The organism is Klebsiella sp. C239 (assembly GCF_048822715.1).
Taxonomy (GTDB): Bacteria; Pseudomonadota; Gammaproteobacteria; order Enterobacterales; family Enterobacteriaceae; genus Klebsiella; species Klebsiella quasipneumoniae.
This window is the reverse complement of the sequence record NZ_JBMEZK010000002.1, coordinates 1-223,760: the sequence shown is the minus strand read 5'-3', so window position 1 is coordinate 223,760 and position 223,760 is coordinate 1. Positions and strand designations below refer to the sequence as shown.

Genomic DNA, 223,760 nt, shown 5'->3' with positions numbered 1-223,760 from the left:
CATGTATCAGTTTGTACACTGCTGTATTTAAAGATATTTTTGTGTTTATACTGACATTTAATATATTCTGGTTTATAACGCGAAAAACATCTTCTGTTACATCTTTCTTTACGGTGGCATGGCGCGCCGTTTATTTTAATCCTTACCACACTAATGAAATAAACGAAAACAGAGGCATGCTTTTAATTAACAATGAATAACCTCCGGGGAGAGAAAGCGACGCCGTGAGGGAAAAAACGATCGCAGCGCAGGACAAGACCTGGACAGTGAAATCTGCGATAATAAACGTTTATCACCCTAAACAGAGATGACTATGCAGTACCCGATTAACGAGATGTTCCAGACCCTGCAAGGCGAGGGTTACTTCACCGGCGTGCCTGCCATTTTTATTCGTCTGCAGGGATGCCCGGTAGGATGCGCGTGGTGTGACACCAAGCATACCTGGGACAAACTGGCCGATCGGGAAGTGTCGTTGTTCAGTATCCTGGCGAAAACCAAAGAGAGCGATAAGTGGGGGCCGGCAAGCAGTGAAGATCTGCTGGCGATTATCGGTCGTCAGGGGTGGACTGCCCGCCACGTGGTCATTACCGGCGGTGAGCCCTGCATTCATGATTTAACGCCGTTAACCTCGCTGCTGGAGCAAAACGGCTTTAGCTGCCAGATTGAAACCAGCGGCACTCACGAAGTTCGCTGTACGCCTCATACCTGGGTGACGGTATCGCCGAAGGTGAATATGCGCGGCGGGTATGACGTGCTGTCTCAGGCCCTGCAGCGGGCGGATGAGATCAAACATCCGGTAGGGCGCGTCCGCGACATCGAAGCACTGGACGAACTGCTGGAAACGCTGAGCGATGACAAACCGCGGATCATCGCCCTGCAGCCAATCAGCCAGAAAGAAGACGCGACGCGCCTGTGTATCGACACCTGCATCGCCCGTAACTGGCGCCTGTCCATGCAGACGCATAAATATCTGAATATCGCCTGATAAAAAAGCCCGGCAGCGTACTGACCGGGCTTTTTTTCGCTTACTCGCCGCGATAGACGCAGCCGGCGGTGCAGGTCTCTTTCACCATCACCGCGCTCAGCAGCGGTACCCGCGGTTTCATCTCATCCCAGATCCATTTGGCCAGCACTTCGCTGGTAGGGTTTTCCAGACCGGGGATATCGTTCAGATAATAGTGGTCCAGGCGATCGTAGGTCGGCTTGAAGGCGGCCTTCAGCTCGGCAAAATCCATGATCCACCCGGTATGGGGATCGACTTCACCGGTTATCTCCAGACGCACCATAAAGGAGTGGCCATGCAGGCGACCGCATTTGTGTCCTTCCGGGACGTGCGGCAGGTGGTGGGCGGCTTCGAAGGTGAAATCTTTAAACAGCGTGGTGGACATCATTGACTCTCAACAGGACGAAAAAAACCGCCGTAGGGTACCGGAAAGTACATTTTTTCGCATTAACTAAAACGGCCCTGAACAGAAAATCGACACATTTATCTGGGTTAAGTGAATTAAGTTGTGATATTTCAAATAGTTATTTAATCGATTTTGTTGTTAATAACTACAACTAAAACAGGTTAGTCCATTTGGTTATTTATTATTTCCATCCCTTCTTTAATTGTTACTATGCCCGCCGTTAACCTTCTATTCTCTTCTGTTTTTGTCGCGCTGACAGGGTGCGAATAACAGCTTTGCTTACTGGAACAAACGACGCATGACGACACAGGCCCCACCTTCCAACTTGCTGCCGCTCAACCCGGAGCAACTGGCGCGCCTTCAGGCGGCCACCACTGACTTCACGCCCACTCAGCTCGCCTGGGTGTCTGGCTATTTCTGGGGCGTGCTGAATCAGCAGTCCGGCGCGGCAGCCGCCGTTCCCGCCCCGGCCGCCGAGGTCCCGACGATCACGCTGATTTCCGCCTCGCAAACCGGCAACGCTCGCCGCGTCGCCGAAGCGCTGCGCGACGATCTGCTGGCGGCGAAGCTGAACGTGAAGCTGGTGAATGCAGGCGATTATAAATTCAAACAAATTGCTGCTGAAAAACTGCTGGTGGTCGTGACCTCCACCCTGGGGGAAGGTGAGCCGCCGGAAGAAGCGGTCGCATTGCATAAGTTCCTGTTCTCGAAGAAAGCGCCGAAGCTGGACGGGACCGCATTCGCCGTCTTTGGCCTCGGCGATACCTCTTATGAATTCTTCTGCCAGTCCGGCAAAGATTTCGACAGCAAGCTGGCCGAACTTGGCGCGGAACGCCTGCTCGATCGCGTCGACGCCGACGTTGAATATCAGGCCGCGGCCGCTGAATGGCGCGCGCGCGTCGTTGAGGTGCTGAAGGCCCGTGCGCCGGTCGCCGCGCCCGCTCAGCTGTCCGCCAGCGGCGCAGTGAACGACATTCACACCAGTCCCTACAGCAAAGAGGCTCCGCTGACGGCGACCCTGTCGGTCAACCAGAAAATCACCGGCCGCGATTCAGAAAAAGATGTACGCCATATCGAAATTGACCTCGGTGATTCCGGTCTGCGCTATCAGCCGGGCGACGCCCTGGGCGTCTGGTATCAAAACGATCCTCAGCTGGTGAAAGAGCTGGTGGAGCTGCTGTGGCTGAAAGGCGACGAGCCGGTGACCGTCGAGGGCAAAACCCTGCCGCTGGCGGAAGCCCTGCAGTGGCATTTTGAGCTGACGGTTAACACCGCGACTATCGTCGAAAACTACGCCACCCTGACCCGCAGCGAATCGCTGCTGCCGCTGGTGGGCGATAAAGCTCAACTGCAGCAGTATGCCGCCGCGACGCCGATCGTCGATATGGTCCGTTTCTCCCCAGCGCAGCTGGACGCCGAGGCGTTAATCGGTCTGCTGCGCCCGCTGACGCCGCGTCTGTACTCTATTGCCTCCTCGCAGGCGGAAGTGGAGAGCGAAGTGCATGTCACCGTGGGCGTGGTGCGCTATGACATCGAAGGCCGCGCCCGGGCTGGCGGCGCCTCCAGCTTCCTCGCCGACCGCGTGGAAGAGGATGGCGAAGTCCGCGTCTTTATCGAGCACAACGACAACTTCCGTCTGCCGGCTAACCCGGAGACGCCGGTGATCATGATTGGCCCGGGCACCGGTATTGCGCCGTTCCGCGCCTTCATGCAGCAGCGCGCAGCGGACGGGGCGCCAGGTAAGAACTGGCTGTTCTTCGGCAACCCGCACTTCACCGAAGATTTCCTCTATCAGGTGGAGTGGCAGAGCTATGTGAAAGAGGGTCTGCTGACCCGTATCGATCTGGCCTGGTCCCGCGATCAACAACAAAAAATCTATGTGCAGGACAAACTGCGTGAGCAGGGGGCCGAGCTGTGGCGCTGGATCAATGATGGCGCCCACATTTATGTTTGCGGCGACGCCAATCGTATGGCGAAAGACGTGGAACAGACTTTACTGGAAGTGATTGCCGAATACGGCGCGATGGACGCCGAAGCGGCGGACGAATTTTTAAGTGAGCTGCGCGTTGAGCGCCGTTATCAGCGAGATGTCTACTAATGAGCGAAAAACATCCGGGGCCTTTAGTGGTCGAAGGTAAACTGACCGATGCCGAGCGTATGAAGCTCGAGAGCAACTACCTGCGCGGCACCATTGCGGAAGATTTAAACGACGGTCTGACCGGCGGTTTTAAAGGCGATAACTTCCTGCTGATCCGTTTCCACGGTATGTACCAGCAGGACGATCGCGATATCCGCGCGGAGCGCGCCGCTCAGAAGCTGGAGCCGCGTCATGCGATGCTCCTGCGCTGCCGTCTGCCGGGCGGGGTGATCACCACCACCCAGTGGAAGGCGATCGATAAGTTTGCCGCCGAGAACACCATTTACGGCAGTATTCGCCTGACCAACCGGCAGACTTTCCAGTTTCACGGCATTCTGAAAAAGAACGTCAAGCCGGTGCATCAGATGCTGCACTCGGTGGGGCTGGACGCGCTGGCCACCGCCAACGATATGAACCGTAACGTGCTGTGCACCTCCAACCCGTACGAATCGCAGCTGCACGCTGAGGCCTACGAGTGGGCGAAAAAGATCTCCGAGCATTTGCTGCCGCGCACCCGCGCCTATGCCGAGATCTGGCTGGATCAGAAAAAGGTCGCCACCACTGACGAAGAGCCGATCCTCGGTCAGACCTATCTGCCGCGTAAGTTTAAAACCACGGTGGTGATCCCGCCGCAGAACGATATCGATCTGCACGCCAACGACATGAACTTTGTGGCGATCGCCGAAAACGGCAAGCTGGTGGGCTTTAACCTGCTGGTGGGCGGCGGTCTTTCCATCGAACACGGTAACAAAAAAACCTACGCCCGCACGGCGAGCGAATTCGGTTATCTGCCGCTGGAGCATACTCTGGCGGTGGCGGAAGCGGTCGTGACTACCCAGCGCGACTGGGGTAACCGTACCGACCGTAAGAATGCGAAAACCAAGTACACCCTTGAGCGCGTTGGCGTTGAAACCTTTAAGGCGGAAGTGGAGCGCCGGGCAGGCATTAAGTTTGAGCCGATCCGCCCGTACGAATTCACCGGCCGCGGCGACCGCATCGGCTGGGTGAAGGGGATTGATGATAAATGGCACCTGACGCTGTTTATTGAAAACGGCCGCATTCTGGATTATCCGGGGCGCCCGCTGAAAACCGGTCTGCTGGAGATTGCTAAGATCCATCAGGGCGAATTCCGCATCACCGCCAATCAGAACCTGATCGTCGCCAGCGTACCGGAAGATCAGAAGGCGCGGATCGAGAAGCTGGCGCGGGATCATGGTCTGATGAATGCCGTCACCCCGCAGCGCGAAAACTCAATGGCCTGCGTCTCCTTCCCGACCTGCCCGCTGGCGATGGCGGAAGCCGAGCGTTTCCTGCCGTCGTTTATCGACAAGGTGGAAGGGGTGATGAGCAAGCATGGCGTGAGCGATGAGCATATCGTCACCCGCGTCACCGGCTGTCCGAACGGCTGCGGCCGCGCGATGCTGGCGGAAGTGGGGCTGGTGGGGAAAGCGCCAGGCCGCTATAACCTGCACATCGGCGGTAACCGCAGCGGCACCCGCATCCCGCGGATGTACCGTGAGAACATTACCGAGTCGGAAATTCTCGACTCGCTAGACCAACTGGTTGGGCGCTGGGCGAAAGAGCGCGAAGCGGGTGAAGGCTTCGGCGACTTTACGGTGCGTGCGGGCATCATTCGCCCGGTGCTCGATCCAGCCCGCGATTTCTGGGAGTAACATCCTGGTGCCCGGTGGCGCGTAGCGATCCGGGCCTGTAAAACCCGTAGGCCGGGCAATCGCAGTGCCGCCCGGCAAAACAGGCAAACGAGGTTCTTATGTCCGTACTCGATCTAAACGCGCTTAATGCATTGCCGAAAGTGGAACGCATTCTGGCACTCGCGGAAACCAACGCCCAACTGGAAAAGCTCGACGCCGAAGGGCGTGTGGCCTGGGCGCTGGAAAACCTGCCGGGAGACTATGTGCTGTCGTCAAGCTTTGGTATTCAGGCGGCGGTGAGTTTGCACCTGGTGAATCAAATCCGCCCGGACATTCCGGTGATCCTCACCGATACCGGTTACCTGTTCCCGGAAACCTACCAGTTTATTGACGAGCTGACGGACAAGCTCAAGCTGAACCTGAAGGTCTACCGCGCGGCCGAAAGCGCGGCCTGGCAGGAGGCGCGCTACGGCAAGCTGTGGGAGCAGGGCGTTGAGGGCATTGAGAAATACAATGAGATCAACAAGGTTGAACCGATGAACCGGGCGCTGAAAGAGCTGAACGCGCAGACGTGGTTTGCCGGTCTGCGCCGCGAGCAGTCGGGCAGTCGGGCGACGCTTCCGGTGCTGGCGGTCCAGCGCGGGGTGTTCAAGGTGTTGCCGATTATCGACTGGGATAACCGGACGGTGTATCAGTATCTGCAAAAGCATGGGCTGAAATACCATCCGCTGTGGGATCAGGGGTATCTGTCGGTAGGCGATACCCATACCACCCGCAAATGGGAGCCGGGCATGGCAGAAGAAGAGACCCGGTTCTTCGGGCTTAAACGCGAGTGCGGATTGCACGAGGGTTGATTAGCGCTTCCTCAGGGAATGGTGTGAAAGAGAACACGCGGGTGATACCGCGTGTTCATTTGCACCCGTCAGCTTTTCTTCTCCACCTTCGCCAGCTCTTTCACCAGCGGCAGCATCACTTTCACGACATCGCGCCCGCGATGCTCGATCCGTCCCGGCAGCGCGTTGTCGATATATTGCTGATTATCCAGCTGAACGTCATGCCAGCTGATTCCCTGCGGGAAGCTGCGCGATTTGCTCCGCTGCTGATAGCCATCTTTCTTGCCTAATGACCAGTTGGTCGCTTCGACCGACAGCACCGGGATCCCCGCGTTGTCGAAGACGCTGGCGTCATTACAGCAGCTGGTGCCTTTCGGGTAAGCCGGATTGAGTCCCGGATTGGTGTAGGCGGCGATGCCTTTGCTGCGGGCGATAGCCAGCGCGCGATCGCGGGTCAGCTTGCGCACCGAGGCCGGCGTGCGGCGGCCGCTGTTGAAGTAAAGCTTATCGCCCACCACCAGGTTATCGAGATTGATCACCAGCAGGGTATTTTTCTTTTCCGCCTCGCTCATCCGCTGCAGCAGGTTTTGCGCGCCGAGACGACCTTCCTCTTCGCCGCTGGTGGCGATAAAGCGAATGCCATAGCGGGTGGGGACGTTCTTTAAATGCTCCGCCAGCTCCAGCATCACCCCGAGCCCCATCGCGTTGTCGTCAATTCCCTGCAGCGTCAGGCCGCCGAGGTTGTTTTCGACGTCTTTATCGCTCTGCGGCGCGTAGGTATCGAGGTGCGCCATGATGATGATTTGCTGGCGAGACTGGCCTTCATGGGCGGCGATCACTGTACTGCCGGTGGCGTTATGCCAGTTTTTACGCTGGTTGCTGTCGGTATAGATGTAGCGGGTATTGAAGCTCCGCACGTCGCTCTGATAGCCCATCCGGGCGAACTGCTGGCGCAGATAGTCAGCTGAGAGCATTTCCGGGGGCGTTCCGGTCATTCGTCCCGGGAAGACGGTGGCGATATGGCGAGCCTGACTACTGGCGGTGTCGCCCAGCGCGCTGAATGCGGGGGCGGCGGCGAAAACAAAACCGGTGCCGAGCGCCAGCGGAAGCAGACGGCGGCACAACGCGGAAAACATAAGGGGTCCTTACACGAACGAGACAATTTGACGCGTACAGTATGAAACTGTGACCGCGGTTAAACAATTTCAATTGCTCTTAAATAGCGGAAAAATAGCGTGTTAAGCACTTTTTGATATTTAGATTTCCACTGCGTTATTCCTTTGTGTCACAACTCATTCCATTTCGTAATTTCATTTGCTCTAAGGCGCACCCTATAGTCGCAGTATCGCTGATTGTAAGAGAGTTGTTACCCCGTGGATTACTTGCCCCTTTTTGCCGAACTGAAACAAAGGCCCGTGCTGGTGATCGGCGGCGGTGAGATTGCTGAACGCAAGATCAAGTTTCTGCTGCGCGCCCAGGCGCAGGTGCAGGTGGTCGCCGGGACGCTGTCTCCGGCGCTGGCCGATCTGGCGGCGCGCCAGGCGCTTAGCTGGCGGGCGACGGAATTTAGCGACGCTCTGGTGGATGATGTCTTTCTGGTGATTGCCGCCACGGAGGACGAGGCGCTTAACCAGCGGGTGTTTGCGGCGGCTAACGCGCGCTACCGGCTGGTCAACGTAGTGGATAACCAGGCGCTCTGCTCGTTTGTCTTCCCTTCTATCGTCGACCGTTCGCCGCTGCTGGTGGCGATCTCCTCCAGCGGGAAAGCGCCGGTGCTGTCGCGTATTCTGCGCGAAAAAATCGAAGCGCTGCTGCCGACGAACCTCGGGCGTCTGGCGGAATCGGCGAGCTACTGGCGCAATCATCTGAAAACCCGTCTGACGACCACCGAAGCGCGTCGCCGCTTTTGGGAGCGGGTCTTTACCGGCCGCTTCGCCAGCCTGATGGTGGCGGGCAACACTGCGGAGGCGGAAAAAGCGCTGCAGGATGAGCTGGATAAGCCTGAACGCGAAACAGGTGAAATTATTCTGGTGGGGGCCGGACCGGGCGATGCCGGGCTGCTGACCCTGCGTGGCCTGCAGGCGATCCAGCAGGCGGACGTGGTTTTCCACGACCATCTGGTGACCCAGCCGGTTCTCGAACTGGTGCGCCGCGATGCCGAGCTGGTTTGCGTCGGTAAGCGCGCCGGCGAGCACTCGGTGCCGCAGCATGAAACCAATCAGCTGCTGGTGGAGGCGGCGAAGGCGGGGAAAACCGTCGTGCGTCTGAAGGGCGGGGATCCGTTTATTTTTGGCCGCGGCGCAGAAGAGCTGCAGGCTGCCGCCGCCGCGGGCATCCCGTTCCAGGTGGTGCCTGGCGTCACTGCCGCCGCCGGCGCGACGGCCTACGCCGGTATTCCACTGACCCATCGCGATTATGCGCAAAGCGCCGTCTTTGTCACCGGGCACTATAAGCCGGACAGCGCTCCCTTCGACTGGGCGCTGCTGGCGAAGAGCCAACAGACGTTGGCCATTTACATGGGCACCATGAAGGCGGCGGAAATCAGCGCCCAGCTGATCGCCCACGGTCGCGACAGCAATACGCCGGTAGCGGTGATTTCCCGCGGTACCCGCGACGATCAGCAGACGATAACCGGCACATTGCAACAACTCGAACACCTGGCGAAAGACGCCACGATGCCCGCCCTGCTGGTGGTCGGCGAAGTGGTGCAGCTGCATCAGCAGCTCGCCTGGTTTCAACATACATCATCCGCCGAGGGGTTTAACTCTTCGGTGGTCAATCTGGCTTAAGGAACGGTTATGGACCAAAAACGACTCACTCACCTGCGGCAACTGGAGGCGGAAAGCATCCATATTATTCGTGAGGTGGCCGCCGAATTTTCTAACCCGGTGATGATGTACTCCATCGGGAAAGATTCCAGCGTAATGCTGCATCTGGCGCGCAAAGCGTTTTATCCGGGAACCCTGCCGTTCCCGCTGCTGCACGTCGATACCGGCTGGAAATTCCGTGAGATGTATGAGTTCCGCGACCGTACTGCCAAAGCCTATGGCTGCGAGCTGCTGGTGCATAAAAACCCGGAAGGGGTGGCGATGGGCATCAACCCGTTCGTCCACGGCAGCGCCAAACATACCGATATCATGAAAACCGAAGGGCTGAAGCAGGCGCTGAACAAATACGGCTTTGACGCCGCATTCGGCGGCGCGCGGCGTGATGAGGAAAAATCCCGCGCCAAAGAGCGCATCTACTCCTTCCGCGACCGCTTCCACCGCTGGGACCCGAAAAACCAGCGTCCGGAGCTGTGGCACAACTACAACGGCCAGATTAACAAAGGCGAAAGCATCCGCGTCTTCCCGCTCTCCAACTGGACCGAGCTGGATATCTGGCAGTACATCTATCTGGAAAACATCGAAATCGTGCCGCTGTATCTGGCCGCTGAGCGCCCGGTGCTGGAGCGCGACGGCATGCTGATGATGATCGACGACGACCGTATCGATCTGCAGCCGGGCGAAGTGATTGAAAAACGGATGGTGCGTTTCCGTACCCTCGGCTGCTGGCCGCTGACCGGCGCGGTGGAGTCTGAAGCGCAGACGCTGCCGGAAATTATTGAAGAGATGCTGGTATCCACCACCAGCGAACGTCAGGGGCGCGTCATCGATCGCGACCAGGCCGGCTCGATGGAGCTGAAGAAACGTCAGGGTTATTTCTAAGGAGCCGCCATGAACACGACCATTGCCCAACAAATTGCCAATGAAGGCGGCGTAGAAGCTTATCTGCACGCGCAACAGCACAAGAGCCTGCTGCGTTTTCTGACCTGCGGCAGCGTCGATGACGGTAAAAGCACCCTGATTGGCCGTCTGCTGCACGATACCCGCCAGATCTATGAAGATCAGCTCTCTTCGCTGCACAACGACAGCAAGCGTCACGGCACCCAGGGCGAAAAACTGGACCTGGCGCTGCTGGTGGATGGCCTGCAGGCCGAGCGCGAGCAGGGCATCACCATCGACGTGGCCTATCGCTACTTCTCGACGGAAAAACGCAAATTTATCATCGCCGACACCCCGGGGCACGAGCAGTACACCCGCAATATGGCCACCGGCGCGTCCACCTGCGATCTGGCGATCCTGCTGATCGACGCGCGTAAAGGCGTGCTCGACCAGACCCGCCGTCACAGCTTTATCTCCACCCTGCTGGGCATTAAACACCTGGTGGTGGCGGTCAACAAAATGGATCTCGTCGAGTTTAGCGAAGCGCGCTTCAACGAGATCCGTGAAGCTTACCTGACTTTTGCCGAGCAGCTGCCGGGCAACCTCGATATTCGCTTTGTGCCGCTGTCGGCGCTGGAGGGCGATAATGTCGCCAGCCAGAGCGCGAACATGCCGTGGTACAGCGGCCCGACTCTGCTGGAAGTCCTCGAAACGGTGGAGATCCAACGGGTAGTGGAGAGCCAACCGCTGCGCTTCCCGGTGCAGTATGTTAACCGTCCGAACCTCGATTTCCGCGGCTTCTCCGGTACGGTCGCCTCCGGTACCGTGCAGGTCGGCCAGCGTCTGAAGGTGCTGCCGTCGGGCGTCGAGTCGAGCGTGGCGCGTATCGTCACCTTCGACGGCGATCTGCAGGAAGCCGCCGCCGGGGAAGCCATTACCATTGTGCTGAAAGATGAAATCGACATCAGCCGCGGCGACCTGCTGGTTGACGCGCAAGCCACGCTGCCGGCGGTGCAAAGCGCCAGCATCGACGTGGTGTGGATGGCCGAGCAGGCGTTGACCCCGGGGCAGAGCTACGACATCAAAATCGCCGGTAAGAAGACCCGCGCCCGCGTGGATGCTATCCGTTACCAGGTAGATATTAACAACCTGACCCAGCGTGAAGTCGAGTCTCTGCCGCTGAACGGCATCGGGCTGGTGGAGCTGACCTTTGACGAACCTTTAGTGCTGGATCCCTATCAGCAAAACCCAGTGACCGGCGGGCTTATCTTTATCGATCGTCTGACCAACGTCACCGTCGGCGCCGGGATGGTCAACGAGCCGCACCTGCAGGCGCCGACGTCGGCATCGCAGTACAGCGCTTTCGAGCTGGAACTGAACCAGCTGATCCGCAAACACTTCCCGCACTGGGACGCCCGCGACCTGCTGGGAGGCAAATAATGGCCCAGCATGACGAAAACGTCGTCTGGCATGCCCATCCTGTGACCCAGCAGCAGCGGGAACAGCATCACGGCCATCGCGGCGTGGTGCTGTGGTTTACCGGCCTTTCGGGGTCGGGTAAATCCACCGTCGCCGGGGCGCTGGAGGAAGCCTTGCATGAGCGCGGCGTCAGCACCTATCTGCTGGACGGCGATAACGTACGTCATGGCTTGTGCAGCGACCTGGGATTCAGTGATGAGGATCGCAAAGAGAATATTCGCCGCGTCGGTGAAGTGGCCAGGCTGATGGTCGATGCCGGGCTGGTTGTATTGACGGCATTTATATCTCCGCACCGCGCGGAGCGACAGATGGTGCGCGAGCGCCTGGGGGAGGGACGCTTTATCGAAGTGTTCGTCGATACCCCGCTGGCCATCTGCGAGGCGCGGGATCCGAAAGGATTGTATAAGAAGGCGAGGGCAGGGGAATTACGCAATTTCACCGGCATAGACTCGGTCTATGAGGCACCGGAAAAGGCGGAAATTCATCTGGATGGTGAACAATTGGTAACAAATTTGGTGCACCAACTATTAGACCTGCTGCAACAGAGCGATATTATCAGATCCTGAAACGGCAGCGGCATCGAGGGGTGCCGGTTGCCCGGTCTACAGGATTCGATATGCGCAATACCCAGAACCTCAGTATTATTCGTTCAGAACCGCCTCCGGCGACCGGCGACGAGACCACCTGGTCTTTGTCGGGCGCTGCCGTGGGCTTTATTTCATGGCTGCTGGCGCTGGGTATTCCCTTCCTTCTCTATGGCAGTAATACACTTTTCTTCCTCCTCTACACCTGGCCATTCTTCCTTGCGTTGATGCCGGTGGCGGTGGTGGTCGGTATTGCGCTGCACTCTCTGCTCAATGGCAAACTGCTCTATAGCGCCAGCGCGACCATCCTGACCGTCGGGCTGATGTTTGCGCTCCTCTTCCTCTGGCTGTTGGGATAACCCGTTTCTGGTATGAATCAAGCATGGGTATCAGCAGCAAAAATATGGTACAGTCCCCGCGTTACGCGGCATCGTCCGCGCGCCCCGGTAGCGTACCCGGGCAAGTTTTGGGATGATGATGCCGTTTTTCAGGGGGCAGGATGGGTAAACTAACGCTGCTATTATTAGCTTTGCTGGTCTGGCTACAATATTCGCTGTGGTTCGGTAAAAACGGCCTGCATGACTACACGCGGGTTAACGACGACGTCACCGCCCAGCAGGCGACTAACGCCAAATTAAAAGCACGCAACGATCAGCTGTTTGCCGAAATTGACGACCTCAACGGCGGTCAGGAAGCGATCGAGGAGCGTGCGCGCAATGAACTCAGCATGACCCGCCCGGGCGAAACCTTCTATCGTCTGGTACCGGATGCGTCTAAACGCAACCAGGCATCGGGGCAACAGCAGAACAATCGATAACCAGGCCCAGGATTACAACATGGCAGCCACTTTTCCGGGCATTTGCGCCGTGGTGCCGGCAGCCGGTTTCGGCCGCCGCATGCAAACGGAATGCCCGAAACAATATCTCTCAATCGGTAACAAAACGATTCTCGAACATGCGGTCGCCGCGCTGCTGGCGGATCCGCGCGTCCAGCGCGTGGTGATTGCCGTCAGCCCCGGCGATCGGCGCTTCAGCCAGCTGCCGCTGGCCCAGCACCCGCAAATTACCGTCGTGGATGGCGGCGCCGAGCGCGCCGATTCGGTGCTAGCCGGCCTGCAGGCGTTGCCGGAGGCGCAGTGGGTGCTGGTGCATGACGCCGCGCGCCCCTGCCTGCATCAGGATGACCTCAGCCGCCTGCTGGCACTCTGTGAAACCAGCCGCGTCGGCGGGATCCTCGCAGCGCCGGTGCACGACACCATGAAGCGCGCCGAGCCGGGTAAAACCGCCGTCGCCCATACCATCGATCGTAATGACCTGTGGCACGCGCTCACCCCGCAATTTTTCCCTCGCGAGCTGCTGGTGGATTGCCTCACCCGGGCGCTGAACGAGGGGGCCACCATCACCGATGAAGCCTCGGCGCTGGAGTACTGCGGCTTCCATCCGCAGCTGGTCGCCGGACGCGCTGATAATATTAAAGTGACGCGCCCGGAAGATCTGGCGCTGGCGGAATTTTACCTCACCCGTTCCCGACACCAGGAGAAAGCTTAATGCGAATTGGACATGGTTTTGACGTACACGCTTTTGGCGGTGAAGGCCCAATCATCATTGGCGGGGTACGCATTCCTTATGAAAAAGGGCTGCTGGCCCACTCCGACGGCGACGTCGCGCTGCATGCGCTGACCGATGCGCTGCTGGGCGCCGCGGCGCTCGGCGATATTGGCAAGCTGTTCCCGGATACCGATCCGGCGTTTAAAGGCGCCGACAGCCGCGAGCTGCTGCGCGAAGCGTGGCGCCGCATCCAGGCCAAAGGCTATACGCTCGGCAACGTCGACGTCACCATTATCGCCCAGGCGCCGAAAATGCTGCCGCATATCCCGCAGATGCGCGTTTTTATCGCTGAAGATCTCGGCTGCCATATGGACGACGTCAACGTGAAAGCGACCACCACCGAGAAGCTGGGCTTCACCGGCCGCGGGGAAGGGATCGCCTGCGAAGCGGTCGCGCTGCTGCGTAAGGCCGACAAATGATCGCCTTTGACCAACTGACCTGGCTGCACGGCAAGCCGCAGAGCAGCGGGCTGCTGAAAGCCAATCCGGAAGATTTCCTGGTGGTGGAAGACCTGGGCTTCGCCCCGGACGGCGAAGGCGAGCACGTGCTGGTGCGGATCCTCAAAAACGGCTGCAATACACGCTTTGTCGCCGATGCGCTGGCGAAATTCCTCAAAATCCATGCCCGTGAAGTGAGCTTCGCCGGGCAAAAAGATAAGCACGCCGTCACCGAGCAGTGGCTGTGCGCCCGGGTGCCCGGCAAAGAGATGCCGGATCTGAGCAAATTTCAGCTCGAGGGCTGCCAGGTACTGGAATATGCCCGCCATAAGCGTAAGCTGCGATTAGGCGCGCTGAAGGGCAACCAGTTTACCCTGATCCTGCGCGAGGTAAGCGATCGCCAGGAGGTGGAGACGCGTCTGCAGGCCATCGCTGAACGGGGCGTGCCGAACTATTTCGGCGCTCAGCGCTTTGGCATCGGCGGCAGCAATCTGCAGGGCGCGCTGCGCTGGGCGGAGAGCGGCGCGCCGGTGCGCGATCGCAATAAGCGCAGTTTTTGGTTGTCGGCGGCCCGCAGCGCGTTGTTTAATCAGCAAGTCAGTATTAGATTAAAAAAAACGGAATTTAATCAGGTTGTTGATGGCGATGCGCTACAATTAGCGGGGCGTGGGAGCTGGTTTGTCGTCACACCGGAAGAACTCGAGGTTTCGCAGGCGCGGGTGCATAACCGCGAACTGATGATCACGGCTGCGCTGCCGGGCAGCGGCGACTGGGGAAGCCAGCGCGACGCTCTGGCCGCCGAGCAGGCCGCCATCGCCGAGGAAACCTTGCTGCAGACACTGCTGGTGCGGGAGAAAGTCGAGGCGGCGCGCCGGGCGATGCTCCTCTATCCGCAGCAGCTGAGCTGGAACTGGTGGGATGATGCAACCGTTGAACTGCGTTTCTGGCTGCCGGCGGGCAGCTTCGCCACCAGCGTGGTCAGGGAGCTTATCAATACAACGGGTGACTATGCGAATATTGCTGAGTAACGATGACGGGATCCATGCGCCGGGGATACAGACCCTGGCGAAGGCCTTAAGGGAGTTTGCCGAGGTCCAGGTGGTTGCACCCGATCGTAACCGCAGCGGGGCTTCGAATTCGCTGACGCTGGAATCGTCACTGCGCACCTTTACCTATGAAAATGGCGATATCGCCGTCCAGATGGGGACGCCGACGGACTGCGTCTACCTCGGCGTGAACGCGCTGATGCGCCCGCGTCCGGACATCGTCGTTTCCGGAATCAACGCCGGGCCCAACCTGGGCGATGACGTCATTTACTCCGGCACCGTGGCGGCGGCGATGGAAGGCCGCCATCTGGGATTCCCCGCGCTGGCCGTGTCGCTCAATGGCTATCAACACTACGACACCGCCGCGGCGGTGACCTGCACTCTCCTGCGCGGACTCAGCCGTGAACCGCTGCGCACCGGGCGGATCCTCAACGTCAATGTCCCGGACCTGCCCCTTGACCAGATCAAAGGTATCCGCGTGACCCGCTGCGGCAACCGCCATCCTGCCGACCAGGTGATCCCGCAAAAGGATCCGCGCGGCAATACCCTTTACTGGATTGGCCCGCCGGGCGATAAGCGCGACGCCGGGCCGGGCACCGATTTTGCGGCAGTGGATGAAGGCTATGTTTCCGTTACGCCATTGCACGTCGATTTAACCGCCCATCAGGCGCATGAGGTGGTCACCGATTGGCTGGAACGTGTCGGGGTTGACAGGCAATGGTAAGTAAACGTGTTGAAAGTTTGTTGAATCAACTGCGCACGCAGGGCATCGTCGATGAACGTGTCCTCGAGGCGATCGCGCGCGTCCCGCGCGAAAAATTTGTTGATGAAGCCTTTGAACATAAAGCGTGGGAAAACACCGCGCTGCCGATTGGCCAGGGGCAAACCATCTCCCAGCCGTACATGGTGGCGCGGATGACCGAGCTGCTGGCGCTGACGCCGGAGTCGCGGGTGCTTGAGATCGGCACCGGTTCCGGTTACCAGACCGCCATCCTGGCGCACCTGGTGCATCACGTTTGCTCGGTAGAGCGAATTAAGAGTTTACAGTGGCAGGCGCGTCGTCGCCTGAAACAACTTGATTTACATAATGTTTCAACCCGTCATGGCGATGGGTGGCAAGGTTGGCAGGCGCGGGCGCCGTTTGATGCCATTATTGTGACGGCGGCGCCGCCGGAAATACCGACCGCGCTGCTGGCGCAGCTGGATGACGACGGCGTGCTGGTACTGCCGGTTGGCGAGGAGCATCAGTTTCTCAAACGGATCCGTCGCCGGGGCAACGAATTTATCATTGATACCGTCGAGGCCGTTCGCTTTGTTCCCCTGGTGAAAGGGGAGCTGGCCTGAGACCCGGATTATTCCAGGTTTTTTTTGCCTGACTTTAGGCGTAGGGTGGACACATTTTTCAGTGTCCTGGCCGGGCGTCGCCCGGTAAGCAAGATATTGGCAGTTAACATATTCCTGGGGGATAAATGAGCGCGGGAAGCACCAAATTTACCGTCAGCCGTATTGCGGCTCTTTCACTGGTTTCACTCTGGCTGGCCGGATGTACCAACACCAATAATCCGCCTGCGCCGGTGAGCTCTGCCGGCGGTGCCGCCTCTTCCAGCACCAATTCCGGCATGTTGATTACGCCGCCATCCTCCGGCGTCCAGTCTGCTCCTCAGGCGCAGCCGATCCAGCCGGTGCAGACTCAGACCATTCAGCCGCAGCCAATGGCGCAGGAACCGGTGCAGACGGTGAATGGCAAGATCGTTTACAACCGCAAATATGGCGATATTCCGAAAGGTAGCTATACCGGCGGCAGTACCTATACGGTCAAACGCGGCGACACCCTGTTCTATATCGCCTGGGTCACCGGCAACGATTTCCGTGACCTGGCGCAACGCAACAATGTCCCGGCCCCGTACGCCCTGAACGTCGGTCAGGTGCTGCAGGTCGGCAACGCTTCAGGCCAGCCGATCACCGGTGAAAACGCCGTTTCTCAGGCCAGCGCAAGGGCGAGCGGCGGTGCGACGGCCACCACAACTTCTGCACAAAAATCGACCGCGGTGGTTGCTTCACAACCGACTATTACGTATTCTGAATCCTCAGGTGAACAAAGTGCTACCAAGATGTTGCCTAATAATAAACCAGCGACCACGACCTCGACGGTTGTCGCGCCGGTGACGGCACCTACAACGGTGAGCACAACCCAGCCGACTGCAAGCAGTACGTCAACCAGTTCGCCGATCTCATCATGGCGCTGGCCGACTGATGGCAAAGTTATCGAGAACTTTAGTGGCGCGGAAGGCGGCAATAAAGGTATCGACATTGCAGGCAGTAAGGGACAGGCTATTGTCGCGACCGCCGATGGGCGCGTCGTCTATGCCGGTAACGCACTGCGCGGCTACGGTAATCTTATTATCATCAAACATAACGATGATTACCTGAGTGCCTACGCTCATAACGATACCATGCTGGTTCGGGAGCAACAGGAAGTCAAAGCGGGGCAGAAAATCGCTACCATGGGTAGCACCGGAACCAGCTCAACAAGATTACATTTTGAAATTCGTTACAAGGGGAAATCCGTCAACCCGCTGCAGTACTTACCGCAGCGATAATTTGGCAAAGTACGGATAAGCGAAGCATTAGCTAACAGGCGCCAGGGCGGTGTCTATGCGCCTCTCGCTGAGAGGAGTAGGGGAAATCGTCCTGGCGTCTTTTGTTGATGCGCCGTGGAAGGTGCTTTGCTCAGGGATCACGGGTAGGAGCCACCTTTATGAGTCAGAATACGCTGAAAGTTCATGATTTAAATGAAGACGCGGAATTTGATGAGAACGGAATTGAGGTTTTCGACGAGAAGGCCTTAGTAGAAGAGGAACCCAGTGATAGCGATCTGGCTGAGGAAGAGCTGCTGTCGCAAGGCGCAACGCAACGCGTGCTTGACGCCACTCAGCTTTATCTTGGAGAGATTGGTTATTCCCCACTGCTGACCGCGGAAGAGGAAGTCTATTTCGCGCGTCGCGCACTGCGTGGTGATGTCGCTTCACGCCGTCGCATGATTGAAAGCAACCTGCGTCTGGTGGTGAAGATTGCCCGTCGTTACAGCAATCGTGGTCTGGCGCTGCTGGATCTGATTGAAGAAGGTAACCTCGGCCTGATCCGCGCCGTTGAGAAGTTTGACCCGGAACGTGGGTTCCGTTTTTCGACCTATGCGACCTGGTGGATCCGCCAGACTATTGAACGGGCGATCATGAACCAAACCCGTACGATCCGTTTGCCGATCCACATTGTCAAAGAGCTGAACGTCTATCTGCGTACCGCGCGCGAGTTGTCCCACAAGCTGGACCACGAGCCGAGCGCGGAAGAGATTGCCGAACAGCTGGACAAACCGGTCGATGACGTCAGCCGTATGCTGCGTCTGAACGAGCGCATCACCTCGGTGGATACCCCGCTGGGTGGCGATTCAGAAAAAGCGCTGCTGGATATTCTGGCCGATGAGAAAGAGAACGGCCCGGAAGACACCACGCAGGACGATGATATGAAACAAAGCATCGTTAAATGGCTGTTCGAACTGAACGCCAAGCAGCGTGAGGTTCTGGCGCGTCGTTTCGGTCTGCTGGGTTATGAAGCCGCCACCCTGGAAGATGTGGGCCGTGAAATTGGCCTCACTCGCGAGCGTGTGCGTCAGATCCAGGTGGAAGGTCTGCGTCGCCTGCGGGAAATTCTGCAGGGGCAAGGACTGAATATCGAAGCGCTCTTCCGCGAATAAGATCTTTTCTCTCAAAAAGGCCCCCTCGAAAGACGGGGCCTTTTTCTTTGCGCTAGCCGAGGCGGGTTTCCTGCAGATGGCGCCAGACAATTTTCCCTTCCGCTTGCTGAAAAATCGCCGTCGACCAGCGTACGTTCTCACTGCCATCAGCCAGCGTTTGGCGTTCACGGTACAGCACGGCGGCGCCGTCGTGCCACTCGCTGATGATTTTCGCCTGATCCACCACAATGTGTAATTCCGGACGGCTTGCGCCCGCCTGGTGGAAAAAACGGCTCACCGTCGGGTAGTCCATCTTCTCGCCGCTCAGAGGGATCATGGTGAATTCGGCGGCAAAACGGCTCATCAGCGCCTCAGCGCTTCCTTCCCCGTGGCTTAACCAGCGTTCGATAAGGACATGGGCGTCGACGACTTCCTGCAGATAAGGGTTCATGACTTCTCCAGAGTAGTGTGCAGGCGATGGATAATCGCCCGATTATTCAGCCGCAGGCAAAACAGCAGCGGCAACAGGGTTATGGCGGCGGCGCAGCTAAACGCGCCCTGCCAGGCGTAGGCCGGCGGGAATACCCTCAACAGCAGGGCGAGCAGCGCGCTGCCGGCAAAGAAGCTGAGCTGGCGGTTAAGGTTCCACAGCGCGCTGGCGTCAGGCATCTCTTCGCCAGGCGTATGCAGGAAAGCGCTGCTTTGCGCGGTGCTGCTGCATAAGCTGCCTCCGCCGCCCATCAGCGTAAAGGCCAGAATCAACAGCGCCAGCGGGCTGTGTGCATCGACCTGCAGCAGCAGCAGGATCCCCGCCGCCTGTAGCAGGCAGCCGACCATCACCAGCGGCCGCGGCCCGAAGCGGTTGAAATACCTGCCGGTAAAGGTGATGGCGGCAAATGAGGCCAGCGACCACGGCACCATCAGGGCGCCAGTGGCCCCCGGCGCCATCCCGGTGACGCGTTGCAGGTAGAACATTCCCACCACGTTGACGGCAATAAACATCCCCGGTACGCAGAGATAGATCAGCATGGCGAAGCGCAGGAGAGGATCGGCCAGCAATGACAGCGGGAGAAAGCGGGTCGGCCGGACGGGAGCGGGGCTGTTGTTTAGCCATCGCGCCGCCAGCATAAAGGTAAGCAGGGCGACAGGCAGGCTGGCGAAAAAGACCCAGCGCCAGCTGAACGCCTGGACGAGCAGACCCCCGATCGCCGGCGAGCAGGCGGGCGCCAGCAGGCCGACCAGCATCACCGCCGCCGACAGCTTCGCCCGCTCCTGCGGCTGAAACAGCGGCCACGTCAGCGCCTGGCCGAGGGGGATTAACAGCCCGCCGCCCATCCCCTGCAGCGTACGCCAGAAAATCAGATCACCCAGGCTATGGGCCAGCCCCGATGCCAGCGCGCCGAGGCTGAACAGCCCCAGCGAGAGTAAAAACAGCCGTTTTGGCCCACAGCGCTGGCTGAGCCAGGCGCTGAACGGTACGACGGCCGTCAGGCCAAGAATATAGGCATTGCTGACCCACGCCAGCTGCGAGACGGACACCGCCAGCTCGTGGCTGATAGCCGGGAAGGCAATGCTGGCGATAAACATATTGATTAGGTCGAGAAAAAAGCCGAACAGAAAAACGGTGGCAACGCGGTGGCGATAGGTCATGATTCACTCCCTCAGACAGGCGGCTACTGTAAACCCGGCGCCGCGGGGGATAAACGGGGCGAATCGGGATATACTGTCTGAATATTTTTGACAATCATCCGGACGACGATGCTAAACCTTCAGCGCGTGACCATGTTTATCGCCGTGGTGGACGCCGGCAGCTTTACCCAGGCCGCCGCGGCGCTGGGGCAGACCAAGGCGGTGGTCAGCTTTAACGTACGGCAACTGGAAAATGAGCTGGGGGTGACGCTGCTGCTGCGCTCGACGCGCCGTCTGCGGCTCACTGACGCCGGGGCGCTGTTCTATCAGCGTGGGGTGGCGCTGCTCAAAGCGGCGGAAAATCTGCAGGATGAGGTCCGGGCCAGCCATAGCGGTTTAAGCGGAGAGCTGCGGATCACCACCACGCCGGAGTATGGCGCGCAGGTCATCATCCCGGCGCTGGCGGCGTTTTCCCGTCATCATCCGGCGCTACGGGTGCGGCACGTCTCGTCCTCCCATCATGCGGATCTTATCTCCGAACGATTTGACGTGGCGATACGCCTCGGTACGCTGGCCGATTCCCGCTATCGGGCGACGCGGATAGCCAGTTTCGCGATCCTGCCCGTTGCCTCCCCGGCCTGGCTGGCGAGCCATCCGGTGCTGACGCTGTCCGATCTGGCGCAAGCTGACTGGGTTATTCACGAGCGTCTGCCGGCCCCGCTGCGCTGGCAGCTGCGAACGGATGAACAGGCAGAGGTGGATTTTACGATAGTCAACGCGCCACGGTTTTCAGCCGACAGCGCCACGGCGCTGATGAGCTTTGCTCTGGCCGGATGCGGCATCGCTTTGCTGCCAGCCTGGCTGGTGGCCGGTAAACTGGCGCAGCGGGAGCTGGTGGCTGTCCTGCCGGAATACCATTTCCCGCCGCAGGGAGTGTATGCCCTTTATCCCGATGCGCAGCATATGCCGACCCGGGTGCGGACGTTTATCGACTTCCTGCGCGAGCAGCTCGGCTAGGCGCTTGCTCAGGGAACCATCATTTTACGCACCAGCCGGGAGAACTGTTCGCGTTCATCATCGCTCAGGCGGCCAAGAAACTCGTCATCGACCTCATTGCCTTGCGGAATGGAACGGTTAAGCAGCGCCTCGCCTTCGTCGGTCAGATAGACAAAACGGCGGCGTTTATCGGCCGGATCGTGCTCCCGGCGCACCAGGCCGCGCGCTTCCATCCGGCTGAGCATCTCCGCCAGCGTGGCCTTCGTACTGACCGCCGCTTCAATCAGCACCACCTGTTCGATACCCGGTTGCTCCGCAACCGAGCGCATCACCGCATACTGAGGCTTAGTCAGGTCCGGTAACGCCTGCTGCCAGCGGGCGGTATGTTGTTGAAAAAGCTGGCGCAGCAGGTGGAATGCTTCGTTTCGTAACTCCATGGATACTCCGTAACAAAACTGTCACCTCTATGATAGCCGTTCGTACGCCTTTTTATACCTTTTCCCTGTTTGATTAAAAATGCGCACGTATACGAACGATCTTGTCATTCGGCTCAGAAGAGGGTAATTTAAGCACAAAGTTCGTGTACGAACAAATTGAATGAGGTCTGGAATGAAACTGATTGTTGGGATGACGGGGGCCACCGGGGCTCCGCTTGGGGTGGCATTACTGCAGGCGCTGCGCGATATGCCGGAGGTGGAAACCCATCTGGTGATGTCGAAGTGGGCCAAAACCACCATCGAGCTGGAAACGCCCTGGACGGCACGGGAAGTGGCCGCGCTGGCGGACTTTTCCCACAGCCCGGCCGACCAGGCCGCCACCATCTCATCAGGTTCATTTCGTACCGACGGCATGATCGTGATTCCCTGCAGTATGAAAACGCTGGCAGGCATTCGCGCAGGCTATGCCGAGGGGCTGGTGGGGCGTGCGGCGGACGTGGTGCTTAAAGAGGGGCGCAAGCTGGTGCTGGTCCCGCGGGAAATGCCGCTCAGCACGATCCATCTGGAGAACATGCTGGCGCTGTCCCGTATGGGCGTGGCGATGGTGCCGCCGATGCCGGCTTACTATAACCACCCGGAGACGGTTGACGATATCACCAACCACATTGTGACCCGGGTGCTGGATCAGTTTGGCCTCGACTATCACAAAGCGCGCCGCTGGAACGGCTTGCGCACGGCAGAACAATTAGCACAGGAGATCGAATAATGGCTTTTGATGATTTGCGCAGCTTTTTGCAGGCGCTGGATGACCAGGGACAACTGCTGAAAATCAGTGAGGAGGTGAACGCTGAGCCAGACCTGGCGGCGGCGGCCAATGCCACCGGACGCATCGGCGACGGCGCCCCGGCGCTGTGGTTCGATAATATTCGCGGCTTTACCGATGCCCGGGTGACGATGAACACCATCGGCTCGTGGCAGAACCATGCCATCTCGCTGGGCCTGCCGCCCAACACGCCGGTGAAAAAGCAGATTGATGAATTCATCCGCCGTTGGGATAACTTCCCGGTGACGCCAGAGCGCCGCGCCAACCCGGCATGGGCGGAAAACACCGTGGATGGCGATGATATCAACCTGTTCGATATTCTGCCGCTGTTCCGCCTCAACGATGGCGACGGCGGGTTCTACCTCGACAAAGCCTGTGTCGTTTCGCGCGATCCGCTTGACCCTGACAACTTCGGTAAGCAAAACGTCGGTATCTACCGTATGGAAGTGAAAGGCAAGCGCAAGCTCGGCCTGCAGCCGGTGCCGATGCACGATATCGCCCTGCATCTGCATAAAGCGGAAGAGCGCGGGGAAGACCTGCCGATCGCCATTACCCTCGGTAACGACCCGATTATCACCCTGATGGGCGCCACGCCGCTGAAATACGATCAGTCAGAATATGAAATGGCCGGCGCGCTGCGCGAGAGCCCGTATCCCATCGCCACCGCGCCGCTGACCGGCTTTGACGTGCCCTGGGGTTCGGAAGTGATCCTCGAAGGGGTGATTGAAGGCCGTAAGCGTGAGATAGAGGGGCCGTTCGGTGAGTTTACCGGCCACTACTCCGGCGGTCGTAACATGACGGTAGTGCGCATCGACAAAGTCTCGTATCGCAGCAAACTGATTTTTGAATCGCTCTATCTCGGTATGCCGTGGACCGAAATCGACTATCTGATGGGCCCGGCCACCTGCGTGCCGCTGTATCAGCAGCTGAAGGCAGAGTTCCCGGAAGTGCAGGCGGTCAACGCTATGTACACCCACGGTCTGCTGGCGATTATCTCCACCAAAAAACGCTACGGCGGTTTTGCCCGCGCGGTGGGTTTGCGGGCGATGACCACTCCCCACGGCCTCGGCTATGTGAAGATGGTGATCATGGTTGATGAAGACGTTGACCCGTTCAACCTGCCGCAGGTGATGTGGGCGCTCTCCTCGAAGGTTAACCCGGCGGGAGACCTGGTGCAGTTGCCGAACATGTCGGTCCTTGAACTTGACCCAGGCTCCAGCCCGGCGGGCATCACCGACAAGCTAATTATCGACGCCACCACCCCGGTTGCGCCGGACCTTCGCGGCCACTACAGCCAGCCGGTGCAGGATCTGCCGGAAACCAAAGCCTGGGCTGAAAAACTGACCGCTATGCTGGCCAACCGTAAATAAGGAGAAGAAGATGATTTGTCCACGTTGCGCCGATGAAAAGATTGACGTCATGGCGAAATCGCCGGTGAAAGGAGTCTGGACGGTGTATCAGTGCCAGCACTGTCTGTATACCTGGCGGGATACCGAGCCGCTGCGCCGCACCAGCCGTGAGCACTATCCCGAAGCGTTCCGGATGACGCAGAAAGATATTGATGAAGCGCCGCAGGTGCCGCACGTCCCGCCGCTATTGTCGGAAGATAAGCGTTAATGAAAAGAGCCCGCTAAGGGCTTATCCTGTTAAGGTTATTTTACCTGCCATTTTAAAATTGGGTCGTGCGCAAACTGCCTGCGACCATCACGCCGACTGGGATAATCTCTCCGTCGGCTTTTTTATATTTCGCAAAATGATAAAAGTTATTTACTCATTAAATCCAGAAATTATGTAAAGGGGTAATATAATGGGGCGACTTTGCGAGTCGGCTTCCAGATTAATATAAAATCCGTCTGATTAATTCCTTGCAGATAAATTTCACGCCATGACGAGTATAGAATAGCGGCGGGTGCTTGAGGCTGTCTGGCCTTGAGCAAGACCAGGCCCCAGACAGACGAAAGCCCCAGGAGATATTTCTATCAACTGAGGCTGACGGATGAACCTGAACAATTCAGATGTTAGTCTCTTCTTTGCAGGGAGGCAAGACATGCTAACAAAATATGCCCTTGTGGCAATCGTCGTACTGTGTATTACGGTACTGGGATTTACGCTTTTGGTGCGCAGCTCGCTGTGCGAACTCAGTATTAAAGAGCGTAGTATGGAGTTTAAAGCTGTTCTCGCTTACGAATCGAAGAAATAGCATCCGCGCGGGGGAAACCCCGCGTATTGGTTGTCAGGACGCATCCTCTTGCACCCATTTTGCATTTGTTAAAACGGCAGCACCGCAGGGCGCTGCCGTTTTTTCACGTTAAAAGAGACCTACACCAGGCTCTTCAGGCGATAGATCCACTCCAGCGCCTGACGCGGGGTCAGGGAGTCCGGATCAAGATTCTCCAGCGCCTCAACCGCAGGCGAGGTCTCTTCCGGAGCGGCGAGCAGCGACATCTGCGTGCCGTCGACCTGGGTCGCCGCCGCGTTGGGCGAGATACTCTCCAGCTCGCGCAGTTTCTGCCGCGCGCGCTTGATCACCTCTTTCGGCACCCCGGCCAGCGCGGCGACCGCCAGGCCGTAGCTCTTGCTGGCCGCGCCATCCTGCACGCTGTGCATAAAGGCGATGGTGTCGCCATGCTCCAGCGCGTCGAGATGGACGTTGGCGACGCCTTCCATTTTCTCCGGCAGCTGAGTGAGCTCGAAGTAGTGGGTGGCGAACAGCGTCAGCGCCTTGATTTTGTTGGCCAGATTTTCCGCACAGGCCCATGCCAGCGACAGACCGTCGTAGGTGGACGTGCCGCGGCCAATCTCATCCATCAGCACCAGGCTGTGTTCGGTGGCGTTGTGCAGGATATTGGCGGTTTCAGTCATCTCCACCATAAAGGTCGAGCGGCCGCTGGCCAGGTCATCCGCCGCGCCGACGCGGGTAAAGATGCGATCGATGGGGCCTATCTCCACCTTCTGCGCCGGGACGTAGCTGCCGATATAGGCCAGCAGCGCAATCAGCGCGGTCTGGCGCATATAGGTACTTTTACCGCCCATGTTCGGCCCGGTGATGATCAGCATCCGCCGCTGCGGCGCCAGCTGCAGCGGGTTGGCGATAAACGGCTCTTTCAGCACCTGCTCGACCACCGGATGGCGGCCTTCGCTGATGCGAATGCCCGGCTTATCGCTAAAGGTCGGGCAGCAGTAGTTGAGGGTTTCCGCGCGTTCCGCCAGGTTGACCAGCACGTCCAGCTCGGCCAGCGCGCTGGCGCTCGCCTGCAGGTCGGCAAGGTGCGGCAGCAGCAGGTCGAACAGTTCGTCATAAAGCTGCTTTTCCAGCGCCAGCGCTTTGCCCTTGGAGGTCAGCACCTTATCTTCGTATTCCTTCAGCTCAGGAATAATATAGCGTTCGGCGTTTTTCAGCGTCTGGCGACGCACGTAGTGGATCGGCGCGAGGTGGCTCTGGCCGCGGCTGATCTGGATGTAGTAGCCGTGGACGGCGTTGTAGCCGACCTTCAGGGTGTCGAGGCCCAGCCGCTCGCGCTCGCGGATCTCCAGCTTATCGAGATAATCGGTGGCGCCATCGGCCAGCGCCCGCCACTCGTCCAGCTCTGCGCTGTAGCCTGGAGCGATGACCCCGCCGTCGCGGACCAGCACCGGCGGGGCGTCGATCACCGCGCGCTCCAGCAGTTCGCGCAGTTCGCTAAACTCGCCCATTTTTTCGCGCAATTTTTGCACCGGCTGACTGTCAACGTCAGCCAGCTGCTCGCGCAGCAGGGGCAACTGCTGCAGGGCATGACGCATGCGGGCTAAATCGCGTGGACGGGCGGTACGCAGCGCCAGACGCGCCAGAATACGTTCCAAATCACCAACCTGGCGCAGCACCGGCTGCAGCTCGGTATAGCGCTCCTGCAGCGCGCCGATGGTCTGCTGGCGCTCCACCAGTACGGCGGTATCGCGGACCGGCATATGCAGCCAGCGCTTGAGCATCCGGCTGCCCATCGGCGTCACCGTACAGTCGAGTACCGAGGCCAGAGTGTTATCGGTGCCGCCGGCGAGATTCTGGGTGATCTCGAGGTTACGGCGGGTGGCGGCATCCATAATGATGCTGTCCTGCTGGCGCTCCATGGTGATGGAGCGAATATGCGGCAGCGAGGTGCGCTGGGTGTCTTTGACATACTGCAGGAGGCAGCCGGCGGCGCACAGGCCGCGGGGGGCGTTTTCCACGCCGAAGCCGACCAGATCGCGGGTGCCGAACTGCAGGTTAAGCTGCTGGCGCGCGGTGTCGATTTCAAATTCCCACAGCGGGCGACGGCGCAGACCGCGGCGGCCTTCGATCAGCGACGATTCGGCAAAATCTTCCGCGTACAGCAGCTCCGCCGGATTAGTACGCTGCAGCTCTGCCGCCATGGTTTCGCGGTCGGCCGGTTCGCTCAGGCGGAAGCGGCCGGAGCTGATGTCCAGCGTCGCGTAGCCAAAGCCTTTGCTGTCCTGCCAGATGGCGGCCAGCAGGTTGTCCTGACGCTCCTGCAGCAGCGCTTCATCGCTGATGGTGCCCGGCGTGACGATACGCACCACTTTACGCTCGACCGGCCCTTTGGTGGTGGCCGGGTCGCCTATCTGCTCGCAAATAGCTACCGACTCGCCCTGATTAACCAGTTTCGCAAGATAGTTTTCCACCGCGTGGTGGGGGATGCCGGCCATGGGAATGGGTTCGCCCGCGGAGGCGCCGCGTTTGGTCAGCGAGATATCGAGCAGCTGCGACGCGCGTTTCGCATCGTCATAAAACAGCTCGTAAAAATCCCCCATCCGGTAAAACAGCAGAATGTCAGGATGTTGCGCCTTCAGCTTGAGATACTGCTGCATCATCGGCGTGTGGGCGTCGAGATTGTCAATTGTGCTCATGGGGTGTTATCCAGATCCCTGATTTGAAATGGCTGCGATTTTGTTGTTTTCGTCGTTATCACATGGATGAGACATGATAACGGAGATGGGCAGGCGAGGGAAACTGACGAACGCGCGCGGCGCGATCCGGATTCCAGTTGCAGAGGGGGATGAGTCATCACAAGCCAGCATCAGGATGTGCAGTTACCGGTTCAAAAAAGCCCTATCCGATATTTCCCTGGATAAGCCTTAACGGCAGCAGTTAGCAACGATCCTTGATATACTGAAACCATCAGGTGAATGAAAAGGGAGATGCCATGAGTCACAACAAAAAAGATCAGGCCACATACGCCAGACCTTCCCGCGCTGACATCGTTCGTTCTGTTGCGACATCAACCGCGGTCGAGACAGGGCAACCCTCAGCCAGAGTTGAAGAGAGTCTTGAAGCCGCGCGCAAAAAATATGCGCATCTTCGTCTTGCCTAATCCCTTCTTAAGGCCATGCTGACCCAGTGTTTCATCGGTCGATAGTCCAGAGTCAAACCTGTATGGATAGCCGATATATACTGGGTTTTGTTTTGTTCCCAGCTTTGATAATTCAGCGGTTTATAGCCAGCCTGCACCGCCATCACATCAGCTAATAATCGTGATAAACGCCCGTTACCCTCTCTGAATGGATGGATGAGGATCAATTCAACATGTGTGACTGCGATAGCTTCTGTGAGCTGCAATTCACTCATACCTGAACAAGGCGTATAATGAGCAAGGTATTTCTTATCAAAATCGTTTAGCAGTTTAGCCAGCTGTGCTGAAGGGGCGAACATAAAATCGCCTTTACTGATATTGACCGTTCTTTCCTGGCCTGCCCATGCATAGATATTGCCTAACCAGCGATAATGCCACTTTTTCAGGATGTTGACGCTGAGCAATCCGGTTGGAAAGTGTTCCTCAAAAACCGAGCGATAAAGTTGTTCCAGCAGTACCAGTTCTACGCTATCCATCTCATTTGCGTCAGCGATCCCGAGTTTATTAGCCAAAACCCGTTCACCTGAATTTTTCTCATACTGGCCTTCGCTGCCAGCAACTGTGTATCGGCTCATGGGGACCCTCAAAAGGGAACGCTGATAGATATGAAAGTATAATGCTCATCAGCTTTTGCGGTGTAATACCGAACGCGCGCGGCGCGATCCGGATTCCAGTTGCGCCGCGCGGGGGTTACGGCGCCAGATAGACCTGGGGGGCCGCGTTGTCCGGATGCTGGCCGAGGCGGACATCCGCCCCGTACCAGCGATGGATAACCGACTGCTGGATCACCTCCTGCGGCGTCCCCTGGGCGACCAGGCGGCCCTGGTGTAGCAGCAGGATGCGGTCGGCCCACAGGGCGGCGAGGTTAAGGTCATGCAGCACCACGCACACGTGCAGTTGCCCGCCGGCGGTGAGCCGTTTGAGCAAGCGCAGCAGATGCTGTTGATAGTAAAGGTCCAGCGCCGAGGTGGGCTCATCGAGAAACAGCCAGCCCTGCGGCGCGCCGTCGCGCCACAGCTGCGCCAGACAGCGGGCGAGCTGCACCCGCTGCTGCTCGCCGCCGGAGAGGCCGGGATAGCGGCGGCCGGCAAGGTCATCGCAGCCGGTGACGGCCATTACCGCCGCCAGCTCCGCCGGGTCCGCGGTCGGGCACCACGGCGAGCGCCCCATGGCGATGACCGTTTCCACCGTCCAGTCGGCCTGCAGGGCCGTACGCTGTAGCATGACCGCCCGCCGGCGCGCCAGCGCCTCGGGTGACCACGCCTCCAGCGGCGTGCCCGCCAGACGGCGGGTGCCGCTATCCGGGGTCAGGTACCCGGTCAGCAGCCGCAGCAGGGTGGATTTGCCCGCGCCGTTCGGCCCGATAAGCGCCGTCATCTCGCCGCCGCGCAGCGCGACGGAGATGTTGTCGATAATCTGCCGCTGGCCGAGGCGAAGCGCCAGCCCCTGCGCGCAATATTCATTAGCCATGTTTGGGGTTCTCCCGACGAAAGACCAGCCACAGAAACCAGGGGGCGCCCAGCAGGCTGGTGAGCAGACCGACCGGCATCTCCGCCGGCGCCGCCACGGTGCGGGCCAGGGTGTCGGCCAGCAGAAGCAGGATCGCGCCGGCCAGCAGCGAGCCGGGGATCAGCCCGCGATGGTCCGGCCCCAGCCACAGGCGCATCAGGTGCGGCACCACCAGGCCAATAAAGCCGATGACGCCGCTGATGGCCACCGCCGCGGCCACCAGCACCGCGCTGCACAGCAGCAGCCAGCGCTGCAGCGCCCGCACGTTGACCCCAAGATAGTGCGCTTCTTCATCGCCGAGCTGCAGCAAATTCAGGCGGGAGGCCATCCACCACACCGCCAGCGCCGCCGGGATGATCAGGGTCGCAGCCACCAACAGGGTCGGCCACTCGGCCTGGCCCAGACTGCCCATGCCCCACAGCGACAGCTGGCGCAGCTGGGCGTCGTTGCTCAGCCAGGCCAGCACGCCGACCAGCGCCCCGCACAGCGCGTTGATGGCGATCCCCACCAGCAGCAGGCGCGACAGCGACCCCTCCTCCGCCCGGCTGAGGATAAAAATCACCACCATCACCGCCAGGCTGCCGATAAACGCCGCCAGCATCGGCATATACAGGGCGATCAGCCCCGTTGCGGAGAGCGGGAGCACCAGCCAGCAGGCCACCGCCAGCGCGGCGCCGCTGCTGATGCCCAGCAGGCCCGGGTCGGCAAGCGGGTTGCGAAACAACCCCTGCATCACGCAGCCGGAGAGGGCCAGCGCCGCGCCTACCAGCAGGGCCAGCAGCACCCGCGGCAGACGGATGGTCAGCCAGATGTGGCGCAGCATCTCATCCCCGGCGGGCAGCAGGCTGGCCAGCGGCAAACGCATCGCGCCAAGGGTGGTGGCGAAAAGCGTCAGCAGGACCAGCAGCAGCGTCATCAACAGCAAACGGCGGGCGAGGGCAGGGCGCATCAGGGCAGATGCTCCGCTTTTTCACGCAGCGCGATTATCGCCTGCGGGGTGCGCGGCCCGAAGCCGAGCAGGGCCATATCGTCGATCGTCAGCAGCTGTTTATGACGCCCCGCCGGGGTCTGCGCCAGGCCGGGCAGTTTCCACAGCCCGGCTTCGCCGCCCATCCCTTTGAGACCATCGGCGGAGATCACCACCAGATCCGCCTGGCTGGCGGCCACCCCCTCCTGCGACATCGCCCGATAGTGGTCGAAGCCCTGCATCGCGTTCTGCAGCCCGGCGGCGCGAATGGCGCCATCGGCCGCGGTGCGTTGCCCGGCTACCAGGGTATTCATTCCGCCGTGGCTGAGAATAAACAGCACCCGCTTAGCAACCGGCTGCGTTGGAATGGCGGCGATCTGTTGCTGAAGCTGCTGGCGCAGCGCGTCGCCCGCCGGGGTTTTGCCTAACGCTTCGGCAATGACGGCCACTTTGCTATCGATCGCGGCCAGGCTTTCGCCGCCCGGCACGTTAACCACCTTCACGCCGCTCGCCTGCACCTTGTGTAAGACCAGCGAGGGCTGCGTCTGGGCGCTCGCTAGCACCAGCTGCGGACGTAATGCGAGGATCCCCTCGGCGTTCAGCTGCCGCAGGTAGCCGACATCCGGCAGCTTTTGCGCCGCCGGGGGCCAGCTGCTGGTGCTGTCCCGGGCGACCAGGCTCTGTTGCGCGCCAAGGGCATAGACGATCTCAGTGACATCGCCGCCGAGGGTGACGAGCCGCTCCACGGCGGCGTGGCTCAGCAGCGGGAAGGCGATGAGAAGCAGTAACCAGCGCATCATGCGGGCAGTCCTTCGCGGGTCAGACGATCCACCTGCTGGCGCCATTGCGCCTGCTCGGGGTGGCCCTCGCTGCGCTGGCCATAGAGCTGGGCGATCTGGGTGCCGTCTTTGGCGAACAGCTCGACGCTGGTGACGTGTCCGTCTGAGGTCGGCTTGCGGGTCACCCACACTTCATCGAGGCTCTCTTCACGCAGATGCAGGGTAAAGGTGGGATTGAAGATATTCAGCCAGCCGCGCATCGGCGCCAGCTTTTCCAGGGCGCCGGTGAAGATCTGCACGCAGCCGCGATTGCCGACGAAGATCATGATGTCATTGCCCTCCTGGCGCACCGTCTCCAGTAACGCTGGCAGCGCATGGCGATCAACGCGGCAGGCGAGGTCGTCGCTCACCAGGCGGAAGGCCTGCTGGCGGGAAAGCTGATATTTACGCAGCAGACCGAAGAACTGGTGTACGTCGGTCATCGCGCGCCAGTCGTTCTCCAGGGCGGCGCCGTCGGCGCTCTCGGCATATTTCACCGGCTCCAGCGGGCGCAGGGCCAGCGGCGCCGGGGCCGCCACCCGATGTTCTGCGATCAGGGTGTCCCAGGCCGCCATGTCGGTCTGCGTGGTCGCATAGACTTTCAGCAGGGCGTCGCCGTGGTGGTCGAAAAACTGAATGCTCTGGCGACCGTTATCGTTCAGATGGAAGGCGCTGGCCCACTGGCTGAGGAACAGACGCAGGTCGAGCGCGCGCGGGTTGAGCACCAGCCCGGCGTGGCCGCTGAGGTGCTGGTGCGTGAACTGGCCGACCTGCTCATGCACGGCATACTCGTTGCGACAGATGCATTTGGTTTCACCGACGCGCTCAAGGGCGGCAATCAGCGCCCGGGCGTCATCGATCAGGCGCACGGCATCGTGACCGAGGCGGGCGGCGGTCAGCTCGGCTTCGCTGATCCCCATTTCCGCAGCGATATCGCGGGCATATTTCGCGGTGCTGGACGCTTTGGTGGCCTGGTAGCGCTGCCACAGATCGGGGTGGGCATTGGGCATAATCATATCCTTCTCAATGTTCAATATCCCCGGCCGGCGGGCCGGGGCAGGTGAGTTGTTCTTCGGGCAATCAGAAGTCGACGTTGACCCCAAGCTGCCAGGTGCGGCCCGGCATCACCGCCAGCGCTTTATCATTGGCGTCCTGGCTGGTGCCGGTCTCGATATTGCGGCTACTCAGGTAATCCCAGTATTTACGATCGGTGAGGTTGTAGACCCCGCCATTGAGGCGCACGTTTTTCGCCACCTGCCAGTACGCGGTCCAGTCCAGCATGCCGTAGCCCGGCACGCGCATATAGTCGCTGCTGGCATCGGCGATGGCGGACCCGCTATTGCTGTAGCTTTCGCGGTTAGTGGCGGTCGCCTGTTTCCCCTTGACGAAGGTCGCCGTCAGGGCGGTGCCGTAGCGTTTCGCCGGATCGTCCCACGCCACGCCGACGATAGCTTTCATCGGCGCTACGCTGTCGAGGTCGACGTATTTATCGCCGCTGTAGCTGGATTTCGATTTCCCTTCGCTATAGCCGAAGGCGAGGGTGGCGCTCAGGCCGTTCACCTGCTCAAACCAGGTGCCAAAGTTAAATTTGGTGCTGATCTCACCGCCGTAGATATAGGCTTTATCGCGGTTTTCCGCCTGATAAATGGTGTAGATATTCGACGGCACGTTAGTGAACTGGCCCGGATTATTCGCCCGGGTATAGCGGGTATAGGCGATAAAGTTCTTATAGCTGTTGTAGAACAGCGCTGTGCGCAGGGTGATGCCTTCGGTAACTTCCCCCTTCAGCCCCCACTCGAGATTATCGCTGGTTTCCGTCTTCAGATCGGTATTGCCGATCAGGGCATACTGCTGGCTGCCGGCGTAGCTGGACCCAAGGTTCCAGGATCCATACAGCTGACTGGCGTTGGGGAACTGCGCGCCGCGCTGGTACTGCAGGTAGGTCATCAGGCGCGGCGTGAGGTCGTACTGGAAGGTCAACGACGGCAGAACCTGGGTATCGCTGTTTTTACCGTACAGATTCGCCACCGACGATTCGGTCAGCGCGCTGCTGTTGGCGGCAAGGTCGGACAGATTTTCCGGCTTCGTCGATTGATGCACCACGCGCACGCCGGGAATGATGGCGAAGTTGTGGCTATCAAGGTCGAAGTTGATCTTATCCTGGACGAAGCCGCCGAGAGTGTAGCTGCGGCTGTCCGCCTCCGGCTGCATGATCTCGCTGTAAACGCTGGGGATCGGCGACTGGCTGAACGGCCGCTGGGTTTTGCTGGTGCTGGCGTTGAAGCCGGCGCTCAGATCGTGGCGGCCCAGGGTTTTCGCCAGCGCGGTCTGCAGGCCCCAGGTGTCGGTGTCGTAGTTGGAGTTCACCGTCTGCATTCTGCGGGTGACGCTATCCGGCATATACGTCCAGTCATGGGCTTCGGTATGCTGGTAATAGATTTTACTGGAGACGCTGTCGAGGTAGTCATTCATCGGCGTCCAGTCATCCTTCAGGCTCAGGCCCCAGCGTCGGGTCTGGCTGGTCTGGTTGGCGGTGCCGATGGTGCTGTTGCCGCTGGAGTCCCAGGTATCGTAGTGGGTGTGGTTGGTTTTGTGGTAATAGTCGAAGGTGCTGGTTAGCTTGTGCTCGTCGTTGGGCTGCCAGATCCCGGAGGCCAGAAAGGCATCGGAGTGCCAGTTCGCCGGGTAGGCGTCGACGGTGCCGCTGTTATTTTCGGTTTCCTGGCCGTCGCGGCGGCTGTAGACCAAAATGCCGCGCAGGAACTCATCGCCGCCGGCGACGGTCACCCCGTTGTGCCAGCTGCGATCCGCGGAGTCGTAGCCGCTGCGATAGCCGAAGGCGCTGGTTTTGCCCGGGCGCAGGTAATCATCCGCCGATTTCGGGCGGAAGGAGACATTCCCTCCGATGGCGCTGTTGGCCGTTTCCGTCGAGGTGGCGCCGGACTGGATATCCACGCTGCCGTACATATACGGGTCGATATAATCGCGGCCGATGCCGAAGGTATTGAGCCCCGAGCGGCCGACGTAGCCGCGGCCGGTGGCGTTGGGCTGGGCGATACCGTCCACGTCGATACCGACGCGGTTGCTCTCCATGCCGCGAATGTTGTAGCCGGTGTAGCCCCCGCGGTCGAAGCCGCTTTTGCCGTTGCCAGAGCCGCCGCTGGCCCCGGTGGCGCTGATGAGCGGTTCATAGCGCATGATCGAGCCGAAATCGTTAGCGCCTTTGTCCTCCAGCTCCCGGGCGCTGATGCTGTGCTCGTTACCGGCTTTTTGCGCCGGCGCGGGAGCGGTGACGGTCATTTGTTCCGAGGTGTCATCCACCGCCTCGCCGCCGATGGCGGAAGTGCCTGCTGCGACGGCAGAAGTTTGATAAATTGCTGCAAGCAAAGAGGTCACCAGCAGGCGTTTTTTACACCCTGCTGCTGACGGAGTCGATTTGTACATAGTCGCCACGCCTTGATCGTTATTAGTATCGGCTCACGCGTTACTTCCAGAGTTGCAGGTTGCTCCGTCTTTTCCGTTGCGGATAGGGTCTTACTCCATTTGTTGATTGCGAATGGTAATGATAGGTATTATCGTTTGCAACAAAATATTCATGTATTCCTCATTTAAACTGCACTTTGTTTACACTGTGCCCTTTCAGCCTGAGCGAGAAGACGATGAATTCAAAAGCGGCTATCACCATCACCTATTGTTCCCAGTGCAACTGGATGCTGCGCGCCAGCTGGATGGCGCAGGAGCTGTTACACACCTTCAGCACCGATATCGCCTCGGTGACGCTGGTGCCGGGCACCGGCGGGATCTTCACTATCGATATCGACGGCCAGCAGATCTGGGAGCGGAAGCAGGATGGCGGCTTTCCGGATGCGGCAGAGCTGAAACGCCGGGTGCGCGATGTCTGCTTTCCGGAAAAAGCATTGGGGCATGTTGATAAACCCGCTAACCCGACCTAATCGTTAGGAAAGCGGCTGCGTGGCCCGTTTAAAAGGTGTATTATTGATGCATCTTTTTGTGGGGAGGGAAGTTGACGGTGGGCAAACGCATCGAACGTGAAAAGCAGACGATCGGTCGGATGATTGGGCTTTATCAGCGCCGCTGTCCGGATGCCCGCGACGACGGCGAGCACTATCAGGCGCTGAACGCCTACGCCGACAAGCGGCTTGATAAGTGCGTGTTTGGCGACAATAAACCGGCCTGCAAGCAGTGTCCGGTACACTGCTATCAGCCGGCGAAGCGCGAAGAGATGAAGCAGATTATGCGCTGGGCCGGGCCACGAATGCTCTGGCGCCACCCGATCCTGACCCTTCGCCATCTGCTGGATGACAGGCGGCCGGTGCCGCCGCTGCCGGAAAAATATCGACCGAAAAAATAGCGGCCTTTCCCCGGCCTGGGCTGCGCGCAGCCGGGGGACAAGCGCAGCCCCGGTAAGGCGTTAGCCGCCACCGGGGATGGGTGATGAAGCCTTCTGTTTCTGACTATCCCGGATCGTGCTTGTCACAAAGGCGACCACAAACAGCGCGGTGAACAGCACCACGATAGTCGGCGCCGGCGCGCTATCGAGATAAAACGCCAGCCACACCCCTCCCGCCGAGCAGCAGACCGCTACCGCCACCGCCAGCAGCAGGGCGTGGATAAAGCGCCGTACCAGCAGGAGCGCGATCGCCCCTGGGGCAATCAGCAGCGAAATCGACAGGATAATCCCTACCGACTGCAGCGTCGCGACGATGGTCAGGGCGATCATGCACAGCATGCCGTAGTGCAGCAGTCCGCCGCGCAGGCCACTGGCTTTGGCCTGCGTCGGATCGAAGGCGTGCAGCAAAAAATCCCGCCATTTCAGCCCGATAATCAGCGCAATCATCAGCGCGATAGCCGCCGTTTGTCCAATATCGCTGAGGGAGATCCCCAGCATATCGCCGAACAGAATATGGTCGAGATGGACGTCGGACTGGATCGCTACGTACAGCACCAGCCCGGCGCCAAACATGCCGGAGAAGACAATTCCCATGATGGTATCGCGTTTGAGGCGGCTGTTATCGTCGAGAAAACCGGTCGTCACGGCGCAGAGCAGCCCGGCGATAAACGCGCCGATGGCGAAGGGGATGCCGATAATGTAGGCCAGCACCACGCCGGGAAAGACCGCGTGGCTCATGGCGTCGCCCATCAGCGCCCAGCCTTTGAGCACCAGAAAGACTGACAGCAGCGCGCAGGGCACGGCAACGACCATCGATACTGTTATCGCGTTGACCATAAAAGGAAACTGGAACGGGGCCAGGATCAGATTCAGCATGCGGCCTCCCCGGCGCGGCGACGGTTGGCCAACAGGCCATGCTTCGGCGCGAAGATAAAGGTGATGAGGAACAGCAGCGTTTGCGCCACCACGATAATGCCGCCGGTGGCGCCGTCGAGGTAGTAACTGAGCCAGGCGCCGAAGAAGCTGGTCAGGCTGCCGATGGCGACGGCGATGGCCAGCAGGCGCGGGAAGCGGTCGGTTAACAGCCAGGCGGTGGCGCCGGGGGTGACCACCAGGCAGATAACCAGAAAGGCGCCGACGGTCTGCAGCGCCGCTACGGTGCAGGCCGCCAGCAGGGTAAAGAACAGCAGCTTCAGGCCGCGGGTGTTCAGACCAATCGAGCGGGCGTGGTGCTCATCGAAGAAGGTCACCATCAGATCTTTCCACTTCAACAGCAGGATCGCCATCGAGATAAAGCCGATCGCCGCCAGCTGGATAATATCCTCCGGGGCGATGGCCAGAATATTGCCGAGGATAATAGTCTGGATATTCACCGACGTCGGGTTCAGCGACACCATAAACAGCCCGATCCCGAAGAAGGAGGAGAATATCAGGCCGATAATCGCATCCTCTTTCAGCCGCGACCGCTGCTGCAAAAACAGCATACTGCCCGCCGCCAGGCCGCCGGAGAGAAACGCGCCGAGGGCAAACGGCAGGCCGAGCATATAGGCCCCGGCGACGCCGGGCACAATCGAGTGGGAAAGGGCGTCGCCAATCAGCGACCAGCCCTTTAGCATGAGGTAGCAGGAGAGAAAGGCGCAGACGCCGCCCACCAGCGCCGCCACCCACATCGCATTGAGCATATAGTGATAGCCAAACGGCTCCAGCAGCCAGCTCATCGTGGGCCTCCCGCCGCGCGCCGGCTGATAAACGGCCGCTCGTCATCGGTGATAATCTGCGCTTCCGCACCGGTGAGGGCGACGTGGCGCAGTACGCCGCTGAAAGCCCGCTCCAGATTCTCGGCGGTGAAGGTGGTTTCTGTCGGGCCGCTGGCCAGCACGGTGCCTTTTACCATCACCGTGTAATCGCAAAATTCACTTACGGACCCGAGATTATGGGTGGAGACCAGCATGGTACAGCCCTCATCGCGGAGCTCGCGCAGCAGGCTGATGATCCGCGCTTCGGTCTGCACATCGACGCCGGTAAAAGGCTCATCCAGCAGGATCACCTGGCCCTGCTGAGCGATGGCGCGGGCAAGGAAGACGCGCTTTTTCTGCCCGCCGGAGAGCTCGCCAATTTGCCGATGGCGGTACTCGCTCATGCCCACGCGGGCCAGCGCGGCATCGACAATCTCGCGATCGCGCGGCTTTGCCCGCCGCAGCCAGCCCATATGGCCGTAGCGGCCCATCATCACCACATCCTCCACCAGCACCGGGAAGGACCAGTCCACCTCTTCCGACTGCGGGACATAGGCGACCAGGTTCTGGCGCAGCGCGCGGTTGACCGGCTGGCCGAGGATGGCGATCTCGCCGTGACCGACGCGCACAAAGCCCATCAGCGCTTTAAACAGTGTGGATTTACCCGAGCCGTTAACCCCCACCAGCGCGGCAATAGAGCCGCGCGGTACGCTGAACGAGGCGTCGCGCAGGGCGGTGTGGCCGTTGCGCCAGGTGACGGTGAGCTGGTCGACATACAGACCCGCTTGCGCAGTATTCATGGCTGTTTCCTCATCCCGTCCTGGATACCGTTGACGATGGTTTCGGTGGTGACGCGCAGCAGGTCGAGCCAGGTCGGCACCGGGCCGTCGGCGGCGCTCAGCGAATCGACATACAGCACGCCGCCGTAGTGGGCGCCGGCTTCGCGCGCCACCTGACGCGCCGGTTTATCGGAGATGGTGCTTTCGCTGAAGATGGTCGGGATCTGTTCTTTCTTCATGGTGTCGATAACCTTGCGCACCTGTTGCGGAGTGCCCTGCTGGTCGGCGTTAATCGGCCACAGATACAGTTCGCGCAGGCCATAGTCGCGGGCCAGATAGGAGAAGGCTCCCTCGCTGGTGACCAGCCAGCGCTTATCCGCCGGCAGCTGCGCCAGTCTGGCCTGCAGCGGCGCCATCGTCTGGCGGATCTTCTCTTTATAGGCCTCGGCGTTGCGGCGATAGGTGTCGGCGTGAGGCGGATCGTATTTCACCAGCGCATCGCGAATATTATCGACATAGATCAGGGCGTTATCTGCCGACATCCAGGCATGGGGATTGGGCTTTCCGCTATAGGGGCCTGCGCTGATGCCCATCGGCTGGATCCCCTCGCTGACCACCACCTCCGGGACGCCCTGCAGGTGCTGATAAAAGCGGGCAAACCACCGTTCGAGATTGAGACCGTTGCTGAGGATCAGCTGCGCCCCCTGCGCGCGTTTGATATCGCCGGGGGTAGGCTGGTAATCGTGGATCTCCGCGCCCGGTTTGGTGATGGAGCTGACGACGGCGGCATCGCCGGCCACGTTCTGCGCCATATCGGCGATAACCGTGAAGGTGGTGATAACCCTGAATTTGTCCTGCGCCGAGGCCGGCGCCGCGGCCAGCAGGGCCAGCGCGCTGGCCAGCAGCAATGATTTCAGCGGTGTCAGGTGCAGCATAGGATCCCTCGCAATGGTGTGGTTAATTTCCCAGCGTTTATAGCCATTGCTATGTTATATAGCACAAGCTATTTACAAATGAAAATAATTCTTATTTGCATGCGTGGGTAATAATGAGCCGGGAAACGAAAGCGATAAGAAAGTGGAGAGATAAGGCTGGCCCGGCGCGAACCGGGCGAAGATCAAGAGATATCGGCGACCGACTGGCGCGGGATCAGGCGGCCAGCCAGCGAGCGGCCCTCGGCGGTGAAGGTTGGCCGGTCGTCAATCAGGCTGCGGATACGCTGAATACAGTTATCCAGCAGCGCCTCCAGTGGCCAGGAGATGCAGGTCAGCGGTGGGTAGAGCAGCGAGGCGAGCGGGGAATCCTCAAGGCTCAGCAGGGAGACCTCCTGCGGGACGGCGATGGTGAATTCGCGCAGCAGGCGCATTGCCTCAGCCGCGTAGCGGTCACGTTTAACGATAATGACTGAGTATTTACTGAAGCTGTTAATTAAGGTCAGCAGCGCCTGTTCGACATCATCGTTGGCCGTCAGCACCAGCTGGCGGTTAAAAGGAATGGAGTAGTTCTGCAGAACGTTGCGGTAGCCTTCCATCATCTGGCGGCTGGCATCGTCGCTATCGCTGTCCACCAGCAGGGCGATGTTGCGGTGTCCCTTGCCAATCACATAGCGGCAGGCACTTTCAGTGGCGAAGGCGAAGTCATAGCCCTGGCTGTTGCTCCCGGCGACGCCGAAACGGTCAAAGGCGATAACGTTGCGCGGCGCGTCGGCAGCAACGGCGCCCAGCACCACCACCGCCACGCACTGGCGCTGCAGATCGTCGATCGCCGCCGCCTGCTCTACCGGATCGCTGACATACTGGACCAGCAGGCTTTTATTCAGCCCTTTCAGCGCCTGCGAGAGGAGCGGCAGCAGACGCGCGCCGTTGCTCTCGTCCTGCGCGGAAATCACCAGACCAACGTGGCTGGATGTCTGACTGGCGAGGTTTTGCGCGGCAAAGCTCGGGCGATAGTTGAGTTCTTCAACGGCCCGCAGCACAGCTTCCCGGCTCTCTTCGCGCACGCCCCGGGTGCCGGTCAGCACGCGGGAAACCGTCGCTCTTGAGACATTCGCTAATCTTGAAACATCATCAATCGTTGGCATGGCTTTTTCTGTCTGGACATTTTCGCCTAGCTTAACATACCTGCTGAAAAAAGTGTCTACCGTGGCCCGTCCACGGCGCCGGGCAGACGGGGCAGCCAGGCCGCGCCGCGCACGCCGCTGGCGTCGCCGAAGCGGGCCGGTTTGATCTGCGTGCGGCAGGTGTCGGAGAAGATCCACGGCACGATGGCGGCAGGCAGATCGCGATAGATCTGGCTGACGTTGGACAGACCGCCGCCCAGCACAATCACCTGCGGGTCGAGAATATTGATCACCGACGCCAGGCTACGGGCAAAGGCATCGATAAAGTGTCGCCAGTGGACCAGCGCGCGCGGATCGCCGTTTTGCGCCGCGGCGACAATGGCTTCCGCACGGGCTTGTTCCCCGTAGCGGCGGGCGAAGCCGGTGCCGGAGAGAAAGCTTTCGATGCAGTTCGTTTTGCCGCAGTAGCAGGGCTGAGGCGGACCATCGCGCTCAGGAGTATAGCCCGGCAGCGGATTATGCCCCCACTCCCCGGCGATAGCGTTGGGGCCGCTGAGCAGTTGTTGATGAACGGCGATCCCCCCGCCGCAGCCGGTACCGATAATTACCCCGAAGACGGTGGAGGCCCCGGCGCCGGCGCCATCTACCGCCTCCGAAAGGGTGAAGCAGTCGGCATCGTTTGCCATCCACACCGGCTGGCCAAGCTGCTGCATGATATCCCGGCGCAGATCGTGACCGTTGAGCACCAGGCAGTTGCAGTTTTTAATGCGCCCGCTTTGCGGATCGATAGCCCCGGGCAGGCCTATCCCCAGGGTGAACGGCTGCGGGCTGACCGTGCGCATATCGGCAATCAGAGTCAGCAGCTGATGCATAAAGGCGTCATAGCTCTCTTTGTGGGTCGGCCGACGCAGGCGCTGGACGCATTCGCCTGCCGGGTCCAGCAGTACGGCCTCCATTTTGGTGCCGCCAATATCTATTCCAAGATGTAACATAGTGACCTCGGGGAATCAGACCCGGCCAGCGCGTCTGGCCGGGCAAGGCGCTAGGCGTGAAGCGGTTGCGCGCGGTAAATCGCAATCAGTTCGGCAATCAGCTCTTTCGCCAGAATGGAGGTCATCAGGTGATCCTGAGCATGAACCATCACCAGCGTCATTTTGGTTTTTCCCTCGCCTTCGTCAGCTTCGATAAGCTGGGTCTGTACAAGGTGAGCTTCGCGGGAATAATGGGCCGCTTCCTGCATTTTGGCGTCGGCGGTGGCGAAATCACCCGCTTTAGCGGCGTGCAGCGCTTCGTAGCACAGGCTACGGGACTGGCCGGCGTTGATGATGATCCCCATCACCTGTTCTTCTAATTCCATGATTATCCTCTGAATCGTTAGCGTTAAGCGGTTTGCGCCGCGTTATCAGCCTGGCCGACGGCGTTTTCACGCTCCTGGGCCAGCAGCTGTTTTTCGTAAGCTTTGAGAAATGGCAGGTACATCACCATGGCGGTGGCCATACAAATGAGGCACAGAATCACCGGGCTAAAGCTCCAGTTCGCCGCCCACGAGGCGCCGATAGGGGCCGGCGTCGTCCACGGCGTCATCGACACTACGCGGCTGACCAGGTCCAGCTTCAGCGCAAAGTACGCCAGGGTCGCGTTGACCATCGGCACCAGCACGAACGGCAGGAAAAACAGTGGGTTCATGATGATCGGCGCGCCGAAGAGGATCGGTTCGTTAATATTGAATACCCCCGGCACGACCCCCATCCGGCCAATCGTCCGCAGATGCACGGCCTTGCTGCGCAGCAGCATCAGCGCCAGCGGCAGGGTGGAGCCGACGCCGCCGATCAGCAGATAGTGATCCCAGAAGCCCTGGACATAGATGTGCGGGATAGCGGTACCTGCCGCCATGGCCGCCTGATTGACCGACAGGTTGGCCATCCAGAACGGGTTCATGATCCCGGTGACGATCAGCGCGCCGTGGATCCCGGCGAACCACAGCACCTGACAGACCAGCACTGACAACAGAATGGCCGGCAGCGTATCGGAAGCCGCGACCAGCGGTTTGACCAGCGACATGATCGCTTCCGGAATGATCATCCCCAGCTGAGCCTCGATAAACAGGTTCAGCGGATGCAGCGTCAGAATGATCGCCAGCACCGGGATCAGGATCTCGAACGAGCGCGCCACCCCGGCAGGCACTTCCGGCGGCAGGCGAATGGTGATGTTATGCCGCTTGAGGAAGGCGTACAGCTCGGTGGAATAGATGGCCACCAGAATGGCGGTGAAGATCCCCTGACCGGAGAAGTAGGCAGTAGAGATCTGGCCATCTTTCAGCGGTGCGGCTACCAGCAGAAACGACATCAGCGACAGCATCCCGGCGGTCAGCGAGTCCAGGTGATGGTGCTTGGCGAGGCTGGCGGCGATCCCGACGGCAATGAACAGGGTCATCACTCCCATGCTGAAGTTGAACGGCAGCATCAGCGCATCGCGATGATCGAGCGAAAATTGCAGCCAGGCGCGGGCAAAGCCCCACGTCGTATCCGGAGAAAACGGCGGAAAGATAAATACCAGCAAAAACGAGCCTACGATCATAAAGGGCAGGGCGGTAATAAAACCGTCGCGGATCGAGGTGACGTATTTTTGCTGGCCGATCGCCCCCGCCATAGGCGTGATCTGCCGTTCGATCACATCGATCAGTTTAGCGTACAGAGAGCTCATGTTCTTTCCTTAGTTCTTGTTTTCAATGAGGGAAAGGGCGAAATCGAGGACTGCAGCGCCTTTTTGCATGCCGTAGTCCATCATATTGATGGGTTCAACGCGGATACCGTATTTATCCGCCTGTTTTTGCAGATCCTGTTGCATGTATTTCACCTGCGGCCCCAGCAGCACCACCTGGTAATGGCCGACCTGTTCGGCGAACTCCGCTACGCCATAGGCGTTGATCTCTACCGGCAGGCCCCGCTGTTCGGCTTCGGCAATCATTTTTTTCATCAGCAGGCTGGTGGACATGCCTGCCGAACAACACAACATAATTTTTTTCATAAGTACCGCTCCTGATGAGGTTGGATGTGCGGACTATAGTCAAAACGGATGCATTACGGAAAGCGCTTTCCGTTTGTGGATTTATTAATTGTGACCATGATCACCTATGGCAGGCTTTCACTTTCCGGTGTTGTGGGTGATCATCCCGGCGAGACAACCATTCGCAAAGGTAGGAGTATGAACATTCAGTTAATGAATGTGGCCGTGGATATCATCGAGCAGCGGCTGGCGCCGCTGGCGAATGTTCTGACGCGCAACAACCACATTACGGCGATACGCGATAGCTTTGCGCTGGCAATGCCCTTTGTGATTGTTGGCAGCCTGTTGGTGCCCATTTTGTTTCCGCCCGTTTCCATCGACGGCGCCTCGCGTTTCGGCCAGGTCTATTTGCTGCTGCGGCCTATCCTGCTGCCGACCTTTCAGCTCACCATTGGCCTGGTGGCGCTGATTGTCGCCTTCGGCGCCAGCGCCAGTCTCGCCAAGCAGTACCGTCTGCCGGAACGGCTCTGCGGTTTAACCGGGTGTCTGGCTTTTCTGCTGTTTATCGGCTTTCGCGAGACTGCGGTGAGCAACGTTTATCTCGGCGGTATGGGGATATTTACCGCCCTGATATCCAGTACCTATTCCATTGAGATAATTCGTTTTTTCTACAAAAAAGGCTGGTGTATCCGCCTGCCTGATGAAGTGCCGCTGATGACTCGCAATGGCTTTCAACTGCTGATCCCGCTGCTGGTGGTGATGCTGTCGATAAGCGTGATGAATGCCATACTGCTGCAGACCACCGGACGCATCGTACCGGAGTTAATCAGCGAAGCGGTGCGGCCGCTGGTGCTGGCGTCCGACACGCTGATGGCGGTACTGATCTCTTTATTTATCTGTAACTTACTCTGGTTTATCGGTATCCACGGCGCGCTGATCATCACCGGGATTATGAACCCCTTCTGGATGACCTATCTGTTTGAAAATCAGCAGGCTTTGGCGGCGGGCTCGCCAACGCTGCCACATATTTATCTACAGGGGTTCTGGGATTTTTACCTGCTGATCGGCGGCATCGGCTCCACTCTGCCGCTGGTATTGATGGCGATGCGCAGCCGCTCGCGGCAGCTGAAAAGCGTGGCTAAAGTTGGCCTGCTGCCGTCGCTGTTTAATATCAACGAGCCGATACTGTTTGGTTTTCCGGTGATCATGAACCCGGTTTTTTTACTGCCGTTTCTCTTTGTTCCTCTCATAAATGCCTGTATCGCATGGTATTTAACTCAGCTGGGTATCCTCGATCGCGCGGTGGCGATGCTACCCTGGTCGATGCCTTCCCCGCTGGGGGCAGCATGGTCGGCGAACGGCAGCTGGAAAAATTTGTGCATGAGCCTGTTCGCGATGTTTAACGCCTGGATGCTCTATCGCCCCTTCTTCAAAGTGTACGAACGCCAGCTCGCGGAAACCGAACGCTGACCCCCTCGCCGTCGGCGGTATATCCTCCGGCGGCATTTATTTACCTGCTCGTCCTTCCGCTCTGCTGCCGGCTCCCGGCGGCATTCTTGTTGTTTTGTGTGATCAGTCTCACGAATATATTCGCCGCAGAGCGAATTTTGTGAACCAGATAGGCAATTATGGAAAGCGCTTTCCATTAATGGATGTACATTTCCGTTTTTGATCCGTAAATTTCCCCTCCGTTATCGGTTCGTGTTAACAAACATAACGTGGGAAAAAAATAATGATAAAGCTGAAACATTCAATACCTCTGGCTCTCCTCTCGCTGGCAGGGACCAGCAGCCTGGCCTGCGCCGATCCGAAGTATGATTTTGCGCTGCATGGCTATATCCGCTCCGGGATCCTGGCGAACTCCGATGGCAACCGCGCGGACTCCGTCGGCCTGATGCCGGACGGCAAGTGGCGACTGGGCAACGAAGAAGACACCAAGATCGAACTGATCCCCACCGTGACGCTGACGGCGGACAGCGGCGTGGTGGCGAAAGTGCAGGCCAACCTCACTCACCAGTCGAAATGCACCTCCGACTGGAACTGTCAGGATGACGATGGCCATGACGTACAGTTTCGTGAAGGGTTCGCCGAGCTGAGCAATCTGGATTTTGCGCCGGAGATGACCTTCTGGGCCGGTAAGCGCTACAGCAGCTCCAACACCTCCAGCCATCAGTTCGACTGGGAGTACATTCAGTACAACGGCACCGGCGGCGGCTTCGACAACATGGATCTCGGCTTCGCCCGCTTCGACGCCGGGGTCTACGCCTTTTCACCCACCGATGAAACCAAAGCCTACCCGGTGGATAAGGGAGATCAGGGCTACCCGGATGACTACTCTCTCAACCTGTGGCTGAAAAAGATCGCCGGGACAGGCTTCGATCTGGAGCTGATCGGCCACCACATGAACCGTAATGAAAAGCATCCGACTTCCGCCGAGAAAGGCTATGGCGTGACCGGTATTTATAACTTTGACGGTTTCTATGGCCTCACTGGGGGCTATTCCCGCCTCGCGTTGCAGTACGGCAAAGGGCTGGCGGCGGGCGACTCGCTGGGTAAAAACGGCTGGGGCTGGGCCAATCTGGAAAACACCCAGTCCTGGCGGGTGGTGCTGGATAGCGTGGCCTCGATGGGCGATCTGGAGATCTCCACCTTCGCTTTCTGGCAGAAGGATAAAAACTACCGCTGGTGGACGGAAGACGACAATGGCTGGGGACGCTCGATGTGGGTCGCCGGTATCCGCCCTTATCATCAGATCACCCGCAACTTTGCCATGCAGTACGAGCTGGGCTACGAATACCTGGATGATAAAAACTACAAAGGGGTCAATGGCAAAGGCAAAGGCGGCCTGACCAAAGTCACCGTTGCGCCAACCCTGACCTTTGACTCCGGCTTCTGGGCGCGCCCGCAGCTGCGCTTCTTCGTCACCTACGCGAAGTGGGATAAAGGCGTCTCCGATGCGCTGGACGGCAACTACGACTGGGATACCAATACCATCACCGCCGGCGGGTATTCCCGCAGTGGCTCTACCGACACCGTTAACTTCGGCGTACAGGCCGAGGTCTGGTTCTAAGGAGAGACAACGATGAAGCAGATGAAAAACCTGCTGCTCATGGGGCTGCTGTCCGCGCTGGGGGCCGGCGGGGCGCTGGCCGCCGAGCGCGCGCACTTTACGCACTTTATCACTCGCGACGGCGCCACCCTCAAGGACGGCGACAAGGTGTTTCGTTTCGCCGGGATCCACGCGCCGGAGCTGCACCGCATTGAAGACGACGCCCGCGGCCCCTGCAGAGCAGACCCGCGCGGCTGGGGACAATACTTTAAATGGCCAACGGCGCAGGAGCAGCAAAACTGGATCCAGGCGATGGTGCAAACCGGGGCGAAAGCCCAGCGCGTCTACGTGCTGTCGGTGCAGCAGGAATTTGATAAGGCCTGCGGCCGCGAGACCCATATTCTGGCGCCGGAAACGGCGGACGGCATGCCGCGGCTGAATGAGAAAGCCATGCGGGTGTATGACAACATGATTGCCGAAGCGGACAAACAGGGATTGCGTCTGATCCTGCCGTTTATCGACCACTGGTGGTGGTGGGGCGGGCGCGAGCAGCTGGCGGCGTTCTATCATGAACAAGCGGAAGACTTTTATCGGACCGATAGCAAGACCTTCAAAGCCTATCTGGATGTGATCCGCCAGGTTATCACCCGGACAAATACCGTCACCGGTCGCGCCTACTATGATGAAAAGGCGATCATGGCCTGGGAAACCGGTAACGAGCTGGAGGATACCAACGCTGATTTTCTGCAGCAGACCGCGGCGTGGATTAAAAAGTGGGCTCCCAACCAACTGGTGGTGGATGGCACCTATAAGAAAATCAATTCCTTTGCGTTGACTGACCCCAATGTGGATATCGTCAGCAATCACTATTACACCAATGCCGATAATAACCATCCCGGGCAGGTGACGCAGGATCTGCGCGCCGTCGGCGGACAAAAAGTCTATCTCGTCGGCGAGTTTGGCCTGCTGCCGGCGGATCAACTGGACGCCATTATGCAGTCGATTGTTCACAGCGACGTCAACGGGGCGCAAGCCGCCGGCGGGCTTATCTGGGGTTTCCGTGGCCATCGTCACGACGGCGGCTTCTACTGGCATAAGGAGTCGACCGGGCACTACAGCTACCACCTGCCGGGGTTTGCCAAAGAAGGCGAAGCGAACCAGGAGCTGGCGGTGGTCGATCTGGTGCGCACCGCCGCGGCGCAGATGGCCGGGCAGCAGACGATGGCGCCGCTGCCGAAGCCGGACGCGCCTTTGCTGCGCGAGACCTCCTCGCCCTTCGCGATCAACTGGATGGGAGCCGCGGTGGGACGCAGCTACGATGTCGAACGCGCCGACTCGCCGACCGGGCCGTGGACGGTGGTGGGCCGGGATATCTCCGATGGCGTTAACGAATGGAATCCGGAAACCATGGTTCTGTTCCGCGACGATTATCGTCAGCTTCAGCTCGGGCATACGTACTACTACCGGGTGACGGCGAAAAACGAGAGCGGTCATTCGGCTCCTTCCAATGTGATTAGCGTGCAGCATAGCGAGGAGAATCAGCCGCCGGTTGTCACGCTGGAACCGGCCCTAACCACCACGCAGGACCAGGGCGTCGAGCTTACGGCCAGCTGGCAGGACGATGGCCTGCCGTCGCGAGAGGTTAAGGTGGGCTGGCAGCACGCCGGTGAGGGACAGGTGCATTTTTGCCATGCCGATCGGGCTCAAACCCGGGCCTGGTTTACGGCGCCAGGCACCTATGCGCTGACGTTCACGGCGGATGATGGGCTGCTGAAAAGCAGCAAAACCGTGACCGTGACGGTGGGCGAGGCAACGGGGAAAGCGCCGGCGGATTTCTGTCGTTATCACGGCAAAGTCTATGGCGTGGCTGAGGGGCGGCTGACGGTAATGAAGAGTGATAAAGACGCGCTGGCAGTTGGCGAGGACGGTTTCCTCGGCCCATTTGCCAGCGAGGGGGATAAGATCAGCTGGCAGGTGCAGGCGCCGTGGAGCGGTCAGTTCCAGCTCAATGTAACCTTCAACGGCAAATGGGGCGGCAAGCAGAACTCCTTTGTCGTCAACGGGGGCGCTCCGCAGGCCGTGGCCTTCCCGCAGACGGATGAGCAGGGCCAGCAGCTGCGGATACCGGTGACGCTTAACGCGGGGACTAATCAGATTGACTTCGGCCGCTTCGCCGGCGACTGGGGCTATATGTTCATTAAATCGATCGAAGTGGTCGCGGAGTAGTACGTTCAGGCTGCGCCAGACGGGCGCAGCCTTTTTTCGAAGGAGAGGTTATGCAGCAGTATCAGTTTCCGCAAGGGTTTCTGTGGGGGGCGGCGGCGTCTGGCCCGCAAACGGAAGGGGTCACCAATAAGCGCCATCGTTCCATCTGGGACAGTTGGTTTGCCGAACAGCCGGAGCGATTTTATCAGCAGGTAGGGCCGCAAACCGTGTGTGATACTTATCATCAGTATCCGCAGGACGTGGCGCTGATGAAAAAGACCGGCTTCAACTCGTTTCGCACCTCAATTCAGTGGTCACGACTGATCGCGGATTTGGAAACCGGCGCGCCGGACCCGGACGCGGTGCGTTTTTATCATGCCTATCTTGATGAGATGATCGCCAACGGCATTGAGCCGATGATCAATCTCTACCATTTTGATATGCCGGAGGTGCTGCAGAAACAGTACGGTGGCTTTGAATCGGCGCACGTAGCAGAGCTGTTTGCCCGCTTTGCCCGCACCGCCTTTAGCCTGTTTGGCCATAAGGTTAAATACTGGATAACCTTCAACGAGCCGATTGTACCGGTTGAGGGAGGCTACCTGTACGATTTCCACTATCCGTGTAAGAAAGATGGTCGGCTGGCGGCGCAGGTGGCGTTTAACATTATGCTGGCGCATGCCAAAGCGGTCACGGCTTATCGTGAACTGGCGCTGGCGGGCGAGATCGGCGTGGTGCTCAACCTGACCCCGAGCTATACGCTCACCGATAGCGACGCGGATAAAAAGGCCGCCGGGTATGCCGACCTGTTTTTTAACCGCAGCTTCCTTGACCCGCTGGTAAAACATGAATTCCCCAAAGCGCTGTGCGAGATCCTCGCCGCCCACGACTGCCTGCCGACGACCAGCAAAGACGACGTGGCGTTGATCCTCAGCGCGGAGATCGATTTTCTTGGGGTGAATTATTACGTGCCGCGGCGGGTAAAAGCGCGTGAGAGCGAATATGACCTCGATTATTTCACCCCGGAATACTATTTCGAAAACGCGGTGAACCCGCAGGGCCGCTTTAACCCCTATCGTGATAACAACGAGATCCTGCCGCAGGCTATTTATGACATTGCCGCCAATATTCGCGAAAACTACGGCAATATTAAGTGGTATCTCGCGGAAATCGGCATCGCGATGGATCGAGAATCAGAGGGAGAGCCCGGGGCGGACGGGGTGATAGACGATAATTTTCGCATACAGCTGATGGAGGAGCATCTGGTGCAACTGCACCGCGCCATTGCCGACGGCGCGAACTGCTTTGGCGTACACCAGTGGACGTTTATCGACAACTGGTCGTGGATCAATGCCTTCAAACGGCGCTACGGCTTCTGGCGACTGGATCTGGAGACCGGCGAGCGACATATAAAACGCAATGCGCTGTGGTTTGCCGAACTGGCGACCAGCAACGGTTTTACCAGCGACAAATAGCGCTCTGCGCCAGCGCTCCCTCTTACCGGCGCGCAAAGAGGGAGCGCGCGAGGCTACACCAGCTCGTCTTTATTAATGCCCAGCCGCTTCATGCGCGACAGGAGCGTGGTGCGCTTCAGCCCCAGCCGCTGGGCGGCGCCCTTCGGCCCGGCCACCACGCCGTTGCTCTCCTTCAGCACCCGGACGATCAGCTGATATTCATCTTCGCCTTCCTCAGGCAGGACCTCTGGCGACCGCGGAGGCTCGACGATATCCCGCTCCGGCAGGGAGAGTTGCAGCACGTTGCCGCGGGTCAGCAGGACCGCCCGTTCGATGACGTTTTCCAGCTCGCGCACGTTGCCCGGCCACTCCATGCGCGTCAGGGTACGCAGGGTCTCCGCCGGAATGCTGTCGATATTGCGTCCCATGCGGCGGGCGATTTTGAAGGTAAAGGCCTTCACCAGCAGCGGGATATCGTCGGGACGCTCGCGCAGCGGCGGCAGGTGGATCGGGAACACGTTGAGCCGGTAGTAGAGGTCGCTGCGAAATTCCCTGTCGATAACCATCTGCTTGAGATCGCGGTTGGTGGCGGCGATCAGTCGGACGTCGGTCTGGATCAGCTTGTTGCTCCCCAGGCGCTCGAACTCCTGCTCCTGGAGAACGCGCAGCAGTTTGGGCTGCAGCTCCAGCGGCATATCGCCCACTTCATCAAGGAACAGGGAGCTTTTGTCCGCCAGTTCGAAGCGGCCGATACGCTGGGCGCTGGCCCCGGTGAAGGCTCCGCGTTCGTGGCCGAACAGATCGCTCTCCAGCAGTCCGGCGGGCATCGCGGCGCAGTTCATCTTCACCATCCGCCGACTGTTTCGTCCGCTGAGGTTATGAATGGCGCGGGCGATAAGCTCTTTGCCGGTGCCGGTTTCGCCGAGGATCAGCACGGTGCTGTCGCTGTGGGCCACCATCTCGACCTGCTTGAGCACATTGTTCATCGCCTCGCTGCGGCCGATGATCTCCCCGAATTCGCTCTCGACATTGTTGAGCTGCTCGGTGAGGGCGAGGTTCTCATCCACCAGCCGCTCTTTCAGGCGCTGAATTTCACGGTAGGCGAGGGCGTTATCGATAGCGATCGACACCCGCTCGGCGATCTGGCGCAGCAGCTTGAGATTGGTAGTGGTAAACACCTGTTCGTCGCATTGCGCCAGCTTCAGCACCCCGAGGAGGGTGTTGCCGGACATCAGCGGCAGCAGGCACAGGGTCTGGATCTTGTTGCCCCACATTTCGAAGAGCATCTTCTCGTACGGCGCGAGGGTGTCATGCTCGTGCAGATTAAGCAGCAGCATCTCTTTGCTTTTGAACACGCGCTCGGTGAGGGTGCCCGCTTCATCTACCTCGCTCTGGTCGTGAACCGGATGGCTGGCATCGAGATAGTGTGTGGAATAGATGTTGAGCTTCCCTTTGCGGTTGCTGCGCAGCGCCACGCTGATGGCGTCGATCCGGAAGTAGCGATGGATCTCTTTCGCCACCTCGCTGACCAGCTCGTCGATATCCAGACGTGAGAGGACCGCGTTGGTGATCGCCACCAGAATGCGGAAGTTGTCGCGCTCGTGGCACAGCAGATCGTAATCGACGTTATTGCTGACCCGGTTCTGAATCTGCTCGCTGACGACGGCGACGATCTGCGCGAAGGTATGCAGCCGCTGGAACTCTTTCTCGCTCCATGGCCGGTTGTCACGGCGCAGAAATTCGCAACCGCCGAAGATCCGCCCGTCGGCCGCCAGCGGCAGCAGCGAGTAGTACCCGAACGGGCGATAGATCCCGCTGCGGATAAGCTGCGGCCAGGTGTCGGCAAAGGTCTCATGATCGCAATGCAGAGCATCCGGCCGGGAGAGTAAGCGGCGCACCGGTCCGTGGGCGAGCACGGTTTCATCTTCATAGCTCACCGGCTGGCCTGCCTCATCGCAGGCGTATCTGGCCGCGCGGTGGTTGCCTGCGTTCCACAGGATAATGGCCGCTTCGTCGGCCAGTGCGGACTGTTGCACCAGGCGGGTCAGGGTTTCGCTCAGCGCAGCCAGATCGGGCTGCTGTAATAAAAGCCGGGTGATATCAAACAGACCCTGCTGGCCGAGATCGCTCATCGGTGTATACGACATGGCTTACATCCAAAACGCGCCGGCAACGCGGCGCATAAGAAAATGATGGTACAAATAATAGTATGTTAATAAAGCGGTTATTGCCGCTTTAACCCATCCGTGGGCACCCGCTGGTTTGGGCGGGACAATCATGCTGGGTTTCCCGGCTCGCGCTGCGCTTAGCCAGGCTACATGTGCGCGCCGTGTTGTAGCCTGGATAAGGCGCCAGCCGCTATCCGGGACCCGACGCCGTCGTTAACAAATTCTCGGCAGCGGCTCGGCGTGGGGAAGATCGAGCGTCCGCTTCACGCCGTACAGCCCGACGGAACGCACGCCCGGGCGGGCGACCACCTCGCCGATTATCGCCGCCTCGCGTCCCAGGGCGTGAGACCGTATATGCGCCAGCACGTTTTCCGCTTCTTCGCGGGCGACGGCGATCACCAGCTTGCCTTCATTGGCGAAGTTCAGGGCGTCCAGCCCGAGCAGCTCGCAGACTCCGCGCACGGTGTCGTTGACCGGCAGCTTCGCCTCGTGCAGTTCAATGCCGCAGCCGCTGGCGGCGGCGAACTCATGGGCGACGGCGTTGACGCCGCCGCGGGTGGCGTCGCGCAGGGCTTTAACGCCGCGCAGCGGCCGCAGGGTTTGGATCAGCGGCGCCAGCACCGCGCAGTCGCTGGACAGCGCGCCGTCGAGCCCCATCTGCTCGCGCAGATTAAGGATGGTGGCGCCATGATCCCCCAACGTGCCGCTGACCAGCAGCACATCGCCGGCGCTGATCTGCTGCGTCCCCCAGCGGACGTCTGCCGGGATGGCGCCGATGCCGGCGGTGTTAATAAACAGCTTATCCGCCGCGCCGCGCGGCACCACTTTGGTGTCGCCGGTAACGATGGCGATCCCTGCCACCCGGGCGGTATCGGCCATGCTGGCGACCACCGCTTCCAGGGTAGCCATCTCCAGCCCCTCTTCGAGAATAAACCCGCAGGAAAGATAGCGGGGGATGGCGCCGCTGACCGCCACATCGTTGGCGGTACCGCAGACGGCCAGCTTGCCGATATTGCCGCCGGGAAAGAACAGCGGGTCAATCACATAGCTGTCGGTGGAGAAGGCGAGACGATCCCCCTGGGCGGCAAGCGCCGCCAGATCGAGACGCGCCTGATCTTCCTGCTCCGCCAGCCAGGGGTTGGCGAAAGCCTGCATAAACAGGTCGCCGATCAGCTGCTGCATTGCCTGACCGCCGCTACCGTGGGCTAACTGGACGCTTTTCATGCTTCATATTCCTGACTGCGATATTGATACCAGGCGGCGCAGGCCCCTTCCGAGGAGACCATCAGCGCGCCAAAGGCGCTTTGCGGATTGCAGGTGCTGGCGAAGAGCGGGCACTGGTGCGGTTTACAGCGGCCGGTCAACACCTCGCCGCAGCGGGCGCGCGGGTCGTCGCACACGCGCTGCGGCGCCGGGCGGAAATGGGCCTCGGCATCGAAGCGCTGATAGGCCGGCGTGAGGTGCACGCCGGAGTCGCTGATGACCCCCAGACCGCGCCATTCGCTGTCGCCATCAAGGCAAAACACGTCGGCCATCGCCGCCTGCGCCAGCGGGTTGCCGGCATCCGGCACTACGCGGCGGTACTGATTTTCCACCTCGCTACGCTGCGCTATTGTCTGCTCAACCAGCATCACCGCGCCTTGCAGTAGATCAAGAGGTTCGAAACCGGCGACCACTAACGGGCGATGATAGTCGCTGGCGATAAAGCCGTAGGCTTCGGTGCCGATCACCATACTGACGTGGCCGGGGGCGAGAAAGGCGTCGATACCGTTGTCAGGCTGGTCCAGCAGACTGCGCAGGGTCGGCAGCAGGGTGATGTGCTGGCAGAAAAAGAAGAAGTTATCGACGTTGCGCTCCCGCGCCTGACGCAGGGTGAGGGCGGTGGCGGGCATGGTGGTTTCGAAACCGAGACCGAAAAAGACCACTTCACGCTGCGGGTTTTGCTGCGCCAGCCGCAGGGCGTCCATCGGCGAATAAACGATGCGGACATCGGCGCCGCGGGCTTTCGCCTGCAGCAGTGAGCCGTTTTTGCCCGGTACGCGCATGGCGTCGCCGAAGGTACAGAAGATAACACCCGGACGACTGGCAATCTCAATGCAGGCGTCGATGCGCCCCATCGGCAGGACGCACACCGGGCAGCCGGGCCCATGAATAAATTCGATATTCTCCGGCAACAGCTGGTCGAGACCGAACTTAAAAATGGCATGGGTATGACCGCCGCAGACCTCCATGATGCGCAGCGGTCGCGCGGCGGTGTGCGGCAGCAGATGGGCACGCTGCTGAAGATGGGCCACCAACTGCATGACCTGCTCAGGGGCGCGGTATTCGTCAACGTAACGCATTATCGCTCCTCGCCGTACAGCAGGGCGCCGACGTCCGGCTCTACGTCAAACATATTTTGCAGCGCTTCGAGAGTGTCGCGGGCTTCGGCTTCATTAATCACGCTCATGGCGAACCCGACGTGCACCAGCACCCACTGGCCGAGACGCGGCTGGCCCTGCTCGTCAACGGCGCCCACCAGCGTCAGGTCGACGTCGCGCTGAATGCCGCAGACTTCCACCTTCGCCAGCACGCCGTCGATGGCGCAAATTTGTCCAGGAATGCCTATGCACATCGCTGCGTCTCCAGCCAGGTGAGCCACTGATCCATGCCTTCGCCGCTGGTGGCGGAGAGGAGAATAATGTCAATATGCGGATTGACCTCGCGGGCGCAGGCCAGGCACTTCTCGACGTCGAAATTGAGATACGGCAGCAGGTCGACCTTGTTGAGCAGCATCAGGCTGGCGGCGGCGAACATATGCGGATACTTCAGCGGCTTGTCTTCGCCTTCCGTGACCGACAGCACCGCCACCTTATGGCGTTCGCCGAGATCAAAGCTCGCCGGGCAGACCAGGTTGCCGACGTTTTCAATAAACAGAATGCCGTGGTCAGCCAGCGGCAGGCGCGGGGCGGCGTCGGCGATCATCTGGGCGTCGAGATGGCAGCCTTTACCGGTGTTGACCTGAATCGCCGGGGTGCCGGTGGCGCGAATGCGGGCGGCGTCATTGACCGTTTGCTGGTCGCCTTCAATCACTGCGCAGTCGGCACGCCCTTTCAGCCGGGTGAGGGTTTCGGTGAGCAGGGTGGTTTTGCCGGAGCCGGGGCTGGAAACCAGATTCAGCACCAGCTGCTGCTTCGCCGCAAAGTGCGCGCGGTTGCGCGCCGCCAGACGGTTGTTTTTATCCAGCACGTCGATTTCCACTTCCAGCATGCGCCGCTGGCTCTGGCCCGGGGCGTGAGTCCCCGCTTCGCCATGGCCGTAATGCAGATCGCCCTCTGTCGTGCGGGTGGGGGCGAAGTGGTCGGTTTTTACGCCGGTGATGGTCATCGTCTGGCGTGGGGCGGGCGCGAAGGGGGCGCTGCGGAACGCGGAATGCGGGTTTCGTTCGTCTCCTTCAATATAGAGGTTGCCTTCTCCACAGCCGCATGTTGTACACATAATTTACTCCAATTCTAAACGCTGAATCTGTAAGCCGTCATCCGCCACGATCTGTAGCTGGTCGTTATTGCAGTGCGGGCAGCGGCGGACGTGCTGCGAGACAAGATGGACGTACTGCTGACAGCGTTCGCACCAGCATTCAGCCTGTTGTTCGGCGATATGCAGTTCGCACCCCTCCGCCAGCGTGCCGCGGCAGACCAGCTCAAAGCAGAAGGTCAGGGCGCTGGCTTCCACGCAGGAAAATGCTCCCACCTTAAGCCACACGCCGGTCACCCGCCGCGCGCCGGCCTGCTGCGCCTGTTGTTCAATAATTTCCAGCGCCCGCTGGCTGAGGGTGATTTCGTGCATAGTCGCCTCCGTATCGCGATGCGCCTTTTATGCAATAACGGTGCCAGAAAGGACTCGTGGCGGCAGGAAATGTCGATGACGACGCGCCGGGGCTGTCATCGACATGTCGCGTCGGCAGGGAATAAATATAAAAATATAATTAAATCAAATAAATAAAATGTGGCACGGAAAATGCTTAGACGGTGCATCTCATGCTACGGAGAAACCGATATGACTATTTGGGAAATAAGTGAAAAGGCGGATTACATCGCCGACCGTCACCGGCAGCAGCAGGAGCAGTGGCATATCTACTGTAACTCGCTGGTTCAGGGGATCACCCTGTCGAAAGCCCGCCTGCATCACGCGATGAGCTGCGCGCCGGACAAAGAGCTGTGCTTCGTGCTGTTCGGCCATTTTCAGGTGTTCGTCGCCCTGGCGGAAGGCTTCAACAGCCACACCATCGAATACTACGTCGAAAACAAAGGCGGCGGTGATAAGTATCTGATTGCTCAGGCCACGCTCGCCGCGGATGGCACGGTGGACGGGCGGATCAGCAACCGCTCCCGCGACCAGGTGCTGGAGCATTATCTGGCGATTATCGCCACCGTCTATGACCGTCTGTACGACGCCATGGAGCAAGACCAACCGGTGGACTTAAGCCATCTGGCCCTGACCCACTGATCGCAAGGTGTCGACACGTGTCGAAAATGACACCTGCGCAACCTGATTTCGTCAAAAGTGACTTTCACCCGAGGATGACCCGGTGAACCGTTTTGTAATTGCTGACTCCACTGTCTGTATCGGCTGCCGCACCTGCGAAGCCGCCTGCTCTGAGACGCATCGCCAGCACGGCCTGCAGGCTATGCCGCGGCTGCAGGTGATGCGTAATGAAAAAGAATCGGCACCGCAGATGTGCCACCACTGCGAAGACGCCCCCTGCGCCGCTGTCTGCCCGGTAAACGCCATCCAGCGCGTCGATGGCGCCGTCCAGCTCAACGAAAGCCTGTGCGTAAGCTGCAAACTGTGCGGCATCGCCTGCCCGTTTGGCGCGATCGAATTTTCCGGCAGCCGTCCGCTGGATATTCCGGCCAATGCCAATACCCGGCTGGCGCCCCCCGCGCCGCCGGCGCCGGCCCGCGTCAGCTCGCTGCTCGACTGGGTGCCGGGCGTGCGCGCCATTGCCGTGAAATGCGACCTCTGCCACTTCGATGACCAGGGCCCGGCCTGCGTGCGGACCTGTCCGACCAAAGCGCTGATGCTGGTGGATAGCCGTGATATCGCCCAGGCCAGCAAGCGTAAACGCCAGCTGACCTTTAATACCGACCTTGGCGACTTGTCGTTGTTCCAGGCGCAACAGGGGGAGAGGGAATGAGTGTAATTGGATTAGTCAATCAGGCGGTGACGTGGTACGCCGCCAGCGCCGTGCTGGCCTTTGTGTTTGCCATGCGTAAACCGCTCAGCGGCGCCATTGCCGGGATTGGCGGCGCGGTGGCCAGCGCTATGCTGGTGGTTGCCGGCGGCGCCGCGCTGCTGATGCCGGATCGGATCCACGGCGGCATGCTGCAGTTTCTCCATCTGACAATGCGGGTGGGCGGCGTCAATGCCCTGTGGCTGCTGGCCATCGGCCTGTCGGCGCTGCCGGTGTCGCTGTTTAACATTAGCTGGCATCGCCACCCGCAGGTGAAGGCCAACGGCCTGCTGGTCAACCTGCTGCTGGCCGCCGCCACCTGCGCGGTGGTGGTGACCAACATTGGTTCGCTGGTGGTGATGGCGGAGATCATGGCGCTCTGCGCGGCGTTTCTCACCGGCTGCGCCGCCTCCGGTAAGCTGTGGTTTGCGCTGGGTCGTCTCGGCACGCTGTTGCTGGCATGGACCTGCTGGCTGGTGTGGTCGACCTACGGCACCCTCGAGCTGGCGCAGATCAATCTCCAGGCGGTGGATATGATGCAGAACCCGCTGCTGTGGCTGCCGGGGCTGGCGGGATTCGCCCTGCTGGCGGGGGCGATCCCGCTGCACGGCTGGGCGCCGCAGGCTCACGCCGGGGCCAGCGCGCCGGCCGCCGCGCTGTTTTCCACTGTGGTCATGAAGGTCGGTCTGTACGGCATGTTAACCGTTTCGCTGGCCGGCGGCGTGCCGCCGCTGTGGTGGGGCGTGATGCTGCTGGTGCTGGGGATGATCACCGCCTTCATCGGCGGGCTGTATGCGTTGATGGAGCATAACATTCAGCGCCTGCTGGCCTATCACACCCTGGAGAATATCGGCATCATCCTGCTGGGGCTGGGCGCCTTCGTTACCGGCGTGGCCACCCGCAACAGCACGCTGATGGTGCTGGGCTTCATCGGCGGCATGTATCACCTGATTAACCACAGCCTGTTCAAAACTACGCTGTTCCTCGGCGCCGGGGCGGTGTGGTTCCGCACCGGCCATCGCGATATCGAGAAGCTGGGCGGCATCGGTAAAAAAATGCCGCTGATCTCCCTCGCCATGCTGGTGGGGCTGATGGCGATGGCGGCTTTGCCGCCGCTGAACGGCTTCGCCGGCGAGTGGGTCATCTACCAGTCCTTCTTCAAAATGAGCACCAGCGACCTGTTTATTGGCCGTCTGCTGGGGCCGCTGCTGGCGGTGGGCCTGGCGATCACCGGCGCGCTGGCGGTGATGTGTATGGCCAAAGTCTATGGTGTCACCTTCCTCGGCGCGCCGCGGAGCAAAGAGGCGGAAAACGCCACCTGCGCCCCCTGGCTGATGACCCTGAGCGTGGTCATGGCGGCGGTCTTCTGCCTCGTTGGCGGCATCGCCGCGCCGTGGCTGCTGCCGCTGGTGAGCGGCGCCTTTCCGCTGCAGGCCCAGGTATCGAGCGTGGTGTCGCAGCCGATGATCGCGCTGCTGCTTATCGCCTGCCCGCTGCTGCCGTTCCTGCTGATGATCTTCTTTAAAGGCGATCGCCTGGCGGCGCGCTCGCGCGGCGCGGCCTGGGTCTGCGGCTACGATCACGAACAGTCGATGGTGGTCACCGCCCACGGTTTCGCCATGCCGGTGAAAGAGGCCTTTGCGCCGCTGCTGAAGCTGCGTCACTGGCTGAACCCGGTGCGTCTGGTGCCGGGCTGGCAATCGGCCTCGGCGCCGGCGCTGCTGCGCGGAATGGCGCTGGTTGAGCTGGCGGTGCTGGTGGTGATTGTCATTTCCCGAGGAGCCTGAGAATGAGTCTGTTAATTGCATTGCTACAGGCGCTGGCGCTGTTTGCCGTCGCGCCGCTGTTATCCGGGATCGTCCGCGTCGCCCGCGCGCGGCTGCATAACCGCCGCGGACCGGGCGTGCTGCAGGAGTATCGGGATATCCTGAAATTGCTGGGCCGCCAGAGCGTCGGTCCCGACGCCTCGGGCTGGGTGTTCCGCCTGACGCCGTACGTCATGGTGGGCGTGATGCTGACCATCGCCACCGCCTTGCCGGTGGTGACGGTGGACTCTCCGCTGCCGGTGCTTGGGGATCTCATCACCCTGATCTACCTGTTCGCCATCGCCCGTTTCTTCTTCGCGATTTCCGGTCTGGACACCGGCAGCCCGTTTACCGCGCTGGGCAGCAGCCGCGAAGCGATGCTCGGCGTGCTGGTGGAGCCGATCCTGCTGCTGGGCCTGTGGGTCGCCGCGCAGGTGGCGGGCTCCACCCATATCAGCAGTATCACCGACACCCTTTATCACTGGCCGGCAGCGCGCAGCATTCCACTGATTCTGGCGCTGTGCGCCTGCGCCTTCGCCACCTTTATCGAGATGGGCAAATTGCCGTTCGATCTGGCGGAAGCGGAGCAGGAGCTGCAGGAGGGGCCGCTTTCCGAGTACAGCGGCAGCGGCTTTGGCATCCTGAAGTGGGGCATCAGCCTCAAACAGCTGGTGGTGCTGCAGATGTTTGTCGGGGTCTTTTTCCCGTGGGGCCAGATGACCAGCTTCAGCGTCGGCGGCCTGCTGCTGGCGCTGGTGGTGGCCGTCGTCAAGCTGGTGGTTGGGGTGTTGATCATCGCGCTGTTTGAAAACAGCATGGCGCGTCTGCGCTTCTGTGCCACCTCCCGCGTCACCTGGGCCGGGTTTGGTTTCGCCTTTTTAGCTTTCGTCTCCTTGCTGGTGGCGTGATTAAGAGAGTTTGAGCATGTCTGAAGAAAAAATCGGTCAACACTATCTTGCGGCGCTGCACCAGGCCTTTCCGGGCGTGGTGCTGGACGAAGCCTGGCAGACCAAAGATCAGTTAACCATCACCGTGAAGGTCAATTACCTGCCGGAAGTCGTGGAGTTTCTCTACTACCAGCAGGGCGGCTGGCTGTCGGTGCTGTTCGGTAACGATGAACGTAAGCTGAACGGCCACTACGCGGTCTATTACGTGCTGTCGATGGAGCAGGGCACCAAATGCTGGATCACCGTGCGTGTGGAGGTGGATGCCAACAAACCGGAATACCCATCGGTGACGCCGCGCGTGCCGGCGGCGGTGTGGGGCGAGCGCGAAGTGCGCGATATGTACGGCCTCGTGCCGGTTGGCCTGCCGGACGAACGCCGTCTGGTGCTGCCGGACGACTGGCCGGACGAACTCTATCCGCTGCGTAAAGACAGCATGGACTATCGCCAGCGTCCGGCGCCGACCACCGACGCCGAAACCTACGAGTTCATCAACGAGCTGGGCAGCAAGAAAAACAACGTGGTGCCGATCGGCCCGCTGCACGTCACTTCCGATGAGCCCGGCCACTTCCGCCTGTTCGTTGACGGCGAGAACATTATCGATGCCGACTACCGTCTGTTCTATGTCCATCGCGGGATGGAGAAGCTGGCGGAAACCCGCATGGGTTATAACGAAGTCACCTTCCTGTCGGACCGGGTGTGCGGCATCTGCGGCTTCGCCCACAGCACCGCTTATACCACCTCGGTGGAGAATGCGATGGGCATCGTGGTGCCGGAGCGGGCGCAGATGATCCGCGCCATTCTGCTGGAGGTGGAGCGCCTGCACTCGCACCTCCTGAACCTCGGTCTAGCCTGCCACTTCACCGGCTTCGACTCCGGCTTTATGCAGTTCTTCCGCGTGCGCGAAACCTCGATGAAGATGGCCGAGATCCTCACCGGCGCGCGGAAAACCTACGGTCTGAACCTAATCGGCGGGATCCGCCGCGACCTGCTGAAAGAGGACATGATCCAGACCCGCCAGCTGGCGCAGCAGATGCGTCGCGACGTGCAGGAGCTGGTGGATATGCTGCTCAGCACCCCGAACATGGAGCAGCGTACTGTCGGCATTGGCCGTCTGGACCCGGAAATCGCCCGCGACTTCAGCAACGTTGGCCCGATGGTGCGCGCCAGCGGCCACGCCCGCGACACCCGCGCCGATCACCCGTTTGTCGGCTACGGCCTGCTGCCGATGGAAGTCCACAGCGAACAGGGCTGCGACGTCATCTCCCGCCTCAAGGTGCGGATCAACGAGGTTTATACCGCGCTGAACATGATTGATTACGGTCTCGATAACCTGCCGGGCGGTCCGCTGATGGTGGAGGGCTTCACCTATATTCCGCACCGCTTCGCGCTGGGCTTCTCAGAAGCGCCGCGCGGGGATGATATCCACTGGAGCATGACCGGCGACAACCAGAAGCTGTACCGCTGGCGCTGCCGGGCGGCGACCTACGCCAACTGGCCGACTCTGCGCTATATGCTGCGCGGCAATACCGTTTCCGATGCGCCGCTGATCATCGGCAGCCTTGACCCGTGCTACTCCTGTACCGACCGCATGACCGTGGTCGATGTCCGCAAGAAGAAGAGCAAAGTGGTGCCGTACAAAGAGCTGGAGCGCTATAGCATCGAGCGTAAAAACTCGCCGCTGAAATAAGGAATCGCCATGTTTACCTTTATCAAAAAAGTCATCAAGACCGGCACCGCGACGCACGCCTATCCGCTGGAGCCGATGCCGGTAGATAAAAATTTCCGCGGCAAGCCGGAGCATAACCCGCAGCAGTGTATCGGCTGCGCGGCCTGCGTGAACGCCTGCCCGTCGAACGCCCTGACGGTAGAGACCGATCTGGCCACTAACCAGCTGGCGTGGCAGTTCAACCTCGGACGCTGCATCTTCTGCGGCCGCTGTGAAGAGGTCTGCCCGACGGCGGCGATTAAGCTGTCGCCGGAGTATGAGCTGGCGGTGTGGAAGAAAGAGGATTTTCTCCAGCAGTCGCGCTTCGCTATCTGCCACTGCCGGGAGTGCCAGCGGCCGTTCGCGGTGCAGAAGGAGATCGACTACGCCATCGCGCTGCTCAAGCATAACGGCGACACCCGCGCCGAGCTGCACCGCGAAAGCTTCGAAACCTGCCCGGAATGCAAGCGCCAGAAATGCCTGGTGCCGTCCGATCGTATTGAACTGACCCGCCACATGAGGGAGGCCAGCTGATGAGCACTTTACTTGGCCCACGCGATGAAAACGGCATTCCGGTGCCGATGACGGTGGATGAATCCATCGCCAGCATGAAGGCCTCGCTGCTGAAGAAAATCAAACGTTCCGCCTACGTTTATCGCGTCGACTGCGGCGGCTGTAACGGCTGTGAAATCGAAATTTTCGCTACCCTTTCACCGCTGTTCGACGCGGAACGCTTCGGGATTAAGGTGGTGCCTTCGCCGCGCCATGCCGATATCCTGCTGTTTACCGGGGCGGTGACCCGCGCGATGCGCTCCCCGGCGCTGCGCGCCTGGCAGTCGGCGCCGGATCCAAAGATTTGTATCTCCTACGGCGCCTGCGGCAACAGCGGCGGCATCTTCCACGACCTGTACTGCGTCTGGGGCGGTACCGATAAAATCGTACCGGTCGATGTCTATATCCCGGGCTGCCCGCCGACGCCCGCCGCCACCCTGTACGGCTTCGCCATGGCCCTCGGCCTGCTGGAGCAGAAAATTCACGCCCGCCTGCCGGGCGAGCTTGACGAACAGCCGACCGAGCTGCTGCACGCCGATATGGTGCAACCCCTGCGGGTGCGCATCGATCGTGAAGCGCGCCGTCTGGCGGGCTATCGCTATGGTCGGCAGATTGCCGACGACTATATGCGTCTGCTCGGCCAGGGCGACAGCCAGGTGCTGCGCTGGCTGGAGGCGGAGAAAGATCCACGTCTGACCGAGATCGTCACCCATCTCAACCAGGTGGTCGAGGGGGCGCGTATCCGATGAGCGAGACGGTGGTGTTCAGTCAGCTGAGCCGTAAATTTATTGATGAGAACGACGCCACGCCGGATCAGGCGCAGCAGGTGGTCTATTACAGCATGGCGATTGGCCACCACCTCGGCGTTATCGACTGTCTTGAGGCGGCGCTGAGCTGCCCGTGGGACGCGTATCTGGCATGGATCGCCACCCTTGAGGCCGGCAGCGTCGCGCGGCGCAAAATGGAGGGGGTGCCGAAGTATGGCGAAATCGTCATCGACAGCAGCCATGTGGCAATGCTGGCCAACGCCTTTGATAAAGCGCAGTCCGCGCAGACCCCGCAGCAGCAGGCGTGGAGCAAAACAATGCTCAGCATGCTGCATGATATTCACCAGGAAAGCGCCATCTACCTGATGGTGAGGAGATTACGTGACTGACGTTTTACTCTGTGTCGGCAACAGTATGATGGGCGACGACGGCGCCGGCCCGCTGCTGGCGGAAATGTGCGCGGCGAACCCGGCCGGCCAGTGGGTGGTCATCGACGGCGGCAGCGCGCCGGAAAACGACATCGTGGCGATCCGCGAATTACGCCCCGAACGCCTGCTGATCGTCGATGCCACCGATATGGGCCTAAACCCCGGCGACATTCGCGTCATCGACCCCGACGACATCGCCGAGATGTTTATGATGACCACCCATAACATGCCGCTCAACTATCTGGTCGATCAGCTGAAAGAGGACGTCGGCGAAGTGATCTTCCTCGGCATTCAGCCGGATATTGTCGGTTTTTATTATCCGATGACCCAGCCGGTGAAAGAGGCCGTTGCCCGAGTGTACCAGCAGCTGGCAGGCTGGCAGGGCCACGGCGGCTTTGCCCGGCTGGAAGCCGCAGACGATTAACCCTGCGGTGCTCAGGGCTCCCCGACGGCGGGCGACTGACCGGCCGGGAGCCCCGTTACCGGCGGCGCCAGCTCAAGATTCTCTATCACTAATTTACCGGGCGACACCGAGACTCTGACCTGCGTGCCGACCGGGAATCCCGCCTGCTCCAGCCAGTCGCCGTTCAGGCTCAGCGCCGCATGGCGGGTGTAGCGCCGCGTCTCCCGCGTTTTGCGGTTCTCATGGCGTTTTCTGACATATCCCACGGTTAACTGGCGAATGGCCCTGGCGATCCCTCCGGCTGCGGTGGTGTGCTGTGCGTTCATGATGTGCTCCTTGCTGAAGATACCCCTGAAAACATACTGGATAAAATACCAGTTGTTGTGAACGGGAGGCAAACCAGAAACTGGAATCAGGCTCGAGAAAAAAACATGTAATAGATGCAACAGAAAGCAGCGCCCGTCCCCCGGTTAGCGCGGAGAGACGGGCGAGCGCGGGAGACGCGCTTAGTCGAGGTCGGCGCCGTTGCTGGCTATCACCTTCTGGTACCAGAAGAACGACTTTTTACGCCTGCGCGCCAGCGTGCCGTTGCCGGCGTCGTCGCGATCGACATAGACAAAGCCGTAGCGCTTGCTCATCTCGCCGGTTGACGCCGAGACCAGATCGATGCAGCCCCAGCTGGTGTAGCCCAGCACCGGAATACCGTCGCCGATGGCATCGCGCATCGCCTTGATGTGCTCGCGCAGGTAGCTGATGCGATAGTCGTCATTGATCTCCCCCCTGGGGTCAATCTCGTCCCGGGCGCCGAGCCCGTTTTCCACCAGGAACAGCGGTTTCTGATAGCGGTCGTACATCATGTTCATGGTGATGCGCAGGCCCAGCGGGTCGATGCCCCAGCCCCATTCGCTGGCCGGAATGTGCGGGTTCTTCAGCGATTTGACGATGTTGGCGGCATTGGTGTTGCTGGCGTTCATCTCCGCCGAGGCGCAGCGCGAGGCGTAGTAGCTAAAGGAGACGAAATCGACGGTGTTTTTGAGGATCTCATCATCGCCCGGCTGCTTCGCAATGGTGACCCCCTTTTCCCGGAATACCCGCGCGGCCCATACCGGGTAGGCGCCGCGCGCCTGGACGTCAATAAAGAACAGGTTTTCGCGGTCCTTCTCCAGCGCCATCCATACATCTTCCGGCTTGCAGGAGTAAGGGTAGAAATTACCGCCCGCCAGCATGCAGCCGACCTGATTCTGCGGGTTTATCTCGTGGGCGATTTTTGTCGCCAGCGCGCTGGCCACCAGCTCGTGATGCGCCGCCTGGTACTTCACCTGCTCCTGGTTTTCTCCCTCTTCAAACACCAGCCCGGCGCCGGAGTAGGGGCTGTGCAGCATGATGTTGATTTCATTGAAGGTGAGCCAGTATTTCACCAGACCGTCAAAAGCTTCAAAGCAGGTGCGGGCGTAGTGGCTGAAGAAATCGACCATTTTGCGGTTGCGCCAGGAGCCGTACTCCATCACCAGATGCATCGGCACGTCAAAATGGCACAACGTCACCAGCGGCTCGATACCGTGCTTTTTGCACTCCTCGAACAGCGAACGATAGAAGGCGATGCCCTGCGGATTCGGCTGCTGCTCGTCGCCGCGCGGGAACAGGCGGCTCCAGGCGATGGAGGTGCGAAAGACGCTGAACCCCATCTCCGCCATCAGGGCGATATCTTCCTTGTAGCGGTGGTAGAAATCGATCGCCTCGTGGCTGGGGTAGAATTCGTCTTCGCGAAGCGTGAAGCGCTTCTCCAGGCCTAATTTTACCGGCAGACGGTGGGCGCCGTGGGGGAGGGTATCCACGGTGGCCATCCCTTTCCCCCCTTCGCGCCATGCGCCTTCTGACTGGTTGGCGGCCAGTGCGCCGCCCCATAAAAATCCCTGTGGGAAACTCGCCATGCGTTACCTCGTTATTAATGGTGTGTTCAGGCGTGGGTTGCCTGGGCCTGGGCCTGGCGCGCTCGGGCGTCGGCGGCGGCCTGTTCAACGGGAATATCTTCAAAGCCGAGGATCAGCGTCAGGGCAAACGACAGCACTACCGACAGCGCCATCACGCCAAACACCCAGACGATGGTCATTGGATTGGCTGGATCGAAAAACTGCACGCTGGTGAACAGCCCCGGCGCCGCCATCGAGTGGCTGGCCAGTCCGGCGATGCCCGCCACCGCGCCGCAGATAAAGCCGCTGATTAAGCTGGCGATCAGCGGGCGTTTCAGGCGCACCGCCACGCCGTACAGCGCCGGTTCGGAAATACCGGCCAGAATCGCCGATGCCGCGGCGGCCAGCGCCGTCTGGCGCAATTCCGGGTTTTTCGTTTTCCACGCCACCGCCAGCGACGAGCCGCCGAGCGACAGGTTGGCGCCGATCTCCGACGGCATTACCATGCCCTCTTTGCCGGTTTCGGCGATGGTCTGAATGATGGTCGGCGTAAAGACCCGGTGCATGCCGGTCATCACCAGCAGCGGCCACAGCCCGCCCATAATCGCCACCGACAGCCAGCCGAGATAGCTGTGGATCGTATAGACCAGTGCGGAAATGGCGCTGCCGATCCAGATGCCGAGCGGGCCAATCAGCAGGATCGCCAGCGGGGCGGCGATCAGCACGATCAGCATCGGCTTAAGGAAGTTTTTCGTCACCGCCGGGGTAATGCGATCCACCCAGCGTTCGATATACGACAGACACCAGGTCATCACCAGCGCCGGGATCACCGTGTAGGTGTATTTCACCGCGGTCACCGGAATAAGGGCAAATTCGACGTGTTCGCCCTGGGCGGCTTTGGCCATTAATTCGATAAACCCGGGATGCACCAGCACCCCGGCGATAGCGATGGCCAGCGACATATTGGTTTTGAATTTCACCGCCGCGGAGGCGGCCACCATCAGCGGCAGGAAGAAAAACGCGCCGTCGCCGATAAGCGTCAGGAGGGTCAGCGTCGGCGAGCCTTTCGGCAACGCGCCGCTCATCTCAAGGATCATCGCCAGCAGCTTGACCATCGATCCGCCGATAATCGCCGGGATCAGCGGCGACATGGTGCCGATCAGCGCGTCGAGGATCCCGGCGCCGATGCGTTTCAGGGTGACCGGCGCTTTGCCCTGCGGCTCGACCGGGCGCAGGTCGCCAGGCAGCAGATTCACTACCTCGCGATAGGCCTGAGAGACCGTGTTGCCGATGATCACCTGGCACTGATTATCGCTGCGCACGACGCCGAGCACCCCGGTCAGGCCTTTCAGGGTAGGGCTATCGACCTGTTCGTTGTCTTTGACCACGAAGCGCAGACGCGTCATGCAGTGGGTCACGGCGACGACGTTATCGACTCCGCCTAATGCCGCGACTATCTGTTGCGCCAGGGCTGCATAATTTTTCGACATCGGATTTTATCCTGTTTATCAATAGGGTACTGATCTGTTACCGCGCCGCATCGTCGGGCGATACCATGCTTTATAGGAAACCGGTTCCACAAAATCATGGTGAGTTTCATTTGATTGCACAAGAAATAAAAAAAGATGATCTCATTTTTGTGATTTTGATCGCGAAGCGTCGCGGCGAGCAGGATCGCGGTGGTGAGCAGGGGGTGCTGTAAAAGCCAGAAACGTGCAGTACACTGCCTGCAACTTTTGCAACAGGAAGAATCACATGGCAACGATGCTGGAGGTCGCAAAGCGCGCGGGGGTATCGAAAGCGACCGTGTCGCGGGTGCTGTCGGGCAACGGCTATGTCAGCCAGGAGACCAAAGACCGGGTGTTTAAGGCGGTGGCGGAGAGCGGCTACCGACCGAATCTGCTGGCGCGCAACCTGGCGACCAAAACCACGCAAACCCTTGGCCTGGTGGTGACCAACACCCTCTACCACGGCGTCTATTTCAGCGAGCTGCTGTACCACGTGGCGCGGATGACGGAGGATAAAGGGCGACAGCTGATCCTCGCCGACGGCAAGCACAGCGCGCAAGAGGAGCGGGAAGCGATCCAGTATCTGCTGGATCTGCGCTGCGATGCGATCATCATCTACCCGCGCTTTCTCACCGTCGACGAGATGGACGAGATCGTTGAGAACCACTCGCAGCCGATCATGGTGCTGAACCGCCGGCTGCGCCGCCACGCCAGCCACTGTGTCTGGTCCGATCAAAAAGCGTCGGCGATGCGGGTGGTGGAGCGGCTGATTGCCCTGGGTCACCGAGATATCGCCTTTATTACCGGCTCCCTTGACTCGCCCACCGGCGTCGAGCGCCTTGCCGGCTATAAAGACGCGCTGGCTGGCCACGGCATTCCCCTCAACGAGGCGCTCATCGCCGAAGGGCGCTGGACGCCGGAAACCGGCGCGGCGGCGGTGGAGAGCCTGCGTCAGCGCGGGGTGACCTACAGCGCGCTGGTGGCGAGCAATGACGATATGGCCATCGGGGCGATGAAGCAGCTTCACCAGCTGGGCGTTAAGGTGCCGGAGCAGGTCTCGGTGGTGGGGTTTGACGATATTGTGCTGGCGCCGTACATGGTGCCGTCGCTCGCCAGCGTCCGGGTGCCGGTGACGGAGATGATTAAAGAGAGCATTAATCGCCTGATATTTATGCTCGATGGCGGGGAATTCAATGTTCAGCAGAGTTTCCCCGGGGCGCTGATCGAGCGTGAGTCGCTGGTGTCAGGTCCCTGCGCCTGACGTCGTCAGCTGTCATCGTCACTACTGACGATGACAGCGCGCTAAGCATTAAATTTTACTTATTATCAATAAGATAAAAACTGGAACGTATTATGCATACTCCGGCGCCTAACCCTCTTACTGCTGGAGAAATGGATGAACCGTTTCATTATCGCCGATGCGAGCAAATGCATCGGCTGTCGCACTTGCGAAGTAGCCTGCGTGGTCTCCCATCAGGAACATCAGGACTGCGCCTCCCTGACGCCGCACACCTTTCAGCCGCGTATTCACGTCATCAAAGGGGTCAATGTCTCCACGGCCACCGCCTGCCGTCAGTGTGAGGACGCCCCGTGCGCCAACGTCTGCCCGAACGGCGCCATCAGCCGCGATAAAGGCTTTGTTCATGTGATGCAGGAGCGCTGCATCGGCTGCAAAACCTGCGTCGTCGCCTGCCCGTACGGGGCGATGGAGGTAGTGGTGCGGCCGGTGATCCGCCATAGCGGCGCCGGACTGAACGTCGTGGCGGAAAAAGCCGAAGCCAACAAGTGCGATCTCTGCTTCCACCGCGACAGCGGCCCGGCCTGCATGGAGGTCTGCCCGACGCACGCCCTGGTCTGCGTAGACCGCAACAAGCTGGAGCAGATGAACCAGGAAAAACGTCGCCGCACGGCGCTGGCCTGGTAAGCTCAGGCATGAACGGGGTGCAAATCCGCATTCGCGGTAAAGTGCAGGGGGTGGGGTTCCGCCCCTTTGTCTGGCAGCTGGCTCAGGGGCAGGCGCGCTGCGGCGATGTCTGTAACGACGGCGACGGCGTGCTGGTGCGGCTGGCCGGGGACGATGATGGTTTTACTGCCGCCCTCGCTGCCCACTGCCCGCCGCTGGCGCGGATCGACAGCCTCGTCTGCGCCCCTTATCGCTGGGCGGCTCCGCCGCAGGATTTCACCATCCGCGAGAGCGGGGCGGGACGGATGCGCACCCAGATCGTGCCCGATGCCGCGACCTGCCCGGCGTGCCTCGCGGAGATGAATGATCCCCGGGCGCGCCGCTACCGCTACCCCTTTATCAACTGCACCCACTGCGGGCCGCGGTTAACCATTATTCGCGCGATGCCTTACGACCGGCCATTTACCGCGATGGCGCCGTTTCCGCTCTGTCCGCCCTGCGAGGCGGAATACCGCGATCCTGCCGATCGCCGGTTTCACGCCCAGCCGGTGGCCTGCCCCGACTGCGGGCCGCGACTGGAATGGCGGGCGCAAGGGGAAACGCTGGACGGCGAGGCGGCGCTGCAGTCGGCTATCGCCCGGCTGGCGGCGGGCGACATCGTGGCGATAAAAGGCGTCGGCGGCTTTCATCTGGCCTGCGACGCCGGCAACCCCGCTGCCGTTGCCACACTGCGGGCGAGGAAACACCGTCCGGCGAAACCGCTGGCGGTGATGCTGCCCTCTGCGGCGGGGTTACCTGCCGACGCCGCGGCGCTGATGGGCTCCCCGGCGGCGCCCATCGTACTGATTAGCAAAGCGCAGGTCTCCGGCCTGTGCGACGAGATTGCGCCAGGGCTTGCGGAAGTTGGGGTGATGCTGCCGTCTAATCCGCTGCAGCATTTGCTTCTGCAGGCGCTGGCGCGCCCTATCGTGATGACCTCCGGCAACCTTAGCGGCCGCCCGCCGGCGTTAAGTAATACTCAGGCGCTCAACGACTTAGTCGACATCGCCGACGGCTTTTTGCTCCATAACCGCGACATCGTGCAGCGGATGGATGATTCGCTGGTGCGCTCGAGCGGAGAAATGCTGCGCCGCGCCCGGGGCTATGTCCCGGATGCGCTACCGCTGCCGCCGGGTCTGGAGAAGGTTCCGCCGCTGCTGGCGCTGGGCGCGGACATGAAAAACACCTTCTGCCTGGCGCGCGGGGGCGAAGCGGTTCTCAGCCAGCACTTTGGCGATCTTGGCGAGGAGGGCGTCGAGCAGCAGTGGCGCAGTGCGCTACAGCTGATGCAGAACGTCTACACCTTTATGCCGCAGCGGGTGGTGGTTGACGCCCATCCCGGCTATCGCTCGACGCAGTGGGCGGCGACTCTGCCGCTGCCGGTAGAGACAGTGCTGCATCACCATGCTCACGCCGCGGCGTGCCTGGCGGAGCACCGCTGGCCGCTCGACGGCGGAGACGTCATCGCCCTGATCCTCGACGGAATCGGCATGGGGGAGAACGGCGCGCTATGGGGCGGGGAGTGCCTGCGGGTTAACTATCGCCAGTGCGAACATCTCGGCGGGTTGCCGGCCGTTGCGCTGCCGGGCGGCGACCTGGCGGCGCGTCAGCCGTGGCGTAATCTGCTGGCTCAGTGCCTGGCCTTTATCCCTGACTGGCAGGATTACCCGCAGACCGGTACGCTGCGCCAGCGCAACTGGCCGCTGCTGGCGCAGGCCATCGATCGCTGCATTAACGCGCCGCGCGCCTCGTCCTGCGGACGGCTGTTTGATGCCGTCGCCTGCGCGCTGGACTGCGCCCCGGAGAGCCTGAGCTATGAGGGCGAGGCGGCCTGTCGGCTGGAGGCGCTGGCCGCCAGCTGCTCCGGCGTCTGCCATCCGGTCACGCTGCCGTGGCGCGGCAATGCGCTGGACTTAGCCACCTTCTGGCGACAGTGGCTGCGCTGGCAGGCGACCCCGGCGCAAAAAGCCTGGGCATTCCATGACGCCCTGGCCAGCGGACTGGCGGCGATGGCCCGCGACTGCGCCACCGCCCGCGGCATCGACACGATGGTCTGCAGCGGCGGAGTGCTGCATAACCGCCTGCTGGCGGCGCGATTGACCTTTTATCTGGCGGATTTTACTCTGCTGTTTGCGCAGCAGTTGCCGGCCGGCGACGGCGCAATCGCCTATGGTCAGGCGGTGATCGCCGCCGCCCGCGGACAGGCTCAAGGAACACAACAATGATAATGACAGTTTTACGCCAGCAGCCGCGCGCTGCGGGACTGGTGCTGGGGTTGATCGCGGCGAACCTACTGGCCTGGTGCTGGGCGCTGCAGGCCTTTGGCGACAGCGGCGCGCTGATGGCCGCCAGCCTGCTGGCCTGGGGCTACGGTCTGCGCCACGCGGTGGACGCCGACCATATCGCGGCGATTGATAACGTCACCCGCAAGATGATGCAACAGGGGCGGCGGCCTTTCGCCGTCGGGGCCTGGTTCTCGCTGGGCCACTCGTCGATTGTGGTGCTGGCCTCGGCGGCGATTGCCGCGACCGCCACGGCCTTCAGCGCGCAGATGAGCTGGCTGCACGACACCGGCAGCGTCATCGGCACCGCGGTGTCGGCGCTGTTTCTGCTGGCGATGGCCTTTATCAACCTGGTGATATTGCGCAGCGTCTGGCGCAGCTTTCGGGCGTGGAAGCGCGGTGAGCCGGTGAGCGACGAGATCGTCAGCGGCGGCGGGGTGATGAGCTGGCTGTTTGGCAAAACCTTTCGTCTGGTCAGCCGCAGCTGGCAGATGTACCTGGTCGGTTTCCTGTTCGGCCTCGGGTTTGATACCGCCACCGAAATCGGCGTGCTGGGCATCTCCGCCGCCGGCGCGTCGAGCGGGATTTCCGTCTGGTCGATTATGGTCTTCCCGGCGCTGTTCGCCAGCGGCATGGCGCTGGTGGACACCCTCGATAACGTGCTGATGGTCGGCGCCTACGGCTGGGCGTTCAGCAAGCCGCAGCGCAAGCTTTACTACAACATGACCATCACCGGCACTTCGGTGGTGGTGGCGCTGTTTATCGGCGGCCTGGAAGCGCTGGGTCTGCTGATGGATAAGTTTGCGCTCAGCGGCGGAATATGGCGCTGGGTCGGGGTGTTAAACGACAACCTCGGCGACGCCGGGTTTGTGGTGGTCGGGCTGTTTGTCGCCTGTTGGGCGCTGTCGGTGCTCAACTATCGCTGGCGCGGCTACGATAATCTGGCGCGTTAGGTTCAGCATTTTCCCGGCTTGCGCTGCGCTAAGCCGGGCGACAACAACTGTCCGGCGGCGCTACGTGGGCCTGCGTGGCGTATGCTGCCCGCACTGTTTTACGCAGGAGCCTGCTGCTCGTGGTGAGGCATTGTATCGGTGTCTCTCAGGCTGATTTTTAACTTCTTGAAAACATATTAATTTCTGTTAGCCCCTCCCTTCCCCCGCTTTTAACGACCTTATACATCTGTGATTCACCTCTTATTTACATCATTTAAACCAATCGTTAACTGGATAAAAACACGGCAGCCTCGTTATAGTAGTTTTGTAAAATAAAACACTGTTGTACAGGGTAAAACAAAACGAGGTGTTCATGGAGATCGTTACCGCGCCGCACCTTGCGGTCAGAAACGAGTGGCTTGCGTTACATCGTGAAGCGCCATTACAACCCGAGCTGCCCATCATTGATGCGCATCATCATCTTTGGGATCGGCAAACCGGCCGCTATCTCACCCATGAGTTCAGCGACGATATCCAGACCTCAGGGCATCGCGTTGTCTCATCGGTCTATGTGCAATGCCGCTCTATGTTGCGTCGCGACGGGCCGGAGACGCTTAAACCGCTTGGTGAAATCGAGTTTGCCAGCGGTATCGCCGCGATGTTCGCCAGCGGTCATTATGCAAACGCGCTCGGATGCGAAGCCATCATCGGCGGGCTCAGTTTACTGGCGGGGGACGCGATGCAGCCTGCCATTGAGCGCGCGATAGCGTTATCCGGCGGGCGGCTGCGTGGGATGCGCAATCCGTTGGCCTGGCATCCCGATCCGCGGGTAACCTCCAGCCCGGTTACGCCACCGGCAGGCCTGGCGCAGAGCGCTCCGTTCCGCCGGGGCGCTGCCTGTCTCGCGAGGCATGCATTGTCGCTCGATGTATGGGTTTACCACACGCAGCTGGAGGAGATTGCCGATCTGGCGCGGGAAATACCAACGTTACAGATTGTGATCGATCACTGCGGCGGGCCGGTCGGCGTTGGACCCTGTTCAGAACGGGATCCGGACATGTTTCAGCAGTGGCGAAACGGTATGCGACGTCTGGCGGAACTGCCGAACGTATGCGTAAAAATTAGCGGCTTTGGGATGACGGTCAGGGGGTTTCACTTCGCAGCGGCAGAGACGCCGCCGGATTCGCAAATGCTGGCACAGGCATGGATGCCGTGGTTTGAGACCATCGTTTCTCTTTTCGGTGCCGAACGCTGCATGTTCGCCAGCAACTTTCCCGTCGATAAAGGCATGTTCAGCTACGGCGTTTTCTGGAACGCCTGCAAACGCCTGGCGCAACAGGCGTCCCCTGACGAACAGGCGCAGTTGTTCTGGCGTACCGCCGCAACCTGTTATCGGTTAACCTCTGTGGAGAATAGCAATGACCAGTAAAAGCGAGCTAAATCAATTTACTGCGACTAAAGCGACGCCTGACGCATTGCCACAACGCGTCGCTGAGAGGCGGACGCTGGCGCTGGGCGGCCTTGGCTGGACATTTGAAAGCTACGACTCCTTTCTGCTTTCATTGCTGTTGCCAGTGCTGGGCGTGGTGTTCGGTATTAATAAAGCCGAGCTTGGGCTGTTTATCAGCGTCACGGCCGGGGGGCAGATTATTGGCGGGATCCTGTTTGGTTTTATCGCCGATAAAATTGGGCGTGTGAAAACGGCGCTGATCTGTATCGCCATCTATTCACTCTTTTCCGGCCTGTTAGCCTTTACGCACGATCAACAACATTTCGCGCTTTTACGTTTTTGCGGCGCGCTGGGTATGGGCGGAATGTGGACCTCGGGCGCGGCGCTGATTGCTGAAACCTGGCGACCTGAACGGCGCGCGCGCGGCGGCGCGCTGATGCAAATGGGTTTACCTGTTGGCGCTATTCTGGCTATCAGCCTGACGGCAATCGTCAGCTCGGTTAACGGCGGCCTGGAGCAGGGTGCATGGCGCTATCTGTTTATGATCGGCGCGCTGCCGGTATTCATTATGAGTGTGGTCGCCTGGTTCACACCGGAATCGCAGGTTTGGCTTGCTCGTCAACAGGCGAAGGCGACGAGTCGTCAACCTGCCGTCAAGCTGGGTAAACAGAATCTGCGAGGTCTGCTGTTGGCCTTTGTCTTTATCTTTTTTATTCAGTATCTGTTCTGGGGCGTATTTACCTGGACACCCACCTATCTGCGGGAAGTCAAACATCTGGATTTTTTGCACAGCCTGAAGTTTGTACTTGCGCTGCAGGCTGGGGCCATCGCGGGTTTTCTGGTGTTTTCGGTGCTGGCGGATAAGTGGGGACGCCGTCCGATGTTCCTGATTTATCTGTTAACCGGCGCCATTGCCGTCGCGCTGTACCTTGTGACCACGCAACCCTTCATTCTGATGGTGGCGATTTTCATGGCCGGTTTCGGGGTTAACGGTATTTTTGCGGGCTCGGGACCCTTCCTGGCGGAAATCATCGGAGACACCTCATCCCGGGGCTTCCTGATGGGGCTCGCCTATAACGGAGGCCGTCTGGGCGGATTTATTGCGCCGTTACTGATTGGCGCTGTCGCCAACGCTGGCGGTTTCACCGCGGGACTGGCGACGACCGTGGTTGCTTTCCTTGCGGCGATGCTGGTGGTGTGGCGAGCGCCGGAAACCAGAGGCATCAAGCTAAAGTAACTTATTTCATCTCTACATCGTTTTCCTGATAAACATAATGAAACCCTGCGAGGAAACCATGACCGATCAATTACCGCCCCGCGCGAGCGATAACGACGCGCTGGAAAAAGAAACCATGCGACGGGTTATCTGGCGCATCCTGCCTTTCCTGGTGGTGAGCTACCTGGTATCGATTATTGACCGCGGCAACATAGGCATGGCGGCGCTGCAGATGAATCAGGATCTGGGCCTGAGTAAGGCGGCTTTCGGCTTCGCCAGCAGCTTGTATTTTGTGGCCTACTTTATCTTTGAAGTACCCAGCAACCTGGCGATGCAGAAGGTGGGGGCACGATTGTGGATCCCGCGCATTATGATCAGCTGGGGAGTGGTATCGATGTGTATGGCGCTGGTGCAAAATACCACCTCCCTTTACATCGTACGCTTTTTGCTGGGAGCTGCCGAAGCGGGCTTTTTCCCGGGCGTGGTGCTCTATCTTACCTGGTGGATCCCGTCGCGCTACCGGGCGCGGATCATCGCCTCGTTTATGGTGGCCATTCCGCTGGCTAACTTTATCGGTTCCCCGCTTTCCGGGTTGATACTGATGATGGATGGGTGGTTAGGCCTGCGCGGCTGGCATCTGTTATTCATTATTGAAGGGCTGCCGGCGGTCCTGCTGGGGATAGCCGCGTTTTTCATCTTGCGGGACCGTCCACACCAGGCTGGCTGGTTAAACGATCGTCAGAAAGCATGGCTGGAAAACACGCTTCAGGCGGAGCGCCAACAGCAGAAACAGATCGGCCACACCTCCACCTGGCAACTGTTGAAGCATCGTCAAATCTGGCTCATGGCGCTGATTTACGCCGGCGCCTCTTCTGCCGGCACGACCCTTAGCGTCTGGTCTCCCCAGCTGCTGAAGTCGTTCCATCTGGATAACCTGACCACCGGGCTGCTTAATGCCATCCCCTATGGTCTGGCCTCGGTGCTGATGATTGTCTGGGGGCGCAGTTCGGATCGAAGTAATGAACGCCGCTGGCACACGGCGCTCACCCTCTTTATGATCGCGGGCGGCGTGTTTGCGGCGTTTATCAATCTGTCGCTGCCGGCCACCATTGCGATCCTCAGCACCATTCTGATTGGCGCTTATGCGATGAAGGGGCCCTTCTGGGCGCTGGCGTCGGGCTGGATGAGCAGCACCTCAGCCGCCGCCGGGCTGGCGGCCATCGGGGCGATCGCCAACCTGATTGGCGGCGCGGTGATGGTGAATGCCTACGGCATGATTAGCGAACGGACAGGAAGCCATACGCTGGCGATGCTCCCGCTGGCAGGCTTGTGTCTGGCAGGCGGCATTGCGGTGCTGGCCATGGGGCGCCGTTACTCGCAGACGGCCAGGCAGGAAAAACAGATGACCCATTAATAAGCAAAGGCGGGATTTTTCCCGCCTTCTCAGCAAAGCTTACTCTTTCACACCGTAAAACGTTTCGCAGAATGTCTTACTGGCGCCTAGCTTGAGCGACAGGCGGTTGGCCGTCTCCTGCATGAGCTGGCTGATGCCGCTCGCTTTACGATCTTCCGTCAGACGCGATGCCGGCCCGGTCAGGGCCAGCGCCGCGATCAGTTTATCGTGGACGCCAAACACTGGCATGGCGAAGGCCGCGGTGTGCGGGTCGCGCGCGCCGGAGGTATAGAACGGCAGCGTCGGTTCGTCTTCCGGCAACGATTCACCCAATCCCCAGCGGCGTAAAACCTTACTGATAGCGGAACCATCCAGCGGGAACTGGCTGCCAGGCAGGTTGCTGTGGCGCAATCCCTGGGAGGCTTCGGCGCGGAACAGGCACAGGCGTTGCCCCCCCTCAATCACATACCAGCTTGCGCTTTCGCTGGAGGCCTTTGACAGCGCCTGCAATTCCGGCTGTACCACTCTGGCAAGTTCAAATGATTGCTCATAGAGCTTGCCAAGATAGAGCAGACGGTGGCCGAGCGTATAGGTGCCATCGTCGTGCCGGATGATGTAGTTCATTCGCTCAAGCGAATTCATCAGGCGATAAACGGTTGTTTTGTGATATCCCGAAAGCTGGGCCAGCTCCGTTAACGTCAGACTGTCATTACCGGGACGGAAGCAATCAAGTAAAGCCAGCGCCTTTTCAACGGCAATTACGCCTTCATTCCCCATCATGTTCTCCTTTTTGCCGAACAAAATTGTACCTGAATTTTGTGAGTAACTTCGTGTTTACATCACAAACAACTTCGCAACACTGGCGAAAAGCGAAGCAATGCACGTATAGTTGTTTTATATAGTACACATGAGTTGTATCTAGTAAAACAAATGGAGAGTCACCATGCCTGCTTCGCAACAGAAACTCATCAATTTCGCTATTGCGCGTGTTACCGCGGAAGAAGTCCGTCAGGCCGCCGAATTTCAGGCCGCCATTCTGGCTGACGTGGCCGGACGCCGTGGCACATTACATGGCCGCATCAAGCCGCTGGCGCCGCATATGGCGGTCGCCGGGCCGGCGATTACCGTCGAGGTCCGCCCGGGGGATAACCTGGCTATTCACGCCGCAATGGCCGTCGCTAAACCTGGCGATGTATTAGTGATCGACGGGAAAGGCGATCTCTCCTGCGCGCTGCTGGGGGAGATCATGGCCACGCAGGCGCAGGCCAGCGGTATCGCCGGGATCGTTATCGATGGCGCCGTTCGCGATGCGGAGACCTTAAGCAAACAACGCTTCCCGGTGTTCGCTGCCGGCCTGAACCCGTGCGGCCCGACCAAGTTCATACCTGGCCGGGTCAATCATGCCATTTCGGTCGGCGGCGCCGCGGTGCAGGCGGGGGACTTAGTGGTCGGGGATATTGACGGCGTGGTCGTTATCCCACGCGAGGAAGTCCGCACCATCATCGAACTGGCGAAAGGCAAACTGGAGATGGAAGCAAAACGTCTGGTTGCTATCCGCGATGGCGATCTACGTCCGCACTGGCTGGAGGGCGCCCTGCGTCAGGCGGGGATGCTGAGCGAAGGGGAGACGCTGCCATGAGTGCTAAAAACGTGGTACTGATTACCGGCAGCGATTTGGCTGACGCGGCGCTGGGGATGCTGGAAGATTACGAACTTGTCTTTGCCGGCCGCCAGCCTACAGAGGCCCAGCTGATCGCTCTGTGCCAGCAGCACAATCCCGTCGCGATCCTGGTGCGCTATGGCCACATTACTGCCGCCGTTATGGATGCGGCCCCGGCATTGAAGGTGATTGCCAAACATGGCAGCGGCATTGATGTTATTGACGCCGAGGCGGCTGCCGCGCGCGGCATTCTGGTTCGCGCAGCGATCGGGGCGAATGCCGCCGCGGTGTCCGAACATACCTGGGCGTTAATTTTGGCCTGTGCTAAGTCGGTCATTCTGCTCGACCGCCGCCTGCGTGAAGGGCACTGGGATAAATCCACGCATAAATCGCTTGAGCTTGAGGGCAGAACGCTGGGACTCATCGGCCTGGGCGCCATTGGCAGCCGGGTGGCGAAGATTGCCTGTGCCTTTGGTATGAAGGTTCTGGCTTACGATCCCTATGCGAAAGCGGTCCCGCCGGGATGTGAACGTGTTGCTGAACTTAACGATCTGCTCAGGCAGGCCGATGTGCTGTCCCTTCATTGCCCCTTGACGCAACAAAACAGGGGAATGATCAATGCCGCCACGCTGGCGCAGTGTAAGCCGGGCGCCATCCTGGTCAATACCGCGCGCGGCGGGTTGATTGACGATGCGGCGCTGGCCGCGGCATTAAAAGCGGGGACCTTGCGCTGGGCGGCGCTCGACAGCTTTAACAGTGAACCATTAACCACGCCCCACATCTGGCAGGCGATCGATAATGTGATTCTGTCTCCGCATGTGGGCGGCGTAAGCGATGCCTCTTACGTGAAAATGGGGACCGCTGCCGCGACCAATATTCTGCAGGCGCTGCAGGAGTCGGCTCAGACAGAAACAACGTATTAAGTGTTAATCGAACTTGCGCTTCCGGTTAATTATTTTGCCCTGATGAGCTTACGGGCGGCATCCGCAGGCCGGGTAAGCGTAGCGCCACCCGGCAAACTAACCGTGCAACAGGGTCGCCTGGGAGGTGAGCAATGCTTGCCCGGCGGCGCTGCGCTTGCGCGGGCCTACCGTATCTGGGCTTACGGGCTACATCCGTAGGCCGGGTAAGTGTAGCGCCACCCGGCAAAATGGCGGCGCAACAGGGATGCGTGTATTGCAGATACGGTTATTGGATTGCCATTTTCTCACTCCGGCAAAAAGCGTCTGTCGCGTGTGATTTCAGCGTACATTGCGCTCCCGGTTAATTTTCTACGTTATGTCTCTTACGGCGCAGGGAGCGCACAGGGGGCGGCCAGTCGCCGCCGCCCCCTGTACCCCCGGGCTCCGGCCAGCAAAATCGCCGCTACGCGGTACCTTCGACTTATCCCTTCAGGCTTCGGGTCGGGCCGAGGCAGCGTCCGTGCAAAACACGGCCCTCAGCCCGCATCCATGCGGGCTGCCCCGGCCTTCCGGGAACGTCTCAGCGATTTTGAGGCCGTCAGCACAGGCAGTTTCAGCAACCATGGCGAATATATTAACGACAGGTCGCACGAACCCTGCAGGTCGGGTAAGGCGCAGCGCCACCCGGCAAAATGGCGGTGCAACAGGGTTGCCTGGAAGGTAATGAACGCGTGCCCGGCGGCGCTGCGCTTGCGCGGGCCTACCGTATCTGGGCTTACGGGCTACATCCGTAGGCCGGGTAAGTGTAGCGCCACCCGGCAAAATGGCGGCGCAACAGGGATGCGTGTGTTGCCGATACGGTTATTGGATTGCCATTTTCTCACTCCGGCAAAAAGCGTCTGTCGCGTGTGATTTCAGCGTACATTGCGCTCCCGGTTAATCGTCTGCGTTATGCCTGGCATGGCGCAGGGAGCGCACAGGGGGCGGCCAGTCGCCGCCGCCCCCTGTACCCCCGGGCTCCGGCCAGCAAAATCGCCACTGCGTGGTCCCTTCGACTTATCCCTGCAGGCTTCGGGTCGGGCCGAGGCAGCGTCCGTGCAAAACACGGCCCTCAGCCCGCATCCATGCGGGCTGCCCCGGCCTTCCGGGAACGTCTCAGCGATTTTGAGGCCGTCAGCACCGGCAGTTTCAGCAACCATGGCGAATATATTAACGACAGGTCGCACGAACCCTGTAGGCCGGGTAAGGCGCAGCCGCCACCCGGCAAACTAACCGTGCAACAGGGTTGCCTGGGAGGTAATGAACGCGTGCCCGGCGGCGCTGCGCTTGCGCGGGCCTACCGTATCTGAGCTTACGGGCTACATCCGTAGGCCGGGTAAGCGTAGCGCCACCCGGCAAACTGGCGGCGCAACAGGGATGCGTGTATTGCAGATACGGTTATTGGATTGCCATTTTCTCACTCCGGCAAAAAGCGTCTGTCGCGTGTGATTTCAGCGTACATTGCGCTCCCGGTTAATTTTCTGCGTTATGTCTCTTACGGCGCAGGGAGCGCACAGGGGGCGGCCAGTCGCCGCCGCCCCCTGTACCCCCGGGCTCCGGCCAGCAAAATCGCCGCTATGCGGTACCTTCGACTTATCCCTGCAGGCTTCGGGTCGGGCCGAGGCAGCGTCCGTGCAAAACACGGCCCTCAGCCCGCATCCATGCGGGCTGCCCCGGCCTTCCGGGAACGTCTCAGCGATTTTGAGGCCGTCAGCACCGGCAGTTTCAGCAACCATGGCGAATATAATAACGACAGGTCGCACGATCCGTAGGCCGGGTAAGGCGCAGCCGCCACCCGGCAAACTCACGGCAAAACAGGGCTGCCTGGAAGGTCATTCACTCACCAGCTGTTTGAGCAGCGCGAAGGCGTCTTTCATCTTGTCTTCGCTGACCACAAAGGCGCGCAGTTGATTCGCCGCATCAAGCCCTTTCGCCACCAGCCCCTCTTTGGCGGCTACGATGTTCCACGTCAGATCCTCGCGGCGGGTGTCGCCGGCCAGATGCAGCGGCAGATCCGGGGTCTTCACCTTCACCAGCATTGGCGGCAGCTTGAGTTCGCCTGCCTGCGCCAGCAGGTTTTTACTCAGGCACATGGCGCTGAGCAAAATCGGCTGCAGGAACGGCAGTACCGTACCGTTGATTTCCGCACAGTCGCCGAGGGCGTAAATCGCCGGGTCGCTGGTTTGCAGCTGGCTATTGACCACCACGCCGCGGTTAATCTGCAGTCCGGCATGGCGCGCCAGCGAGGTTTCCGGGCGCAGGCCGGCGGCGGCCACCACCGCATCGACGGTTATCGCGCGCTGGCGGTCGAGACTGACGCGGATGCCGTCGGCGGTGTGTTCAAGCCCTTCCAGCTGCGTTTTTAACATCAGATGGACGCCCATCCCGGTGAGGCGATGCTGCAGACGGCTGCTGACCTCCGGCGGCATCAGCGCCGCCAGCACGCTGGCGGCATTATCGACCACCGTTACCGCTTTACCGGCGCGACAGAAATCCATCGCCAGCTCGCAGCCAATCAGGCCGCCGCCGACGATCAGCACCCGCCTGGCGTCGCGGAGCTGGCTCTGCGCCGCGCCATATTCGCGCTGGCTGTTCAGCGTTAGTATCAGCTCGCGGCCCGGCACCGGGGGGATAAACGGCGTGGCGCCGGTGGCCAGCACCAGTTTGTCGTAGCGCCACTGCTTATCCAGGCTTTTCACCCGATGGTTTTCAGCGTCGATATCGCTCACCCAGGTATGGGGAAACAAGCGCAGGTGGTACTGTTCGGCGAACTCGCCGGCGCTTTGCAGAGTCAGATCGTCGGCGTGCTGTCCGCGGCTGATGACGTGGCTGAGATCGGGCTTGTTATACTCATCCATGCTGTCGGCGGCGATGAGGGTCAGCGAGATCTCGGCATCCTGCTTACGAATATTTTTCACCAGCTGGCGGGCCGCGAAGCCCGAGCCGATGATGACGATGCCATCACTCATTTTGCCTCCGTCGCCAGAACATCAAACACATCTTTACCCAGCGAACATTCAGGGCAGAGGAAGTTATCCGGCACGTCGCTCCACGGCGTACCCGGCTGCACATCCTGGTTAGGTTCGCCCTTCGCCGGGTCATACACCCACTGGCAGACGCTGCACTGCATCATGGGACCGAGATCGGCGGCCGCGGCGGCGGCACAGGCGCACTCCTGTTGTTCCGGCGTGACTGTCGCTTCAGCAACCGGCAGTGGAGCGAGCGCCCACTGGCGGGCGATGTCGCGCCCGTGTTGGCGGCACAGTTCGAGCGCGTCGATATCCGGGCGCCATTTGGCCTTCAGACTCAGGGACATTTCAAACCCGGCATCCTGCAGGCGGGTGGACAGACGGTCTACCGCGCCGCCGCTCCAGCCGTGGGAGCCAAAGGCGCTGGCGCGTTTGTTGCGAAAACGCAGCCCGGTCATCTCTTCCACCAGCCCGGCAATTTTCGGCATCATGACGTTGTTCATGGTGGAGGTGCCCACCAGCACGCCTTTTGAGCGGAAAACGTTGGTCAGAATGTCGTTTTTGTCGCTGCGGGCGACGTTAAAGATTTTCACCGCCACCCGTGGGTCGACCTCGGTGATCCCCTGGGCAATGGCGTCCGCCATCATGCGGGTGTTGTTGGACATGGTGTCGTAGAAAATCGTGATGCGATCTTCCTGATAATCCGCCGCCCATTCGAGGTATTTCTCGACGATTTGCGTCGGGTTATCGCGCCAGACCACGCCGTGGGAGGTGGCAATCATCGCTACCGGCAGGTTGAAGCCGAGAATTTCGTTAATTTTCGGCGTCACCAGGCGGCTGAAGGGCGTCAGGATGTTGGCGTAGTAGCGCTGGCACTGTTCGTACAGTTCAGTCTGGTCCACTTCATCGTTGAACAGATGTTCGTCGCAGTAGTGCTGGCCGAAGGCGTCATTGCTGAACAGCACCGCGTCGCCGGTCAGGTAAGTCATCATGCTGTCCGGCCAGTGCAGCATTGGCGTTTCCACGAAGATCAACTGCTTACCATTGCCGATATCGAGGGTGTCGCCCGTTTTCACCACGTGGAAGTTCCACTCCGGATGGTGGTGATGGCCGTTGATGGAGTCGATGGCGTTGGCGGTGCAGTAGATCGGCGTATCCGGGATCTGCATCATCAGCTCAGTCAACGCGCCGGCGTGGTCCTCTTCGGCGTGGTTAATAACGATGTAGTCGAGGTCGGCGAGGTCGATTTCGCGGCGCAGATTCTGCACGAACTCGCGGCTGAATTTATGATCGACGGTATCGATCAGCACGTTTTTCTCTTCGCGGATGAGATAGCTGTTATAGCTGCTGCCGCGCAGCGTTTTATATTCGGTGCCGTGGAAATCACGCACTTCCCAGTCACGTTGGCCAACCCAAAGAATGTTATTTTTCACCACAATAGACATAGCAACCTCAATTAATACAGTGTGTTCAAAGTCAGTTGATTGATGTATTACAAGTTGCGTGCCAGTTTTTTAACTTATTGAATAAAATCATTTTTTAAATTTTCATGATTTTAGTTGCTGTCAAAATGACAATGATTAAAATAGTCGATATGACTATATTGGCTGTCAAAATGACAATGGAGCGATGATGAGTTTTTCCGTCGAGGCGCTGGCGAGAATCGCCATTGATTTACACAGCGATATCGGCCACGTCGACCGCTTTTCGCGCCTGATCGCCACCCTGCGGCAGATCCTTGGCTGCGACGCCTCGGCGCTGCTGCGCTATGAGGCCCATCAGTTTGTGCCGCTGGCGATCGATGGTCTGGCGCAGGATGTGCTTGGCCGGCGCTTTGCACTGGATGGGCATCCGCGGCTGGAGGCGATCGCCCGCGCCGGCGATGTGGTGCGCTTCCCGGCGGACAGCGACCTGCCGGACCCCTATGACGGCCTGATCCCCGGCCAGGAGAGCCTCAAGGTTCACGCCTGCGTGGGGTTGCCGCTGTTTGCCGGGCAAACGCTGATCGGCGCGCTAACTCTTGACGGCATGGATGCCGACCGCTTCGACAGCTTCAGCGATGAAGAGCTGCGACTGATTGCCGCGCTGGTGGCCGGGGCGCTGAATAACGCGCTGCTTATCGCCCGCCTTGAAGCGCAAAACGTCCTGCCCGCGCAGGTGGTGAATTACCCGCAGCCGGAGCGTCAGGAGATCATCGGCCTGTCGGCGCCGATGCTGCAGCTGAAAAAAGAGATCGAGATTGTCGCCGCCTCGGATTTGAACGTGCTGATCAGCGGCGAAACGGGGACCGGTAAGGAGCTGGTGGCGAAGGCGGTGCATCAGGGATCGCCGCGTGCGGCTAACCCGCTGGTGTACCTCAACTGCGCGGCGCTGCCGGAGAGCGTGGCGGAGAGCGAGCTGTTCGGTCACGTGAAAGGGGCGTTTACCGGGGCTATCAGCAATCGCAGCGGCAAATTTGAGATGGCCGATAACGGCACGCTGTTCCTCGACGAAATCGGCGAGCTGTCGCTGGCGCTGCAGGCGAAGCTGCTGCGCGTCCTGCAGTATGGCGATATTCAGCGTGTCGGCGATGACCGCAGCCTGCGGGTAGATGTGCGGGTGCTGGCGGCCACCAACCGCGATCTGCGCCAGGAGGTGGTGGAAGGGCGCTTTCGCACCGACCTCTATCACCGGCTGAGCGTCTTCCCGCTGTCGGTTCCGGCGCTGCGCGAGCGGGAAAATGACGTGGTGCTGCTGGCTGGCTATTTTTGCGAGCAGTGCCGCCTGCGGATGGGGCTGGCGCGGGTAATTTTAAGTGAGGCAACGCGAAACAGGCTGCAGCAGTGGTCGTGGCCGGGCAACGTGCGCGAACTGGAGCATGCCATTCACCGCGCGGTGGTGCTGGCGCGGGCTACTCAGGCTGGCGATGACATAGTACTGGAGCCGCAGCATTTCGAGTTTACGGCGACTGCGCCGACGTTGCCGACCGAGGCGGCGGCAGCGGCGCCGGCAATGGGCAACGTGAATCTGCGCGAAGCCACGGATAATTTCCAGCGCGAGGCGATTGCCCGCGCGCTGGCGGCACATCAGGGCAACTGGGCGGCGACCGCCCGCGCGCTGGAACTCGACGTCGCCAACCTGCACCGGCTGGCGAAACGTCTGGGGCTTAAAGGATCCCGGCCTGGTAAAAGTTCTGCAGGTTGATGGCGCCGACCAGTTGGCCGTTTTCATCGACTACCGGCGCGGCGCTGATTTTGTGCTTCATCAGCCGCTCTTTGGCTTCCACCGCGCGGCTCTCCGCCTGTAGCGTCACGCCGTTGCGGGTCATCGCCTGCGCGACGCCGTCGTTTAAGGTGCCGCCGCCCACCAGCCAGCGGCGCAGGTCGCCGTCGGTGAAGACCCCCTGCACGCGGTTGGCCTCATCGCAGACCGCCACCAGGCCGAGCCCGGTGCGGCTTAGCTCGAGCATTGCGTTCATGACGTTGGCGTCCGTGCCGACGCGCGGCACTTCGTCGTCGCGGCGCATCAGGTGATGCACTTTGTTCAGCAGACGCGCGCCGAGCGCCCCTGCCGGGTGGGAGCGGGCAAAATCCTCTTCATTGAAGCCGCGGGCTTGCATGACCGCCATCGCCAGCGCATCGCCAAGCATCAGGGTGTTGACGGTGCTGGAGGTCGGCGCCAGGTGCATCGGACAGGCCTCTCGCTCGACGGCGATATCCAGCACCGCTTTCGCCGCCAGCGCCAGCGGCGAGGTGGATTTGCCGGTCATCGCCAGCAGCGGGATACCTTTTTCCTCCAGCCGCGGCACGATCAGATCCAGCTCTTTCGCGCTGCCGGAGTAGGAGATAAACAGCATCACGTCGCGGCCGTCGAGCATGCCAAGATCGCCGTGCAGCGCTTCCGCCGGATGGACAAAAAAGGCCGGGGTGCCGGTGCTGGCGAAAGTCGCCGCCAGCTTTTTGCCGATATGACCGGATTTACCGATACCGGAGACAATCAGTTTGCCCTCGCAGTGGATGATGGTTTCCGCCGCGCGGATGAAGTCGTCGCCCAGGCGTTCCGGCAGGCGGCTCGCCTCCTGTAGCTCCAGCATCAGGGTCTGGCGTCCGGCCTCTAACAAAAAGTTACTCATGATGTTCTCCAGTAATGATGACTTCTATGCCTTTGGCTTCCAGCGCCCGCTGGAAGGCAGGGTCAATATCGGCATCGGTAATCAATTTATCCACGCGCTCCAGGCCGCAGACGATATTGGGGCTTTTACGGCCAAACTTTGACGAGTCGGCCATCAGGATCACTTCGCGGGCGGCGTTGCACATCGCCTTGCTGACGGTATACACCTCATTGAAGGTGGTGACGCCGGCGTTCAGATCGATGCCGTCGGTGCCCATAAACAGCTTGTCGAAACTGAACTGTTCGAAAGCGTTTTCCGCCAGCTGGCCGTGAAAGGAGGCCGATTTTTTGCGGAAGGTGCCGCCGGGCATCAGGATAGTCTGTTCATTATCCAGTTCGGCAAGGGCGTTGACGATATGCAGGCTGTTGGTCATCACCGTGATGTTATTGAAGCGGCTGAGCAGTGGGACCATCTGCAGCACCGTGCTGCCGGCATCAAGGATGAGGGAGTCGCCATCATGAATAAAGCGCACCGCCGCTTCGGCGATGCGCGCTTTCTTATGGGTGTTGATCAGCGTTTTATGATCGATCGGCGGATCGGCTTCATCTTTGTTGAGTACCACGCCACCGTAGGTGCGAATGACGGTGCCGGCGTTTTCCAGCGTGACCAGATCCTTGCGGATGGTGGTGCCGGTAGTATCGAAGTGTTGCGCCAGCTCTTCGACCGAGCATTTTCCCTGCGACTGCAGGAACTCGAGAATGGCTGCCTGGCGCTGACGTGGTTTCATAGGCGTCTATCCTGCGTTTAAGTTTCGAAGTGATAATTTCGCAAGATATTTACTTTTACAACGAAATTATCCATGTTTCGGATTAAGCGCTAATGATAGTGCATTCTGACAGCGCGGATCATGGGGAAAGATCACATCAGGCTGCAATTCCCCGATATGTTTGCCGTCCAGCGCGGGGATTTTTTGCGGTCGGGCGAAAATGGTGAAGCCTTTCATCAGCAGCGTGTCGCAAATGCGGTTGTCATCATCAACGGCGATAGCGACGATGGCGCGCGGTTGAAAGCGCCCGGCGGAGCGGCCGACCCCCACCCGACCCTGCTGGCACAGGCTGTCGAAGGCGCGATTGAAGCGGCGGATCTGCCAGCCGCCGAAGGCCAGTTGGGTAAGCCAGGCGATGGCGGCGACGGTGATGAGTGCGGTAACCATAGGTGTCTCCTTAAGGGGGCCGGGAACAACCCGGGTCGCGGCGCGAGCGCCTAACCCGAGCGACCCGCGGCGCCGTATTTTTGTCGGGTGGCGGCTAACGCCTTATCCGACCTACCGTTTTGTAGCCCGGATAAGCGCGGCGCCATCCGGGATCCCTTTAAAACATCACCTGGCCGCCGGTAACGTTGATCGACTGACCGGTGCAGTATGACGCCTGCGGGCTGGCGTAAAACATCAGGACGTTCAGCACATCCTGATATTCGCAACCGCGCTTCAGGGGCACCTTGTCGATGTAGTACTGCTCGACCTCGCTCTCATCGATACCGAGCTTGGTGGCGTACTGCGGCAGCAGCGACTGGAACATCGGCGACTTCAGCAGATTACCGAGCATCAGTGAGTGTACGGTAATGCCGTACTCCGCCAGATCCAGCGCCAGCGACTGGGTCAGGCCGACGCCGCCGAACTTCGCCGCGCTGTAGCCGGAGTTGTGCTTGCTGCCCACTTTGCCGGATTTCGAGTTGATCTGAATGATGCGTCCCTTAATGCCGTCGCGGATCATCAGCCGGGAAAACTCGCGGGCGCAGAGGAAGTAGCCCACCAGATTGACCTGCAGCGAGCGGTCGAAATCCCCCAGCGCAAAGTCGCTAATAAACGCCGCTTTAGCGATGCCGGCGCTGTACACCAGCAGGTCGACACGCGAGAAAATCTCATCCACTCCGTGGGCCAGCGCGGTGACGCTGGCCTCGCTGGTGGCGTCGGCGCCGAAGCCATACGCCATGCCTTCGCCATATTCAGCGTTAATCTCCTGGGCGACGCGGCTGGCTTTTTCGCTCTGAATATCGACCACCGCCACGCGGTAGCCCTCGGCGGCCAGCCCGCGGCACAGAAACTCTCCTAAGGTTTGTCCACCGCCAATGACAACAGCAACCTGATTCATCTTTCTCTCCTGTTAAGCAACAAATTTCAGTACGCAGCCGGTGGCGATGCCTTCCGGCACCGGGCCCGCGACGTGCACGGTTCCGGGGAATTCCGCTTCGCGGTGACCATCAAAGCGCAGGGTGATGTGGCCCAGCTCGCGCAGGTTTTGTTCGGCGACCTCGCCGACGGCGGTCACCGGGTAGCGCAGCTCGCCAAGCTGCAGCTCTGCGCCCGGCTGCAGCGCGCCGGCAAGCTCGCCGTGGTTGTGAATAAAGCAGTACGCTTCGATATCCGCCGGGGCGCCTTCGCGGAAGGTGATCAGCATCTGCTCCTCCAGCGCCATCGTCGCGCTGGCGCCGATATGGGTAATGGTGGTCTGGTAAATCACGGTCATCTTCAGGCACCTCTTATTGATAAATAAATCCGGAAACGAACCACGCGATCAGCACCGTTGGCGCGCCGGTCAGGAAGCGGCTGACCAGCACCGACGGCACGCCGACGCGCACGGTATCCTGGCGGGCTTCAGCCAGCGACAGGCCTACCGGGATAAAATCGCAGGCGGCCTGGGCGTTAATGGCGAACAGCGCCGGCAGGGCGAGGTGCGGGGGAATATTGCCGAGGCCGATCTGAACGCCGATCAGTACGCCAATCACCTGGGCGATAACCGCGCCGGGGCCGAGAAATGGCGACAGCAGCGGGAAGGAGCAGATCAGCGCCAGGGTCACCAGACCCAGCGGATGGCTGGCCAGCGGCGCCAGGCCATGGGCGATCCAGTCGCCGATGCCGGAGGCCATGATGATGCCGATCAGCGCCGAGACGAAGGCCATAAACGGCAGAATGGTCTTCAGCACCGTATCGATGGTGTCGCGCCCGGCCTGGAACAGCACCGCCACCACCGAGCCCATCCCCATCCCGACCTTCGCCAGCAGGCCATCGCTCTGTTCAGTGATCTTTTTGCTGGCGTCGTAATCGCGACTCGCGCGGTTGTTCTCCGCCGGCGGCTCGGGAGCTACCGCGCTGTCGGTCGCGATGCGCTGAATGTTCTCCTCTTTGACGCCGGAGACGTAGATATCTTCTGTGATGTATTGGGCCAGCGGCCCTGATTTGCCGGTGGCATGGATATTCACCGTCGGGATACGACGCTTGGGGTAGAGCCCGCAGCGCAGGGTGCCTCCGCAGTCGATAATCGCCACGCCGATGTCGCTTTCCGCCGGTTCGCCCTCTTTAAAACCGTCCACCGCCTGCCAGCCGGTCAGGCTGGCGATGCGGTCAACGATCGCCGGGCGGGTGCCGGCGGTGATATAGACGATCTTTTTGCCCTCGACGACGTCGAGCTCAAGGGGGCCGCCCCAGCCGCCGGTACCTTTCTCAATACGAATCCGGGTCATGATGTCGCTCCTGACAGATGCACTTTCTGAGCCAGCTGAATCGCCATTTTTCGTTCGAAAATCGAGGTGGTCAGGTCGGTGACCCAGCCGCGGAAGAAGTTGGTCACCAGCCCGACCAGCAGATAGCTCACCGCCAGCGGCCCAAGCGGCAGGCCGAGGGTGGTGAGGCCGTTGGCGATGCCGAGATAGACGAACAGCTCGCCGGGGTTGATATGCGGAAACAGACCGTTCATCGAGTGGCAGCTGTAGGACGCCGCCGCGTAATAGCTGGGCTTGTACTTCTCTGGCATAAAGCGGCCCAGGCTCAGGGTCATCGGGTTACAAAACACAAAGGTGCCGATGCAGGGCAACAGCAGGTAGCGGGAGATCGGGTTCCCGGCGCAGCGCTGCGCCAGTTTTTCGATCCGCTGCTGGCCGATAAAGTTGATCAGCGCGTTCATGATCACCAGCAGACTGATCAGCAAGGGGAGGATCCCGGTCACCATTCCGGTAAATACCTCGCCGCCTTTCTGAAACAGGCCGATAAACCACTCTGCGCCGTGGGTCACGACGTCAATCATTGTTCTCTCCTTCAGCATGTTATTTTTCTTGCTAACTGCAGGCTGATTTTAATCACTTTGAAAGGTTTTAAAGTGTTAAATAGATCTCAAAATGAAAGATAAATATTTTATCTCGAAAGATTGACGCTGAGAGGATGAAATCACGAGGCGCATGACAGCATCCAGGAAGGGGGGCGGTGAAGGACTATTTTGTCTACAAACAGATTGTCGCTTTCTTGTTGGTCGTCGCATGCTTTACCATAATTATCCCTTGCTGAATTTGTTAAACGGAATTCCCATGTTGAAGCGTCGCTCTCTGGCTGTACTTCCCCTTTGTGTGCTCCTCGTTGCCTGCAGCAGCAAACCCAAGACTCCCGCGGAAACGGAGATGGCGAGTGGAACCGGCGGCTTTTTGCTGGAACCGCAGCATAACGTGATGCAGATGGGCGGCGACTTCGCCAACAACCCGGCAGCGGCGCAGTTCATCGATAAGATGGTGGCGAAGCACGGCTTCGACAGGCAGCAGCTGCAGGAGATCCTGTCGCAGGCGAAGCGTCTGGACTACGTTCTGCGGCTGATGGATCGTCAGGCGCCGACCGGCCTGCCGCCGACCGGGCCGACCGGCGCCTGGCTGCGCTACAAGAAACAGTTTATTACCCCGGATAACGTGCAGAACGGCGTGGTGTTCTGGAATCAGTATCGGGACGCGCTCAACCGCGCTTATCAGGTCTACGGCGTACCGCCGGAAATCATTGTCGGCATTATCGGCGTGGAGACCCGTTGGGGCCGGGTGATGGGCAAAACCCGCATCCTCGACGCGCTGGCGACCCTGTCGTTTAACTATCCGCGCCGTGCAGAATACTTCTCCTCCGAGCTGGAAACCTTCCTGCTGATGGCGCGCAGCGAAAGCGACGACCCGCTGGATCTGAAAGGCTCTTTCGCCGGGGCGATGGGTTATGGCCAGTTTATGCCGTCCTCCTATAAGCAATACGCGGTGGACTTTAACGGCGACGGCCATATCAACCTGTGGGACCCGGTGGATGCGATCGGCAGCGTGGCCAATTACTTCAAACAGCACGGCTGGGTGAGCGGCGATCTGGTGGCGGTGCAGGCGCTGGGCCAGGCGCCGGGGCTGGAGAATGGTTTCAAAACCAAATACAGCGTTTCGCAGCTGTCGGCGGCGGGATTAACCCCGACCCAGCCGCTGGGCAACCATCAGCAGGCCAGCCTGCTGCGCCTGGACGTCGGCACCGGCTATGAGTATTGGTACGGGTTGCCGAACTTCTACACCATCACCCGCTACAACCACAGCACCCACTACGCCATGGCCGTCTGGCAGCTTGGCCTGGCGGTTTCTCAGGCCCGCGGCGGTTATTAATACTGTCATCCGGCTGACCGATCCCGAGCCTCCCCGGATAGCGGCGCGTAGCACCTTATCCGGGCTACGGTCTGTTATCCGGCTGGCAGCCCCGGTAAGCGCAGCGCGACCGGGGGACTTCTCGCTTATCCTCCTGCTTTTTCCCGTTTGCCTGCCGCTTGTCGACCTTTGTTACATTTCCGCTCACCGACGCTGATTTACAATCTTATTTCGCCTCTGTATTGTTATGTTATAACATTAAATGGGGGTGGAATATGTTCACATCGGTTTTTATGGCATCCGGCGCGGCGCGCCTGGCCATCGCGGGAACGCTACTGACGGCGCTATGGCTGGCGACCTGGTGGGCGGTGACGCTGCCATGATTGAACTGGAACAACTGGTAACCGGCTATGGCGGGGTGGCGATCACCCCGCCGCTGAGCGGGATGATATGCCCCGGCAGCCTGACGGCAATCGTTGGCCTCAATGGCTGCGGAAAATCGACCCTGTTGAAAACCCTCGCCGGGTTTCTTCCGCCGGTCAGTGGCTGTCTGCGCTGGCAGGGAAAGCGGCCGGTGATTGGCTGGCTGGCGCAGCGCCATGCCCTCGAGTCGCAGTTTCCTCTCAATGTGCAGGATGTGGTGAGTCAGGGCGCATGGCCCGGCGTGTCGCTGCTGCGCGGTCTGGGCGGCGATACCCGGCGACGCATCGGCGCGGCGCTGGCGCGGGTCGGGCTGGCGAGCCTGGCGAAAACCCCGATCGAAGCGCTCTCCGGCGGTCAGTTTCAGCGCATGCTGTTTGCCCGGGTGCTGGTGCAGCAGGCGCCGCTGGTGATGCTCGACGAGCCCTTCACCGGCATTGATGAAGCGACCAGTCGCGAACTGATGGATTTGATCCTCGACATGCACCGGCAGGGGCAGACCATCCTGGCGGTGCTGCATGATAACCAGCGGGTAGCCGACTTTTTCCCGGAGACGCTGCTGCTGACCCCCCGGCGCGCCTGCTGGGGCGCCACCCGGGCGGTTCTCCCGGCCTTCAGCCAGGCGAGGTCGGCATGATCTGGCACACCTTCTTTCAGCCTTTTATTGAATTCGGCTTTATGCGCCGGGCGCTGGTGGTCTGTCTGGCGCTGTCGCTAAGCACCACCATGCTGGGCGTCTTCCTGCTGCTGCGGCGCATGAGCCTGATGGGCGACGCGCTGTCGCACGCCATTCTCCCCGGCGTGGCGGTGGGCTATCTGCTGAGCGGCATGTCGCTGCTGGCCATGACCCTGGGCGGCTTTGTTGCCGGCATCGCGGTCGCGCTGGTGGCGGGATGGGTGAGCCGGCGGACGCCGTTAAAAGAGGACGCCAGCTTTGCCGGATTTTATCTGGGATCGCTGGCGCTGGGCGTCACCCTGGTGTCGCTGCGCGGCTCCAGCGTCGACCTGCTGCATCTGCTGTTTGGCTCCATTCTGGCGGTGGACCGTGACGCGGCGCTGTTTGTCAGCGGCGTCGCCAGCCTGACGCTGCTGTGCATCGCGCTGTGCTACCGCGGTCTGGTCAGCGAGGCGTTCGACAGCGCCTGGCTGCAGGTGAACCACCGCCGGCTGCCCGCGCTGCTGCATGGGCTTTTTCTGGCGCTGCTGGTGCTTAACCTGGTGGCGGGGTTTCAGGTGCTCGGCACGCTGATGGCGGTAGGGGTGATGATGCTGCCGGCGGTCGCCGCGCGCTGCTGGGCGCGAACGCTGCCGGGCATCCTGCTGCTGGCGGCGCTCTCCGGCGCGCTCTGCGCCTGGCTGGGTTTGAGTCTCTCCTGGGCGGCCAGTCTTCCCGCCGGGCCCGCCATCGTGCTGACCGCCAGCGCGCTGTTTTTTATTTCGCTGTTTTTTGGCACGCGCAGCCGGCTGCTGGTCGGCTGGCGCAAATTGATGGGGTAAGGAAATGATGAAACGTAGTGCAATAGTGGTCGCGCTGGCCTTCGGCCTGATGGCGCAGGGGGCGATGGCGAAAACGCTGAATGTGGTAAGCAGTTTTTCGGTGCTGGGTGATATGGTGCAGCAGGTCGGCGGGGAGCATGTTCATGTGGATACCCTGGTCGGCCCGGATGGCGATCCGCACACCTTCGAGCCGTCGCCGAAGGACAGCGCGCTGCTCAGCAAGGCCGACGTGGTGGTGGTTAACGGTCTGGGACTGGAAGGGTGGCTGGATCGCCTGATTAAGGCCTCTGGTTTTAAGGGCGAGCTGGTGGTGGCGTCGAAGGGCGTCAAGACCCATACCCTTGATGAAGATGGCAAAACGGTGACCGATCCCCACGCCTGGAACAGCGCGGCGAACGGCGCGTTGTATGCGCAGAATATCCTCGATGGACTGGTGAAAGCCGACCCGGAAGATCAAGCGGCGCTGACGAACAGCGGCAAGCGTTATATCGAGCAACTGACGGCCCTCGACGGCTGGGCGAAAGGGCAGTTCAGCGCCATTCCGCAGGCAAAGCGCAAAGTTCTCACCAGCCATGACGCCTTCGGCTATTTTGGCCGCGCTTATCACGTGACCTTCCTCGCGCCGCAGGGGCTCTCTTCAGAGAGCGAGGCCAGCGCGGCGCAGGTGGCGGCGCTGATTAAGCAAATCAACGCGGACGGCGTCCATACCTGGTTTATGGAGAACCAGCTTGACCCGCGACTGGTGAAGCAGATCGCCAGCGCCACCGGCGCGCAGCCCGGCGGAGAACTCTATCCTGAGGCGCTCTCCGCTCCGGGTGGCGTCGCGGATAGCTATGTCAAAATGATGCGTCATAACGTAGCGCTGATCGCCGCCAGCATGAAGTAGTCGTGCGATTTCTCATCCCGGCGCCGCCGGGATGATTCATTTTGGATGTCCCCTCGTAAATTCCACACCTCGTCCCCATATCTCTGTGGAAAGTGCTATCTTTGATGGCCTCTTTATCCGGAGCAAAGCGGGGCGATAATGACCGATTCAGAATTAATGCAGCTAAGCGAGAAGGTCGGCCGGGCGCTGAAGGCGCAGGGCGCGACGGTGACCACGGCGGAATCCTGCACCGGCGGCTGGATAGCGAAAGCCATCACCGATATTGCCGGCAGCTCAGCGTGGTTTGAACGCGGTTTTGTGACCTACAGCAACGAGGCCAAATCGCAAATGATCGGCGTCAGCGAAGCGACGCTGCGGGACAACGGCGCGGTGAGCGAACCGGTGGTGGTGGAGATGGCGATCGGCGCGTTGCGCGCCGCGCGCGCGGACTATGCCATCTCGGTAAGCGGCGTCGCCGGGCCGGATGGCGGCAGCGACGAAAAGCCGGTCGGGACGGTGTGGTTTGGCGTCGCCAGCGTCAGCGGGCAAGGGGTGACGCGGCGGGAATGCTTTGCCGGAGACCGCGAAGCGGTGCGTCGTCAGGCGACGGCCTACGCGCTCAATCTGCTCTGGCAACAATTTCTACAAAAGACTTGATACTGTATGACTATACAGTATAATTGCCTCAACTGAACAAATATTAACGGCGAAGCGAACAGGCTTCACCCTGCATGATTAGGAGTAACAATGGCGATCGACGAAAACAAACAGAAAGCGTTGGCGGCTGCACTGGGCCAGATCGAAAAGCAATTCGGTAAAGGCTCCATCATGCGCCTGGGTGAAGACCGTTCTATGGACGTAGAAACCATCTCCACCGGCTCGCTTTCTCTGGATATCGCGCTGGGCGCCGGCGGTCTGCCAATGGGCCGTATCGTCGAGATCTACGGGCCGGAATCCTCCGGTAAAACCACCCTGACGCTGCAGGTTATCGCCGCAGCGCAGCGCGAAGGTAAAACCTGTGCGTTCATCGATGCGGAACACGCGCTGGATCCGGTCTATGCGCGCAAACTGGGCGTGGATATCGACAACCTGCTGTGTTCTCAGCCGGATACCGGCGAGCAGGCGCTGGAAATCTGTGACGCGCTGGCGCGCTCCGGCGCGGTTGACGTTATCGTCGTCGACTCCGTCGCGGCGCTGACGCCGAAAGCGGAAATCGAAGGCGAAATCGGCGACTCTCACATGGGCCTCGCGGCGCGTATGATGAGCCAGGCGATGCGTAAACTGGCGGGTAACCTGAAGCAGTCCAACACGCTGCTGATCTTTATCAACCAGATCCGTATGAAAATCGGCGTGATGTTCGGTAACCCGGAAACCACCACCGGCGGTAACGCGCTGAAGTTCTACGCCTCCGTGCGTCTGGATATCCGTCGCATCGGCGCGGTGAAAGAGGGCGATAACGTCGTCGGCAGCGAAACCCGCGTCAAAGTAGTGAAGAACAAGATTGCGGCGCCGTTCAAACAGGCTGAATTCCAGATCCTCTACGGCGAAGGCATCAACTTCTTCGGCGAGCTGGTTGACCTCGGCGTGAAAGAGAAGCTGATTGAGAAAGCGGGCGCCTGGTACAGCTACAACGGCGACAAAATTGGTCAGGGGAAAGCGAACGCTATCACCTGGCTGAAAGAGAACCCGGCGGCGGCGAAAGAGATTGAGAAGAAAGTGCGCGAACTGCTGCTCAACAACCAGGACTCTACGCCGGACTTCGCCGTTGACGGCAACGACGCAGAAGAAACGGAACAAGATTTCTGATATCGTCTAACAGAGTGATAAAGGGCTGCTTATGCGGCCCTTTTGCTTTTCTTAGATTATTGAGGTGCCTGTGACTGAACCTTCATCACGCCGATCCGGCTATGCTCGTCTGCTGGACCGCGCTATCCGTATCCTGGCGATGCGCGACCACAGCGAACAGGAGCTGCGGCGCAAACTGGCCGCTCCGGTGATGAGCAAAAACGGCCCCGAGGCGCTGGACGTCACCCCTGAAGAGCTGGAGCAGGTGATGGCCTGGTGTATCGAAAACCGCTATCTCGACGATAATCGTTTTGTCGGCCAGTTCATCGCCAGCCGGAGCCGCAAAGGCTATGGCCCCGCGCGCATTCGTCAGGAGCTCAGCCAGAAAGGCATTGCGCGCCAGGCCGTTGAACAGGCGATGCGCGAATGCGATATCGACTGGGTGAGCCTTGCCAGGGCGCAGGCGCAGCGTAAATACGGTGAACCGTTACCATCCGCCTTTACTGAAAAAGTGAAAATCCAGCGATTCCTGCTGTACCGTGGCTACCTGATGGAAGATATCCAGGAAATCTGGCGAAATTTTGCAGATTGACCCATCCGGGATTTTACTTCGCCGTAAAGAAAACTTATCTTATTCCCACTTTATTCCGTCGGGCCGCTGGTTGTGACAGTGCAGGCAGCGTCCTGGGCGATTATTCCTTTACACAAAATCATTCAAGCTGCATCAGGGCGGCAAGAGAGACTATCTTCCGCAGCGCACGTCAGTTCGGTGCCGGAAGAGCAAGCGCAGCCAGGACAGAGGCGACTTGAAGGATGACGTGTAGCTTGATTTCAGGATAATTATGAGCAAGAGCACCGCTGAGATCCGTCAGGCGTTTCTCGACTTTTTCCATAGCAAGGGACATCAGGTAGTTGCCAGCAGCTCCCTGGTGCCGCACAACGATCCGACCCTGCTGTTTACCAACGCAGGGATGAACCAGTTCAAGGATGTCTTCCTTGGTCTCGACAAACGTAATTATTCGCGTGCGACCACCGCGCAGCGTTGCGTGCGTGCGGGTGGTAAACACAACGATCTGGAAAACGTCGGTTACACCGCGCGTCACCACACCTTCTTTGAAATGCTGGGCAACTTTAGCTTCGGCGACTACTTCAAGCAGGATGCCATCAAATACGCGTGGGAACTGCTGACCGGTGAGAACTGGTTCGCGCTGCCGAAAGAGAAGCTGTGGGTCACCGTTTACGAGACCGATGACGAAGCATTCGACATCTGGGCCAATGAAGTAGGCGTCCCGCGCGAGCGAATCATCCGCATCGGCGACAACAAAGGCGCGCCGTTTGCTTCAGACAACTTCTGGCAGATGGGCGACACCGGTCCGTGCGGCCCGTGCACCGAAATCTTCTTTGACCACGGCGATCACATCTGGGGCGGCCCTCCGGGAAGCCCGGAAGAAGACGGCGACCGCTACATTGAGATCTGGAACATCGTCTTCATGCAGTTCAACCGTCAGGCTGACGGCACCATGGAGCCGCTGCCGAAGCCGTCCGTCGACACCGGTATGGGCCTGGAGCGTATTGCCGCGGTGCTGCAGCACGTTAACTCCAACTATGACATCGACCTGTTCCGCGATCTGATCGCCAGCGTGGCGAAAGTCACCGGCGCCACCGATCTGACGAACAAGTCGCTGCGCGTAATCGCCGACCACATTCGCTCCTGCGCCTTCCTGATCGCTGACGGCGTTATCCCGTCGAATGAAAACCGCGGCTACGTGCTGCGTCGCATCATTCGCCGCGCGATCCGTCACGGCAACATGCTGGGCGCGAAGGACACCTTCTTCTGGAAACTGGTTGCCCCGCTGATTGCCGTGATGGGCTCCGCCGGCGAAGAGCTGAAGCAGCAGCAGGCTCAGGTTGAGCAGGTGCTGAAAACCGAAGAAGAGCAGTTCGCCCGTACTCTGGAGCGCGGACTGGCGCTGCTGGATGAAGAGCTGTCGAAGCTGAAAGGCGACACCCTGGATGGCGAAACCGCCTTCCGTCTGTACGACACCTACGGCTTCCCGGTCGACCTGACCGCGGACGTCTGCCGCGAGCGCAACATCAAGGTTGACGAAGCCGGCTTTGAGGCCGCCATGGAAGAGCAGCGCCGCCGCGCGCGCGAGTCCAGCGGTTTCGGCGCGGACTACAACGCGATGATCCGCGTTGACGGCGCCTCTGAATTTAAAGGTTACGATCGTCTGGAGCTGAACGGCAAAGTGACGGCGCTGTTTATCGACGGCAAAGCGGTGGATAGCGTCAGCGCGGGTCAGGAAGCCGTGGTGATCCTCGACCAGACCCCGTTCTATGCGGAGTCCGGCGGCCAGGTGGGCGATAAAGGCGAACTGAAAGGCGCGGGCTTCTCCTTCGCGGTCAGCGACACGCAGAAGTACGGCCAGGCCATTGGTCATATCGGTAAAGTCGCCAGCGGCTCCCTGAAAGTGGGCGACGCGGTGCAGGCCGATGTGGACGAGGCTCGCCGTCAGCGTATCCGTCTGAACCACTCCGCGACGCACCTGATGCACGCGGCGCTGCGCCAGGTGCTCGGCACCCATGTGGCGCAGAAAGGCTCGCTGGTCAACGATAAAGCGCTGCGCTTTGACTTCTCGCATTTCGAAGCGATGAAGCCGGAAGAGATTCGTGCAGTGGAAGATCTGGTCAACGCGCAGATCCGTCGTAACCTGGCTATCGAAACCAACATTATGGATATCGATGCCGCGCGCGCATCCGGCGCCATGGCGCTGTTCGGCGAGAAATACGATGACCGCGTCCGCGTGCTGCAGATGGGCGACTTCTCCACTGAACTGTGCGGCGGGACTCACGCGGCGCGTACCGGTGATATCGGCCTGTTCCGCATCACGTCTGAGTCCGGTACCGCCGCTGGCGTGCGCCGTATCGAAGCGGTGACCGGTGAGGGCGCGATAGCCATGCTGCACGCGCAGAGCGATCAGCTCAGCGATATCGCACAGCTGCTGAAGGGCGACAGCCACAATCTCGGCGAGAAAGTTCGCGCCGCGCTGGAGCGTACCCGACAGCTGGAAAAAGAGCTGCAGCAGCTGAAAGAGCAGGCTGCGGCGCAGGAGAGCGCAAACCTCTCCAGCAAAGCGGAAGAGATTAACGGCGTTAAGCTGCTGGTCAGCGAACTGGCCGGCGTGGAGCCGAAGATGCTGCGTACCATGGTTGACGACCTGAAGAACCAGCTGGGTTCGACGGTTGTGGTGTTGGCTACGGTCGCAGACGGTAAAGTTTCCCTGATTGCCGGTGTGTCTAAGGATGTGACAGATCGCGTGAAGGCAGGGGAGCTGGTTGGTATGGTCGCTCAGCAGGTGGGCGGTAAAGGGGGCGGTCGTCCGGATATGGCGCAGGCCGGTGGTACCGATGCGTCTGCTCTCCCTGCAGCGTTAGCCAGTGTGAAAGGCTGGGTCAGCGCAAAACTGTAATAACTATAAGCGCATATACCCTAAATAATTCGAGTTGCAGGAAGGCGGCGACGCAGCGAATCCCCGGGAGCTTACTCAAGTAAGTGACTGGGGGGAGCGAGGAAAGCCAACACACATGCAACCTGAAGTATGACGGGTATAGGTGCCGTAACCTCAGGGAAATGGCACCTTGCGCGAGAAACACCGATAACGATAAAGTCGGGTTGAAATTGTGTATATCGGCTAAACTTAGGTTTAACAGAATGTGATGCCATGACTGCTTATACCGTAAGGTATTTGTCATCGCTTACTTTTTGGCGTTATATGATGGATAATGCCGGGATACGAGAGACCCGACTCTTTTAATCTTTCAAGGAGCAAAGAATGCTGATTCTGACTCGTCGAGTTGGTGAGACCCTCATGATTGGAGATGAGGTCACTGTGACAGTTTTAGGGGTGAAGGGTAACCAGGTTCGTATTGGCGTAAACGCCCCTAAAGAAGTATCTGTTCACCGTGAAGAGATCTACCAGCGTATTCAGGCTGAAAAATCCCAGCAGTCCAGTTACTAAGGTTTCCGCGCCTCGCTGTTCAGTGAGGCGCATCACTTACCGCCGCTTTTTCTCTTTTTCTGTTTTTTCCCCTGCGCCATACCGCTTTTCATCACCCTTTGCTGCTTTGGTCGTTTGGCGTTATGCCTGCGTCAGGGCTGATTTCCTGTTGATAAATTGCCCTTTTTGCCGTTTTTGCACGCGAATTGCGTGCGAAGTGTGCAAACGAAAAAAGGTCTCGAAAAAGTGTTTGACTTATAAGTACCAGAAAGTAATATGTGCGCCATCGCAGCGACGAAGAGCAGAAACAAGTTCTTCGAAGCACTCGAAAGAGGCGTGTGTGGTGAGGTGGCCGAGAGGCTGAAGGCGCTCCCCTGCTAAGGGAGTATGCGGTCAAAAGCTGCATCCGGGGTTCGAATCCCCGCCTCACCGCCATTTTGCATCCGTAGCTCAGCTGGATAGAGTACTCGGCTACGAACCGAGCGGTCGGAGGTTCGAATCCTCCCGGATGCACCATCTTCTTTCTGAATGAAGAGAGAAGAGCGCTGTGAAAGCAGCGGCCCGCAGTGCGAGGCATAATCGAGTCACTCTACCGATTAGGCCGTCATACTCAGTGTGGCATGTGTTAGTTGTGACACTGACGCGTAGTAAAGCAAGTTTCCCGATGCATCCGTAGCTCAGCTGGATAGAGTACTCGGCTACGAACCGAGCGGTCGGAGGTTCGAATCCTCCCGGATGCACCATATTATCCTTAGTAACAGCAATATCGTTGTTACATGGTCTGCGAAATTTTCGCCAGCACCAGGGAGGATAACGTTGCGTAAGCAACGGCCCGTAGGGCGAGGCGTAGACGAGTCATCCTCCCGGATGCACCATTCTTGCCTGATTCTGATTATTCAGATGAATTCTGTAGTAAACTAGTTATTCTGATGCATCCGTAGCTCAGCTGGATAGAGTACTCGGCTACGAACCGAGCGGTCGGAGGTTCGAATCCTCCCGGATGCACCATATTCTCCTTAGCAACAGCGAAAACGTTGTTTCATGGTCTGCGAATTTATCGTCAGTACCAGGGAGGATAACGTTGCGTAAGCAACGGCCCGAAGGGCGAGGCGCAGCCGAGTAATCCTCCCGGATGCACCATATTCTCCTTAACAACAGCGAAAATGTTGTTTCATGGTCTGCGAAATTATCGTCAGCGCCAGGAGAGTAACCCCGCAGTACAATCGCTTTCCCGATGCATCCGTAGCTCAGCTGGATAGAGTACTCGGCTACGAACCGAGCGGTCGGAGGTTCGAATCCTCCCGGATGCACCATATTCTCCTTAGCAACAGCGAAAATGTTGTTTCATGGTCTGCGAATTTATCGTCAGTACCAGGGAGGATAACGTTGCGTAAGCAACGGCCCGAAGGGCGAGGCGCAGCCGAGTCATCCTCCCGGATGCACCATATTCTCCTTAGTAACAGCGAAAATGTTGTTTCATGGTCTGCGAAATTATCGCCAGCACCAGGGCGGATAACGTTGCGTAAGCAACGGCACCCTCTTCACGCTTCCCTCGCCATCCCGATAACCGCGTTTTTCATCCCAGTTTCATCCGACTTTTTTATTGGCAAGCCGCGCTTTCCACTATAATTTATCCTTGTATATCAGCGTTATCAGGCTGAGATAAATGCAAGGAGAGAAATCCATGAAATGGTTCAAAGCAATACCTGCTTTTTGCGCGACGCTGCTGGTGGCGACGGTCCTCGCTGGCTGTGCCGGTTCGTCCACCAAAGAAAGTACCGGCGGTTACATTGACGATACCGTGGTGACCACTAAGGTGAAAACGGCGCTCTTTAACGATAAAGACATCAAGTCCTCTGAAATCAGCGTCCAGACCTTTAAAGGCCGCGTCCAGCTGAGCGGATTTGTCTCCTCCGCGGAAAGCGCTAAACGGGCGGTGGAAGTCACCCGTCGGGTGCAGGGTGTGCGAATGGTCGAAAACGATCTGCGTATTAAATAAGGCCGGCTATCCGGTCTGATGCCTGAAGGCGCCTGTGGGCGCCTTTGTCGTCTGCGCCGCTGGCCGCGACAACGACCGGCTTTTGCGTTACAGTAACCATTCATTAACCGGTTGGTGAGAAGACGATGTACGAAGGTTACGCAGGACTGATCTTTGATATGGATGGCACCATCCTCGATACCGAGCCGACCCACCGTCAGGCATGGAACGAGGTGCTGGGCCGCTACGGTATGCGTTTCGACGAACAGGCGATGGTCGCCCTCAATGGCTCACCGACCTGGCGGATTGCCCAGGCGATTATTGAACTCAACCAGGCGGATCTCGATCCACATCGCCTGGCGCAGGAAAAAACCCTGGCCGTTAAGGCGATGCTGCTGGATAGCGTACGCCCATTGCCGCTGATCGAGGTGGTCAAAGCGTGGCACGGCCGTCGCCCGATGTCGGTCGGCACCGGTAGTGAAAGCGCCGTCGCCGAAGCGCTGCTGGCGCACTTGGGCCTGCGTCATTACTTCTCCGCGGTGGTGGCGGCCGATGATGTGGTCAACCATAAACCCGCGCCCGATACCTTCCTGCTGTGCGCCGAGCGCATGGGCGTCGCGCCGGAAAAATGCGTGGTCTTCGAAGATGCCGACTTTGGTCTGCAGGCGGCGAAGCGCGCGGGAATGGACGCTGTAGACGTGCGTTTGCTGTGAGCGACGCGCTGTCACTCCTCTCGCTGTTTGCCAGTAGCTTTTTAAGCGCCACGCTGCTTCCCGGCAATTCGGAGGTTGTGCTGGTTGCGATGCTTCTTACGGGGGTTAGTCATCCGTGGTGGTTAGTATTAATAGCAACAATCGGCAATAGCCTTGGAGGGGTAACTAACGTTATTCTGGGGCGCCTGTTTCCGCTGCGTAAAACCTCGCGCTGGCAGGAGCGGGCGGCCGGCTGGCTTAAGCGCTACGGCGCGGTGACGCTGTTGCTAAGCTGGGCGCCGGTTGTCGGCGATTTACTGTGTTTGCTGGCGGGATGGATGCGCATTTCCTGGGGACCGGTACTCTTTTTCTTATGCCTTGGAAAGGCGCTGCGCTATATCGTCATTGCGGCAGCGACGCTTCAGGGCATGACGTGGTGGCACTAATTGGACTGATAGTTCATCCATTACAATTATGCTTATTCAAACGATTTCGACAGGCGGGAGGTCAAATTGATCCCGGACGTATCACAGGCGCTGGCCTGGCTGGAAAAACATCCGCAGGCCCTGCAGGGTATTCAACGTGGTCTGGAGCGGGAGACGCTGCGCGTGAACGCAGACGGTACGCTGGCGACGACCGGTCACCCTCTGGCGTTAGGCTCAGCGCTGACGCATAAATGGATTACCACCGATTTTGCCGAAGCTTTACTCGAGTTTATTACGCCGGTGGACGGCGATATTGAGCATATGCTGACCTTTATGCGCGATGTCCATCGCTATACCGCGCGTCAGCTTGGTGACGAGCGGATGTGGCCGCTGAGCATGCCCTGCTATATCGCCCCCGGTCAGGATATTGAGCTGGCGCAGTACGGCACCTCTAACGTGGGACGCCTGAAAACGCTGTATCGCGAGGGGCTGAAGAACCGCTACGGCGCGCTGATGCAGACTATCTCCGGCGTGCACTATAACTTCTCGCTGCCGATGACGTTCTGGCAGGCGAAGTGCGGTGTGGAAGACGCAGAAAGCGGGAAAGAGGCCATTTCGGCAGGCTATTTCCGCACGATTCGTAACTACTATCGCTTTGGCTGGGTGATCCCGTATCTGTTCGGCGCCTCGCCGGCGATTTGCTCTTCATTCCTGCAAGGAAAGCCGACGTCGCTGCCCTTTGAGGAGACGGGCAACGGCATGTACTACCTGCCGTACGCCACCTCGCTGCGCCTCAGCGACCTCGGTTATACCAATAAGTCGCAAAGCAATCTCGGAATTACGTTTAACGATCTGCACGAGTATGTGGCAGGATTGAAGCGCGCGATTAAAACGCCGTCGGAAGAGTACGCCAAAATCGGGCTGGAAAAAGACGGTAAGTATCTGCAGATCAACAGCAATATCCTGCAGATTGAAAACGAACTCTATGCGCCGATCCGCCCGAAACGCGTCACCCGTCGGGGCGAAACCCCGTCCGATGCGCTGCTGCGCGGCGGCATTGAGTACATTGAAGTGCGTTCGCTGGATATCAACCCGTTCTCGCCGATCGGCGTTGACGCCCAGCAGGTGCGTTTCCTCGATCTGTTTATGGTTTGGTGCGCGCTGGCCGACGCGCCGGAGATGAGCAGCGATGAGCTGCTGTGCACTCGCACCAACTGGAATCGGGTGATTCTGGAAGGCCGTAAGCCGGGCTTAACGTTGGGCATCGGCTGCGAAAGCGCGCAGTTCCCGCTGGCGCAGGTAGGTAAAGATCTGTTCCGCGATTTACGCCGCGTGGCGCAGACGCTGGATAGCATTCACGGCGGCGAGGCCTATCAACAGGTCTGCGATGAGCTGCTGGCCTGTTTTGACGATCCGGAATTAACCTTCTCAGCCCGCATTCTGCGTTCTATGATTGAAGAAGGGATTGGCGGAACCGGCCGTGCGCTGGCCGATCGTTACCGGACCCAGCTGCGTGAAGAGCCGCTGGAGATCCTGAGCGAAGAAGATTTCATCGCCGAGCGCGACGCGTCGGTGGCGCGACAGAAGAAAGTAGAAGCGGAAGACAGCGAGCCGTTTGAGGCGCTGTTGGCGCGGCACGCGTAGCGCTGGAAAAGAAAAAGGCCACATCACTGTGGCCAAACTTTCATCTCTGATTCAGGGATGATGATGATAATAAATGCGCGTCTTTCATATACTGAGACTCGCGGCTGAACAAAGAGTTCATTTTATTTTAAAAAAATTCACTCCCGGAGGTGACGAATGCCGTTGTTAGATAGTTTCACAGTCGACCATACCCGAATGGAAGCCCCAGCGGTGCGTGTCGCGAAGAAAATGAACACGCCGCATGGCGATGAAATCACCGTATTCGATCTGCGCTTCTGCGTGCCGAACCAGGAAGTGATGCCGGAGCGCGGTATCCACACCCTGGAGCACCTGTTCGCCGGCTTTATGCGCGATCACCTGAACGGGAATGGCGTGGAAATTATCGACATTTCGCCGATGGGCTGCCGCACCGGGTTCTATATGAGCCTGATTGGTACGCCGGACGAGCAGCGCGTCGCCGACGCCTGGAAAGCGGCGATGGCCGACGTGCTGAAGGTGCAAGATCAGAACCAGATCCCGGAGCTGAACGTCTACCAGTGCGGGACCTATACCATGCACTCGCTGGAAGAGGCGCAGGAGATCGCTCGTCATATCATTGAGCGCGATGTGCGCATCAACAGCAACGACGAACTGGCGTTGCCGAAAGAAAAACTGCAGGAACTGCACATCTAGTGCTTCCGCCGCGGCCCGACGCCTGTCGCCGGGCCGCTCTCCCGACGCCGCCATGACGACCACCACCACCTTCTCCTTTCAGCACCGCCCGCTGGTGCCCTTTGCCCATGATTACGCTCACGGTGACCAGGAAGACTGGCATCAGCATGACTGCGCCCAGCTGCTGCATATTTTAAGCGGCGTGGTGCGGGTGGCGACGCCGGCAGGCTACTGGGTGGTGCCGCCCGGGCGCGGCGTCTGGCTGCCGGCGGGAACGCCCCACGCGCTGCGCATGACCGGCAACGTCGCGGCGCGCACGTTGTTTATCGATCCGCTGGCGCGCGCCGATCTTCCGGCGGGCTGCCAGATCGTCCAGATCACGCCGCTGCTGCGGGAACTGATCGTCTCTTCCCTGGCGCTGGCCGAGCGCTATGCCCCCGCCAGCCGCGACGAACGGATTTATGAGCTGATCCTCGATGAGATCCGCGGGATGGCGATCCTGCCGTTTGGCCTGCCGGAGCCGCAAAGCGAAACGCTGCGCCGGCTGTGTCAGCAGGTGCGCGAGGCGCCGGGCGACGTCTGGAGCAGCAGCCAGGCGGCGAAGGCGTGCAGCATGAGCGAGCGAACCCTGAACCGCCATTTTCAGCAGCAGACTAGCCTGACGTGGCGCGAGTGGGTGCGCCGGGCGAAGCTAATGGAAGCGCTGATTCGCCTGGCGCAGGGCCACTCCGTCCTGCGGGTGGCGCTGGAGCTGGGCTACGGCAGCCACAGCGCCTTCAGCGCCATGTTTCGTCGGGTGATGGGCGTCGCCCCCAGCGACTATTTTCGTCCGCCGGCCTGATCGGCGGCGCTGAGCGCATTGCACAGCGCCTGCAGCGAGGCGCGCGCCACGTCATTATCGATACCCACGCCCCAGTAGCTCTCTCCTTGCGGAAAAACGCAGCGGATATAGGCCACCGACCGGCTGTCGCTGCGCGCGCCGAGGGTATGCTCATGATAGTCCTTGATCATAAACGGCTGCCGAAACAGCGCGCTGAGGCCGCTGGCGGCGGCGGAGAGCAGGCCGTTGCCCTGGCCCTGCAGGCGTCGGGTTTCGCCGTGGTGACGTAGCGTCGCCTGCAGGGACAGCTGACCATCCTGCTGGCTGGCGCTCTGATAATCGACCAGCGTCAGCGCAGGCTGCGCCTGCAGCCCGTAGCGCGTGCGGAACAGCTGCCACAGCGCATGGTGGGTCATCTCTTTGCCGTCGCTATCGGTGGCCTGCTGAACGTGCTGGCTGAAGTCCTGCTGCAGCCCGCGGGGCAGCTTCAAGCCATGATTTTGTTCGATAAGCCAGGCGCTGCCGCTTTTCCCCGACTGGCTGTTGACGCGGATCACCGCCTCATAGCTGCAGCCAATATCCTGCGGGTCAATGGGCAGGTAGGGCATTCGCCATGGGTCGCCAGGCTGACGGGCATCAAACCCTTTTTTGATCGCATCCTGATGGGAACCGGAGAAAGCGGTGTAGGCCAGACTTCCCGCCCACGGGTGGCGCGGGTGCACGGGGATCTGATTGCAGTTTTCCACCACTTCCACCACCCGGTTCATCTGCTCGAAGCGAAGCTCAGGATCGACGCCCTGGCTGTAGAGGTTCATCGCCAGCGTCACCAGGCAGACGTTGCCGGTGCGTTCGCCGTTGCCGAACAGGCAGCCTTCCACCCGGTCGGCGCCGGCCATCACCGCCAGCTCGGCGCTGGCGACGCCGGTACCGCGGTCATTGTGAGGATGCACGCTGATGCAGACCTCGCCGCGGCGGGAGAAGTGGCGGCAAAAGTACTCGATCTGATCGGCATAGACGTTGGGGGTGTTGACCTCCACCGTCGCCGGCAGATTGACGATCATCGGTCGCTCGGCGCAGGGCTGCCAGACGTCCGCCACCGCTTCGCAAATCTCGAGCGCAAACGCCGGCTCGGTGAAGCAGAAGGTTTCAGGCGAATATTCATATTGCCAGCGGGTCTCCGGCTGTTGTTCGCACTGCTGGCGGATAAGCCGGGTGGCGCGGGTCGCGAGGGCGATCACCTCGGCCTTGTCCATACCGAAAACCAGTTCGCGGAACAGCGGCGCGGTGGCGTTGTAGAGGTGGACGGTAGCCCGGCGGGCGCCGCGCAGCGCTTCAAAGGTGCGCAGGATCAGCGGGTCCCGCGCCTGGGTCAGCACCTGGATGGTGACCTCCTCCGGGATGCGCTGTTCGTCAATCAGCTGGCGGACAAAGTTGAAATCGGTTTGCGAGGCGGAAGGGAAGGCGACCTCAATCTCTTTAAAGCCGCACTCCAGCAGCAGATCCCAGAACTGCAGTTTGCGGGCGCTGTCCATGGGCTCCGCCAGCGCCTGGTTGCCGTCGCGCAGGTCGGTCGACAGCCAGCGCGGGGCGTGGCTGATTTGCCGGTCCGGCCAGCGGCGGTCGGGCAGGGTAATCGGCGGATAGGGACGGTACTTTTCAGCAGGATGGCTCAGCATAGTGTTCTCCTTAATAGTCAGCCTCTATCCTGCCCGAGCGCCGGCTGGCGGGCTTTCGCAAACGAGACAGAAACTAGCGAGAACTGGACAACCTGACGCCGTAAAAAAGGGACCCGCAGGTCCCTTAATGTGAGGCTTAGTGCGCGCCGCCGCCGCCGCCGCCGGCGCTGAACGGGGGTCTGGCGAACCACACCAGTCCCAACAGCAGGATGAAAATGGCCGCTGAGATCCAGAAGATTTCGTTGGCGGAGATAATCAGTCCCTGGTTGGTTATCTGCTGCGCTATCCAGCCGGACGCCTGCTGCTGCGTCATTCCCATCCCCTGCAGCTGATCGTAGATCTGCTGCGCGTTGGGATTGAACGGCGTCACCGATTCGGTGAGCTGCGCATGGTGCAGCGCCTCGCGGTTGGTCCACAGGGTGGTGGTGATCGAGGTCCCAATGGAGCCGGCAAGGGTACGGGTGAAGTTCGACAAGCTCGACGCCGCCGCCAGCCGTTCCGGCGGCAGGCCGGAGAGGGTGATGGTGGTCAACGGCATGAAGAAGCAGGCTACCGCGAAGCCCTGAATAAACTGCGGCCACGCCGAGGCGCCAAAATCCATCCCCGGTTCGAAGGTCCAGGCGCGCCAGTAGAAGCAGACGGCGTACATGATAAAGCTGAAGGTGACCAGCCGTCGCATATCGAGCTTATGCGCAAAGCGGCCGATAATCGGCGACAGAATGACCGGGATCACCCCCACCGGCGCTGACGCCAGGCCGGCCCAGGTCGCGGTGTAGCCGTAGACCTCCTGCAACAGCTGCGGCAGCAGCACGATGGCCCCGAAGTAGAGCATGTAGGCCAGGCTGATACAGAGGCAGCCGATGGTGAAGTTGCGCGACTTAAACAGCGACAGATCGACAATCGGGTTATCGTCGGTCAGCTCCCAGACGATCAGGAAGCTTATCGCCACCACCGCCACGATGGTCAGAATGATAATTTCATTGGAGGAGAACCAGTCCAGCTCTTTACCCCGGTCCAGCATCACCTGCAGGCTACCGATACCGATGATCAGCAGCGCCAGGCCGACGCCGTCGATACGCCGCTGTTCGGTTTTGGTTTCCCGGTTGCGCAGGGTCTGCAGGGTCATCAGCACCACCGCCACGCCAATGGGCACGTTGATAAAGAAGATCCATCCCCAGTGGTAGTTATCGCTGATATAGCCGCCGAGGATCGGGCCGCAGATGGGGGCGACGATCACCGTCATCGACCACAGCGCCAGGGCGATAGAGCGTTTCGCCGGCGGATAGTTGCTGAGCAACAGACTTTGCGACAACGGGATCAGCGGCCCGGCAACAATCCCCTGAATGACGCGGAAGAAGATCAGCATCGTCAGGCTGTTGGAGACGCCGCAGGCCCAGGAGGCGATGGCGAAAGCGGTGGTGGACCACAGGAACAGCTTCACCTCGCCCACGCGCTTGGCCAGCCACCCGGTGATCGGAATGGAGATGGCGTTAGCGACCCCGAACGAGGTGATGACCCAGGTCCCCTGGCTCAGCGATGAGCCAAGGTTACCGGCGATGGTCGGGATCGCCACGTTGGCGATAGTGGAATCCAGCACCTGCATGAACGTCGCGAGCGACAGCGCAATGGTCATGATGACCAGCTGCGCGCCTTCCAGCGGTTTTTGCTGTTGCATTACACTCACCCCGAATTATCCGGCGTTGGCCTGAATGATCTCGTCTATCAGTTTATTGACCGGATCGAGAGCGATTTCACGGGCATTGCTCTCGTAGACCGGGGAGCTCCGCACCTGGCTTGCCAGCATTTCGCCATCGCGATCGGTGGTGTTTACTTCCACCAGCGTCGAGAGGCCGATGCGCAGCGGGTGTTCCGCCAGCTGTTTTTCATCCAGCTCGATGCGGACCGGCAAGCGCTGTACCACTTTGATCCAGTTGCCGGTGGCGTTCTGCGCCGGCAGCAGGGAGAAGGCGCTTCCGGTTCCCATATCCAGACCAACCACCTTGCCGGTGTATTTCACGTCATCGCCATAGATGTCGCTGATTACGGTGGCCGGCTGGCCGATGCGCATATGCGCCAGCTGGGTCTCTTTAAAGTTAGCGTCGATCCACAGGTTGGTCGCCGGAACCACCGCCATCAGCGGCGTGGTGGTGCCGATCTGCGCCCCAGGCTGTACCGAGCGGCGGGAAACGTAGCCGCTAATCGGGCTGACGATCTGCGTACGCTGCAGGGCCAGCCAGGCGTTACGCACTTCGGTCGCCGCCTGCAGCACCGCCGGCTGCTGTTCCAGTTTGGTACCCAGCACGATCGCCTGGTTGGCATTGTACTGCTGGATAGCCACGTCAAGCTCGGCCTGCGCGCTGGCGACGGTGTCGCGGGCGTGCTGCAGCTCTTCGCGGCCGATGAGGTTCGCGGCGCCCAGCGGGATGCGGCGGTTCAGGTCAGCCTGCGCCTGGGCGAGGGCGGTCTTTTTGACGTCAATATTCGCCTGCAGCTGCTTGCTGTTGATCATCTGCTGACGGGTTTGACGCACGCTGGCGGCCAGCTGCGTTTTGGCTTTCTCAAACGCCTGTTGGGCATCGGTCTGATCGAGGGTGACCAGCGGATCGCCTTTCTGCACGTAGTCCGTGTTGTCTGCCCAGACTTTGGTCACGCTGCCCGAGACCTGGGCCATAATTTGCACCTGGTTCCCTGCCACGTAGGCATCGTCGGTCTCTTCGTAGTGACGCAGTACCAGAAACCAGTAAATCCCATATGCCACGGCAATAATAATGAAGAGCAATGTCAGCAACAGAAGGGCGCCTTTACGCTTCCCTTTTTTGCTGCCTGGTTGCTGCGGGGTTTGGCTCTCCGCATTTGCGCTCATGTTATTCTCCACGATCTTATTATTTCACATCGGCTGAGCCGACCTGTTTATCAGAAAGGCCAGCAGAGATCTGCTGGCCTGGCTGTTTTCCTTGCAACGTAAAAATGGGCTGAGCGACGCCGCCCTTAGCGTAGAGAGTCCGCCAGCACGCCTTCTTCTTCCATCTGGTCAAGGCGGCTCAGGAGTTTGCGGGTAATGTGTTCGAGCTGATCTTTTTCGCTGGTGCTGAGTGAAGACCACAGCTGGTGCAGGCAGTTATGCTGCGGCGGCAGGACTTCACGCAAAAACTGATGGCCCTTTTCGGTCAGCTGCAGATGCAGACAGCGACGATCGTTATCGCTCTCGCGGCGTTCAATCCAGCCGCGTTTTTCCAGTTCATCAGCGATACGGGTGGCGTTGGTACGCGACGAGCCCAGCGCACAGCTCAGCTCGGACGGCTGAATGCTGTGGTTTTCCTGCGACTCCAGCGTAATCAGCGCCATAAATAATGTCTCGTTAATTCCCTGCGCTTTGAGCATTTTATTGCGATTTTCCAGCAGCTTACCTTGCATATGCATGCAAAGACGAGTTAACAGAATCTCCTGGAACGGGAAATCTTCATGGCGGCTGGCGCGGAACTTGAGCATTTGCTCAATGGGAGTAAACGAACTATCCATTTGGGTATGACCTCATTAATTACAGCCGATATAATAACTATTGTGACAAATAAATCAAATGAATTATTGACCAAAATTGATACGCAAAGCTTAGAGCCCGCTGGCGATTTTCCAGGCCAGACCGTAGGCCAACGCCGACAGCAGGGTCGGGATAATAATGCTGCGGGTTTTCCAGAAGGCGCCCCCCAGCACCAGGAAGCCGATCAGCGTCGGCGCCAGGCGATGGGCATCGGCGAGGATCTCCGGCACGCTGGAGACCACCAGCAGCGCGCAAATCGAGGCGATGCCGATGGTATCCAGCAGCACGCTGACCGGGCCACGACGGGCAGGCCGGGCATGACCCGCGCGCAGACGCAGGGGAAGATAACGAAACAGATAGTTCACGCCGCCGACAATCACTCCGAGCAGAAGGACCTCACTGTTCATCCGGCATCCCCTTCAGCATGGCCTGGACCAGCGCCGTCAGACACCCGCAGACAATTCCGGCGAGGATCGCCGCCGGAATGGAAAATAACAGAATGCCGCCCAGCGCGCCCGCCAGCGCCGCCGTGACGCACAGCGATTGCTGGCGCTGGAAAGAGGCCAGCAGGAAGCTCATAAACAGCGCCGGCAGCATAAAGCCGAGCGCGGCTTCCACCGCCGGATAATCCACCAGCAGGCCGTTGCCGGACCAGGCGCCGGCCAGCGTGCCGCACACCCACGATGCCCACGAGGTAAACGCGAGACCGAGCATCCAGTTTTCGCTCCAGCGTCGGTTGTCGCGTACCAGCCTGGCGGTGGCGGCGGCGAAAACCTCATCGGTCAGGCCGAAGGCCCAGAGGGCGGTCTTCTTTTTGTCCAGCGCGGTATGAATGCGGCTGCGCAGCGAGGGGCCATACAGCACGTGGCGGACGTCCATCGCCATCACCGTCAGGGCGGCGACCCACAGCGAACTGCCGGCGGCCAGCATGGCGGTGATCACAAACTGGCTGGCGCCGGCGTAAATAATGCAGGAGAAAAACAGGCTTTCCAGTGGGGTGAACCCCAGCCGGGTGGCGTTCAGTCCGAAGGCGAATGCCACCGGAAGGTAGCTGATGACGATGGGGAGACTGTCTTTAATGCCTTCGCCGACGGTAGCGACACGTTCAGATAAGGCACAGGTTAAGGGCGCGGGGTTTTCCATATGAATAACTTATCGCTGGATCCATGTGAAGGTGGCAAATTGACCGATGTCCCCACCTTAACAGAGCGCGACGCGCCTTAACACTATGAAAATGCCCGCAATCCGCTTTTCCATGACCCTGACGGGATGAAAGGCGGGGAAGGGGCCCGGATAAGGCGCCGGGCCTTATCCGGGGGCGGGTTACTGCTGCGCGGCGAGCGCGGCTTTCACCCAGCTGTCGAACAGCGGCTGGTGGGCTTTGATCCAACCATCAACATGACCGTTAATGTCGGCTTCGGAAGCATGGCCTTCGTGCATCATCGCATTCTCGGCGTTGATGTCGGCGATCGGCAGCTTCATGACGCTAAACAGAGTGGCGGCGGCCGGATTTTTCTCCGCCCAGGCTTTGTTGGCGACAATGTGCATGGTGTTGACCGGGAAGCCATAGTTGGCGCCGTTGGCCAGTTTGGTATCGATGTTTTTCTGCTCGCCCGGCAGGGAGGAGAACGGCACCTGCAGCCAGACGACGTCTTTGCCAGGCTTCAGCACGTCGCTAACCCAGTACGGCGTCCAGGTGTAGTAGAGCACCGGTTTACCCTCTTTATAGCGGGCGATGGTGTCGGCCATCATCGCCGCGTAGTTGCCCTGGTTATGGGTGACGGTTTTGCTCAGGCCATAGGCGTCAATCTGGTGGTTAATCACCGCTTCGCAGCCCCAGCCCGGGGTGCAGCCGGTGAGGTCCGCTTTACCGTCGTTGTTAGTATCAAACAGTTTGGCGATCTGCGGATCTTTGAGCTGATCGATAGAGGTGATGTGGTACTGCTCGGCGGTTTTTTTATCGATCAGATAGCCCTGGGCGGCGCCTGAGACGTACACCCCCTTGCGGTAAAATTTGTTATCACCGCCCGCCGCGGCGTACATGTCATCGTGCAGCGGCTGCCAGTTGGTGGCGATAAAGGTAGTATCCCCGGCGGCAATCGAGGTATAGGCGACGTTATAGTCCACTTCGCTCGGTTTTTCGACGGTGTAGCCAAGCTTCTCCAGCGCGCGGCTGACCAGCAGGGTCTGGAAGCTCTCTTCGGAGATAGTGCTCTGCGCCGGCTTGACGGTAATTCCTTTCCCCGGCAGGTCGGCGGCGAAGGCGCTGGTGGCGATCAGGGTGGCAAAGGCGGCGGTGGCCATCATCGTGCTATGTCGCATGGTGGTTCCTCTTATTGTTTAACGGGAAGGGCGGCCCCCCGGCATCGGCTGGTGCCGGGGAGCGGCGCTGTTATCGATCTATCGACAGAAAGGGCGAGTGAGAAGCCCCAGCGGGCCGGTGGTGTACCAGCGGCGGTTGCCGCGACTGCGGGCGTCGCGGCCGACGGCCTGGGTGAGGCGGTCAAGAATAATCGCCAGGATCACGATCCCCACGCCGCCGACGGTGGCCAGGCCCATATCCAGGCGGCCAATGCCGCGCAGCACCATCTGGCCAAGACCGCCGACGGCGATCATCGAGGCGATCACCACCATCGACAGGGCCAGCATCAGCGTTTGGTTAACCCCGGCCATAATGGTGGGCATCGCCAGCGGCAGCTGAACTTTAAACAACAGCTGGCGCGGGCTGGCGCCAAACGAGCGCGACGCTTCGATCAGATCCGCAGGCACCTGGTTTATCCCGAGGATGGTCAGACGGACGATCGGCGGCAGGGCGAAGATAATCGTCACCACCACGCCGGGCACGTTGCCGATGCCGAACAGCATCACGATCGGCACCAGGTAGACGAAGGCCGGCGTGGTCTGCATGGCATCCAGCAGCGGGCGGATAATTTTCGCCGCTCGTGGGCTGCGCGCCAGCCAGATCCCCAGCGGCAGGCCGATGATCATGCAGAACAGCAGGGCGGTGAGGACCAGCGCCAGGGTGACCATCGCCTGCGACCACGCGCCGATGGCGCCGATGGCAATCAGCGAGACCAGGGTGGCGACCCCCATGCCGAGGCTGGAGATCTGCCAGGCGATCAGCGCGAAGACGATAATCGCCACCGGCGCCGGCATCCCCAATAGCAGCTGCTGGAAGGCGCTGAGGATGTAGTCGATCGGCACGCGGATCCCCTGGAACAGCGGGCGGAAGTGCAGCACGATCCAGTCGATGGCGTGGGTCACCCAGCTGTCGAGCGGGATCAGGGTCTTATGGAACGGATCCATGATATTGAACTGTTCCGGCTGCGGCGCCGGGGCGCTGTGCAGCCAGTCGGCGCCGCCGCCATTAGTCGGCGCGGCAGTTGAGGCGCCACCCCAGGCGTCTGCAGCCTGAGCGGCGCTGTCGGTTGCCGGGGCGCTGTCCCACGGATTGGTTTGATCAGCCATGATTCACCCCCTCGCGATCTAAAGCCTGGAGCAACATTCGTTTGGAAATGATGCCAATATATTGTTGTTCTTCATCCACCACCGGGACGGCGCACGGGGCGTGGCCGACGTGGGAGAGCAGATCGCTGAGCGGCGTTTGCGCCTCCACCGCCAGCGGGGCGTCAATCAGCGCCGCCTCGATCCCCTGGCCGGCGCTGAGCGCGGTTTTCAGAGAATCGATCGAGACAATCCCGACAAAGCGATTACCGCGCTCAATGACATAACCATATTCCCGGTCTTCATCCTGTAATAATTTCAGCGCAGAGCGGGGGCCAAAACCTGGCGTTTTACGAATCAGGCCGACCGGGCTACGACGGGCAATATCTTTCGCGCTGAAGACCTGGCTAATATCGACGCCGCGGAAGAAGGTGCGGACATAATCATTGGCCGGATTATTCAATATTTCATCCGGAGTGCCGACCTGAACCACTTCGCCATTTTGCATAATGGCGATACGATCGCCAATTCGCATGGCTTCATCAAGGTCATGGGAAATAAAGACAATGGTACGCTGATGCTTAGCCTGTAATTTGATCAGCTCATCCTGCATTTCGGTGCGAATGAGCGGATCGAGCGCGGAGAAGGCTTCATCCATTAACAGAATATCGGGATTAATCGCCAGGGCGCGGGCTAAACCGACGCGCTGACGCATCCCGCCGGAGAGTTCATCCGGCCAGGCGTGGGCATAATTCTCCAGCCCCACCTGACGCAGCGCTTCCCGCGCTTTTTGCTCTCGCTCAGCGGTCGGGACGCCGGCAAGCGCCATGCCAAACGCCGTATTGTCGAGCACGCTCATGTGCGGCATCAGCGCAAAGGACTGAAAAACCATCGCAATTTTTTTACGACGCACCTCGCGCAGCTCGGCGTCCGACATTTTGGCGATATCGACCCCGTCAATCAGCACCTGGCCGCGGGTGGGTTCAATCAGGCGATTGAGAAGGCGAACCATGGTGGATTTCCCCGAGCCGGAGAGCCCCATGATGACGAATATCTCGCCTTCTTCAATGGCCAGACTGGCGTCTTTGACGCCAAGCGACAGCCCCGTTTTTTCCAGTATTTGCGCTTTGTTGAGTCCTTTCTCAATATATTTGAAAGCACGATGAGGGTGCTCGCCAAATATCTTATAAAGATTTTTAATTTCTAATTTAATTGCCATGCAATAGAGAAGTTCCTGTTATTTGTTTATTGCGATATGGTACCCAATGGTGATAATGATCTTTTTACACCCTAACATACTCAGATTCTGTGACAACCCTCAATGGCGAACTCTCGGCAAAATGGAGGGAGGGACATGGCGGCACAGCCCCCGTGATATAAGGGCTGAGCGGTAATTTGTTGTGGGTAATATTTTTTGATTATCTTTGGGTAATTAGACTGAAATGGGCCGGTTTTCTGCTAAATATGACCAAGTGATGACGGTTAGACCATGGAGAGAATATTTGGTGGATTAATCGCGATTCTGTGAAATTGATCACCAGGAATATGCGGGCGATATTCCTGGTGAAAGTACGGTTAAAAGTCCCAGTCGTCGTCGGCGGTCTCTTCCATTTTTCCTATCACGTAGGAGGAGCCGGAGCCGGAGAAAAAGTCGTGGTTTTCATCGGCGTTGGGTGACAGCGCCGCGAGGATCGCCGGGTTAACCGCCGCCATCTCCGCCGGGAACAGCGCCTCGTAGCCGAGGTTCATCAGCGCTTTGTTGGCGTTGTAGCACAGGAAGGCGCTGACGTCGTCGAACCAGCCGCTCTCGCCGTACAGTTCCCGGCTGTAGGCCAGCTCGTTGTCGTACAGATCCATCAGCAGATCGAGGGCGAAGTTTTTCAATTCTTCGCGCTTACCGGGGCTGACGATCTCCAGTCCTTTCTGATACTTGTAGCCGATGTAATAGCCATGCACCGCTTCATCGCGAATGATCAGGCGGATAAGATCCGCGGTATTGGTCAGTTTTCCCCGACTGGAGAAGTGCATCGGCAGCCAGAAGCCGGAATAGAAGAGAAAGGATTCGAGAAACACGCTGGCGATTTTTTTCTTCAGCGGCTCGTCGGCCTGATAGTAGCTCAGCATCAGCTGCGCTTTGCGCTGCAGGGGTTCGCAGCTTTCGCTCCAGGCGAAGGCGGCATCCACCTCTTTGCTGTGGCACAGCGTGGAAAAGATGGAGCTGTAAGAGCGGGCATGAACCGCTTCCATAAAGCTGATGTTCGACAACACCGCCTCCTCATGCGGGGTCAGAGCGTCCGCCATCAGCGCCGGCGCGCCGATGGTGTTCTGAATGGTGTCGAGCAGGGTCAGCCCGGTAAAAACGCGAATGGTCAACTGTTGCTCCGCCGCGCTGAGGGTTTGCCAGGCGGGAATATCGTTCGACAGCGGCACTTTCTCCGGCAGCCAGAAGTTGCTGGTGAGACGATTCCACACCTCCAGATCTTTATCATCATCGATGCGGTTCCAGTTGATCGCGCTGACGCGCGTTAAATGGGTCATCCTGTTCTCCTTACAGCGCGCAGGACACGCAGCCTTCAATTTCAGTGCCTTCCAGCGCCAGCTGGCGCAGTCGGATGTAGTACAGCGTCTTAATGCCTTTCTTCCATGCGTAGATTTGCGCCTTGTTGATATCGCGGGTGGTGGCGGTATCCGGGAAGAACAGGGTCAGCGACAGCCCCTGATCGACGTGGCGCGTCGCCTCGGCGTAGGTGTCGATGATCTTCCGAGGGCCTATCTCGTACGCATCCTGGTAGAGGGCCAGATTATCGTTATTCATAAACGGCGCGGGGTAGTACACCCGTCCGGTTTTCCCCTCTTTGCGGATCTCTATCTTCGAGACGATCGGGTGAATGCTGGAGGTGGCATGATTGATGTACGAGATCGAGCCGGTGGGCGGCACCGCCTGCAGATAGCGGTTGTAAATGCCATAGCGCATGACGTCGTCGCGCAGCTGGCGCCAGCTTTCCCGGTCGGGCAGGGAGATGCCGGCGCGGGCGAACAGCGCGCGGACCCGTTCGGTTTTCGGCTGCCACGACTCCTGCAGATATTTGTCGAAGTATTCCCCGCTGGCGTAGCGCGACTGCCCGAAGCCGGCGAAGCGCTGGCCGCGCTCGCGGGCCAACAGCATCGAGGTGTGCAGCGCGTGCCAGGTCACGGTGTAGAAGTAGATATTGGTGAAGTCCAGCCCCTCCGGGCTGCCGTAGGCAATGCCTTCCCGCGCCAGGTAGCCGTGAAGATTCATCTGCCCCAGACCGATGGCGTGGGAGGCGGCGTTGCCGGCCGCCACGGAGGGGACCGACTGAATGTGGCTCATGTCGGACACGGCGGTCAGGGCGCGCACCGCGGTGGCGATAGTGAGGCCGAAATCCGGCGAGTCCATGGTGTGGGCGATGTTCAGCGAGCCGAGGTTGCAGGAGATATCTTCCCCGATATGGGCATAGCTAAGGTCTTCATTATAGGCGGACGGCGTACTGACCTGCAGGATCTCGGAACACAGATTGCTCATGGTGACCCGCCCGGCCACCGGACTGGCGCGGTTCACCGTGTCTTCAAACATGATGTACGGGTAGCCGGATTCAAACTGGATCTCCGCCAGGCGCTGGAACAGGTCGCGGGCGCGGATCCAGCGTTTGCGAACCCGATCGTCGGCTACCAGCTGTGGATAGAGGTCGCCGATGGCGCAGTCGGCGAAGGGTTTGCCGTACAGCCGTTCGACATCATACGGCGAGAAGAGCGCCATCTGCGCGTCTTCTTTCGCCAGCTGGAAGGTGATGTCAGGGATCACCACCCCCAGCGACAGGGTTTTGATGCGGATTTTCTCATCGGCATTTTCACGCCGGGTATCAAGGAAGCGCAAAATATCGGGATGGTGAGCGTGCAGCCAGACCGCCCCCGCCCCCTGGCGGGCGCCGAGCTGGTTGGCATAGGAGAAGGCGTCCTCCAGCATCTTCATCACCGGCACCACGCCGGAGGACTGATTTTCGATGCGCTTGATCGGCGCCCCGGCCTCGCGCAGGTTGGAGAGTAAAAAGGCCACGCCGCCGCCGCGCTTCGACAGCTGCAGCGCCGAGTTCACCGCCCGGCCGATGGACTCCATATTATCTTCAATGCGCAGCAGGAAGCAGGAGATCAGCTCCCCGCGCTGCTGTTTGCCGGCGTTAAGGAAGGTGGGCGTGGCCGGCTGGAAGCGGCCGCTGAGTATCTCCTCCGTCAGCTGCCGCGCCTGCTGTTCATCGCCCCGGGCCAGCGTCAGGGCCACCATTACGCTGCGTTCCGCGAAATCCTCGAGGTAGTGCTTGCCGTCAAAGCTCTTCAGCGCGTAGCTGGTATAGAACTTCCAGGCGCCGAGGAAGGTCTGGAAGCGAAACGCGGCGCGCCGGGCATGGGCGAACAGCGCCAGCACAAACCCGCGGTCATAGCCGGCCAGCAGCTGGGGATCGTAATAGCCCTCGCGGACGAGCCAGCTGAGTTTATCCTCCTGGCTGGCAAAGGCGAGGGTGTTGGGCTGAACCTGGGTCGCCATAAAAGCCTCAACCGCCTGGCGATCTTTTTCAAACGGGATGCGGCCCTCGCTGTCGTACAAATTCAGCATCGCATTGAGGGCGTGAAAATCCACGGCGGCGGTTATACGTTCTGCGGTTGTCGTTGCCAAAATTCGCTGACTCCTTTACGCACGTTATCGATATCGTCGGGGGTTCCCATCAGCTCGAAGCGGTAGAGATAGGGCACGGCGCACTTCTGCGCGATGACATCCCCGGCACGCCCCCAGGCGTCGCCAAAGTTGCGATTGCCGGCGGCAATCACCCCGCGGATCAGCCGACGGTTATGTACGTCGTTTAAAAAGCGGATCGCCTGACGCGGCACGGCGCCGGCGGTACCGCCGCCGCCATAGCTGGGAACGATGAGAATATAGGGCTCGTCTACCTGCAGAGGTTCACGCTCGTTCAGCGGGATGCGCACCGCCGGCAGCCCCAGGCGCTGCACAAAGCGATGGGTATTCTCCGAACGGCTGGAGAAGTAGACGATGAGGCTCATGCGCTGGCCGCCGCGACGGAGGGGCGCAGGCGATTGATCATATCCGGGCGGAAGCCGCTCCAGCGCAGGTCGCCGGCGATCACCACCGGCAGCTGGCGAAACCCCTGCTCGCGCAGGGTGTCGGCGGCATCCGGCTGCTGGTCGACGTTGACCATTTCAAAGGCCAGTCCCCGGCTCTCCATGGCTCGCCGGGTGGCATGGCACTGCACGCAGTCATTTCGAGTGTAAATAGTAATGCGCATGATTCGTATTTCCATTTAAGATAACAACACGGCGCTAAACGTAGCGTCGAACGTTGTGGGCCATTCGATAAGGAAATACTAGATGTAGTTATTTAAAACTTCAACCACTCAATATATAGCGTTTTTAGCAAAGAATTCCCCCGCCGGGGTGGCCAGGCGGAGGAGGGGGAAGGCTGCGCGAAACTACAGACGCATGGCGACGGCGAGGCGGTTAAAGGCGTTCATCAGGCTGATGGCGAAGGTGAGATCGCTTATCTGACGTGGGGTAAAATGTTCGCGCAGCGGCAGGTAAACCTCATCTTCCGCATGGCTGGCGGCGATGTCGGTGACCGACTCGGCCCAGGCAAGCGCCGCGCGTTCGCCAGGGGTAAAATGGTCGCTCACCCGCCAGCCGGCCAGGGCATCCAGCTTGCTCTGCGCCATGCCGCCTTTGCGCAGCGCCTGGCTGTGCTTCTCAAGGCAGAAGGCGCAGCCGTTGATCTGCGACACGCGTAAATAGACCAGCTCCACCAGGGCGCTGCCCAGCTCGCTTTTCTCCAGCGCGAGGCTGGCCTGCACCAGCCCTTTATAGACTTCCGGGCTCAGTTCACTGAATGGCTGACGTAATTGGCTCATGGTGTTCTCCTCTCTAAGACGGCAGCCAAAATAGCACTATAATGGACTGCAAAAGATAGCCATATTGTGATGAAAAAAGCAGACCATAATGGAAGCCAGCCACCTCCCTCTCTATCAACGCATCGCCCGCCAGCTGAAATCCGCCATTGAACGTGGCGAACTGGCTCCGGGCAGCCGTCTGCCCGCCAGCCGGGTGTTTGCCCAGGAGCAGGGCGTCTCCCGGGCGACCATCGAAAACGCCTGGGGCGAACTGGTCGCCCAGGGCTGGCTCGAGCGACGCGGGCAGGCGGGAACCTTTGTCAGCGAGCGGCTCAGTCCGCGCCAGCTGGCGCCAGTGCCGCCAGCGCAACCTGCCGCGCCGGCGGAGCCGTTGCCGTTTCAGATGGGGCTCCCGGCGCTGGATCTCTTTCCGCGCGGGCTGTGGGCGCGGGTGATGGGGCGCCGGCTGCGGACGCAGTCGCGGTTCGATCTGGCGCCCGGCGATCCCGGCGGCGACCCGCTTCTGCGTCAGGCGATCGTCGACTATCTGCGCCTGTCGCGCAGTATCGACTGCCAGCCGGAGCAGGTCCTGATCGCCGGCAACTATGCCACCGCCATGAACCTGATCCTGCGTACCCTGGCGCAGCCGGGGCAGCATATGTGGATGGAGGATCCGGGATATCCCTTTATCCGCCCGGTGGTCGAGGCCGGGCAGCTGGTGGTGGATGCGATCCCGGTGGACGACGAAGGGATGGATATCGCCTGGGGCCAGCGCCATCACCCGCAGGCGCGGTTTGCCCTGCTCACCCCGGCGCATCAGAGTCCGCTGGGAGTGGCGCTCTCGCTGCCCCGGCGTCGCCAGCTGTTGGCATGGGCCGCGGAGCGTGACGCCTGGATCATTGAGGATGATTACGATAGCGAGTTTCGCTATCGCGGCAAACCGCTGCCGCCGCTGAAAAGCCTTGATGCGCCACAGCGGGTCATCTACGCGGGCACCTTCAGTAAGTCGATGTTTCCGGCGCTGCGCACCGCCTGGCTGGTGGTGCCGACCGCGCTGGCGGCGCGTTTTCACCAGACCGTGGAGCGCCAGCCCTGCACCGTTCCCACCCTGTGGCAGCAGACGCTGGCGGATTTTATCCAGCAGGGCCATTTCTGGCGTCATCTGAAAAAAATGCGCGCCAGCTACAGCCAGCGCAGGGAGTGGTTGGAGTCGGCTCTGCAGGCGCAGGGCTTTCAGGTCACGCCGCAGCAAGGGGGGATTCAGCTGGTCATGCCCGTCAGCGGCGACGATCGCCTGCTGGCCCAACGGGCGGTGGCGGCCGGGCTGGCGGTACAGGCGTTGAGCGACTGGCGGATGCGCCATACCGGCGAGGGGGGATTACTGATGAGTTTTACCAATATTCGCTCGCCGGCAATGGCTGGCGCGCTGGCCCGGCGGCTGAGGGAGGCGATCGGCGGCGTCACGCCCGCTGGCGCATAAAAAACCCCTGCGGCCAGAGGCGCGCAGGGGCTGACGCGTATTTGTTATCTTCATTGCTTTCCGTGAAGCAGGCGGGCTTCCGCGCGCTTATCGCGCGGCGGCAGCAAACGCTATAGCTATTATCGACGTAAATTGAGCAATACGCCAATAAATACCCCGACGGCGGCGGCGGCGCCCACGCTGTGCCACGGTTTATTGCGCACGTAGGTGTCGGCGCAGCCCAGCGCATCGCACGCTGCCTGGCGCGCATCCAGCGCCGCCTGCTGCACCCGGTTGTGGCCATTAAGGCGGGCGCGGGTCTCTTTTAACAGCGACTGCGCTTTGGCACGCGCCGCTTCCGCTTCCTCTTTCGCGTCACTGCCCCACGATTTCAGCACCTCTTCCAGCGTGTCCGCTAATTGGCTGACATCGTTATGAATATCTTCGGCGTTCTCGTCAAAATTGTTGCGGTTCACATGGTTAGCCATCGTTATCTCCCTTAATTCCATCGAGTGAGTAAGTGTAGGACAAGATTTTGAATTATGCTTACTGCTGTGGTTTCTGGAATATTCCGAAAGCACTGCCCTTAATGAATAAGGTAAGGTCAATGTGCGGTAAAAGATAACGAGGAATCAGTATGTATTTAAGACCCGATGAGGTGGCGCGTGTTCTTGAAAAAGCCGGCTTCACCATGGATGTTGTGACGCAAAAAGCGTACGGCTATCGCCGCGGCGATAATTATGTTTATGTGAACCGCGAAGCGCGCATGGGGCGAACAGCGTTAGTTATTCATCCAGCGTTAAAAGAGCGCAGCAATATGCTGGCTGAACCGGCTTCAGATATCAAAACCTGCGACCATTATGAACAGTTTCCGCTGTATTTAGCCGGGGATGCGCAGCAGCATTATGGTATTCCGCACGGCTTTAGCTCACGCATGGCGCTTGAGCGTTTTCTTAATGGACTGTTTGGCGAAGCCCAGCCGGCCATGTCGACGAATTAATTCGCTGGATAAAGACCCGGGAGAAGCTGGCTGGCGGGAGGAAGCGACTGGCAGAGCCAGTCGCTGTTAACGTGTCGGTCAGGCTTTTGCCTGCTGGTAGGGCGCCACGCGGAACAGGCGGCGGCAATAGTCGAGGAAGTAGCCGTAAGCGGCGCCCATCATCATTGAAACCGCCAGGTTCGAGCTCACCGCAGCGACAATCTGGTGCCAGTCCGCACCCACGCTCCACAGAATGGCGACATAAACCGGCGACTGAAAGGTCACGTAGGCCAGCACGTCGGCCATATTTTTCATCCAGCCGGCCGGAGTGATGCGCCGGGCCTGACGCATCGCGAAGTCGCGATAAATCCCGTAAGGGACAGCGATAATAATGTTGACCGGGATCGCCACCAGGCGCGACGATAACGACTGCTCAAACGTCATACCAGAGAGAAAAATTTCGATCATCATGTTGACGACGGTGCAGTAAACCACCATCGCAAAGGTGTCTGCAACCGCATGCCGCAAGCGGGAGTGCGCAGAGAACATCGGAGTGCTCCTCGAAAATGAAGTCAATAACGCCGAAAAATGCGCGTTGGTATAGCGTTTTTGGGCTGCCTGTTTTGATGTGCGTAGAGTATATCTCTGCATTAAAAGTGGCAACTAGCTATAAATTTTTATTTATTGCCTTTTTGTCGATAAAATACTCTGCGAAGGTCGGTTTTTTGCCCGTTACGCTACTTTTATTGCTGGTTTTATTAAATTCTTTTACTTTCAAATAGTTGTGTTATTTTGCGCCATGATATCTGACCAGGGGGTCGGTATCTGACCGCCCGCTGTGGCGCAAAATCGCGTTAGCCTGTGATGAGGGTCATGTTTAGATGTTTTTATGCCATTATGCCGGTTTTTGTGGTGAAAAATTCTAAAACGACATGTGGCGTTTTATTCTGAATGACTGAGTAACTATTCATTTGGCCGGGCGGAGAGGGCCTGCGCATTCACCGACGATAAGAGGATAACCCGCTGACCATAAAGGTAATATCGCCTTCTTGATATATTTCCCTATCTCACCATCCGGCGTTTTTATTTATTCAGGGTCTTATTGACCTGCGCTGGCGAAAAAGAAGCGGGGATTTCCCGATATAAGGTAGTTGGAAAAAGGTTTACTCTCTGCATAATATATTTATCTGGATAACCGAAGGCTGGAAATAAATAAACGTTTCTATTACACTTGCCGCGTTGTGTCTTTTAATTTGCTATTTGGAAATTTTTAATTTTATGTCTTCAATGTTACACAAACTGAATAATATCCGTTCACTGCGCGCGCTGTCCCGTGAATTCTCCATTGACGTGCTTGAAGAGATGCTGGAAAAGCTCAGGATCGTCACTGAAGAAATACGTACGCAACAGCAGCTGGCGGCGCAGCAGCAGGCGGAATATCAGGAAAAAGTGAATACCTGGCTTGAGCTGATGCGCGCCGACGGTATTTCTCCTGACGAGCTGGTGGCCGATATTCAGCCGCCGATGGCGGGCGGTAAAAAGCGCAAACCGCGCCCGGCGAAATATCGTTATACCGATCATACCGGCGCCGAGAAAACCTGGACCGGCCAGGGAAGAATGCCGAAGCCGATTGCCCAGGCGGTCGCCGAGGGGAAATCGCTGGACAGCTTTTTAATTTAAAACCGATGCGGCCAGCGCCGCGACGGCGGGGAGACCCACCGCCCGGCCTGGCCTTATGACCTGCAGCGAGGGGCTTCAGCAGACGCCGAAGTCCCCCTCTTCCTGATAGGACGTCACCTCGTCTGACTTCAGCGTATAGCGTTCTCCCTGCTCCTGCGCGGCCTGAACCACCACCAGATCCTCGCCCTGCACTTCGACCACTTTCAGTTTTGGCCCGCCCGCACGCGGTTGTACCAGATCGCCGACAGAAAACATCATTCACTCCTCACTGTTAATACCACGGATGAACCTAAACCATAGCTCAACGCCCGCGCACTGAACACCGGGTGTGCTCTTTTTTGTTAAAACAATTTGGAGGTATATGTATTAATGTTGTTAATGTTTTGCTGGCGCCATACCGCTGCTGACAAGGGGGACGGCGAGGGTAGGGTTACCATCAATCAGGTCAGGAAAGACACCATGAAGTATATCATTCTGTTGATCATTGTTATTGCTGTGCTGTATGTCCATTACCGCGGACGGGTGCGCTATCGTTTCTGGCGACAGCTCTCCGACCATTCCACATTTACCGCGCCGTTGAATGGATTTATGTATTTATTTTCCCGCGTGCCGAATACGCCTTATCTGCGCCCGGAGATGTTTCCCGAGCTGGCGATATTGCAACAAAACTGGCTGGTTATTCGCGAAGAAGGCATCCGCCTCCAGCAGCTGGAGCAGATTAAAGCGGCCGATAAATATAACGATGCCGGATTTAACTCATTTTTTAAAACCGGCTGGAAACGCTTTTATCTGAAATGGTATGAGGATGCCCATCCCTCCGCCAGCCAGCTTTGCCCACAAACTACCGCGCTGCTGCGGGATATTCCGTCGGTGAAAGCGGCCATGTTCGCCACCCTGCCGGACGGCAGCCGTCTGCCGCGCCATCGCGACCCCTACGCCGGTTCCCTGCGCTTTCATCTTGGCCTGGCGACGCCGAACGATGACCGCTGCTTTATCGAGGTGGATGGTCAGCGCTACAGCTGGCGCGACGGGGAAGGGGTGCTGTTTGACGAGACCTATATCCACTATGCGGAAAATACCAGCGGTGAGAATCGGCTGATTCTGTTCTGTGATATTGAACGGCCGATGCGCTACCGCTGGGCGCAGAAGGTCAACCACTGGCTGGGGCGCTATCTGATGAGCGCCGCCTCGGCGCCCAACGACGCCAGCGATCGCACTGGCGGAATTAACCGGGCGTTTCGCTATATCTACCAGATCCGCATTGTCGGCAAGCGGCTGAAAAAATGGAATAAGACGGTCTATTACGTCGTCAAATGGCTGCTTTTCGGCGGCATTGCCTGGCTTATCTGGAGTGCGTTTTAACTCCCCTGGCGCCGGTTCCACGGCATGATCGCCAGCAGGCGCGCCATGCCGCAAAAGCCGGTTATCCCGGCGAAAGTGAGCCCGGCGCCGACCGCGCCGCTGAGCAGGAAAAAGCCGCCGTTCACGGTATAGCCCAGCAGCACCCCCAGTAAAATCAGAGCGCCAGCGGCGATTTGCACCTGGCGCATCAGCGGCAGCGGTTGCGATTTATCTTCCTCAACCGGGAGCCCCGCGGCTTTCCATGCCTGAATCCCCCCCGCCAGCAGGCTGACCTGCGCCGGCGCGGCGGCGGCGGCCAGACGAATGGCGTTGTTCTGCGTCCGGGAGCCGGCCTGGCAGTGGAAGATCACGCGCTCGCCGGCCCGGGCGTTTAGGGTCGCGCCGCCGTTCAGGGTGGCGAGCGGCACCAGCTCGGCATCGGGAATATGTTCGCGCGCGTATTCATCCGCATCGCGGATATCTATCAGTCTGGCGCCCTGGGCAATCTGCACCCGGGCTTCGGCAGGGGTTAAGGTGGCGATGGTCATAGGATCCTCACGGGCAATAGAGCGTTTTCAGCGTGTTGATCACCTGCTGTACCGCAGGATGGGTGATGAAATAGTGGATGCGCTGAGCGTCGCGTTCGCTGTCGATCAGCCCCTCGTCACGCATCCGCGCGAGGTGCTGCGAGGTGGCGGAAGGGCTCAGGCCGGTAGCGCGGGCCAGTTCACCGGCGCTGGCCCGCGGCGCGTCGCATAGCATGCACAGGATCAGCAAGCGGTGAGGATTACTCATCGCTTTCATCAGCGCGGCGGCTTCGCCGGCGCGGGCCTGCAGGTCTTCGGGTGTGGTCATGTATTTTAGCTTTTTCTAAATTTAGATAACTCTAAAATAAAAAAGCCGCCAGCGCCAGCCCCTTTTTCCCCGCGACTCAGGCCGGAACGGCGAGATCGGCTATCTGCGCCCAGGCGCTGGCGATCCCGGCATCGCGACCGTGCGGGCGGTTATCCAGCCCTTCGGCATAGATAAATTCCACCTCATGGATCCCCATCAGCCCCAGCACCGCGCGCAGATAGGGGGTGACGGCGTCGGTGGTTTCTCCCTGGTGAACACCGCCGCGGCTGCTGACGACCACCGCCCGGACGCCCTCGACCAGCCCCTGCGGCCAGCGGTCGGTGTAGCGAAAGGTTTCCCGCGCCCGCGCCACGAGGTCGAACCATTTCTTCAGATCGGTCGGGACGTTGAGGTTATACATCGGGGCGCCGATCACCAGCAGGTCGCTGGCTTTTAACTCGGCGATAAACTGGTCGGAGAGCGCTACCGCCGCGCGGATGGCCGGCCGCGGATCCGCCGCCCCGCGCAGGGCGGCAAACAGCGCGCCATCCAGCGTCGGCAGCGCCATAGCGCTGAGATCGTGTTCGCGGATCCGATCGTGGCGGCCCGCCGCCCGGCGCGCCGCGAGAAATTCGTTAATCAGCTGATTGGTCAGGGAAGTTTCGCCATTAATGCTGGACTTTAATACCAGAACGTTAGCCATGATGAGTGCCTCAAGTGAAGGATAGAAGCAGAGACTAACACTGTCTTTTTTCTCTCTGGAGTGACATTATTTTCCTCTATTGTATCCCGTAAGGAACCAATCTGTGCGCGACGATCTGAACGCGATCCCGGTATTTGTCACTGTGGTCGAGAGCGGTAACTTTGCCAGCGCGGCGACGATCCTCCACGTGACGCGATCGGCGGTGGGAAAAACCATTGCCCGGCTGGAAGCGCGTCTCGGCGTGGCGTTATTCCAGCGCACCACCCGCAGGCAACTGCTGACGGAAGAGGGAGAGCAATTTTATCACCAGTGTCGGGAGGCGCTGGGACGCATTCGCGAGGCCGAAGAAGTGCTGCAGCGCGGCAAAGGCGAGGTGCAGGGACGGCTGCGGATTTCGCTGCCGGTGCTGTTTGGCCAGCGCTGCGTGGCGCCGCTGCTGTTCCGTCTGAGCCAGCGCTATCCATTGCTGAAGCTCGAGCTCCACTACAGCGACCGGCAGGTCAATCTGCTGGAAGAGGGGTTTGATCTCGCGGTGCGTATCGGGAGCCTGGCCGATACCGGGTCGCTACGGGCGCGGGCGCTGGGGGAGCATGGTATGGTGCTGTGCGCGGCGGCGGAGTACCTGCGCCACCAGCCGGCGCCGCAGACCATCGCCGGGCTGAGCGAGCACCGCACCCTCGGCTATCTGCATAACGGTCAGCTGCAAAAATGGCAACTTTACGACCCGCGGCAGGGCGAAGTGCGCTTCACCCCCGAGGCGTGGCTGGTGCAGGATGACTTTGCCGCCATCGCCGCGGCGGCGCAGCAGGGAATGGGCATCGCCTGGCTGCCGGACTGGCTGGTGGCGCAGGCGCTCGCCGACGGGACGCTGCAGCAGGTTCTGGCGCCCAGCGACCGTGTGCGTTTCGCCATCCACGCGGTGTGGCCGGAAGGGCCGTGGCTGCCGCAAAAAACGCGGGTGACGATCGATGCCCTGCGGGCGGGGCTGGGTCTGGCATAGCGTCCGCGGCCGGCGCGCTTTAGGCCATCGCCTCAGCGGCGTGGCCGTCCGGCACGGGCGGCGCGGCGGTATAGCGTGCTGCGGGCGATGCCCAGCATCTGCGCCGCCCGGCTGACGTTGCCGTTGACTCTGGCGAGGGTATCGACGATCAACTGCTCGTCATGGGCCTGTAACCCTCCGCGCGGCAGCGGCGCAGGCGCAGCGCGGTATGCGTCCGGCAGCGCATCGGGCGTTAATGTGTCGCCCTCATCGGCCAGAGCCAGCATCACCTTCAGGACGCTCTGCAACTGGCGCACGTTTCCCGGCCACGGCAGCTGGCTGAGGTGGGTCAGCAGCGCGGTGGACAGCGTCACCCGGCGCGAAGCGCCGCCCAGGTCGCGCCACAGGGTGGCGATAAAGGTTTCCAGCGCCGGCCACTCGCGTAGCGGAGGCAGCGCCAGGGCGTACTCCCGCAGGCGCCACAGCAGATCTTCGCGAAATTCGCCGGCGCTGACCCGCTGGGTCAGGTTGCGGTGTGTGGCGCAGATCAGGGCGAAGTTCACCGGCACGCTGCGGCTGGCGCCGAGCGGGGCGACCTCTTTCTCCTGCAGTACTCGCAGAAGGCGGGTCTGCAGCGCCAGCGGCATATCGCCGATCTCATCAAGAAACAGCACCCCGCCCTCGGCCTCGCGGATTTTGCCGATATAGCCGTTTTTGCTGGCGCCGGTAAACGCCCCTGGCTGGTAGCCGAAAAGCTCGGACTCGATCAGCGATTCCGGGATGGCGGCGCAGTTAATGGCCACGAATTTACCGCTGCGCCAGCGGCTGTGCTGGTGCAGCGTGCGGCTGACATACTCTTTGCCGCTGCCGGTTTCCCCCTCAATACAGAGCGCGATGCCGGCGTTAAGCAGCCGGAGCAGCTTTTCGCCTTCCCGCGGGCTGGTGAAGGGGAGCTGCATGGCCGGCGGGGCGCTCACCGCCACCCGGCGGCGGGTGGGCTCGCGCAGGCGATAGTGATAGCGGCCCTGCGGGGTGGTCAGGGGCAGGGGAACGCTGACCGCCGTTTGCGTCAGCGTCGGAAAAAGCGACGCAAAGGTGAGCTGGCCAAACTGCGCCGCGCTCAGGCCGAACTCGCGCATCGCCAGCCGGTTGCCGGCGGTAAGGACGTTGTCGGAAAAGACCAACAGCAGTTCCTCCACGCTGTCGAGTTTGTCCACCTGCCGGTGGAGGCTCATCAGCCACTGCTCAGGATGCAGGCTCTGCTTCACCCACAGATACTCAATCTGCTTTGCCGCCGCTTTCACCCAGCCAAAGGTGTGCTGGTGGGGAAAATCCGCCGGGCCGGAGATATCCAGCACGCCGGCGATGCTTCCGTCCGGCCGCTGGAGCGGCATCGCCGCGCAGTACAAATTCTGGTTGCGGGTGAGAAAGTGCTGACGCCCATCGATTTCGCAGCCGTCGTCAATCGCCAGCGCGGTGCCGATGGCGTTGGTCCCGCGTCCGCTTTCGCTCCACAGATTGCCCGGCGCCAGCGCGACGCGTTGAGCCTTCTGCATCGCCTGGGTATCGCCGACGGTATGGAGCACCAGACCGCCGGGGTCGGAGAGGATCACCACCGACTGCAGGTCCGCCACCTGGCGCGACAGGGCTTCCACCACCGGCTGCGCCAGCTGCTGCAGGCTGCGGTGGCTGGCGAGCCGGTCCGCCAGCTCGCCGGCGTCGAGGCGGGGAAAATCCTCGGTGGCGGGATCCAGGCCGTAGCGCTGGCAGCGAGACCATGAATCGCTCAGCAGGGGATTGGCGTTAACCTCTGGGGTGAGAAGAAAGGGATTGCCTGGCACAGGGCACCTCTGGGTCGATGTTGCTGTGTTGCAATATTGTAGCCATTTGGTTTATTTGGTGTTGCGATTTGCAACACATAAGTGGAAACCCGTGCGACAGTGGCTGACCATCTGCCCAGCCAGTGAATACAACCTGTTAATAAATAAACCTATTTAGAGAAAATGAAAAACTGGCATAACCCCTGCAAAGTGAGAAGCGTTCGGCGGCAAGTTTAAAAAATCAATATGCCGCTGCGTCTCAACCCTACAGAAGGAGATTTGCGATGCGTTATGCACACCCTGGCCAGCCCGGCGCCCTGGTTTCATTGAAATCCGCTTACGGCAACTTTATTGACGGTAAATTTGTCGAGCCGCTGAGCGGTGAATTCTTTATGAATACCTCCCCGGTAGACGGCAGCAACATTGCGCAGTTTCCCCGGTCGGATGCCAGAGACATTGACTTCGCCCTCGACGCCGCCCACCGTGCGGCGCCGGCGTGGGGCAAAACCTCAGTGCAACAGCGCTCCAGGCTGCTGCTGCAGGTCGCCGACCGTATTGAACAGCATCTGGAATATCTGGCGGTGGCGGAGAGCTGGGACAACGGCAAACCGATCCGCGAAACGCTGAATGCCGACCTGCCGCTGGCGGTGGATCACTTTCGCTACTTCGCCGGCTGCCTGCGCGCCCAGGAGGGAAGCACTGCCGAAATTGACGAAACCACGGTGGCCTACCATTTCCATGAACCGCTGGGGGTGGTCGGTCAGATTATCCCGTGGAACTTCCCGCTGCTGATGGCCGCGTGGAAGCTGGCCCCGGCCCTGGCGGCGGGGAACTGCGTGGTGCTCAAGCCGGCGGAACAGACGCCGCTGAGTATTACCCTGCTGCTGGAGCTGATCGGCGATCTGTTCCCGGCGGGGGTGCTGAACGTGGTGCAGGGCTTCGGCAAAGAGGCGGGCGAGGCGCTGGCCACCAGCAAGCGTATCGCCAAGCTGGCGTTTACCGGCTCCACGCCGGTCGGGCGACATATTCTCGCCTGTGCGGCGGAGAATATTATCCCCTGCACCGTCGAGCTGGGGGGCAAATCGCCCAATATTTACTTCGCCGACGTGATGGAGGGTGAAGAGGAGTTTATTGAGAAGGCGGTGGAGGGGCTGGTGCTCGGTTTCTTCAACCAGGGTGAGGTCTGTACTTGCCCGTCGCGGGCGCTGATCCATGAATCCATCTATGAGCCCTTTATGGCGCGGGTCATGGAGAAGGTGGCGCAGATCCGTCGCGGCGATCCGTTAGATACCGACACCATGATCGGCGCCCAGGCTTCCCGCCAGCAGTTCGACAAGATCCTCTCTTATATTCAGATTGCCCGGGAAGAGGGCGGACAAATCCTCACCGGCGGCGAGCGGGCGGCGATCGCGCCGGCGCTGGATAATGGTTTTTATATTCAGCCCACGCTGATTAAAGGTCGCAACGATATGCGCTCCTTCCAGGAGGAGATCTTTGGGCCGGTGATCGGGGTGACCACCTTTAAGGACGAAGCGGAAGCGCTGGCTATCGCCAATGAGACCCAGTTTGGCCTCGGCGCCGGGGTGTGGACGCGCGATACCAATCTCGCCTATCGCATGGGGCGCGGTATTCAGGCCGGTCGCGTATGGACCAACTGTTATCATGTCTACCCGGCTCATGCGGCGTTCGGCGGCTACAAACAGTCCGGCGTCGGGCGGGAAACGCACAAGATGGCGCTGGATGCCTATCAGCAAACCAAAAACCTGCTGGTGAGCTACGGCACCGCGCCGCTGGGCCTGTTCTGAAGTTCATCTCATTACTGATTGATCCTCAGTCCGCAATCCGTTCGGATTGCGGATTTTTTTTGCGTCAAAATAACCCGGTGAAAGGGAGCGGTTACGGTGGCGGATAACGGCAATACATTTGGGTTAATGAAGTAATAGCTTTCATTTGAAAATAAAAATACTTCCAGAACAAGAAATTACAGCGCGGATCAGGAGCGCTTTGCCCTAATTTGTGTAGAAATGATGAAGATTAATACCAAGAAAATTCCTAATTTTTTCGTGGCGCCGGGTTTGAGCACAATAAAACAAGACGCTTTTTTGAGCAATTACCTTTAAATTTGTTAATAAAATTGACGTGTTGTTGTTGAGAAGTATTTAATTTTCTTTTGTATAGATATGTAAATTAACATCGAAATGCCATTTCAAAAAATAACTTTATGGCGAGTATAGTCATTAACCTGTATGTAACATTTCATCAGGTTGCCTTTTTTTACATCGGGTAATATATTTATTTTGCACATCAAAATAACTCTTTTTCTTCTGCTTGTTATTCATGGCCATCTTTCGGAGAAATAAAGCGGAGTCAAAGGACGTGTGCCGATTATCCTGCGGAAGGAACGTAATGAACATTTACAGGGAGGAACGGACGAGCCGTTTCGCGATAGCCATGGGGCTATTGTCGATGACGGGAAAATATATTCGTTAACGATGAGATAAATAATGAAAACGCAACTTCGTATTATGGCAATTCTCATGGGAGCGTTGGTTTCTGGCGCTGCAATTTCTGTTACTACGCCAACCATTAACGTTAACCCAGGCTCCAAAGCGGGTACCCAGGGTACCGGCGGACAGGTTATCTTCAATGGATCAATCACCGACAGCTCCTGCAATATCGACAGCGCATCCACCAGCCAGACGGTGGATCTGGGCAAATGGGCCAGCACCTATTTTACCAGCACAGGTTTTGAAACCACCAAAACGCCTTTCCATATCAGTGTGAAAGATTGCCCCGCCAGCGTAAAAAATGTTGCAGTGCTGTTTGACGGCGCGCGCGATCAGTCGGATAACACGCTGCTGGCGACCACCGGCGGCGCCGCTGGCGTGGCGATCAAGCTGTATGAAGATGACAAGTCTACGGCGGTCAGCCTCGGCAAAGCGTCTCAAGCCAAAAATGTCGTTGCGGGCGCGACTGCCGGCACCGGCACTGCCGACCTCAAGTTTTTCGCCGACTATATCTCCACCGGTGCGGTGACGGCAGGCGATGCCAACGGTACGGCTAATTTCAATATGATTTATAACTAATCATATTGCGCGCTATTCAGAGTCAGTCCACTGCGTCCTGATTAATTGCAGATAGCTAAAGTGATAATTGTCATAAAGTCACGGACTATATTCGTGACGGTATAGTTGTTTTTGCTAATTATCCCGACGGGTACTGGCTCTGATATTCCCTGCTTTATTTTATTGTTTGTTCAACCTTTACCTGATGGTAAGTCATGATGAAGAAAATAATTGCCGTTGCGGCCTTTCTGCTGTGCTCCACGGCAGCGCAGGCCGGTATTGTCATGGGTGGAACCCGTGTGATTTATCAGGAAGGGAAGCGTGAAGCCGCTATTTCAGTCACTAATGCCGATACCCATACGCCCTATCTGGTGCAGTCGTGGGTGGAAAATTACGCGGAAAACGATAAGGCCAAGGTGCCCTTTATTGTTACGCCGCCCTTATTCCGTCTCGATCCGGAGCAAAATAACGTCCTGCGCATTAACTTTATTGGCGCCTCGCTGCCCAGCGACCGTGAATCGGTCTACTGGCTGAACGTCAAAAGTATCGCCCCGACGCCCAAGGGCGAGGTGAACAAGCTGCAGGTCAATATTAAGTCGAAATTCAAAATCTTTTATCGCCCCAACGGCCTGGCGGGCGACCCGGCTAAAGCCTGGCAGCAGCTGAAGTTTAGCCAGTCCGGCGGCCATCTGACGGTGGCAAACCCCACTCCCTATTTTGTCTCTTTTTACGCCGTCGAAGTGGGCGGGAAGGCCATCGACGAGCCTGGCATGGTGGCCCCCTTTGGCGAGAAAACGTGGCCGGTGAGCGGGCACGGCACCGTCAAATGGCGGGCGATTAACGACTACGGCGGCGTCAGCGATTACGCCCAGCAGTAATTCCCCTTTGTGATGAGCTTACCGGACGGCGCCAGCATGAAAAGAATAACAACAGCCAGGGTGCGCGAGTATGCCGCGTTGCCCGTCACCGCCGGACGGGCGCTGGCGCTGGCGACGCTGCCGACGATGATGTGCTGTCTCAGCCCGCTGAGCCGGGCGCTGGCCGACGACTATTTTGATCCGGCGGCGCTGGAGTTTGCCGACCCGCAGCAGCAAACCTCCGATCTGCACTACTTCGCCAAACCCGGCGGGCAGCAGCCGGGGACTTATCCTGTCACCGTGGTGGTTAACGACCAGGAGCTGGGCCAGGCCAATATCACCTTTGTTGACGATGGCGGGCAGCTGCAGCCGGTGCTGACGCCCGGGCAGCTGGCGGATTATGGGGTCAACGTCAGCGCGTTTCCGGCTTTTCAAACGCTGCATGAAGGTGAGACCTTCACCCGGATCGAGAAGTTTATTCCCGACGCCAGCAGCCGCTTCACCTTCGCTAACCAGCGCCTGACGCTGAGCATTCCCCAGGCGGCGATGAACGTGCAAAGCCGCGGCTATGTCGATCCCTCGCGCTGGGACGATGGCGTGCCGGCCGCGTTTGTCGATTACTATTTTTCCGGCGCGCAGATAAAGAATGCCGATGAAGGGGAGAGCAGCCGCTCAAACTATCTCAATTTACGCAGCGGCGTGAACCTGGGCGCCTGGCGGCTGCGCAATATCTCCTCAATGCAGTACGACCAGCAGCGCCGGCACTGGGATTCACAGAGCACCTGGCTGCAGCGCGACGTCCGCTCGCTGAAGAGTCTGCTGCGGATCGGCGATACTTACACCACCGGCGATGTGTTTGACAGCATCCCGTTTCGCGGCGTCCAGCTGATGTCTGACGATGAGATGCTCCCGGACAGCCAGCGCGGCTTTGCCCCTACCATCCGCGGCGTGGCGCACAGCAATGCCAAAGTGACCGTCTCCCAGCACGGGTATGTGATCTACGAAACCTTCGTGTCGCCGGGGGCGTTCGCCATCAGCGATCTTTATCCCACCTCGCAGAGCGGCGATCTGGAGGTGAAGGTGACCGAGAGCAATGGTTCGGTGCGCACCTTTACCCAGCCCTATTCCGCCGTGCCGTATATGCTGCGCGAAGGGCGCGGCAAATTCAGCCTCAGCGCCGGTCGCTACCACTCCGGGGCGGATTCGGTGCGCTCGCCGGAATTCCTGCAGGGCACCCTGTTCTATGGTCTGTCGGCGGGATTTACCCTCTACGGCGGCACGCAGCTGGCCCAGGATTATCAGTCGTGGGCGCTGGGCCTGGGCCGCGGCTTTGGCGAGTTCGGTTCGCTGGGAGGCGACGTCACCCAGGCCGTCACCCGTACGCCGTCGGGCAAGCGCTATGCGGGCCATTCGCTGCGCGCTCAGTATCAGAAAGATTTCGTCAGCTCGGGCACCACGTTCAGCCTCGCCAGCTATCGCTACTCCTCCAGCGGCTATTACGATTTTGCCGAAGCCAGCGCCCTCGAAAGCGCGCAGGGGCAGGTGGACAACCGGCGCCGCCGGGAGGAAGTGTCGGTGTCACAAAGCCTCGGCGGTCTGGGCAGTCTGGCGGTTTCCGCCTGGTCGCAGGAATACTGGCACCGGCAGAGTCGGGATGAGACGGTGCATCTTGGATTCTACAGCGCCTGGAAAGGGATCTCCTGGGGCGTGGGCTATTACTACACCCGCGCCAGCGGCCAGCAAAAAAATGACCGCTCCTGGTCTTTCAATATCAATATTCCGCTGGGCGGTCCGCTGTCCGACAGCGCGGTGAGCTACAACACCACCTCGGACAGCAATGGCTATACCTCGCAGCAGGTGTCGCTGTATGGCGCGGTACCGACGCGGCCGAATCTGTTCTACTCGGTTCAGCAGGGCTACGGCAACCAGGGACGGGGCACCAACAGCAGCGTCGCCCTGGACTACCACGGCGGCTTCGGCAACGCGCAGCTCGGCTATCGCCATGACGCCGCCAGTAATCAGCTGACCTGGGGAGGCGCCGGCTCGGTGGTCGCGCATCCGCACGGCGTGACCTTCGGTCAGACGGTGGGCGAGAGCTTCGCCATCGTCCGCGCGCCGGGGGCTGCCGGCGTGGCGGTGCAAAACGGCAACAATGTGCACACCGACTGGCGCGGCTATGCCGTGGTGCCGTCTCTGACCACCTACCGGAAAAATGTCATTACCCTCGACACGGAGTCGATGGCGGATGATACCGACGTCGACCAGCAGGGTCAGACGGTGATCCCCGGCGGCGGCGCGGTGGTGATGGCCAACTACCGGACCCGCATAGGCAACCGGGTGCTATTTACCCTGCGCAACGCGCAGGGGCCGTTACCCTTTGGCGCCAGCGCACGGTTGGTCGGGACGGAGGAGAGCGGCAATGCGCCGGGCGGCATGGTAGCCGACGGCGGTCAGGTGTACCTCAGCGGCGTGCCGCAGGAGGGAACCCTGGCGGTGAGCTGGGTCGTCAATAACCAGTCGCAGAGTTGCACGATGCATTTTCATCTTGCGGATAACCCACAGCAGAGTCTGAATACGGTGAAAACCGTCTCCGGGCTGTGCCAGTCACGCTGAGGCGGCTATGAAATCTGTTTTTCGTCTACTTCCTTTTCTCTTTTTGCTGGCGTTGAGCGGCTATCTTCCCGGCGCGCGGGCTGAAAACTGCCGCGCGAATATCGGCCAGACCACCGTCAATATTCCCAATATCAAGTATTTGCCCACGCTGCCGGTCAATACCCAGATGACCAGCGCGATGGCGGATAACGGCAGCGGGATCCCCTTTTCCTGCGACCTGCAGCTGCCGACGGCGAGCGCCAAACGCATTGTCTACAAACAGCTGAAAACCGGCGGCTCGCCGGTGGTGATTAACGGACAGCACGTCTACCCCAGCGCCATCGACGGCATCGGCTACTCGCTTAGCTTCCAGTGCGCCGGCGGCCCGATGCGCGCTATCGACGGCAGCCACTCCGCTGGCGGCGAGTCGGTGGTGGTCTGCGACAGCACGATGCTCCCGGCGCTCATGACGCAGCAGCAGACGACGGTCAGGATCGCGCTAACCTTCTATAAGACCGGTACGGTACAGCTGGCGGACGGGACGCATACCAACTCGTCGCCGCTGCCGCAGGTAGGGGAGGTGACCATTGAACAGCAGGCCAACGGAAACGCCGGCTTTGTCGCCAGCGCGCCGGTCAGCATTGATATCGCCGCCCTGAACGTGGACATTGGCAGCAGCGGCAGCTGCCAGGTGGCGACCTCAACGATCCAGGTCAGTCTGGGCACGGTAAACCGGGCGGAGTTTCACGGTAAAGGGAGCACCGGCGGCCAGGCGAAGCGCTTTTCGATCCCGGTGTTCTGTCCGTCGCCGACCGATGTGCGCATCGGCTTTTTCGGCGTCAGCGTGGAGAGTGATACCCTGGCGCTAAGCAAGGCCAGCAACAGCGCCAGCGGCGTCGGCGTGAAGCTGACCTACGGCAATAACCCCGGCGCGGCAGTGTCCGATGGCACCAGCGTTAAAATCAATGAGGCCAGCAACTTGCCGATCCTGAAAAGGGTAACCGGCAGTAACGCCGGCACGGCTGAGGCCATTAATTTTAACGCCCAGTATGTGCAAACTGACGCCACGGTGACGGCGGGCACAGCCGACAGCATGGTGACCTTCGCCCTCGAGTATAACTAGCGTGGGGCCGGAGCATAGGCCGCCTGAAGGGGGATCGCCACCACCGCGCCGTCATCGTCGATATAGTTCAGCTTGTACAGGCGAGCGCTGTCGGTCGTTGACACGGTATAGCTGCTGTACGGCCGGAGCATCACGTTTCTCATCGGCGAAATGTGGCCTTTATTATCGATCAGCGCCCCGTTGACCAGGGTGATATGCAGTGGGCCTGAGTTAGTTAAGCGCAGGTTATTGCCGCTCTGCTGCCACTGCAGCTTTCGCACCTCTCTGGCGAGGGTGGTGGCGATGGCGGGAGGACGATAAAAGAGCTTCAGGCGGGTGCGGACGATAAACTGCAGCGTATGGTTACCGTCTGACGGCGGCGGATTCTCCTGAATATTGACCCAGTACAGGCTTTCCCGATCGGCGGGGAGCCCGCCGCCGAGATAGATAAAGCGCAGCTGGGCGGTTTGCTGGGGTGATAAATAGACCAGCGGCGGGGTCGCCACCATCGGCAGGCCGACGCGCGACCTGTTGAGCCCGGCGTCCAGCCAGATCTGCACTTTATAAGGTGTGCGGCTGCGGTTATGAATGTTCAGGGTGGCGGCTTTGTCTTTTCCTGAGTAGACCACCCGCGTGGCATCGATGGTGATCCCGGCGCAGGCCTGAAAGGTCATGGCGCTCAACAGCACAGCCAGCTGTATTTTCATCTTCGCTCCCTTTACGTCTCATCCCTGACCGGGAAGCTATTCCTGCATAATGGTAAACCGGGCCGTTGCGTTGCCGTCGCCGGGGAGTACGTGGGCTTTATCCCAGGTGTAATAGAAGGCTTTCAGACTGAAGGTGCCGGAGCCGCCGTCCACCGGGATCTCGATGCGGGGATCGTGCTGTGGATCGAGGTGTGCATCGAGGCCGATTGGCGTCCCCGTACGGTCGGTGAGCAGAATACCCACGCTGCCGGCCGGCTTACCGCTATCGTTGAGGGCCAGCACATGATTTTCAGGCGTGGCGGTGGGAGAGGGGCCATCCACCACAATGTAGTAGGTGCCTTTCTCGCAATCTTTGACGCGAATATCGACGCCGACCGCTGGCCCGGTACCCGACTGGCTGTTTTTCAGTCTCGACAGCGGAATATCGCCCATGCTGATGTCGATGACCCCGTTATTGCCCGCCCCTTCGAGTTTGCAGGCGCCGTTCACGACCCTGCCGATGAAATTTAGCGTGCCGTCGGCCGCGTAAACCGGGCCGGCGGCCAGTCCGACGAAGAGCATCGCCAGACCCAGGGTGGTTATTTTCATGTTCATTCCTCCTGTCGTGCCGGTAAACCTGGCGCCAGGGTCATTATTTTGCGGGTCAGATACGGCACAAAATGACTTTAATCGGGCATGTTTTTTATTAATTCATTTATTTGGCAAATATATTGTCGCCTGGAATTAATATATGCTTGTTATTTATTACCTGCGTTTTCCGGGATAGTAATGTGGAGGAATGCTGGAGTAAATAAGACGGTAGTTATCGGTGTCTGAACGCGAAATATCGTGCATTTAAATAAATTATTAATTTATTCAATTGGTTGCTTCTCTCTTGCTGCTGTTTTTTGTGCTTAATTCGGCACGGTTTCAGTCTGGAAAATACGATCGCTGGCGTAAAGCTACGCCCGGCGGATGAGAAATCATTCACCGGGCGATAGCCCTGTTTCGTTTTCAGATTTGCGATCGGCAACCCGATCGTCGGGTTGTATGTCCCGATGTTTAAAAATAGGATGAATTCCCTGTTACGCGCTGCGGATGGTGTTGACTGAGAAGCGGACGGCCACCCCGGCGCGAAAACCCGATAACAATAAGGATGGCGAGATGAAACTGACGGTGGGGCTGGCGCTGACGCTGGCGATAATGACCTGCGGCGCCCAGGCGCGCGATATGCAAACCATCGAGCACAGCGGTGAACTGAAGGTCGGCGTGCCGGGCGACTACGCCCCGCTGGCGTTTCGCAATGCCGCCGGCGAGCTGCAGGGCTATGACGTGGACATGGCCCGCGATCTCGGGCGCACGCTGGGGCTGAAGGTGAGCTTCGTCTACACCAGCTGGCCGGCGCTCGCCGCCGATCTGCAGGCGGACAAGTTTGATATTGCGATGGGCGGCGTGACGCAGACCCCGGCGCGGGCGAAGGAGTTCGCCCTCAGCCACCCGGTGGTGGCGAACGGTAAAATCGCCTTAGCCAACTGTCAGGCCGCCCCCCGACTTGGATCGCTGGCGAAGATAGACCGTCCGGAGGTGAAGGTGGTCGTCAACCCTGGCGGCACCAACCAGAGCTTTGTCGATGAGCATATTAAGCAGGCGCAGATCATTCGCGTGAAGAACAACGTCGATAACCTGGAGGCGCTGCGGCAGAAAACGGCCGATATGATGGTGACCGATCTGATCGAAGGCGACTATTACCAGAGCAAAGAGCCCGGCGTGTTCTGCGTCGCCAACGAGACGCCGTTCGCCGGCACCGCCAGCGACAAGGTGTATATGATGAGTAAAGATAATCCGGCGCTGCTGGAGAAAGTGAACCAGTGGCTGGATAGCCAGGATAAAGAGGTTCTCAAACGGAAGTGGAAAATTCGCGGTTAAGCGCTGAGGGCCCCACCGCCGACGGGCGCGTCCGGCGGTGGTTGTCGGCCGCGGTCAGCGCTGCGGCGACAGCGTCTGTCGCGCCAGGTCGCGGAAGTAGCAGGCGTAGCCGAGGGTGGCGGTCAGGCACAGCATATAGCCAAACGACTCGCTGCCTTCCTCCACCGTATTTTTCACCACCCGAGCGTAGTTCTCATCCAGCACGGCGTACCACAGGCCGTGCATACCGAACAGCCGCGAGAAGACCAGAATCGCCAGCAGGCCGCTGATCATCATCCCGTAATACGGGGTGCGGGTATAATCCGCCAGCTGCGACAGGGTCTGGCGCAAATGGCGCAGCGGCATCAGCAGGGACCCTGCGGTAGCCAGCAGGGCAAACCACACCCAGCTGCCATGGGAGAGTAAATCAAACAGGCCATCCAGTTCGCGGATCAGCATGGCGAGGAAGAAGCCACCGATGAGGATATTGCTATAGCGCAGGTGGGCATATTTGCGCGCCAGCAGAAGATGAACCAGCACGATGACGGCCAGCACGCTCTCCTGAACCACTTCGGTGAGCGACACCTCCGGGATGTCGTTGCCAAATACCCGAATATCCACCCACAGGCAGAGTACCGCGATGGCGGCCGCGACCGCCGCGCCGAGAAAGAAAAGCAAGCTTCGTAACAGAGACATTAACACCACAACTTATATTTAAAACAAATATCATAAGTTTTGGGAATACATGTTCCTGTTCACTTTGTGCGACTTTGCGGCTGTTTTTTAACGTTTTGCGCTTTTTAGCGCCGGGAAAGACGACAGGGGAGGGGGACTCCCCTGAATGAGAGGACGTCAGAGAATATCATCCACCACGCCGCCGTCAACGCGCAGCGCGGCGCCGGAGGTGGCCGACGCCTGCGGCGAGCAGACGTATACCACCATATTGGCGACCTCTTCCACCGAGGCCGCCCGCTGGATCACCGAACTCGGACGATGGGTCATGACAAACGCTTTCGCCAGTTCCTCCAGCGACTGGCCGGTTTTCGCCACTTCGTCTTTCAGCATTTCGGCAAAGCCGTCGGAAATCGTCGGCCCCGGCAGAACGCTGTTAACGGTCACTCCGCTGCCGGCGACATATTTCGCCAGGCCGCGGGCCAGCGACAGCTGGGCGGTCTTGGTGACGCCATAGTGGATCATATCCGCCGGGATATTGCGCGCCGATTCCGAGGAGATAAACACCACCCGCCCCCAGCCTTTACTGACCATCGCCGGCAGCAGCCCCCGCGACAGGCGCACGCCGGACATGACGTTGGTCTGCCAGTAGTTTTCCCAGGTCGCGTCATCGGTGGCGTAAAAATCCTGCGGGCCGTAGATCCCGGCGTTATTGACCAGAATATCGACGCCGGTCACGGCCTGCAGCAGCTGTGCCGCGCCGTCGGCGCCGCTGAGGTCGGCGACGGCGCGGCGCGCTTTCGCCCCCGGCACCTCATTTTGCAACCGGGCGATCGCGGCGTTCACACTCTGCTCGCTGCGCCCGTTAAGGATGATCTCTGCGCCGCTCTCCGCCAGGCCTTTGGCGATAGCAAAGCCGATACCCGCCGTGGAGGCGGTGACCAGCGCGACTTTCCCCGATAAATCAATCTTCATGTTCCTGCCTTCTGGTTGTGGATCTCCCATTAAGCGTAGCAGCGGCGGTATCGGTGGGGATCAGTAACCGGCGTGCTTATTGACCAGGTTTTTGAGCGGCAGCCCGCGACGCTGGCGCTGAATGTTCTCCAGCAGCTGGCGGGCGATCACCTCGGCGGGGGCCGCAGAGGCCATATGCGGGGTGATCACCACCTGCGGATGGCGCCACAGCGGATCGTCCGCCGGCAATGGCTCCTGCGGGAAGACGTCGAGCACCGCTCCGGCGAGCTGGCCGCTCTCCAGCGCCGCCAGCACATCCTCATTGACCATATGCTCTCCACGCCCGCAGTTGATTAACACCGCCCCGGCGGGAAGCCGGCTGAAGAGCGGCGCGGCGAGAATACCCCGGGTCTGCGCGGTGAGCGGCAGGAGGTTAATCAGCCCGTCAAGCGACCCGAGGAAGCTGTCGAGCGCCTCCTCGCCGCGGTAGCAGGTGACGCCAGCCAGCTGCTTCTCACTGCGCGACCAGCCGGAGACCCGATAGCCAAGGCGGGCCAGCTGGTCGGCGATATAGCCGCCAATTTCGCCGAGTCCCATAATGCCGATATGGAAGTCGGCGGCGGCGCGCTGGGGATAGAGCTTCCAGGTTTGGGTCCGCTGGTGGGCCAGCGCCCGGTCAAAATAACGCTGGAACCACAGCACGCCCCACAGGGCATATTCGAACATGCCGTGACGAAAGTCCTCATCGATCACCCGGCACAGCGGGATATCGCTGGCGAACAGCGCGGGCGGCAGATGATCGACCCCGGCGGACGCGGCCTGGATCAGCTTCAGCCCTGGCGAGCGGGTCAACAGCTGCGGGTTCGGGAACCAGCAGCTGGCGTACTGCGCGTCGCGCGCCGCCTGGTGATGGGGCAGGAGCGCGGTGACGTCGGGAAACTGCTGCAGGGCGGCGCAGATATCGCGGGCGAAATCCGCGTCGTTACAATCCACCACGATAGTGATATCGGACATAGGCGTTAGTCTTTGTAAGAAGTATCGAGACGGTCAAGACGGCGCAACCACGCCTGCCAGACCTGTTGACGTTCATGCTCCACGCCCATCAGCTGCTCGCAGGCGTGCTGGCTGAGGTGCGGGGCGATGGTGTGGATCGGGCTGAGGGCCGCCAGCTGGGCGGCGGCCATCTGGATCTCGCAGGCACGATTGAGGTAGAACATGATGTAAAAGGCGTCAGCCACGGTACGGCCCACCGACAGCAGGCCGTGGCTCTGCAGGATCATGGCGATATTATTCCCCAGCGAGCGCTGAATGCGCGCCCGTTCGTCGAGGTCAAAGGCCACCCCTTCATAGGGGTGGTAGCCGACGCGCTGGTAAAACTCGGTGCTGATCTGGTTGAGCTGCAGCAGGCCGTCCTCGCAGGCGGCCACCGCCATCCCCGGCAGGGTGTGGGTGTGGATCACGCAGTGGGCGTCTTCCCGGGCCATATGCACCGCGCTGTGGATGGTGAAGCCCGCCGAGTTAGCCGGCGCCTCGCCCTCTACGACCTTGCCCTGCATATCCACCACGATCAGATTGCTGGCGGTGACCTCATCAAACATCATGCCGAAGGGATTAATTAAAAAGCGCGGCTCGCCGTCGCCGGGCAGGCGCACGGAGAAGTGGGTGTAGAGGGTATCCTCCCAGCCGAACAGCGCCGCCAGACGGTAGGCGGCGGCCAGCTGCTGGCGCAGGTGTTGCTCAGTTGCCATTTAGTGCACTCCCATAAATTCACGGATTCGTTGCAGAGAAGGGGCCTCCAGCGGGCTGCGGATCACCTGCGGGGCGATGTCGGCCTGCACCACGCCGTTCTCCATCAGCACCACGCGGTCGGAAATCGACAGGGCGAAGTCCATCTCGTGGGTGACAATCAGCATGGTCATACCTTCGCGGGCCAGCGACTGAATAACCTTCAGCACCTCGCCCACCAGCTCGGGATCCAGCGCCGAGGTCGGTTCGTCAAACAGCATGATGTCCGGCTTCAGCGCCAGCGCCCGGGCGATCGCCACGCGCTGCTGCTGGCCGCCGGAGAGCTGTCCGGGGTACTTGTGGGCATGGGCCAGCAGACCGACGCGGTCGAGCAGCGCCAGGGCCTGCTCGCGGGCGACCGGCTGATCCAGCAGCTGGTGGTAGCGCGGGGCCAGCATCACGTTGTCGAGCACCGTGCGGTGGGGGAACAGGTTGAAGCTCTGGAAGACCATGCCGATGCGCCGCACCCCGGCGCGCATCTGGCGCTTATCGACGATGGCTCCGCCTTTCAGATAGTCCTCGCCGTAGAGAATGATCTCCCCGCCATCAATGCTTTCGAGGGCGTTGATGGTGCGGATCAGGGTTGTTTTGCCGGAGCCGGACGGGCCGATGATGCTGATCACCTCCCCGTTATCTACCTGCAGGTCGATGCCTTTCAGCACCTCATGCTGGCCCCAGGATTTGCGGATGCCCCGCAGATCCAGCGCCGGCGGCGCGCCGTTGACGGCCGGGGTGTTGATCGCTTCCGTCATCGCCGGCAGGCTCTGGCGCAGCGCCTGGCATTCCGCCTCGCTGAGCGTTTGCGGACGCTTGCGCTGAATATCGAGGCTATTCTCCAGCGCCCGGAACAGCCAGGTGAAGACGGTAACCACCATGACGTAGTACACCGCCACCGCCAGCAGCGTCTCCATCACGAGGAAATTTTGCGCATACAAGCGCTGGCCGGTGAGCAGCAGCTCGGGTAAGGAGACTACCGATAAAATCGAGCTCAGCTTAATGATGGTGATGTATTCATTGATCAGCGTCGGCAACGAGATGCGAAACGCCTGAGGAATAACAATCAGCCGCTGGATGCCGATAAAGCTGAAGCTCAGCGCATGGCCCGCCTCGCTTTGCCCTTTGGCCACCGACAACAGCCCGCCGCGATGGATCTCCGCCATATAGGCCGCTTCGGTGACGGTCATCGACACCAGCCCGGCGATAAACGGCACCCCGAGCAGCGGCTGGGTCAGCGGAAACAGCTGCGGCAGGTTGTAGACAAACACCAGCAGCACCATCAGCGGCACGCTGCGGAAAAACCAGATATAGAGTTCGACGGGGATCTTGATCCAGCGCGGCGCCGAGAGCTTCGCGCAGGCTAGCAGAAAACCGACCACCAGGCCGATCCCCCAGGACAAGGTGCTGATCACGATAACCGTCACGCACGCCTGCCAGAATGCCCCAATGCTAAATAATGAAAAAAAGTATCCCCAATCGAACGCCATACTGACTCCTGTTGCGCAGTGCTTATTGTCTTAATCGATGCTTTCTAAGTTGTATTTTTTGATCAGCGCGGCATATTTGCCGTTGGCTTTGAGCGTGGCGAGGGTGGCCTTGATCGCCTCCGCCAGCTCGGTGTTGCCTTTGGCGACATAGATCCCCAGCGGCAGCGGGTAGACGAGGCGCGTCGAGCTTATCCCCAGGCGACCGCGGCTCTTATCGACGATAATCTGCGCCGCCGGGGCTATCTCAAGCTGGGCGTCGATGTTCTTCGACAGCAGCGCCTGGGAGGCTTCCGGCGCCGTCGGGAACTCCTGAATAGTGATGGCCGGTTTGCCGTTTTTCAGGCACCACTCATCGGAGTGTTTTTTCAGGCTGGTCACCCAGGTGGTGCCTGCCTGCAGACCGACCTTCACGCCGCACAGCTCATCTTCGGTTTTCGGCTGCGCCGCGCCGCCCTTCAGGGCGATGATCGACGCGCCGGAGAGGGCGTAAGGGATGGCGTCGGCCTGTTTCTGGCGCTCCGGCGTCACGTACATCCCGGAGATCACCGCATCATATTTCTTGCCGATGCCGAGGATCAGGCTGGTGAACTTGGTGTCGATCAGCTGCGGTTTGGCCTGCAGATGCTCGGCAATCAGCGTCGCGAACTCCGGGTCGAGACCGACGATATTGTTATGGCTGTCATAGGACTCAAACGGCGGGTAGGTGACCTCCATCCCCACCTTAAAGACGCCCTCGGTCAGCAGTTCCGCCGCCTGGGTGACAGAGGAGAAACAGGCGCTGACGGCGAGGGTAAGCGCGACGCGGCGCGAGATTTTTTTCAGGGTGCTAGTCATCATGGATCCTCACGGGTGGTTAGGGTTTTTTTTGCTGTGCCTGTTTTTTCAGATGGCCAAAGGTATGGGTGCCGCGCGCGCGCGCCGGCAGCTGGAGCTCGCCGCGATTGACCTTCTCGCGCAGATAGCGATAGGTTTGCAGCGCCTGGCTCCACATATGCTCGCCGATGCTCAGCTCCTGATATTCGCTGGCTTCGCCGGCGGCGAGAAAGGTCGGCAGCGGGCGGATCAGCGTGTGGTAATCGCAGGCGAAAAACAGCGGGAAGGAGTACCGCTCCTGCGGCACTTTGCGCACCCGGTGGGCTGTAGCAACAAATGTGCCAGCGCTGAGCACTTCCAGCATGTCGCCGATATTGATCACGAACGCCTCTTCTCCGGCGGCGTTCGTGACGGGAGGCGCGTCGATCCACACGCTTTCTTCATTGAGGACTTCAAGCCCGGGCTGGTCGGCGAGCAGCAGGGTGAAGCACTCATAGTCGGTGTGTGCACCAATTCCGGGAACATCTTCGACGCTGGCGTCGAACGGGTAATGGATGAGCCGCAGCTTGGCCGGCGGGCAGGTCACCATCGGTTTGAAATACCCTTCCGGCAGACCGAGCGCGAGGGCGAAAGCGTCGAACAGGCGGTGGCCGAGGGCGAAGACCGCGTCGTAGTAGGCCAGCACCCGCGCGCGGAAATCCGGCAGGTCGGGCCACTCGTTGGCGCCGATCAGCGGCGTACCGGCGAGCACCAGCGGATGGTCGTCCGCCGCCTGGAAGCCAATATCGAAGGCCTCTTTATGGTCCGGCTTGCCGGCGCCGTAGATCTCTTCTCCTTCCGGGACGTAGCCCTTATGGCTTTTGGAGCGGCCGATGTAATAGTTCATCTTCTCCGCCATCGGCAGGGCGAAGATCTGCTTCGCCGCCTCGCGGACGCCGGCGATCAGCGCCGGGTCGATGCCGTGGCCGGTGATGTAGAAAAAGCCCACCTCGCGCGCCGCGCGGCCGATGGCGTCGGCCACCGCCTGGCGCCTGGCGAGATCGTCGCCGGCCAGATCGCGGATATCGATGGTCGGGAGTTCAGTAAAAGCGTGCTTCACGGCGGTCATGGCTGCGGTTCCTGTTCAGTGAGCGTTAAAAACTGCTGAAAGTGGGCCTGCTGGCGCGCGGCCATCCAGGCGTTGAGCGACCAGAGGTCGGCCACCGGAACGTTGGTGAACGGCAGATGGTGCAGATAGCCGTCGGCGCCAAACTCCGGCGTCAGGGTGGTCTGCGGGTAGCCGCGCCGGCGCTGCGAATGCCAGATTTGCTCCCAGAAGCGCTCGGCAAAGGCCAGCGCCGGCTGATACTCCGGCGCCGCCGGGTGCGGCACCTGCGGCCCCTGGTCGTAGCCCACCCGGGCCTGCACGTGATGCACGCGGTCGATAAAGGCGCTGAAGTCATCGCAGGGGTCATCCAGCAGGCGCTCGCTGACCACCACCCAGTGGCTGATGTCGGCGGTAAAGCGCAGCTGGGGGAGCTGCTGAATGATCTCCAGGGTGAGCCACGGGCTGTACAGCGAGGTGGCGCGATGGGTTTCAAAGCTGCAGGTCAACCCAAACCCGGCGGCCAGCTCGTGCGCCTTGCCGAGAAAATCGACCTGCTGCGCCAGCGGCCAGCGATCGTTGCCCGCCAGCAGATTGACAAAGCGCGGGTTGAGGCCGCTGGCCTCGGCGAAGCGGATCCGCAGGCGCGCCAGATGCTGCTCCGGCGTTTCATGCTGAGCGGGGAGCACCCCGCCGCCGCTGAAGAGAATGGCGATATACTCCAGCCCCGACGCCTGCAGGCGGTCGGCGAGCTGCCGCCGCTCCTCCGCCGTTAACGGGACGCGGGCTTCGATACCGCAGCAGCCGACGCGCTGCAGTTCATCCAGCGTTTGCGGCCACGGGGTCGTCACTCCCCAGAGGGTGCGAAAGCATTTCAGCTCCATGGCGGCTTCCTCAGGCGTACTTCACGCCGGGCAGGACGCAGAGCATCTCGTACAGCAGGTTGGCCGCCAGCTGGGAGGTATTACCGCTCACGTCATAGGGGGGCGAGACTTCAACCAGATCGGCGCCAATCAGGTTCAGGCCGCGGCAGCCGCGGACGATCTCCAGCGCCTGAATGGAGGTCAGGCCGCCGACTTCCGGCGTCCCGGTTCCCGGGGCCCAGATAGGATCGAGGCTGTCGATATCAAAGCTGAGATACACCGGCCCGTCGCCCATCTGCTGGCGGACTTCGGCCATCAGCGGCGCCAGCGAGGTATGCCAGCACTGCTCCGCCTGCACCAGGCGAAAGCCCTGGTCGACGCCCCACTGGAAGTCCCCGGCGGCATAGCCCTGGGCGCGCTGGCCAATCTGCACTACCCGCTTGAGGTCGAGCAATCCCTCCTCAACGGCGCGGCGGAAGGTGGTGCCGTGGGCGATTTTCTCACCGAACATCTCATCATTGGTGTCGGTATGGGCGTCGACGTGGATGAGCCCCACCGGCCCATGTTTTTTGGTCAACGCCCGCAGGATGGGCAGGGTAATGGTGTGGTCCCCGCCGAGGGTGAGGGGGATCAGCGGATAACTATTCAAACCGGTGTAGTAATCTTCAATAATTTGCACCGATTTGAGCAAACTGTAGGTATTGATCGGCACATCGCCGATGTCGGCTACCGACAGCGAGTCGAACGGCGCGGCGCCGGTCGCCATATTGTACGGACGGATCATCACCGATTCGGCGCGAATATAGCGCGGTCCGTAGCGCGTGCCTGAGCGCTGCGAGGTGCCGATATCCAGCGGAATGCCGACAAATGCCGCATCAAGTCCCTGTAAATCTTCGATAAACGGCAGGCGCATCATCGTGGCGCGGCCGGCGAAGCGTGGCATCTCATTGCCACCCTGCGGTTGGTGAAAGAGGTTATCCATGTCTGCTCCTGAATCTGACGGATGAAACGTAACAGGAGAGATAGTGCGCAACCCGCGCTGGACTTTACATCGTCTGGCGTAAATACTCAGTTCATTTATTGGTGAACTAAATACGATGCATCACGACGCCAGCCTCAATATTCGTCAGCTGCAGGTTTTCGAGGCGGTGGCCCGCCTGGAGAGCTACAGCCGGGCCCAGCAGGAGCTGGGCATTTCGGTCTCCGCTATCAGCAATGCGATGTCGCAACTGGAGGGGCAGCTCGGCTTCACCCTCTGTCAGCGTGGGCGCGGCGGCTTTTCCTTAACGGAAAAAGGACAGCAGTTTTTACAGCAGGCGATCCGCGTGCTGAGCGAACTCAATGAGCTGGAGCGGCAGTCGGCCCTGCTCAAAGGGGAGCACAGCGGCACCCTGTGCATTTCGACGCTCGACTCCATCGAGACCGAAACGGCGCTCTCGCTGCCGGTGGTCTTGCGCAGCTTCAGCGACAAATTTCCCCATGTGCATATCAAACTGATTATTCGCACCCCGGCGGAGCAACTGAACGGGGTGCTGAACAACCATATCGACCTGGCAATCGGCAGCTACAACTCGCAGGTGCATAACATCATCAGCGAGCCGCTGTATCGCGAGCAGCACTGGCTCTATTGCAGCGATCTGCACCCGATGTTCTTCAGCCGCCAGCTCGATAAAGAGCAGATCAGCCAGTGTCCGCTGGTGACCCGCAGCTACTGGAACACCAGCGATCTCCGCCGCCGGGGCTTCAGCAAAGGCAGCGCCACCGTTGAGACCGTCGACGCCCAGCTGCTGCTGATCCTCTCGGGGAAATATATTGGCTATCTGCCGGAGCATTACGCCTGGCCGTGGATCAAAGAGAACCGCCTGCGGGTGCTGTTGCCCAACGAGTTTGGCTTTCAGTCGCCGTTCTCGGCCATCTGTAAGCGCGGGCGCAGTAATGAACCCTATCTGAAAGCGTTCCGCGATCTGCTGAAGAAAAACACGGTGGCGCGGCCGAAGTGGAATTATTAAGCGGGGCGGGCGCTTCCCTCCGCCGTGGTGGCGGGGTTCGCGCTCAGCGCGCGGTCCGGCGGGGGTGTTTTTCTGTTCAAAAAATGAACGGCGGCCGGTAGCCCGCTTGTGCTGGGGCTGCCGGGCAACTGCCTCCAGGTTATCCACAGGGTTAGGGGCCGCTGATGTGGACAGGTCGCCGGGCGGTGGGCGGGTTAGCGATTCGCTTTGATGGTTTTTTCCGCGATCGAGAGGGTGGAGAGTTTATGCAGGCAGATCAGCGCCAGACAAACCCCGCAGGCGAACAGATAACTTGCCATACAGAATTTTTGCAGACGGGATAAATGATTAATCCGCTCAATCACCGCCGGGCTGGCGAGGCCTTCATACAGGAAAGGCAAAGCCGTTAAGAAGCCGCCAATAAAATAGAGCGCCAGACTGATGACTTCGACGCATTTGCGATAGAGCCAGAAGCGATAGCCCGGCTTTTTCCATTTGAATATCCGCTTTTCATTATTGACGGAAATTAAATGCTGGCATTTGCTGTAATTATCAATATCGCTGACCGGATTTTTGCATTTCAACAGTATTTTTCTTTGTTCCATGGTCAGGTTTTTATCTTTGGTCAGCGCGGCGATACCATATTCGTACGCGATCCGTTGCAGATTAGGGTCGTCGCTGTTTTTATGCAGCGCAGCGGCGAACTCACTGATGTTTTTGCGCGAGGTGAATATTTTATCTTTAGGGAATACCCAGCCAGAACGCACGGCAAAAATTTGAATAATCAGCGGGATAATAGCGATAGCATATTTTAAGATCTCAGTCGGAATAATATTCATCTCCGTATTTTCCTTTCCATGATAACGGGGCGGGCTGAAATATACCTTAGCCATCATGATGGAGGGGTGTCAAATATCACGAGGCACGCCGGTATATTTTCCATGGCGAAAGGTGAGCGTCTGGTGAAAGAGGGGAGAGGGCGGTCGTGTCGACTAATGAACAAGAGAATACTCCGCCGGCCTGGCCGGCGGAGGGGGCGGCGTTTATATCGGTCTCGCCGTCAGGGTCATCATATCGCCGATCGCCCGCTGGCGGTCAAAATGGCGATCGCGGTGGATCTCGCTCTCGCCCACCTGCAGCGAGGCGGCCCAGATCTGCTGACAGCGCGGCCGGCGGCGGGCGTCAAAATGCGCCAGCGCGGCTGCGACGCTGTCGGTCTGCTGCAGCGCTTCGCGCAGCACGATGGCATCCTCAATCGCCATGCCCGCCCCCTGACCGAGGTGCGGGGTGGTAGCGTGAACCGCGTCGCCCACCAGTACGACACGTCCCTGATACCAGGGATCGTCGACGAATAGCTCCTCCAGCGGCTTATAGACGACCTCGTCGTTGTTAACGATATGCTCGCGCAGGCTCCCCGGTAACCCCGCGCCGGGCGGCAGACGGCGGCGCATCTCTGCCGCCAGCTGGTCGCGGGCGTAGCGGGGGTTATCCGCTTCGTGGGAGGTGATAAACAGATACATCAGATCTTCCCCCAGCGGCACCAGCCCGCAGTTGCAGCTCTCGCCCATAAAGCACATCAGATGGTCCACCTCCGGCGGACGCGGAAAGTTGTAGCGCCAAACGCCCTGACCGGTAAAGCGGGGACGATAGCGCTCGCCATACAGCATGCCGCGCACCCGGGAGTAGATCCCGTCGGCGCCTACCAGCAGATCGTAGCGCCCCTGGCCGCCGCGGCTGAAGCTCACCTCCACGGCATCGTCAACCTGACGAAAGGCGTCAATACTCTCGCCAGTGGTCAGTCGGACCCCCAGCTCCCGGGCGGTGGAACAGAGGACGTTGTGCAGGGCCAGGCGGGAGATGCCGACGTTAGCCGGGAACTGTTCACCCGCCAGCCGCTGGCCGGGAAAGCTGGCCAGCTGGTGGCCGCTCAGGGTGTGCACTGAGACGCTGTCAAACGGCCAGGCGGCGTCCAGATAGCGTTCCAGCACCCCAAGCCGCTGCATTTCCCGCACGACATTGTTCTGCTGAATGATACCGACGCCGTAGACCCGCCACTGCGGCTGGATCTCCACCACGTCGACGGCGACGCCGGCCTGGCGGAGGGCGATGGCGGTGCACAGACCGCCGATGCCGCCGCCAACGATTAATACGTTATTGATGTTCATCGTAGCTGTTTTCTCCAGGGTACAGAGTAGAGGACGTTAACCAGGCCAGCGGCGCGCTGACTAATCGCGATAAAGAATGATCGCTATCGCAAAAAACGATATCGCCGTGGAAATTGAAAACAAAAAGTTGCAGAAAAGTTAAATTAAGCCACAGGATAAGCACGCCATTTCTCGCCGGGGGACCCATGCGTTACCAACATCTTGATCTGAACTTACTGGTGGCACTGGATGTGTTACTCGATGAACAGAACATCACCCGCGCCGCGGGCCGGTTGCATATGACCCAGTCTGCCACCAGCGGGGTGCTCAACCGGCTACGCACCTACTTTGAGGACGATCTGCTCACCCAGGTGGGCAGAAAGATGCGGCCCACGCCGCTGGCGGAAGAGCTGCGGGAGCCGGTCCGCGACGTGCTGATGAAAATTCAGACCTCCATTGCCCGCCGGCCGGTGGATGAGCCGGCAACCAGTAAGCGCCATTTCCGCATTATGGCCTCGGATTACGTTATCAACGTGATGCTGAAGGATGCGCTGCAGGCGGTACACCTGCAGGCGCCGAATATGACCTTTGAGTTTTTCTCGCCGGACGCCCAGTCCACCGGCATGCTCAACCGCGGCGAGCTGGATATCATCGTGGCGCCGGAGCGTTTTATGGCCGCCGACCATCCCGCCGAAGCGCTGTTTGACGAAGAGTTTGTCTGCCTGGCCTGGGCGGACAATCCCCACACCGGCGAGGCGCTGACCCTTGAAGCTTGGCAACAGCTGGGGCACGTGTCGGTGGTCTTTGGCCGCGAGCGGCAGCCGGGGCTGGAGGGCAATCTGTTTGCCGAGTCGGGGCTGAGCCGCCGTATCGAGGTGGTGACCCACAGCTACCACTGCGTTCCGCAGCTGCTGATCGGCACCTCGCGGATCGCCACGCTGCACCGGCGGCTGGCGGAGCAGTACGCGGCGATGCTGCCGCTGCGTCTTTTCCCGGTCCCGGTGACGCTGCCGGTCATGCGCGAATTTATTGGCTGGCACCGCTCGCTGGATAACGATCCTATCTTCGGCTGGCTGAAAGCGAAAATCGTCGCCAGCGCACGCTAACCCACTGGTATTGCTCCCGTCGATACCTGACATCCTGAGACATGATTGGTCGCCCGCAGGTGCTTTATGTGACAGTGCCTGCGCTACAGCGATTGCGACTGAATGTTGAAGGATGACCCTATGTTTCGCTATTTCCCTAAAAACTATGTCTGGAACCTGTCGGTGGATCTCTCCATCGAGATGGGCGCCCGCATCGGTGAGATCGAAGAGATGTGCGCGCCGCTATTGGCCGCGTCCGAGCATCCCGACGCCGAAGGCACCCGCGCGTTCCGGGAAACCTGGTCCCGCATGGCCGATAAATTATGCGCGCTGGCCGGCGAAGATGAGGCGCGGGGGCGGCGGCTGTCGGCAGGAGAGAAATATCTTCGGGCGGCCAACTATTACCTGACCTGCGAGCGCCTGCAGGCGCATGGCGCGCCGGACCGCGATGCGCTGTACCGCCGCTTTCTCGATGTCTTTGCCGCCGGGCTGCACCATACCCATGCCAACTGTCAGCGGGTGACTATTCCCTACGAGGGCAAAACCCTGTCGGCGCTTTACGTCCGCGCTGAAGGGGCGACCGGCCGCGCGCCGCTGCTGGTGCAGGTCAACGGTCTCGACTCCACCAAAGAGATGAAATATCTGGTGGGGCTGCCGCAGTGGCTGGCGCGGCGCGGGGTCTCCTCGCTGGTGGTCGACCAGCCGGGAACCGGCGAAGCACTGCGTCTTCACGGCATGCAGGCCCGCTATGACAGCGAGCACTGGGCCAGCCGGATCGTTGACTGGTTGGAACAGCACCCGGAGGTGGATGCCGGGCGCATCGGCATGGAAGGGGTCTCGCTGGGCGGCTATTACTGCCCGCGGGCGGTGGCGTTTGAGCCGCGCTTCGCCTGCGGCGTGGTGTGGGGCGCCAATCACGACTGGCGGGAGGTACAGCAGCGCCGCCGCGAACGCGAAGGCGATTTTCCGGTACCGCACTACTGGCAGCATGTGCGCTGGGTGTGGGGGGGCGAGGATATCGACGCTTTTATGCGCATCGCGGAGAACGTCCATCTCGACGGCATTCTCGACCGCATACGGGTGCCTTTCCTCGTCACCCATGGTGAAAAGGACTCGCAGATCCCGGTGAAATGGGCGCAGCGCACCTACGACCAGCTGGTGAACAGCCCGCGCCGCGAGCTGAAAATTTTTACTGACCGCGAGGGCGGTGTGCAGCACTCCAGCTTCGACAACTCGATTAACGCCGGGCACTACATCGCTGACTGGGTGGCGGAAGCCCTCGGCGGCCGGGTGGCCTGAACACGCATAAGGAACAACCGCGATGAATATTCTTGGTCCGGATTATCTGGTATTTGGCGTCGATGACCTGGCGGGCTGCCGACAGTTTCTTCTCGACTACGGTTTACGCGAGCAGGAGAACGGTTTCTTTAGCGCGCTGGATGGCACCGGGGTGCTGCTGCGGGAGCGTGACGATCCATCGCTGCCCGCGGCGCTGCCCAGCGGCAGCCAGCTGCGGGAAACCGTCTATGGCGTGGCGGATAGCGCCACCCTTGAGGCGATCGCCGAGACGCTGCGCCGCGATCGCGAGGTGAAGCTCGGCGCCGACGGCGTGCTGCGCTGCGTCGATGATGCCGGCTTTGCCCTCGGGTTTCGCGTCAGCCAGCGCCAGCCGCTGCAGCGGGAAGGGGAGAAAATCAACGCCCCGGGGGATCGCGCCGGGCGGCCGGTCAACCAGACCGGGGCCAGCGCTGACATGGCGGCAGAGCCGCGCTCGCTCTCCCATGTGGTCTATTTTGTGCCGGACGCCGCGCGCGCGGAAGCCTTCTATCAACGGCTGGGCTTTGTCTGTACCGATCGCTTCACCCACGTTGGCCCCTTCCTGCGGCCCGCCGGCACTCAGGATCACCATACCCTGTTTCTGATCCAGGCCCCGCCGTTTATGACCGGTATTGAACACTTTACCTTTCATCTCGGCGGCCCCACCGAGCTGATGATGGCCGGCAGCCGCTTTCAGCAGAAGGGGTATCAGACCTTCTGGGGGCCGGGGCGCCATCAGCTGGGATCGAACTGGTTCTGGTACTTCAACAGCCCGCTCGGGTGTCACATCGAATACGACGCCGATATGGATCAGCACGATGACCACTGGCAGCCGCGCGAAGCGCTGCCGGGAGCCGATAACTCGCAATATTTCCTGCTGGGGTATCGCGAGAAGTGGGCCCCCGGTCCGGATAACGCCCGCTGATGGTTCGCCTGTGCCGTGCCGACATCCTGGCCGAGGGCCAGGCGCGGGGATTTGACCCTACGGGCAGCGGGCAGGCGACGGTGATTGCCTGCCGCTATCAGGGAATGCTCTATCTGTGGCGTAACCGCTGTCCGCATCTGGATACCCCGATGAACTGGCGGCAGGACGCTTTTTTCAACGCCCGGGGCGACCGGCTGGTCTGCTTCGCCCACGGGGCGATTTTTATGCCGGACAGCGGCCTCTGCGTGCAGGGCGCCTGCGTAGGCCAACGTCTGAGTCCGCTGGCTGGCGATGTGGACGCCGACGGCTGGCTCTGTCTGCTGGAGGAGGCAGGTCATGAAACTGGCAACACGAGATAATGGTGAACGCGACGGCTGCCTGGTGGTGGTCTCGGGGGATTTGACGCTGATGGCCGATGCGGCGGATATCGCACCGACGCTTCAGCAGGCGCTGGAGCAGGCCGCGCGGGTCTGGCCTGCGCTGCAGGCGCGCTATCAGGCGCTCAATGCGCGCCGCTACCCGGCGGCGCAGCCCTATGATCCCCGGCGCCTGCTGGCGCCGCTGCCCCGCGCCTGGCAGTGGCTGGACGGTTCGGCCTTCCTCAGCCATGGCGAGCGCATGCAGCGGGCCTTTCATCTGCCGCCGATTGCCGGCGCCGACCAGACGCCGCTGATGTATCAGGGCAGCGGGGACGACTTTCTTGCCCCCCACGCCGGGATAGTCTGCCGCCGGGTCGAGGACGGTCTCGACTTTGAGGGCGAGTTCGCGGTGGTGGTGGACGAGGTGCCGCAGGGGTGCTCGCCGCAGCAGGCGCTGAGCTGTATCCGCCTGATCGTCTTGCTCAACGATATCAGTCTGCGGGCGCTGGCGCCGCGCGAGATGCAGACCGGGTTTGGTTTTATTCATGCCAAACCCGCCTCGGCCTTTGCGCCGGTGGCCCTTACCCCGGATGAACTGGGAGAGGCCTGGCAGCACGGGCGGGCGGCGCTGACGCTGCAGGTGACCCGCAATGGCGAGCCGTTTGGCTGCCAGTCGGGCAGCGAGATGCATTTCCATTTTGGCGAACTGATTGCCCATGCGGCGCAGACCCGCCGCCTGCGCGCCGGGACGGTGGTGGGTTCCGGTACGGTGTCCGGGCCGGACGCCAGCCGCGGCGCCAGCTGTATCGCCGAGGTGCGGGCCATAGAGATGCTGGCCTTCGGCGAGCCGCGCACGCCGTTTTTGTCCCCGGGGGAGCGGGTGACGATGGAAGCCCACGCCCCTGATGGCCGGCCGCTGTTTGGCGTGCTGGATCAACATGTTGTGATGTTAACGGAGTAAACCATGATCAATCTTTTACAGGGGCGTCGGCTGATCGACCTCTCCGTCACCCTGGATAACAATCCCTGGACCGACCCGCCGCCGCTGCTGCCGAACATTGAGTATCAGGATCATCAGCAGGGATGGCCGGAAATGGCGGCGATGTTTCCGGGACTGGAAAAAACGCAGATGCCGGGAGAGGAGGCCTGGGCCTCGGAGCGCCTGACCGTGACGCCGCACAATGGCACCCATATGGATGCTCCATGGCACTATAGCTCAACCACCAACGGCGGCGAACCGGCGTTTGGCATCGATGAGCTGCCGCTGGAGTGGTGCCTGCGCCCCGGCGTCCGGCTGGATTTTCGCCATGTCGCCGACGGGGCGATCCTGCAGCCGGAGGATCTGCAGCGCGAGCTGGCGCGGATCGATTATCGCCTGTCGCCGCTGGATATTGTGTTAATCAATACCGCCGCCGGCGCCCGCTACGGCCAGCCGGATTATCTGCAGCGCGGCTGCGGCATTGGCCGGGCGGCAACGCTGTGGCTGCTGGAGCAGGGGGTACGGGTGGTCGGCACCGACGCCTGGAGCTGGGATGCGCCCTTCCACTTTACCCGCGAACGCTTTCAGGCCAGCGGCGACGCCGGGCTGATCTGGGAAGGACATAAAGCCGGCAGGGAGATCGCCTATGGGCAAATGGAGAAGTTGAGCAACCTGGAACAGCTTCCCGACCACGGCTTCTGGGTGAGCTGTTTTCCCTACAAGATCCGCCGCGGCTCGGCCGGTTTTATCCGCGCGGTGGCGATTGTCGACGCCTGAAGGAGTCGATGGTTATGTTAATTTAATGTGAATGCATTGTATTAATTGTGATAGCAATCGCAGTCCATGCCACCTGCATCCGGTAGGGTAGAACGGTATGTGTGCTGAGTTCGCTGCGGCGTGTTCAGCCAGGATACCGGGGCGACAGAGCGCCTTTCTTTATCGATAAAAAATAGAACTGTAATTCATATTCTAAATAAAAAGCAGTGACGGAGAGCGGAAGATGGTGATGCACAAGGTTTCAGCAACCCCGTGCGAGGCGGGGGCCGTACAGGCGATTTTACTGATGTTGGCGGCCCTGTTGCCGATCATGGGGACCTTGACCATGCTGCCGGTGATGCCGCTCCTGTTCGGCCATTTTGCCGCGCAGCCGCACGCCCAGCTGCTGGTGCCGATGATCATCACCATTCCGGCGGTGAGCATGGCGCTGCTGGCTCCGCTGGCGGGGAGGGTGGGCGATCGCCTGAGCCGTCGTCGCCTGCTGATTGCCGCCACTGCTCTGTACGCGGGGTTTGGCCTGCTGCCGGTGATGCTCGACGATCTGTATGCCATTCTGCTGGCGCGGCTGGTGATGGGCATCGCCGACGCCTTTATTCTTACCACCGCCAATGCGCTGATTGGCGACTACTTTGCCGGCGAGGCGCGCAGCAAATGGCTGGCGGTGCAGAGCGGCATCGGTTCGATACTGTCGACGCTGATCGTGCTGGGCGCTGGCCTGCTGGGCACCCTGGGCTGGTATGGCCCGATCTACCTGTATGCGCTGGCGATCCCGGTCTTTATCGGCCTGTGCCTGTTCACCGCTGAGCCGGCGACCCGCCGTCGCGCGGACAGCGTCGCTGACGAGGAGCCTGTCGCTTTTCCAGGGCGCAAAATGGCGACGATCGGCCTGATTACCCTCGCCAGCGCAATCCTCTACTTTCTCGAGCCGCTGCAGATAAGCCAGGTGTTCAGTCAGCTCGGGCTGACCTCCAGCAGCCAGATCGGCATCGCCACCGCCGTTGCGGGCATTGGCGTGCCGCTGGGCGCCTGGCTGTATGGCCGCAGCGCCAGGCAGCGTGTCGACAGGCAGTTTTTCCTTTTTTACGCCATTTTTGGCCTCGGTCTGCTGTTTATCGCCGTGGCCCACAATCCGCTGGCCGGCGTGGCGGCAGCATTCGTCGCGCAGGTTGGTAACGGAATGCTGATCCCTCTGATGCTGGCCTGGATGTTGGAAGCCCTGCCGGCGCCGCACCGGGCGACGGGGATCGGCATCTGGCACACCTTCTTTTTCCTCGGCATGTTCATCAGCCCGGTTCTGATGACCTTGCTGAACGGCATGACCGGCAGTATGCAGGACAGCCTGCTGCTGTTTGCGCTGCTGACGCTGGCTATCGCCGGCGCGACGGGTATCGCCAGCGCCCGGATGGGGGGCCGCCGCGCGCTGGCTCGTTAATTTCACCTGACGACATAATTACCACACGCCCGCCGGTCTCCCGGCGGGAAGGGGAGGCCATTATTTAGAAAAAGCGTACACCTTATTTAGCGTTAACTTTCAGCCTAATTAATCCCTGTAAATAAACGTATTGTGACTAATTTATTTTTCACGATATGGCGCATCTTACCTGCAAAAAATAAAAATGAGGGTTTATTATGAGTCTCTGCTGTACCGACGTAAGTAAGAAAATAGTGTTTCCACTTTCGGCGCTGACGCTGGCGATATTCTCCAGTACCGCGCTGGCCGATACCTGGACCTGTGAGCAACTGGATAAACTGAATACCCGCTCCGCGCAGGTCGTCAGCCCTCCGTCGACCTGCGAATCGCTCATCGGCGATATTGGCGGCTTTCGCAGCGCGCTGGCCGACCGCGGGTGGGGCGTCCAGTTAAGCTGGAACCCGATGGTGATGTACGATCTGAAAGGCCAGTCCGCCGACCCGCAACAATATGCCGGGCAGAATTTTACCTGGTCGCAAAATATGTCGCTGAACGTCACCTACGATTTAAGCCGAATTGGTTTTAGCAAAGACGCGCAATTTACTTTTTCTCCCCAGTGGGCGACCTCTAATTATCATGATAGCTATCCGGAACTGCATAATATTGCGGTGCTGGCGGTGAACCAGCCCTTATTAAACGGCCAGCTGGAACTGCAGTATGGTTTTTATCCGTTAATTCGTCAGTTTTACGGCATGGTGCTGGGGGGGAACTCCTCGTCAGCCGCGCTGGGGCCGACCAGCGTGATCCCGGTGCAGGTGGGGATCAGCCTCAACGCGCCGACGCCGACCTTCACCGCCATCGTCCGCGACAGCGATAAGAAGTTCTATAACAACTTTGCCGTCAGCCGCAGTATGTCGCCTGCCGGACATCTCGACGACGTGGAGCAGAACCCCTCGGGGCTGAAATGGCACGTCGATGGCGCCAACCCGATCCTGGTTAATGAGTTTGGCTTTAAGCAGGCGGCGGGCGAGTCGCAGCGATCGCTGTGGTTCCGCGCCGGGGCTATCTATAACACCTCGCACTACCAGTATTTTGACCAGCCCGGCGACAGCAGTAGTAACTATGCGTTCTACGTCGCCAACACCATGCAGCTGACCCAGCCGAAAAAAGGGCTTCCGCTGGGGCTGTATCTCGATGTGAAAGCGGACTACGCGCCGGACGATCGCAATGCTTACACCAGCGACTTCCAGGTGACCTTCTTTGACATCGGCCTGTTTCCCGGCCGCGAGCAGGATATGACCTCGCTGGGCTACACCCGCTCCTTTATCAGTAAAAAGTTCCGCGATTATGTCGGCGAGGCGGGGATGGAAGCGCCGCAGAGCATCAACGCCATCTCCCTGTCGCACGCCCTGCGCGTGACGAAAGGTATTTACTGGATCAACGGTATCACCTGGCAGGATAACCCGACGCTGGTGCCGAAGCATGAGTCGGCGGTCCTCTGGCAGTCCTCGATGTACTGGAACTTCTGACACCGATCGCCTCAGGCTTTTAACCCCGCCCGCCGGTACGCCGCCGCCGGGCGGTTTTTTTTTCGCGAATCGGCTGGCGAAGGAATAAAAAAAGAGGGCCGGCATGTTGCCGACCCTCTTTGACATCGATCCGGGCTTAGCCCCGGTGGCTGATTTTCCCGTCGGGAGTCAGCACGAAATCGAAGGTTGCCCGGATATCGTCGCTGGCGAAACCCACCGCCAGCTGCCAGGAGCCGCTGGCCAAGCGCCATTCCTGGGCTGGCACCTGCCAGCGCTGCAGCGCGTGACGCGGCAGGGCAAGGGTCAGGGCGACTTCCTCGTGCGCCGGGACGCTGACCGCCGCAAACTCCGCCAGCGCCGACCAGGCCGTCTCCGGCCCCCGCAGGTAGAGCTGGACCACTGCTTTTCCGGCGCGGGCGGCGCGGTTTTCCAGCCGGCAGCGCAGCTGCATAGCATCCACCTCGTCGCCTGTCAGCGCGGCGGCGCTCAGGGTGATATCGGCATACCCCAGACCGTGACCAAAGGACCAGGCGGCGGGGCGTTCGCGGGCGTTAAACCAGCGATAGCCCACCTGCTGGCGCTCGTGGTACCAGAGGTCCCCTGCGGCGTCCGGCGTCAGGCTGCGCACCGGATAGTCGTCCAGACGCTGGGCGAAGGTCACCGGCAGGCGACCGCCAGGCTCACGATCCCCGGCCAGCACCGAGGCCAGCGCCGGGCCAAACTCCTGGCCCGGATACCAGACGACCATGACCGCCGCCGCGTCGGCGAGACACCCGGTATCCACCGGATGGGCGACGTTCAGCACCACCACCGTCCGCGGATTCGCCGCGCAGACGGCGCGGATCAGGGCGACCTGATCCGCCGGCAGCGCGGTAGCGTCCCGGTCGATGCTCTCCAGACCGGCATCGGCCGTTTCGCCGATCACCAGCACCACGCTGTCGGCCGCCCGGGCATGGTCGACCGCCTGCTGCAGCAGGTCGATGGTTTGCGGGGGCTGGCAGCCGAACCAGATGCCGTGGGCGATACTGCTGCCCAGCGCCATCTCGGCCCGGAAGGTCAGGGTTTCCCCCGCCTGCAGCGGGAAGTCGAGACGGGTATGCGGGGCTTGCATCAGCTTGCCCATGATATCCCCCTCCAGCGCCTCGCCGTTAAAGGTCGCCATACGCTCGCCGTTCAGCTGCAGGGCGATCTCCCCGGTGCCGCCGATCCAGAAGCCGTAGCGGCCGCTCACCGGCGCGGTGAACTGGCAGCTTACCGTCACGGTGGCGCGTTCGGTCAGGCGCAGCATGTCGCCGACGCCCGGCATATCGCGGAACCAGATCAGCGAGGAGGCGTCGCGCACCTCCTGATGAACCACGCCCCCGTCGGCGGTGGCGTAGGCAACGTCCAGGCCGCGCTCGCCGGCGGCGGTGCGCAGCGGCAGATGATGCAGAGGCGGGATGCGGTAATCGCTCTCCACCCCCTGGGCATAGCTTATTTCGACCCCTGCGGCGGAAAAGCGCTGGCGAATGGCCTCCAGAGGAGAGATCAGCCCCGGCATCAGCGCCACTCTGGCAAAGGTCCCGCCCTGGAAGCAGGGCGTCGTGGCGTTGGGGCCAATCACCGCCAGCCGCTGTCCCGCCTGCGCGGCGAGGGGCAGCAGCCGCTGGCGATTGTGCAGCAGGACAAACCCCGCCGCCGCCGCCTCTTCGAGGGTGTGACGCCGCTGCGCCTCGGCGGCGGCAGAGCCATCCCAGGGCAGGGGATGGCTGACCCGTTCGGCCAGCCGCGCCAGCCGGACGGCGGCATCGTCAAGCCGCCGGGCGTCGCTGTCGGTGTCCATCAGCGCGGGCAGCAGGCGCTCGCCCATATGGCGGGCCGGGCCCGGCATCTCCAGATCCAGCCCGGCGCGGAAGCTGGCCGGGCCGTTCTGGGTGCCGAACCAGTCGGACATCACCAGCCCGTCCCAGCCGAGATCGCGCTTCAGCCACTGGCTGATGGCCTGATGCTGCTCGGCGCAATAGATCCCGTTCACCCGGTTATAGGCGGTCAGCATGCCCCAGACGCCGCGGCTGGCCGCCACTTCGAACGGCCAGAAATAGACTTCGCGCAGGGTGGCTTCATCGACGACCACGTTCATGGTCCGCCGATCGGTTTCCGAATCGTTGCAGACCATATGCTTGACGATGCAGCCTACTCCCTGGCGCTGGACGCCGTCGATCCACGCCGCGCCGAGCTCGGCGATATGCCGCGGGTCTTCGCCGAAAAGCTCAAACGCGCGGCCGGCAAGGGGGCTGCGCAACAGGTTCAGGTTAGGCGCCAGCAGCGCCTGCGTTCCGGTGCGCAGCGCCTCCTCGCCGATGACGCCGCCAACCCGGCTGACCAGCTGGCGGTCCCAGCTGGCGCCAAGCGCCAGCCCGCAGGGGCTGAGCAGGGCAATATCCCGCTCGTCAACCCGGCCGCCGGTGATTCCCATCGGGCCGTCGGACAGGGTGACTGAACCCAGCGTGGAGTGGGGGATAGGGTGGGTGGACCACATCCCCATCCCGGCGGTGAGCCGCGCTTTTTCGGCAACGCTAAGCGACAGACTGAGCGCAGGCATCGGCATGTCTCCGTAAGGGGGCGGCGGGGGCGAAGGCCAGCGCCTGTTCGGCTACGGTGGCCAGCGCGCGCTGGACCGCGTCGTCGGTGCAGCGGCCCTCGCTGTCGAACAGCGACACGCCGGCGGTGTTGAGGGTCACCCCCAGCGGAGTCGGCCAGCCGCGCAGGGCGTGAACGATCCCGCGCATGGCGCCGAGGGTGGTGTTGCAACCCTGCCAGCCGGCGGCGGTGACGATGCAGCCCACCGCCCGGCCATCAAGATAGACCCGGCTGTCGCCGCGCAAATCTTCCAGCAGGTCGATGGCGTTCTTCACCAGGCCAGACACCCCGCCGTGGTAGCCCGGCGAGGCCAGCAGAATGCCGTCGGCCTGGCGCACGGCGTCGACAAACGCCGTTTCCTGCGGCGTGCGGGTGGTGACTTCCGGGTTAAACGGCGGCAGGGCCGCCAGTTCAGCGCCGCCGAACAGCTGGGTCTGCGCGCCGAGCGTGCGGGCGTGGGCCAGCGCGGCAGCGAGGGCGCGCTCGGTGCTGGAGCCCGGGCGGGTGGTGCCGCCGATGCCGATCAGCAGCGGCGGGCGTGAGAAAGCAGGTTTATTCATAGCAGGATCTCCCGGTCGGATTAGCGAAAGCGCGGTAGGATCTGGTCCGCAAACAACGAGATCGACTGCTGGCTCAGGCGCAGGCGCTCCTCGGTCAGCGGGCCGTTGGTGAAGCCGAGCAGCACGTTGCCGATGCCCAGCTGCTGATGGCGTTCCAGCTCCTCGGCGACGGTCTCCGGGCTGCCGTACAGGCACCAGGTTTTGATCCACTCTTCGCTGAAACAGTCCGGATGGCGGTGCAGCGTAACGCCGCTGAACTCTTCCGCCCGCTTGTTGTACTCATATTCCCGGTCGATGGCCTGCTGGTACCAGCCCATGATCTGCAGCATCTCTTCGCGGGCCTGCTCGTCGGTGGGGGCGATATGGACGCACTGCCAGGTGTGGGTGGTCCACGAGAGGCAGTGGTTCACCACCTCGTCGCTATGGCCGGCGTTGAGCAGGGCATCGCGGTAGCGGGTGAAATAGTGGGTCAGCTGGCCAAACGGATCGTTGCTGGCCGGGATCGGCGGAGTAAACGCGGGAATAAAGGCCGGCCAGCCGTTATCGGCGGCGCGCTGCATGCTGGTTTCACGCAGCGCCACCGGCATAATGCGGTTGAACGGCTTTTGCCAGGGGGCAGGAACGATGCGCTGGACTACCGCGCCCTTATAGTGGCCGGTTTCGAAAATGATCGGATCGTCTTCAATATTTTTCTCCCACAGCCGCTGGACCAGATCGAGGTTCTCCTGCAGCAGGCTGGAGGCGTCCTTGTAGTTCACGCCAAAGCCGATCATCTCTTCCGGCGTGGTGCCGCTGCCGATGCCCACCAGCAGGCGGCCTTCGGTGAGTTGATCCAGCAGGTTAACGCGCTCGGCGAAGCGCACCGGGTGGTGCAGCGGGACGGTGGTCACCGACATGCCGAAGTGGATCTTTTTCAGCTGGCCGGCCAGGTAGGCGGCGAAGACAAACGGATCGCTGGACATCGGCGCATAGCCGGTGAAGTGATGGTCTGGCATAAAGACCGCATCGAAGCCGCGATCTTCGGCCTGGCGCGCATGATCGATCAGCGACTGCATGACAAAACGATCCTGCTCGGGGGCGGTGGAACGGCCGACGAGGAAAACAGAGAAACGCATAGCAACTCCTGGGTTGTGTGGTGGTTGTTATTATTAAATAGAACTAGAATTATGATTCTAGTTGTTTATCAAAGAATGAAAATGACCGCCATCACACTTTTGCCACATCGCCGACGGGGGAGTCGGGTGGGCAATTTGCAGCGTGGTCGCTAACTGCAATACACTGCGGGGGTTTTCTATGGATAAAGAGGTGAGAACTGCGATGACCGATCTTCCCGCGATGCGCCAGCCGAAACAGGACCGGAGCCGGGTGGCGCTGGAGCGGCTGATGGCCGCCAGCCGTGAAATCCTGCATGAAGGCACCTTTGAGCTGCTGACCATTGCTGAAATCAGTAAACGCTCGGGCGTTTCTGTCGGCTCGATCTATGCCCGCTTCGGCGGCAAAGAAGATCTGTTTATCGCCGTCATGATGGAGGTGATGCAGGAGCTGGACGCCGAATGGCAGCAGCTGATCCAGCAGCTGCACGCGCGCAATCTGCCGCTGCGCCAGCGGCTTCCGGCGCTGATGGATGTCCAGGCGGAGTATCTGCGTCGCCATGCCGGGATCCTGCGGCCGTTTATGGCGCGGGCGGATGATGAGCGCGTGGCGGGGATTGGTAAAGCCGCTTACCAGAAAAATGAGCAGACCTTTATCGACCAGCTGCTCGACGCCGCGGCGGAGATCCGTCACCCGGAGCCAGAGCAGGCCGCCCGCTTCTGCTTTACGGTTTCGTATGCCGCGCTGGCGCGCTTCCTCGGCCTGGGGTCGGCGGCAGAAGCCGCCGGCGAGGGCGACTGGGAACAGCTCAAACGCCATCTGGGCATGATGTGTCTGAGCTATCTGGTTACCCCCGTCGAGGCCGGCTAAGCCGCGGGATTTTACTTCGCTAACTGCCAGGCGCTGGCCTGCTTGTGCTGACGCAGGCGCTGGCTATGGCGGGAGAAGGTATAAAGAAATATCGCGGCGGCCAGCACCAGCGCCGCGATGCCGAGCGTCAGGAAGGCGCTCAGCACATCGTTCCCGGCCCGCAGGCGGATCGCGCCGACGATAATCGGGCTGACGAACATGCCCGCGAAGAAGGCCCCGGACCAGGCGCCCATCGCCCGGCCGCAGTAGGCGGGCGGAATCAACGATCCTACCCAGTAAATCATCGCATTAATCGCCATGCCGGCACCCAGCTGCTGGATGGCGGAGCCGATCCCCATGGCGATCAGCGTCCGCGATTCGCCCACCACCAGCATTCCGATCCCCATCAGGCAGAGCATGATGGCGAGCACGCGCTCCGGCGTATAGCGGCGGGAGACCAGACCGAACAGCAACGAACCGACCGGCACGGCGAGGCTGACCAGCGACATAATCAGGCCGATACGCTGCGGGCTGGCGTTTTGCAGGGTATGAAAGGCGTTGGCGCCGTTGATGGTGTACACGTAATAAATGATGGCGCAGACAAAGGTAAGCACGCTGAGGGCGATCACTCGCGGCCACGGAAACGGATTATGCTGCGCCGCCTGGGCGGCGTGCTGCGGACGGGCCGCCTGAGCGGGTTCGAACATCCAGAAGTACATCGCCAGAAACAGCAGGATGGCGACAAAGTAGATCATAAAGGCGCCGTTCCAGCGCAGGGCGGTCAGATAGCCGGAGCTGGCCAGCACCAGCACCGCCAGCGCCGGGCCAATCACTCCCTGCACCGTCAGCCAGAAGCGGCGCTGTTTGTCGTCAAAGTAATCGATCAGCATGGTGTTAGCGATGGTCAATACCACCGCCTCCGCCAGCCCGACGCCGAGGCGGCTGCAAAAGATGCCGGTCAGGGAGGTGATGTACAGCGGCATTGTGCCGCAGATGCCATACAGCAGCGTGGCGCTGAGCAGCAGTTTGCGGCGGCCAAATTTATCCGCCAGCCAGCCGGTGCAGGGCCCGGCGATAGCGATCACCAGACCGGGCGCGGTGAGCATCAGCGGCACCAGGGTTTCGACATAAGGCACGCCGGCGAAGTGCTGGATCAGCGTCGGGACCGCCGGCGCCAGGGAAACGATCGCCAGGATGGGCAGAAAGGCGGTCAGGGCGATGATGATGCCCTGGATCGCGCCGGCTTGCGGCGCGTGGGGCGGATTCAGACTATGGCTCACGACGTTCTCCTTTTATCGCGCGGGTCGCCTGTCGTTGGCGGCGGCGCGGTTTTTTAGTATGCAGGTCAGGGATACAGGTGGCGGCGGGAATAGCCGCGGATTTAAGAGTAGGAGCAGGAACGGCGCGGGGAAAAATTGTGATTACGTATGTGATCCATCACAAACAAAAATACCATTGGTTTTTTATGGTTATTGCGGCAATAAAAAGGCGACCGGTGTCGCCTTTCGCGGGGAGCGGGGCCGCTTGTGCCCCGGTGAGCCAGAGGCGCTACAGCAGCCGCGCCACGATATCGTCAGCGGCGAGGATCGCCAGCGCGACGCTGGTCAGCGTCGGGTTGCAGGCGGTTGAGGTGGGGATCGCCCCGTTGCCGCCGACGTACAGATTGTGAAAACCCCAGACCCGCGAGCGGCGGTCGGCCACGCTGTTGCCGTCGTTCGCTTCTCCCAGGCGACAGGTTCCCTGGTAATGCAGCGAGGTGCCCGCCGGCAGGATCATGGCCTCCCCGCCGGGCGCCACGCGGCCCAGCGCGGCGCCGACGCGTTCAGTCACTGCCACCGCCTGCTGTAAACGGCGGCGATCGCCGTCGGTTAACTGATAGTTCAGCTGCATTTTCGGCAGCCCTACGGCGTCGGTTTCATCACTGAAGACGATCCTATCCTCCTCGCGCAGCTCCTTGGCGAGGAACAGCCCCAGGCCCACCACCGGCTTCGCCGGGGTACCCGACGGCTGGGCAAAGGCGATCGGCGAAGTATCCATCTGCATCAGTTGACCGTGGAACGGAAAATCGGGCTCATGGAACGGCAGCCAGGTGACGCCGGAGACATTGTCCCGTCCGTCGCGCACCGGGGAGGTCGGCGCGACGGCGGCCGGCGGGGCGTCCACTTCAATCAGAGCGATCACCTGCGGCTGATCGTTGAGCCAGCGCCCCAGCGCCCGCGGACGGATGCCCGAGGCGTACAGCAGCTGCGGCGTACGCAGCGCATCGGCGGCGACCACTACCGCTTTGGCCGTCACCACATACTGTTCGCCGGTACGCAGATCGCGCAGCTCCGCCCCGCGGGCGACGCCGTCCTCGCTGAGGATCCGCGTGCACAGGGTGGCGGTGCGGATCTCCACCCCGCGCTGGCGGCGGGTCTCTTCCTCCGCCAGCTCGCCGAGCACCGCGTCGACGCCGGACCAGCGCGGCTTGCCCTCCGGCGTCGCGGCGCAGGCCAGCGGCATAGGCTGCGCCAGCCGCGCCGGCGGACGGTCGCTGGCGAAGTGCTGATTAAGGGCATCGACGATTTGCCGGCCGATGGCGGTGGCCGGAAATCCTTCGCGGGTCACCTGCAGATAATGCTCTGCCGACTCCCAGGCGTCGGCCATCTCCCGGGGATCGAGAAAGGGAATGACTTCGCTGCCGCCCGGTCGCGGACAGGCGCAGGTCCAGTGGACGCCCATGCCGCCGAGGTTAGTGGAGAGCGCGGCGGCTGGCATGCCGCTGTGGGGCGCCGTCGGGTCGAGAAGATGGGTGCCGGGCCGCGCCTGCAGGGCGTCTGCCGGCAGGTTTTCCGGCAGGGCGGCCAGCGGAAACGCCCGGGCGCGGTCGTAGGCCGTTTCCCGCTGCGCTGGCGCCAGGTTGCGGATATTAACCCCGGTGGCGGGCGTCAGCGCTTCGCCGGCTTCCACCACCAGGATCCGCGCGGCGCGGCGGTCGGCAATCCGCCGCGCGAAAGCGGCGCCTACCGGGCCGCTACCAATAATCAGTACATCGATGTTCTCATCCATATCAGTCCTTGCCTTTGTTGTTCTCCGGGCGCATGCCCGTTGCAGGTGTACAGAAAATAGGTACTACAGCTTTGTGCGTCCTGATAAATGGTTCCTCATGATAGCAGCCATTGCCGGACGCGATAGGTCATGGCTTCCCTGGCGGGGGAAGCACCGAGACGGGCAGCAGGCGGCTGAGGGCGGCAATCGCCAGCAGGATCAGGGCGCCAAGGGTCAGCAGGGTGATAAACGCCCCGCGCCAGGCGTCCGGCGCGGAGGCGCTTTGCGCCAGATAGAAGCCGCCAAGGGTCGCCATGCCGAGGGCGGCGCCAAACTGCTGGCCGGTGCGAAATAATCCCGACGCCGCGCCGGCGTGGGCCACCGGGATCGCCGCCATGGCAAAGGCCGGCAGCGGGGCGGAGATAAGCCCCATCCCACAGCCGCACAGGCCGAACCCGAGACCCAGCGCGGTCAGCGGCAGCGTCCCCGGCGCCGCGGCGATCCCGTAGCCCATCAGCAGCAGGCCGCTCATCTGCACGGCCACCCCGACCAGCGTCACGTTACGCCCAAGACGAGGCGATAGCCGGCGGCCGGCGACGGCGATGGAAAACATCGCCCCGAGGGCGAAGGGGATGTGCAGCAGGGCGGTATGGAACGGGCTGAAGCCCAGCCCGTTCTGCAGCACCAGCGCGGTGGCCAGCAGCAGCGAGGCGGTGGTCAGTTGATAGAGCAGGGTGATGACGATCCCGGCGCGAAAGAAGCGGTCGCGCAGCACCGCGGGGGGTAACAACAGCGTGCCGCCCCGGCGTTCACGGCCCAGCAGATGTCGCCAGAGGAGGGCCACCGTGATGAGCGACAGCAGCGGCGGCAGCGCCATCCATAGCGGCCAGCGCAGGGCGGGACCTTCGATCAGAGTGAGCAGCAGCGCGCCGCCGCCCACCACCGCCAGCAGGGTACCCAGCGGATCGATACCTTTGGCCGCCGGGCTGCGCACCGCCGGCAGCGCCCGCCAGGCCAGTATCACGGCGACGACGATCACCGGCACGTTGATCAAAAAGATCGGCCGCCAGCTGAGGCCGAACAGATTGCTTTCGATGATGATCCCGCCGAGCACCGGGCCGAGGATCCCGGCGGCGCCGCCGAGCAGGCCGAAAATACTCATCACCCGGAAACGTTCGTGCGGGCGATACAGAACCTGCATCAGGGAGAGGATTTGCGGGCCCATCATCGCTCCGCTGGCCCCCTGCGCAATACGCATCGCCACCAGCATCTCCGGGCTGGCGGCCAGCCCGCAGCCGGCTGACGCAGCGCCAAACGCCAGCAGGCCGCTGATAAACAGCCGCCGGTAGCCATACAGATCGCCGAGCCGACCGCCGGTGAGCAGCAGAATGGAGAAAAAGAACAGGTAGCCGGTGACCACCCATTCAATTTGCCGCGGGCTGGCGAGCAGATCCCGCTGTACCACCGGGATGGCGACATTAATGATCGAGACGTCGATGATCTCCAGCACCAGCGCTATCGAAACCACCAGCGTGGCCAGCGTGCGCTGCCGCTCGCTGGTATAGGGAGGCGCCTGAACCGCGGCTGCCGAAGCGTTATTGAGCATGATGTACCTTCAGATTTGGTTAAAAACTTGTTAAATAATGTTGACAATTTATAGCAACCAGAGATTAGAATTAGAGCACTTATTCTGGTTATGCCGCGTCAGATCCTGCTGTTGACCGCGAAGCCAGAAGGGAAGGCGTCACACTGCCGCTCCGAAACAGAATAAGAATTCTTATTCTAATTTTGTTTGTTTTGATCTGGCAAGTAGAGAAGGGGGTCGGATGTATTTGTCCGCATGTATTGAATGGCTGTTTCGTGAAGAGTATCCCGATTTCAGCGATCGGGTCCGGGCGGCGAAAGCGCAGGGATTCAGCCACGTTGAGTTTCATCTTTGGCGTGATAAACCGCTGGCGGCGCTGGCGCAGGCGCTGGAGGAGACCGGCGTGAGGCTGTCGAGCTTCGTGGTGGAGCCCCGGCGCAGCCTGGTGGATCCGGCGGAGCATGAGCAGTTTCTGGCGGCGGTGAGCGACAGCCTGGCGGCCTCGCGCCAGCTGGGGTCGCCGCCGCTGGTGGTGGCCTCCGGCTTCAGCCGTGAAGGGGTGGCGATCGCCGAACAGCAGGCGCAGGCGATCCATATCCTGCGCCAGGCGGCGACGCTGGCGGAAGCCGCCGGGGTCACTCTGCTGCTGGAGCCGCTCAACACCCGCATCGATCATCCGGGGATGTTCTTAAACGACACCCGGCTGGCGCTGGACATTATCGAGGCGGTCGACAGCCCGCGGCTGCAGCTGCTGTTTGACGTCTATCACTCGCTGGTGATGGAAGAGGAGATGGAGGAGGTGCTCGGCGGCAGAATGCACCGGGTGGGACACGTGCAGATAGCGCAGGCGCCGGAACGTAACGAACCGGATCCGCGCAGCGGCGAGTGGCCAGAAGTGATCGCCCGGCTGCAACGCCTGGGCTACAACGGGGCCATTGGCCTGGAGTATAAACCGTCGCTGCCCGCAGCGGCCTCGGTGGCCCGCGCCCGCGAAGCGACCGGCTTATCCTGTTAACCAACTTACCTGGTACTTTTATGACTCAGAAAATAAAACGCGGCGTCAGTCTGTACAGCTTTCAGAATGAGACCTATCTCGGCAAGATGTCCCTCGATCAGGCGATCGGTCACTGCGCGGCATTTGGCGCCCGCGGCATTGAAGTCGTTGGCGAACAGACCTTCGCCGGCTGGCCGGAGTGCGGCATGCCGGAGGCGGCGATCGCCGACTGGCGCCGTCTGATGCAGCGCCATGACACGGTGCCGGTGTGCCATGACTTTATGCTCGACTATAAACGCTATAAAGACCGGCCGATGCCGTTTGACGAGCAGGTGCGCAGCGTGCAAAACGACATCGATTTTGCCGCCCGGCTGGGCATGCGCTTTATCCGCACTCTGGTTTCCGTGGCGCCGGAGGTGCTGGTGGCGGCGGCGCCTTATGCGGAAGACAAAGGGATCACCATTCTGCTGGAGGTGCACGCCCCGCTGCATTTCGACCATCCGTGGATTATTCGCCATGCCGAAGCCTATGAAAAAGCCAACACCCGGGCGCTGGGCTTCCTGCCGGATATGGGGATGTTTTTAGCCCGCTTCCCGCGGGTGTGGAAAGAGCGCTTTATTCGTAACGGTTGCCCGCAGGCGGCGGCGGATTTTATCGAGAAAGCCTATGAGGAGCGGACGCTCAGCGAATACGTGATCCTGGATGTGATGCAAAAATGGGGGCCGGGCCCGCAGCTGGCGATGGCGGAAACGCTGCGCCACAACGCGGCGTTCGAGCCGAAGCGGATGCTCGATTTTATGCCGCGGATCCACAACATTCATGCCAAATTCTATGAGATGACCGACGAGATAAGCGAGTGGTCAATTCCCTACGATGAGATCTTCCGCGTGCTGCAGAAGGGCGGCTATGAGGGGTATGTGTGCTCCGAGTATGAAGGCAACCGCTGGGTGGAAGATGCGCAGGAGGTGGACAGCCTGGAGCAGGTCCGCCGCCAGCAGCTGATGTTCTGTCGCCTGTTAGATGAAACCCCACCCCCGGCGCTGCTGGGTCAGTAAGGAGCATTATCATGTTTGATCAGCATATTATCTGCCGCGAAGGTTTCGGCAACGTCACCCGCGACGGGGAAGTTATCGGCGTGCGCTTTTTGGCCCGTCTGCCTTACTACCGCGGTCTGGGTTTGTCGATGGTGGAAGATATCGCCGTGACCCTCAACGGCGAAGCCATCCCGCGGCAGGCGATCCGCCTGGCGCTGCGCGGCCGGGAGTGGACGCTCGACGAGCTGGAGAGCGTCTACGACGACCGGTGGAACTTCGGTGAAAAGGCGACCATCACGGTGCTCAAACCTGGCGGCCTGCCGGCCGGCTGGCATCGCCTGAAGGTGGCCGAGAGGCTGCGGATCTCCTATCTGCCGTTTGTGCCGGTGACCACCTTTGAAACCGAGCTGGAGTTAACGGCGTAACATCCCGCAGGATCCGCTGCCGTTATGGCAGCGGATTTCTATACCACCGGGCAGCCACCGGGGAGCGCTGAGGAGATTGCCGTCCAGTCAAACCGCTTCGGAAGAGCGCGGTTTCTCAGCCCGCCTGTGCAGACGAAATAGGAAAATTTACTTCGCAGGCTAACCGCAGATTGCTTCAAAAAAATTCCCGTATTTGTTATATTGTTGTTCATTGATTACTCACCTCTGCGGTGCCAAAAAGAACAAGATTCACCGCAACCCAGGACAATACCATGTTAGATTACCGCTTCCCGACAGCTTTGCAGATGGTTCTCAGCGTAGCAATGGCGGAGCAGATGGGTGAACGTTCGACGAGTGCGATTCTGGCCTACGGCCTGGAAGCCAACCCGAGCTTTATCCGCAAATTAATGGTTCCGCTCACCCGTGACGGCATCATTGTCTCCACGCTTGGCCGCAACGGCTCTATTCATCTTGGCCGCCCGGCGGATAAAATCACTCTGCGTGATATCTATCTTTCCGTTATCGAAGATAAAAAACTGTGGGCGTCGCGCCCTGACGTCCCGGCCCGCTGCGTGGTCAGCGCCAACGCCTGCTGGTACTTCAAATCGGTCGCTGACGAAGCGGAGCAGGCTTCGCTAAACGTCCTCGCTCGCCATACCGTGGCCAGCGCGCTGGAGGCGCTTAAAAACGCCGATACCAGCGGCTGCGACCCGGTACCGGAAATGATCGCCCGCTTTAAAAAAGCGCATTAATCCTGGTCCTGACGAAAAAAAACCGCCTTCAGCTGAAGGCGGTTTTTTGTTATTTGCCGCAGGCTAGGCGGGCAGATCCTCCTGGACCGGCTTACTGCGGGTCACCAGTTTCCGTAGCGTCACGTAAAACACCGGCGTCAGGAACAAACCGAACAGCGTCACCCCCAGCATCCCGGAGAACACCGTGATCCCGGTGACGCCGCGGACTTCCGCCCCTGCGCCGTGGCCGAGGATCAGCGGAATGGTCCCGGCGATAAAGGCGATGGAGGTCATGACAATCGGACGCAGTCGCAGGCGGCACGCCTCCAGCGCGGCTTCCATGATGCCTTTGCCCTGAATCTCCAGCTCGCGGGCAAACTCGACGATCAGAATGGCGTTTTTACAGGCCAGGCCCATCAGGACCACCAGCCCCACCTGCACGAAGACGTTGTTATCGCCCCCGGTCAGCCAGACGCCAAACAGCGCGGAGAGCATCGTCATCGGCACGATAAGGATCACCGCCAGCGGCAGGGTCCAGCTTTCATACAGCGCCGCCAGCACGAGGAACGCCAGCAGCACCGCCACCGGGAAGACGATCAGCGCCGTATTGCCCTGGGTGGCCTGCTGGAAGCTGAGGTCCGTCCATTCAATATTCATTCCATTCGGCAGCACCTGTTTAGACATGGCATCCAGCAGCGTCATCGCCTGCGAGGAGGAGAGCACGCGCGGATCGGCATCGCCAATCAGGTCCGCCGCCGGATAACCGTTGTAGCGGATCACCGGATCCGGCCCGTAGGTGGTACTGATATTCACCATACTGCCGATCGGCACCATTTCGCCCTGATTATTGCGGGTGCGCAGATTGGCGATATCTTCCACGCTCTCGCGGTACGGCCCGTCAGCCTGGGCCATCACGCGCCAGGTACGCCCGAACTGGTTAAAGTCATTGACATAAGACGAGCCGAGATAGGTCTGCAGCGTGCCGAACAGATCGGTCAGCGATACTCCCTGCGCTTTCGCCTTATCGCGATCGACCTGGACATCCAGCTGCGGCACGTTAGCCTGGTAGGTCGAGATCGGGAAGTGCATCCCCGGCGTCTGCATAATCGTCCCGGACATGGCATTCACCGCGCTTTGCAGCGCGCCATAGCCCAGCCCGCCGCGATCCTGGATGTACAGGGAGTAGCCGGAGCCCTGACCCAATCCTAAAATCGGCGGCGGCAGGATGGAGAAGCCAAATCCCTGCTGGATTTGCGCAATTTTGGCGTTGATCTCCGCGTTGATTTCCGCCGCCGAGTGTTTGCGCTGGTCGAACGGTTTCAGGCCAAAAAAGACCGTCCCGGTATTCGGCGTGTTGGTGAACTGCAGCGCGTTAAGACCGGGGAAGGCGACCGCATAATCGACCCCTTCGGTATTCATCCCGATCTCGCTCATTTTGCGGATCACCGCATCGGTGCGCGCCAGCGACGAACCTTCCGGCATCTTCACGCCGCCAATCAGGTACAGTTTGTCCTGGGTGGGAATAAATCCGCCGGGGACGACTTTAAACATCACCCCTGCGGCGCAGAGCAGCAGCAGGTACACCACAAACACCGCGCCACGGCGGCCGAGGGTTTTACTCACCAGCCCCTGATAGCCGTTCGAACTGCGCAGGAAAAAGCGGTTAAACGGACGGAAAATCCAGCCGAACAGACGATCGATCAGCCGGGTAGGGAGGTCTTTTTTCGCGCCGTGCGGCTTTAACAGCAGGGCCGCCAGCGCCGGGGAGAGCGTCAGAGAGTTGATGGCCGAGATCACCGTGGAGATGGCGATGGTCACCGCAAACTGCTTGTAGAACTGACCGGTCACGCCCGAGAGAAACGCCATCGGCACGAACACCGCGCACAGCACCAGCGCAATAGCGATAATCGGCCCGGAGACCTCTCGCATCGCCTGATGTGCCGCGGCAAGCGGCGCAAGCCCCTCTTCGATATTGCGCTCGACGTTTTCCACCACCACGATGGCGTCATCCACCACGATACCAATCGCCAGTACCAGCCCGAACAGGCTCAGGGTATTCAGCGAGAAGCCCAGCAGATAGAGTATGCTGAAGGTACCGACCACCGATACCGGCACCGCGATCAGCGGGATAATCGACGCGCGCCAGGTCTGCAGGAACAGGATCACCACCAGCACCACCAGCACCACCGCCTCCAGCAGCGTCTGCACCACCGCGCGGATGGAGTCGCGCACGAACACCGTTGGGTCGTACGGCGCCGCCCACTTCATATCTTCCGGGAAGCGGGTGGCCAGCTCGGCCATTTTGGCGCGCACGGCGTTCGACAAATCGATGGCGTTAGCCCCCGGGGACTGGAAGATACCGATCCCGACCGCGTCCTTGTTGTTGAGCTGGGAGCGCAGCGCATAGCTACCGGAACCCATCTCGATGCGCGCCACGTCGCGCAGGCGGACCAGCGAGCCGTCCTGCGCTGTTTTCAGAATGATATTGCCAAACTCTTCTTCGGTATGCAGACGGCCCTGGGCGTTAATCGAGATCAGGAAATCGCTCTCCTGCGGCAGCGGCTCGGCGCCAAGCTGTCCGGCGGAGACCTGGACGTTTTGCTCCTGCATCGCCGTGACCACGTCCGAGGCGGTCAGCCCACGCGCCGCCACCTTATTGGGATCCAACCAGACGCGCATCGCATATTCGCCGGAACCAAATATCTGGATTTGGCCGACGCCGGGTAGGCGCGCCAGCTCATCCTTCACCTTCAGCGTGGCGTAGTTGCGCATATACAGCGAGTCGTACTTACCGTTTGGCGAAAACAGATGCACCACCAGGGTCAGCGTCGGGGACTGTTTCTGGGTGGTGATCCCCAGACGGCGCACATCCTCCGGCAGACGCGCCTCCGCCTGCGCGACCCGGTTCTGCACCTGAACCTGCGCCTGATCCGGGTCGGTACCCGGGCGGAAGGTCACGGTGGTCACCAGCACGCCGTCGGAGCCGGCGACCGATTTCATGTACATCATGTTTTCAACGCCGTTGATCGCTTCCTCCAGCGGCGTCGCCACGGTCTCGGCAATCACTTTCGGGTTGGCGCCGGGATACTCCGCGCGCACCTGCACGCTGGGGGGCACGACGTCAGGATATTCGCTCACCGGCAGCAGCGGGATGGCGATTAACCCGGTGATAAAAATTAAAATCGACAGCACCGCGGCGAAAATTGGCCTGTCGATAAAAAAGCGGGAAAAGTCCATGTCTTGGATTCTCTGATTAGGGATCAGTTGAGGGCGGCGCTGGGGGTCATGGCAACGGTTTTGGCGTTAACCGGCATACCCGGCATAAACACTTTTTGTAAGCCGTCGACGATGACGCTATCCCCAGGCTTCAGACCCTGCTTCACGACGCGTAAACCGTCGGCCAGCCGCCCCGGCGTGATATCACGTCGCTGCGCTTTGCCATCTTTATCAACGATATAGACATATTTACGATCCTGATCGGTGAGCACCGCTTTGTCGTCGATAAGCGTAGCCTGGAACGCCGCGCTGCCCGGCAGACGCACGCGGGCAAACAGACCCGGCGTGAACAGCCGCTGCGAGTTATCCAGCAGGGCGCGCATGCGGATGGTGCCGGTGCTCGGCGTTAACTGATTATCGAGAAAATCCACTTTGCCCTGATGGGGGTAGCCCTCCTCGCCAACCAGACCAATCTCCACCGGGAGCGCCTGATTATCGCTGGACGCGCCTTGCCCGCGGCGGGCGAGATTTTGGTAGTGAAGGTAGGTTGACTCGTCGACGTCAAAGTAGACGTACACCGTCTTCTGCGAGACCAGGGTGGTGAGCACGCTGGCGGTGTCGCCCGCCGTGACCAGGTTGCCGCTGGTGATCAGCGCGCGGCTGGCGCGGCCGTCGATAGGGGCGGTCACTTTGGTGAAGTCGAGGTTAAGCTGCGCGGCATCCACCGCCGCCTGCGCGGCGCGAATATCGGCCTGCGCCTGTACCGCGGCTGACCGGCGCTGCTCCCACTCTTCACGGGAGACGAGGTTGGTATGAACTAATTTATCGGTGCGGTTCGCCTCGCTTTGCGCCAGGCTGGCCTGCGTTTTGGCTCTCGCCAGCGTCGCCTGCGCCTGCTCCAGCGCGGCGCGATAGGTTCTGTCGTCTATCGTGAACAGCACCTGGCCCTTTTTCACCTCCTGGCCGTCGGTATAATTCACTTTATCAATATATCCCGAGACGCGGGGGCGGAGCTGAACGCTCTCCACCGCTTCAATGCGACCGTTGAAACTATCCCACTGACTGATCGACTTCACCAACACCTTAGCGGCGCTGACGGCAGGCGCGGGCGGCGCGGCGTTTTGCGCGACGCTGTCGTCGCAGCCGACGAGCAGAAAGGAGAGCATCATCGCGCCGAGCGCGGTCAGGTGAATGTTTCCCCAGTTTTTTTGCAGGCTCATTATTTTTATTCCAGTCATTGTAGCCGCCGGGCAAGACGCAGCCTGAGAGGCTGCGCCACTTCCTTTGTCCGGGCTGGCTTAAGGCCATTTGTGTCGATCATCGCCACAAAATTGTAACAATTTCGAATACACTATCGCGGCGATTGTAGGAAGGCGCTTAACTAAGTGCAAGAATAATTGTTGCACTTTATGTGCGATCCTCACCGGAGAAAAAAGGCGCGATCCTGGCAGGGTTTTAAGTGCAACAATAAAACTTGCATTTTGTGTAAAACCAGGCCACCTTTTAATGCAACTGCTAAAGATGCTTTTAACCGGCCGCGAGGGGGAAATATGATGAACACTGGCGCCATCATTCAGGATCTGATCGACTGGATCGACAACCATCTTGATAGCCGTCTGGATATTGATACCGTTGCCCGGCGAGCCGGCTATTCGAAGTGGCACCTGCAGCGGATCTTCAAAGAACACACCGGGCACCCCCTCGGGGAGTATATCCGGGCGCAAAAGCTGCAAAAATCGGTCGAACGCTTAGCCCACAGCAACGAGCCGATCCTCAACGTGGCGATCGCCCTCGGCTTTGACTCGCAGCAGTCCTTCAACCGCAGCTTCAAGCGCCAGTTTGGCCAGGCGCCCGGCGTCTGGCGCCGGAGTATCAGCCGCTCTGCCGCGCAGACATCTCGTCAGTGATGCTCATGACCGGGGAGGTCAGTCCTTACCCGGTCCATGATCGAATTTGCTGCCTTTGCCGATGGCATAGAACTGCCCGCCTGCGACATAGTGAACGGTCCGTAGTTCGTCCGGCGCATCATCAAAGATCCAGTGTCCGTTGCGGAATACCCGGTCATCGCTCCAGGCGGCGACGATGTCGCCCATAAACAGATTGTGCTGTTGCTGGATGTCCGGGTAAGGCATCACTTTGCACACCAGCCAGCCCGCGCAGCCGGCGACAAGGGGGAGATCGAACCCCGGCTGATAAAAGAAGGGGATGGTGTCGTTTTTATCCGGCGCGTCGGCATAGCTGCGCCCGCCAGCGTAGAGGACGGTTGCCATCTGGCTGACTACGGGGATCTGCACGACGAAATAGCCGCTCTTTTCCACCAGCTGACGAGTGAAGGCCTGGGGGCCGATATAGGCCACCACTTTTCGCTCGCCTGCCAGCCCAACCCAGGCGGCTGACATGACATTTTCGACGCCATCATATTTTGCGGAAATCATGGTGGTGGACCCGACCTGCAATAAACGATACGCCTTACGTAATTCGACAGGCTGAACGGACATTATTTTTCCTTTATGCGTGTTATTTAACGTGTTGATTCTCTGGATATTTATTGAGGGCATGGTCATTTTTGGCCCCTCACGCGATATCCACAGCGCAACGATACGCCAGGCGATTAAGCGCAAAAAGGTGCGTAAATTGTTTTCATTATTCATAATCAACGAATAATCATGCCGCCTGTCGGTAGGCTGCTCGCTACAGGGGAAAAGAAGGTGGATCGTATCCAGGCTATGCAGATGTTTATGCGCGTCGCGGAGGCAGGGAGCTTCGTGCGTGCCGCGGAAACCCTTTCCCTGCCGGCCTCCACTGTCACCAGTACCATTAAAAACCTTGAGAAATACCTGAAGGTGCGACTGCTGAACCGGACCACAAGGCGGGTGAGCCTGACTCCGGAAGGGATGCAGTATCTGGCGCAGTGCCGGGAAATTCTCGCCCTCATCGAACATAGCGAATCCAGCCTGAGCGAGTCTGTCGCGCGGCCTCAGGGGCGCCTGCGGGTTGATATGCCCGCGGGCATCGCGCATTTCATCGTCATGCCCCATCTGCAAGACTTTTACCGACGCTACCCTGATATCTACCTGATGATCGGCGTCAGCGATCGGCAGGTCGATCTCATTCAGGAAGGCGTCGACAGCGTGATACGCATGGGAGAGCTGAACAACTCCAGCCTGGTGGCCCGCCCTCTGGGCCGCTTTCGCTGGGTAACCTGCGCGTCGCCGGACTATCTCAGGGAATATGGCGTGCCGTCGTCACCGGAGGCGCTCTCTCAGCACCGGGCGGTGCATTATTTTTCCGGCCAGGCGAGACGGGCCGATGAGTTCCGCTTTGTTCGCCACGGCGAGACCTTTTCTGTACCCGTCAGCGGCAACGCCGCGGTGAATGAAACGGGGCTCTATATAAAAATGTGCCTGGCGGGCTTCGGGCTGGCGCAGCTGGCGGAGAATATCGTTGCTGACCACCTGCAGGAGGGGAGACTGGTGGAAGTGCTGACGGACTGGCAGCCGCCCCCGGTACCCGTCACATTGCTCTATCCGCACCAGCGCTTTCTCTCTCCCGCCGTGCGGGCGTTTGCTGAGTGGATGAGCGAGGTGGTTTGAGGGGAGTATCGTTTCGGGAGCCCCTCATGGGAGCGCAGGGCTCCTGCAGAAATATCTGGTCTGCCGATCAATCACTCGATATTCTGTAATGCTTTGTCTTTTTTGTGAACAGGAAAAAGTATGTTTAATACGCTCCCCGATTTACACAGAAGTTTTGCAGAGCAACTGAAGCTTAAATTACAGTCTGACCCGCGGATCCACGCCCTTCTCGCCGGCGGATCGTTTATCCATGGCGGGTTTGATCAATACTCCGATCTCGATTTCGTGGTGGTGGTCGACCCTCTCTATTATGACGAAATCATGGCTCAGCGTATGGCGTTCGCCGGAACCCTCGGCCATCTGCTACATGCTTTCACCGGGGAACACGTCGGCGAGCCTCGGCTGCTGATCTGTCTGTTTGGCCCGCAACTTCTGCATGTCGATCTCAAATTTATCACCCTGGACATGCTCACTCAGCGCGTTGAGGAGCCTGCCGTGCTATTTACCCGTGATAGCGATGCTCTCAAGCGCCAGCTGGCAAAATTTAGCGCTTACTGGCCGAACATGACGCCGGAGTGGTTTGAGTCCCGAGCCTGGATCTGGCTGCATTATGCCGGGGTTAAACTGGGCAGGGGCGAACTCTTCGAAGCGCTGGGGATGCTGTCCTTCTTCCGCGAACAAGTGCTGGGACCGATGCTGTTCCGTCGCGCCAATCTACCGCAACGCGGGGTTCGCCGAATAGAAGCCCTCGGCATTGATCCCGATGGCCTGCTGACTTCCACTCTGGCAACGCACGATCGTCACTCTGTCGGGATTGCCATCCGAAGGGCTGCCGACGCTTATGTCAATCTGCGGGCTGATGCGCTGCCTGACAATATTGCAGACGATGCGGCGCGGTGGGCGGTCTTTGCCATGCTGGACGCCTATTCTGACAGGGAGTAAATCTATCCCTCCGGCCGCTGACGCGGCCGGAGTGTGAAAGGGTTGCGCGAGATGTTATGGGTGGTTTTATCCTTAGAGGGGGGCCGGGTAACCGGTAACGCTAAAACTTCCCCTGGCCCGGTTTATTCCGCACCGCCAGACGATTAGAGTTTATCCAGTTCACGCACCGTACGTTCATTGACGATATTACCCGTATTCAGGGTCGATTTTGGCTCCAGTAAAACGACGCAGCACTCTTCGGTTAACGCTTCAGGACAATGCTCAGTTCCTTTCGGCACAATAATAAACTCACCGGCATCAAGAATAATATCGCCTGTTCTTAAGCCCATTCGCAATCGGCCGCTGACCACAAGAAAAAGCTCGTCCTCCTGTTCATGATGATGCCAGTCAAATTTTCCGGATAATTTAGCCAGTTTGACATATTCGTTATTCATTTCGCCGACAATTTTCGGGCTCCAGTAATCGCTGAACAGAGCAAAACTGTCTTTTAAATTAACTTTACGCATTCATCTTCTCCGTCACATATATTTAATGCGGGTGGGTTGATTTCGTCATAAAAAAAGAGCAGGCATTGGGCCGCACGGCGCACAGCCGGGTTGGGCGATATTGAGCGCTAATATAAAGACGCCAGGACCATCAGGAAAGTGACCGTATTATGGCCAGATTCCCGGCTATTACGCCTGCTTTGCTTTGCTTTGTGGGGAAATACAGCGCAAGCAGGCCGGCTCTGCTGTTCGAAATAACAATACAGTTAACCCGCAAACTGAACAACGGGTTTCCCGATGACGGGGGAAGATATTTATCAGTTCGCAATCAATCGACTGAATTTAATTAATTTTATTGTTAAAATAATTTTCCCTCAGGCATTCAGCGGACCGTTTTTGTTTCTTTAAGTGAACAGATGCCCGAAACTCTGGCGCCATATCTCAGGTCTCCAGGTCCGATAATGGCGCGGCGGAGTTAACCGGGCTCGAGGTGAGTCATCACCACCGTCGCGCTAACCGCCGTTTCCGTTGCGCTGTACGTGTGCGCAATCTCCGCAGAGAAGGCATAAAAATCCCCGGGCTCCAGGGTGATGACTTCATACTGGCTCAAGCGCAGGCGCAGAGTTCCGCTGTGTACCAGAATATGTTCATGCGCCCCCTCTGAATGTCCGGGGCTGTGGATGGTGACCCGCGGTTCCATTTGCAGCAACCATATCTCGGAGGTATTGCCGGGGCCGATGCGGAATTTCATCATTTGCGAATACTCGCCCGGCACAGGGCGATATTTTTCAAAGCGGGGATACATCCTGCTGCCGCTTAGCAAATCGCCGACCGGTAAACGTAACGCGGTGGCGATAGCGTCCAGCGTATCAACTCGGGGACTGGAAGATCCTGATTCCAGTTTGGATAACGCTCCCTTTGAAACCCCTGACAATTTAGACAGATCGTTTAACGAAATCCCCCGGGACTGCCGTAGTCGTCTTATTTTACTGCCGATATTTAATGACAACGCAGCTGGTTTATCGCGTTCTGAATCTGCCATTATTGCCTCCCTCCCCGAGTGAGTCCTTCTCATCCGAATAAACGCCCCGCCCAGTTGAGATTGCGGTAGGGACATAACACTGCTGTCGCTGGCCTGATATGTCATCGCTGCATCAACAGTCAGTGATTCTTCACGCGCCCGCCATGCCTGAATACCACGTTTATCCTTTCAAATGAACCATTTTGGTGTTTACCGGTTTGATGGGCTGTCTGGGTAACGGGAGATATTGCACATTGAATCTGTTCGTTGCGTTCGGATGTTGCCGGGCTGTTTTAAGCGAAAAATGGACGATTCTGGAGTAACGGATTGTTTATTGATGTAAGCAGGGGCCGTTATTTTCCCCACTTCTACAGTGGGGCTTTGAGGATCTGTATCAGGAAATGATGCCGGTGTTGCCATATCTAGTAATGCACCAGCCCGCCATCTACCGCGTACTGACTGCCGGTGACATAGGATGCGTCATCAGAAAGCAGGAAAAGTGCGACAGCAGAGGCTTCTTCCGCGGTTCCTGCCCGGCCGAGGGGGACCTGGCTGACAACAAAATCCTCAAATTGCTGACGCGACTCTTCCGGCATGAAATGTCTAAAGTTCGTTTCGATCGGACCCGGTACCAGCGTATTGGCGCGAATCCCCCGCACAGCCAGCGCAGAGGCCCAGCTTTTAACCATTGCGACAACTGCCCCTTTCGTTGCTGCATAGAGGCTGGTCATTGCCGCACCTTCATATACAGATGAAGATGAGGTGACAAGAACAGACGCGCCTGAATTGAGGGATCCAGAAAGAGCGGCAAGCTGCAGCATCGGGCCGCGGACGTTAGCATTCATCATGCGGTTAAAAGCATCCGCTGTCACCGATTCCGGAGCACCTACTTCTGCGAAGCCAGCATTAAGCCATAGTCCGTCGAGTGAACCCCAGTCGCTTATCGCTGCCTGAAGAACGCTTATATCGGCTTCGCTGGCTGCATCGTTTTTCAGAATGAGAGATGATTCAGGCAGTAGACTACGGGCGCGCTTCAGCCTTTCATCATTGAGGCCCGTAATGGCAACATTGCCGCCCTCACTAACAATGCGCAGTGCGCCTGCAAATCCCATACCGCTGGTACCGCCAGTGATAAGGATGCGTTTACCTTGAAATCTGCCCATGATTCGCCTTTCTTTGTCTTTAGAAACATCAAGTACCTGACGAAGATAACCATCAGTCGTCATCTGTTACATCACGCCATGGTGAGATTATGGCTGCAGCGTTGGCATTTGGCACCAAGCGGGGTAGGGGCCAATGCTGATGGTGGCCCTTTTTTTCAGCGCCGGGGGAGTGTATTTGAAGAACCAGATCTTTCTGCCGAATGGCTTAATCAACAACGCCAGCCCGTCGCCATCGCGTAGTTGCTACTCGGTATTAGTTTGGTATTTCAATTGGTTAGGTATCTTTTTGCACCATGGTTTTTTACGTTATGGCATCGTGGTGCAAAACAAGCATAGATGATGCTCGAGATTGATACCGAGAATATGACCGCACAGGTAACAAAAAAGCCCGCAGGGCTTACGCCGAGCGGGCCTTCAGGACTTCATCGGATGACTCTGGTAATCACCGATGGAGAATTTTGGTGCTGGCGGAGTCTGAATAACTCGCGTAAGTATTTAAATTTAAATTATTTTAATGTGTTCAACTTTCATTTGTGTACCTAAACGTGTACCAATTATGGAATGTCATAGCATTCTTACCTATCTAAAGTTGTCGATTGCTCTTCCTCCTGATGATTTTTCTGGATCTAAAAAGGCTGGATAAAAAGTTTTTTTGCATTTAACTGTTCACACTGTTCACCTCCTTATTTTTCTTTTTAATATCATAATGATAGGTGGTGATTAGTTGGTGAAGAGTGAACAGTCAACTCTTCACCTTAGCGCATCTCCAGCCTGTTTCCGGCGACCATCACCGCAATATGATGGTGATGAGGGGGGGTAAAAAGTTTTTTTGGTGAAAACTGTTCACACTGTTCACTGCGGGTTTTTATTATTTATTTCAATGTATTAGCGCATGAATACCCGGTGAACAGTGAACACTTTACTGTTCACCTCCGTTTTGCCCCGTTAGGAAATGGATGGCCAGTGAGACCTGTTTTACTAAATGCGACCCTGAGATCATTTTTAGTGTATCTTCTAAAACCATATAGCGATAAAATAAATAAAAACTATTATATCATAAGGTTATAACGTGATTTGGGTAGTATATATATCAGATAAGCCTCACTCGAAAATTAATTTTCCGATTGGTATGAATCAAGGAGTTTGGGGAGTAAAGGAGACAAAGAAAGGTACTATTCAGAATATAAAGAAAGATGATCTAATTGCCTTCGTTTATTCAATTTCTTGGCTAAAATCTGAGGGGGCATCTCCTCCCGGCTTCTCCCGCGTGGGCAAAGAACACCTGCAAAATTTCCGTGGTTTGGTGCAAAAGATTATTATCGGTCAAGTAACAAGAGGCTATTATACCGCCTCTACGAAAGTTTGGCCTGATGATGAGATTTATCCCCATCGCTTCGACTTCAAAATTGTTCAAGATTATGGTGAAGATATCTACTTTGGTACAGAGTTCTTCAATGAGGCATTCGTTGAGGCTGTGCGTTATTCTGCCTGTACACAGGGTTCGATTACTCAGGCCATCTCGATAGAGCAGCTTACAGAGATTAGCTGCAATGTGGATGAGCAAGCTGATGAAGAGTCATCTGCTGTAGTGTCTAGTTTAGAAGGTAAGCCCATAACGAGATTACACCAGTCCCGGGAGAGAGATCCCAAAATCATTAAGCAAAAGAAAGAACAGACACTTAACGCAACAGGTAAACTTCAGTGCGAAATCTGTTCAATGGATTTTGAGGAAACATACGGTAAACTCGGCCGCGGTTTTGCAGAATGCCATCACAAAAACCCCCTAAGTCTTCGAGATAAAAATGAAGAAACAGCCCTTTGTGATCTGGCAATTGTCTGTTCAAATTGTCACAGGATGCTTCATAGAAAACGTCCATGGCTAACTCTTGATGACCTGAGGGAAATTTATGAAAACCAAAAGTCTTGAAGACCTACAGAAGGAATTGGCTGACTTTGCCAAGGTTAGGGATTGGGATAAATTCCATTCACCAAAGAATCTCTCAATTGCATTGTCTGTTGAAGCTAGCGAATTAATTGAAATATTCCAATGGCTTACTGAGGAAGAGAGTAAGAATCTCAACTCTAAGCAGTTAACAGAAGCTGAACAAGAAGTGGCTGATATTCTTTTATATCTCTTACAGATTACAGATAAATTAAATATCAACATCCTCGACGCAGCTTATAAAAAGCTCGAAGCTAACGATAAAAAATATCCAATTGAAGCCTGCTTTGGTTCAGCGAAGAAGTACACTGAGTTGTAGCCCCAAGACGCTCTAAAAAAAGCATAGAGGACTTGTATGGGAAGGCTGTTTTACTCTGGCCGGTATTGCCGGTAAAAAAAGACCGGCTGTTGCCGGTCCGGGTAGGTTATGTTGTGGTGGGTTCGTCGCACTTCGGCAGCCAGTCGGCGTTGCTTTCCTCCCTGAGGGCGAGATTGGTCTGCATGCCCTGATTTGTGCGGCGTTTATCGTAATTCAGACCGTACTCCTTGAGCATGGCTGAGAGCCCCTTGCCGAACATGGTCAGGCTGAGCGCATTCCTGTAGCCGTGGGCCTCCATGTACACCAGATAAGCGTGATACAGATACAGGCGAGGCTGGCGCGGGATAATATTGGCGTTCCCCATATACATTCCGTCCGGCTCCGGCAATGCCTCCAGATAGCCGCAAAAATCAAAGGTCGGGTCAGCGTCGCGTTTAATACTGAGCGCCTCGTCGGAGTTCTGCTGCGACTGAAGCAGTGAACGGGCACTCATCGGGTCACTGAACTGCTGCATTAACTGGCGCACGATGACGGCCAGCTCGCGGGCGATTTTATCCCTGAGCTGCGGGTCGCGCTCCTCCGGGGCTATCTGCTCCGGGAAGTGGATGATTACCCGGCGACGCGACACGCCGCCGCTGCGGTCGGTGAAGCGCATCGGGTTATTGTTCACGGCCAGAATCACCGCCGGAATATGCGTCGAGTAGGGATTCTGGTATTTCGGGTCAACGGAGACCGCATCGCCACCGGTGATGGCCTTGAGCCCCGCACCGTCACCGCTCCATTTCTCCTGGTCAGGCAGACGAATGAGCGAGAAGCCTATCAGGGAGGCGCGCTTGCGCGGGTCTTCCAGCGTGTCGATATCGGCTGACGTGGCGTTATCCTCTCCGGCCAGCATCGTGGCGATTTCGGCCAGAATACTTTTCCCGCTGCCGCCCGGCCCGGTCACTTCGAGAAAGAGCTGCCAGTCGTAGCGGTTCGCCAGCACCATAAACAGCGCGGCCAGAATCACGTTACGTTTTGTCGGGTTACCACTGGCCGCCCGGTCGAGCCAGCGCCAGAAATTCGGCGCATGGGTCTCCAGCGTTTCGCCCTCCACCGGCGGGGTAAAATCCACGTCACACAGGGTGCGCAGCCAGTGTGATTTACTGTGCGGGCTGAATATACCTGAGCTGGTATCGAGCACCCCGTTGCGAAAACCAATCAGACGGCGCGCCGGTGCCTCCTGCTGCGGAATAATCAGCTTCAGCGTCTCCACCACTGAGGTGATTCTCCCCGACGAGAACGGGGCGCGTACGCGCTGGAATAAATCAGCCACACTCCGTGAAAAAGTGGCGGCCGGGATATTTTTCCAGATGCCGTTTTCATAGCGGGACAGGAGCTGGCCGTTGGCGTCCACGGCCAGCGCTTCGCCGTAATGCTCATGCACCCGCCAGGCCTTGTCGCTGGCGCCCATGGCGGTAAATTCCGCCTCGCTCATGGTGTCGAAGGGGCTTTGTGCCGCTGGCCGGATGGCGGCATAAATGGCTTTCCGCGTGGCGTCTTCTCCTTTCAGCATCATCGCATCATTCCAGTCACCGAACACCGGCGGCAGGGCGACAATGCCCTCGCAGGCTGCTGCGGCCGCGGCGGCTTTTGTCTGGCCGTCGCCGTTCAGGTCACGGTCGGCGGCGAGGATAATCTGACAGGCCGGGAGCTTGCTGCGGGCCAGGCTCGCCAGAGAGAGAAGGTTCACGGACGACAGCGCCACCATGACGGTTTCTCCGGTCAGGTGATGCACGGTAAGGGCCGTTGCATAGCCCTCTGCTATCCACAGGCGTTTCCCGGCCTGTTTCTGCCCGTCAATGAGATGGCATGCCTCTTTGACCTGCCCGCCTTTCAGGGTGCGCTTGAGACCGTCAGCGTTAATGAACTGGAGGTTAACCAGCGCGCCGGTCTCGTCATACAGCGGCACCACCACATCACCGGCGCGGTAGGCCACGCCGCCGGTTTTGTGCGACGTGGTCAGCGTCAGACATTCCAGAGCGGGAAAGCCCTTGCGGGTCAGGTAGGCGTTGCCGGTGGCCGGGCGGGTTTTCTCCAGCAGTCTGACGGCCAGCGCGGCCGCTGCTTTACGGTCGGCCTCCGTTCCGGCGTCTGCGGCCGCCACCACTTCCGGGGCCACCGGTGGCAGGTGGCCGGTGACGGCGTTTACCTTCCCGGCGGCCTCGGATGCCGATATGCTGAATACCTTCTCAACCAGTTTCAGGCCGTCACCGGCACCGCACTGGTTACAGAACCATGTGCCGCGCCCCTCTTTATCGTCAAAGCGGAACCGGTCAGCGCCACCACACACCGGGCAGGCCTGATGACGGTTTTTTATCACTTTCATTCCCAGCGCCGGGAGAATGCGCGGCCAGTGGCCGCACGCCTGTTTTACGGTGTCCGTTACGTTCATTTTCATGGTTTTCTCCCTCAGTGCAGTACAGGCGATGTCAGATGGCGGGCGCAGAGCTCATCCATCACGGCGAGCCCGAGAAAGGACAGCGACGGGGCGGCTTTCAGCGGCCCGGCCTCCATCAAATCTTCCAGCAGCGCACAGGCAATCAGACGGCCTTTTTCCTCGCCGTGCTGGCGCAGGTAGAAGCCCTCCAGCTCGGCGGCGATGGCGCTTTCCAGCGCGTCGAGGGTGAGGTGAGGATAGCGGTGCTGACGCTCGCACAGGGTCAGCCAGGCACAGGCCACGGCGCGGCGATACAGGGCGGCACGCAATACAGGCAGCAGAGGCGTTTTCATACGTTGCCCTCCCCGGTGAACCAGCGGTGGTTGCAGCGTTCGACCACGCCGTCGAGCTGGGCGGTCATCAGGTAAATCACGGAGGTGAGCTGTAACTGCTGGGCCGGGTCACGACGCAGGGAAGTACAGTCCTGCACCTGCATCAGGTCGCTGACGAGCTGGCCGACATTGCGCATATGCTCAAGGCATTCGAGGTCACGGGCAGTAATCGTGGAGTGTCTCATGCACGCACCTCCGCCACCGGCAGACGCCCGGCAAACGAGAGGACGTAATCGCGAACGAGGGACTGGCGTGCAGCGTGTTCATCCCCGGCGACGGCGCGGAGCATACAGATACGGGGCTGACGGTCTGCACGACGAACGGCGGCAAACACAAAGACAAACTGCGGGTGTGACGGGGTGAGGATAGTAGCCATGACGGCAGCCTCCTTGAAGTAGTTTGAAAAACTACCACCGGAAACGCCAATTTCACTGGTGGCAGCCCGAGCGGGGTTGGCGTAACCGGCCTTCAAGGGAACCGGCCAGCCCGAAGGCTGCCCCGCCCGGACTACCATTATCAGAAAAGAACCCTGGTGCACGAATAAACACCACAGCCCTGAAAATGGGTGTGCCTGAGCAACGACATAAAAAAACACGCATGGCGCGTGTCGTGTCGCCTTGAAGTTATTCGGAACGCCAATTCCGGCTGTCGATTTTGCGACAGCGGGAAAACTATACCTGGAAACGCCGAAGGGAAGCAAGCCAGAAAAAGGGGCTTTTTGCGGAACGGGCATCATCATGCGTCGTAACCCCGGTTGCGTTCGGCGATACGGTCAGCCATCCACCCGGTGATTTCCGACTGCGCCCACGCCACGTTTTTTCCGCCAAGCGAGATTTGTTTCGGGAAAGCCTCCCGGCTGATGAGATCATAAATCGTGGAGCGGGACAGCCCGCACAGATGCATCACGCCGGGCAGGCGAATAAAGCGCTCCTGAACGGCATCAGAAACCGGCATCAGAGGCGCGGCAGGGGCAGAAGACGGGGAAGAAAAAGCGGTGTACATCGGGCTACCTCATAAAGTCCATACAGTGCCGGTCGTGTCCGTCCGGCCTCGGGTAGCTCTCTATTTTGTGAATATTTTCTCTGAGGGCAACAAGTCATTTTGTAGTGGCCCACCACACAACAGAACGATTTTTAGACAGTGGCAAACGTTGGCCATCTTTTGGTAAACGTTGGCAAACTGGTGGCCCATTCCTGATTACTTTTATTTATATATATTTATTTTTTAATCGCAAAAAAGACTAAAGGAGCAAGGCTTCGTAAAAAAAGAAAGGTGAACAGTAGTGAACAGTCGGTGAACACTTCCACCCTCAACTGTTCACCACTTAACTTACTGTATTATTTATTCTTTTATTTGAAGTGAACAGTAGTGAACAGTTATATGTAAAAAAATAAACGGTGAGTATGCTTTTCCTGAGACCTTTCTCTGGCAAGCCGGGTTTTGACGTCCTGTTTGTGCCAGCACTGCCACAACCGCAACAGCTCGTGTTGTTGTGTGTGCCCCGGCAGAATCACCTCATGTTGAAATCACGAGGAAACCTGCCATGACCGACAACACCTTTATCCCTGATTACCTGAAACCGGCGCTGGAGCGACTGGCCGCCGCCAGAGCGGCCCATCTTGAACAGGCCCGCCGGATGGAGGACACCCTGACGGCCATCACCCGCGCGGAGGAGCAGAAAGCGGCGCTGGAGCAGGACAACGGCAGCGACACCCGCACATGGCGCGCTGCTTTCCGTGCCGGGGGTGCCATGCTGACCGATGAGCTGAAAAGCGGCCATATCGAACGCGTGGCCCGCCGGGAGCTGGCGCAGGAATGTGACAATCTGACCGAAGTGCTGGCCTTTGAGCGTGACCAGTTGAAAGCCACCTGCAACAGCACCGCGCGTGCATTCCGCCAGGCGCATCATGCTGTGCTGAGTAAATACGCTGAGGAAGAGCTTAACCGCGCGCTGAATGACACCCTCGGGCCACTGGTCCGGGCGATGGTGCTGAAAGCGGATGTGATGGCAAACCCGCTCGCCAACACCATCGGCCATCAGGGGTACACCGAGCCGGAGAAAGAGGTCATGCATCAGGTGGTGACCTTCCTGACCGGGAAAGTGAGCGCCTTCTCCGTCACGCCAGCCGATGAGCCGGTGCTCTCCCTGACCGGCTTCCCGGCCGTCGCGCTTGCGCATATGGACCACGACGCCGCCAGCACGCCCGGCGAGCGTAAGGTCTGGCAGGAGAAAATGCGTCAGCGCGAGGCTGACCTGAAAGCGCGGGGGCTGCTGCCATGATGCACTGTCCGTTCTGCAAAAAGTCGGCGCATGCCCGTACCTCCCGCTATCTGTCGGAGAACGTCAAACAGCGCTATCACCAGTGCACCAATATTGAGTGCTCGGCGACGTTCCGCACCACTGAAGCCATCGACGAGGTTATACGGCCCCCGGCGGAGAAAACGCCACCTGTCGCGGAGCCGGTCACACCCCCGGCACCCCGTAAAGTGCAGGGCTGCTACAGCTCGCCATACCGCCATTAATCAGGGGAGAACTGACCATGACCACCCTTACGCTACAGCAGGCTTTTGAAGCCTGTCAGAAGAACGAAACCGCCTGGCTGAACCGTAAAGCCGAACTGGCGGCCGCAGAGCAGGAATATCAGGAACAGGTACTGGCCGGGGATGACCGTATTCCGGGCAGAATGCAGACACTGCGCGATATTATCGATGTCAAAAAATGGGAGATAAATCAGGCCGCCGGGCGCTATATCCGCTCCCATGAAGCTGTGCAGCGCATCAGTATCCGCAACCGGCTGAATGACTTTATGCAGGCACACGGCACAGAGCTCGCCGCCACGCTTGCCCCGGAGCTGATGGGGCTCAGTCAGCAGCCCGCACTCCTGACCGGCCATGCGCTCGACCGTTCGGCCCATTACCTGCGCGAAGCCCTGTCCGTGTGGCTGAGTACCGGTGAAGAAATTAATTATTCGGCAGAAGACAGTGATATTTTAACGGCCATCGGATTCAGGCCTGACGCGGCTTCGCGGGTGGATAACCAGGAAAAATACACCCCCGCACAGAGCCTGATTTATGCCCGCCGGCGCGCGGAACTGGCCGGCAGGTAGCTCCGCAAAAAATCCCCGAAAATACCGCTATTTTTCCCGAATTAAGCCATGCATCCACAGGGTGCATGGTTTTGCATGCGCTTTCCCGTCCCGTCACTCCCTTCGCAGACCCGTCCCGGCGCGGCCTGAGCCTGTTGATGCATCTGCATGAAAACCGACCCACGAAGCGGGCAGGCGAGGCGGGGAAAGCACTGCGCGCCAGCGGTAAAGTATTTATTTAATTAAATTTAATTTCACGGCCTGAGCGCGTCGCTGCGCTACGCGGGTTCTCGGGAGTGTCGGTGGGTGGTGCGGTGCTGTTCGAGGGCGTGATGGACTTCTAAGGCGTTCTGGATAGAGGCACAAGAAAGCCAACCGGAAGTGACGGAAATCAGTAATTTTAGAGGTTGATGGATGACTTTCGAGACCGCTCACTACCCGCCCATGCATTCACATGATGTATGTAGGCCTGTAGTATACTGAATCGGTCTATGCGCATGCATGATAACCGCCCCACTATACGTGGCTGGTGTGGTGGAGAAAGTATTGCAATATTGCGTGTAAGCATTGATGTGCGCACTTGTTTTTACAGCTAGAAAAATTAACTGAGTTTATATGACTCACTTATGAAATTAAGTTAGCATTGTGAGCAGTCAGTGAAGTAATAGCTTAGATCTATGTTGTGTTTTTCTTTGACGGTTTTCTTGAGGTTTTGTAATTCCATTGATTTTATAAGATGGTCGTAAGGTAAGTCTTTTATTGGACGAGCTAAGATGTGAAAGTATATTTAATTGAAATTCTTGAATATAGTGTGCTACCTGTATCAAATATGGGTGTCCTTGGTTGTAGACCCTCTGCAAAGGTGAATTGTTAGATAGATCTTCCTATTTGAATGTTGGTGGTGTAATTTCAACATACGAAGAAGCAAACCATTCTACAGGCTTGTTATTTTTTAATTCATTCCCATCGAAATTATCGTCTGGCGTTGATCTGAATGTAATGTAATAAACCCCTGGCTTGTTTAACCCAACGATATAGCTAAGGGTTTTTTCTGCTCCGATTAAAACATGAGTTTTAGGTAATGATTTACTTTTGGATTCCGGGGCACTTTCTTTATCTCTCAAAACGGTATAGAGATTAGGTGTAAAAGATTGAGATTGTTCAACCTTATCGCCATTTGCGCTCACTTTATATACAGTCAAAGCACCTTTAGATGTTTCGAATGACAACGGACGTTTACCGTTGTTTTTTATGGTTACATTAATAATCATTCCTAGTTGTGTTTTTAATTGAGTAACATTAATAGCAATGCTGCTAGAGTCAGTGCCTTTAATTTGTTCTTTTATTTGTTTTAATTCTTCGTTAGCTTTTTTTAGTTGGAGTTCCGCATTGCTGGCCATTTGCAATGCGTTAAAGGTATACAAAGCCCACGCGCCACCAATTATGATAGCTAGCGAAATGACTATGTAATGGATACCTGATAAAAAATTATTAGATTTATCATGATTATCCCACCATTTTTTTATGAACTCCATCGTCACCCTCTTAAATGCCTTCAAAGTCATCAGGTTCTACATCATCATCATAGCGCTTTTTCTGAGGGTTTACGGATTTATTTTTCTTGTTTAGCTTCTGTGCAGGGACTTTTAATGCTAATCCGTTTTTCACTTCCTCAAAGTTTTCATCATTTTTTACTTTATCAATTAATAAAGATATTGATGCGTGATTATTTTCGAAAAATAGCTTGTCATTGTCATCTGCGAAAGATGGTTCGATGTTGAACATTATAAGAAATGTACAGACAACTAACAGGCTTTTTTTACGGTTTCCAGATGTTTTTGCCCAAAGGTCTCCAGGCGAAAGAAATACTTGCTGTGTCGTTACTGTAAATGTTCTACTTTTGCGTAGCTCTTTATATGTATTTTCAAAGAGGTCTAATAATCCTTCTTCATCTAAATTAGAGTTGTCATTGTCGGCAATCGTTTGAGCAATGGCTTCAATTTTATTAATGATTATGGAATATTGAGCGATGTCAAGATTGTTAATCCCTTCTGTTTGCTCTATGCGTGAGGAGATATAAGCCTCATCATCTGAAATAAATGCAACAGATAACCAATGGTTTAGTTCTTTCCAGTGCTCGTTTGCTGAGAAAACAGTTTGATTAGCTCTAAAGCTGTTATTTATGGCTAATGGGAGTTTGTCACGAAATTGTGTTTTGCCCCACTCAACCTTCCGTCTAAGACTAAATTTAAGCAATTTTTCATCTGTTGTCCCGTCAACGTTGAGTAATGTTGCATTCTCTATGTCCTTATAAGGATCTGATGTTATTTTTCCAACAATTATTCTCTTCGCGTCGAGGGTGATAATTATATCCCCGATTGACATTTCATTAATGAAACGGAGAACTTGACCGGCTTTATTGGATGCGGATGCAAGTGTTTCCTTTTTCTCAAGCAAAGTATTTTTGTAATTAAAAACGAGTTTAATCACTTCATCTTTATTACTAAGGATTTGATCGCTAAAATCCATAGAATCAATGTGCCCAATAGCTGCTATGGAGTTATGAACAAAGTGGTCATAAAACATGCCACCATCACCAGATCGAACGACCCAAAATTTTGAATCTTTAGGAATATCTTGAATGTACATTTCAAATCCTTGCTATGTGTCTCAATGAACAAAACTATAAAAGTTGGAGATGGGTCACTTGTTTCCAATAGATGAGAACTGCGAAACACATTGCTCCCCCCACCATTCCATCAACTCTTCACGCTGAGTGAGATAAACTGAACGGTTGTACGCGCGTCGAACTTCGTTCTTATCAATATGAGCTAGCGCAGCTTCAATCACATCAGCGTTGAATCCAAATTCATTCATTGCAGTGCTGGCTATTGAGCGCATCCCGTGGGCAACAAGTTTACCTCCATAACCTATACGCTTCAAAGCAGCATTAGCCGTTTGACTGTTCATAGGTTGCTTTGGGTCACATCTGCTGGGAAAAATGAATTCTCGATGGCTACTAATTGGCTTCATGACATGCAAAACATCTAGTGCTTTTGATGAGAGGGGAACAATGTGCTCTCGCTTTGCTTTCATTCGTTCGGCAGGAATTGTCCAGAGCTTTGCATTGATATCGATCTCTGCCCATCGAGCGCCAGAAGCTTCTGAAGGGCGAACAAGGGTCAGGAGTTGCCACTCAATAAGGCAGCGAGTAGGAACTGACAAATTTGACATAACCAAAGACCGCATTAACTTTGGTAACTCTTCTGGCCGCAGCGTTGGCATGTTTTGCTTTTTGGGTTTCTCAAAAGCCATGCCTACGCCTGACACAGGGTTGGCGTCAATAAGACCGGTATTAACTGCATAAATCATTATCTCGTTTACACGTTGCACTAAACGGCGAACTGTCTCCAGCGCACCACGCGCTTTGATAGGCTCTAGTGCTTCCACAATCGTTCTAGCTTTAATTTCCTGAACAGGCATGTTACCGATTTCCGGGAACACGTCCTTATCCAAAGAACGCCAAATGTCTTTCGCATAATCCTCCGTAACGCTTCTGCTTTTAATCTGAAACCAATTAGCGGCCACAGTCGAGAAAATGCTGTCTAACTCAATCTGGCGTTGTTCTGAGGCTTGCTCCTGCAGCAGCTGTGGATCCATACCTTGCGCGAGCGTCGCTAAATGCTGGTCGCGTATCTGGCGTGCTGCTGCGAGTGTTAAGGCAGGGTATGAACCGAGACTTAGATTAGTGCGGCTACTACTGACTGGACGTTGGTAGCGGAAGCGCCACAGTTTTTTACCAGATGTTTTGACGAGTAAAAACAGTCCATCACCATCATGTAGAGTGAAGTCTTTTTCGCGGGGTTTAGCCTTAAGGATTTCATTGTTAGTGAGAGGGCGTGTGATGCGCGCCATGTCTGGATCCCTTCCGTATTGGTACACGTTTAATGGACCACAGTATAGCGTGTACCTAAACGTGTACCAATTTTCTCTGGATTCAGCCGGATATTCTCGGACAACGACGGACACAAAAAAGCCCACAGGGCTTGTGCCGTGCGGGCTTTCAGGATTTCACCGGACGTATCCGGATCATAATGTGGTGGAGCTGGCGGGAGTTGAACCCGCGTCCGAAATTCCTACATCCTCGGCACTACATGCTTAGTCAGTCTTTACATTCGCTTGCCAGCTGCGGACAGACACGCCACTAACAAACTAGCCTGATTAGATTTAACGCTTCAACCCCAGGCAGGGCATCCACGCGATCTCTTTTGGGTTTGACCTCTCTTTGATCCCCGTCTTAAGAGCGGAAGCTAGGGAGAGAGGGCTCAGAGCAGGTTATTAAGCTGCTAAAGCGTAGTTTTCGTCGTTTGCGACTATTTTTTGCGGCTTTTTACGAGGCCAACCGCCCCTCGGCATGCACCTTGGGTTTCGCAAATCCCGTCGAATCCAGAATCAGCCCCAATGTGTAGGTCAAGTATAACAGATTTGTGAATGTCGTTACCAGCCCCATAACGCAGGATTCTTTCAGCAGGGGTGGACGAAAAAGCAGCATCAACAAGGATATAGCGTAAGGGCCAGCGAGAGCTGGCCCTCAGGGGAGGGGGTTAGCGTCCGGCGTGCTTCATAATACGCGCCTTATCCAGCGCCCATTCACGATCTTTCAGATCGGTACGCTTGTCGTGCTGTTTCTTACCTTTGGCGACGCCGATTTTCACTTTGCACCAGGCATTCTTCCAGTACAGCGACAGGGCGACAACAGTGTAACCTTCGCGGTTAATGCGGCCGTACAGCGTATCGAGTTCGCGCTGGTTGAGCAGCAGCTTACGGGTGCGCGTCGGGTCGCAGACATAGTGGGTGGAAGCCACGGCCATGGGCGTAAAGTTGGCGCCGAACAGGAAGGCTTCGCCATCCTTCAGGATGACATAGCTATCGCCGATGTTGGCTTTGCCTGCACGCAGGGATTTGACTTCCCAGCCCTGCAGGGCGAGACCAGCCTCGTATTCATCTTCGATAAAGTATTCGTGACGGGCGCGTTTATTCAGCGCAATGGTGGCTGATCCAGGTTTGTGGGCTTTTTTCTTAGTCATAATGTCCTGAAGTCATCGTCTTATACACAGTTACCTCGATCGCATCCTGCGAGGTGTACTGCGCATCTTAGCACGAGTTGCGGCACAGCGTTTTTTTTAGCAGCAGATAAATGATATTATTTGCACTGTGTTTAAATGTGGAACCTGCTATGCCTCAGATTAGCCGTACTGCGCTGGTGCCTTTCAGCGCGGAACAGATGTATCAACTGGTAAACGATGTGAAGTCCTATCCTGATTTTCTGCCAGGCTGCACCGGTAGCCGCGTGCTGGAATTCGGGCCGACGCAAATGACGGCGGCGGTTGATGTGTCCAAAGCCGGCATCAGTAAGACCTTCACGACCCGGAATACACTGACCAGCAACCAGAGCATTTTGATGAGCCTGGTGGATGGCCCGTTCAAGAAGCTGATTGGCGGCTGGAAGTTTATTCCGCTGAGCCCGGAGGCGTGCAAAATCGAGTTCCATCTCGATTTTGAGTTTACCAATAAGCTGATTGAGATGGCCTTTGGCCGGGTCTTTAAGGAACTGGCCGCCAACATGGTGCAGGCGTTCACTTCGCGCGCCAAAGAGGTCTACAGTGCCAGCTAATATTCGTGTTGAGGTCGCTTACGCGCTGCCTGAAAAGCAGTACCTGCAGCGGGTCACTCTGGACGAGGGGGCGACGGTCGAGCAGGCGATTATCGCCAGCGGCCTGCTGGCGCTGCGTGATGACATCGATCTGGCGAAAAACAAGCTGGGTATTTACAGTCGTCCGGTTAAGCTGCACGACGAAGTCCATGACGGCGACCGGGTGGAAATCTATCGCCCGCTGATCGCAGATCCGAAAGAGCTGCGTCGCCAGCGGGCGGAGAAAAACGCCGCGAAGTAAACCGCAGCAGCAGACCCGCTATCGGCCATAAAAAAAGCGCTCATTGAGCGCTTTTTGCTTTTCCGGGCCTTACTGACTGGTCAGCGCGGGCTTGTTATCAATGTTGGTTAACACGCCGCCATTGTTGAAGGTCAGGGTCAGGGTCTGCTGAGTCACTTTCTCGTGGCCCGGCTCCTGACGGAATACATAGAACCAGGTGTTGGTGCCGAACGGATCCGACATCATTGGCGTTCCGAGAGCATAAGCAACCTGCTGTTGCGTCATACCGACACGAATTTTTGCTACATCGTTAGGTGCCAGATAGTTACCCTGGTTGATGTCAGGACGGTAAACCACTCGTTCCAGAGTGGAACAGCCTGCGGTCAACATAAGAAGAACCGCTGCGGCAGCAGTCAGCGTTTTACAGCGCATAGTGATTTGATTCCTTTTTGGGCCCGAGCAGTACGTGGCTCATCTGTAATATGCCGATAATAATAGACCTTCGCGCCGATGGAAACCTCCGGCTGCGGTCAGCAGGCAATTTGCTGTTCACTATGACCCTGTGAAAATCAAAAAGTTTACGCCGCAAGCAACTCTTTCGCGTTCGCCAGGGTGTTGCGCGTGACCTCGCTGCCGCCCAGCAGGCGAGCCAGCTCCTGCAGACGAGCACGCTTATCCAGCGGCTGCATATGGGTTTCGGTCATCTCGCCATCGGTCTCTTTGCAGACAAAGAAATGATGGTGGCCGCAGCCTGCGACCTGCGGCAGGTGGGTAACGCACATCACCTGCGTGGACTCGCCCAGCTGGCGCAGCAGCTTGCCGACCACCGCCGCGGTCGGGCCGCTGATGCCGACGTCCACTTCGTCGAAGATCAGCGCCGGGGTTTCCATTTTACGTGCGGTGATCACCTGAATCGCCAGCGCAATACGCGACAATTCGCCGCCAGAGGCCACTTTCGCGATCGGCTGCAGCGGCTGCCCCGGGTTAGTGGTGACGCGGAACTCAATATGATCGGCGCCGTCGGCGGTGAGATGGCGTTCATCGAAAGCGACCTCAATCGCGAAGACCCCGTGCGGCATCGAAAGTGAGTGCATACTCTCGGTGATAAGCTGGGTTAGCTCGTCGGCGCTGGCCTGGCGCAGGGCGTGCAGTTGGCGCGCGGTCTCCAGCGCCAGCTGATGATGTTCGACCACCTGCTGGCTGAGGGATTCCAGCGAGCCGGCGCTGTCGTCCAGCAGGCGCTGCTCTTCGAGCATCGCCTGATAAACCGCCGGCAGCTCTTCCGGCATCACCTGGTGTTTACGCGCCAGCGCGATTTGCCGGGAAATCCGCTGCTCAAGTTCGAACAGACGATTAGGATCGAGGTCCAGACGGTCGTGATAGTGGCGCAGCTCATCGCTGGCCTCGCTGAGCTGAATGGCCGCCTCTTCCAGCATATCCAGCACGCCGGAAAGCTTGCTGTCCATACCCACCAGCTCGCTGACCAGCTGCTTCGCGGTATAAAGCTGGCTCTGCAGGTTGGCTTCTTCGCCGTCCGCCAGTACCGTCAGGGCGTGCTGACAGGTGCTGAGCAGCTGACCGCTGTTGGCCAGGCGTTTGTACTCTTCGTCAATCTGCTCAAACTCTCCCGCCAGCGGGTTAAATTCGTTCAGCTCTTTAAGCTGGTACTGCAGCAGATCGGCGCGGGCGGCGCGCTCCTGGCTCTGCTGCTGATGCTGGGCCAGCTCGCGGCAGCTCTGGTGCCACTGGCGATAGTGCTCTGCCATGCGCTGAGTGAGCGCATACTCACCGGTATAGCCGTCGAGCAGCGTTTTCTGGTGTTCGGGTTTGGTCAACAGCTGGTGCGCATGCTGGCCGTGGATCTGGATCAGCAGCTGGCCCAGCTCGCGCAGCTGCGAGAGCGGGACGGCGGTGCCGTTGATGAAGCCGCGCGAGCGGCCGTCGGCGCTGATCACCCGGCGAAGTAAACACTCACGCCCGCTCTCCAGCTGGTTCTCTTCCAGCCAGCGCTGGGCGGCCGGGGTATCTTTCAGCGCGAAGCGCGCGCACAGGTCGGCACGGGTGGCGCCGCGACGCACCATGTCGGCTTCCGCTCTGCCGCCGAGGCACAGCCCCAGCGCGTCGATGGCAATGGATTTCCCGGCGCCGGTTTCCCCGGTGATGGCGGTCATGCCGCTGTGGAAATCAATTTCCAGTTCACGAACGATAGCAAAATTACTGATGGTGAGTTGCGCCAACATAGCTGCCTTCCTGTATGAAAAACCAATACTGTGTTTTCGTACAGTATAGACTGGTTTTTTATCCAGTAAAGAGGCAGCGATGTAAATCAGAACAATTTTTTCGACCAGCCGAGCTTGGTGCTTAATGTATTGAAATAGCTGTAATCTTTAGGGTGAATCAGATTGAGGTGATAATCACAGCGGCGAATGAGAACGTCTTCGCCATCCTGGATCGGCAGGGCAATCTGGCTGTCGCAGCTGATCTCCAGATCGCTGCAGCGGTGAGAGAAGCGCAGGCGGATGGTGCTGTCGCCGTTGATCACCAGCGGTCGCGCCGAGAGGGTGTGCGGGAACATCGGCACCAGGGTGATGGCGTCCAGCGACGGGGTGAGGATCGGGCCGCCGGCCGACAGCGAATAGGCCGTGGAGCCGGTCGGAGTGGAGATAATCAGGCCGTCCGAGCGCTGGGAGAAGGCAAAGACTTCATCGATATAGACTTCGAACTCAATCATATGCGCCACTTTGCCGGGGTGCAGCACCACTTCGTTGATGGCGGTGCTGATGCGTTTCTGGCAATCCTGCTGGCACACCTGGGCCTCCAGCAGAAAGCGTTTCTCCGCGATGTAGTGGCCTTCCAGCACGTCGGCGAGCTGCTGCAGGGCGTTGTCCGGGTCCAGGTCGGTGAGAAAGCCGAGGTTGCCGCGGTTAATGCCGATGACGTTAATGTCGTAACGGGCCAGAGTCCGCGCCGCGCCGAGCATATTGCCGTCGCCGCCCACTACCACCGCGAGGTCGGCCTGTTGGCCAATCTCCGCCAGCGTGCCGGTTTTCACGTTGCTGAGCTGGAGTTCATGGGCGATCTGCTGTTCAACCAGCACTTCATACCCTTTGCTGCACAGCCAGCGCCAGAGCATTTCATGTGTGGTCAGGGCGGTGGGGTGACGAGGATGTCCCACAATGCCGATACACTTGAAATGGTTCTTCATGATCTGGATGTCCTTGCGTTAAATGAAATAGTGACAATCTGTCCGCTTCCCTTGAAACCCGGAAACTGATCCCCATAATAAGCGAAGTTAGCGAGATGAATGCGAAAAAAACGCGGAGAAATTCATGAGTAGTAAAGAACAGAAAACGCCTGAGGGGCAAGCCCCGGAAGAAATTATCACGGAGCAGCACGACGACGTTGAGGCGGTAGAGCCTGAAGTTTCGGCTGAGCAGGTGGATCCGCGCGATGAAAAAATTGCGAATCTGGAAGCCCAGCTGGCTGAAGCGCAGAAACGTGAACGTGAAGTGATGCTGCGTGCCAAAGCCGACGAAGATAACCTGCGTCGTCGTACCGAGCAGGATATCGAGAAAGCGCACAAATTCGCGCTGGAAAAATTCGTCAATGAACTGCTGCCGGTGATCGACAGCCTGGACCGCGCGCTGGAAGTGGCCGACAAGGCTAACCCGGAGCTGGCGCCGATGGTGGAAGGGATCGAACTGACCCTCAAATCTATGCTGGACGTAGTGCGTAAGTTTGGCGTGGAAGTGATCGCCGACACCAACGTTCCGCTGGATCCGAACGTCCACCAGGCCATTGCGATGGTCGAGTCTGAAGACGTGGCGGCGGGCAACGTGCTGGCCGTGATGCAGAAAGGTTACACCCTGAACGGCCGCACCATTCGCGCCGCGATGGTGACGGTAGCAAAAGCGAAATAACGTTTGCTGCCTTGCTCAACGGCTGCCCGCGGGCGGCCGTTTTTTATGCCATCGCTCCCGGCGCGAGAAAAAAAACGGCGGGCCGCAGCCCACCGTGATGTTAATTCCTTCGCTCGCGCTACTCCGCGACGCTCTCGCGTAATGATTTCACCGGCATCACTTTCACCTGTTTGATCATGTTGTCCTGCACGTCGAGGATATCAATATCATACTGCTCAATGCGCACGCGGGTGCCCGGGACCGGGATCTCTTCCAGCGCTTCAAGGATGATACCGTTGATGGTGCGCGCTTCATCTTCCGGCAGGTTCCAGTTGAACGCTTTGTTGATCTCGCGAACGTTGGCGCTGCCGTCGATTATCACCGTACCGTCGTTGAGCGGGGTCACTTCCTCCGCCAGGGTGGGTGACATGGAGGTGGTGAAGTCGCCGACAATCTCTTCAAGAATATCTTCTACGGTAACCAGCCCCTGAATATCGCCGTATTCATTAACCACCAGGCCGACTTTCTTTTTATTGCGCTGAAATTTCACCAGCTGGGTGCTGAGCGGCGTCCCTTCCGGAACAAAGTAGATCTCATCTGCCGCCCGCAGCATGATTTCTTTTGTGAACTCTTTCTTCTCCGTCATCAGGCGGTAGGCTTCGCGGACGCGCAGCATGCTGATGGCATCGTCCAGCGAATCGCGGTAGAGCACAATGCGGCCGTGTGGGGAGTGGGTCAGCTGGCGGACGATAGATTTCCAGTCGTCATTGATGTCGATGCCGACAATCTCATTGCGCGGCACCATGATGTCGTTAACGCTGACCTTCTCCAGGTCCAGCACCGACAGCAGCATATCCTGATTGCGTCGTGAGATTTGTGAACGGGATTCATTCACAATCGTGCGCAGTTCATCTTTACTCAGGGCGCTGCTGATGACGGTATCAGTGCGGATGCCCATCATGCGCATCAGCATGCGGGTGATGGTATTCAGCAGCCACACCAGGGGCATCATCAGCACCTGCAGGGGCGCCAACAGGAAGCTGCTGGGGTAGGCGACCTTTTCCGGATAGAGGGCGGCGATGGTTTTCGGCAGGACTTCGGCAAACACCAGCACCACAAAGGTGAGCACGCCAGTGGCGATCGCGACGCCGGCATCGCCGTAGAGGCGCATGCCGACGATGGTGCCCAGCGCCGAGGCGAGAATGTTGACGAGGTTATTGCCGATAAGCACAAGGCTAATCAGGCGGTCCGGCTTGCGCAGCAGCTTCTCCACGCGCTTGGCGGGGCGGTTGCCTTGTTTCGCCATATGACGCAGCCGGTAGCGGTTCAGCGTCATCATGCCGGTTTCGGAACCGGAGAAATAGGCAGAGATAATCACCATGACGATCAGCGTTATGATCAGCGTGGTGGTGGAGATATGTTCCACGTAGGATTCCTTAAAAGACTTAGCTCACGAACTGTTGCAGCACGCGGCTACCAAAATAGGCCAGCGTCAGCAGACCGGCGCCAGCGACGCTGAACCAGACCACACGACGTCCGCGCCACCCTTCATGATAGTGGCCCCACAGCAGGACGATATAGACGAACCACGCAATAATCGACAGCACCGCTTTATCAATGTTTTCGCTGCTGAACAGATTGTGCATATAGAACAGACCGCTACACAGCGTCAGGGTCAGCAGCACCACGCCGACCTGGGTGATGTGGAACATTTTGCGCTCAATGCTCATCAGCGGCGGCATTTCGCTACTGAAGGCCAGCTTTTTGTTCTTTAACTGGTAGTCGATCCACGCCAGCTGTAGCGCATACAGCGCGGCAATGATCAGCGTGGCGTAGGAGAAGAGCGACAGGCCGATATGCACCAGCATCCCTGGGGTGGTTTCCAGGTGGGTGATATATTCGTTAGGCACGAAGGTGGCGAAGGCCAGATTGATCAGCGCGAAGGCATAGACGATAGGCAGCAGCAGCCAGCCGCGATTGCGCGAGGCCACGATAGTCATTACCGTACAGATCATCAGGCTCACCAGCGACCCGACGTTCAGTAAGCTGAGGTTTTGCCCGCTCTCGCCGCCGGGGAATATCCGTGCTTCCAGCGCAAAAGCATGGCAGATCAACGCGATAGTCGCTGATAAAATCGCCATTCGCCGCCAGCTGCTGTTTTTTTGCAGCAAGCCGGGGATAATCAGCGCGAGGCTGACAGAGTAGGCGACAAGGGCGAGTAGAGCAAAAACAGGCATAGGTGTCGGCTGTTGGATAAATAAGAAAGAGAAGCAGTATAACGTCAGCAGGCCTCTGCTCCAACCGTTGCAGCACATTCAGATTGATGTCGTGTTATACTCCGCCACATTCGTTTTGTGTGTCGCTGCGGCGACCGACCGTTTCCACCTCAGGCGAGAGACAATGTTTGATAATTTAACCGATCGTTTGTCGCGTACGCTGCGCAACATTAGCGGCCGCGGACGCCTTACAGAAGACAATATTAAAGACACCCTGCGCGAAGTGCGCATGGCGCTGCTGGAAGCGGACGTTGCGCTTCCGGTGGTACGTGATTTCATCAGCCGCGTCAAAGAGAGCGCGGTCGGCCATGAAGTCAATAAAAGCCTGACCCCGGGTCAGGAGTTCGTCAAAATCGTCCGCAACGAGCTGGTGGCGGCGATGGGCGAAGAGAACCAGACCCTCGACCTGGCGGCGCAGCCGCCGGCGGTGGTGCTGATGGCGGGCCTGCAGGGCGCCGGTAAAACCACCAGCGTCGGTAAGCTGGGGAAATTCCTGCGCGAGAAGCACAAGAAGAAAGTGCTGGTGGTTTCCGCGGACGTTTACCGCCCGGCGGCGATCAAACAGCTGGAGACCCTGGCCGAGCAGGTCGGCGTCGACTTCTTCCCGTCCGACGTCGGCCAGAAGCCGGTTGATATCGTCAACGCGGCGCTGAAAGAAGCGAAGCTCAAATTCTACGACGTGCTGCTGGTGGATACCGCCGGTCGTCTGCACGTTGACGAAGCGATGATGGACGAAATTAAGCACGTCCACGCCGCCATTAATCCGGTTGAAACCCTGTTCGTCGTCGATGCGATGACCGGCCAGGATGCGGCGAATACCGCCAAAGCCTTTAACGAAGCGCTGCCGCTGACCGGCGTGGTGCTGACCAAAGTGGACGGCGACGCCCGTGGCGGCGCGGCGCTGTCGATTCGCCATATTACCGGCAAGCCGATTAAATTCCTCGGCGTCGGCGAGAAAACCGAAGCGCTGGAGCCGTTCCATCCGGACCGCGTCGCCTCCCGCATCCTCGGCATGGGCGACGTGCTGTCGCTGATCGAAGATATCGAGAGCAAAGTCGACCGCGCGCAGGCCGAGAAGCTGGCCTCCAAGCTGAAGAAAGGCGACGGTTTCGATCTCACCGACTTCCTTGAGCAGCTGCGCCAGATGAAAAACATGGGCGGCATGGCCAGCCTGATGGGCAAGCTGCCGGGTATGGGCCAGATCCCGGACAACGTGAAAGCGCAGATGGATGACAAAGTGCTGGTACGTATGGAGGCGATCATCAACTCGATGACCCTGAAAGAGCGCGCCAAGCCGGAAATCATCAAAGGTTCACGTAAGCGCCGTATCGCCGCCGGCTGCGGGATGCAGGTGCAGGATGTGAACCGTCTGCTCAAGCAGTTCGACGACATGCAGCGCATGATGAAGAAGATGAAGTCGAAAGGCGGCATGATGAAGATGATGCGCGGGATGAAAGGGATGATGCCTCCAGGCTTCCCGGGCCGCTAATCGGCCTGGCTTGTTTGCCATTTCGCCACCGGGGTGTGCTCGCCATCCTCACGTACTACGTGTACGTTCCGGTGGCTGCGCGCACGCCGGCAGCGAACTGACTGCACCGCCGACGGCCTTTTACAGCAGACTTATCAACTGCTGATTGCATTTTCCCCAGAAATCAGTAAAATTTTCGGGCTTTTAATATGACACCGGGCTCCGTTCCTCGATGGGGCCCGGTTGTTTTATTCACACAAGAGGATGTTATGGTAACTATTCGTTTAGCACGTCACGGCGCTAAAAAGCGTCCGTTCTACCAGGTTGTTGTCACCGACAGCCGTAATGCACGCAACGGTCGCTTCATCGAGCGCGTTGGTTTCTTCAACCCGATCGCTAACGGTGCGGAAGAAGAGACTCGCCTGGATCTGGATCGTATCGCTCACTGGGTTGGCCAGGGCGCTACTGTTTCCGATCGCGTTGCCGCGCTGATCAAAGCCGCTAACAAAGCAGCTTAATCTGTCACGGTGGTCATGATGAGCAAGCAACACACCGCACAAGCACCTGTTGATCCGATCGTATTGGGGAAAATGGGTTCTTCCTACGGTATCCGTGGTTGGCTCAGAGTGTTTTCCTCCACCGAAGACGCCGAAAGCATTTTTGACTATCAGCCCTGGTTAATCCAGAAGGCGGGTCAGTGGCAGGTCGTTGAGCTGGAAAGCTGGCGCCACCACAATCAGGACATCATCATCAAGCTGAAAGGCGTTGACGATCGTGATGCCGCGAATCTACTGACTAATTGCGAAATTATCGTGGATTCATCGCAGTTGCCGGAGCTGGAAGAGGGTGACTACTACTGGAAAGACCTGATGGGCTGCCAGGTAGTGACAACGGAAGGCTATAGCCTCGGTAAAGTCATCGATATGATGGAAACCGGGTCTAATGACGTGCTCGTCATCAAGGCAAACCTGAAAGATGCATTTGGTATCAAGGAGCGGTTGGTTCCGTTCCTCGATGGGCAGGTTATCAAGAAAGTCGATCTCACTACGCGTACTATCGAAGTAGATTGGGATCCTGGTTTTTAAATTCTCCGGATAAACGGTAAAAGACGGCGCTATGTGGATTGGCATAATTAGCCTGTTTCCTGAAATGTTCCGCGCAATTACCGATTACGGGGTAACTGGCCGGGCAGTAAAAAATGGCCTGCTGAGCATCGAAAGCTGGAGTCCTCGCGACTTCACGCATGACCGGCACCGTACCGTGGACGATCGTCCTTACGGCGGCGGACCGGGGATGCTAATGATGGTGCAACCCTTACGGGATGCCATTCATGCAGCAAAAGCCGCGGCAGGTGAAGGCGCGAAGGTGATTTATCTGTCACCTCAGGGACGCAAGCTTGATCAAGCGGGCGTCAGCGAACTGGCAACGAATCAGAAACTGATTCTGGTGTGCGGTCGCTACGAAGGGATAGACGAGCGCGTAATCCAAACCGAAATTGACGAAGAATGGTCAATCGGCGATTACGTTCTCAGCGGTGGTGAGTTACCGGCAATGACGCTGATTGACTCCGTTTCCCGGTTCATTCCGGGGGTACTGGGCCATGAAGCATCAGCAACGGAAGATTCCTTTGCTGATGGGTTGCTGGATTGTCCCCACTATACCCGTCCTGAAGTGTTAGAAGAGATGGAAGTACCGCCAGTATTGCTGTCGGGAAACCATGCTGAGATACGTCGCTGGCGTCTGAAGCAGTCGCTGGGCCGAACCTGGCTTAGAAGACCTGAACTTCTGGAAAACCTGGCTCTGACTGAAGAGCAAGCAAAGCTGCTGGCGGAGTTCAAAACTGAACACGCGCAACAGCAGCATAAACATGATGGGCAGGCGTGAGCCCCCAATATCAGTTTACCCAGGATAAGAGATTAAATTATGAGCAACATTATTAAGCAACTTGAACAAGAACAGATGAAGCAGGACGTACCTTCCTTCCGTCCGGGTGATACCGTGGAAGTGAAAGTATGGGTTGTTGAAGGTTCCAAAAAACGTCTGCAGGCATTCGAGGGCGTGGTTATCGCTATTCGTAACCGCGGTCTGCACTCTGCATTCACTGTTCGCAAAATTTCCAACGGCGAAGGCGTTGAGCGTGTCTTCCAGACTCACTCTCCGGTAGTTGACAGCATTGCTGTTAAACGTCGTGGTGCTGTACGTAAAGCTAAACTGTACTACCTGCGTGAGCGCACTGGTAAGTCTGCTCGTATCAAAGAGCGTCTTAACTAAGATTCGCTTTCGCGACATCCTGACAAAAAGGGCTGGCCTCAGGGCCGGCCCTTTTTTTATCTTTGTTGTAACCATCGTGATGTAAATCATTTACAATACGCCCTCTATTCGGAGGGGCGGTGGTCAGCAACAGTTTTCAGCAAACGACACCTAAACGGCGAGCCGCCTGGCTGGCGCTGTTGGCGATCCTGCTGATCGTCGTGGCTCCCCTGATCTCCGTCTCCCTGCAAAAAGACCCCATGAGCGCCATGCCCGGCATGCACCACGCCATGATGATGGACAACTCGCCAGCGAGTATGGCGCAGATGCCTGGCCACGAGATGGCGACGACGCATAGCGCAGACGGCGCTACGCATACCGGACACGAACTGCCGCTGGATCATGCCGAAGCGTGTGGCTATTGCGTGCTGTTAGCCCATGTCCCGGGTCTGCTTTTCGCGCTGGCGCTGTTCGTCGCCATGCTCCTGCGGCGCATTCGCCTGCCGGCTTCTCGGCCGGTATTAAAACACTGGCGTTACTTTCCCTGGCTTTACCCCGAAACCCGCGCCCCGCCGCGGCTGTCTGCTTTTTCCCTTTAATAAAAATGAATCTGCGCACTGCGCAACGACCTCTTTTTGCTTTGAAAAAGGAAAAGTATGACAACCTGCACCTCGCGCGCGGCATGGCTGAACCTGCTGCGTCGCCTCCATTTCTATATCGGGCTGTTTATCGGACCGTTTATCTTTGTCGCTGCCCTGACCGGCACGCTGTACGTGGCGACGCCGCAGCTGGAAAACTGGCTCTATCACGATGCGCTGTATGGCCTTCCCGAAGGCACCCCGCAGCCGCTCAGCGCCCAGATTGCGGTGGCAGAAGAAGCGACCCAGGGTAATCTGCGGCTGCTGGCGGTACGTCCGGCCCCCGCGGTGGGCGAGACCACCCGCATTATGTTTGCCGATCCGAGTCTCGGGGAGTCGGAATCCCGGGCCATTTTTGTCGATCCGATCGCGCTGCGGGTGAAGGGCGATATGACGGTCTACGGCACCAGCGGCATCCTGCCGCTGCGGCAGTGGATTGACTATGCGCATCGTTCGCTGCTGCTGGGCGACAGCGGGCGGCTCTACAGCGAACTGGCTGCCTCATGGATGTGGGTGGCCGCGCTGGGGGGCATTGCCCTGTGGGCGATGACGCGTCCAAAACGGCGGCTCAATAACGCCCTGCAGAATCATCGTCGGCTGCACGTGACGCTGGGCTGGTGCTTACTGCTGGGCATGCTGCTCTTCTCCGCCACCGGCCTGACCTGGTCGCAATGGGCCGGCGGCAACGTGGATAAAATGCGGGCGGCTTTCGGCTGGTGGACGCCGCAGGTCAATACCCTGCTGCACGGTGAGGCGCCGATGGCGCACGATCCCCATGCCGGGCATCATAGGGAGGCGATGGCCATGACCCAGCATCAGCCAGCGCAGTTTGACCAGGCGCTGGCGGTGGCCCGTCAGGCGGGGCTGAACGCCAGCCGGCTGGAGATCCGTCCGCCGGTGTCAGACGAACGCGCCTGGACGGTGAATGAGATCGACCGCCGCTGGCCGACGCAGGTGGACGCGGTGGCGATCGATGGCGCCTCGATGCAGGTGGTGGATCGCACCCATTTTGCCGACTTTCCGCTGATGGCGAAGCTTACCCGCTGGGGCGTCGATTTCCATATGGGGATCCTCTTTGGTCTGGCGAATCAGCTGCTGCTGGTGGGGTTTGGCTGCGCGCTGTGCGTAACCATCGGCGTGGGGTACCGGCTGTGGTGGATACGCCGTCCGCCACAGGCCGTCTGGGATCCGGCGCATTCCCTGCTGCAGGCATGGCTGTCGCTCGCCTGGCCTGCCCGTGGGCTGGTGCTGGGGATAGCGTTAGCCCTGGGGCTGGCCATGCCGTTGATGGGGATCAGCCTGGTGCTGTTCATTGCCGTTGACTACCTGCGCTGGCGCGCGGCAACGGCAATGAGGATAGCGAAGTCCAGCGATTAAGCGGACTTCTACGGCGTGCTGATGACCACCGTGACCCGGCGGTTTTCAGCGCGCCCGGCCGCGGTATCGTTGCTGGCGATCGGGTATTTTTTGCCAAGGCCGCGGGTGACTAAATTACTGCGCGGGATATGGGCGCCTTCCGCCCAGGCATCGGCTACGCTGTTGGCCCGCTTAAGCGACAGGGCTTCGTTATAACTATCCTCACCATAATTATCGGTGTGGCCTTCAAGGCGGCTATGTGTAATCCCGGTTGTCGCCAGCCGCGAGGCCATTTGGGTGATCTGCTGGCGGCTGTCGGGACGTAGTCGGTAGTCATTCTTGTCAAACAGGATGCTATCGGATAAGCCCAGGGACCAATCGCCATTGCTTTCAGTGAAGCCATAAGATTTCATCGCCGCCACCTGCTCAGGGGTAAATTTTCCCTGAGGAGCCTGGCAACCTGTCAAAAGCGCCGCCGCCATCAGGGCGGGGGCGAAATATTTCCTGATCATAATGCGTCCTTTATTATTTCAGCATCTGCTGGATACGTTGGTTTTTCATCCGATACATATTCTGATCGGCAAGTTCTTGCAGTGATTCCGCCGTGGCGTGTTCCCACGCCAGGGCATAACCGACGCTCAGCGAGAGCGTGGCGCTATGGCCATTGTGCAGGTTGAATGGCGGAAGAAATTGTTCTGACAGCGCCTGACACAGGGCCTGGACTTCTGCTTCCGAGCGCACCTCGCGCAGCAGAACGGCAAACTCATCGCCACCAAGACGCCACGCCAGATGGCGTTTACCGGCGAAAGTCATCAGGCGGCTGGCGACTTCCATCAGCACTTTATCGCCCGCCGCATGTCCCCAGTTGTCATTGATCAATTTGAAGTTATCGCCATCGAGAAACAGTAATGCTGAGGTCTGGTGATCCACTTCATTTTTCATCAGCTCGGCGAGCGCGTTGCGAAAGGCGGCGCGGTTAGCCAGGCCGGTCAACGGATCGTGTAACGAGCTGCGCAACAGCTGAGCATTTTTGGCCTGCAACTGGCGCTGCCAGTCCTCCATCTCCCCCAGCAGACTGTTAAAGTCCTGGGCAAACAGATGGAACTCCTCGATACGCTCCTCCGGCACCCGCCGCGAGAAGTGGCGGTTTTCGCGAATATCATGCACGACCTCGGTGATGCTCTGCAGGGCGGCGACGATCCCCCGGTGCAGGGAGTGGGTCAGCAGCAGGCCGATGAACGAGGCGAGCAGAATGCTGCCGGTCAGTACCAGAATCGAGATGCCGAGAAAGTGGCTAATCAGTTCGTCAAGCGCGGTCAGTCGCAGCTCGCCGATTTGTTTCCCCTGGTGCCAGATGGGCTGCACCGTGGGCTCCGGAAACAGCCATTTACTGATAAGACCGCTCACTTGTTCTTTGTTGGCCAGCGGTTCGTGGCGCCAGGCGGCGAAGTGCTGCTTCTGGCCGTTGAGCACGATCGCCTGGGAAATCTGCCCTTGCTTCCCCAGCGAAGCGAGGGTCTCCTCTGCTGCCGCGCTGTCGCCAAACACCAGGGCGGCTTCGAGGCTGCGGCCCATGGTCGCGGCAGTGAGCTCAAGATTTTTCTGCGCGTACTGCTTGAGCGTGAAAATAGAGGCCGTGCTCAGCAGCAGCCAGACCAGCGTCATGGAGATCACCACGCTTATCACGCTAATGCGACGCAGCGCGCGTTTGAACGTCGGGCGCGATGTCTGTGAAAAGTCCTTATTCATGTGGTTTCTTCCGGGCAAGCATCAGGACGTCCGGGTTAACCCGAACCCCGCTGTGCGTCAGAACGTCCAGATTAACGGAGAAGCGGACCCTGTCGTCGTTGATGATCAGGCAAAACGCGCTACCAATTGAGCAATCCGTATTTTGTTCTGCGATGAGTAACAGCGGCCTCGAGCCATAGCGGCGAGTTAATTCCGACTGTTGGGTCGGCGTTTCGCTGCCAAAATAAAAACCATCGCAGGTCGTTTTTAACGCTTCTTCACTATTACGTACTATCACCGGTTGATAAGGCAATGCATCCGGCGCTTCATGAGCCAGGCTATGGGTGAAGCGTGATGAGGCAAAAATGCATAGCTTCGGCGCCCCTGTTAATGACGGCCAACGGGTGTAGGTCACGATCCCGGAAACAATAGCGCGAACATGTTCTGAAGGTCCGGCAGCAAAAACAGGAGATACCGCGATGAGAAAAAATACAGTCAATAAAAGACGGTGTAATACTGTCATTAACGCTTCCGTCAAATTCGCCATAGCGCGGGAATAGCCGCTGCCGATGCCCGGCGAAGAATACCACTGATAGCAAAACCCGTCATTAGATGCGCCCTTTGCTTTGGGACAAATCTCACCAGGATTTTTCGTAATGCCGATGGCGCTGGCGAGCAATTTTGGCGCGATTTCATTATCTGTAAATATTATTGTACGGTTAATGCCGTGGTAAGGGCCAATTAATTTACCACTGTAAAGTAAAATTTACGGAATATGGATTGAATTCTTTACTTCGTATGGTATCGTTACGTCATGCCCGCTGAGGCAACCCTTATCGCAAACGAGCTACACAGGATCGCAATCATGCAAAAAGACGCGCTGAACAACGTACATATTACCGACGAACATGTATTAATGACCCCGGAGCAACTGAAGGCGGAATTCCCCCTGAGCGTTGAACAGGAAGCGCAGATCGCGCACGCCCGTGAAACCATCTCCAATATCATCGCCGGTCGCGATCCGCGCCTGCTGGTGGTCTGCGGTCCTTGCTCCATTCACGATCCGGAAGCGGCGATCGAATATGCTCGTCGGTTTAAAGCCCTTGCCGCAGAGGTCAGCGATAGCCTCTACCTGGTGATGCGCGTCTATTTTGAAAAACCCCGTACCACCGTCGGCTGGAAGGGGCTGATTAACGATCCGCATATGGATGGTTCGTTTGATGTTGAAGGCGGCCTGAAGATTGCGCGTCGTCTGCTGGTCGAGCTTGTGAATATGGGACTGCCGCTGGCGACGGAAGCGCTGGATCCCAACAGCCCGCAGTACCTTGGGGATCTGTTCAGCTGGTCCGCCATCGGCGCGCGAACCACGGAATCTCAGACGCACCGCGAAATGGCCTCTGGTCTTTCCATGCCGGTAGGCTTTAAAAATGGCACCGACGGTAGCCTGGCCACGGCTATCAACGCCATGCGCGCCGCGGCGATGCCGCACCGCTTCGTCGGTATCAACCAGGCCGGGCAGGTCTGCCTGCTGCAAACGCAGGGTAACCCGAACGGCCATGTGATCCTCCGCGGCGGTAAGGCGCCGAACTACGGTCCGGAAGATGTGGAGAAATGTGAAAAAGAGATGGCGCAGGCGGGACTGAAGCCGTCGCTGATGGTAGATTGCAGTCATGGGAACTCCAATAAAGATTTCCGCCGCCAGCCGGCCGTGGCTGAATCCGTTGTCGCGCAGATCAAAGATGGCAATCGCTCCATTATCGGCCTGATGATCGAGAGTAATATCCACGAGGGCAATCAGTCCTCTGAACAGCCGCGTGAGGCGATGAAATACGGCGTTTCGGTAACGGATGCCTGCATCAGCTGGGAAACCACCGATGCGCTGCTGCGTGAACTGGATAAGGATCTCCGCGGCCACCTGGCGGCCCGTTTGGTGTAAGAGGAAAGTATGGTTGCTGAACTGACCGCGTTACGCGATCAAATTGATGAAGTGGATAAAGCGTTGCTTAGCCTGCTGGCTAAGCGCCTGGAACTGGTGGCCGAAGTCGGCGAGGTGAAGAGCCAGTATGGCCTGCCGATTTACGTCCCGGAACGCGAGGCGGCGATGCTCGCCTCCCGGCGTGAAGAGGCGGCTGCGCTCGGCGTTCCGCCGGATCTGATCGAGGACGTTCTGCGTCGCGTGATGCGGGAATCCTATTCCAGCGAAAACGACAAAGGCTTCAAAACCCTTTACCCGAATCTGCGGCCGGTGGTGATCGTCGGCGGCGGCGGGCAGATGGGGCGTCTGTTTGAGAAGATGTTAACGCTGTCCGGCTACCAGGTGCGCATTCTGGAAAAAGAGGACTGGGCGCGGGCGACGGATATCGTCGCCGATGCCGGTATGGTCATTGTCAGCGTGCCGATTCACACCACCGTGGAGACGATCGCCAGGCTGCCGCCGCTGCCGGCGGATTGCATTCTGGTCGACCTTGCCTCGGTTAAAGCAGAGCCGCTGCAGGCGATGCTGGCGGCGCATCAGGGCCCGGTACTCGGCCTGCACCCGATGTTCGGTCCGGACAGCGGCAGCCTTGCCAAGCAGGTGGTGGTCTATTGCGATGGCCGCCAGCCGGAGGCCTATCAGTGGTTCCTCGAGCAAATTCAGGTCTGGGGCGCGCGCCTGCATCGCATCAGCGCGGTGGAGCACGATCAGAACATGGCCTTTATTCAGGCGTTGCGCCACTTTGCCACCTTCGCCTATGGTCTGCATCTGGCGGAAGAGAATGTGCGCCTTGAGCAGTTGCTGGCGCTCTCGTCACCCATTTACCGGCTGGAGCTGGCGATGGTGGGCCGACTGTTTGCCCAGGATCCGCAGCTCTACGCCGACATTATTATGTCCTCGGAAAACAACCTGGCGCTGATTAAGCGCTACTACCAGCGGTTTGGCGAGGCGATCGGTCTGCTGGAGCAGGGCGATAAGCAGGCGTTTATCGATAGCTTCCGTAAAGTCGAACACTGGTTTGGCGATTACGCCCAGCGTTTCCAGAGCGAGAGCCGCACGCTGCTGCGTCAGGCGAACGATAATCGGCAGTAAAGCGAAAAAGATGTATACAATAAAGCCAGCGACCGCTGGCTTTTTTTATAGGGATGACAACGATGGCTGAACCACAACCGCTGTTTGACTACACCGGATACCTGCCGGAATGCCCGACCTGGAGTGAGGCAGAGCAGGCCCTCTACTGGGCCGATATCATGGAATGTGAAATTCACCGCTACGATACCCGCAGCGGCGAACACCAGGTGCTGCAGTTTCCGGAGGAGGTCGGCTGTTTTTCCCTGCGCGAGAAGGGCGGTTTTATCGTTGCATTGCGCAGCGGTATCTGGCTGACCGACGCCCACGGTCTGCTGCGGCGGAAAGTCTGCGATAACCCGAGCAACCCGGAACTGGCGCGGTTTAACGACGGCGGGACCGATCGCGACGGGCGCTTTTATGCCGGCACCTTCTGGGGCCCGGGGGATTACAACGGCGCGCTGCTGATGCGGGTCGATAACGACCTGAAGCCGACGGTGATCCAGTGCGACATCCATGGCGCCAACGGTCTGGCGTTTAGCGCCGACCGGCGCTGGATGTATACCTCCGATACGCCGAACGCCGTGATTTACCGTACGCCGCTGGATGAGCAGGGTGAGCCTGGCCGGCGCGAAGTCTTTCGCCGTTTTCTGCCGGGCGAAGGGATCCCGGACGGGGCGGCGATTGACGTGGAGGGATGTTACTGGAGCGCAATGTTTGACGGCTGGCGGATCGCTCGTTTCTCTCCGCAGGGTGAGGAGCTGGAGTCCTACCCGATGCCGGTACGTTGCCCGACGATGGTCTGCTTTGGCGGGGCGGATATGAAAACGCTCTACATCACCACCACCCGGGAAAACATGGCGGACGATGAGCTGGCGCAGTATCCGCTGTCCGGCGCTATCTTCACCCTGCCGGTGGCGGTGGCAGGGATGAAGAAATTGCCGTTCCGCGAACGCTAAACCGGATCCACCGGCACGACGTTTTCGCTGGGGTAGCAACCGAGAACCTTCATGGAGCGGGTGATCTCCGCCAGCTCCTTCAGCGCCTTGCGCATGGGCAGCGAGTCCAGGTTTGCCTGAATATCGAGATAAAACATCTCTTCCCATGGATTGCCATGGATTGGGCGAGACTCCAGTTTGGTCATGATCAGATTGTGATTGCGCAGCACCAGTAAGGCCTCCACCAGGGCGCCCGCCTGCTGACCGGTCGCCATTAACAGCGTGGTCTTCGCCGGAACCTGATCGGAGACGTTCACCGCTTTGCGCGCCAGAATGAGGAAGCGCGTAATATTCTGCGTCTGGTTGGCCTGGCAGTGCTCCAGCACCTGCAGACCGTACAGGGCGCCGCCCGCTTCGCTGCCCAGTGCCGCGACGGCCGGGGAGTTCGCCTGCGCGACTTTTTCCATCGCCGCTGAGGTGCTCTCGGTATATTCAATCTTCCAGTGCGGGTAGCGACTCAGATACTGGCTACACTGCTGGAACGGCTGCGGATGGCTGTAGACGGTCTGAATTTTATCGGCATCCGTCGAGGTGCTGACCAGTACGCAATGATCGATAGGGATCGTCAGTTCGCCAACGATCGACAGGCTGGTGTGCTGCAGCAGATCGTAGACGTCGTTGATCCCGCCGGAGCTGGTGTTTTCAATCGGCACTACGGCGTAATCGGCCTGACCGGTCTCCACCTGATTAAAAATATCGGCGAACTTCGCGCAGCCGCTTTCAATAAACTGCTCAAAGTGGCGAGCGGCGTACTGACGCGCCGCCAGATGCGAATAAGAGCCTTTGGGACCGAGGAACGCCACGCGAGCCGAATGCGGGTTAATTTTATTCAAGTGCTGCTGCAACAGGGTTTGCTGGGTCAGAACAGAGTCTTCGATAATCAGCTGGAACAGGCGGGTGATGTAGTGTGCATCCAGATTATGACGCTTGCCGAGGGTCATCAGACGCTCCAGCAGATCGCGTTCGCGGTCAATATCACGCACCGGACGATGGGAGGCCAGTTTGGCTTTACCAACCTCAACAGCCAGCCCGCGACGCTCCGCCAGCAGAGCAAGCAGTTTCTCATCCAGCGCGCTTATCTTGTCGCGCAGCGCCAGTAATGGGTTTTCCTCGGTCATAGATGTTGCCTTTGTTGTTATCAAATAAAAAAGGCCTCCCGGGTGGGAGGCCTTATTGTTCGTCTTCGCATTCTTTCTTATACGACGAATTGCCTCCCGGTCAGGGGAAGGTAAAAAAGAATGCGAAGAAGAACGGGACGAGTTTCATGATGAATTCCTTTAAGTAGTGGGGATTACAGTACCTGTACTGTTTTCACTCTGTCAATAAAAAACGCGCCCGAAGGCGCGTGGCATGACACAACTTAAGTTAAGGATTACTCTTCTTCTTCCACAAAGCCTGCCTCTTTCACCGACGTCGCGGCGCGGCGGGCTTCCCCTTTGTGTTGCACTTTATTGAGCTGCCGTTCCAGCTTGTTGATCAATTCGTTAATGGCGGCGTACATATCTTCATGACGCGCACTGGCAACCAGATGGCCGTTTGGCGTGTTGATGGTTGCGTCAGCGATAAAACCCTGCGGCTCCTTAGACAGAATGATGTGCGGGTTAATTAAATGAGTTTGCCACTTATCCAGTTTGGCGAGACGGTCTGCGACATGCTGGCGGATTGCCGGAGTAATTTCCATTTGTTTACTGGTAATGTTCATTGTCATAAATTTTACCTCTTGTCTTTCCCGTCTTGGTGAATCCAGCATACCTTTCCCAATGTCAAAATGTGTGATCTAAATCACATTTTATTGTCACTTTTTGTCAACGAATTCATTTTGTGAGACAGGGCAGGAAGAGATGAGATTTTACTTGTCGAACCCGACAAAGCAGGCCATATTTGATGAGTTAACCCGGCGCTAAACCGCTTCAGCTAGCCAGGATAATGGATAAAAAAACGGCAGCCAGTGGCTGCCGTTTGCGATCTATGAATCAGGCTCAGGTATTCTTGCTGTTCGCGGCGATAATCTTCGCGACTTTGTCCGCCTGAGCGTTCATCTGCATTTGACGATAGGCGTTTTCCATCTTCGGCAGGGCATCGCGGGTGGCCTGGGTATCCGGATAGTTACGCATCATACCTTCCACGCGGTTAACGACGGCAACCCATGCGCCGCGGTCGGTGTAGTAATCCACCACCGACAGCTCATACTTCGCCAGGCGATCTTTCAGGAACACCATGCGCTTATAGGCGTCAGTGGCATACTGGCTGTTCGGGTAACCACGTACCAGTTTGGAGAAGTCATTGAAGGCATCGCGCGCGTGCTGCGGATCGCGGTCGGAACGATCGACGCCGAAGAAGCCCTGCAGGGCGCTGTCATCCAGAGCCATGTTGGTCAGGCCGCGCATATAGATGACGTAGTCGATGTTCGGATGGGTGGGGTTCAAGCGCATGAAGCGATCGATGGCGGCCTGAGCCAGCGGCAGATCGGCGTTTTTGTAATACGCATAAATCAGATCCAGCTGTACCTGTTGGGAATAAGGGCCGAATGGATAACGGTTATCCAACGCTTCCAGTTGCGTTATCGCCTGTTTCCAGTTACCGTCCTGCAGTTTTTGCTGGGCGGTCGCGTAGATTTCATTCGGCGGATTATCAGGCACCTCTTCCTTAGAGCCGGAGCAACCCACCAAAGCCAGGCTCAGTGTGGCGGCTGCCACCAGGTATTTCATGCGCGTCATGACGTTTTGACTTCCTCAAAATGTTTATGCGGGAGAATCTCTGTTCCTGCTCCCGATTAAGACCAGCTACAATAGCACACTATATTAAACGGCAAAGCCGTAAAACCCAACGTTAAACGAAGAAGCTGTATATGGCACAACGAGTACAACTCACCGCAACGGTGACCGAAAATCAACTCGGTCAACGCTTAGATCAGGCTTTGGCCGAATTGTTCCCTGATTATTCGCGATCGCGGATAAAAGAATGGATCCTCGACCAACGCGTATTAGTCAATGGCGCCATTGGCGATAAACCGAAAGAAAAAGTGCTGGGGGGAGAACGCATCGCTATCGATGTGGAAATCGAAGAAGAGGCGCGCTTCCAGCCGCAGGATATTCCGCTCAATATCGTTTACGAAGATGACGACATCCTCGTGATCAACAAACCGCGCGATCTGGTTGTACATCCTGGCGCGGGCAACCCCGACGGTACTGTGCTGAATGCGCTGCTGCACTACTATCCGCCTATTGCCGATGTGCCGCGTGCGGGTATCGTCCACCGTCTGGATAAAGACACCACCGGTCTGATGGTGGTGGCGAAAACCATTCCAGCGCAAACCCGGCTGGTGGAGTCGCTGCAGCTGCGCGAGATCACCCGTGAGTACGAAGCGGTGGCGATCGGTCATATGACCGCCGGCGGTACGGTGGAAGAGCCGATCAGCCGTCACCCGACCAAGCGTACCCATATGGCGGTGCACCCTATGGGCAAGCCGGCGGTGACCCACTACCGCATTATGGAACATTTCCGCATTCATACCCGTCTGCGCCTGCGTCTGGAAACCGGGCGTACGCATCAGATCCGCGTGCATATGTCGCATATTACCCATCCGCTGGTAGGCGACCAGGTGTATGGCGGCCGCCCGCGTCCGCCGAAGGGCGCGTCGGAGGAATTCATCACCGCGCTGCGTAAATTCGACCGCCAGGCGCTGCACGCCACCATGCTGCGTCTGTACCATCCGATTACCGGTATTGAAATGGAGTGGCATGCGCCCATCCCACAAGATATGGTCGAGCTCATCGAGGCGATGCGCGCCGATTTTGAAGCCCATAAGGACGATATTGACTGGTTATGACTAAACTGATTGTACCGCAGTGGCCAATGCCCGGCAGCGTGGCGGCCTGTAGTTCTACCCGCATCGGCGGCGTGAGTCTGCCGCCCTATGACTCGCTCAATCTGGGCGCCCATTGCGGCGACAATCTGCAGCATGTCGAAGAAAACCGGCGGCGGATGTTTGCCGCCGGCGGCTTGCCGTCTTACCCGGTTTGGCTGGAGCAGGTTCATGGTACCGATGTGCTCACGCTGGACGGCGGACCCTATCCGTCGAAACGCGCGGATGCCTCTTATAGCCGTACGCCAGGGACTGTCTGCGCGGTGATGACCGCTGACTGCCTGCCGGTCCTGTTCTGTAACCGCGCCGGTACCGAGGTCGCCGCGGCGCATGCGGGATGGCGCGGCTTATGCGAAGGGGTTCTGGAAGAGACGGTCGCCCGTTTCGCCGATAAAGCCGAAAACATTATGGCGTGGCTGGGGCCCGCCATCGGTCCGCAGGCGTTTGAGGTGGGGCCAGAAGTTCGCGACGCTTTTATGGCGAAGGATGAGAATGCGCACCGTGCTTTTCGTCCGGCAGGCGAAAAATATTTTGCTGATATCTACCAACTGGCTCGACAGCGTCTGGCAAACGTCGGCGTTGAGCAGATTTTCGGCGGCGATCGCTGCACGCTAAGCGAAAAGGATGATTTTTTCTCTTACCGGCGCGACAAGACCACCGGTCGTATGGCAAGTTTCATTTGGCTGATATAACCTAGAGAATCAAGACGATCCAGAAGGCAAACTTATTTTTCGCATAGTTCAGGTCTTTAACCTTGAATAATTGAGGGATGACCTCATTTAATCTCCAGTAGCAAATTTGACCTGTTATGGGAGGAGTTATGCGTCTGGATCGTCTTACCAATAAATTCCAGCTTGCTCTTGCCGATGCCCAGTCGCTCGCACTCGGGCACGACAACCAATTCATCGAACCTCTTCATTTAATGAGCGCCTTGCTGAATCAGGAAGGGGGATCGGTACGTCCTTTATTAACCTCGGCGGGCGTGAATGCCGGGAAACTGCGCACTGACATCGAACAGGCTCTGAGCCGTTTACCGCAGGTGGAAGGCACCGGCGGCGATGTACAACCTTCTCAGGATTTAGTGCGGATCCTGAACCTTTGCGACAAGCTGGCGCAAAAGAAAAAGGACAATTTTATTTCGTCAGAACTGTTTGTTCTGGCGGCGCTTGAATCACGCGGTACGCTGACCGACCTTTTAAAATCCGCCGGAGCAACAACCGCCAACGTGACTCAGGCGATTGAACAAATGCGCGGAGGTGAAAGCGTGAACGATCAGGGTGCCGAAGACCAACGTCAGGCATTGAAGAAATTTACCGTCGATCTCACCGAGCGTGCCGAGCAGGGCAAGCTGGACCCGGTTATCGGCCGTGATGAAGAGATCCGCCGTACCATTCAGGTACTGCAGCGCCGTACCAAAAACAATCCGGTGCTGATTGGTGAACCCGGGGTGGGTAAAACCGCTATCGTCGAAGGCCTGGCGCAGCGTATCGTCAACGGCGAAGTGCCGGAAGGGCTGAAAGGCCGCCGGGTGCTGGCGCTGGATATGGGCGCGCTGGTGGCCGGGGCGAAGTACCGCGGTGAGTTTGAAGAGCGTCTGAAAGGCGTGCTGACCGACCTGTCGAAACAGGAAGGCAACGTCATTCTGTTTATCGATGAACTGCATACCATGGTTGGCGCGGGTAAAGCCGATGGCGCGATGGATGCAGGCAACATGCTGAAGCCGGCGCTGGCGCGTGGTGAACTGCACTGCGTCGGGGCGACGACGCTTGACGAATACCGTCAGTACATTGAAAAAGACGCTGCGCTGGAGCGCCGCTTCCAGAAAGTGTTCGTCGCCGAGCCATCGGTAGAAGATACCATCGCTATTCTGCGCGGCCTGAAAGAACGTTATGAACTGCACCACCACGTGCAGATCACTGACCCGGCAATCGTGGCGGCGGCGACCTTGTCGCATCGTTACATTGCCGACCGTCAGCTGCCGGATAAAGCCATCGACCTTATCGATGAGGCGGCGTCCAGCATCCGTATGCAGATCGACTCGAAGCCGGAAGAGCTGGACCGTCTCGATCGCCGTATCATCCAGTTGAAACTGGAGCAGCAGGCGCTGAAGAAAGAGTCTGATGAGGCGAGTCTGAAGCGTCTTGATATGCTCAACGAGGAGCTGGCGGATAAAGAACGGCAGTACTCGGTGCTGGAAGAAGAGTGGAAAGCGGAAAAAGCGTCCCTCTCGGGCACTCAGACCATCAAAGCCGAGCTGGAGCAGGCGAAAATCGCCATCGAACAGGCGCGTCGCGTCGGTGACCTGGCGCGGATGTCTGAGCTGCAGTACGGCAAAATTCCGGAACTGGAGAAACAGCTGGCGGCAGCCACTCAGTCCGAAGGGAAAACCATGCGTCTGCTGCGTAATAAAGTAACGGATGCTGAAATCGCCGAAGTGCTGGCCCGCTGGACCGGTATCCCTGTCTCGCGCATGATGGAAAGCGAGCGTGACAAACTGCTGCGTATGGAGCAGGAACTGCATCACCGGGTAATTGGCCAGGATGAGGCGGTTGAAGCGGTATCTAACGCGATTCGCCGCAGCCGCGCTGGGCTATCCGATCCGAACCGACCGATTGGTTCATTCCTGTTCCTTGGTCCGACCGGGGTCGGTAAAACCGAGCTGTGTAAAACGCTGGCTAACTTTATGTTCGACAGCGACGACGCGATGGTGCGCATCGATATGTCCGAGTTTATGGAGAAACACTCCGTCTCGCGTCTGGTCGGTGCGCCTCCGGGATACGTCGGTTATGAAGAGGGCGGTTACCTGACCGAGGCGGTGCGCCGTCGTCCTTATTCCGTCATCCTGCTGGATGAAGTGGAAAAAGCGCACCCGGATGTGTTCAACATCCTGCTGCAGGTACTCGACGACGGGCGCCTCACTGATGGGCAGGGGAGAACGGTCGACTTCCGTAATACGGTGGTCATCATGACCTCGAACCTCGGTTCCGATCTGATTCAGGAACGGTTCGGCGAGCTGGATTACGGACATATGAAAGACCTGGTGCTGGGAGTGGTCAGCCAGAACTTCCGTCCGGAGTTCATCAACCGTATCGATGAAGTGGTGGTCTTCCATCCGCTGGGTGAGAAACACATTGCTTCTATTGCCCAGATCCAGCTGCAGCGTCTGTATAAACGTCTGGAAGAGCGCGGATATGAAGTGCGGATGTCCGATGAGGCGCTGAAGTTGCTAAGCGCCAACGGGTACGATCCGGTATACGGCGCGCGGCCACTGAAACGCGCTATTCAGCAGCAGATTGAGAACCCGTTAGCCCAGCAGATCCTTTCTGGTGAGCTGATTCCGGGTAAAACCGTCGAGCTGGTAGTGAAAGACGACCGTATCGTGGCAGTGCAGTAAGTCACAAAACGACAAAAACGGGCCCAGCGGGCTCGTTTTTGTTTAAAAACCAGGCAAGAATTAAAGCTCAACACCTGATTTGGTTGAAAAGTGAGCGGTTGAATTCTTTTTTTGAATTTATCCTTGTCACTTCAGAATTACCCCCTATAATGCGCCTCCACTGACACGGAACAACGGCAAGCAAGCCGCCGGGACAGGAGGATTCAACAGCGAAAGCAACGTTGAAAACCGACAGAGAAAAGCAAAATAAGCGCTTGACTCTGAATGAGGAAAACGTATTATACGGGACGCTCGCGACAGAGCGCTAAAGCGCGTCGCAACTGCTCTTTAACAATTTATCAGACAATCTGTGTG

The 223,760-nt window shown here is 59.1% G+C and carries 219 protein-coding genes, 5 tRNA genes, 1 other RNA gene, 3 pseudogenes and 1 other annotated feature; of the genes and pseudogenes, 118 read left to right on the top strand and 110 right to left on the bottom strand.

All coding sequences use genetic code 11. From position 1 onward, the window contains the following. The first annotated feature begins 313 nt into the window (after positions 1-313). Positions 314-985, top strand: coding sequence for a 7-carboxy-7-deazaguanine synthase QueE (gene queE / locus ACOI6Z_RS06225; protein ID WP_023290825.1), 672 nt, complete (start codon positions 314-316; stop codon positions 983-985). Between the two features lie 40 nt (positions 986-1,025). On the opposite strand, the gene queD is transcribed toward queE, so the two are convergent. Continuing rightward, on the bottom strand, positions 1,026-1,391 hold the full coding sequence (gene queD / locus ACOI6Z_RS06220) for a 6-carboxytetrahydropterin synthase QueD (protein ID WP_004174641.1): 366 nt from the start codon (positions 1,389-1,391) through the stop codon (positions 1,026-1,028). Positions 1,392-1,707: 316 nt separating this feature from the next. On the opposite strand from queD, the gene cysJ reads away from it, so the two are divergent. The 3 genes from cysJ to cysH all read left to right on the top strand — a co-directional run bounded on the left by cysJ (position 1,708) and on the right by cysH (position 6,052). After that, complete coding sequence (gene cysJ, locus ACOI6Z_RS06215) at positions 1,708-3,507, top strand: NADPH-dependent assimilatory sulfite reductase flavoprotein subunit (protein ID WP_065812349.1); 1,800 nt, start codon at positions 1,708-1,710, stop codon at positions 3,505-3,507. Further along, complete coding sequence (gene cysI / locus ACOI6Z_RS06210; RefSeq protein ID WP_004205585.1) at positions 3,507-5,219, top strand: assimilatory sulfite reductase (NADPH) hemoprotein subunit; 1,713 nt, start codon at positions 3,507-3,509, stop codon at positions 5,217-5,219. The genes cysJ and cysI overlap by 1 nt, the downstream gene beginning before the upstream one ends. A gap of 98 nt (positions 5,220-5,317) precedes the next feature. Further along, the gene (cysH, locus tag ACOI6Z_RS06205) at positions 5,318-6,052 is read left to right on the top strand and encodes a phosphoadenosine phosphosulfate reductase (protein ID WP_004205586.1); all 735 of its coding nucleotides are present in this window, start codon (positions 5,318-5,320) and stop codon (positions 6,050-6,052) included. Positions 6,053-6,120: 68 nt separating this feature from the next. Here cysH and ACOI6Z_RS06200 read toward each other — a convergent pair whose 3' ends face one another. Then, a complete protein-coding gene (locus ACOI6Z_RS06200) occupies positions 6,121-7,167 on the bottom strand; it encodes an aminopeptidase (RefSeq protein WP_023290823.1) in 1,047 nt (348 codons plus the stop codon). A gap of 246 nt (positions 7,168-7,413) precedes the next feature. Between ACOI6Z_RS06200 and cysG the strand changes: the two genes are divergently transcribed. The 13 genes from cysG to rpoS all read left to right on the top strand — a co-directional run bounded on the left by cysG (position 7,414) and on the right by rpoS (position 18,639). Continuing rightward, on the top strand, positions 7,414-8,820 hold the full coding sequence (gene cysG, locus ACOI6Z_RS06195; protein WP_074423615.1) for a siroheme synthase CysG: 1,407 nt from the start codon (positions 7,414-7,416) through the stop codon (positions 8,818-8,820). A 9-nt stretch (positions 8,821-8,829) separates the two neighbouring features. After that, positions 8,830-9,738, top strand: a complete 909-nt coding sequence (gene cysD / locus ACOI6Z_RS06190) for a sulfate adenylyltransferase subunit CysD (protein WP_002915160.1) — start codon at positions 8,830-8,832, stop codon at positions 9,736-9,738. 9 nt (positions 9,739-9,747) lie between these two features. Further along, the gene (gene cysN, locus ACOI6Z_RS06185) at positions 9,748-11,175 is read left to right on the top strand and encodes a sulfate adenylyltransferase subunit CysN (RefSeq protein ID WP_023290822.1); all 1,428 of its coding nucleotides are present in this window, start codon (positions 9,748-9,750) and stop codon (positions 11,173-11,175) included. Next, positions 11,175-11,780: an adenylyl-sulfate kinase gene (gene cysC / locus ACOI6Z_RS06180; RefSeq protein ID WP_002915158.1), complete on the top strand. Its 606-nt coding sequence runs from the start codon at positions 11,175-11,177 to the stop codon at positions 11,778-11,780. The genes cysN and cysC overlap by 1 nt, the downstream gene beginning before the upstream one ends. A gap of 50 nt (positions 11,781-11,830) precedes the next feature. Continuing rightward, positions 11,831-12,157, top strand: coding sequence for a DUF3561 family protein (locus ACOI6Z_RS06175; RefSeq protein ID WP_004205590.1), 327 nt, complete (start codon positions 11,831-11,833; stop codon positions 12,155-12,157). Positions 12,158-12,297: 140 nt separating this feature from the next. After that, the gene (gene ftsB, locus ACOI6Z_RS06170) at positions 12,298-12,615 is read left to right on the top strand and encodes a cell division protein FtsB (RefSeq protein WP_002915156.1); all 318 of its coding nucleotides are present in this window, start codon (positions 12,298-12,300) and stop codon (positions 12,613-12,615) included. Positions 12,616-12,634: 19 nt separating this feature from the next. Continuing rightward, the gene (gene ispD / locus ACOI6Z_RS06165; protein WP_065812347.1) at positions 12,635-13,345 is read left to right on the top strand and encodes a 2-C-methyl-D-erythritol 4-phosphate cytidylyltransferase; all 711 of its coding nucleotides are present in this window, start codon (positions 12,635-12,637) and stop codon (positions 13,343-13,345) included. Next, entirely contained in the window at positions 13,345-13,824 is a 480-nt protein-coding gene (gene ispF, locus ACOI6Z_RS06160; RefSeq protein ID WP_004181093.1) for a 2-C-methyl-D-erythritol 2,4-cyclodiphosphate synthase, read from the top strand. The genes ispD and ispF overlap by 1 nt, the downstream gene beginning before the upstream one ends. Further along, positions 13,821-14,870 carry a tRNA pseudouridine(13) synthase TruD gene (gene truD, locus ACOI6Z_RS06155; RefSeq protein WP_065812346.1) on the top strand — a complete coding sequence of 350 codons (1,050 nt, stop codon included), beginning with the start codon at positions 13,821-13,823 and terminating at the stop codon, positions 14,868-14,870. The genes ispF and truD overlap by 4 nt, the downstream gene beginning before the upstream one ends. Then, complete coding sequence (gene surE / locus ACOI6Z_RS06150; protein WP_004205600.1) at positions 14,851-15,612, top strand: 5'/3'-nucleotidase SurE; 762 nt, start codon at positions 14,851-14,853, stop codon at positions 15,610-15,612. Before truD ends, surE begins: the two co-directional genes overlap by 20 nt. Continuing rightward, the gene (locus ACOI6Z_RS06145) at positions 15,606-16,232 is read left to right on the top strand and encodes a protein-L-isoaspartate(D-aspartate) O-methyltransferase (RefSeq protein ID WP_023290820.1); all 627 of its coding nucleotides are present in this window, start codon (positions 15,606-15,608) and stop codon (positions 16,230-16,232) included. Before surE ends, ACOI6Z_RS06145 begins: the two co-directional genes overlap by 7 nt. Positions 16,233-16,357: 125 nt before the next feature. Continuing rightward, positions 16,358-17,488 carry a murein hydrolase activator NlpD gene (gene nlpD, locus ACOI6Z_RS06140; protein WP_023290819.1) on the top strand — a complete coding sequence of 377 codons (1,131 nt, stop codon included), beginning with the start codon at positions 16,358-16,360 and terminating at the stop codon, positions 17,486-17,488. Positions 17,489-17,646: 158 nt separating this feature from the next. Then, positions 17,647-18,639, top strand: coding sequence for an RNA polymerase sigma factor RpoS (rpoS, locus tag ACOI6Z_RS06135; RefSeq protein WP_002915106.1), 993 nt, complete (start codon positions 17,647-17,649; stop codon positions 18,637-18,639). Positions 18,640-18,691: 52 nt separating this feature from the next. On the opposite strand, the gene ACOI6Z_RS06130 is transcribed toward rpoS, so the two are convergent. Further along, positions 18,692-19,069 (bottom strand): hypothetical protein, encoded by a 378-nt coding sequence (locus ACOI6Z_RS06130; protein WP_032453902.1) that lies wholly within the window; start codon positions 19,067-19,069, stop codon positions 18,692-18,694. Next, positions 19,066-20,268, bottom strand: coding sequence for an MFS transporter (locus ACOI6Z_RS06125; protein WP_065812345.1), 1,203 nt, complete (start codon positions 20,266-20,268; stop codon positions 19,066-19,068). The genes ACOI6Z_RS06130 and ACOI6Z_RS06125 overlap by 4 nt, the downstream gene beginning before the upstream one ends. Before the next feature lie 108 nt (positions 20,269-20,376). On the opposite strand from ACOI6Z_RS06125, the gene ACOI6Z_RS06120 reads away from it, so the two are divergent. Beyond that, the gene (locus ACOI6Z_RS06120) at positions 20,377-21,264 is read left to right on the top strand and encodes a LysR family transcriptional regulator (RefSeq protein WP_065812344.1); all 888 of its coding nucleotides are present in this window, start codon (positions 20,377-20,379) and stop codon (positions 21,262-21,264) included. A gap of 8 nt (positions 21,265-21,272) precedes the next feature. Here ACOI6Z_RS06120 and ACOI6Z_RS06115 read toward each other — a convergent pair whose 3' ends face one another. Beyond that, positions 21,273-21,680: a MarR family winged helix-turn-helix transcriptional regulator gene (locus ACOI6Z_RS06115; protein ID WP_023290815.1), complete on the bottom strand. Its 408-nt coding sequence runs from the start codon at positions 21,678-21,680 to the stop codon at positions 21,273-21,275. A gap of 172 nt (positions 21,681-21,852) precedes the next feature. Between ACOI6Z_RS06115 and ACOI6Z_RS06110 the strand changes: the two genes are divergently transcribed. The 4 genes from ACOI6Z_RS06110 (at position 21,853) to ACOI6Z_RS06095 (ending at position 24,703) form a co-directional block, all read left to right on the top strand. After that, a complete protein-coding gene (locus tag ACOI6Z_RS06110; RefSeq protein ID WP_023290814.1) occupies positions 21,853-22,446 on the top strand; it encodes a non-oxidative hydroxyarylic acid decarboxylases subunit B in 594 nt (197 codons plus the stop codon). Next, entirely contained in the window at positions 22,446-23,873 is a 1,428-nt protein-coding gene (locus tag ACOI6Z_RS06105) for a non-oxidative hydroxyarylic acid decarboxylases subunit C (RefSeq protein ID WP_065812343.1), read from the top strand. Before ACOI6Z_RS06110 ends, ACOI6Z_RS06105 begins: the two co-directional genes overlap by 1 nt. A gap of 10 nt (positions 23,874-23,883) precedes the next feature. Beyond that, positions 23,884-24,120 (top strand): non-oxidative hydroxyarylic acid decarboxylases subunit D, encoded by a 237-nt coding sequence (locus ACOI6Z_RS06100; RefSeq protein ID WP_032453899.1) that lies wholly within the window; start codon positions 23,884-23,886, stop codon positions 24,118-24,120. Positions 24,121-24,550: 430 nt separating this feature from the next. Beyond that, a complete protein-coding gene (locus ACOI6Z_RS06095; protein WP_009651623.1) occupies positions 24,551-24,703 on the top strand; it encodes a Hok/Gef family protein in 153 nt (50 codons plus the stop codon). A gap of 119 nt (positions 24,704-24,822) precedes the next feature. Here the strand turns inward: ACOI6Z_RS06095 and mutS are convergent, their stop codons facing one another. Continuing rightward, positions 24,823-27,384 carry a DNA mismatch repair protein MutS gene (mutS, locus tag ACOI6Z_RS06090; protein WP_043520744.1) on the bottom strand — a complete coding sequence of 854 codons (2,562 nt, stop codon included), beginning with the start codon at positions 27,382-27,384 and terminating at the stop codon, positions 24,823-24,825. Positions 27,385-27,680: 296 nt separating this feature from the next. Here mutS and ACOI6Z_RS06085 point away from each other — a divergent pair, with 296 nt between their 5' ends. Beyond that, positions 27,681-27,848, top strand: a complete 168-nt coding sequence (locus tag ACOI6Z_RS06085; protein WP_162838135.1) for a hypothetical protein — start codon at positions 27,681-27,683, stop codon at positions 27,846-27,848. On the opposite strand, the gene ACOI6Z_RS06080 is transcribed toward ACOI6Z_RS06085, so the two are convergent. From ACOI6Z_RS06080 to ACOI6Z_RS06055, 6 genes are all read right to left on the bottom strand, one after another. Next, entirely contained in the window at positions 27,845-28,462 is a 618-nt protein-coding gene (locus ACOI6Z_RS06080) for a Fic/DOC family protein (protein ID WP_065812342.1), read from the bottom strand. The two genes, ACOI6Z_RS06085 and ACOI6Z_RS06080, sit on opposite strands and share 4 nt — an antisense overlap. Positions 28,463-28,577: 115 nt before the next feature. Beyond that, positions 28,578-29,357 (bottom strand): heme ABC transporter ATP-binding protein, encoded by a 780-nt coding sequence (locus tag ACOI6Z_RS06075; protein ID WP_420687068.1) that lies wholly within the window; start codon positions 29,355-29,357, stop codon positions 28,578-28,580. After that, positions 29,350-30,345, bottom strand: a complete 996-nt coding sequence (locus ACOI6Z_RS06070; RefSeq protein WP_101992545.1) for a FecCD family ABC transporter permease — start codon at positions 30,343-30,345, stop codon at positions 29,350-29,352. Before ACOI6Z_RS06070 ends, ACOI6Z_RS06075 begins: the two co-directional genes overlap by 8 nt. Continuing rightward, complete coding sequence (locus ACOI6Z_RS06065; RefSeq protein ID WP_065812339.1) at positions 30,345-31,163, bottom strand: heme/hemin ABC transporter substrate-binding protein; 819 nt, start codon at positions 31,161-31,163, stop codon at positions 30,345-30,347. Before ACOI6Z_RS06065 ends, ACOI6Z_RS06070 begins: the two co-directional genes overlap by 1 nt. Then, a complete protein-coding gene (locus tag ACOI6Z_RS06060; protein WP_065812338.1) occupies positions 31,160-32,191 on the bottom strand; it encodes a hemin-degrading factor in 1,032 nt (343 codons plus the stop codon). Before ACOI6Z_RS06060 ends, ACOI6Z_RS06065 begins: the two co-directional genes overlap by 4 nt. A gap of 70 nt (positions 32,192-32,261) precedes the next feature. Next, complete coding sequence (locus tag ACOI6Z_RS06055; protein ID WP_065812337.1) at positions 32,262-34,625, bottom strand: TonB-dependent receptor domain-containing protein; 2,364 nt, start codon at positions 34,623-34,625, stop codon at positions 32,262-32,264. Between the two features lie 215 nt (positions 34,626-34,840). Here ACOI6Z_RS06055 and ACOI6Z_RS06050 point away from each other — a divergent pair, with 215 nt between their 5' ends. Together ACOI6Z_RS06050 and ACOI6Z_RS06045 are read left to right on the top strand one after the other, a co-directional pair. Further along, positions 34,841-35,134 (top strand): SelT/SelW/SelH family protein, encoded by a 294-nt coding sequence (locus tag ACOI6Z_RS06050; RefSeq protein ID WP_004205627.1) that lies wholly within the window; start codon positions 34,841-34,843, stop codon positions 35,132-35,134. Positions 35,135-35,211: 77 nt separating this feature from the next. After that, a complete protein-coding gene (locus ACOI6Z_RS06045; RefSeq protein ID WP_023290806.1) occupies positions 35,212-35,553 on the top strand; it encodes a nitrous oxide-stimulated promoter family protein in 342 nt (113 codons plus the stop codon). Between the two features lie 60 nt (positions 35,554-35,613). On the opposite strand, the gene ACOI6Z_RS06040 is transcribed toward ACOI6Z_RS06045, so the two are convergent. The 9 genes from ACOI6Z_RS06040 to ACOI6Z_RS06000 form a co-directional block, all read right to left on the bottom strand. Then, positions 35,614-36,468 (bottom strand): metal ABC transporter permease, encoded by an 855-nt coding sequence (locus ACOI6Z_RS06040; protein ID WP_044524514.1) that lies wholly within the window; start codon positions 36,466-36,468, stop codon positions 35,614-35,616. Further along, positions 36,462-37,310 carry an iron/manganese ABC transporter permease subunit SitC gene (sitC, locus tag ACOI6Z_RS06035; RefSeq protein WP_023290804.1) on the bottom strand — a complete coding sequence of 283 codons (849 nt, stop codon included), beginning with the start codon at positions 37,308-37,310 and terminating at the stop codon, positions 36,462-36,464. The genes ACOI6Z_RS06040 and sitC overlap by 7 nt, the downstream gene beginning before the upstream one ends. Further along, positions 37,307-38,128: a manganese/iron ABC transporter ATP-binding protein gene (locus ACOI6Z_RS06030; RefSeq protein WP_044524512.1), complete on the bottom strand. Its 822-nt coding sequence runs from the start codon at positions 38,126-38,128 to the stop codon at positions 37,307-37,309. Before ACOI6Z_RS06030 ends, sitC begins: the two co-directional genes overlap by 4 nt. Further along, positions 38,125-39,042 (bottom strand): metal ABC transporter substrate-binding protein, encoded by a 918-nt coding sequence (locus tag ACOI6Z_RS06025; RefSeq protein ID WP_065812335.1) that lies wholly within the window; start codon positions 39,040-39,042, stop codon positions 38,125-38,127. The genes ACOI6Z_RS06030 and ACOI6Z_RS06025 overlap by 4 nt, the downstream gene beginning before the upstream one ends. Before the next feature lie 182 nt (positions 39,043-39,224). Continuing rightward, entirely contained in the window at positions 39,225-40,187 is a 963-nt protein-coding gene (locus ACOI6Z_RS06020; RefSeq protein WP_048298115.1) for a LacI family DNA-binding transcriptional regulator, read from the bottom strand. A gap of 56 nt (positions 40,188-40,243) precedes the next feature. After that, positions 40,244-41,158, bottom strand: coding sequence for an ROK family protein (locus ACOI6Z_RS06015; RefSeq protein ID WP_065812334.1), 915 nt, complete (start codon positions 41,156-41,158; stop codon positions 40,244-40,246). Between the two features lie 50 nt (positions 41,159-41,208). Beyond that, on the bottom strand, positions 41,209-41,523 hold the full coding sequence (locus ACOI6Z_RS06010; RefSeq protein ID WP_002914983.1) for a PTS lactose/cellobiose transporter subunit IIA: 315 nt from the start codon (positions 41,521-41,523) through the stop codon (positions 41,209-41,211). Positions 41,524-41,546: 23 nt separating this feature from the next. Further along, on the bottom strand, positions 41,547-42,869 hold the full coding sequence (locus ACOI6Z_RS06005) for a PTS cellobiose transporter subunit IIC (RefSeq protein ID WP_002914981.1): 1,323 nt from the start codon (positions 42,867-42,869) through the stop codon (positions 41,547-41,549). 9 nt (positions 42,870-42,878) lie between these two features. Further along, positions 42,879-43,193, bottom strand: a complete 315-nt coding sequence (locus ACOI6Z_RS06000; RefSeq protein WP_002914979.1) for a PTS sugar transporter subunit IIB — start codon at positions 43,191-43,193, stop codon at positions 42,879-42,881. A gap of 177 nt (positions 43,194-43,370) precedes the next feature. Here ACOI6Z_RS06000 and ACOI6Z_RS05995 point away from each other — a divergent pair, with 177 nt between their 5' ends. From ACOI6Z_RS05995 to ACOI6Z_RS05980, 4 genes are all read left to right on the top strand, one after another. Then, positions 43,371-44,642, top strand: coding sequence for a PTS sugar transporter subunit IIC (locus ACOI6Z_RS05995; RefSeq protein ID WP_065812333.1), 1,272 nt, complete (start codon positions 43,371-43,373; stop codon positions 44,640-44,642). 262 nt (positions 44,643-44,904) lie between these two features. Beyond that, positions 44,905-46,242: a maltoporin gene (locus tag ACOI6Z_RS05990; RefSeq protein ID WP_065812332.1), complete on the top strand. Its 1,338-nt coding sequence runs from the start codon at positions 44,905-44,907 to the stop codon at positions 46,240-46,242. Positions 46,243-46,254: 12 nt separating this feature from the next. Continuing rightward, positions 46,255-48,447, top strand: a complete 2,193-nt coding sequence (locus ACOI6Z_RS05985) for a CBM35 domain-containing protein (protein ID WP_065812331.1) — start codon at positions 46,255-46,257, stop codon at positions 48,445-48,447. Positions 48,448-48,497: 50 nt separating this feature from the next. Further along, a complete protein-coding gene (locus tag ACOI6Z_RS05980) occupies positions 48,498-49,898 on the top strand; it encodes a glycoside hydrolase family 1 protein (RefSeq protein WP_065812330.1) in 1,401 nt (466 codons plus the stop codon). Between the two features lie 53 nt (positions 49,899-49,951). Here ACOI6Z_RS05980 and flhA read toward each other — a convergent pair whose 3' ends face one another. From flhA to hypA, 6 genes are all read right to left on the bottom strand, one after another. Continuing rightward, positions 49,952-52,024 carry a formate hydrogenlyase transcriptional activator FlhA gene (flhA, locus tag ACOI6Z_RS05975; RefSeq protein WP_420687064.1) on the bottom strand — a complete coding sequence of 691 codons (2,073 nt, stop codon included), beginning with the start codon at positions 52,022-52,024 and terminating at the stop codon, positions 49,952-49,954. A 234-nt stretch (positions 52,025-52,258) separates the two neighbouring features. Then, the gene (gene hypE / locus ACOI6Z_RS05970) at positions 52,259-53,269 is read right to left on the bottom strand and encodes a hydrogenase expression/formation protein HypE (protein WP_065812328.1); all 1,011 of its coding nucleotides are present in this window, start codon (positions 53,267-53,269) and stop codon (positions 52,259-52,261) included. Beyond that, positions 53,266-54,387 (bottom strand): hydrogenase formation protein HypD, encoded by a 1,122-nt coding sequence (gene hypD, locus ACOI6Z_RS05965; protein WP_048335098.1) that lies wholly within the window; start codon positions 54,385-54,387, stop codon positions 53,266-53,268. The genes hypE and hypD overlap by 4 nt, the downstream gene beginning before the upstream one ends. Then, a complete protein-coding gene (locus ACOI6Z_RS05960) occupies positions 54,387-54,659 on the bottom strand; it encodes a HypC/HybG/HupF family hydrogenase formation chaperone (protein ID WP_002914934.1) in 273 nt (90 codons plus the stop codon). The genes hypD and ACOI6Z_RS05960 overlap by 1 nt, the downstream gene beginning before the upstream one ends. After that, positions 54,650-55,522, bottom strand: a complete 873-nt coding sequence (gene hypB / locus ACOI6Z_RS05955) for a hydrogenase nickel incorporation protein HypB (protein WP_065812327.1) — start codon at positions 55,520-55,522, stop codon at positions 54,650-54,652. The genes ACOI6Z_RS05960 and hypB overlap by 10 nt, the downstream gene beginning before the upstream one ends. Before the next feature lie 3 nt (positions 55,523-55,525). Then, positions 55,526-55,870, bottom strand: a complete 345-nt coding sequence (hypA, locus tag ACOI6Z_RS05950; protein WP_004205644.1) for a hydrogenase maturation nickel metallochaperone HypA — start codon at positions 55,868-55,870, stop codon at positions 55,526-55,528. Positions 55,871-56,080: 210 nt separating this feature from the next. On the opposite strand from hypA, the gene hycA reads away from it, so the two are divergent. The 9 genes from hycA (at position 56,081) to hycI (ending at position 63,885) form a co-directional block, all read left to right on the top strand. Then, positions 56,081-56,530: a formate hydrogenlyase regulator HycA gene (hycA, locus tag ACOI6Z_RS05945; protein WP_004205645.1), complete on the top strand. Its 450-nt coding sequence runs from the start codon at positions 56,081-56,083 to the stop codon at positions 56,528-56,530. Between the two features lie 82 nt (positions 56,531-56,612). After that, entirely contained in the window at positions 56,613-57,221 is a 609-nt protein-coding gene (locus ACOI6Z_RS05940; RefSeq protein WP_023290796.1) for a 4Fe-4S dicluster domain-containing protein, read from the top strand. Then, positions 57,218-59,044, top strand: a complete 1,827-nt coding sequence (gene hycC, locus ACOI6Z_RS05935) for a formate hydrogenlyase subunit 3 (protein WP_065812326.1) — start codon at positions 57,218-57,220, stop codon at positions 59,042-59,044. Before ACOI6Z_RS05940 ends, hycC begins: the two co-directional genes overlap by 4 nt. A gap of 2 nt (positions 59,045-59,046) precedes the next feature. Beyond that, on the top strand, positions 59,047-59,970 hold the full coding sequence (locus ACOI6Z_RS05930; protein ID WP_023290794.1) for a respiratory chain complex I subunit 1 family protein: 924 nt from the start codon (positions 59,047-59,049) through the stop codon (positions 59,968-59,970). 16 nt (positions 59,971-59,986) lie between these two features. Next, positions 59,987-61,696, top strand: a complete 1,710-nt coding sequence (hycE, locus tag ACOI6Z_RS05925) for a formate hydrogenlyase subunit HycE (RefSeq protein ID WP_004205649.1) — start codon at positions 59,987-59,989, stop codon at positions 61,694-61,696. A gap of 9 nt (positions 61,697-61,705) precedes the next feature. Beyond that, the gene (locus ACOI6Z_RS05920) at positions 61,706-62,248 is read left to right on the top strand and encodes a formate hydrogenlyase complex iron-sulfur subunit (RefSeq protein ID WP_023290793.1); all 543 of its coding nucleotides are present in this window, start codon (positions 61,706-61,708) and stop codon (positions 62,246-62,248) included. After that, positions 62,248-63,015 (top strand): NADH-quinone oxidoreductase subunit B family protein, encoded by a 768-nt coding sequence (locus tag ACOI6Z_RS05915; protein ID WP_002914891.1) that lies wholly within the window; start codon positions 62,248-62,250, stop codon positions 63,013-63,015. Before ACOI6Z_RS05920 ends, ACOI6Z_RS05915 begins: the two co-directional genes overlap by 1 nt. Continuing rightward, entirely contained in the window at positions 63,012-63,422 is a 411-nt protein-coding gene (locus ACOI6Z_RS05910) for a formate hydrogenlyase maturation HycH family protein (protein WP_065812325.1), read from the top strand. The genes ACOI6Z_RS05915 and ACOI6Z_RS05910 overlap by 4 nt, the downstream gene beginning before the upstream one ends. After that, positions 63,415-63,885 carry a hydrogenase maturation peptidase HycI gene (gene hycI / locus ACOI6Z_RS05905; RefSeq protein ID WP_017899636.1) on the top strand — a complete coding sequence of 157 codons (471 nt, stop codon included), beginning with the start codon at positions 63,415-63,417 and terminating at the stop codon, positions 63,883-63,885. Before ACOI6Z_RS05910 ends, hycI begins: the two co-directional genes overlap by 8 nt. A gap of 11 nt (positions 63,886-63,896) precedes the next feature. Here hycI and ACOI6Z_RS05900 read toward each other — a convergent pair whose 3' ends face one another. The 3 genes from ACOI6Z_RS05900 to ascF form a co-directional block, all read right to left on the bottom strand. Then, the gene (locus tag ACOI6Z_RS05900; RefSeq protein ID WP_044524503.1) at positions 63,897-64,190 is read right to left on the bottom strand and encodes a SymE family type I addiction module toxin; all 294 of its coding nucleotides are present in this window, start codon (positions 64,188-64,190) and stop codon (positions 63,897-63,899) included. A 180-nt stretch (positions 64,191-64,370) separates the two neighbouring features. Further along, complete coding sequence (locus ACOI6Z_RS05895) at positions 64,371-65,795, bottom strand: 6-phospho-beta-glucosidase (RefSeq protein ID WP_050533582.1); 1,425 nt, start codon at positions 65,793-65,795, stop codon at positions 64,371-64,373. Positions 65,796-65,821: 26 nt separating this feature from the next. Continuing rightward, entirely contained in the window at positions 65,822-67,264 is a 1,443-nt protein-coding gene (gene ascF / locus ACOI6Z_RS05890) for a PTS cellobiose/arbutin/salicin transporter subunit IIBC (RefSeq protein ID WP_044524499.1), read from the bottom strand. Between the two features lie 65 nt (positions 67,265-67,329). Between ascF and ACOI6Z_RS05885 the strand changes: the two genes are divergently transcribed. The 8 genes from ACOI6Z_RS05885 (at position 67,330) to ACOI6Z_RS05850 (ending at position 76,518) form a co-directional block, all read left to right on the top strand. Then, the gene (locus tag ACOI6Z_RS05885) at positions 67,330-67,476 is read left to right on the top strand and encodes a hypothetical protein (RefSeq protein WP_156835060.1); all 147 of its coding nucleotides are present in this window, start codon (positions 67,330-67,332) and stop codon (positions 67,474-67,476) included. Between the two features lie 53 nt (positions 67,477-67,529). Then, entirely contained in the window at positions 67,530-68,543 is a 1,014-nt protein-coding gene (locus ACOI6Z_RS05880) for a LacI family DNA-binding transcriptional regulator (protein ID WP_044524497.1), read from the top strand. Positions 68,544-68,678: 135 nt separating this feature from the next. Then, a complete protein-coding gene (hydN, locus tag ACOI6Z_RS05875) occupies positions 68,679-69,206 on the top strand; it encodes an electron transport protein HydN (protein ID WP_004205658.1) in 528 nt (175 codons plus the stop codon). A gap of 8 nt (positions 69,207-69,214) precedes the next feature. After that, positions 69,215-71,449 carry a carbamoyltransferase HypF gene (gene hypF, locus ACOI6Z_RS05870; RefSeq protein WP_065812323.1) on the top strand — a complete coding sequence of 745 codons (2,235 nt, stop codon included), beginning with the start codon at positions 69,215-69,217 and terminating at the stop codon, positions 71,447-71,449. Continuing rightward, on the top strand, positions 71,446-72,459 hold the full coding sequence (locus ACOI6Z_RS05865) for a HoxN/HupN/NixA family nickel/cobalt transporter (RefSeq protein ID WP_048298103.1): 1,014 nt from the start codon (positions 71,446-71,448) through the stop codon (positions 72,457-72,459). The genes hypF and ACOI6Z_RS05865 overlap by 4 nt, the downstream gene beginning before the upstream one ends. A 352-nt stretch (positions 72,460-72,811) precedes the next feature. Then, entirely contained in the window at positions 72,812-73,867 is a 1,056-nt protein-coding gene (locus tag ACOI6Z_RS05860; RefSeq protein WP_065812322.1) for an amidohydrolase family protein, read from the top strand. Next, the gene (locus tag ACOI6Z_RS05855; protein WP_032453870.1) at positions 73,857-75,125 is read left to right on the top strand and encodes an MFS transporter; all 1,269 of its coding nucleotides are present in this window, start codon (positions 73,857-73,859) and stop codon (positions 75,123-75,125) included. The genes ACOI6Z_RS05860 and ACOI6Z_RS05855 overlap by 11 nt, the downstream gene beginning before the upstream one ends. A gap of 58 nt (positions 75,126-75,183) precedes the next feature. Beyond that, a complete protein-coding gene (locus ACOI6Z_RS05850; protein ID WP_044524489.1) occupies positions 75,184-76,518 on the top strand; it encodes an MFS transporter in 1,335 nt (444 codons plus the stop codon). A gap of 39 nt (positions 76,519-76,557) precedes the next feature. On the opposite strand, the gene ACOI6Z_RS05845 is transcribed toward ACOI6Z_RS05850, so the two are convergent. Beyond that, positions 76,558-77,274 carry an IclR family transcriptional regulator gene (locus ACOI6Z_RS05845; RefSeq protein ID WP_065812321.1) on the bottom strand — a complete coding sequence of 239 codons (717 nt, stop codon included), beginning with the start codon at positions 77,272-77,274 and terminating at the stop codon, positions 76,558-76,560. Between the two features lie 166 nt (positions 77,275-77,440). On the opposite strand from ACOI6Z_RS05845, the gene ACOI6Z_RS05840 reads away from it, so the two are divergent. Then, positions 77,441-78,136: a diguanylate cyclase gene (locus ACOI6Z_RS05840; protein ID WP_032453868.1), complete on the top strand. Its 696-nt coding sequence runs from the start codon at positions 77,441-77,443 to the stop codon at positions 78,134-78,136. Further along, the gene (locus ACOI6Z_RS05835; protein ID WP_065812320.1) at positions 78,133-79,080 is read left to right on the top strand and encodes a hydroxyacid dehydrogenase; all 948 of its coding nucleotides are present in this window, start codon (positions 78,133-78,135) and stop codon (positions 79,078-79,080) included. Before ACOI6Z_RS05840 ends, ACOI6Z_RS05835 begins: the two co-directional genes overlap by 4 nt. Positions 79,081-80,930: 1,850 nt before the next feature. On the opposite strand, the gene norW is transcribed toward ACOI6Z_RS05835, so the two are convergent. Together norW and norV are read right to left on the bottom strand one after the other, a co-directional pair. Next, complete coding sequence (norW, locus tag ACOI6Z_RS05830; RefSeq protein ID WP_064157683.1) at positions 80,931-82,067, bottom strand: NADH:flavorubredoxin reductase NorW; 1,137 nt, start codon at positions 82,065-82,067, stop codon at positions 80,931-80,933. Beyond that, entirely contained in the window at positions 82,064-83,512 is a 1,449-nt protein-coding gene (norV, locus tag ACOI6Z_RS05825) for an anaerobic nitric oxide reductase flavorubredoxin (RefSeq protein ID WP_023290776.1), read from the bottom strand. The genes norW and norV overlap by 4 nt, the downstream gene beginning before the upstream one ends. Positions 83,513-83,699: 187 nt before the next feature. Between norV and norR the strand changes: the two genes are divergently transcribed. Then, the gene (norR, locus tag ACOI6Z_RS05820; RefSeq protein ID WP_065812319.1) at positions 83,700-85,250 is read left to right on the top strand and encodes a nitric oxide reductase transcriptional regulator NorR; all 1,551 of its coding nucleotides are present in this window, start codon (positions 83,700-83,702) and stop codon (positions 85,248-85,250) included. Here the strand turns inward: norR and gutQ are convergent. The 7 genes from gutQ to srlA all read right to left on the bottom strand — a co-directional run bounded on the left by gutQ (position 85,213) and on the right by srlA (position 90,236). Further along, positions 85,213-86,178: an arabinose-5-phosphate isomerase GutQ gene (gutQ, locus tag ACOI6Z_RS05815; protein WP_032453823.1), complete on the bottom strand. Its 966-nt coding sequence runs from the start codon at positions 86,176-86,178 to the stop codon at positions 85,213-85,215. The genes norR and gutQ overlap by 38 nt on opposite strands. Further along, positions 86,171-86,944 carry a glucitol operon DNA-binding transcriptional repressor SrlR gene (gene srlR / locus ACOI6Z_RS05810; protein ID WP_004205671.1) on the bottom strand — a complete coding sequence of 258 codons (774 nt, stop codon included), beginning with the start codon at positions 86,942-86,944 and terminating at the stop codon, positions 86,171-86,173. The genes gutQ and srlR overlap by 8 nt, the downstream gene beginning before the upstream one ends. Before the next feature lie 66 nt (positions 86,945-87,010). Further along, positions 87,011-87,370, bottom strand: coding sequence for a transcriptional regulator GutM (gene gutM, locus ACOI6Z_RS05805; protein ID WP_023290773.1), 360 nt, complete (start codon positions 87,368-87,370; stop codon positions 87,011-87,013). A gap of 157 nt (positions 87,371-87,527) precedes the next feature. Further along, positions 87,528-88,307, bottom strand: a complete 780-nt coding sequence (gene srlD / locus ACOI6Z_RS05800) for a sorbitol-6-phosphate dehydrogenase (protein ID WP_002914815.1) — start codon at positions 88,305-88,307, stop codon at positions 87,528-87,530. A 12-nt stretch (positions 88,308-88,319) separates the two neighbouring features. Beyond that, entirely contained in the window at positions 88,320-88,682 is a 363-nt protein-coding gene (gene srlB, locus ACOI6Z_RS05795; protein WP_065812318.1) for a PTS glucitol/sorbitol transporter subunit IIA, read from the bottom strand. Between the two features lie 13 nt (positions 88,683-88,695). Further along, positions 88,696-89,676: a PTS glucitol/sorbitol transporter subunit IIB gene (srlE, locus tag ACOI6Z_RS05790; RefSeq protein ID WP_065812317.1), complete on the bottom strand. Its 981-nt coding sequence runs from the start codon at positions 89,674-89,676 to the stop codon at positions 88,696-88,698. Then, complete coding sequence (gene srlA, locus ACOI6Z_RS05785) at positions 89,673-90,236, bottom strand: PTS glucitol/sorbitol transporter subunit IIC (protein ID WP_004205677.1); 564 nt, start codon at positions 90,234-90,236, stop codon at positions 89,673-89,675. Before srlA ends, srlE begins: the two co-directional genes overlap by 4 nt. Before the next feature lie 277 nt (positions 90,237-90,513). On the opposite strand from srlA, the gene mltB reads away from it, so the two are divergent. From mltB to ACOI6Z_RS05685, 20 genes are all read left to right on the top strand, one after another. Beyond that, entirely contained in the window at positions 90,514-91,593 is a 1,080-nt protein-coding gene (gene mltB, locus ACOI6Z_RS05780) for a lytic murein transglycosylase B (RefSeq protein ID WP_420687056.1), read from the top strand. Between the two features lie 325 nt (positions 91,594-91,918). Then, on the top strand, positions 91,919-92,629 hold the full coding sequence (locus ACOI6Z_RS05775; protein WP_074423118.1) for a metal ABC transporter ATP-binding protein: 711 nt from the start codon (positions 91,919-91,921) through the stop codon (positions 92,627-92,629). Beyond that, the gene (locus ACOI6Z_RS05770) at positions 92,626-93,489 is read left to right on the top strand and encodes a metal ABC transporter permease (protein ID WP_023290767.1); all 864 of its coding nucleotides are present in this window, start codon (positions 92,626-92,628) and stop codon (positions 93,487-93,489) included. Before ACOI6Z_RS05775 ends, ACOI6Z_RS05770 begins: the two co-directional genes overlap by 4 nt. Positions 93,490-93,496: 7 nt before the next feature. Further along, a complete protein-coding gene (locus ACOI6Z_RS05765) occupies positions 93,497-94,375 on the top strand; it encodes a metal ABC transporter substrate-binding protein (RefSeq protein ID WP_032453816.1) in 879 nt (292 codons plus the stop codon). 138 nt (positions 94,376-94,513) lie between these two features. Beyond that, positions 94,514-95,011: a nicotinamide-nucleotide amidase gene (gene pncC / locus ACOI6Z_RS05760; RefSeq protein WP_032453814.1), complete on the top strand. Its 498-nt coding sequence runs from the start codon at positions 94,514-94,516 to the stop codon at positions 95,009-95,011. Between the two features lie 90 nt (positions 95,012-95,101). After that, a complete protein-coding gene (gene recA / locus ACOI6Z_RS05755) occupies positions 95,102-96,160 on the top strand; it encodes a recombinase RecA (protein WP_004205686.1) in 1,059 nt (352 codons plus the stop codon). A gap of 70 nt (positions 96,161-96,230) precedes the next feature. Then, the gene (gene recX, locus ACOI6Z_RS05750; RefSeq protein WP_044524464.1) at positions 96,231-96,731 is read left to right on the top strand and encodes a recombination regulator RecX; all 501 of its coding nucleotides are present in this window, start codon (positions 96,231-96,233) and stop codon (positions 96,729-96,731) included. Between the two features lie 250 nt (positions 96,732-96,981). Further along, positions 96,982-99,609, top strand: a complete 2,628-nt coding sequence (alaS, locus tag ACOI6Z_RS05745) for an alanine--tRNA ligase (RefSeq protein WP_032453813.1) — start codon at positions 96,982-96,984, stop codon at positions 99,607-99,609. Between the two features lie 363 nt (positions 99,610-99,972). Further along, the gene (csrA, locus tag ACOI6Z_RS05740) at positions 99,973-100,158 is read left to right on the top strand and encodes a carbon storage regulator CsrA (protein WP_000906486.1); all 186 of its coding nucleotides are present in this window, start codon (positions 99,973-99,975) and stop codon (positions 100,156-100,158) included. Between the two features lie 321 nt (positions 100,159-100,479). Further along, positions 100,480-100,572, top strand: a tRNA-Ser gene (locus ACOI6Z_RS05735). 4 nt (positions 100,573-100,576) lie between these two features. Then, positions 100,577-100,653 (top strand) — tRNA-Arg (locus ACOI6Z_RS05730). 150 nt (positions 100,654-100,803) lie between these two features. Beyond that, positions 100,804-100,880: transfer RNA gene (locus ACOI6Z_RS05725), tRNA-Arg, on the top strand. 188 nt (positions 100,881-101,068) lie between these two features. Beyond that, a tRNA-Arg gene (locus ACOI6Z_RS05720) sits at positions 101,069-101,145 on the top strand. A 228-nt stretch (positions 101,146-101,373) separates the two neighbouring features. Beyond that, positions 101,374-101,450: transfer RNA gene (locus ACOI6Z_RS05715), tRNA-Arg, on the top strand. Between the two features lie 371 nt (positions 101,451-101,821). Beyond that, the gene (locus ACOI6Z_RS05710) at positions 101,822-102,136 is read left to right on the top strand and encodes a BON domain-containing protein (protein WP_023290762.1); all 315 of its coding nucleotides are present in this window, start codon (positions 101,822-101,824) and stop codon (positions 102,134-102,136) included. 125 nt (positions 102,137-102,261) lie between these two features. After that, positions 102,262-102,828: a fructose-1-phosphate/6-phosphogluconate phosphatase gene (yqaB, locus tag ACOI6Z_RS05705; protein WP_048298091.1), complete on the top strand. Its 567-nt coding sequence runs from the start codon at positions 102,262-102,264 to the stop codon at positions 102,826-102,828. After that, positions 102,825-103,253: a YqaA family protein gene (locus ACOI6Z_RS05700; protein WP_023290761.1), complete on the top strand. Its 429-nt coding sequence runs from the start codon at positions 102,825-102,827 to the stop codon at positions 103,251-103,253. The genes yqaB and ACOI6Z_RS05700 overlap by 4 nt, the downstream gene beginning before the upstream one ends. Positions 103,254-103,319: 66 nt before the next feature. Continuing rightward, positions 103,320-104,876: a glutamate--cysteine ligase gene (gene gshA, locus ACOI6Z_RS05695; RefSeq protein WP_023290760.1), complete on the top strand. Its 1,557-nt coding sequence runs from the start codon at positions 103,320-103,322 to the stop codon at positions 104,874-104,876. Positions 104,877-105,032: 156 nt separating this feature from the next. After that, positions 105,033-105,548, top strand: coding sequence for an S-ribosylhomocysteine lyase (gene luxS, locus ACOI6Z_RS05690; RefSeq protein ID WP_023290759.1), 516 nt, complete (start codon positions 105,033-105,035; stop codon positions 105,546-105,548). A gap of 52 nt (positions 105,549-105,600) precedes the next feature. Next, positions 105,601-106,368, top strand: a complete 768-nt coding sequence (locus ACOI6Z_RS05685; protein ID WP_032456498.1) for an AraC family transcriptional regulator — start codon at positions 105,601-105,603, stop codon at positions 106,366-106,368. On the opposite strand, the gene leuA is transcribed toward ACOI6Z_RS05685, so the two are convergent. From leuA to ACOI6Z_RS05615, 14 genes are all read right to left on the bottom strand, one after another. After that, entirely contained in the window at positions 106,347-108,023 is a 1,677-nt protein-coding gene (gene leuA, locus ACOI6Z_RS05680) for a 2-isopropylmalate synthase (protein ID WP_065883423.1), read from the bottom strand. The genes ACOI6Z_RS05685 and leuA overlap by 22 nt on opposite strands. A gap of 136 nt (positions 108,024-108,159) precedes the next feature. After that, positions 108,160-109,698, bottom strand: a complete 1,539-nt coding sequence (gene emrB / locus ACOI6Z_RS05675) for a multidrug efflux MFS transporter permease subunit EmrB (protein WP_002914342.1) — start codon at positions 109,696-109,698, stop codon at positions 108,160-108,162. A gap of 15 nt (positions 109,699-109,713) precedes the next feature. After that, positions 109,714-110,886 carry a multidrug efflux MFS transporter periplasmic adaptor subunit EmrA gene (gene emrA / locus ACOI6Z_RS05670; protein ID WP_004205697.1) on the bottom strand — a complete coding sequence of 391 codons (1,173 nt, stop codon included), beginning with the start codon at positions 110,884-110,886 and terminating at the stop codon, positions 109,714-109,716. A gap of 125 nt (positions 110,887-111,011) precedes the next feature. Beyond that, positions 111,012-111,542, bottom strand: coding sequence for a transcriptional repressor MprA (mprA, locus tag ACOI6Z_RS05665; RefSeq protein WP_002914337.1), 531 nt, complete (start codon positions 111,540-111,542; stop codon positions 111,012-111,014). 90 nt (positions 111,543-111,632) lie between these two features. Then, positions 111,633-111,968 (bottom strand): L-valine transporter subunit YgaH, encoded by a 336-nt coding sequence (ygaH, locus tag ACOI6Z_RS05660; RefSeq protein ID WP_004205699.1) that lies wholly within the window; start codon positions 111,966-111,968, stop codon positions 111,633-111,635. Beyond that, positions 111,958-112,704, bottom strand: a complete 747-nt coding sequence (locus ACOI6Z_RS05655) for an AzlC family ABC transporter permease (RefSeq protein ID WP_023290756.1) — start codon at positions 112,702-112,704, stop codon at positions 111,958-111,960. The genes ygaH and ACOI6Z_RS05655 overlap by 11 nt, the downstream gene beginning before the upstream one ends. Positions 112,705-112,884: 180 nt before the next feature. Then, positions 112,885-113,883: a glycine betaine/L-proline ABC transporter substrate-binding protein ProX gene (proX, locus tag ACOI6Z_RS05650; RefSeq protein WP_023290755.1), complete on the bottom strand. Its 999-nt coding sequence runs from the start codon at positions 113,881-113,883 to the stop codon at positions 112,885-112,887. A gap of 78 nt (positions 113,884-113,961) precedes the next feature. Further along, entirely contained in the window at positions 113,962-115,029 is a 1,068-nt protein-coding gene (proW, locus tag ACOI6Z_RS05645) for a glycine betaine/L-proline ABC transporter permease ProW (RefSeq protein WP_023290754.1), read from the bottom strand. After that, positions 115,022-116,224 carry a glycine betaine/L-proline ABC transporter ATP-binding protein ProV gene (proV, locus tag ACOI6Z_RS05640; RefSeq protein WP_050533596.1) on the bottom strand — a complete coding sequence of 401 codons (1,203 nt, stop codon included), beginning with the start codon at positions 116,222-116,224 and terminating at the stop codon, positions 115,022-115,024. The genes proW and proV overlap by 8 nt, the downstream gene beginning before the upstream one ends. 356 nt (positions 116,225-116,580) lie before the next feature. Beyond that, positions 116,581-117,543 (bottom strand): class 1b ribonucleoside-diphosphate reductase subunit beta, encoded by a 963-nt coding sequence (nrdF, locus tag ACOI6Z_RS05635; protein ID WP_048298088.1) that lies wholly within the window; start codon positions 117,541-117,543, stop codon positions 116,581-116,583. A gap of 10 nt (positions 117,544-117,553) precedes the next feature. Beyond that, positions 117,554-119,695 carry a class 1b ribonucleoside-diphosphate reductase subunit alpha gene (nrdE, locus tag ACOI6Z_RS05630; RefSeq protein ID WP_048298087.1) on the bottom strand — a complete coding sequence of 714 codons (2,142 nt, stop codon included), beginning with the start codon at positions 119,693-119,695 and terminating at the stop codon, positions 117,554-117,556. Further along, positions 119,668-120,078 (bottom strand): class Ib ribonucleoside-diphosphate reductase assembly flavoprotein NrdI, encoded by a 411-nt coding sequence (gene nrdI, locus ACOI6Z_RS05625; protein ID WP_023290751.1) that lies wholly within the window; start codon positions 120,076-120,078, stop codon positions 119,668-119,670. The genes nrdE and nrdI overlap by 28 nt, the downstream gene beginning before the upstream one ends. After that, positions 120,075-120,320 (bottom strand): glutaredoxin-like protein NrdH, encoded by a 246-nt coding sequence (gene nrdH, locus ACOI6Z_RS05620; protein ID WP_048298086.1) that lies wholly within the window; start codon positions 120,318-120,320, stop codon positions 120,075-120,077. The genes nrdI and nrdH overlap by 4 nt, the downstream gene beginning before the upstream one ends. A gap of 183 nt (positions 120,321-120,503) precedes the next feature. Continuing rightward, positions 120,504-120,935, bottom strand: a complete 432-nt coding sequence (locus tag ACOI6Z_RS05615; RefSeq protein ID WP_023290749.1) for a carboxymuconolactone decarboxylase family protein — start codon at positions 120,933-120,935, stop codon at positions 120,504-120,506. Positions 120,936-121,023: 88 nt separating this feature from the next. Between ACOI6Z_RS05615 and ACOI6Z_RS05610 the strand changes: the two genes are divergently transcribed. Then, a complete protein-coding gene (locus ACOI6Z_RS05610) occupies positions 121,024-122,394 on the top strand; it encodes a PLP-dependent aminotransferase family protein (RefSeq protein ID WP_044524460.1) in 1,371 nt (456 codons plus the stop codon). Between the two features lie 119 nt (positions 122,395-122,513). Here the strand turns inward: ACOI6Z_RS05610 and ACOI6Z_RS05605 are convergent, their stop codons facing one another. Next, positions 122,514-122,861: a DUF883 family protein gene (locus ACOI6Z_RS05605; RefSeq protein WP_032432206.1), complete on the bottom strand. Its 348-nt coding sequence runs from the start codon at positions 122,859-122,861 to the stop codon at positions 122,514-122,516. A 149-nt stretch (positions 122,862-123,010) separates the two neighbouring features. Here ACOI6Z_RS05605 and ACOI6Z_RS05600 point away from each other — a divergent pair, with 149 nt between their 5' ends. Continuing rightward, positions 123,011-123,373, top strand: coding sequence for a DUF2002 family protein (locus ACOI6Z_RS05600; RefSeq protein ID WP_002914291.1), 363 nt, complete (start codon positions 123,011-123,013; stop codon positions 123,371-123,373). Positions 123,374-123,451: 78 nt separating this feature from the next. On the opposite strand, the gene alaE is transcribed toward ACOI6Z_RS05600, so the two are convergent. Further along, on the bottom strand, positions 123,452-123,901 hold the full coding sequence (gene alaE / locus ACOI6Z_RS05595) for an L-alanine exporter AlaE (protein ID WP_004205719.1): 450 nt from the start codon (positions 123,899-123,901) through the stop codon (positions 123,452-123,454). 729 nt (positions 123,902-124,630) lie between these two features. Here alaE and stpA point away from each other — a divergent pair. Next, a complete protein-coding gene (gene stpA, locus ACOI6Z_RS05590) occupies positions 124,631-125,032 on the top strand; it encodes a DNA-binding protein StpA (RefSeq protein ID WP_023290746.1) in 402 nt (133 codons plus the stop codon). A gap of 75 nt (positions 125,033-125,107) precedes the next feature. Here the strand turns inward: stpA and ACOI6Z_RS05585 are convergent, their stop codons facing one another. Further along, positions 125,108-125,287, bottom strand: coding sequence for a hypothetical protein (locus ACOI6Z_RS05585; protein WP_023290745.1), 180 nt, complete (start codon positions 125,285-125,287; stop codon positions 125,108-125,110). A gap of 204 nt (positions 125,288-125,491) precedes the next feature. Here ACOI6Z_RS05585 and lpxO point away from each other — a divergent pair, with 204 nt between their 5' ends. Beyond that, the gene (gene lpxO / locus ACOI6Z_RS05580; RefSeq protein WP_065812313.1) at positions 125,492-126,394 is read left to right on the top strand and encodes a lipid A hydroxylase LpxO; all 903 of its coding nucleotides are present in this window, start codon (positions 125,492-125,494) and stop codon (positions 126,392-126,394) included. On the opposite strand, the pseudogene ACOI6Z_RS05575 reads toward lpxO, so the two are convergent. The 3 genes and pseudogenes from ACOI6Z_RS05575 to ACOI6Z_RS05565 form a co-directional block, all read right to left on the bottom strand. After that, positions 126,375-126,921: pseudogene (locus tag ACOI6Z_RS05575) on the bottom strand (rhodanese family protein). The gene lpxO and the pseudogene ACOI6Z_RS05575 overlap by 20 nt on opposite strands. Before the next feature lie 7 nt (positions 126,922-126,928). Further along, the gene (locus ACOI6Z_RS05570) at positions 126,929-127,228 is read right to left on the bottom strand and encodes an ArsR/SmtB family transcription factor (protein WP_002914277.1); all 300 of its coding nucleotides are present in this window, start codon (positions 127,226-127,228) and stop codon (positions 126,929-126,931) included. Positions 127,229-127,304: 76 nt separating this feature from the next. Next, the gene (locus ACOI6Z_RS05565; protein ID WP_420687054.1) at positions 127,305-127,910 is read right to left on the bottom strand and encodes an FMN-dependent NADH-azoreductase; all 606 of its coding nucleotides are present in this window, start codon (positions 127,908-127,910) and stop codon (positions 127,305-127,307) included. 103 nt (positions 127,911-128,013) lie between these two features. Here ACOI6Z_RS05565 and ACOI6Z_RS05560 point away from each other — a divergent pair, with 103 nt between their 5' ends. Continuing rightward, the gene (locus tag ACOI6Z_RS05560; protein ID WP_065812311.1) at positions 128,014-128,910 is read left to right on the top strand and encodes a LysR substrate-binding domain-containing protein; all 897 of its coding nucleotides are present in this window, start codon (positions 128,014-128,016) and stop codon (positions 128,908-128,910) included. Between the two features lie 32 nt (positions 128,911-128,942). Here ACOI6Z_RS05560 and ACOI6Z_RS05555 read toward each other — a convergent pair whose 3' ends face one another. After that, positions 128,943-130,730, bottom strand: a complete 1,788-nt coding sequence (locus ACOI6Z_RS05555; protein WP_065812310.1) for a sigma-54-dependent Fis family transcriptional regulator — start codon at positions 130,728-130,730, stop codon at positions 128,943-128,945. Between the two features lie 263 nt (positions 130,731-130,993). Here ACOI6Z_RS05555 and ACOI6Z_RS05550 point away from each other — a divergent pair, with 263 nt between their 5' ends. From ACOI6Z_RS05550 to ACOI6Z_RS05530, 5 genes are all read left to right on the top strand, one after another. After that, entirely contained in the window at positions 130,994-132,514 is a 1,521-nt protein-coding gene (locus ACOI6Z_RS05550; RefSeq protein ID WP_032453792.1) for an aldehyde dehydrogenase family protein, read from the top strand. 699 nt (positions 132,515-133,213) lie between these two features. After that, a complete protein-coding gene (locus tag ACOI6Z_RS05545; RefSeq protein WP_048334308.1) occupies positions 133,214-133,795 on the top strand; it encodes a fimbrial protein in 582 nt (193 codons plus the stop codon). Positions 133,796-133,989: 194 nt separating this feature from the next. Beyond that, entirely contained in the window at positions 133,990-134,652 is a 663-nt protein-coding gene (locus ACOI6Z_RS05540) for a molecular chaperone (RefSeq protein ID WP_032418427.1), read from the top strand. Between the two features lie 36 nt (positions 134,653-134,688). Continuing rightward, entirely contained in the window at positions 134,689-137,244 is a 2,556-nt protein-coding gene (locus ACOI6Z_RS05535; RefSeq protein ID WP_064155080.1) for a fimbria/pilus outer membrane usher protein, read from the top strand. A gap of 7 nt (positions 137,245-137,251) precedes the next feature. Beyond that, positions 137,252-138,346: a fimbrial protein gene (locus ACOI6Z_RS05530; protein ID WP_065812309.1), complete on the top strand. Its 1,095-nt coding sequence runs from the start codon at positions 137,252-137,254 to the stop codon at positions 138,344-138,346. On the opposite strand, the gene ACOI6Z_RS05525 is transcribed toward ACOI6Z_RS05530, so the two are convergent. Beyond that, on the bottom strand, positions 138,343-139,032 hold the full coding sequence (locus tag ACOI6Z_RS05525; RefSeq protein WP_023290734.1) for a molecular chaperone: 690 nt from the start codon (positions 139,030-139,032) through the stop codon (positions 138,343-138,345). The genes ACOI6Z_RS05530 and ACOI6Z_RS05525 overlap by 4 nt on opposite strands. A 36-nt stretch (positions 139,033-139,068) precedes the next feature. Further along, positions 139,069-139,620: a fimbrial protein gene (locus tag ACOI6Z_RS05520; RefSeq protein WP_023290733.1), complete on the bottom strand. Its 552-nt coding sequence runs from the start codon at positions 139,618-139,620 to the stop codon at positions 139,069-139,071. Positions 139,621-140,175: 555 nt separating this feature from the next. Here ACOI6Z_RS05520 and ACOI6Z_RS05515 point away from each other — a divergent pair. Next, positions 140,176-140,937: a transporter substrate-binding domain-containing protein gene (locus ACOI6Z_RS05515; protein WP_065812308.1), complete on the top strand. Its 762-nt coding sequence runs from the start codon at positions 140,176-140,178 to the stop codon at positions 140,935-140,937. A gap of 54 nt (positions 140,938-140,991) precedes the next feature. Here ACOI6Z_RS05515 and ACOI6Z_RS05510 read toward each other — a convergent pair whose 3' ends face one another. The 9 genes from ACOI6Z_RS05510 to speB all read right to left on the bottom strand — a co-directional run bounded on the left by ACOI6Z_RS05510 (position 140,992) and on the right by speB (position 149,553). Further along, the gene (locus ACOI6Z_RS05510) at positions 140,992-141,612 is read right to left on the bottom strand and encodes a hypothetical protein (RefSeq protein WP_023290731.1); all 621 of its coding nucleotides are present in this window, start codon (positions 141,610-141,612) and stop codon (positions 140,992-140,994) included. A gap of 156 nt (positions 141,613-141,768) precedes the next feature. Then, the gene (locus ACOI6Z_RS05505) at positions 141,769-142,563 is read right to left on the bottom strand and encodes an SDR family NAD(P)-dependent oxidoreductase (RefSeq protein WP_065812307.1); all 795 of its coding nucleotides are present in this window, start codon (positions 142,561-142,563) and stop codon (positions 141,769-141,771) included. A 60-nt stretch (positions 142,564-142,623) separates the two neighbouring features. Next, entirely contained in the window at positions 142,624-143,556 is a 933-nt protein-coding gene (locus ACOI6Z_RS05500) for a 2-hydroxyacid dehydrogenase (RefSeq protein ID WP_032453784.1), read from the bottom strand. Between the two features lie 5 nt (positions 143,557-143,561). Then, entirely contained in the window at positions 143,562-144,290 is a 729-nt protein-coding gene (locus ACOI6Z_RS05495; RefSeq protein ID WP_032453783.1) for a class II aldolase/adducin family protein, read from the bottom strand. Next, positions 144,291-145,811: an amino acid ABC transporter permease/ATP-binding protein gene (locus ACOI6Z_RS05490; RefSeq protein WP_023290727.1), complete on the bottom strand. Its 1,521-nt coding sequence runs from the start codon at positions 145,809-145,811 to the stop codon at positions 144,291-144,293. Positions 145,812-145,841: 30 nt separating this feature from the next. Then, on the bottom strand, positions 145,842-146,645 hold the full coding sequence (locus ACOI6Z_RS05485) for an ABC transporter substrate-binding protein (protein WP_044524443.1): 804 nt from the start codon (positions 146,643-146,645) through the stop codon (positions 145,842-145,844). 19 nt (positions 146,646-146,664) lie between these two features. Further along, a complete protein-coding gene (locus tag ACOI6Z_RS05480) occupies positions 146,665-147,732 on the bottom strand; it encodes an isopenicillin N synthase family dioxygenase (RefSeq protein WP_023290725.1) in 1,068 nt (355 codons plus the stop codon). Continuing rightward, positions 147,729-148,592, bottom strand: a complete 864-nt coding sequence (locus ACOI6Z_RS05475; protein WP_049013838.1) for a sugar phosphate isomerase/epimerase family protein — start codon at positions 148,590-148,592, stop codon at positions 147,729-147,731. Before ACOI6Z_RS05475 ends, ACOI6Z_RS05480 begins: the two co-directional genes overlap by 4 nt. A 10-nt stretch (positions 148,593-148,602) precedes the next feature. Next, positions 148,603-149,553 carry an agmatinase gene (gene speB, locus ACOI6Z_RS05470; protein ID WP_004145693.1) on the bottom strand — a complete coding sequence of 317 codons (951 nt, stop codon included), beginning with the start codon at positions 149,551-149,553 and terminating at the stop codon, positions 148,603-148,605. Positions 149,554-149,668: 115 nt separating this feature from the next. On the opposite strand from speB, the gene ACOI6Z_RS05465 reads away from it, so the two are divergent. Next, on the top strand, positions 149,669-150,580 hold the full coding sequence (locus ACOI6Z_RS05465) for a LysR family transcriptional regulator (protein WP_002914199.1): 912 nt from the start codon (positions 149,669-149,671) through the stop codon (positions 150,578-150,580). A 194-nt stretch (positions 150,581-150,774) separates the two neighbouring features. On the opposite strand, the gene ACOI6Z_RS05460 is transcribed toward ACOI6Z_RS05465, so the two are convergent. Both ACOI6Z_RS05460 and ACOI6Z_RS05455 read right to left on the bottom strand, forming a co-directional pair. Continuing rightward, positions 150,775-151,398 (bottom strand): hypothetical protein, encoded by a 624-nt coding sequence (locus ACOI6Z_RS05460; protein WP_044524439.1) that lies wholly within the window; start codon positions 151,396-151,398, stop codon positions 150,775-150,777. Between the two features lie 204 nt (positions 151,399-151,602). Continuing rightward, positions 151,603-152,724, bottom strand: a complete 1,122-nt coding sequence (locus tag ACOI6Z_RS05455) for an FAD-dependent oxidoreductase (RefSeq protein WP_023290721.1) — start codon at positions 152,722-152,724, stop codon at positions 151,603-151,605. Between the two features lie 185 nt (positions 152,725-152,909). Here ACOI6Z_RS05455 and ACOI6Z_RS05450 point away from each other — a divergent pair, with 185 nt between their 5' ends. The 8 genes from ACOI6Z_RS05450 to ACOI6Z_RS05415 all read left to right on the top strand — a co-directional run bounded on the left by ACOI6Z_RS05450 (position 152,910) and on the right by ACOI6Z_RS05415 (position 161,085). Then, positions 152,910-153,809, top strand: a complete 900-nt coding sequence (locus tag ACOI6Z_RS05450) for a LysR family transcriptional regulator (RefSeq protein ID WP_023290720.1) — start codon at positions 152,910-152,912, stop codon at positions 153,807-153,809. A gap of 120 nt (positions 153,810-153,929) precedes the next feature. Then, positions 153,930-155,087 (top strand): alpha/beta hydrolase family protein, encoded by a 1,158-nt coding sequence (locus ACOI6Z_RS05445; RefSeq protein WP_023290719.1) that lies wholly within the window; start codon positions 153,930-153,932, stop codon positions 155,085-155,087. Positions 155,088-155,109: 22 nt separating this feature from the next. Next, entirely contained in the window at positions 155,110-156,030 is a 921-nt protein-coding gene (locus ACOI6Z_RS05440; protein ID WP_044524437.1) for a VOC family protein, read from the top strand. Then, positions 156,030-156,389 (top strand): Rieske (2Fe-2S) protein, encoded by a 360-nt coding sequence (locus ACOI6Z_RS05435; RefSeq protein WP_044524436.1) that lies wholly within the window; start codon positions 156,030-156,032, stop codon positions 156,387-156,389. Before ACOI6Z_RS05440 ends, ACOI6Z_RS05435 begins: the two co-directional genes overlap by 1 nt. After that, the gene (locus ACOI6Z_RS05430) at positions 156,367-157,350 is read left to right on the top strand and encodes a fumarylacetoacetate hydrolase family protein (RefSeq protein WP_032454935.1); all 984 of its coding nucleotides are present in this window, start codon (positions 156,367-156,369) and stop codon (positions 157,348-157,350) included. Before ACOI6Z_RS05435 ends, ACOI6Z_RS05430 begins: the two co-directional genes overlap by 23 nt. A 3-nt stretch (positions 157,351-157,353) precedes the next feature. After that, positions 157,354-158,145 (top strand): cyclase family protein, encoded by a 792-nt coding sequence (locus ACOI6Z_RS05425; protein WP_023290715.1) that lies wholly within the window; start codon positions 157,354-157,356, stop codon positions 158,143-158,145. A gap of 229 nt (positions 158,146-158,374) precedes the next feature. Further along, complete coding sequence (locus ACOI6Z_RS05420; RefSeq protein ID WP_224222701.1) at positions 158,375-159,577, top strand: MFS transporter; 1,203 nt, start codon at positions 158,375-158,377, stop codon at positions 159,575-159,577. 197 nt (positions 159,578-159,774) lie between these two features. After that, positions 159,775-161,085 (top strand): carbohydrate porin, encoded by a 1,311-nt coding sequence (locus ACOI6Z_RS05415; protein WP_043521376.1) that lies wholly within the window; start codon positions 159,775-159,777, stop codon positions 161,083-161,085. Between the two features lie 136 nt (positions 161,086-161,221). On the opposite strand, the gene ACOI6Z_RS05410 is transcribed toward ACOI6Z_RS05415, so the two are convergent. Genes ACOI6Z_RS05410 through ACOI6Z_RS05400 form a run of 3 tightly spaced genes read right to left on the bottom strand, consistent with a single transcriptional unit; the run spans position 161,222 to position 165,379 of the window. Beyond that, on the bottom strand, positions 161,222-163,666 hold the full coding sequence (locus ACOI6Z_RS05410) for a beta-glucosidase (RefSeq protein ID WP_420687049.1): 2,445 nt from the start codon (positions 163,664-163,666) through the stop codon (positions 161,222-161,224). Then, a complete protein-coding gene (locus ACOI6Z_RS05405) occupies positions 163,641-164,264 on the bottom strand; it encodes an NADPH-dependent FMN reductase (protein ID WP_048298064.1) in 624 nt (207 codons plus the stop codon). Before ACOI6Z_RS05405 ends, ACOI6Z_RS05410 begins: the two co-directional genes overlap by 26 nt. A 20-nt stretch (positions 164,265-164,284) precedes the next feature. Beyond that, the gene (locus ACOI6Z_RS05400) at positions 164,285-165,379 is read right to left on the bottom strand and encodes an LLM class flavin-dependent oxidoreductase (RefSeq protein ID WP_014907086.1); all 1,095 of its coding nucleotides are present in this window, start codon (positions 165,377-165,379) and stop codon (positions 164,285-164,287) included. A 202-nt stretch (positions 165,380-165,581) separates the two neighbouring features. On the opposite strand from ACOI6Z_RS05400, the gene ACOI6Z_RS05395 reads away from it, so the two are divergent. Beyond that, complete coding sequence (locus ACOI6Z_RS05395) at positions 165,582-166,226, top strand: TetR/AcrR family transcriptional regulator (protein ID WP_012967405.1); 645 nt, start codon at positions 165,582-165,584, stop codon at positions 166,224-166,226. A gap of 11 nt (positions 166,227-166,237) precedes the next feature. On the opposite strand, the gene ACOI6Z_RS05390 is transcribed toward ACOI6Z_RS05395, so the two are convergent. The 3 genes from ACOI6Z_RS05390 to ACOI6Z_RS05380 all read right to left on the bottom strand — a co-directional run bounded on the left by ACOI6Z_RS05390 (position 166,238) and on the right by ACOI6Z_RS05380 (position 170,838). Continuing rightward, positions 166,238-167,485, bottom strand: a complete 1,248-nt coding sequence (locus tag ACOI6Z_RS05390; RefSeq protein ID WP_023290709.1) for an MFS transporter — start codon at positions 167,483-167,485, stop codon at positions 166,238-166,240. Between the two features lie 268 nt (positions 167,486-167,753). After that, complete coding sequence (locus tag ACOI6Z_RS05385; protein WP_044524424.1) at positions 167,754-169,253, bottom strand: GMC oxidoreductase; 1,500 nt, start codon at positions 169,251-169,253, stop codon at positions 167,754-167,756. Positions 169,254-169,380: 127 nt separating this feature from the next. Then, positions 169,381-170,838 carry an MFS transporter gene (locus tag ACOI6Z_RS05380; RefSeq protein ID WP_064155072.1) on the bottom strand — a complete coding sequence of 486 codons (1,458 nt, stop codon included), beginning with the start codon at positions 170,836-170,838 and terminating at the stop codon, positions 169,381-169,383. A 220-nt stretch (positions 170,839-171,058) separates the two neighbouring features. Here ACOI6Z_RS05380 and ACOI6Z_RS05375 point away from each other — a divergent pair, with 220 nt between their 5' ends. The 4 genes from ACOI6Z_RS05375 (at position 171,059) to ACOI6Z_RS05360 (ending at position 174,022) form a co-directional block, all read left to right on the top strand. Next, positions 171,059-171,832: a TIM barrel protein gene (locus ACOI6Z_RS05375; protein WP_050533618.1), complete on the top strand. Its 774-nt coding sequence runs from the start codon at positions 171,059-171,061 to the stop codon at positions 171,830-171,832. A gap of 20 nt (positions 171,833-171,852) precedes the next feature. Next, positions 171,853-172,866: a sugar phosphate isomerase/epimerase family protein gene (locus ACOI6Z_RS05370; RefSeq protein WP_420687047.1), complete on the top strand. Its 1,014-nt coding sequence runs from the start codon at positions 171,853-171,855 to the stop codon at positions 172,864-172,866. Between the two features lie 11 nt (positions 172,867-172,877). Next, positions 172,878-173,270, top strand: coding sequence for a C-glycoside deglycosidase beta subunit domain-containing protein (locus ACOI6Z_RS05365; protein WP_023290704.1), 393 nt, complete (start codon positions 172,878-172,880; stop codon positions 173,268-173,270). A 272-nt stretch (positions 173,271-173,542) separates the two neighbouring features. After that, entirely contained in the window at positions 173,543-174,022 is a 480-nt protein-coding gene (locus ACOI6Z_RS05360) for an RrF2 family transcriptional regulator (RefSeq protein ID WP_023290703.1), read from the top strand. A gap of 63 nt (positions 174,023-174,085) precedes the next feature. Here the strand turns inward: ACOI6Z_RS05360 and oqxB are convergent, their stop codons facing one another. Continuing rightward, positions 174,086-177,238: a multidrug efflux RND transporter permease subunit OqxB gene (gene oqxB, locus ACOI6Z_RS05355; RefSeq protein WP_004205762.1), complete on the bottom strand. Its 3,153-nt coding sequence runs from the start codon at positions 177,236-177,238 to the stop codon at positions 174,086-174,088. A gap of 23 nt (positions 177,239-177,261) precedes the next feature. After that, positions 177,262-178,437 (bottom strand): multidrug efflux RND transporter periplasmic adaptor subunit OqxA, encoded by a 1,176-nt coding sequence (gene oqxA, locus ACOI6Z_RS05350; RefSeq protein ID WP_023290702.1) that lies wholly within the window; start codon positions 178,435-178,437, stop codon positions 177,262-177,264. 333 nt (positions 178,438-178,770) lie between these two features. Here oqxA and ACOI6Z_RS05345 point away from each other — a divergent pair, with 333 nt between their 5' ends. Then, positions 178,771-179,124, top strand: coding sequence for a helix-turn-helix domain-containing protein (locus tag ACOI6Z_RS05345; RefSeq protein WP_032429203.1), 354 nt, complete (start codon positions 178,771-178,773; stop codon positions 179,122-179,124). Between the two features lie 18 nt (positions 179,125-179,142). Here the strand turns inward: ACOI6Z_RS05345 and ACOI6Z_RS05340 are convergent, their stop codons facing one another. Beyond that, entirely contained in the window at positions 179,143-179,715 is a 573-nt protein-coding gene (locus ACOI6Z_RS05340) for a flavin reductase family protein (protein ID WP_044524415.1), read from the bottom strand. A 210-nt stretch (positions 179,716-179,925) separates the two neighbouring features. Here ACOI6Z_RS05340 and ACOI6Z_RS05335 point away from each other — a divergent pair, with 210 nt between their 5' ends. After that, complete coding sequence (locus tag ACOI6Z_RS05335; protein ID WP_420687044.1) at positions 179,926-180,810, top strand: LysR family transcriptional regulator; 885 nt, start codon at positions 179,926-179,928, stop codon at positions 180,808-180,810. A 120-nt stretch (positions 180,811-180,930) separates the two neighbouring features. Beyond that, positions 180,931-181,731, top strand: a complete 801-nt coding sequence (locus tag ACOI6Z_RS05330) for a hypothetical protein (protein ID WP_065812300.1) — start codon at positions 180,931-180,933, stop codon at positions 181,729-181,731. 143 nt (positions 181,732-181,874) lie between these two features. Here ACOI6Z_RS05330 and ACOI6Z_RS05325 read toward each other — a convergent pair whose 3' ends face one another. From ACOI6Z_RS05325 to ACOI6Z_RS05310, 4 genes and pseudogenes are all read right to left on the bottom strand, one after another. Then, on the bottom strand, positions 181,875-182,237 hold the full coding sequence (locus ACOI6Z_RS05325; protein ID WP_023290697.1) for a cupin domain-containing protein: 363 nt from the start codon (positions 182,235-182,237) through the stop codon (positions 181,875-181,877). Positions 182,238-182,691: 454 nt separating this feature from the next. Next, a complete protein-coding gene (locus tag ACOI6Z_RS05320; protein WP_049003977.1) occupies positions 182,692-183,258 on the bottom strand; it encodes a helix-turn-helix domain-containing protein in 567 nt (188 codons plus the stop codon). A gap of 401 nt (positions 183,259-183,659) precedes the next feature. After that, entirely contained in the window at positions 183,660-184,400 is a 741-nt protein-coding gene (locus ACOI6Z_RS05315) for an SDR family oxidoreductase (protein WP_023290695.1), read from the bottom strand. A gap of 120 nt (positions 184,401-184,520) precedes the next feature. Then, positions 184,521-184,640, bottom strand: a pseudogene (locus tag ACOI6Z_RS05310) (integrase arm-type DNA-binding domain-containing protein); the annotation flags it as partial. An 829-nt stretch (positions 184,641-185,469) separates the two neighbouring features. Here ACOI6Z_RS05310 and ACOI6Z_RS05305 point away from each other — a divergent pair. Both ACOI6Z_RS05305 and ACOI6Z_RS05300 read left to right on the top strand, forming a co-directional pair. Continuing rightward, positions 185,470-186,327, top strand: coding sequence for an HNH endonuclease (locus tag ACOI6Z_RS05305; protein WP_196984312.1), 858 nt, complete (start codon positions 185,470-185,472; stop codon positions 186,325-186,327). After that, entirely contained in the window at positions 186,308-186,661 is a 354-nt protein-coding gene (locus ACOI6Z_RS05300; protein ID WP_117110099.1) for a nucleotide pyrophosphohydrolase, read from the top strand. Before ACOI6Z_RS05305 ends, ACOI6Z_RS05300 begins: the two co-directional genes overlap by 20 nt. Before the next feature lie 106 nt (positions 186,662-186,767). Here ACOI6Z_RS05300 and ACOI6Z_RS05295 read toward each other — a convergent pair whose 3' ends face one another. From ACOI6Z_RS05295 to ACOI6Z_RS05270, 6 genes and pseudogenes are all read right to left on the bottom strand, one after another. Next, positions 186,768-189,101: a primase-helicase zinc-binding domain-containing protein gene (locus ACOI6Z_RS05295; protein WP_160552341.1), complete on the bottom strand. Its 2,334-nt coding sequence runs from the start codon at positions 189,099-189,101 to the stop codon at positions 186,768-186,770. A gap of 11 nt (positions 189,102-189,112) precedes the next feature. Next, positions 189,113-189,433 carry a DUF5375 domain-containing protein gene (locus tag ACOI6Z_RS05290; RefSeq protein ID WP_087759025.1) on the bottom strand — a complete coding sequence of 107 codons (321 nt, stop codon included), beginning with the start codon at positions 189,431-189,433 and terminating at the stop codon, positions 189,113-189,115. Beyond that, a complete protein-coding gene (locus ACOI6Z_RS05285; RefSeq protein WP_087759024.1) occupies positions 189,430-189,657 on the bottom strand; it encodes a hypothetical protein in 228 nt (75 codons plus the stop codon). The genes ACOI6Z_RS05290 and ACOI6Z_RS05285 overlap by 4 nt, the downstream gene beginning before the upstream one ends. Continuing rightward, the gene (locus tag ACOI6Z_RS05280) at positions 189,654-189,848 is read right to left on the bottom strand and encodes a host cell division inhibitor Icd-like protein (RefSeq protein ID WP_232692818.1); all 195 of its coding nucleotides are present in this window, start codon (positions 189,846-189,848) and stop codon (positions 189,654-189,656) included. The genes ACOI6Z_RS05285 and ACOI6Z_RS05280 overlap by 4 nt, the downstream gene beginning before the upstream one ends. 24 nt (positions 189,849-189,872) lie before the next feature. Continuing rightward, positions 189,873-190,205, bottom strand: a pseudogene (locus tag ACOI6Z_RS05275) (ash family protein); the annotation flags it as partial. A gap of 2 nt (positions 190,206-190,207) precedes the next feature. Continuing rightward, positions 190,208-190,474, bottom strand: coding sequence for a helix-turn-helix transcriptional regulator (locus tag ACOI6Z_RS05270; RefSeq protein ID WP_420687041.1), 267 nt, complete (start codon positions 190,472-190,474; stop codon positions 190,208-190,210). 541 nt (positions 190,475-191,015) lie between these two features. Here ACOI6Z_RS05270 and ACOI6Z_RS05265 point away from each other — a divergent pair. The 3 genes from ACOI6Z_RS05265 to ACOI6Z_RS05255 are packed head-to-tail and all read left to right on the top strand — an operon-like array spanning position 191,016 to position 192,579. Beyond that, entirely contained in the window at positions 191,016-191,753 is a 738-nt protein-coding gene (locus ACOI6Z_RS05265; RefSeq protein WP_117115614.1) for a glycoprotein 3, read from the top strand. Further along, positions 191,750-191,995 carry an ogr/Delta-like zinc finger family protein gene (locus ACOI6Z_RS05260; protein WP_004136116.1) on the top strand — a complete coding sequence of 82 codons (246 nt, stop codon included), beginning with the start codon at positions 191,750-191,752 and terminating at the stop codon, positions 191,993-191,995. Before ACOI6Z_RS05265 ends, ACOI6Z_RS05260 begins: the two co-directional genes overlap by 4 nt. A gap of 17 nt (positions 191,996-192,012) precedes the next feature. Continuing rightward, positions 192,013-192,579, top strand: a complete 567-nt coding sequence (locus ACOI6Z_RS05255; RefSeq protein WP_117110102.1) for a phage polarity suppression protein — start codon at positions 192,013-192,015, stop codon at positions 192,577-192,579. A gap of 863 nt (positions 192,580-193,442) precedes the next feature. Here the strand turns inward: ACOI6Z_RS05255 and ACOI6Z_RS05250 are convergent. The 5 genes from ACOI6Z_RS05250 to smpB all read right to left on the bottom strand — a co-directional run bounded on the left by ACOI6Z_RS05250 (position 193,443) and on the right by smpB (position 197,645). Further along, positions 193,443-194,093, bottom strand: coding sequence for a hypothetical protein (locus ACOI6Z_RS05250; protein ID WP_077257557.1), 651 nt, complete (start codon positions 194,091-194,093; stop codon positions 193,443-193,445). 10 nt (positions 194,094-194,103) lie between these two features. Next, positions 194,104-195,207 (bottom strand): hypothetical protein, encoded by a 1,104-nt coding sequence (locus ACOI6Z_RS05245; protein WP_227628848.1) that lies wholly within the window; start codon positions 195,205-195,207, stop codon positions 194,104-194,106. 54 nt (positions 195,208-195,261) lie between these two features. Beyond that, positions 195,262-196,473, bottom strand: a complete 1,212-nt coding sequence (locus ACOI6Z_RS05240) for an integrase domain-containing protein (protein WP_117110103.1) — start codon at positions 196,471-196,473, stop codon at positions 195,262-195,264. A 182-nt stretch (positions 196,474-196,655) separates the two neighbouring features. Next, positions 196,656-197,018, bottom strand: a transfer-messenger RNA (tmRNA) gene (gene ssrA / locus ACOI6Z_RS05235). Between the two features lie 144 nt (positions 197,019-197,162). Further along, positions 197,163-197,645 carry an SsrA-binding protein SmpB gene (smpB, locus tag ACOI6Z_RS05230; RefSeq protein ID WP_002914164.1) on the bottom strand — a complete coding sequence of 161 codons (483 nt, stop codon included), beginning with the start codon at positions 197,643-197,645 and terminating at the stop codon, positions 197,163-197,165. A gap of 149 nt (positions 197,646-197,794) precedes the next feature. Between smpB and ACOI6Z_RS05225 the strand changes: the two genes are divergently transcribed. Then, complete coding sequence (locus ACOI6Z_RS05225; protein WP_008806099.1) at positions 197,795-198,232, top strand: type II toxin-antitoxin system RatA family toxin; 438 nt, start codon at positions 197,795-197,797, stop codon at positions 198,230-198,232. After that, positions 198,222-198,512 (top strand): RnfH family protein, encoded by a 291-nt coding sequence (locus ACOI6Z_RS05220; protein ID WP_004206851.1) that lies wholly within the window; start codon positions 198,222-198,224, stop codon positions 198,510-198,512. The genes ACOI6Z_RS05225 and ACOI6Z_RS05220 overlap by 11 nt, the downstream gene beginning before the upstream one ends. Positions 198,513-198,581: 69 nt before the next feature. Here ACOI6Z_RS05220 and bamE read toward each other — a convergent pair whose 3' ends face one another. The 3 genes from bamE to nadK all read right to left on the bottom strand — a co-directional run bounded on the left by bamE (position 198,582) and on the right by nadK (position 201,696). Continuing rightward, the gene (gene bamE / locus ACOI6Z_RS05215) at positions 198,582-198,923 is read right to left on the bottom strand and encodes an outer membrane protein assembly factor BamE (protein ID WP_004206850.1); all 342 of its coding nucleotides are present in this window, start codon (positions 198,921-198,923) and stop codon (positions 198,582-198,584) included. A 146-nt stretch (positions 198,924-199,069) separates the two neighbouring features. After that, positions 199,070-200,731, bottom strand: a complete 1,662-nt coding sequence (gene recN, locus ACOI6Z_RS05210; protein WP_004206849.1) for a DNA repair protein RecN — start codon at positions 200,729-200,731, stop codon at positions 199,070-199,072. 86 nt (positions 200,732-200,817) lie between these two features. Next, the gene (nadK, locus tag ACOI6Z_RS05205) at positions 200,818-201,696 is read right to left on the bottom strand and encodes an NAD(+) kinase (RefSeq protein ID WP_002914158.1); all 879 of its coding nucleotides are present in this window, start codon (positions 201,694-201,696) and stop codon (positions 200,818-200,820) included. Between the two features lie 124 nt (positions 201,697-201,820). Here nadK and grpE point away from each other — a divergent pair, with 124 nt between their 5' ends. Next, a complete protein-coding gene (gene grpE, locus ACOI6Z_RS05200) occupies positions 201,821-202,411 on the top strand; it encodes a nucleotide exchange factor GrpE (RefSeq protein WP_004174800.1) in 591 nt (196 codons plus the stop codon). Positions 202,412-202,529: 118 nt separating this feature from the next. On the opposite strand, the gene ACOI6Z_RS05195 is transcribed toward grpE, so the two are convergent. Together ACOI6Z_RS05195 and ACOI6Z_RS05190 are read right to left on the bottom strand one after the other, a co-directional pair. Continuing rightward, positions 202,530-203,816 (bottom strand): HlyC/CorC family transporter, encoded by a 1,287-nt coding sequence (locus tag ACOI6Z_RS05195; RefSeq protein ID WP_023290690.1) that lies wholly within the window; start codon positions 203,814-203,816, stop codon positions 202,530-202,532. A gap of 19 nt (positions 203,817-203,835) precedes the next feature. Beyond that, entirely contained in the window at positions 203,836-204,627 is a 792-nt protein-coding gene (locus tag ACOI6Z_RS05190) for a cytochrome C assembly family protein (protein WP_002914153.1), read from the bottom strand. A 163-nt stretch (positions 204,628-204,790) separates the two neighbouring features. Here ACOI6Z_RS05190 and ffh point away from each other — a divergent pair, with 163 nt between their 5' ends. From ffh to ACOI6Z_RS05155, 7 genes are all read left to right on the top strand, one after another. Then, on the top strand, positions 204,791-206,155 hold the full coding sequence (gene ffh, locus ACOI6Z_RS05185; protein ID WP_002914152.1) for a signal recognition particle protein: 1,365 nt from the start codon (positions 204,791-204,793) through the stop codon (positions 206,153-206,155). Positions 206,156-206,403: 248 nt separating this feature from the next. Beyond that, positions 206,404-206,652, top strand: a complete 249-nt coding sequence (gene rpsP / locus ACOI6Z_RS05180) for a 30S ribosomal protein S16 (protein WP_002914149.1) — start codon at positions 206,404-206,406, stop codon at positions 206,650-206,652. Between the two features lie 18 nt (positions 206,653-206,670). Beyond that, positions 206,671-207,219, top strand: a complete 549-nt coding sequence (gene rimM, locus ACOI6Z_RS05175) for a ribosome maturation factor RimM (RefSeq protein WP_004150977.1) — start codon at positions 206,671-206,673, stop codon at positions 207,217-207,219. Positions 207,220-207,250: 31 nt separating this feature from the next. Further along, entirely contained in the window at positions 207,251-208,018 is a 768-nt protein-coding gene (gene trmD, locus ACOI6Z_RS05170; RefSeq protein WP_002914147.1) for a tRNA (guanosine(37)-N1)-methyltransferase TrmD, read from the top strand. Positions 208,019-208,057: 39 nt separating this feature from the next. Continuing rightward, a complete protein-coding gene (gene rplS, locus ACOI6Z_RS05165; RefSeq protein WP_002914145.1) occupies positions 208,058-208,405 on the top strand; it encodes a 50S ribosomal protein L19 in 348 nt (115 codons plus the stop codon). A 119-nt stretch (positions 208,406-208,524) separates the two neighbouring features. Beyond that, positions 208,525-208,983: a DUF2946 domain-containing protein gene (locus ACOI6Z_RS05160; protein ID WP_023290689.1), complete on the top strand. Its 459-nt coding sequence runs from the start codon at positions 208,525-208,527 to the stop codon at positions 208,981-208,983. A gap of 57 nt (positions 208,984-209,040) precedes the next feature. Further along, complete coding sequence (locus ACOI6Z_RS05155; RefSeq protein ID WP_064155586.1) at positions 209,041-210,399, top strand: PepSY-associated TM helix domain-containing protein; 1,359 nt, start codon at positions 209,041-209,043, stop codon at positions 210,397-210,399. An 8-nt stretch (positions 210,400-210,407) separates the two neighbouring features. Here the strand turns inward: ACOI6Z_RS05155 and ACOI6Z_RS05150 are convergent, their stop codons facing one another. From ACOI6Z_RS05150 to ACOI6Z_RS05140, 3 genes are read right to left on the bottom strand one after another with little or no spacing between them, the layout of a single operon-like run. Then, on the bottom strand, positions 210,408-210,890 hold the full coding sequence (locus ACOI6Z_RS05150) for an OmpA family protein (protein ID WP_023290687.1): 483 nt from the start codon (positions 210,888-210,890) through the stop codon (positions 210,408-210,410). Between the two features lie 13 nt (positions 210,891-210,903). Beyond that, positions 210,904-212,127, bottom strand: a complete 1,224-nt coding sequence (gene dgcN / locus ACOI6Z_RS05145) for a diguanylate cyclase DgcN (protein ID WP_023290686.1) — start codon at positions 212,125-212,127, stop codon at positions 210,904-210,906. Next, on the bottom strand, positions 212,120-212,629 hold the full coding sequence (locus tag ACOI6Z_RS05140; RefSeq protein ID WP_023290685.1) for a YfiR family protein: 510 nt from the start codon (positions 212,627-212,629) through the stop codon (positions 212,120-212,122). Before ACOI6Z_RS05140 ends, dgcN begins: the two co-directional genes overlap by 8 nt. A 342-nt stretch (positions 212,630-212,971) precedes the next feature. Between ACOI6Z_RS05140 and aroF the strand changes: the two genes are divergently transcribed. From aroF to ACOI6Z_RS05125, 3 genes are all read left to right on the top strand, one after another. Further along, positions 212,972-214,042, top strand: coding sequence for a 3-deoxy-7-phosphoheptulonate synthase AroF (aroF, locus tag ACOI6Z_RS05135; protein ID WP_023290684.1), 1,071 nt, complete (start codon positions 212,972-212,974; stop codon positions 214,040-214,042). 9 nt (positions 214,043-214,051) lie between these two features. Beyond that, positions 214,052-215,173 (top strand): bifunctional chorismate mutase/prephenate dehydrogenase, encoded by a 1,122-nt coding sequence (gene tyrA, locus ACOI6Z_RS05130; protein ID WP_004206843.1) that lies wholly within the window; start codon positions 214,052-214,054, stop codon positions 215,171-215,173. A gap of 62 nt (positions 215,174-215,235) precedes the next feature. After that, positions 215,236-216,108, top strand: coding sequence for an SMP-30/gluconolactonase/LRE family protein (locus ACOI6Z_RS05125; protein WP_044524403.1), 873 nt, complete (start codon positions 215,236-215,238; stop codon positions 216,106-216,108). Here ACOI6Z_RS05125 and pheA read toward each other — a convergent pair. From pheA to bamD, 4 genes are all read right to left on the bottom strand, one after another. After that, positions 216,105-217,265: a bifunctional chorismate mutase/prephenate dehydratase gene (gene pheA, locus ACOI6Z_RS05120; RefSeq protein WP_060589671.1), complete on the bottom strand. Its 1,161-nt coding sequence runs from the start codon at positions 217,263-217,265 to the stop codon at positions 216,105-216,107. The two genes, ACOI6Z_RS05125 and pheA, sit on opposite strands and share 4 nt — an antisense overlap. Positions 217,266-217,289: 24 nt before the next feature. Then, positions 217,290-217,414 (bottom strand) — a sequence feature (Phe leader region). Further along, positions 217,366-217,413 (bottom strand): pheA operon leader peptide PheL, encoded by a 48-nt coding sequence (gene pheL, locus ACOI6Z_RS05115; RefSeq protein ID WP_100250063.1) that lies wholly within the window; start codon positions 217,411-217,413, stop codon positions 217,366-217,368. Its footprint overlaps the feature before it by 48 nt. A gap of 105 nt (positions 217,415-217,519) precedes the next feature. After that, complete coding sequence (gene raiA, locus ACOI6Z_RS05110) at positions 217,520-217,855, bottom strand: ribosome-associated translation inhibitor RaiA (protein ID WP_002914111.1); 336 nt, start codon at positions 217,853-217,855, stop codon at positions 217,520-217,522. Between the two features lie 271 nt (positions 217,856-218,126). Beyond that, positions 218,127-218,864 carry an outer membrane protein assembly factor BamD gene (gene bamD / locus ACOI6Z_RS05105; protein WP_004145664.1) on the bottom strand — a complete coding sequence of 246 codons (738 nt, stop codon included), beginning with the start codon at positions 218,862-218,864 and terminating at the stop codon, positions 218,127-218,129. Between the two features lie 131 nt (positions 218,865-218,995). Between bamD and rluD the strand changes: the two genes are divergently transcribed. The 3 genes from rluD to clpB all read left to right on the top strand — a co-directional run bounded on the left by rluD (position 218,996) and on the right by clpB (position 223,406). Beyond that, positions 218,996-219,976 (top strand): 23S rRNA pseudouridine(1911/1915/1917) synthase RluD, encoded by a 981-nt coding sequence (gene rluD, locus ACOI6Z_RS05100; RefSeq protein ID WP_023290681.1) that lies wholly within the window; start codon positions 218,996-218,998, stop codon positions 219,974-219,976. Continuing rightward, entirely contained in the window at positions 219,973-220,704 is a 732-nt protein-coding gene (yfiH, locus tag ACOI6Z_RS05095) for a purine nucleoside phosphorylase YfiH (RefSeq protein WP_023290680.1), read from the top strand. Before rluD ends, yfiH begins: the two co-directional genes overlap by 4 nt. A gap of 128 nt (positions 220,705-220,832) precedes the next feature. Next, entirely contained in the window at positions 220,833-223,406 is a 2,574-nt protein-coding gene (gene clpB, locus ACOI6Z_RS05090) for an ATP-dependent chaperone ClpB (protein WP_004206837.1), read from the top strand. The last annotated feature ends 354 nt before the right edge of the window (positions 223,407-223,760 follow it).

Bases quoted from the DNA above. Each gene is read 5' to 3' on its own strand.
- queE (WP_023290825.1), top strand. From the start codon at position 314: ATGCAGTACCCGATTAACGAGATGTTCCAGACCCTGCAAGGCGAGGGT.
- queD (WP_004174641.1), bottom strand. From the start codon at position 1,391: ATGATGTCCACCACGCTGTTTAAAGATTTCACCTTCGAAGCCGCCCAC.
- cysJ (WP_065812349.1), top strand. From the start codon at position 1,708: ATGACGACACAGGCCCCACCTTCCAACTTGCTGCCGCTCAACCCGGAG.
- cysI (WP_004205585.1), top strand. From the start codon at position 3,507: ATGAGCGAAAAACATCCGGGGCCTTTAGTGGTCGAAGGTAAACTGACC.
- cysH (WP_004205586.1), top strand. From the start codon at position 5,318: ATGTCCGTACTCGATCTAAACGCGCTTAATGCATTGCCGAAAGTGGAA.
- ACOI6Z_RS06200 (WP_023290823.1), bottom strand. From the start codon at position 7,167: ATGTTTTCCGCGTTGTGCCGCCGTCTGCTTCCGCTGGCGCTCGGCACC.
- cysD (WP_002915160.1), top strand. From the start codon at position 8,830: ATGGACCAAAAACGACTCACTCACCTGCGGCAACTGGAGGCGGAAAGC.
- cysN (WP_023290822.1), top strand. From the start codon at position 9,748: ATGAACACGACCATTGCCCAACAAATTGCCAATGAAGGCGGCGTAGAA.
- cysC (WP_002915158.1), top strand. From the start codon at position 11,175: ATGGCCCAGCATGACGAAAACGTCGTCTGGCATGCCCATCCTGTGACC.
- ACOI6Z_RS06175 (WP_004205590.1), top strand. From the start codon at position 11,831: ATGCGCAATACCCAGAACCTCAGTATTATTCGTTCAGAACCGCCTCCG.
- ftsB (WP_002915156.1), top strand. From the start codon at position 12,298: ATGGGTAAACTAACGCTGCTATTATTAGCTTTGCTGGTCTGGCTACAA.
- ispD (WP_065812347.1), top strand. From the start codon at position 12,635: ATGGCAGCCACTTTTCCGGGCATTTGCGCCGTGGTGCCGGCAGCCGGT.
- ispF (WP_004181093.1), top strand. From the start codon at position 13,345: ATGCGAATTGGACATGGTTTTGACGTACACGCTTTTGGCGGTGAAGGC.
- truD (WP_065812346.1), top strand. From the start codon at position 13,821: ATGATCGCCTTTGACCAACTGACCTGGCTGCACGGCAAGCCGCAGAGC.
- surE (WP_004205600.1), top strand. From the start codon at position 14,851: ATGCGAATATTGCTGAGTAACGATGACGGGATCCATGCGCCGGGGATA.
- ACOI6Z_RS06145 (WP_023290820.1), top strand. From the start codon at position 15,606: ATGGTAAGTAAACGTGTTGAAAGTTTGTTGAATCAACTGCGCACGCAG.
- nlpD (WP_023290819.1), top strand. From the start codon at position 16,358: ATGAGCGCGGGAAGCACCAAATTTACCGTCAGCCGTATTGCGGCTCTT.
- rpoS (WP_002915106.1), top strand. From the start codon at position 17,647: ATGAGTCAGAATACGCTGAAAGTTCATGATTTAAATGAAGACGCGGAA.
- ACOI6Z_RS06130 (WP_032453902.1), bottom strand. From the start codon at position 19,069: ATGAACCCTTATCTGCAGGAAGTCGTCGACGCCCATGTCCTTATCGAA.
- ACOI6Z_RS06125 (WP_065812345.1), bottom strand. From the start codon at position 20,268: ATGACCTATCGCCACCGCGTTGCCACCGTTTTTCTGTTCGGCTTTTTT.
- ACOI6Z_RS06120 (WP_065812344.1), top strand. From the start codon at position 20,377: ATGCTAAACCTTCAGCGCGTGACCATGTTTATCGCCGTGGTGGACGCC.
- ACOI6Z_RS06115 (WP_023290815.1), bottom strand. From the start codon at position 21,680: ATGGAGTTACGAAACGAAGCATTCCACCTGCTGCGCCAGCTTTTTCAA.
- ACOI6Z_RS06110 (WP_023290814.1), top strand. From the start codon at position 21,853: ATGAAACTGATTGTTGGGATGACGGGGGCCACCGGGGCTCCGCTTGGG.
- ACOI6Z_RS06105 (WP_065812343.1), top strand. From the start codon at position 22,446: ATGGCTTTTGATGATTTGCGCAGCTTTTTGCAGGCGCTGGATGACCAG.
- ACOI6Z_RS06100 (WP_032453899.1), top strand. From the start codon at position 23,884: ATGATTTGTCCACGTTGCGCCGATGAAAAGATTGACGTCATGGCGAAA.
- ACOI6Z_RS06095 (WP_009651623.1), top strand. From the start codon at position 24,551: ATGCTAACAAAATATGCCCTTGTGGCAATCGTCGTACTGTGTATTACG.
- mutS (WP_043520744.1), bottom strand. From the start codon at position 27,384: ATGAGCACAATTGACAATCTCGACGCCCACACGCCGATGATGCAGCAG.
- ACOI6Z_RS06085 (WP_162838135.1), top strand. From the start codon at position 27,681: ATGAGTCACAACAAAAAAGATCAGGCCACATACGCCAGACCTTCCCGC.
- ACOI6Z_RS06080 (WP_065812342.1), bottom strand. From the start codon at position 28,462: ATGAGCCGATACACAGTTGCTGGCAGCGAAGGCCAGTATGAGAAAAAT.
- ACOI6Z_RS06075 (WP_420687068.1), bottom strand. From the start codon at position 29,357: ATGGCTAATGAATATTGCGCGCAGGGGCTGGCGCTTCGCCTCGGCCAG.
- ACOI6Z_RS06070 (WP_101992545.1), bottom strand. From the start codon at position 30,345: ATGCGCCCTGCCCTCGCCCGCCGTTTGCTGTTGATGACGCTGCTGCTG.
- ACOI6Z_RS06065 (WP_065812339.1), bottom strand. From the start codon at position 31,163: ATGATGCGCTGGTTACTGCTTCTCATCGCCTTCCCGCTGCTGAGCCAC.
- ACOI6Z_RS06060 (WP_065812338.1), bottom strand. From the start codon at position 32,191: ATGCCCAATGCCCACCCCGATCTGTGGCAGCGCTACCAGGCCACCAAA.
- ACOI6Z_RS06055 (WP_065812337.1), bottom strand. From the start codon at position 34,625: ATGTACAAATCGACTCCGTCAGCAGCAGGGTGTAAAAAACGCCTGCTG.
- ACOI6Z_RS06050 (WP_004205627.1), top strand. From the start codon at position 34,841: ATGAATTCAAAAGCGGCTATCACCATCACCTATTGTTCCCAGTGCAAC.
- ACOI6Z_RS06040 (WP_044524514.1), bottom strand. From the start codon at position 36,468: ATGCTGAATCTGATCCTGGCCCCGTTCCAGTTTCCTTTTATGGTCAAC.
- sitC (WP_023290804.1), bottom strand. From the start codon at position 37,310: ATGAGCTGGCTGCTGGAGCCGTTTGGCTATCACTATATGCTCAATGCG.
- ACOI6Z_RS06030 (WP_044524512.1), bottom strand. From the start codon at position 38,128: ATGAATACTGCGCAAGCGGGTCTGTATGTCGACCAGCTCACCGTCACC.
- ACOI6Z_RS06025 (WP_065812335.1), bottom strand. From the start codon at position 39,042: ATGCTGCACCTGACACCGCTGAAATCATTGCTGCTGGCCAGCGCGCTG.
- ACOI6Z_RS06020 (WP_048298115.1), bottom strand. From the start codon at position 40,187: ATGCCAACGATTGATGATGTTTCAAGATTAGCGAATGTCTCAAGAGCG.
- ACOI6Z_RS06015 (WP_065812334.1), bottom strand. From the start codon at position 41,158: ATGTTACATCTTGGAATAGATATTGGCGGCACCAAAATGGAGGCCGTA.
- ACOI6Z_RS06010 (WP_002914983.1), bottom strand. From the start codon at position 41,523: ATGGAATTAGAAGAACAGGTGATGGGGATCATCATCAACGCCGGCCAG.
- ACOI6Z_RS06005 (WP_002914981.1), bottom strand. From the start codon at position 42,869: ATGAGCTCTCTGTACGCTAAACTGATCGATGTGATCGAACGGCAGATC.
- ACOI6Z_RS06000 (WP_002914979.1), bottom strand. From the start codon at position 43,193: ATGAAAAAAATTATGTTGTGTTGTTCGGCAGGCATGTCCACCAGCCTG.
- ACOI6Z_RS05995 (WP_065812333.1), top strand. From the start codon at position 43,371: ATGAACATTCAGTTAATGAATGTGGCCGTGGATATCATCGAGCAGCGG.
- ACOI6Z_RS05990 (WP_065812332.1), top strand. From the start codon at position 44,905: ATGATAAAGCTGAAACATTCAATACCTCTGGCTCTCCTCTCGCTGGCA.
- ACOI6Z_RS05985 (WP_065812331.1), top strand. From the start codon at position 46,255: ATGAAGCAGATGAAAAACCTGCTGCTCATGGGGCTGCTGTCCGCGCTG.
- ACOI6Z_RS05980 (WP_065812330.1), top strand. From the start codon at position 48,498: ATGCAGCAGTATCAGTTTCCGCAAGGGTTTCTGTGGGGGGCGGCGGCG.
- flhA (WP_420687064.1), bottom strand. From the start codon at position 52,024: ATGTCGTATACACCGATGAGCGATCTCGGCCAGCAGGGTCTGTTTGAT.
- hypE (WP_065812328.1), bottom strand. From the start codon at position 53,269: ATGAAAAGCGTCCAGTTAGCCCACGGTAGCGGCGGTCAGGCAATGCAG.
- hypD (WP_048335098.1), bottom strand. From the start codon at position 54,387: ATGCGTTACGTTGACGAATACCGCGCCCCTGAGCAGGTCATGCAGTTG.
- ACOI6Z_RS05960 (WP_002914934.1), bottom strand. From the start codon at position 54,659: ATGTGCATAGGCATTCCTGGACAAATTTGCGCCATCGACGGCGTGCTG.
- hypB (WP_065812327.1), bottom strand. From the start codon at position 55,522: ATGTGTACAACATGCGGCTGTGGAGAAGGCAACCTCTATATTGAAGGA.
- hypA (WP_004205644.1), bottom strand. From the start codon at position 55,870: ATGCACGAAATCACCCTCAGCCAGCGGGCGCTGGAAATTATTGAACAA.
- hycA (WP_004205645.1), top strand. From the start codon at position 56,081: ATGACTATTTGGGAAATAAGTGAAAAGGCGGATTACATCGCCGACCGT.
- hycC (WP_065812326.1), top strand. From the start codon at position 57,218: ATGAGTGTAATTGGATTAGTCAATCAGGCGGTGACGTGGTACGCCGCC.
- ACOI6Z_RS05930 (WP_023290794.1), top strand. From the start codon at position 59,047: ATGAGTCTGTTAATTGCATTGCTACAGGCGCTGGCGCTGTTTGCCGTC.
- hycE (WP_004205649.1), top strand. From the start codon at position 59,987: ATGTCTGAAGAAAAAATCGGTCAACACTATCTTGCGGCGCTGCACCAG.
- ACOI6Z_RS05920 (WP_023290793.1), top strand. From the start codon at position 61,706: ATGTTTACCTTTATCAAAAAAGTCATCAAGACCGGCACCGCGACGCAC.
- ACOI6Z_RS05915 (WP_002914891.1), top strand. From the start codon at position 62,248: ATGAGCACTTTACTTGGCCCACGCGATGAAAACGGCATTCCGGTGCCG.
- ACOI6Z_RS05910 (WP_065812325.1), top strand. From the start codon at position 63,012: ATGAGCGAGACGGTGGTGTTCAGTCAGCTGAGCCGTAAATTTATTGAT.
- ACOI6Z_RS05900 (WP_044524503.1), bottom strand. From the start codon at position 64,190: ATGAACGCACAGCACACCACCGCAGCCGGAGGGATCGCCAGGGCCATT.
- ACOI6Z_RS05895 (WP_050533582.1), bottom strand. From the start codon at position 65,795: ATGGCGAGTTTCCCACAGGGATTTTTATGGGGCGGCGCACTGGCCGCC.
- ascF (WP_044524499.1), bottom strand. From the start codon at position 67,264: ATGTCGAAAAATTATGCAGCCCTGGCGCAACAGATAGTCGCGGCATTA.
- ACOI6Z_RS05885 (WP_156835060.1), top strand. From the start codon at position 67,330: ATGCTTTATAGGAAACCGGTTCCACAAAATCATGGTGAGTTTCATTTG.
- ACOI6Z_RS05880 (WP_044524497.1), top strand. From the start codon at position 67,530: ATGGCAACGATGCTGGAGGTCGCAAAGCGCGCGGGGGTATCGAAAGCG.
- hydN (WP_004205658.1), top strand. From the start codon at position 68,679: ATGAACCGTTTCATTATCGCCGATGCGAGCAAATGCATCGGCTGTCGC.
- hypF (WP_065812323.1), top strand. From the start codon at position 69,215: ATGAACGGGGTGCAAATCCGCATTCGCGGTAAAGTGCAGGGGGTGGGG.
- ACOI6Z_RS05865 (WP_048298103.1), top strand. From the start codon at position 71,446: ATGATAATGACAGTTTTACGCCAGCAGCCGCGCGCTGCGGGACTGGTG.
- ACOI6Z_RS05860 (WP_065812322.1), top strand. From the start codon at position 72,812: ATGGAGATCGTTACCGCGCCGCACCTTGCGGTCAGAAACGAGTGGCTT.
- ACOI6Z_RS05855 (WP_032453870.1), top strand. From the start codon at position 73,857: ATGACCAGTAAAAGCGAGCTAAATCAATTTACTGCGACTAAAGCGACG.
- ACOI6Z_RS05850 (WP_044524489.1), top strand. From the start codon at position 75,184: ATGACCGATCAATTACCGCCCCGCGCGAGCGATAACGACGCGCTGGAA.
- ACOI6Z_RS05845 (WP_065812321.1), bottom strand. From the start codon at position 77,274: ATGGGGAATGAAGGCGTAATTGCCGTTGAAAAGGCGCTGGCTTTACTT.
- ACOI6Z_RS05840 (WP_032453868.1), top strand. From the start codon at position 77,441: ATGCCTGCTTCGCAACAGAAACTCATCAATTTCGCTATTGCGCGTGTT.
- ACOI6Z_RS05835 (WP_065812320.1), top strand. From the start codon at position 78,133: ATGAGTGCTAAAAACGTGGTACTGATTACCGGCAGCGATTTGGCTGAC.
- norW (WP_064157683.1), bottom strand. From the start codon at position 82,067: ATGAGTGATGGCATCGTCATCATCGGCTCGGGCTTCGCGGCCCGCCAG.
- norV (WP_023290776.1), bottom strand. From the start codon at position 83,512: ATGTCTATTGTGGTGAAAAATAACATTCTTTGGGTTGGCCAACGTGAC.
- norR (WP_065812319.1), top strand. From the start codon at position 83,700: ATGAGTTTTTCCGTCGAGGCGCTGGCGAGAATCGCCATTGATTTACAC.
- gutQ (WP_032453823.1), bottom strand. From the start codon at position 86,178: ATGAGTAACTTTTTGTTAGAGGCCGGACGCCAGACCCTGATGCTGGAG.
- srlR (WP_004205671.1), bottom strand. From the start codon at position 86,944: ATGAAACCACGTCAGCGCCAGGCAGCCATTCTCGAGTTCCTGCAGTCG.
- gutM (WP_023290773.1), bottom strand. From the start codon at position 87,370: ATGGTTACCGCACTCATCACCGTCGCCGCCATCGCCTGGCTTACCCAA.
- srlD (WP_002914815.1), bottom strand. From the start codon at position 88,307: ATGAATCAGGTTGCTGTTGTCATTGGCGGTGGACAAACCTTAGGAGAG.
- srlB (WP_065812318.1), bottom strand. From the start codon at position 88,682: ATGACCGTGATTTACCAGACCACCATTACCCATATCGGCGCCAGCGCG.
- srlE (WP_065812317.1), bottom strand. From the start codon at position 89,676: ATGACCCGGATTCGTATTGAGAAAGGTACCGGCGGCTGGGGCGGCCCC.
- srlA (WP_004205677.1), bottom strand. From the start codon at position 90,236: ATGATTGACGTCGTGACCCACGGCGCAGAGTGGTTTATCGGCCTGTTT.
- mltB (WP_420687056.1), top strand. From the start codon at position 90,514: ATGTTGAAGCGTCGCTCTCTGGCTGTACTTCCCCTTTGTGTGCTCCTC.
- ACOI6Z_RS05775 (WP_074423118.1), top strand. From the start codon at position 91,919: ATGGCTGGCGACCTGGTGGGCGGTGACGCTGCCATGATTGAACTGGAA.
- ACOI6Z_RS05770 (WP_023290767.1), top strand. From the start codon at position 92,626: ATGATCTGGCACACCTTCTTTCAGCCTTTTATTGAATTCGGCTTTATG.
- ACOI6Z_RS05765 (WP_032453816.1), top strand. From the start codon at position 93,497: ATGAAACGTAGTGCAATAGTGGTCGCGCTGGCCTTCGGCCTGATGGCG.
- pncC (WP_032453814.1), top strand. From the start codon at position 94,514: ATGACCGATTCAGAATTAATGCAGCTAAGCGAGAAGGTCGGCCGGGCG.
- recA (WP_004205686.1), top strand. From the start codon at position 95,102: ATGGCGATCGACGAAAACAAACAGAAAGCGTTGGCGGCTGCACTGGGC.
- alaS (WP_032453813.1), top strand. From the start codon at position 96,982: ATGAGCAAGAGCACCGCTGAGATCCGTCAGGCGTTTCTCGACTTTTTC.
- csrA (WP_000906486.1), top strand. From the start codon at position 99,973: ATGCTGATTCTGACTCGTCGAGTTGGTGAGACCCTCATGATTGGAGAT.
- ACOI6Z_RS05710 (WP_023290762.1), top strand. From the start codon at position 101,822: ATGAAATGGTTCAAAGCAATACCTGCTTTTTGCGCGACGCTGCTGGTG.
- yqaB (WP_048298091.1), top strand. From the start codon at position 102,262: ATGTACGAAGGTTACGCAGGACTGATCTTTGATATGGATGGCACCATC.
- luxS (WP_023290759.1), top strand. From the start codon at position 105,033: ATGCCGTTGTTAGATAGTTTCACAGTCGACCATACCCGAATGGAAGCC.
- ACOI6Z_RS05685 (WP_032456498.1), top strand. From the start codon at position 105,601: ATGACGACCACCACCACCTTCTCCTTTCAGCACCGCCCGCTGGTGCCC.
- leuA (WP_065883423.1), bottom strand. From the start codon at position 108,023: ATGCTGAGCCATCCTGCTGAAAAGTACCGTCCCTATCCGCCGATTACC.
- emrB (WP_002914342.1), bottom strand. From the start codon at position 109,698: ATGCAACAGCAAAAACCGCTGGAAGGCGCGCAGCTGGTCATCATGACC.
- emrA (WP_004205697.1), bottom strand. From the start codon at position 110,886: ATGAGCGCAAATGCGGAGAGCCAAACCCCGCAGCAACCAGGCAGCAAA.
- mprA (WP_002914337.1), bottom strand. From the start codon at position 111,542: ATGGATAGTTCGTTTACTCCCATTGAGCAAATGCTCAAGTTCCGCGCC.
- ygaH (WP_004205699.1), bottom strand. From the start codon at position 111,968: ATGAACAGTGAGGTCCTTCTGCTCGGAGTGATTGTCGGCGGCGTGAAC.
- ACOI6Z_RS05655 (WP_023290756.1), bottom strand. From the start codon at position 112,704: ATGGAAAACCCCGCGCCCTTAACCTGTGCCTTATCTGAACGTGTCGCT.
- proX (WP_023290755.1), bottom strand. From the start codon at position 113,883: ATGCGACATAGCACGATGATGGCCACCGCCGCCTTTGCCACCCTGATC.
- proW (WP_023290754.1), bottom strand. From the start codon at position 115,029: ATGGCTGATCAAACCAATCCGTGGGACAGCGCCCCGGCAACCGACAGC.
- proV (WP_050533596.1), bottom strand. From the start codon at position 116,224: ATGGCAATTAAATTAGAAATTAAAAATCTTTATAAGATATTTGGCGAG.
- nrdF (WP_048298088.1), bottom strand. From the start codon at position 117,543: ATGACCCATTTAACGCGCGTCAGCGCGATCAACTGGAACCGCATCGAT.
- nrdI (WP_023290751.1), bottom strand. From the start codon at position 120,078: ATGAGCCTCATCGTCTACTTCTCCAGCCGTTCGGAGAATACCCATCGC.
- nrdH (WP_048298086.1), bottom strand. From the start codon at position 120,320: ATGCGCATTACTATTTACACTCGAAATGACTGCGTGCAGTGCCATGCC.
- ACOI6Z_RS05615 (WP_023290749.1), bottom strand. From the start codon at position 120,935: ATGAGCCAATTACGTCAGCCATTCAGTGAACTGAGCCCGGAAGTCTAT.
- ACOI6Z_RS05610 (WP_044524460.1), top strand. From the start codon at position 121,024: ATGGAAGCCAGCCACCTCCCTCTCTATCAACGCATCGCCCGCCAGCTG.
- ACOI6Z_RS05605 (WP_032432206.1), bottom strand. From the start codon at position 122,861: ATGGCTAACCATGTGAACCGCAACAATTTTGACGAGAACGCCGAAGAT.
- ACOI6Z_RS05600 (WP_002914291.1), top strand. From the start codon at position 123,011: ATGTATTTAAGACCCGATGAGGTGGCGCGTGTTCTTGAAAAAGCCGGC.
- alaE (WP_004205719.1), bottom strand. From the start codon at position 123,901: ATGTTCTCTGCGCACTCCCGCTTGCGGCATGCGGTTGCAGACACCTTT.
- stpA (WP_023290746.1), top strand. From the start codon at position 124,631: ATGTCTTCAATGTTACACAAACTGAATAATATCCGTTCACTGCGCGCG.
- ACOI6Z_RS05585 (WP_023290745.1), bottom strand. From the start codon at position 125,287: ATGTTTTCTGTCGGCGATCTGGTACAACCGCGTGCGGGCGGGCCAAAA.
- lpxO (WP_065812313.1), top strand. From the start codon at position 125,492: ATGAAGTATATCATTCTGTTGATCATTGTTATTGCTGTGCTGTATGTC.
- ACOI6Z_RS05570 (WP_002914277.1), bottom strand. From the start codon at position 127,228: ATGACCACACCCGAAGACCTGCAGGCCCGCGCCGGCGAAGCCGCCGCG.
- ACOI6Z_RS05565 (WP_420687054.1), bottom strand. From the start codon at position 127,910: ATGGCTAACGTTCTGGTATTAAAGTCCAGCATTAATGGCGAAACTTCC.
- ACOI6Z_RS05550 (WP_032453792.1), top strand. From the start codon at position 130,994: ATGCGTTATGCACACCCTGGCCAGCCCGGCGCCCTGGTTTCATTGAAA.
- ACOI6Z_RS05545 (WP_048334308.1), top strand. From the start codon at position 133,214: ATGAAAACGCAACTTCGTATTATGGCAATTCTCATGGGAGCGTTGGTT.
- ACOI6Z_RS05540 (WP_032418427.1), top strand. From the start codon at position 133,990: ATGATGAAGAAAATAATTGCCGTTGCGGCCTTTCTGCTGTGCTCCACG.
- ACOI6Z_RS05535 (WP_064155080.1), top strand. From the start codon at position 134,689: ATGAAAAGAATAACAACAGCCAGGGTGCGCGAGTATGCCGCGTTGCCC.
- ACOI6Z_RS05530 (WP_065812309.1), top strand. From the start codon at position 137,252: ATGAAATCTGTTTTTCGTCTACTTCCTTTTCTCTTTTTGCTGGCGTTG.
- ACOI6Z_RS05525 (WP_023290734.1), bottom strand. From the start codon at position 139,032: ATGAAAATACAGCTGGCTGTGCTGTTGAGCGCCATGACCTTTCAGGCC.
- ACOI6Z_RS05520 (WP_023290733.1), bottom strand. From the start codon at position 139,620: ATGAAAATAACCACCCTGGGTCTGGCGATGCTCTTCGTCGGACTGGCC.
- ACOI6Z_RS05515 (WP_065812308.1), top strand. From the start codon at position 140,176: ATGAAACTGACGGTGGGGCTGGCGCTGACGCTGGCGATAATGACCTGC.
- ACOI6Z_RS05510 (WP_023290731.1), bottom strand. From the start codon at position 141,612: ATGTCTCTGTTACGAAGCTTGCTTTTCTTTCTCGGCGCGGCGGTCGCG.
- ACOI6Z_RS05505 (WP_065812307.1), bottom strand. From the start codon at position 142,563: ATGAAGATTGATTTATCGGGGAAAGTCGCGCTGGTCACCGCCTCCACG.
- ACOI6Z_RS05500 (WP_032453784.1), bottom strand. From the start codon at position 143,556: ATGTCCGATATCACTATCGTGGTGGATTGTAACGACGCGGATTTCGCC.
- ACOI6Z_RS05495 (WP_032453783.1), bottom strand. From the start codon at position 144,290: ATGGCAACTGAGCAACACCTGCGCCAGCAGCTGGCCGCCGCCTACCGT.
- ACOI6Z_RS05490 (WP_023290727.1), bottom strand. From the start codon at position 145,811: ATGGCGTTCGATTGGGGATACTTTTTTTCATTATTTAGCATTGGGGCA.
- ACOI6Z_RS05485 (WP_044524443.1), bottom strand. From the start codon at position 146,645: ATGACTAGCACCCTGAAAAAAATCTCGCGCCGCGTCGCGCTTACCCTC.
- ACOI6Z_RS05480 (WP_023290725.1), bottom strand. From the start codon at position 147,732: ATGACCGCCGTGAAGCACGCTTTTACTGAACTCCCGACCATCGATATC.
- ACOI6Z_RS05475 (WP_049013838.1), bottom strand. From the start codon at position 148,592: ATGGAGCTGAAATGCTTTCGCACCCTCTGGGGAGTGACGACCCCGTGG.
- speB (WP_004145693.1), bottom strand. From the start codon at position 149,553: ATGGATAACCTCTTTCACCAACCGCAGGGTGGCAATGAGATGCCACGC.
- ACOI6Z_RS05465 (WP_002914199.1), top strand. From the start codon at position 149,669: ATGCATCACGACGCCAGCCTCAATATTCGTCAGCTGCAGGTTTTCGAG.
- ACOI6Z_RS05460 (WP_044524439.1), bottom strand. From the start codon at position 151,398: ATGAATATTATTCCGACTGAGATCTTAAAATATGCTATCGCTATTATC.
- ACOI6Z_RS05455 (WP_023290721.1), bottom strand. From the start codon at position 152,724: ATGAACATCAATAACGTATTAATCGTTGGCGGCGGCATCGGCGGTCTG.
- ACOI6Z_RS05450 (WP_023290720.1), top strand. From the start codon at position 152,910: ATGCGTTACCAACATCTTGATCTGAACTTACTGGTGGCACTGGATGTG.
- ACOI6Z_RS05445 (WP_023290719.1), top strand. From the start codon at position 153,930: ATGTTTCGCTATTTCCCTAAAAACTATGTCTGGAACCTGTCGGTGGAT.
- ACOI6Z_RS05440 (WP_044524437.1), top strand. From the start codon at position 155,110: ATGAATATTCTTGGTCCGGATTATCTGGTATTTGGCGTCGATGACCTG.
- ACOI6Z_RS05435 (WP_044524436.1), top strand. From the start codon at position 156,030: ATGGTTCGCCTGTGCCGTGCCGACATCCTGGCCGAGGGCCAGGCGCGG.
- ACOI6Z_RS05430 (WP_032454935.1), top strand. From the start codon at position 156,367: ATGAAACTGGCAACACGAGATAATGGTGAACGCGACGGCTGCCTGGTG.
- ACOI6Z_RS05425 (WP_023290715.1), top strand. From the start codon at position 157,354: ATGATCAATCTTTTACAGGGGCGTCGGCTGATCGACCTCTCCGTCACC.
- ACOI6Z_RS05420 (WP_224222701.1), top strand. From the start codon at position 158,375: ATGCACAAGGTTTCAGCAACCCCGTGCGAGGCGGGGGCCGTACAGGCG.
- ACOI6Z_RS05415 (WP_043521376.1), top strand. From the start codon at position 159,775: ATGAGTCTCTGCTGTACCGACGTAAGTAAGAAAATAGTGTTTCCACTT.
- ACOI6Z_RS05410 (WP_420687049.1), bottom strand. From the start codon at position 163,666: ATGCCTGCGCTCAGTCTGTCGCTTAGCGTTGCCGAAAAAGCGCGGCTC.
- ACOI6Z_RS05405 (WP_048298064.1), bottom strand. From the start codon at position 164,264: ATGAATAAACCTGCTTTCTCACGCCCGCCGCTGCTGATCGGCATCGGC.
- ACOI6Z_RS05400 (WP_014907086.1), bottom strand. From the start codon at position 165,379: ATGCGTTTCTCTGTTTTCCTCGTCGGCCGTTCCACCGCCCCCGAGCAG.
- ACOI6Z_RS05395 (WP_012967405.1), top strand. From the start codon at position 165,582: ATGACCGATCTTCCCGCGATGCGCCAGCCGAAACAGGACCGGAGCCGG.
- ACOI6Z_RS05385 (WP_044524424.1), bottom strand. From the start codon at position 169,253: ATGGATGAGAACATCGATGTACTGATTATTGGTAGCGGCCCGGTAGGC.
- ACOI6Z_RS05380 (WP_064155072.1), bottom strand. From the start codon at position 170,838: ATGCTCAATAACGCTTCGGCAGCCGCGGTTCAGGCGCCTCCCTATACC.
- ACOI6Z_RS05375 (WP_050533618.1), top strand. From the start codon at position 171,059: ATGTATTTGTCCGCATGTATTGAATGGCTGTTTCGTGAAGAGTATCCC.
- ACOI6Z_RS05370 (WP_420687047.1), top strand. From the start codon at position 171,853: ATGACTCAGAAAATAAAACGCGGCGTCAGTCTGTACAGCTTTCAGAAT.
- ACOI6Z_RS05365 (WP_023290704.1), top strand. From the start codon at position 172,878: ATGTTTGATCAGCATATTATCTGCCGCGAAGGTTTCGGCAACGTCACC.
- ACOI6Z_RS05360 (WP_023290703.1), top strand. From the start codon at position 173,543: ATGTTAGATTACCGCTTCCCGACAGCTTTGCAGATGGTTCTCAGCGTA.
- oqxB (WP_004205762.1), bottom strand. From the start codon at position 177,238: ATGGACTTTTCCCGCTTTTTTATCGACAGGCCAATTTTCGCCGCGGTG.
- oqxA (WP_023290702.1), bottom strand. From the start codon at position 178,437: ATGAGCCTGCAAAAAAACTGGGGAAACATTCACCTGACCGCGCTCGGC.
- ACOI6Z_RS05345 (WP_032429203.1), top strand. From the start codon at position 178,771: ATGAACACTGGCGCCATCATTCAGGATCTGATCGACTGGATCGACAAC.
- ACOI6Z_RS05340 (WP_044524415.1), bottom strand. From the start codon at position 179,715: ATGTCCGTTCAGCCTGTCGAATTACGTAAGGCGTATCGTTTATTGCAG.
- ACOI6Z_RS05330 (WP_065812300.1), top strand. From the start codon at position 180,931: ATGTTTAATACGCTCCCCGATTTACACAGAAGTTTTGCAGAGCAACTG.
- ACOI6Z_RS05325 (WP_023290697.1), bottom strand. From the start codon at position 182,237: ATGCGTAAAGTTAATTTAAAAGACAGTTTTGCTCTGTTCAGCGATTAC.
- ACOI6Z_RS05320 (WP_049003977.1), bottom strand. From the start codon at position 183,258: ATGGCAGATTCAGAACGCGATAAACCAGCTGCGTTGTCATTAAATATC.
- ACOI6Z_RS05315 (WP_023290695.1), bottom strand. From the start codon at position 184,400: ATGGGCAGATTTCAAGGTAAACGCATCCTTATCACTGGCGGTACCAGC.
- ACOI6Z_RS05300 (WP_117110099.1), top strand. From the start codon at position 186,308: ATGAAAACCAAAAGTCTTGAAGACCTACAGAAGGAATTGGCTGACTTT.
- ACOI6Z_RS05295 (WP_160552341.1), bottom strand. From the start codon at position 189,101: ATGAAAATGAACGTAACGGACACCGTAAAACAGGCGTGCGGCCACTGG.
- ACOI6Z_RS05290 (WP_087759025.1), bottom strand. From the start codon at position 189,433: ATGAAAACGCCTCTGCTGCCTGTATTGCGTGCCGCCCTGTATCGCCGC.
- ACOI6Z_RS05285 (WP_087759024.1), bottom strand. From the start codon at position 189,657: ATGAGACACTCCACGATTACTGCCCGTGACCTCGAATGCCTTGAGCAT.
- ACOI6Z_RS05280 (WP_232692818.1), bottom strand. From the start codon at position 189,848: ATGGCTACTATCCTCACCCCGTCACACCCGCAGTTTGTCTTTGTGTTT.
- ACOI6Z_RS05270 (WP_420687041.1), bottom strand. From the start codon at position 190,474: ATGTACACCGCTTTTTCTTCCCCGTCTTCTGCCCCTGCCGCGCCTCTG.
- ACOI6Z_RS05265 (WP_117115614.1), top strand. From the start codon at position 191,016: ATGACCGACAACACCTTTATCCCTGATTACCTGAAACCGGCGCTGGAG.
- ACOI6Z_RS05260 (WP_004136116.1), top strand. From the start codon at position 191,750: ATGATGCACTGTCCGTTCTGCAAAAAGTCGGCGCATGCCCGTACCTCC.
- ACOI6Z_RS05255 (WP_117110102.1), top strand. From the start codon at position 192,013: ATGACCACCCTTACGCTACAGCAGGCTTTTGAAGCCTGTCAGAAGAAC.
- ACOI6Z_RS05250 (WP_077257557.1), bottom strand. From the start codon at position 194,093: ATGGAGTTCATAAAAAAATGGTGGGATAATCATGATAAATCTAATAAT.
- ACOI6Z_RS05245 (WP_227628848.1), bottom strand. From the start codon at position 195,207: ATGTACATTCAAGATATTCCTAAAGATTCAAAATTTTGGGTCGTTCGA.
- ACOI6Z_RS05240 (WP_117110103.1), bottom strand. From the start codon at position 196,473: ATGGCGCGCATCACACGCCCTCTCACTAACAATGAAATCCTTAAGGCT.
- smpB (WP_002914164.1), bottom strand. From the start codon at position 197,645: ATGACTAAGAAAAAAGCCCACAAACCTGGATCAGCCACCATTGCGCTG.
- ACOI6Z_RS05225 (WP_008806099.1), top strand. From the start codon at position 197,795: ATGCCTCAGATTAGCCGTACTGCGCTGGTGCCTTTCAGCGCGGAACAG.
- bamE (WP_004206850.1), bottom strand. From the start codon at position 198,923: ATGCGCTGTAAAACGCTGACTGCTGCCGCAGCGGTTCTTCTTATGTTG.
- recN (WP_004206849.1), bottom strand. From the start codon at position 200,731: ATGTTGGCGCAACTCACCATCAGTAATTTTGCTATCGTTCGTGAACTG.
- nadK (WP_002914158.1), bottom strand. From the start codon at position 201,696: ATGAAGAACCATTTCAAGTGTATCGGCATTGTGGGACATCCTCGTCAC.
- grpE (WP_004174800.1), top strand. From the start codon at position 201,821: ATGAGTAGTAAAGAACAGAAAACGCCTGAGGGGCAAGCCCCGGAAGAA.
- ACOI6Z_RS05190 (WP_002914153.1), bottom strand. From the start codon at position 204,627: ATGCCTGTTTTTGCTCTACTCGCCCTTGTCGCCTACTCTGTCAGCCTC.
- ffh (WP_002914152.1), top strand. From the start codon at position 204,791: ATGTTTGATAATTTAACCGATCGTTTGTCGCGTACGCTGCGCAACATT.
- rpsP (WP_002914149.1), top strand. From the start codon at position 206,404: ATGGTAACTATTCGTTTAGCACGTCACGGCGCTAAAAAGCGTCCGTTC.
- rimM (WP_004150977.1), top strand. From the start codon at position 206,671: ATGAGCAAGCAACACACCGCACAAGCACCTGTTGATCCGATCGTATTG.
- trmD (WP_002914147.1), top strand. From the start codon at position 207,251: ATGTGGATTGGCATAATTAGCCTGTTTCCTGAAATGTTCCGCGCAATT.
- rplS (WP_002914145.1), top strand. From the start codon at position 208,058: ATGAGCAACATTATTAAGCAACTTGAACAAGAACAGATGAAGCAGGAC.
- ACOI6Z_RS05155 (WP_064155586.1), top strand. From the start codon at position 209,041: ATGACAACCTGCACCTCGCGCGCGGCATGGCTGAACCTGCTGCGTCGC.
- ACOI6Z_RS05150 (WP_023290687.1), bottom strand. From the start codon at position 210,890: ATGATCAGGAAATATTTCGCCCCCGCCCTGATGGCGGCGGCGCTTTTG.
- dgcN (WP_023290686.1), bottom strand. From the start codon at position 212,127: ATGAATAAGGACTTTTCACAGACATCGCGCCCGACGTTCAAACGCGCG.
- ACOI6Z_RS05140 (WP_023290685.1), bottom strand. From the start codon at position 212,629: ATGACAGTATTACACCGTCTTTTATTGACTGTATTTTTTCTCATCGCG.
- aroF (WP_023290684.1), top strand. From the start codon at position 212,972: ATGCAAAAAGACGCGCTGAACAACGTACATATTACCGACGAACATGTA.
- tyrA (WP_004206843.1), top strand. From the start codon at position 214,052: ATGGTTGCTGAACTGACCGCGTTACGCGATCAAATTGATGAAGTGGAT.
- ACOI6Z_RS05125 (WP_044524403.1), top strand. From the start codon at position 215,236: ATGGCTGAACCACAACCGCTGTTTGACTACACCGGATACCTGCCGGAA.
- pheA (WP_060589671.1), bottom strand. From the start codon at position 217,265: ATGACCGAGGAAAACCCATTACTGGCGCTGCGCGACAAGATAAGCGCG.
- raiA (WP_002914111.1), bottom strand. From the start codon at position 217,855: ATGACAATGAACATTACCAGTAAACAAATGGAAATTACTCCGGCAATC.
- bamD (WP_004145664.1), bottom strand. From the start codon at position 218,864: ATGACGCGCATGAAATACCTGGTGGCAGCCGCCACACTGAGCCTGGCT.
- rluD (WP_023290681.1), top strand. From the start codon at position 218,996: ATGGCACAACGAGTACAACTCACCGCAACGGTGACCGAAAATCAACTC.
- yfiH (WP_023290680.1), top strand. From the start codon at position 219,973: ATGACTAAACTGATTGTACCGCAGTGGCCAATGCCCGGCAGCGTGGCG.
- clpB (WP_004206837.1), top strand. From the start codon at position 220,833: ATGCGTCTGGATCGTCTTACCAATAAATTCCAGCTTGCTCTTGCCGAT.